Source organism: Glycomyces tritici (assembly GCF_030403505.1).
The window spans coordinates 227,856-457,228 of record NZ_JAUEMJ010000004.1 but is presented as its reverse complement, the minus strand read 5'-3'; the positions used below and the strand labels follow the sequence as shown (position 1 = coordinate 457,228).

199 protein-coding genes, 7 tRNA genes, 1 other RNA gene, 3 pseudogenes and 2 riboswitches (2 of these 212 cut by a window edge) are annotated in these 229,373 nt (G+C 69.8%); of the genes and pseudogenes, 131 read left to right on the top strand and 79 right to left on the bottom strand.

The features are described from left to right. The 5 genes from QWI33_RS16140 to QWI33_RS16120 form a co-directional block, all read left to right on the top strand. Positions 1–171, top strand: partial view of an ArsB/NhaD family transporter gene (locus QWI33_RS16140; RefSeq protein ID WP_289958167.1) — the final stretch only. Its footprint begins 1,161 nt before the window's first position; the window shows 171 of its 1,332 coding nt (coding positions 1,162–1,332); its start codon lies beyond the left edge, outside the window; its stop codon occupies positions 169–171. Between the two features lie 91 nt (positions 172–262). Then, positions 263–1,222: a hypothetical protein gene (locus tag QWI33_RS16135; protein ID WP_289958166.1), complete on the top strand. Its 960-nt coding sequence runs from the start codon at positions 263–265 to the stop codon at positions 1,220–1,222. Positions 1,223–1,252: 30 nt separating this feature from the next. Next, positions 1,253–2,056: a hypothetical protein gene (locus tag QWI33_RS16130; protein ID WP_289958165.1), complete on the top strand. Its 804-nt coding sequence runs from the start codon at positions 1,253–1,255 to the stop codon at positions 2,054–2,056. Between the two features lie 34 nt (positions 2,057–2,090). Next, the gene (locus QWI33_RS16125) at positions 2,091–3,140 is read left to right on the top strand and encodes a hypothetical protein (protein ID WP_289958164.1); all 1,050 of its coding nucleotides are present in this window, start codon (positions 2,091–2,093) and stop codon (positions 3,138–3,140) included. A 23-nt stretch (positions 3,141–3,163) separates the two neighbouring features. Continuing rightward, on the top strand, positions 3,164–3,997 hold the full coding sequence (locus QWI33_RS16120) for an MOSC domain-containing protein (protein ID WP_289958163.1): 834 nt from the start codon (positions 3,164–3,166) through the stop codon (positions 3,995–3,997). Positions 3,998–4,066: 69 nt separating this feature from the next. Here QWI33_RS16120 and QWI33_RS16115 read toward each other — a convergent pair whose 3' ends face one another. The 4 genes from QWI33_RS16115 to QWI33_RS16100 all read right to left on the bottom strand — a co-directional run bounded on the left by QWI33_RS16115 (position 4,067) and on the right by QWI33_RS16100 (position 6,123). Next, positions 4,067–4,894 (bottom strand): DUF6528 family protein, encoded by an 828-nt coding sequence (locus tag QWI33_RS16115; protein WP_289958162.1) that lies wholly within the window; start codon positions 4,892–4,894, stop codon positions 4,067–4,069. Positions 4,895–5,186: 292 nt separating this feature from the next. After that, a tRNA-Arg gene (locus QWI33_RS16110) sits at positions 5,187–5,262 on the bottom strand. Positions 5,263–5,375: 113 nt separating this feature from the next. Then, positions 5,376–5,439: transfer RNA gene (locus QWI33_RS16105), tRNA-Arg, on the bottom strand. Then, complete coding sequence (locus tag QWI33_RS16100) at positions 5,434–6,123, bottom strand: hypothetical protein (protein WP_289958161.1); 690 nt, start codon at positions 6,121–6,123, stop codon at positions 5,434–5,436. Before QWI33_RS16100 ends, QWI33_RS16105 begins: the two co-directional genes overlap by 6 nt. A 143-nt stretch (positions 6,124–6,266) precedes the next feature. Between QWI33_RS16100 and QWI33_RS16095 the strand changes: the two genes are divergently transcribed. After that, positions 6,267–7,409 (top strand): winged helix DNA-binding domain-containing protein, encoded by a 1,143-nt coding sequence (locus tag QWI33_RS16095; protein ID WP_289958160.1) that lies wholly within the window; start codon positions 6,267–6,269, stop codon positions 7,407–7,409. A gap of 223 nt (positions 7,410–7,632) precedes the next feature. On the opposite strand, the gene QWI33_RS16090 is transcribed toward QWI33_RS16095, so the two are convergent. The 3 genes from QWI33_RS16090 to QWI33_RS16080 are packed head-to-tail and all read right to left on the bottom strand — an operon-like array spanning position 7,633 to position 10,600. Then, entirely contained in the window at positions 7,633–9,330 is a 1,698-nt protein-coding gene (locus QWI33_RS16090; protein WP_289958159.1) for a DUF885 domain-containing protein, read from the bottom strand. Beyond that, complete coding sequence (locus QWI33_RS16085) at positions 9,327–10,262, bottom strand: prephenate dehydrogenase (protein WP_289958158.1); 936 nt, start codon at positions 10,260–10,262, stop codon at positions 9,327–9,329. Before QWI33_RS16085 ends, QWI33_RS16090 begins: the two co-directional genes overlap by 4 nt. Next, positions 10,262–10,600: a GroES family chaperonin gene (locus tag QWI33_RS16080; protein ID WP_289958157.1), complete on the bottom strand. Its 339-nt coding sequence runs from the start codon at positions 10,598–10,600 to the stop codon at positions 10,262–10,264. Before QWI33_RS16080 ends, QWI33_RS16085 begins: the two co-directional genes overlap by 1 nt. A gap of 446 nt (positions 10,601–11,046) precedes the next feature. Between QWI33_RS16080 and QWI33_RS16075 the strand changes: the two genes are divergently transcribed. From QWI33_RS16075 to QWI33_RS16055, 5 genes are all read left to right on the top strand, one after another. Then, positions 11,047–12,504 carry an AI-2E family transporter gene (locus tag QWI33_RS16075; RefSeq protein WP_289958156.1) on the top strand — a complete coding sequence of 486 codons (1,458 nt, stop codon included), beginning with the start codon at positions 11,047–11,049 and terminating at the stop codon, positions 12,502–12,504. Continuing rightward, positions 12,501–14,513 carry an ATP-dependent DNA helicase gene (locus tag QWI33_RS16070; protein ID WP_289958155.1) on the top strand — a complete coding sequence of 671 codons (2,013 nt, stop codon included), beginning with the start codon at positions 12,501–12,503 and terminating at the stop codon, positions 14,511–14,513. Before QWI33_RS16075 ends, QWI33_RS16070 begins: the two co-directional genes overlap by 4 nt. Before the next feature lie 285 nt (positions 14,514–14,798). After that, entirely contained in the window at positions 14,799–15,428 is a 630-nt protein-coding gene (locus tag QWI33_RS16065; RefSeq protein ID WP_289958154.1) for a DUF47 domain-containing protein, read from the top strand. Between the two features lie 2 nt (positions 15,429–15,430). Beyond that, positions 15,431–16,432: an inorganic phosphate transporter gene (locus QWI33_RS16060; RefSeq protein ID WP_289958153.1), complete on the top strand. Its 1,002-nt coding sequence runs from the start codon at positions 15,431–15,433 to the stop codon at positions 16,430–16,432. 93 nt (positions 16,433–16,525) lie between these two features. Beyond that, on the top strand, positions 16,526–17,278 hold the full coding sequence (locus QWI33_RS16055; protein WP_289958152.1) for an NUDIX hydrolase: 753 nt from the start codon (positions 16,526–16,528) through the stop codon (positions 17,276–17,278). A 120-nt stretch (positions 17,279–17,398) separates the two neighbouring features. Here QWI33_RS16055 and mshD read toward each other — a convergent pair whose 3' ends face one another. The 3 genes from mshD to QWI33_RS16040 form a co-directional block, all read right to left on the bottom strand. Beyond that, the gene (mshD, locus tag QWI33_RS16050; RefSeq protein ID WP_289958151.1) at positions 17,399–18,334 is read right to left on the bottom strand and encodes a mycothiol synthase; all 936 of its coding nucleotides are present in this window, start codon (positions 18,332–18,334) and stop codon (positions 17,399–17,401) included. Positions 18,335–18,697: 363 nt separating this feature from the next. Next, a tRNA-Ser gene (locus tag QWI33_RS16045) sits at positions 18,698–18,786 on the bottom strand. Between the two features lie 39 nt (positions 18,787–18,825). Beyond that, entirely contained in the window at positions 18,826–19,707 is an 882-nt protein-coding gene (locus QWI33_RS16040) for an IucA/IucC family C-terminal-domain containing protein (protein WP_289958150.1), read from the bottom strand. 288 nt (positions 19,708–19,995) lie between these two features. On the opposite strand from QWI33_RS16040, the gene QWI33_RS16035 reads away from it, so the two are divergent. The 7 genes from QWI33_RS16035 (at position 19,996) to QWI33_RS16005 (ending at position 25,378) form a co-directional block, all read left to right on the top strand. Further along, positions 19,996–20,790, top strand: a complete 795-nt coding sequence (locus tag QWI33_RS16035; protein WP_289958149.1) for a CPBP family intramembrane glutamic endopeptidase — start codon at positions 19,996–19,998, stop codon at positions 20,788–20,790. A 75-nt stretch (positions 20,791–20,865) separates the two neighbouring features. Beyond that, positions 20,866–20,956, top strand: a tRNA-Ser gene (locus QWI33_RS16030). A gap of 298 nt (positions 20,957–21,254) precedes the next feature. Further along, the gene (locus tag QWI33_RS16025; protein WP_353895476.1) at positions 21,255–22,526 is read left to right on the top strand and encodes a PP2C family protein-serine/threonine phosphatase; all 1,272 of its coding nucleotides are present in this window, start codon (positions 21,255–21,257) and stop codon (positions 22,524–22,526) included. Positions 22,527–23,161: 635 nt separating this feature from the next. Then, the gene (locus QWI33_RS16020; RefSeq protein WP_289958148.1) at positions 23,162–23,929 is read left to right on the top strand and encodes a hypothetical protein; all 768 of its coding nucleotides are present in this window, start codon (positions 23,162–23,164) and stop codon (positions 23,927–23,929) included. A 303-nt stretch (positions 23,930–24,232) separates the two neighbouring features. Then, positions 24,233–24,664, top strand: a complete 432-nt coding sequence (locus tag QWI33_RS16015) for an SRPBCC domain-containing protein (protein WP_289958147.1) — start codon at positions 24,233–24,235, stop codon at positions 24,662–24,664. Beyond that, positions 24,654–25,001: an ArsR/SmtB family transcription factor gene (locus QWI33_RS16010; protein ID WP_289958146.1), complete on the top strand. Its 348-nt coding sequence runs from the start codon at positions 24,654–24,656 to the stop codon at positions 24,999–25,001. The genes QWI33_RS16015 and QWI33_RS16010 overlap by 11 nt, the downstream gene beginning before the upstream one ends. Then, positions 24,998–25,378 carry a VOC family protein gene (locus QWI33_RS16005; protein WP_289958145.1) on the top strand — a complete coding sequence of 127 codons (381 nt, stop codon included), beginning with the start codon at positions 24,998–25,000 and terminating at the stop codon, positions 25,376–25,378. Before QWI33_RS16010 ends, QWI33_RS16005 begins: the two co-directional genes overlap by 4 nt. Before the next feature lie 212 nt (positions 25,379–25,590). Here the strand turns inward: QWI33_RS16005 and QWI33_RS16000 are convergent, their stop codons facing one another. Beyond that, entirely contained in the window at positions 25,591–25,929 is a 339-nt protein-coding gene (locus tag QWI33_RS16000; protein ID WP_289958144.1) for a cupin domain-containing protein, read from the bottom strand. Between the two features lie 406 nt (positions 25,930–26,335). Between QWI33_RS16000 and QWI33_RS15995 the strand changes: the two genes are divergently transcribed. Further along, positions 26,336–27,034 (top strand): 2,3-bisphosphoglycerate-dependent phosphoglycerate mutase, encoded by a 699-nt coding sequence (locus QWI33_RS15995; protein ID WP_289958143.1) that lies wholly within the window; start codon positions 26,336–26,338, stop codon positions 27,032–27,034. Positions 27,035–27,165: 131 nt separating this feature from the next. Here QWI33_RS15995 and QWI33_RS15990 read toward each other — a convergent pair whose 3' ends face one another. The 3 genes from QWI33_RS15990 to QWI33_RS15980 all read right to left on the bottom strand — a co-directional run bounded on the left by QWI33_RS15990 (position 27,166) and on the right by QWI33_RS15980 (position 31,483). Beyond that, complete coding sequence (locus QWI33_RS15990; protein ID WP_289958142.1) at positions 27,166–28,488, bottom strand: extracellular catalytic domain type 1 short-chain-length polyhydroxyalkanoate depolymerase; 1,323 nt, start codon at positions 28,486–28,488, stop codon at positions 27,166–27,168. A 134-nt stretch (positions 28,489–28,622) separates the two neighbouring features. Further along, entirely contained in the window at positions 28,623–29,702 is a 1,080-nt protein-coding gene (locus QWI33_RS15985) for a polysaccharide deacetylase family protein (RefSeq protein ID WP_289958141.1), read from the bottom strand. A 296-nt stretch (positions 29,703–29,998) separates the two neighbouring features. Continuing rightward, positions 29,999–31,483 (bottom strand): alkaline phosphatase D family protein, encoded by a 1,485-nt coding sequence (locus QWI33_RS15980; protein WP_353895495.1) that lies wholly within the window; start codon positions 31,481–31,483, stop codon positions 29,999–30,001. 228 nt (positions 31,484–31,711) lie between these two features. Here QWI33_RS15980 and QWI33_RS15975 point away from each other — a divergent pair, with 228 nt between their 5' ends. Then, positions 31,712–32,512, top strand: coding sequence for a phosphotransferase (locus tag QWI33_RS15975; protein ID WP_289958139.1), 801 nt, complete (start codon positions 31,712–31,714; stop codon positions 32,510–32,512). 24 nt (positions 32,513–32,536) lie between these two features. On the opposite strand, the gene QWI33_RS15970 is transcribed toward QWI33_RS15975, so the two are convergent. Next, a complete protein-coding gene (locus QWI33_RS15970) occupies positions 32,537–32,875 on the bottom strand; it encodes a cupin domain-containing protein (RefSeq protein WP_289958138.1) in 339 nt (112 codons plus the stop codon). Positions 32,876–33,041: 166 nt separating this feature from the next. On the opposite strand from QWI33_RS15970, the gene QWI33_RS15965 reads away from it, so the two are divergent. The 3 genes from QWI33_RS15965 (at position 33,042) to QWI33_RS15955 (ending at position 38,276) form a co-directional block, all read left to right on the top strand. After that, positions 33,042–35,081 (top strand): glycoside hydrolase family 30 protein, encoded by a 2,040-nt coding sequence (locus QWI33_RS15965; protein ID WP_289958137.1) that lies wholly within the window; start codon positions 33,042–33,044, stop codon positions 35,079–35,081. 251 nt (positions 35,082–35,332) lie between these two features. Beyond that, complete coding sequence (locus tag QWI33_RS15960) at positions 35,333–36,883, top strand: pectate lyase family protein (RefSeq protein WP_289958136.1); 1,551 nt, start codon at positions 35,333–35,335, stop codon at positions 36,881–36,883. A 151-nt stretch (positions 36,884–37,034) separates the two neighbouring features. Beyond that, positions 37,035–38,276 carry a DUF2786 domain-containing protein gene (locus QWI33_RS15955; protein ID WP_289958135.1) on the top strand — a complete coding sequence of 414 codons (1,242 nt, stop codon included), beginning with the start codon at positions 37,035–37,037 and terminating at the stop codon, positions 38,274–38,276. 56 nt (positions 38,277–38,332) lie between these two features. Here QWI33_RS15955 and QWI33_RS15950 read toward each other — a convergent pair whose 3' ends face one another. The 5 genes from QWI33_RS15950 to QWI33_RS15930 form a co-directional block, all read right to left on the bottom strand. Next, complete coding sequence (locus QWI33_RS15950) at positions 38,333–38,707, bottom strand: Rv3235 family protein (protein ID WP_289958134.1); 375 nt, start codon at positions 38,705–38,707, stop codon at positions 38,333–38,335. Between the two features lie 304 nt (positions 38,708–39,011). Beyond that, the gene (locus tag QWI33_RS15945) at positions 39,012–39,905 is read right to left on the bottom strand and encodes a carbohydrate ABC transporter permease (protein WP_289958133.1); all 894 of its coding nucleotides are present in this window, start codon (positions 39,903–39,905) and stop codon (positions 39,012–39,014) included. Beyond that, positions 39,905–40,891, bottom strand: a complete 987-nt coding sequence (locus QWI33_RS15940; RefSeq protein WP_289958132.1) for an ABC transporter permease — start codon at positions 40,889–40,891, stop codon at positions 39,905–39,907. The genes QWI33_RS15945 and QWI33_RS15940 overlap by 1 nt, the downstream gene beginning before the upstream one ends. Then, positions 40,888–42,555 carry an extracellular solute-binding protein gene (locus QWI33_RS15935; RefSeq protein WP_289958131.1) on the bottom strand — a complete coding sequence of 556 codons (1,668 nt, stop codon included), beginning with the start codon at positions 42,553–42,555 and terminating at the stop codon, positions 40,888–40,890. The genes QWI33_RS15940 and QWI33_RS15935 overlap by 4 nt, the downstream gene beginning before the upstream one ends. A 306-nt stretch (positions 42,556–42,861) precedes the next feature. Next, positions 42,862–43,839, bottom strand: a complete 978-nt coding sequence (locus tag QWI33_RS15930; protein ID WP_353895494.1) for a hydroxyacid dehydrogenase — start codon at positions 43,837–43,839, stop codon at positions 42,862–42,864. Positions 43,840–44,275: 436 nt separating this feature from the next. Here QWI33_RS15930 and QWI33_RS15925 point away from each other — a divergent pair, with 436 nt between their 5' ends. After that, positions 44,276–48,553, top strand: coding sequence for a discoidin domain-containing protein (locus QWI33_RS15925; RefSeq protein ID WP_289958129.1), 4,278 nt, complete (start codon positions 44,276–44,278; stop codon positions 48,551–48,553). 61 nt (positions 48,554–48,614) lie between these two features. On the opposite strand, the gene QWI33_RS15920 is transcribed toward QWI33_RS15925, so the two are convergent. Beyond that, positions 48,615–49,106 (bottom strand): nucleotidyltransferase domain-containing protein, encoded by a 492-nt coding sequence (locus QWI33_RS15920; RefSeq protein ID WP_435367589.1) that lies wholly within the window; start codon positions 49,104–49,106, stop codon positions 48,615–48,617. 487 nt (positions 49,107–49,593) lie between these two features. Here QWI33_RS15920 and QWI33_RS15915 point away from each other — a divergent pair, with 487 nt between their 5' ends. Continuing rightward, positions 49,594–50,088, top strand: coding sequence for a low temperature requirement protein A (locus QWI33_RS15915; protein WP_289958127.1), 495 nt, complete (start codon positions 49,594–49,596; stop codon positions 50,086–50,088). A 69-nt stretch (positions 50,089–50,157) separates the two neighbouring features. Here QWI33_RS15915 and QWI33_RS15910 read toward each other — a convergent pair whose 3' ends face one another. Next, entirely contained in the window at positions 50,158–50,631 is a 474-nt protein-coding gene (locus QWI33_RS15910; protein ID WP_289958126.1) for a GNAT family N-acetyltransferase, read from the bottom strand. A gap of 85 nt (positions 50,632–50,716) precedes the next feature. Here QWI33_RS15910 and QWI33_RS15905 point away from each other — a divergent pair, with 85 nt between their 5' ends. Next, on the top strand, positions 50,717–52,396 hold the full coding sequence (locus QWI33_RS15905; protein ID WP_289958125.1) for a metallophosphoesterase: 1,680 nt from the start codon (positions 50,717–50,719) through the stop codon (positions 52,394–52,396). On the opposite strand, the gene QWI33_RS15900 is transcribed toward QWI33_RS15905, so the two are convergent. Further along, entirely contained in the window at positions 52,393–53,955 is a 1,563-nt protein-coding gene (locus QWI33_RS15900; protein WP_289958124.1) for a peptide MFS transporter, read from the bottom strand. The genes QWI33_RS15905 and QWI33_RS15900 overlap by 4 nt on opposite strands. A 176-nt stretch (positions 53,956–54,131) precedes the next feature. On the opposite strand from QWI33_RS15900, the gene QWI33_RS15895 reads away from it, so the two are divergent. The 7 genes from QWI33_RS15895 to QWI33_RS15865 all read left to right on the top strand — a co-directional run bounded on the left by QWI33_RS15895 (position 54,132) and on the right by QWI33_RS15865 (position 64,282). After that, complete coding sequence (locus QWI33_RS15895; protein WP_289958123.1) at positions 54,132–55,082, top strand: hypothetical protein; 951 nt, start codon at positions 54,132–54,134, stop codon at positions 55,080–55,082. A 270-nt stretch (positions 55,083–55,352) separates the two neighbouring features. Continuing rightward, positions 55,353–56,978, top strand: a complete 1,626-nt coding sequence (groL, locus tag QWI33_RS15890; RefSeq protein ID WP_289958122.1) for a chaperonin GroEL — start codon at positions 55,353–55,355, stop codon at positions 56,976–56,978. Between the two features lie 378 nt (positions 56,979–57,356). Then, the gene (locus tag QWI33_RS15885) at positions 57,357–59,264 is read left to right on the top strand and encodes a right-handed parallel beta-helix repeat-containing protein (RefSeq protein WP_289958121.1); all 1,908 of its coding nucleotides are present in this window, start codon (positions 57,357–57,359) and stop codon (positions 59,262–59,264) included. Between the two features lie 334 nt (positions 59,265–59,598). Beyond that, positions 59,599–59,799, top strand: coding sequence for a hypothetical protein (locus QWI33_RS15880; protein ID WP_289958120.1), 201 nt, complete (start codon positions 59,599–59,601; stop codon positions 59,797–59,799). Between the two features lie 102 nt (positions 59,800–59,901). Beyond that, entirely contained in the window at positions 59,902–62,196 is a 2,295-nt protein-coding gene (locus QWI33_RS15875) for an AAA family ATPase (RefSeq protein WP_289958119.1), read from the top strand. Between the two features lie 50 nt (positions 62,197–62,246). After that, entirely contained in the window at positions 62,247–63,092 is an 846-nt protein-coding gene (locus QWI33_RS15870) for a potassium channel family protein (protein ID WP_289958118.1), read from the top strand. Between the two features lie 134 nt (positions 63,093–63,226). Next, the gene (locus tag QWI33_RS15865) at positions 63,227–64,282 is read left to right on the top strand and encodes a glycosyltransferase (RefSeq protein ID WP_289958117.1); all 1,056 of its coding nucleotides are present in this window, start codon (positions 63,227–63,229) and stop codon (positions 64,280–64,282) included. Between the two features lie 127 nt (positions 64,283–64,409). Here the strand turns inward: QWI33_RS15865 and QWI33_RS15860 are convergent, their stop codons facing one another. The 7 genes from QWI33_RS15860 to QWI33_RS15830 all read right to left on the bottom strand — a co-directional run bounded on the left by QWI33_RS15860 (position 64,410) and on the right by QWI33_RS15830 (position 72,976). Further along, positions 64,410–65,432 carry a GNAT family N-acetyltransferase gene (locus QWI33_RS15860; RefSeq protein WP_289958116.1) on the bottom strand — a complete coding sequence of 341 codons (1,023 nt, stop codon included), beginning with the start codon at positions 65,430–65,432 and terminating at the stop codon, positions 64,410–64,412. A 381-nt stretch (positions 65,433–65,813) separates the two neighbouring features. Then, positions 65,814–67,076: a threonine synthase gene (thrC, locus tag QWI33_RS15855; protein WP_289958115.1), complete on the bottom strand. Its 1,263-nt coding sequence runs from the start codon at positions 67,074–67,076 to the stop codon at positions 65,814–65,816. Positions 67,077–67,090: 14 nt separating this feature from the next. Further along, positions 67,091–67,208: riboswitch (SAM riboswitch) on the bottom strand. Between the two features lie 165 nt (positions 67,209–67,373). Continuing rightward, positions 67,374–68,171, bottom strand: coding sequence for a dihydropteroate synthase (gene folP / locus QWI33_RS15850; protein WP_353895493.1), 798 nt, complete (start codon positions 68,169–68,171; stop codon positions 67,374–67,376). Between the two features lie 101 nt (positions 68,172–68,272). Then, positions 68,273–69,382: a hypothetical protein gene (locus tag QWI33_RS15845; RefSeq protein WP_289958113.1), complete on the bottom strand. Its 1,110-nt coding sequence runs from the start codon at positions 69,380–69,382 to the stop codon at positions 68,273–68,275. Between the two features lie 38 nt (positions 69,383–69,420). Continuing rightward, positions 69,421–70,311 carry an HAD family hydrolase gene (locus QWI33_RS15840; protein WP_289958112.1) on the bottom strand — a complete coding sequence of 297 codons (891 nt, stop codon included), beginning with the start codon at positions 70,309–70,311 and terminating at the stop codon, positions 69,421–69,423. A 330-nt stretch (positions 70,312–70,641) separates the two neighbouring features. Continuing rightward, a complete protein-coding gene (locus QWI33_RS15835; protein WP_289958111.1) occupies positions 70,642–71,718 on the bottom strand; it encodes a DUF5667 domain-containing protein in 1,077 nt (358 codons plus the stop codon). 433 nt (positions 71,719–72,151) lie between these two features. Further along, positions 72,152–72,976 carry an ECF subfamily RNA polymerase sigma factor, BldN family gene (locus QWI33_RS15830; RefSeq protein WP_289958110.1) on the bottom strand — a complete coding sequence of 275 codons (825 nt, stop codon included), beginning with the start codon at positions 72,974–72,976 and terminating at the stop codon, positions 72,152–72,154. 346 nt (positions 72,977–73,322) lie between these two features. Here QWI33_RS15830 and QWI33_RS15825 point away from each other — a divergent pair, with 346 nt between their 5' ends. The 8 genes from QWI33_RS15825 to QWI33_RS15790 all read left to right on the top strand — a co-directional run bounded on the left by QWI33_RS15825 (position 73,323) and on the right by QWI33_RS15790 (position 80,343). Continuing rightward, positions 73,323–73,571, top strand: coding sequence for a glutaredoxin family protein (locus tag QWI33_RS15825; protein WP_289958109.1), 249 nt, complete (start codon positions 73,323–73,325; stop codon positions 73,569–73,571). Positions 73,572–73,850: 279 nt separating this feature from the next. Next, a complete protein-coding gene (locus QWI33_RS15820) occupies positions 73,851–74,588 on the top strand; it encodes a redox-sensing transcriptional repressor Rex (RefSeq protein ID WP_289958108.1) in 738 nt (245 codons plus the stop codon). 62 nt (positions 74,589–74,650) lie between these two features. Beyond that, positions 74,651–76,024 (top strand): glutamyl-tRNA reductase, encoded by a 1,374-nt coding sequence (locus QWI33_RS15815; protein ID WP_289958107.1) that lies wholly within the window; start codon positions 74,651–74,653, stop codon positions 76,022–76,024. Between the two features lie 47 nt (positions 76,025–76,071). Next, positions 76,072–77,052 (top strand): hydroxymethylbilane synthase, encoded by a 981-nt coding sequence (hemC, locus tag QWI33_RS15810; protein WP_289958106.1) that lies wholly within the window; start codon positions 76,072–76,074, stop codon positions 77,050–77,052. Further along, on the top strand, positions 77,049–78,629 hold the full coding sequence (locus tag QWI33_RS15805; protein WP_289958105.1) for a bifunctional uroporphyrinogen-III C-methyltransferase/uroporphyrinogen-III synthase: 1,581 nt from the start codon (positions 77,049–77,051) through the stop codon (positions 78,627–78,629). The genes hemC and QWI33_RS15805 overlap by 4 nt, the downstream gene beginning before the upstream one ends. A 22-nt stretch (positions 78,630–78,651) precedes the next feature. Next, positions 78,652–79,638 carry a porphobilinogen synthase gene (gene hemB, locus QWI33_RS15800; RefSeq protein ID WP_289958104.1) on the top strand — a complete coding sequence of 329 codons (987 nt, stop codon included), beginning with the start codon at positions 78,652–78,654 and terminating at the stop codon, positions 79,636–79,638. A 40-nt stretch (positions 79,639–79,678) separates the two neighbouring features. Next, positions 79,679–79,933 carry a hypothetical protein gene (locus tag QWI33_RS15795; RefSeq protein WP_289958103.1) on the top strand — a complete coding sequence of 85 codons (255 nt, stop codon included), beginning with the start codon at positions 79,679–79,681 and terminating at the stop codon, positions 79,931–79,933. Next, positions 79,930–80,343, top strand: a complete 414-nt coding sequence (locus tag QWI33_RS15790; RefSeq protein ID WP_289958102.1) for a type II toxin-antitoxin system VapC family toxin — start codon at positions 79,930–79,932, stop codon at positions 80,341–80,343. Before QWI33_RS15795 ends, QWI33_RS15790 begins: the two co-directional genes overlap by 4 nt. Here the strand turns inward: QWI33_RS15790 and QWI33_RS15785 are convergent. After that, entirely contained in the window at positions 80,324–81,205 is an 882-nt protein-coding gene (locus QWI33_RS15785) for a TetR/AcrR family transcriptional regulator (protein WP_289958101.1), read from the bottom strand. The two genes, QWI33_RS15790 and QWI33_RS15785, sit on opposite strands and share 20 nt — an antisense overlap. Before the next feature lie 93 nt (positions 81,206–81,298). Here QWI33_RS15785 and QWI33_RS15780 point away from each other — a divergent pair, with 93 nt between their 5' ends. Next, complete coding sequence (locus tag QWI33_RS15780; protein ID WP_289958100.1) at positions 81,299–83,440, top strand: MMPL family transporter; 2,142 nt, start codon at positions 81,299–81,301, stop codon at positions 83,438–83,440. Here QWI33_RS15780 and QWI33_RS15775 read toward each other — a convergent pair. Beyond that, positions 83,437–84,492: a UDP-N-acetylmuramate dehydrogenase gene (locus tag QWI33_RS15775; RefSeq protein WP_289958099.1), complete on the bottom strand. Its 1,056-nt coding sequence runs from the start codon at positions 84,490–84,492 to the stop codon at positions 83,437–83,439. The two genes, QWI33_RS15780 and QWI33_RS15775, sit on opposite strands and share 4 nt — an antisense overlap. 47 nt (positions 84,493–84,539) lie before the next feature. Between QWI33_RS15775 and QWI33_RS15770 the strand changes: the two genes are divergently transcribed. The 7 genes and pseudogenes from QWI33_RS15770 to QWI33_RS15740 all read left to right on the top strand — a co-directional run. After that, complete coding sequence (locus QWI33_RS15770) at positions 84,540–85,286, top strand: hypothetical protein (RefSeq protein WP_289958098.1); 747 nt, start codon at positions 84,540–84,542, stop codon at positions 85,284–85,286. A 226-nt stretch (positions 85,287–85,512) separates the two neighbouring features. Then, positions 85,513–86,607, top strand: a complete 1,095-nt coding sequence (locus QWI33_RS15765; RefSeq protein WP_289958097.1) for an ABC transporter ATP-binding protein — start codon at positions 85,513–85,515, stop codon at positions 86,605–86,607. Positions 86,608–86,755: 148 nt separating this feature from the next. Then, positions 86,756–87,940, top strand: a complete 1,185-nt coding sequence (amrS, locus tag QWI33_RS15760) for an AmmeMemoRadiSam system radical SAM enzyme (protein WP_289958096.1) — start codon at positions 86,756–86,758, stop codon at positions 87,938–87,940. 23 nt (positions 87,941–87,963) lie between these two features. Further along, positions 87,964–88,770, top strand: a complete 807-nt coding sequence (gene amrB, locus QWI33_RS15755; RefSeq protein WP_289958095.1) for an AmmeMemoRadiSam system protein B — start codon at positions 87,964–87,966, stop codon at positions 88,768–88,770. Positions 88,771–89,234: 464 nt separating this feature from the next. Beyond that, positions 89,235–90,689 (top strand): lysine--tRNA ligase, encoded by a 1,455-nt coding sequence (lysS, locus tag QWI33_RS15750; protein WP_353895492.1) that lies wholly within the window; start codon positions 89,235–89,237, stop codon positions 90,687–90,689. Between the two features lie 248 nt (positions 90,690–90,937). Next, complete coding sequence (locus tag QWI33_RS15745; RefSeq protein ID WP_208498769.1) at positions 90,938–91,294, top strand: histone-like nucleoid-structuring protein Lsr2; 357 nt, start codon at positions 90,938–90,940, stop codon at positions 91,292–91,294. Between the two features lie 394 nt (positions 91,295–91,688). After that, positions 91,689–94,199, top strand: a pseudogene (locus QWI33_RS15740) (ATP-dependent Clp protease ATP-binding subunit); the annotation flags it as partial. 326 nt (positions 94,200–94,525) lie between these two features. On the opposite strand, the gene QWI33_RS15735 reads toward QWI33_RS15740, so the two are convergent. Next, a tRNA-Ser gene (locus tag QWI33_RS15735) sits at positions 94,526–94,613 on the bottom strand. Between the two features lie 125 nt (positions 94,614–94,738). Here QWI33_RS15735 and ffs point away from each other — a divergent pair. Both ffs and QWI33_RS15725 read left to right on the top strand, forming a co-directional pair. Further along, an RNA gene (gene ffs, locus QWI33_RS15730) (signal recognition particle sRNA small type) lies at positions 94,739–94,832 on the top strand. Then, a tRNA-Thr gene (locus QWI33_RS15725) sits at positions 94,830–94,905 on the top strand. Before ffs ends, QWI33_RS15725 begins: the two co-directional genes overlap by 3 nt. Before the next feature lie 44 nt (positions 94,906–94,949). Here QWI33_RS15725 and QWI33_RS15720 read toward each other — a convergent pair. Together QWI33_RS15720 and QWI33_RS15715 are read right to left on the bottom strand one after the other, a co-directional pair. After that, a complete protein-coding gene (locus QWI33_RS15720; RefSeq protein WP_289958092.1) occupies positions 94,950–96,119 on the bottom strand; it encodes a sensor histidine kinase in 1,170 nt (389 codons plus the stop codon). Continuing rightward, the gene (locus QWI33_RS15715) at positions 96,116–96,772 is read right to left on the bottom strand and encodes a response regulator transcription factor (protein ID WP_289958091.1); all 657 of its coding nucleotides are present in this window, start codon (positions 96,770–96,772) and stop codon (positions 96,116–96,118) included. Before QWI33_RS15715 ends, QWI33_RS15720 begins: the two co-directional genes overlap by 4 nt. 125 nt (positions 96,773–96,897) lie before the next feature. Here QWI33_RS15715 and QWI33_RS15710 point away from each other — a divergent pair, with 125 nt between their 5' ends. The 4 genes from QWI33_RS15710 (at position 96,898) to QWI33_RS15695 (ending at position 101,020) form a co-directional block, all read left to right on the top strand. Continuing rightward, positions 96,898–97,449, top strand: a complete 552-nt coding sequence (locus QWI33_RS15710) for a hypothetical protein (protein WP_289958090.1) — start codon at positions 96,898–96,900, stop codon at positions 97,447–97,449. Continuing rightward, a complete protein-coding gene (locus tag QWI33_RS15705; protein ID WP_289958089.1) occupies positions 97,449–98,537 on the top strand; it encodes a peptidoglycan-binding protein in 1,089 nt (362 codons plus the stop codon). Before QWI33_RS15710 ends, QWI33_RS15705 begins: the two co-directional genes overlap by 1 nt. Beyond that, positions 98,534–99,241 (top strand): ABC transporter ATP-binding protein, encoded by a 708-nt coding sequence (locus tag QWI33_RS15700; RefSeq protein ID WP_289958088.1) that lies wholly within the window; start codon positions 98,534–98,536, stop codon positions 99,239–99,241. The genes QWI33_RS15705 and QWI33_RS15700 overlap by 4 nt, the downstream gene beginning before the upstream one ends. Before the next feature lie 606 nt (positions 99,242–99,847). Next, positions 99,848–101,020, top strand: coding sequence for an ABC transporter permease (locus tag QWI33_RS15695; RefSeq protein WP_289958087.1), 1,173 nt, complete (start codon positions 99,848–99,850; stop codon positions 101,018–101,020). Positions 101,021–101,096: 76 nt separating this feature from the next. On the opposite strand, the gene QWI33_RS15690 is transcribed toward QWI33_RS15695, so the two are convergent. Beyond that, positions 101,097–102,569 (bottom strand): RICIN domain-containing protein, encoded by a 1,473-nt coding sequence (locus tag QWI33_RS15690; RefSeq protein ID WP_289958086.1) that lies wholly within the window; start codon positions 102,567–102,569, stop codon positions 101,097–101,099. A gap of 236 nt (positions 102,570–102,805) precedes the next feature. Between QWI33_RS15690 and QWI33_RS15685 the strand changes: the two genes are divergently transcribed. From QWI33_RS15685 to QWI33_RS15650, 8 genes are all read left to right on the top strand, one after another. After that, on the top strand, positions 102,806–104,818 hold the full coding sequence (locus QWI33_RS15685; RefSeq protein WP_289958085.1) for a DNA polymerase III subunit gamma and tau: 2,013 nt from the start codon (positions 102,806–102,808) through the stop codon (positions 104,816–104,818). A gap of 375 nt (positions 104,819–105,193) precedes the next feature. Beyond that, positions 105,194–105,532: a YbaB/EbfC family nucleoid-associated protein gene (locus tag QWI33_RS15680; RefSeq protein ID WP_353895491.1), complete on the top strand. Its 339-nt coding sequence runs from the start codon at positions 105,194–105,196 to the stop codon at positions 105,530–105,532. 113 nt (positions 105,533–105,645) lie between these two features. Then, positions 105,646–106,242, top strand: coding sequence for a recombination mediator RecR (gene recR, locus QWI33_RS15675; RefSeq protein WP_289958083.1), 597 nt, complete (start codon positions 105,646–105,648; stop codon positions 106,240–106,242). Positions 106,243–106,835: 593 nt separating this feature from the next. Beyond that, a complete protein-coding gene (locus tag QWI33_RS15670; protein WP_289958082.1) occupies positions 106,836–108,578 on the top strand; it encodes an ABC transporter substrate-binding protein in 1,743 nt (580 codons plus the stop codon). Positions 108,579–108,598: 20 nt separating this feature from the next. Then, positions 108,599–109,606 (top strand): ABC transporter permease, encoded by a 1,008-nt coding sequence (locus QWI33_RS15665; protein WP_289958081.1) that lies wholly within the window; start codon positions 108,599–108,601, stop codon positions 109,604–109,606. Beyond that, a complete protein-coding gene (locus QWI33_RS15660) occupies positions 109,603–110,565 on the top strand; it encodes an ABC transporter permease (RefSeq protein ID WP_289958080.1) in 963 nt (320 codons plus the stop codon). The genes QWI33_RS15665 and QWI33_RS15660 overlap by 4 nt, the downstream gene beginning before the upstream one ends. Then, positions 110,565–111,641: an ABC transporter ATP-binding protein gene (locus QWI33_RS15655; RefSeq protein WP_289958079.1), complete on the top strand. Its 1,077-nt coding sequence runs from the start codon at positions 110,565–110,567 to the stop codon at positions 111,639–111,641. Before QWI33_RS15660 ends, QWI33_RS15655 begins: the two co-directional genes overlap by 1 nt. After that, positions 111,638–112,699 carry an ABC transporter ATP-binding protein gene (locus QWI33_RS15650; RefSeq protein WP_289958078.1) on the top strand — a complete coding sequence of 354 codons (1,062 nt, stop codon included), beginning with the start codon at positions 111,638–111,640 and terminating at the stop codon, positions 112,697–112,699. Before QWI33_RS15655 ends, QWI33_RS15650 begins: the two co-directional genes overlap by 4 nt. A 192-nt stretch (positions 112,700–112,891) precedes the next feature. On the opposite strand, the gene QWI33_RS15645 is transcribed toward QWI33_RS15650, so the two are convergent. From QWI33_RS15645 to QWI33_RS15635, 3 genes are all read right to left on the bottom strand, one after another. Further along, positions 112,892–113,338, bottom strand: coding sequence for a hypothetical protein (locus QWI33_RS15645; RefSeq protein ID WP_289958077.1), 447 nt, complete (start codon positions 113,336–113,338; stop codon positions 112,892–112,894). Positions 113,339–113,356: 18 nt separating this feature from the next. Continuing rightward, entirely contained in the window at positions 113,357–115,315 is a 1,959-nt protein-coding gene (locus QWI33_RS15640; protein ID WP_289958076.1) for a serine/threonine-protein kinase, read from the bottom strand. 69 nt (positions 115,316–115,384) lie between these two features. Continuing rightward, complete coding sequence (locus tag QWI33_RS15635; protein WP_289958075.1) at positions 115,385–116,626, bottom strand: metal-dependent hydrolase family protein; 1,242 nt, start codon at positions 116,624–116,626, stop codon at positions 115,385–115,387. A gap of 161 nt (positions 116,627–116,787) precedes the next feature. Here QWI33_RS15635 and QWI33_RS15630 point away from each other — a divergent pair, with 161 nt between their 5' ends. Then, complete coding sequence (locus tag QWI33_RS15630) at positions 116,788–117,273, top strand: cupin domain-containing protein (protein WP_289958074.1); 486 nt, start codon at positions 116,788–116,790, stop codon at positions 117,271–117,273. 3 nt (positions 117,274–117,276) lie between these two features. Here QWI33_RS15630 and QWI33_RS15625 read toward each other — a convergent pair whose 3' ends face one another. The 6 genes from QWI33_RS15625 to QWI33_RS15600 all read right to left on the bottom strand — a co-directional run bounded on the left by QWI33_RS15625 (position 117,277) and on the right by QWI33_RS15600 (position 123,047). Then, positions 117,277–117,996 (bottom strand): ComEA family DNA-binding protein, encoded by a 720-nt coding sequence (locus tag QWI33_RS15625; protein WP_289958073.1) that lies wholly within the window; start codon positions 117,994–117,996, stop codon positions 117,277–117,279. Between the two features lie 161 nt (positions 117,997–118,157). After that, positions 118,158–119,045, bottom strand: coding sequence for a succinate--CoA ligase subunit alpha (sucD, locus tag QWI33_RS15620; protein ID WP_289958072.1), 888 nt, complete (start codon positions 119,043–119,045; stop codon positions 118,158–118,160). A gap of 4 nt (positions 119,046–119,049) precedes the next feature. Beyond that, a complete protein-coding gene (gene sucC / locus QWI33_RS15615; protein ID WP_289958071.1) occupies positions 119,050–120,228 on the bottom strand; it encodes an ADP-forming succinate--CoA ligase subunit beta in 1,179 nt (392 codons plus the stop codon). A gap of 708 nt (positions 120,229–120,936) precedes the next feature. Then, complete coding sequence (locus tag QWI33_RS15610) at positions 120,937–121,383, bottom strand: cobalamin B12-binding domain-containing protein (protein ID WP_270117170.1); 447 nt, start codon at positions 121,381–121,383, stop codon at positions 120,937–120,939. Between the two features lie 115 nt (positions 121,384–121,498). Then, on the bottom strand, positions 121,499–122,548 hold the full coding sequence (locus QWI33_RS15605; RefSeq protein WP_289958070.1) for a hypothetical protein: 1,050 nt from the start codon (positions 122,546–122,548) through the stop codon (positions 121,499–121,501). Between the two features lie 127 nt (positions 122,549–122,675). Next, positions 122,676–123,047 carry a MarR family winged helix-turn-helix transcriptional regulator gene (locus QWI33_RS15600; protein WP_289958069.1) on the bottom strand — a complete coding sequence of 124 codons (372 nt, stop codon included), beginning with the start codon at positions 123,045–123,047 and terminating at the stop codon, positions 122,676–122,678. A gap of 140 nt (positions 123,048–123,187) precedes the next feature. On the opposite strand from QWI33_RS15600, the gene QWI33_RS15595 reads away from it, so the two are divergent. Continuing rightward, positions 123,188–124,636, top strand: a complete 1,449-nt coding sequence (locus QWI33_RS15595) for an MFS transporter (RefSeq protein WP_289958068.1) — start codon at positions 123,188–123,190, stop codon at positions 124,634–124,636. Positions 124,637–124,711: 75 nt separating this feature from the next. On the opposite strand, the gene QWI33_RS15590 is transcribed toward QWI33_RS15595, so the two are convergent. Genes QWI33_RS15590 through QWI33_RS15580 form a run of 3 tightly spaced genes read right to left on the bottom strand, consistent with a single transcriptional unit; the run spans position 124,712 to position 128,243 of the window. After that, positions 124,712–127,198 (bottom strand): ABC transporter permease, encoded by a 2,487-nt coding sequence (locus tag QWI33_RS15590; RefSeq protein WP_289958067.1) that lies wholly within the window; start codon positions 127,196–127,198, stop codon positions 124,712–124,714. A gap of 2 nt (positions 127,199–127,200) precedes the next feature. Further along, positions 127,201–128,004 carry an ABC transporter ATP-binding protein gene (locus QWI33_RS15585; protein ID WP_289958066.1) on the bottom strand — a complete coding sequence of 268 codons (804 nt, stop codon included), beginning with the start codon at positions 128,002–128,004 and terminating at the stop codon, positions 127,201–127,203. Beyond that, positions 128,001–128,243 carry a hypothetical protein gene (locus QWI33_RS15580; protein ID WP_289958065.1) on the bottom strand — a complete coding sequence of 81 codons (243 nt, stop codon included), beginning with the start codon at positions 128,241–128,243 and terminating at the stop codon, positions 128,001–128,003. Before QWI33_RS15580 ends, QWI33_RS15585 begins: the two co-directional genes overlap by 4 nt. A gap of 188 nt (positions 128,244–128,431) precedes the next feature. Here QWI33_RS15580 and QWI33_RS15575 point away from each other — a divergent pair, with 188 nt between their 5' ends. The 3 genes from QWI33_RS15575 to QWI33_RS15565 all read left to right on the top strand — a co-directional run bounded on the left by QWI33_RS15575 (position 128,432) and on the right by QWI33_RS15565 (position 131,184). Further along, entirely contained in the window at positions 128,432–129,739 is a 1,308-nt protein-coding gene (locus QWI33_RS15575) for a sensor histidine kinase (RefSeq protein ID WP_289958064.1), read from the top strand. After that, the gene (locus QWI33_RS15570) at positions 129,727–130,374 is read left to right on the top strand and encodes a response regulator transcription factor (RefSeq protein WP_289958063.1); all 648 of its coding nucleotides are present in this window, start codon (positions 129,727–129,729) and stop codon (positions 130,372–130,374) included. Before QWI33_RS15575 ends, QWI33_RS15570 begins: the two co-directional genes overlap by 13 nt. Before the next feature lie 99 nt (positions 130,375–130,473). Then, positions 130,474–131,184 carry an MIP/aquaporin family protein gene (locus tag QWI33_RS15565; RefSeq protein ID WP_289958062.1) on the top strand — a complete coding sequence of 237 codons (711 nt, stop codon included), beginning with the start codon at positions 130,474–130,476 and terminating at the stop codon, positions 131,182–131,184. Positions 131,185–131,235: 51 nt separating this feature from the next. Here the strand turns inward: QWI33_RS15565 and QWI33_RS15560 are convergent, their stop codons facing one another. Then, on the bottom strand, positions 131,236–131,673 hold the full coding sequence (locus QWI33_RS15560; RefSeq protein ID WP_289958061.1) for a thermonuclease family protein: 438 nt from the start codon (positions 131,671–131,673) through the stop codon (positions 131,236–131,238). Between the two features lie 115 nt (positions 131,674–131,788). On the opposite strand from QWI33_RS15560, the gene QWI33_RS15555 reads away from it, so the two are divergent. From QWI33_RS15555 to QWI33_RS15525, 7 genes and pseudogenes are all read left to right on the top strand, one after another. Continuing rightward, positions 131,789–133,159, top strand: a complete 1,371-nt coding sequence (locus QWI33_RS15555) for a cell division protein PerM (RefSeq protein ID WP_289958060.1) — start codon at positions 131,789–131,791, stop codon at positions 133,157–133,159. Positions 133,160–133,214: 55 nt separating this feature from the next. Next, the gene (purN, locus tag QWI33_RS15550) at positions 133,215–133,844 is read left to right on the top strand and encodes a phosphoribosylglycinamide formyltransferase (protein WP_353895489.1); all 630 of its coding nucleotides are present in this window, start codon (positions 133,215–133,217) and stop codon (positions 133,842–133,844) included. 80 nt (positions 133,845–133,924) lie between these two features. Further along, the gene (locus QWI33_RS15545; protein WP_289958058.1) at positions 133,925–134,209 is read left to right on the top strand and encodes a hypothetical protein; all 285 of its coding nucleotides are present in this window, start codon (positions 133,925–133,927) and stop codon (positions 134,207–134,209) included. Then, positions 134,206–134,505, top strand: a complete 300-nt coding sequence (locus QWI33_RS15540; protein ID WP_289958057.1) for a ribbon-helix-helix domain-containing protein — start codon at positions 134,206–134,208, stop codon at positions 134,503–134,505. Before QWI33_RS15545 ends, QWI33_RS15540 begins: the two co-directional genes overlap by 4 nt. 96 nt (positions 134,506–134,601) lie before the next feature. Continuing rightward, positions 134,602–135,030, top strand: a pseudogene (locus tag QWI33_RS15535) (VanZ family protein); the annotation flags it as partial. An 81-nt stretch (positions 135,031–135,111) separates the two neighbouring features. After that, positions 135,112–135,275, top strand: a riboswitch (ZMP/ZTP riboswitch). A gap of 26 nt (positions 135,276–135,301) precedes the next feature. After that, the gene (gene purH / locus QWI33_RS15530; RefSeq protein WP_289958055.1) at positions 135,302–136,843 is read left to right on the top strand and encodes a bifunctional phosphoribosylaminoimidazolecarboxamide formyltransferase/IMP cyclohydrolase; all 1,542 of its coding nucleotides are present in this window, start codon (positions 135,302–135,304) and stop codon (positions 136,841–136,843) included. Positions 136,844–136,964: 121 nt separating this feature from the next. Then, positions 136,965–137,429, top strand: a complete 465-nt coding sequence (locus QWI33_RS15525; protein ID WP_289958054.1) for a hypothetical protein — start codon at positions 136,965–136,967, stop codon at positions 137,427–137,429. A gap of 42 nt (positions 137,430–137,471) precedes the next feature. On the opposite strand, the gene QWI33_RS15520 is transcribed toward QWI33_RS15525, so the two are convergent. After that, positions 137,472–137,804 (bottom strand): hypothetical protein, encoded by a 333-nt coding sequence (locus QWI33_RS15520; protein ID WP_289958053.1) that lies wholly within the window; start codon positions 137,802–137,804, stop codon positions 137,472–137,474. Between the two features lie 193 nt (positions 137,805–137,997). Here QWI33_RS15520 and QWI33_RS15515 point away from each other — a divergent pair, with 193 nt between their 5' ends. Beyond that, positions 137,998–138,351 carry a TFIIB-type zinc ribbon-containing protein gene (locus QWI33_RS15515; RefSeq protein ID WP_270117193.1) on the top strand — a complete coding sequence of 118 codons (354 nt, stop codon included), beginning with the start codon at positions 137,998–138,000 and terminating at the stop codon, positions 138,349–138,351. Positions 138,352–138,434: 83 nt separating this feature from the next. On the opposite strand, the gene QWI33_RS15510 is transcribed toward QWI33_RS15515, so the two are convergent. The 9 genes from QWI33_RS15510 to trpS form a co-directional block, all read right to left on the bottom strand. After that, positions 138,435–138,953 carry an SUKH-4 family immunity protein gene (locus QWI33_RS15510; RefSeq protein ID WP_289958324.1) on the bottom strand — a complete coding sequence of 173 codons (519 nt, stop codon included), beginning with the start codon at positions 138,951–138,953 and terminating at the stop codon, positions 138,435–138,437. After that, positions 138,953–139,486, bottom strand: a complete 534-nt coding sequence (locus QWI33_RS15505) for an SUKH-4 family immunity protein (RefSeq protein WP_289958052.1) — start codon at positions 139,484–139,486, stop codon at positions 138,953–138,955. The genes QWI33_RS15510 and QWI33_RS15505 overlap by 1 nt, the downstream gene beginning before the upstream one ends. Positions 139,487–139,527: 41 nt before the next feature. Next, entirely contained in the window at positions 139,528–140,172 is a 645-nt protein-coding gene (locus QWI33_RS15500; protein WP_289958051.1) for a hypothetical protein, read from the bottom strand. 36 nt (positions 140,173–140,208) lie between these two features. After that, the gene (locus QWI33_RS15495; protein WP_289958050.1) at positions 140,209–140,856 is read right to left on the bottom strand and encodes a hypothetical protein; all 648 of its coding nucleotides are present in this window, start codon (positions 140,854–140,856) and stop codon (positions 140,209–140,211) included. Positions 140,857–140,862: 6 nt separating this feature from the next. Beyond that, entirely contained in the window at positions 140,863–141,360 is a 498-nt protein-coding gene (locus QWI33_RS15490) for a WXG100-like domain-containing protein (protein ID WP_289958049.1), read from the bottom strand. 4 nt (positions 141,361–141,364) lie between these two features. Beyond that, positions 141,365–141,694 (bottom strand): hypothetical protein, encoded by a 330-nt coding sequence (locus tag QWI33_RS15485; RefSeq protein ID WP_289958048.1) that lies wholly within the window; start codon positions 141,692–141,694, stop codon positions 141,365–141,367. A gap of 3 nt (positions 141,695–141,697) precedes the next feature. Continuing rightward, positions 141,698–142,126 carry a hypothetical protein gene (locus tag QWI33_RS15480; protein ID WP_289958047.1) on the bottom strand — a complete coding sequence of 143 codons (429 nt, stop codon included), beginning with the start codon at positions 142,124–142,126 and terminating at the stop codon, positions 141,698–141,700. Between the two features lie 85 nt (positions 142,127–142,211). Beyond that, entirely contained in the window at positions 142,212–142,778 is a 567-nt protein-coding gene (locus QWI33_RS15475; RefSeq protein WP_289958046.1) for a 2'-5' RNA ligase family protein, read from the bottom strand. Continuing rightward, complete coding sequence (gene trpS / locus QWI33_RS15470; RefSeq protein WP_289958045.1) at positions 142,778–143,794, bottom strand: tryptophan--tRNA ligase; 1,017 nt, start codon at positions 143,792–143,794, stop codon at positions 142,778–142,780. The genes QWI33_RS15475 and trpS overlap by 1 nt, the downstream gene beginning before the upstream one ends. Positions 143,795–143,912: 118 nt before the next feature. Between trpS and QWI33_RS15465 the strand changes: the two genes are divergently transcribed. From QWI33_RS15465 to QWI33_RS15400, 14 genes are all read left to right on the top strand, one after another. Next, positions 143,913–144,737, top strand: coding sequence for a DeoR/GlpR family DNA-binding transcription regulator (locus QWI33_RS15465; RefSeq protein ID WP_289958044.1), 825 nt, complete (start codon positions 143,913–143,915; stop codon positions 144,735–144,737). Then, entirely contained in the window at positions 144,734–145,846 is a 1,113-nt protein-coding gene (gene galT, locus QWI33_RS15460) for a galactose-1-phosphate uridylyltransferase (protein ID WP_289958043.1), read from the top strand. The genes QWI33_RS15465 and galT overlap by 4 nt, the downstream gene beginning before the upstream one ends. Then, complete coding sequence (gene galE, locus QWI33_RS15455; protein ID WP_289958042.1) at positions 145,843–146,814, top strand: UDP-glucose 4-epimerase GalE; 972 nt, start codon at positions 145,843–145,845, stop codon at positions 146,812–146,814. The genes galT and galE overlap by 4 nt, the downstream gene beginning before the upstream one ends. Continuing rightward, on the top strand, positions 146,801–147,943 hold the full coding sequence (gene galK, locus QWI33_RS15450) for a galactokinase (protein ID WP_289958041.1): 1,143 nt from the start codon (positions 146,801–146,803) through the stop codon (positions 147,941–147,943). Before galE ends, galK begins: the two co-directional genes overlap by 14 nt. A gap of 97 nt (positions 147,944–148,040) precedes the next feature. Continuing rightward, complete coding sequence (locus QWI33_RS15445; RefSeq protein WP_289958040.1) at positions 148,041–148,388, top strand: hypothetical protein; 348 nt, start codon at positions 148,041–148,043, stop codon at positions 148,386–148,388. 210 nt (positions 148,389–148,598) lie between these two features. Then, positions 148,599–149,687 carry a BMP family lipoprotein gene (locus tag QWI33_RS15440; protein ID WP_289958039.1) on the top strand — a complete coding sequence of 363 codons (1,089 nt, stop codon included), beginning with the start codon at positions 148,599–148,601 and terminating at the stop codon, positions 149,685–149,687. 30 nt (positions 149,688–149,717) lie between these two features. Next, positions 149,718–151,349 (top strand): ABC transporter ATP-binding protein, encoded by a 1,632-nt coding sequence (locus tag QWI33_RS15435; RefSeq protein ID WP_289958038.1) that lies wholly within the window; start codon positions 149,718–149,720, stop codon positions 151,347–151,349. Next, entirely contained in the window at positions 151,346–152,629 is a 1,284-nt protein-coding gene (locus QWI33_RS15430; RefSeq protein WP_289958037.1) for an ABC transporter permease, read from the top strand. The genes QWI33_RS15435 and QWI33_RS15430 overlap by 4 nt, the downstream gene beginning before the upstream one ends. Positions 152,630–152,634: 5 nt before the next feature. Then, positions 152,635–153,912 carry an ABC transporter permease gene (locus QWI33_RS15425; RefSeq protein ID WP_289958036.1) on the top strand — a complete coding sequence of 426 codons (1,278 nt, stop codon included), beginning with the start codon at positions 152,635–152,637 and terminating at the stop codon, positions 153,910–153,912. A gap of 2 nt (positions 153,913–153,914) precedes the next feature. After that, the gene (locus QWI33_RS15420) at positions 153,915–154,316 is read left to right on the top strand and encodes a cytidine deaminase (protein WP_289958035.1); all 402 of its coding nucleotides are present in this window, start codon (positions 153,915–153,917) and stop codon (positions 154,314–154,316) included. A 96-nt stretch (positions 154,317–154,412) separates the two neighbouring features. Beyond that, positions 154,413–155,687: a thymidine phosphorylase gene (locus tag QWI33_RS15415; protein ID WP_289958034.1), complete on the top strand. Its 1,275-nt coding sequence runs from the start codon at positions 154,413–154,415 to the stop codon at positions 155,685–155,687. 384 nt (positions 155,688–156,071) lie between these two features. Continuing rightward, positions 156,072–156,455, top strand: a complete 384-nt coding sequence (locus tag QWI33_RS15410) for a VOC family protein (protein ID WP_289958033.1) — start codon at positions 156,072–156,074, stop codon at positions 156,453–156,455. Positions 156,456–156,528: 73 nt separating this feature from the next. Beyond that, the gene (locus tag QWI33_RS15405; RefSeq protein ID WP_289958032.1) at positions 156,529–156,945 is read left to right on the top strand and encodes a hypothetical protein; all 417 of its coding nucleotides are present in this window, start codon (positions 156,529–156,531) and stop codon (positions 156,943–156,945) included. A 227-nt stretch (positions 156,946–157,172) separates the two neighbouring features. Beyond that, positions 157,173–157,571 carry a VOC family protein gene (locus tag QWI33_RS15400; RefSeq protein WP_289958031.1) on the top strand — a complete coding sequence of 133 codons (399 nt, stop codon included), beginning with the start codon at positions 157,173–157,175 and terminating at the stop codon, positions 157,569–157,571. A gap of 210 nt (positions 157,572–157,781) precedes the next feature. Here the strand turns inward: QWI33_RS15400 and QWI33_RS15395 are convergent, their stop codons facing one another. Continuing rightward, positions 157,782–157,949 (bottom strand): hypothetical protein, encoded by a 168-nt coding sequence (locus QWI33_RS15395; RefSeq protein WP_289958030.1) that lies wholly within the window; start codon positions 157,947–157,949, stop codon positions 157,782–157,784. A gap of 319 nt (positions 157,950–158,268) precedes the next feature. On the opposite strand from QWI33_RS15395, the gene QWI33_RS15390 reads away from it, so the two are divergent. Then, positions 158,269–159,153, top strand: a complete 885-nt coding sequence (locus QWI33_RS15390; protein WP_289958029.1) for a peptidoglycan-binding domain-containing protein — start codon at positions 158,269–158,271, stop codon at positions 159,151–159,153. A 170-nt stretch (positions 159,154–159,323) separates the two neighbouring features. Here QWI33_RS15390 and QWI33_RS15385 read toward each other — a convergent pair whose 3' ends face one another. The 5 genes from QWI33_RS15385 to QWI33_RS15365 form a co-directional block, all read right to left on the bottom strand. Further along, positions 159,324–160,055, bottom strand: a complete 732-nt coding sequence (locus tag QWI33_RS15385) for an arginase family protein (RefSeq protein WP_289958028.1) — start codon at positions 160,053–160,055, stop codon at positions 159,324–159,326. A 209-nt stretch (positions 160,056–160,264) separates the two neighbouring features. After that, complete coding sequence (locus tag QWI33_RS15380) at positions 160,265–161,485, bottom strand: S8 family peptidase (RefSeq protein WP_289958027.1); 1,221 nt, start codon at positions 161,483–161,485, stop codon at positions 160,265–160,267. 310 nt (positions 161,486–161,795) lie between these two features. Then, positions 161,796–162,965, bottom strand: coding sequence for a S8 family peptidase (locus QWI33_RS15375; RefSeq protein WP_289958026.1), 1,170 nt, complete (start codon positions 162,963–162,965; stop codon positions 161,796–161,798). Between the two features lie 232 nt (positions 162,966–163,197). Next, a complete protein-coding gene (locus QWI33_RS15370; RefSeq protein WP_289958025.1) occupies positions 163,198–164,748 on the bottom strand; it encodes a S8 family serine peptidase in 1,551 nt (516 codons plus the stop codon). 400 nt (positions 164,749–165,148) lie between these two features. Then, positions 165,149–166,933, bottom strand: coding sequence for an ABC-F family ATP-binding cassette domain-containing protein (locus QWI33_RS15365; protein WP_289958024.1), 1,785 nt, complete (start codon positions 166,931–166,933; stop codon positions 165,149–165,151). A 170-nt stretch (positions 166,934–167,103) separates the two neighbouring features. Between QWI33_RS15365 and QWI33_RS15360 the strand changes: the two genes are divergently transcribed. The 5 genes from QWI33_RS15360 (at position 167,104) to QWI33_RS15340 (ending at position 173,876) form a co-directional block, all read left to right on the top strand. Beyond that, on the top strand, positions 167,104–168,951 hold the full coding sequence (locus QWI33_RS15360) for an ABC transporter ATP-binding protein (protein WP_289958023.1): 1,848 nt from the start codon (positions 167,104–167,106) through the stop codon (positions 168,949–168,951). Between the two features lie 8 nt (positions 168,952–168,959). Then, complete coding sequence (locus tag QWI33_RS15355) at positions 168,960–170,753, top strand: ABC transporter ATP-binding protein (RefSeq protein WP_289958022.1); 1,794 nt, start codon at positions 168,960–168,962, stop codon at positions 170,751–170,753. A gap of 82 nt (positions 170,754–170,835) precedes the next feature. After that, positions 170,836–172,014 (top strand): hypothetical protein, encoded by a 1,179-nt coding sequence (locus QWI33_RS15350; RefSeq protein ID WP_289958021.1) that lies wholly within the window; start codon positions 170,836–170,838, stop codon positions 172,012–172,014. 110 nt (positions 172,015–172,124) lie between these two features. Then, the gene (locus tag QWI33_RS15345) at positions 172,125–172,763 is read left to right on the top strand and encodes a hypothetical protein (RefSeq protein ID WP_289958020.1); all 639 of its coding nucleotides are present in this window, start codon (positions 172,125–172,127) and stop codon (positions 172,761–172,763) included. 120 nt (positions 172,764–172,883) lie between these two features. After that, complete coding sequence (locus QWI33_RS15340; RefSeq protein ID WP_289958019.1) at positions 172,884–173,876, top strand: endonuclease/exonuclease/phosphatase family protein; 993 nt, start codon at positions 172,884–172,886, stop codon at positions 173,874–173,876. Between the two features lie 7 nt (positions 173,877–173,883). Here the strand turns inward: QWI33_RS15340 and QWI33_RS15335 are convergent, their stop codons facing one another. After that, positions 173,884–174,621, bottom strand: coding sequence for an SDR family oxidoreductase (locus QWI33_RS15335; protein ID WP_289958018.1), 738 nt, complete (start codon positions 174,619–174,621; stop codon positions 173,884–173,886). Between the two features lie 112 nt (positions 174,622–174,733). On the opposite strand from QWI33_RS15335, the gene QWI33_RS15330 reads away from it, so the two are divergent. Further along, positions 174,734–175,021, top strand: coding sequence for a DUF1905 domain-containing protein (locus QWI33_RS15330; RefSeq protein WP_353895488.1), 288 nt, complete (start codon positions 174,734–174,736; stop codon positions 175,019–175,021). A gap of 107 nt (positions 175,022–175,128) precedes the next feature. Here the strand turns inward: QWI33_RS15330 and leuA are convergent, their stop codons facing one another. The 3 genes from leuA to QWI33_RS15315 all read right to left on the bottom strand — a co-directional run bounded on the left by leuA (position 175,129) and on the right by QWI33_RS15315 (position 178,636). Beyond that, positions 175,129–176,772 (bottom strand): 2-isopropylmalate synthase, encoded by a 1,644-nt coding sequence (gene leuA, locus QWI33_RS15325; RefSeq protein WP_435367588.1) that lies wholly within the window; start codon positions 176,770–176,772, stop codon positions 175,129–175,131. A 324-nt stretch (positions 176,773–177,096) separates the two neighbouring features. Further along, the gene (locus tag QWI33_RS15320) at positions 177,097–177,675 is read right to left on the bottom strand and encodes a nitroreductase family protein (RefSeq protein WP_289958015.1); all 579 of its coding nucleotides are present in this window, start codon (positions 177,673–177,675) and stop codon (positions 177,097–177,099) included. 187 nt (positions 177,676–177,862) lie between these two features. Further along, positions 177,863–178,636 carry a hypothetical protein gene (locus QWI33_RS15315; protein ID WP_289958014.1) on the bottom strand — a complete coding sequence of 258 codons (774 nt, stop codon included), beginning with the start codon at positions 178,634–178,636 and terminating at the stop codon, positions 177,863–177,865. A gap of 129 nt (positions 178,637–178,765) precedes the next feature. Here QWI33_RS15315 and QWI33_RS15310 point away from each other — a divergent pair, with 129 nt between their 5' ends. Together QWI33_RS15310 and QWI33_RS15305 are read left to right on the top strand one after the other, a co-directional pair. Then, positions 178,766–180,031 (top strand): aspartate kinase, encoded by a 1,266-nt coding sequence (locus tag QWI33_RS15310; RefSeq protein ID WP_289958013.1) that lies wholly within the window; start codon positions 178,766–178,768, stop codon positions 180,029–180,031. 2 nt (positions 180,032–180,033) lie between these two features. After that, on the top strand, positions 180,034–181,101 hold the full coding sequence (locus QWI33_RS15305; protein ID WP_289958012.1) for an aspartate-semialdehyde dehydrogenase: 1,068 nt from the start codon (positions 180,034–180,036) through the stop codon (positions 181,099–181,101). Positions 181,102–181,160: 59 nt separating this feature from the next. Here the strand turns inward: QWI33_RS15305 and QWI33_RS15300 are convergent, their stop codons facing one another. After that, a complete protein-coding gene (locus QWI33_RS15300; protein ID WP_289958011.1) occupies positions 181,161–181,916 on the bottom strand; it encodes a DUF2705 family protein in 756 nt (251 codons plus the stop codon). A gap of 25 nt (positions 181,917–181,941) precedes the next feature. Further along, positions 181,942–182,913: an ATP-binding cassette domain-containing protein gene (locus QWI33_RS15295; protein WP_289958010.1), complete on the bottom strand. Its 972-nt coding sequence runs from the start codon at positions 182,911–182,913 to the stop codon at positions 181,942–181,944. A gap of 279 nt (positions 182,914–183,192) precedes the next feature. Between QWI33_RS15295 and cysS the strand changes: the two genes are divergently transcribed. The 3 genes from cysS (at position 183,193) to QWI33_RS15280 (ending at position 188,739) form a co-directional block, all read left to right on the top strand. Further along, a complete protein-coding gene (cysS, locus tag QWI33_RS15290) occupies positions 183,193–184,590 on the top strand; it encodes a cysteine--tRNA ligase (RefSeq protein WP_289958009.1) in 1,398 nt (465 codons plus the stop codon). A 183-nt stretch (positions 184,591–184,773) separates the two neighbouring features. Next, positions 184,774–185,784, top strand: a complete 1,011-nt coding sequence (gene rlmB / locus QWI33_RS15285; RefSeq protein WP_289958008.1) for a 23S rRNA (guanosine(2251)-2'-O)-methyltransferase RlmB — start codon at positions 184,774–184,776, stop codon at positions 185,782–185,784. A gap of 363 nt (positions 185,785–186,147) precedes the next feature. Next, the gene (locus QWI33_RS15280; RefSeq protein ID WP_289958007.1) at positions 186,148–188,739 is read left to right on the top strand and encodes an Hsp70 family protein; all 2,592 of its coding nucleotides are present in this window, start codon (positions 186,148–186,150) and stop codon (positions 188,737–188,739) included. 130 nt (positions 188,740–188,869) lie between these two features. Here the strand turns inward: QWI33_RS15280 and QWI33_RS15275 are convergent, their stop codons facing one another. Both QWI33_RS15275 and QWI33_RS15270 read right to left on the bottom strand, forming a co-directional pair. After that, positions 188,870–189,460: a hypothetical protein gene (locus QWI33_RS15275; protein WP_289958006.1), complete on the bottom strand. Its 591-nt coding sequence runs from the start codon at positions 189,458–189,460 to the stop codon at positions 188,870–188,872. Between the two features lie 213 nt (positions 189,461–189,673). Further along, a complete protein-coding gene (locus QWI33_RS15270; RefSeq protein ID WP_289958005.1) occupies positions 189,674–190,951 on the bottom strand; it encodes an RNA-guided endonuclease InsQ/TnpB family protein in 1,278 nt (425 codons plus the stop codon). Positions 190,952–191,088: 137 nt separating this feature from the next. Between QWI33_RS15270 and QWI33_RS15265 the strand changes: the two genes are divergently transcribed. Continuing rightward, a tRNA-Thr gene (locus tag QWI33_RS15265) sits at positions 191,089–191,165 on the top strand. A 38-nt stretch (positions 191,166–191,203) separates the two neighbouring features. Here QWI33_RS15265 and QWI33_RS15260 read toward each other — a convergent pair. Both QWI33_RS15260 and QWI33_RS15255 read right to left on the bottom strand, forming a co-directional pair. After that, the gene (locus QWI33_RS15260) at positions 191,204–192,169 is read right to left on the bottom strand and encodes a hypothetical protein (RefSeq protein WP_289958004.1); all 966 of its coding nucleotides are present in this window, start codon (positions 192,167–192,169) and stop codon (positions 191,204–191,206) included. A 244-nt stretch (positions 192,170–192,413) separates the two neighbouring features. Further along, complete coding sequence (locus tag QWI33_RS15255) at positions 192,414–194,126, bottom strand: N-6 DNA methylase (RefSeq protein WP_289958003.1); 1,713 nt, start codon at positions 194,124–194,126, stop codon at positions 192,414–192,416. A gap of 130 nt (positions 194,127–194,256) precedes the next feature. Between QWI33_RS15255 and QWI33_RS15250 the strand changes: the two genes are divergently transcribed. Continuing rightward, positions 194,257–194,865 carry a hypothetical protein gene (locus tag QWI33_RS15250; RefSeq protein ID WP_289958002.1) on the top strand — a complete coding sequence of 203 codons (609 nt, stop codon included), beginning with the start codon at positions 194,257–194,259 and terminating at the stop codon, positions 194,863–194,865. 301 nt (positions 194,866–195,166) lie between these two features. Next, entirely contained in the window at positions 195,167–195,898 is a 732-nt protein-coding gene (locus tag QWI33_RS15245) for a hypothetical protein (RefSeq protein WP_289958001.1), read from the top strand. 84 nt (positions 195,899–195,982) lie between these two features. On the opposite strand, the gene QWI33_RS15240 is transcribed toward QWI33_RS15245, so the two are convergent. Then, a complete protein-coding gene (locus tag QWI33_RS15240) occupies positions 195,983–196,693 on the bottom strand; it encodes a ComEA family DNA-binding protein (protein ID WP_289958000.1) in 711 nt (236 codons plus the stop codon). Beyond that, the gene (locus QWI33_RS15235; RefSeq protein WP_289957999.1) at positions 196,690–198,135 is read right to left on the bottom strand and encodes a serine/threonine-protein kinase; all 1,446 of its coding nucleotides are present in this window, start codon (positions 198,133–198,135) and stop codon (positions 196,690–196,692) included. The genes QWI33_RS15240 and QWI33_RS15235 overlap by 4 nt, the downstream gene beginning before the upstream one ends. Before the next feature lie 445 nt (positions 198,136–198,580). On the opposite strand from QWI33_RS15235, the gene QWI33_RS15230 reads away from it, so the two are divergent. The 4 genes from QWI33_RS15230 to QWI33_RS15215 all read left to right on the top strand — a co-directional run bounded on the left by QWI33_RS15230 (position 198,581) and on the right by QWI33_RS15215 (position 203,011). Then, entirely contained in the window at positions 198,581–199,201 is a 621-nt protein-coding gene (locus QWI33_RS15230) for a DUF4272 domain-containing protein (protein ID WP_289957998.1), read from the top strand. A gap of 36 nt (positions 199,202–199,237) precedes the next feature. Then, on the top strand, positions 199,238–200,350 hold the full coding sequence (locus tag QWI33_RS15225) for an adenosine deaminase (protein WP_289957997.1): 1,113 nt from the start codon (positions 199,238–199,240) through the stop codon (positions 200,348–200,350). Positions 200,351–200,360: 10 nt separating this feature from the next. Then, positions 200,361–201,599, top strand: a complete 1,239-nt coding sequence (locus tag QWI33_RS15220; RefSeq protein WP_289957996.1) for an amidohydrolase family protein — start codon at positions 200,361–200,363, stop codon at positions 201,597–201,599. Between the two features lie 773 nt (positions 201,600–202,372). Next, entirely contained in the window at positions 202,373–203,011 is a 639-nt protein-coding gene (locus QWI33_RS15215) for a class I SAM-dependent methyltransferase (protein ID WP_353895487.1), read from the top strand. A 145-nt stretch (positions 203,012–203,156) separates the two neighbouring features. On the opposite strand, the gene QWI33_RS15210 is transcribed toward QWI33_RS15215, so the two are convergent. Continuing rightward, positions 203,157–204,017, bottom strand: coding sequence for a dioxygenase family protein (locus QWI33_RS15210; RefSeq protein ID WP_289957994.1), 861 nt, complete (start codon positions 204,015–204,017; stop codon positions 203,157–203,159). 81 nt (positions 204,018–204,098) lie between these two features. Between QWI33_RS15210 and QWI33_RS15205 the strand changes: the two genes are divergently transcribed. From QWI33_RS15205 to QWI33_RS15180, 6 genes are all read left to right on the top strand, one after another. Continuing rightward, complete coding sequence (locus QWI33_RS15205; protein WP_289957993.1) at positions 204,099–204,557, top strand: MarR family winged helix-turn-helix transcriptional regulator; 459 nt, start codon at positions 204,099–204,101, stop codon at positions 204,555–204,557. 129 nt (positions 204,558–204,686) lie between these two features. Then, positions 204,687–205,061: a hypothetical protein gene (locus QWI33_RS15200; protein ID WP_289957992.1), complete on the top strand. Its 375-nt coding sequence runs from the start codon at positions 204,687–204,689 to the stop codon at positions 205,059–205,061. Continuing rightward, on the top strand, positions 205,058–206,845 hold the full coding sequence (locus QWI33_RS15195) for an alpha/beta hydrolase (RefSeq protein WP_289957991.1): 1,788 nt from the start codon (positions 205,058–205,060) through the stop codon (positions 206,843–206,845). The genes QWI33_RS15200 and QWI33_RS15195 overlap by 4 nt, the downstream gene beginning before the upstream one ends. Before the next feature lie 78 nt (positions 206,846–206,923). Beyond that, a complete protein-coding gene (locus QWI33_RS15190; protein WP_289957990.1) occupies positions 206,924–207,496 on the top strand; it encodes a hypothetical protein in 573 nt (190 codons plus the stop codon). Next, entirely contained in the window at positions 207,493–208,068 is a 576-nt protein-coding gene (locus tag QWI33_RS15185; RefSeq protein WP_289957989.1) for a hypothetical protein, read from the top strand. Before QWI33_RS15190 ends, QWI33_RS15185 begins: the two co-directional genes overlap by 4 nt. Then, positions 208,058–208,459 carry a hypothetical protein gene (locus QWI33_RS15180; RefSeq protein WP_289957988.1) on the top strand — a complete coding sequence of 134 codons (402 nt, stop codon included), beginning with the start codon at positions 208,058–208,060 and terminating at the stop codon, positions 208,457–208,459. The genes QWI33_RS15185 and QWI33_RS15180 overlap by 11 nt, the downstream gene beginning before the upstream one ends. 1,009 nt (positions 208,460–209,468) lie before the next feature. Here QWI33_RS15180 and wrbA read toward each other — a convergent pair. Next, on the bottom strand, positions 209,469–210,086 hold the full coding sequence (gene wrbA, locus QWI33_RS15175) for an NAD(P)H:quinone oxidoreductase (RefSeq protein ID WP_289957987.1): 618 nt from the start codon (positions 210,084–210,086) through the stop codon (positions 209,469–209,471). 446 nt (positions 210,087–210,532) lie between these two features. On the opposite strand from wrbA, the gene QWI33_RS15170 reads away from it, so the two are divergent. The 16 genes and pseudogenes from QWI33_RS15170 to QWI33_RS15095 all read left to right on the top strand — a co-directional run. Further along, positions 210,533–211,852 (top strand): geranylgeranyl reductase family protein, encoded by a 1,320-nt coding sequence (locus QWI33_RS15170; RefSeq protein WP_289957986.1) that lies wholly within the window; start codon positions 210,533–210,535, stop codon positions 211,850–211,852. Between the two features lie 5 nt (positions 211,853–211,857). Beyond that, a complete protein-coding gene (locus QWI33_RS15165; protein WP_270117280.1) occupies positions 211,858–212,217 on the top strand; it encodes an NADH-quinone oxidoreductase subunit A in 360 nt (119 codons plus the stop codon). A gap of 9 nt (positions 212,218–212,226) precedes the next feature. Further along, a complete protein-coding gene (locus QWI33_RS15160) occupies positions 212,227–212,862 on the top strand; it encodes a NuoB/complex I 20 kDa subunit family protein (protein WP_353895475.1) in 636 nt (211 codons plus the stop codon). Next, entirely contained in the window at positions 212,859–213,557 is a 699-nt protein-coding gene (locus tag QWI33_RS15155) for an NADH-quinone oxidoreductase subunit C (RefSeq protein WP_289957985.1), read from the top strand. The genes QWI33_RS15160 and QWI33_RS15155 overlap by 4 nt, the downstream gene beginning before the upstream one ends. Next, positions 213,554–214,888 (top strand): NADH-quinone oxidoreductase subunit D, encoded by a 1,335-nt coding sequence (locus QWI33_RS15150; protein ID WP_289957984.1) that lies wholly within the window; start codon positions 213,554–213,556, stop codon positions 214,886–214,888. The genes QWI33_RS15155 and QWI33_RS15150 overlap by 4 nt, the downstream gene beginning before the upstream one ends. After that, positions 214,885–215,562 (top strand): annotated as a pseudogene (gene nuoE / locus QWI33_RS15145) (NADH-quinone oxidoreductase subunit NuoE); the annotation flags it as partial. The gene QWI33_RS15150 and the pseudogene nuoE, both read left to right, overlap by 4 nt. Positions 215,563–215,660: 98 nt before the next feature. Beyond that, the gene (gene nuoF, locus QWI33_RS15140) at positions 215,661–216,911 is read left to right on the top strand and encodes an NADH-quinone oxidoreductase subunit NuoF (RefSeq protein ID WP_435367587.1); all 1,251 of its coding nucleotides are present in this window, start codon (positions 215,661–215,663) and stop codon (positions 216,909–216,911) included. A gap of 1 nt (position 216,912) precedes the next feature. Beyond that, positions 216,913–219,393: an NADH-quinone oxidoreductase subunit G gene (locus QWI33_RS15135; protein ID WP_289957981.1), complete on the top strand. Its 2,481-nt coding sequence runs from the start codon at positions 216,913–216,915 to the stop codon at positions 219,391–219,393. Continuing rightward, the gene (nuoH, locus tag QWI33_RS15130) at positions 219,393–220,703 is read left to right on the top strand and encodes an NADH-quinone oxidoreductase subunit NuoH (RefSeq protein ID WP_289957980.1); all 1,311 of its coding nucleotides are present in this window, start codon (positions 219,393–219,395) and stop codon (positions 220,701–220,703) included. The genes QWI33_RS15135 and nuoH overlap by 1 nt, the downstream gene beginning before the upstream one ends. Further along, a complete protein-coding gene (nuoI, locus tag QWI33_RS15125) occupies positions 220,703–221,269 on the top strand; it encodes an NADH-quinone oxidoreductase subunit NuoI (RefSeq protein ID WP_289957979.1) in 567 nt (188 codons plus the stop codon). The genes nuoH and nuoI overlap by 1 nt, the downstream gene beginning before the upstream one ends. Continuing rightward, entirely contained in the window at positions 221,266–222,045 is a 780-nt protein-coding gene (locus QWI33_RS15120; RefSeq protein WP_289957978.1) for an NADH-quinone oxidoreductase subunit J, read from the top strand. The genes nuoI and QWI33_RS15120 overlap by 4 nt, the downstream gene beginning before the upstream one ends. Continuing rightward, positions 222,042–222,341, top strand: a complete 300-nt coding sequence (gene nuoK, locus QWI33_RS15115; RefSeq protein WP_208496840.1) for an NADH-quinone oxidoreductase subunit NuoK — start codon at positions 222,042–222,044, stop codon at positions 222,339–222,341. Before QWI33_RS15120 ends, nuoK begins: the two co-directional genes overlap by 4 nt. A gap of 10 nt (positions 222,342–222,351) precedes the next feature. Next, on the top strand, positions 222,352–224,253 hold the full coding sequence (nuoL, locus tag QWI33_RS15110) for an NADH-quinone oxidoreductase subunit L (protein ID WP_289957977.1): 1,902 nt from the start codon (positions 222,352–222,354) through the stop codon (positions 224,251–224,253). Then, entirely contained in the window at positions 224,250–225,794 is a 1,545-nt protein-coding gene (locus QWI33_RS15105) for an NADH-quinone oxidoreductase subunit M (protein ID WP_289957976.1), read from the top strand. The genes nuoL and QWI33_RS15105 overlap by 4 nt, the downstream gene beginning before the upstream one ends. After that, positions 225,787–227,340: an NADH-quinone oxidoreductase subunit NuoN gene (nuoN, locus tag QWI33_RS15100; RefSeq protein WP_289957975.1), complete on the top strand. Its 1,554-nt coding sequence runs from the start codon at positions 225,787–225,789 to the stop codon at positions 227,338–227,340. Before QWI33_RS15105 ends, nuoN begins: the two co-directional genes overlap by 8 nt. A gap of 190 nt (positions 227,341–227,530) precedes the next feature. Continuing rightward, on the top strand, positions 227,531–229,373 hold the 5' portion of the coding sequence (locus tag QWI33_RS15095; RefSeq protein WP_289957974.1) for a serine hydrolase domain-containing protein. Its footprint extends 35 nt past the window's final position; only the first 1,843 of its 1,878 coding nucleotides appear in the window; it begins with the start codon at positions 227,531–227,533; its stop codon lies beyond the right edge, outside the window.

Sequence of the window (229,373 nt, the reverse complement as noted above, 5' to 3'; positions counted from 1 at the left end):
GCGCCGCAGGCCGGTGCGGTAGCACCCGCAGGTCTCGAAGGCGACGCCGACGTTCCCGAAGACCTTGCGCAGCGCGGCCTCCGCGTCCCCATCGGACGCTTCATCACCGCCGGTGCGATCCTCGCCGCCACCGGGACATCCGTCGGCCTGGCCGCGCTGCTCTGGCTCTGATTCCCCTACTTCTCCAGAAGCGCAAGAGCACTATGGAATGAAAAACCGCGGTTCGCCGGAATAACCCGGCACGGTTGGTCATAGTGCACACATGGCCGTTCCCGAACCACTGGGCCTGAAACGCCGCACCGTCCTCACCGGTGCGGCCGCCCTCCTCGCCGCCGGAACCGCGGGTCTCACCACCGCGCGACCCGCACGCGCCGCGAACCTGCCGCAGATCCGCGCCGCCGCCGCGGGCTGGATCGGACGGGACGGCGAACTCCTCGTCCTCACCGCCGACCCCGCGACCGAAGCCGACTACGCGCTCCGCCTGCTCAAGGCGGCTGAGAACCCGGACAGCGGCGCCGAACTGGGCCCGCCGCTGCCGCTGCCGCTGCCCTCCGGGTTCCACCCGCATTCGATGGCCGCGCTCGGCAACGCCCTCTGGATCACCGGCGCGACCGAACTCGCGCCCGACCGGGCCCGGCCCGCACTCGTCCGCGTCTACGAGTCGATGGCCGCGTACGTCGCACTGCCGGTGCCGAAGACGGTCCGCTCCGGCATCGCGACCGCCATCGCGCCGGTCGGCGAGCGCGGGCTCGCCGTCGCCATCGAGGGCTGCCCCGACCGGCACCTGGCCGTCATCACCGAATCCCACCTCCTCCGCACTGCCGACGCGGGCCGCACTTGGACGCGGCGGCCGCTCGCCACCGGCCTCGGCGAGGGCTACGGCACCGTCCTCACCTCGCACGAGGGCGGCCTGTTCGTCGCGGTCGGCAGCGGCGAAGGCGCTCAGACCATCCACACCGCAGGCGCCCAGTCCGCCCTGACCCGGGCCGTGACGATCAGCGACGCCGGCCGGCCCATGGCCGCCGTCGCCGCAGCAGGCCACGTCAGCGTCTTCTCCGACCACCACGGCACCGTCACCGAAGCCCGCTTCACCGCCGCGGGCGCACCGCTCGAAGCCGCCCCCGCGTGCGCCTGCCAGGGCGAGATCCACGCCGTACCGGGCCGCCCCGGCACCTGGCTCGAGACCGACGGCCAGACCATCCACATCAGAGGCACGAGCTGACAGCAGGCACCGCACGGCGAAGGAGGACCCATGGCATTCCCCAGCAGCAGCACCGCATTCGCGCGATCGACCTGCGACTATCCCGACATCACGCGCGACTGGCTCCACCAGAGCGCGCTCAAGACCCGCTACCGCACCGCCTTCGACGAGGACGGCAACGGCGTCCACCCCTCCACCACCTCGTTCACCATGCACGAGGAGACCCACATCCAGGCCGGCCGCGTGATCCGCGACCTCCACAACCTCGGCGCGCAGTACGCCCGCAGCGAAGGCCCCTGGACCTACCGGTGGACCGGCCTCGCGGGCGCCAAGGTCTGCAAGCCGGGCTACCACCGCTACGGCGCCGCCATCGACTTCACCCGCTTCGACTGGGGCTCGGGGAACTACGTCGACACCGCCCTCCACGGCAAGGACGGCCGCCTCTACCTGCGCCGCCGCTACCTCGCCGTGATCGCGACCTGCCGCAAGCACTTCGGCACGGTCCTGCACTGCAACAACGACCCCGACGGCTCGCACTGGAACCACATCCACACCGACCGCGGCCGCCAGGCCGTCGCCGCCAACTGGGGCTACCAGACCGACACCACGATCATCCAATGGGCCGCAAGGGACCTCGCGGGCGTGAAGGACATGCCCATCGACGGCGACTTCGGCCCCAAGACCAAGCGCGGCTACGAGGTCCTGCGCGAGCAGTTCGGGACGGGCGGCATCGACCCCACCGCCTCGGGCGACAACTTCCGGGTCTGGCTCGACCTCATCGGCCGCCACGGCATCGCCGACAAGCCCGCGGGCACCTTCAGCGCCGCCGCCATGACCGCCGCCGCGAGCGACTGAAACCCGACCGGCCCGCACCAGTAAGGAGCAAGCCTTGGACGACCCGCACCGGAGCAGCAGCCGCAAGCACCTCACCATCGCCGCCGTGCTCGCCCTCGCGGGCGCTCTCGCCGCCTGCGACCTCGATGCCATGTCCGGCAACGGCGCTGACGGCGGCGTGTTCTACGCCCTCGGCGACGACCACCGGCTCTACCGCTGGGACCCGGGCGCCGACTCAGGCGACGGCGACGCCGCGGACGTCGAACCCGTGCTCGACCTCTCCGGGGTCTGGGACGCCGAAGGCGACGTCGGCACCGTCCTGCGCGCGTCCCTCAGCGTCGACCCGACCGGGCGGCACGCCGCCTGGGTCGCCGGGGCGAGCCCTCATGCGTCGCTCATGTTCGGCGACCTCGACACCGGCGAGGTCGCCACCGCGATCGAGTACCCGGTCGACCACGCCTGCATCGACCCGGTCTGGCTCCCCGACGGCTCCGCGGTCCTCGCCCACCGCGCCCCCGTCTGGGGCACCGCGACCGCTGCGGGCGACGAGATCCCGTTCCCCGTCACGACCTGGGGCGCCACCGAATGGCACTCGCCCGATGCCGGGCGGCTCCCCACCACCGTCGAACTCACGCCGCACGGCTGCCGGCTGCGCTGGTACACCGCCGAAGACGGCTCGGCCCAGGCGCTCTACCACGACCTCGAACTCTCCGAGCTGTACCGCATCGACACGAACGGCCACGTGCTGGAGACGATCCCGGTCTCGAACCTCGAAGGGGCCGAACCGCTCACCATCGGCCTCGTCAACGTCGACCCAGCCGGCCGCTACGCCTGCGTCGTCGAGGACTACGGTCCCGACGGCGCCGTCAAAGGCGGCTTCACCATCCGCGCCGAATCCGGCACCCGCGTGGTCGACCTCGCCTCCGGCGAGGCGGTCGGCCCCGACGAGTCCGGCTGCACCACCCTTCACGAGGACGGGTTCGTCTCCCGCACCGACGCCACGGTCGACTTCATCGGCTACGACGGCGAGCACCGCTGGACCATCGAGCTCCCGGGCCCGATCGCCGAGTCGCCGGTCCTGTACTTCGTCCCGGGCGGGTCCTGAACGGTCGGCATAGGATCGCAGGCGTGAACAGCGTCATCGGCATCCGCCGCCACCCGCTCAAATCAGCAGCCGCAGAGCACGTGACCGAGGCCTTTGTCGGCAAGCACGGCCTCGACGGCGACCGCACCTGGACCTGCCTCGACGCCGACGGCACCATCGGCAGCGCCAAGCAGCCGCGCCTGTGGGGAGCCCTCCTCGGCGTCGCCGCCACTTACCGACCGGCCCAGGGCGACACGCACAGCACCGTCCACATCGAGGCCCCCGGAACCGCCCCCGCGCAGGCAGGCACGCCGGAGGCCGACGCGGCCGTCTCGGCCTGGCTCGGCCGCCCGGTCCGCCTCACCCGCAGCGCACCCCAGCAGCTCAAACGCCACCACTGGTGGCCCGACGAGCCCGGCATGATCCCCGACTGGGTCGCCGACCCGACGCCCGGCGAGGACGACACCGTCGCCGCCCGCCACGACGCCGAAGGCGGCCGCTTCTTCGACTTCGGCCCCGTCCACCTCGTCACCACGGGCGCCCTGGAGCGGCTCAGCACCGAGCACGGCAGCGAGGTCGACCCGGCCCGCTTCCGCCCCAACCTGATCCTTGACCTCCCCACCGACCCCATGCCGGGCCAACGGATCGCGATCGGCCCCGACGCTGTCCTCGAAGTGGCGATCCCGACGCCGCGCTGCGTCATCCCGTCCCTCGCCCACGGCGCCGCCCCCGCCGACCGCGCACTCCTCAAGACCCTCGCTGCGCACCACCGCATCGACGTCGCCGACTACGGCCGCGCCACCTGCTTCGGCATCTACGCCAACGTCCTCGCCGTCGGCCCGGTCGCCACCGGCGACCGCGTCACGATCACGGGGTAGTGAACGGCCCGTCCAGCACTGTGTGCCGAACGGGCCGTTCACTACTGGTCGAGTTGCAATACCGCTTGGCTAGTTGAAACCGGTCGCGTAGTACCGCGCCTTGTAGAACTCCGCGCCGGAGCGCGTCCGGTCGGCCGACTGCGAGAACACCACGGTCGGGCTGCCCCAGTCGCGCGAGCCGGCGTTGTCGCCGCGTACGTAGAAGTGCTCACCCGAGCGCATCTTCACGTAAGCCTTGATGCGCGTGGTCGTGTGCAGCGTCGTCTTCGACAGCGTCGACTTGCTGATCGAGTAGACCCCGTACGAGTCCGAGACCAGGAGCCGGTCCGAGTTCGAGTAGTCCGGCTGCAGGTCGTGCCCGAGCCCGGAGAGCGCCACCTTCTTGCTGGACGCCTTGATCCGCACGTTCCGGTACGTGCCCGACACCGTGTACGCCTGCACGACCTTGTTCCCGCAGGCCCACAGCAGCTTGTTGTTCGGGTCCCACAGCACCCCGTGCGCACCAGCGAGCGTCACCCGCTGCACCTGCGCGAGCGTCGACGGCTTCGACACCGCCGTCGGCCCGTACACCGTGAGGTAGCCGTCGGACGACGCGGCGACGAACGCCCCGATGTCCGGGATGCGCTCCAGCGCATGCGGGTTCCCGCCCGGCGTCGCGCTCCACAGCACGTCGTTGAGCTCTTGATCCTTCTCGTCGGTGATGTTCCAGATCCCGACCCGCCCACCTGACGCCGCGGCCAGCCCGATCGCCCCGAACTGCGACGTATCCCGGATCCGGCAGTCCGACAGGTTCGCCCAACCACCCGTGCCCGGGCTGAACGACTTGTACCGGTTGGCATCGCTGAACGCCGCGTTCTTGTCGAACACCATCACCTTGTTGGAAACCTGCTCGGTCACCATGATCCTGAAGTTCGCCGTGTCCGCCGTAGCGACCCCGGCCCCGATCACCCCGGCCGCCGCCAATGGCGCCCCAACAGCCGCCGCCCGCAAAAAGTTCCGCCGTCTCATGCCGCTCCTCATGGGGGTAGGAAGCGTCCGCAACCAGCCCAGGCCACGAACCACCCAACAGTGTGCGACACGGGATCCAATAGCGGCAAGTCACGCATCAAGCACCCGATCGGACCGCCGCGCCGGCCGTCCCAATGACCCGGGAAACCAGAAAAGCCAGGTCCGGAGACCTGGCTTTCGTTGGTGCGCCGCGAGGGATTCGAACCCCCAACCTTCTGATCCGTAGTCAGATGCTCTATCCGTTGAGCTAGCGGCGCAGGTCGGCTTGATCGTTGCGATCAGGACCGGGCATAACCTTACCTGGGGCGAAAACGGATCTGCAACCGGGTATGCGGATGTGCCCTGGGTCATCCGGCACGGTGTGCGGCCTCTGCCAGCGGGGGATTCGAACCCCCAACCTTCTGATCCGTAGTCAGATGGGCGACCCCTCAGCAGTTGTCCAGGACCGTCCGGGCCAGGGCGCGCCAGGCGGCCGGGAGGGCTTCGGCCCGTTCGGGGAGAGGGGCGCTCGCCGCGGTCCAGACTGCGGCTTCGGCCTCGGGGACCTCGTCGCCGAGCAGGTAGCGCTCGACGAACGCGGCGCGGTTCTCGTGGCCGGGGAAGAAGTAGCCGCCAGCCGCGAAGAGCGCGACGTAGGCGTGGTGCAGGCCCTCGGTGAGGGTCTCGGCCAGCTCCCAGGGGTCGGACGCGTCGCCCAGGCGCTTCGCCAGGGTCTCGACCTCTCCGGCCACGGCTTCGCGGGAGGCGATGGCGAGTGCCTGCGGGAACTCGGTGACCTCGGCGCGGGCCTGCGAGCCCAGTTCGGAGTCGTCCGCGAGGAGCGTGCCCTCGGCGAAGCGGGCGATGACGTGCAGGGCCTCGTCGCCGGGGTGCCGCCAGCCCTCGCCGCGGTCGAGGGCCTCCATGTGGGCCTGGAAGCGCGCGACGGTGAGGTGCACGGCCTCGTCGCTGGCGTCGGCGGGGACGGTGTCGGTCTCCCACACGCAGACCAGTTCGGCCTCCTCCCCGAATCCGGACAGGGCGGGGCCGTGGGCGTAGGCGAACGCGAGGCGCTCGTCGTCGTTGATCTCGGCGAGGACGTCGGTGGAGAGCCTCAGGACCGCGTTGGGAAGGGACATGCCGCAATTGTGGCCGTTGTTCGCAACCGCGTCCACCCGCGCGTTCGTGCGCCCACGCGGTGATTCCGGCCATGCGGCCGGGCGCGGCGGGACACGCTGATCGGCGGAGGGCTCATGTCGCAAGGGACGGTTAGCATGTCCACATGGCATCACCCACCGCCCGTGTCGGCACGGATCTCGAGCCGGGCGCGGTCGCAGCCTGGCGGGCCCACTCTCAGCGCCTGTGGGGCGAGCCCTTCGCCACACCCTTGGACGCGTTCAAGCACCTGGGCGCGGTCCAGTCCCAGGAGTTCCAGCCCTCGAAGCTCACCCCCGCGATGCGCACTCGGCCCGACGCGGAAGGTCTCCCGTTCGCGGGCGTCGACGCGGTCGACGTCCTCATCGAGAAGGGCGCCGTGATCCGCACCCACGTGCTGCGCCCGACCTGGCACACCGTCCCAGTCGAGGACCTGCGGATGATGCTCGCGGCCACCGCCCACCGGGTCCTGCAAGTGGCCGGCACGCAGTTCCGCAGCCTCGGGCTCAGCGAGGCCGAGCTGCTGCTCGGGGACGACGTGCTCGCGGCGGCCACAGCCGGCGGGCGGCACCTGCTGCGCGAGGAGGCCTCCGAGGCGCTGGCGGCCGCCGGGATCGCCGACCCGACCGGGCTGCGCCTGATCCACCTGCTGTTCCACGCCGAGCTGGTGTCGGCGATCTGCTCGGGGACGCCGAAGGGCGGCAAGCAGACCTACGCGAACTTCGACGAGCGCGTCCCGGCCGGCGCCGTGGAGCAGGACGAGGCGGTCCGCGCGCTGGCGCTGCGGTTCTTCTCCTCGCGCGGGCCCGCGACCGTGAAGGACTTCACGCGCTGGGCGACGTTGAAGGTGGCCGACGCGAAGGCGGCGATCGACGGGCTCGGTCTGGAGTCGCTCAAGGTCGGCGAGCGGGTGCTCTACTACGTGCAGGAGCCGCCGGCGGAGCGCGATGCGGTTCCGGTGGTGGACTTCGTGCAGGGCTTCGACGAGATGATGTGCTCGTACACGGACACGAAGGAGTTCGTGACGCACCATTCGGTGCCGCCGACGCGGTTCCCGGGCCGGGCGCGGTTCACTTCGGTGATCCTGCTCGACGGCCAGGTTATCGGCAGTTGGAAGGCGACGCTGAAGCGCGAGAGCGTGCTGCTCGAGACGTGGCGGGTGCGGGGGTTCACGGCCGCCGAGATCGCGGCGCTGCGCCGCGGTGCGGACAAGCTGCGGACCTGGTACGGGAAGCCGGAGATGGAGCTCGTCCTCGAGCATGAGGACTGATAGCCGCGAAGGCGCGCTTGTGATGATCGCTCACGTGCCGCCGGTGTCACAGGTGTGAATTACTGTGGTTGAACGGGGGTGCTGCGTGAGGGGCAAATCCGGAATGACGGATATGTTCCGTACGTAGCACCCCCGTTCAACAACCTGTACCTCGGAGGTACGACAACCCGCGTGAACGCGAAACGGCCTCGCTCGCACTGCGAGCGAGGCCGTTCCTTCGGTGCTAGAGGCGGCCGAGGGCTTCGGCGAACGGGGCGAGGCCCATCGAGCCGAGGTTCAGCGCGTCCGAGTGGAACTGCTTGAGGCTGAACTCAGTGCCCTTGCGGGCCTTGTAGTCCTCGCGGGCCTGCATCCAGAGGCGCTCGCCGACCTTGTACGACGGGGCCTGGCCGGCCCAGCCGAGGTAGCGGTTGACCTCGAAGTGGAGCATGTCGTCCTCGATCGTGCGGGTGTGGGCCCGCATGAACTCGAACATCTTCTCGCCGTCCCAGGTCTCGCCGCCGCGCCAGCCGAACGGGTTGTCCTCGGGGATGGCGAACTCGCAGTGGAGGCCGATGTCGACGATGACGCGGGCGGCGCGGAAGGCCTGCGCGTCGAGCATGCCGAGGCGCCCGGCCGGGTCATCGTCGTAGTAGCCGAGCTCGTCCATGAGCCGCTCGGAGTAGAGCGCCCAGCCCTCGCCGTGGCCCGAGCACCACATCATCTGGCGCTGGAAGCGGTTGAGCAGCTCGATGCGGGCCATGGTCTGGCCGACCTGGAGGTGGTGGCCCGGCACGCCCTCGTGGTACACAGTGGACTTCTCACGCCACTTGCCGAACAGCTTCTGGCCCTCCGGCACCGACCACCACATGGCGCCGGGACGGGAGAAGTCCTCGCTCGGCCCGGTGTAGTAGATCGCCCCGTCCTCGGTCGGCGCGATCTTGCAGTCGATGGCGCGGATCTGCTCGGGGATGTCGAAGTGCTTGTCCGCGAGGTCGGCGATGGTGGAGTCGGCGAGGTCCTGCATCCAGTCGCGGAACACGTCCTTGTCGGTCATGTTCTCGTTGGGGTCCTGGTCCAGGAACGCCACGACCTCCTCGATCGACGCGCCCGGCTTGATGCGCTCGCAGGTCGCGCGCATGTCGTCCTCGATGCGGGCCAGCTCCTGCCAGCCCCACGCGTACGTCTCCTCGAGGTCGATCGCGGAGCCGATGAAGTAGCGGGAGGCGCGCGAGTACCGGTCGCGGCCGACCGCGTCGTTCTTCGGCGCCTGCGGGGCCAGCTCCTCGCGCAGGAACAGCGCGAACTTCGTGGCGGCGTACCGGGCGCGGGTGGCGCCGTCGCTCAGGGCGATGCGCAGCGGGCCGGTCTTGATCGGCTCGCCGTCGACGGTGACCCCGTTGACCAGGTTCGCCCAGAAGTCGGTCTCGATGCCCTTGGCGCCGTTCCAGTTGTCGCAGTGCGTGGCGACTTCGAGGACCTGCCGCTCGGCGGCGACGCGGCCCGCGGCGGCCTCGGCGCGCAGCGTCTCGGTGTACTGCTCGAACGCGTTCGGGACGGCCTCGAGGCGGGCCGCGATGTTCTCGGCGGCCTCCCGGCCGTCCTTGGGCATGAGGTCGAAGATCTGCCGCACGCTGTGCACGGGGGAGGCCAGGACGTTGAGGCTCAAGTAGGTGTCGCCCGCTTCGTGGCGCTCCATCTGGAGGTGCAGGCGCTCGAGGATGGCGTCCTTGGCGACGCGCTCGCGCTCGTCGACCGGTTCGGCGGCTTCCAGGTCGGCGATCGCCTTGCGGGTCAGGGCGGCCTCGGCCTCGAGCCCGGCGGGCGAGAGGTCGTCGATCTCGTGGTCGTGTCCGGGGACGCCCATGCTCGTGGCCGTGAGGGGGCTCAGGGCGATGACGTCCTCTACGTACTGGTCGGCGATGCGATCGATGCTTCTCATGGAGTGGACTTTACGCGAGGGCGCCGGGCGAGCGCGACCTCGCTTTCGACCGCTTCGAGCCAGCCGCCGGCCGCGCAAAGCTCCATGAGCGACGCTTTCGTGATCGGGATGCGTTGCGCTGCATCAGGTTCGACGGGCCAGTCGGCGCGGAGGGCGCGGGCCCGGTCGAACCATTCACTGATTGAGTTTGGCCGATCGGTGTAGGCGTCCAGGTCGGCCGCCGCGGCATCCAGCTCGGCGGCGAGGTCCTCCGCGGCCGCCATGAGCTGCTCCCGGTTGCCTTCGACCATGCCGGTGAAGAGGGCGGTCGGGCTGGCCGCGACACGGGTGCCGTCGCGGTACGAGCCGGCCGCGAGGGTGCGGGCCAGCGGCTCGTCGGCGACGTGCACGAGCGCGGCGGCGACCAGGTGCTCCAGGTGCGAGATGCGGGCGGCGGCCCGGTCGTGGTCGGCGGCGGTGGCGGGCACGACCTGCGCGCCGATCGACGTCCACAGCGCGGCGAGGGCAGTCCAGTCGGCGAGGTCGGTGCCCTCCTCGAGGCACAGCACCCACTTGCGGCCCTGGAACAGGCCCGACTCGGCGGCGGTGAAACCGTTGGTCTCCTTGCCCGCCATGGGATGCCCGCCCACGAACCGGTGGCGCGCGAACACCCGCGCGGGCTCGGCCTTCACCGAGGAGACGTCCGTGACCAGGCCCGTGTAGCCGTCCAGCATCTCGACCGCGACGGCGGCGAGGTGGCGGTACGGCGCGGCCACGACCGCGAGGTCGGTGCCCGAAAGATCGGCCGGGTCGGCGGTGACGGGGAAATGCGCGGCGGCGGCTTCGCGGGTGGCCGGGTCGGGGTCGAGGCCGAGCACGTCGTGCCCGGCTTCGGTGAGGGCGAGCGCGGCGGAGCCGCCGATGAGGCCGAGCCCGATGACCGCGACGCGCATCAGAGGTAGAGCCCCGTGCCGTCGTTGTCGACGCGCTTGGCGGCGACCGCGTGGATGTCGCGCTCGCGCAGGAGGAGGAAGGTGCGGCCCTGCATCTCGACCTCGGCCTTGTCCTCGGGGTCGAACAGGACGCGGTCGCCCTTGACGACCGAGCGCACGAGCGGCCCGACGCCGACGGCCTCGGCCCAGTGCAGGCGCCGGCCCATGGCGGCGGTGGCGGGGATGACGATCCCGGCGGCGGAGCGGCGCTCGGAGTCCGCATCCTCGCGCACGAGGAGGCGGTCGTGCAGGAGCCGGACCGGCAGGCCGGTCGTGGAGTCCAACGGTGTATCGGTCACAGCGCGCCAGCTTACCGGCAGCGGCGGCGCCGCATGAAATGCGAGCGGGGAGTCTCACGTCCGCACCCCGGGGTCGGGTGCGCCGGACCGACGCTCGGCCCGGCCGCCGCGCCGGCGACCCAAGCGTGTGGGGGAACATTGGGCGCCAACGAATCGCGCACCCGGCCCTCGCGGGGGACGCCGGAGCGCCAGGGGTCCGCCGCGGGTACGACACCTTCGGTCCGACCGGCCCCCGCGCTCGGGTGCGGCGAGACCGCGCGCCCCCCGAATACCAGGGTGCACCGCGGGTACGACAGTCGCCGCCGCCCGCCGCGGACCCGCCCTTCCACGGGGTGCCCACGGGCACTCGGTACAGGCTGCTGTATCGGAAGAGTCGCACCCGCCCGGTACGGTACGTGTTGACGTTGCACCCGCCTCCTTCCGGAGGAACCGTCCTTGGAGAGACCGTGAGCCGATTCCGCCGCACCACCGCCCGGGCACGTCAACTGTGGATCGGCATGCGCCTCAACCCGGTCGCCGAACGGGCCATGGCCCGGCGGGACGAACCGGTCGAAGACGAACCCGAGATCCCCGCGGGCATACCGCCGGAACTCGACGGGTCGGGCGACGGCGAACGCCCCGAGCGCGACTTCGTCCCGATCGGCCTCGCGGTCGGCGCGGCCTGGTCCTGGCGGCTCCTCATCGTCGGCGCGGCGGTCGCCATCTTCCTGTACCTCCTCAGCTACGTCACCACGGTCGTCATCCCCGTCGCGATCTCCTTCCTCCTCGCCGCGATGCTGCAGCCGCCCGCGGCCTGGCTGATCCGCAAGGGCTGGAACAAGTCCCTCGCCTCGATCTTCATGCTCGTCGCCGGCCTCGCGGCCGTCAGCGCGATCCTCACGTTCGTCGTCCAGCAGTTCATCGCCGGCATCCCCGACTTCTACGACTCGATCGTCACCGGCCTCAAGGACGCCCAGGCCTGGCTCGAATCGGGCCCCTACGGCCTCAACGGCGCGCAGGTCGCCGAGATCGTCGCGAACATCCAGGACAACATCACCAACTGGTACGACGAGAACCAGCAGGCCATCGTCCAGACCGGCGTCGACGTCGCCACCTCGACCGCCTCCGGCCTCGGCAACTTCGCGACCGGCCTGTTCCTGGTCCTGTTCACGACCTACTTCTTCATCCGCGACGGCCGCAAGATCTGGACCTTCCTCACCGGGATGCTCCCGCGCACCGCCTCCGAGCCGCTGCGCTACGCCGGCGGCGCCGGCTGGTCGACTCTCGTGCAGTACATGCGCACCATCGTGGTCGTCGCCGCCGTGGACGCGATCTTCATCGGGCTCGGCCTGTACCTCCTCGAAGTCCCGCTGTGGCTGCCGCTGACCACGCTGATCTTCCTCGGCGCGTTCATCCCGATCATCGGTGCCACGATCTCGGGCATCGTCGCCGTCGTCGTGGCCCTCGTCGGCACCCCGAACGGCCTCGTCACCGCGCTCATCGTCCTCGGCATCGTCCTCGCCGTGCAGCAGCTCGAGTCGAACCTGCTGCAGCCCTTCCTCATGAGCCGCGCGGTCAAACTCCATCCGCTCGCGATCGTCCTCGCCGTCACCGCGGGCGGCTTCGTGTGGGGCATCATCGGCGCCCTCGTGGCCGTCCCCATCCTCGCGATCGTCAACGGCACCGTGCGCGCCCTCAACCGCTACCGCGAGGCCCGCCGCGAGGCCCAGGCCCGCGGCCTCGAAGGCGAGGACGCCACCGCCGAAGCGGTCAGAGTCAGCGCCGCCGCCGAACGCGCCCGCCGCGCCGCCGGAACCAAGAACGGCGCCAAGAACGGCAACGGCGCCAAAGACGGCACCGGATCCAAGGACAGCAGCCCACAAGACGGCACCGACTCCGGCGAGCAGGCGGCGCAGGAGGCATGAGCACCAACGTCACCGTCTCCGAAGCCCCCGCCGAGCCCGCCGCGAAAGCGGCCGTCAAAGGCGCCACCAAAGCCGAACGCGACGCCCTCGCCATCCTCGACGCCGCCGTAGCCGCCACCCCGCACGGCCAGGCACGCGAAGGCCAGCGCGAGATGTGCGCGGCCGTCGCCAACGCCGTCGACTCGGGCGAGCACCTGCTCGTCCAGGCCGGCACCGGCACCGGCAAGTCCCTCGCCTACCTGTGCGCCGCGCTCGCCGCGGGCAAGCCCGTGGTCGTCTCGACCGCCACGCTCGCCCTCCAGCACCAGCTCGTCGCCGTCGACCTGCCGCGCCTGGTCGAGGCGGTCGCGCCCGTCCTGGGCCGCAAGCCGACCTTCGCGCTCCTCAAGGGCCGCCACAACTACATCTGCAAGCGCAAGATCGCCGGCGAAGAGGACGAGGACGACGGCGCGATCGAGGGCACCGAGACCCTGAAATGGGCCGGCCAGCAGGCGTCCTTCGCCAAGCAGGTGCAGCGCCTCTTCGACTGGGCGGGCGACACCGACACCGGCGACCGCGACGACCTCGACCCGGGCGTCTCCGACCGCGCCTGGAAGCAGGCGTCCACGTCCTCGACCGAGTGCCCCGGCGCGAAGGACTGCGCGCAGGGGCCCGACTGCTTCGCCGAGTGGGCCCGCGCGAAGGCGCACGAGGCCGACATCGTGGTCACCAACCACGCCCTGCTCTCGATCGACATGATGAACGAGCGCAGCGTCCTGCCCGAGCACGCCGTGCTCATCGTGGACGAGGCGCACGAGCTGGTCGACCGCGTCACCTCGGCCGCCCGCGCCGAGCTGCACCCTGCCCGGCTGCGCTGGCTCGCGCAGCGCGGGCGCCGCCTCATCGACCCCGATGTGGCCGACCAGGTCCGGGAGGCCGCGGACGCGCTGGAGGGCGCGCTCACCGCGGCCGGCGAGCGCCGGTTCTCCGGTGAACTGCCCGCGCCGCTCGTCGAGGCGCTCAACCTGATCAACGGCGCGTGCGTCAAGGCCGCCACCCACCTGTCCACGCTCGATGCGGAGACGAAGAAGCAGCTGAGCGCCCAGCAGCTCAAGGCCGGGCTCGTGGAGACGATCGAGACGGCCGGGCGGTGCATCGGGCCGGCGGGGGACGACGTGATCTGGGCGGAGCCGAACGGCCCGCAGCTGGTGGCCGCGCCGCTCTCGGTGGGCGGCCTGCTCTCGGCGATGCTGTACGAGGACCGCACGGTGATCGCGGCGTCGGCGACGCTGACGCTCGGCGGCCGGTTCGACATCGTGGCGCGGAACCTCGGCCTGCCCGCGGACGGGCACGGCTGGACCTCGCTGGACGTCGGCTCCCCGTTCGACTACCGCAAGCAGGGCATCCTCTATGTGGCGGCGTCGCTGCCGCGTCCGACCGCGTCGGGCCTGTCGGACGAGTCCGGCAAGGAGCTGCTGCGCCTGGTCGAGGCGAGCCGCGGGGCGACCCTGGGCCTGTTCTCGTCGAAGAAGGCCGCCGAGGCGGCGGCCGAGCTCCTTCGCGCCCAGACCGACTACGACATCCTGCTGCAGGGCGAGGAGACGCTCGGGAGTCTGGTGAAGCGGTTCAAGGAGGAGGAGTCGACCTGCCTGCTGGGGGTCATGAGCCTCTGGCAGGGCGTTGACGTGCCGGGCATGACCTGCCGCCTCGTGGTGGTGGACCGGATCCCGTTCCCGCGCCCGACCGAGCCGCTGACGGCGGCGCGTTCGGAGGCGGCGGACGCGGCGGGCCGCTCGGGGTTCACCGAGGTGTCGGTCCCGGCGGCGGCGATCCGGCTCGCGCAGGGCGCGGGCAGGCTCATCCGCCGCACCACGGACCGCGGGGTGGTCGCGATCCTCGACTCGCGGCTGGAGACGAGCCGCTCGTACGGGAAGTTCCTGCGGGACTCGCTGCCGCCGTTCTGGTACACGACGAAGTCCGATTCGGTGGCGGGCGCGCTGAGCCGGCTCGCCGAGACCGCGAACGACTGATTAGGCGCGGCCCGATCGGGGAACCCGTCTTGTCGCCATGGCAAGCGGGTCACTTCGCGGTGCGCTCCAGGTGTTCCATAAGTCAAAGGTGAACGCAAGGTGAATTCAAGTGAAACCTTTGCATAACCCCAGCTTAGAGCGGTTTCGTGGATTCTCACACAGCAGACTTCACGAGCTTGTGTCGCGTTCACCTGGATGTTAACTTCGCGGTGACGATTTCCACCCGTCCACTGAGCCGATCGGTACAGTGAGGACAGTCAAAACGACCGAAAGCAGGGGTGCCCAGTGCGGTTCTCGCTGAAGCCTCAGGACGACACGTTCTACGCCTTCTTCAATGACGCGGCCGACAACATCCGCCGCGGCGTGGCGATCCTGGCCGAACTGGGGGACGAGTCGGCTGACTACCAGAAGATCTCCGAGCGTCTCGTCGACGTCGAGCACGACAACGACCAGCTGACCCACCGGCTGTTCAACAAGATCAACTCGACGTTCGTCACCCCGATGGACCGCACGGACATGTACCACCTGGCCGGCAAGCTCGACGACATCCTCGACCACATCGAGGCCGCCGCGAACCTGGTCTACCTCTACGGCCTCTCCGAGCTCCCCGACCTCCCGCGCGAGATGATCGAGCAGGTCACCGTCCTCGGCGCCCAGGCCGACCTCCTCGCCGAGTACATGCCGAAGCTCAAGGGCCTCAACTCGACCATGGCCGACTTCTGGGTCGAGTGCAACCGCCTCGAGAACGACGGCGACCGCGCCTACCGCATGCTGCTGGTCCGCCTGTACTCCGGCGAGTATCCGGCGCTCACCGTCATGAAGCTCAAAGAGGTCGCCGACGAGCTCGAAGCCGCCTGCGACTCGTTCGAGTCGGTCTCCAACGTCGTCGAGTCGGTCTACGTCAAGGAATCCTGAACGTGGACAGTGTGTTCATCGCGGTCGTCGTCTGTATCGGCGCGGCCCTCCTCTTCGGCTACACCAACGGGTTCCACGACTCCGCGAACGCCATCGCCACCTCGATCTCGACCCGGGCGCTCAAGCCCCGGGTCGCGCTCGGCATGGCGGCGATCGGCAACTTCGTCGGCGCGCACCTCGGCGGGAAGGTCGCGGCCACCGTGGCCAGCGGCCTCGTCGAGCTCCCCGACGGCATCGACGGCATCCTGATCGTCATCGCCGGCCTCCTCGGCGCGATCACCTGGAACTTCATCACCTGGTACTTCGGCCTGCCGACCTCGTCCTCCCACTCGCTGTTCGGCGGCATGGTCGGCGCGACCATGGCCGGCGGCGCGGTCGTGCTGTGGGGCGGCATCCTCGACAAGATCGTGCTCCCCACGATCGTCTCCCCGCTCGTCGGCTTCACCCTCGGCTTCCTCGTCATGATCGCCGTGTACTGGATCTTCCGGCGCGGTCGCCCCGACAAGCTCAACCGCGGCTTCCGCCACGCGCAGACCGCCTCCGCGGCCGCGATGGCCATCGGCCACGGCATGCAGGACGCCGCCAAGGTCATGGGCATCATCATCCTGGCCCTGTCGGTCGGCGGGTACTACACCGACGGCGCGCCCATCCCCGAATGGGTCTACCTCGCCAGCGCCGCCGTCATGGCCGCCGGCACCTACGCGGGCGGCTGGCGCATCATCAAGACCATGGGCCGCAAGATCATCGACCTCGGCCCGCCCCAGGGCTTCGCGGCCGAGACCGTCGCCAGCGCCGTGCTCTACGCGAACACGTTCCTGCTGGGCGCGCCCATCTCGACCACCCACACGATCACCTCGGCGATCATGGGCGTCGGCTCGACCGGCGGCAAGCGCGCCGTCCGGTGGGGCGTGGCCCGCTCGATCGTGATCGCGTGGATCATCACGTTCCCGATCGCGGCGCTCGTGGGCGCCCTGTTCTACCTGCCGATCCAGTTCATCGGCTAGGTCTTCGACCTCGACCGGCCCGGCTTCGGCCGGGCCGGCGTCGTTTCGGCCGTTGCGCGCTGGAATCGCACCGTCTTGGGTTAGCGTGAGGGCATGTCCATCCAGCGCTTCGGGAAATGGGACTTCAGAGCGGTCGACTCGGCGTCGGCCGCTCGCGCTCTCGCCCGCCTCCGCAAGCAGGGCGCCCCCGCCGAGCCCGAGCGCGCCGCCGCCGTCGTCCTCCTCCGCGAGGCCCCGCTGCGGGTGTTCCTGCTGCGGCACGCGGCGAAGGAGCCGTTCGGGCTCCCGACGATCGGCCCCGCCGAGACGCTCCAGGTGCGCGAGCGGTGGTCGCACCTCGACGTCGACCACTACGAGAACGCCATGAACGGGCCCCGAGGCGCCCAGTACGGCTTCCCGGGGGGCCGGCACAAGCCCGACGACCCTGACGTGGCCATGACGGGCCTGCGGTCCGTGGAGGAGGAGACCGGCGCGATGGTCGCCCTGCAGCGCGCCTGGGCGCGCTGGGTGACCCCTGAGTACGAGCCGGTGCGGTTCGACTCGTGGATATATGTGGCGACGCTCGCCGAGGGCTTCCAGCCGCGCATCCGGGTGCGCGAGCCGGAGTACGCGACGTGGATCGGGCCGGAGCAGGCGGTGTGCCAGTACGGTGGCCAGATGTCGATCCCGGAGGCGACCACGCTGGCCGAGCTCGCGCGGTACTCCACGGTGGGTGAGGTGTTCGCCGCCGCCGAGCAGCGCGACATGTCGCCGATCCTGCCGCGGGTCGCGGTCGACGGCGAGGACGCCCGCCTGGTGCTGCCGGGCGAAGAGGGCTACCCGGCGGACGCGCTCGCTTCGGCTTGACAAGGGCGCATGTCCGTCATTACGGAAATGTCCTTGTCGAAGGCCCCCTTGCAAACCAACGTACCCGCGCGGTCGGACACTGCGTAGTCGATCATTCACGCGAGCCTCGCTCGCTTCCGCTCAGCGCAGGCGCTTCGCCCACTGCACGTCGGTGCGCACGACGTCGAACCCCTGCGAGCGGTACAGCTTGACCGCCTTGGTGTTCGACTCGTCGGCGTAGAGTTCGACCTGCTTGATCCCATGCGCCGCAAGGTGGGCGAGCCCGGCGAGGGTGAGGGTCCGGCCAAGGCCGGTGCCCTGCGCGCGGGGGTCGACGCCGAGGACGTAGACCTCGCCGATGCCGTCCTCCACTTTGGTCCAGTGGAAGCCGAGCAGTCCCTGTTCATCCTCTGCCACCAGCAGACCGTCGGGGTCGAACCAGGTCTCCTGCTCGCGCGCGGCGAGATCCGCTGCGGTCCAGCGGCCCTGCTCGGGATGGGCGGCGAACGCCGCCGCGTTCACCCGCAGCCACTCGGCCTCGTCGCGGCCGACCCTGAAGGGCCGCAACCGCACCCCTTCAGGCAGGGTTGCGGCCGGGCCGTCGCCGACCGGCCAGTTCCGGCCGATGCCCTCCGGCCACGCCGCGGGCCAAGCGAAACCGTCGAGGTCGCGCGAGAACTGGAACAGCACGCGGTCCCGCGTGAAGCCGTGCTTCGCTGCGAACCGCTGCGAAACGGGCAGATCGCCGTGCGCCCACATTCGCAATACCGTGATGTCCGCCTCAATCCAATCCAGGACGTTGAGGAGCAACCGGTGCCCGACACCCTTGCCGCGATGCGACGGATCGACGGCCATCTCTGCCTCGGCGACGTCGCCGATCTTCTCCACCCCCGCGTAGGCGATGACCGTTTCGCCTAGGCGCACAACGAAATGCCGCCGATGGCGTTCGGGGTGGCGGGACAGTGCGAGCGTCGTCTGCTCGTTGAACGGGGCGATGCCGTCCGCCTCCTCGCTGCGGTGCGCCATCGTAACGATTCTGTGAATATCCCGACCCGGAAGTGAAGCATGTTGCGCCATGGGGTTACCCTAATCGTGGACTCAGCACCGTGCCGGGGTGCTGAGTCCTTTTTCATGCCCTGAGCACGACAAGACCCCCACGCGCACAGCAGTGGCCGGGGGTCTGTGCGATCGATTGCTGGCGCGAATGCACCGTTCGCCGGAATTGCCGCGAACGATCGGCGGCAGGTGGCGGAGAGGGACCTCGCAGGATTCCCATGCTTCGTCAGACGTTCCTCGGCCGGTTCGGTCTCGGTGTCGCCTACCGGAATCCGACCGGACGCCCGGCCTGACCGGTCGGTTCGGCCGGACCGCACCCATAGCACGCCAAACGGCCCTTGGCCGAGGAATTCCCTGGTCAAGAGCCGAACTCGCTGATGGTTGCGGAGAGGGTGGGATTCGAACCCACGGTGAGCTTTGACACCCACGGCGGTTTTCAAGACCGCTGCACTAGTCCACTATGCGACCCCTCCAGGGCCCTTTGGGGCAAGCGCCAATCTACCAAACGGCCGTCAGGGCCGCTCCTGGCGCACGCAGCAGGTCGAGCAGGTGCGGTTGCCGTCGATGGTGAGCGCGAGGCAGCAGGTGCGCCGCTGGTAGACCAGCCGGCCCACTTCGTCCGTGGTGATGTCGACCAGGTCGGCGACGTCCAGCGTCTCCAGCAGCGTCTTGGCGAGCACGTCGTCGGGGTCCGGCACGACCTGCGCGATCGACGCGACCGCGTAGGCGATCCCCGAAGCGACCGAGCCCATGAGGGTGCGGCGCCCGACCCGCGCCTTGGCGAGGAACGCTTCCAGCACCGGGCCCAGGTGGTCCTCGAACACGGTGGCGCGCAAGCGGTCCAGCAGGACCGCCTCGTTCGCGACCACTTCTGCCTCGGGGTGCGCCGCACTCGGGTCGTGCGGCAGGACCAGGAACCGCGGCTGCAGCTGGCGTACCGAGAACATCGGGGCGTCCTCGGCGACGCGGAAGACCGCGTTCGAGGCGTCCATGACCGGGACGCGTCGGGCGGCGACATAGCCGAGCACGACCGGCGCGAGCGTCCAGTAGCAGTAGGTCTTCCAGGCGAGGGCCGCGTTCGCGTGGGCGGAGCCGCCCCACAGTGCGCCCGCCGTGCCCATGAGCTCCTCGACTCGCTCGCCGGCGGCCAGCTCGGCGGCGGGGAACTCGATCCCGTCTCGGGGCGCCTCACCGTCGAGCCAGGCGCGTACGCCCGCGAGCGGGTGGACGCTGACGTCGCGGTCGACCCGGTCGGCGACGGTGCGGAGCGCTTCGATCGGGTGGGGAAGCGGAGCCGGGAGGCGGTTCGGGCGCTCCACCGGGAGGGGCGCCAGGGGGCGGCGTTCGAGTGCGGTGGTGCTCAGGACATGAGCCTCCGCAATCGCGAGCCGCATAGCGTACCCCTCTCAGGTAAGGACTGGCTAACCTTACCTGATTTGCAACGACGAATGTCAAGAAACCGACAGACACCGGGCCGCGACGGGGTGTAGGAAAGCGAGGTGCCGTGAATGGTGAGCGTCGCCGAGTGGGATGAGACTCACAGCACCTCGCCTCGTTCCATGATCATCTCGAACCCCCGGGTCGACGCGTCGCACACCAAGTGCGACGGCCGATAGTCGGCACAGCCCGGGCGTGTCGACCGGTCGGCACGCGTGTTCCGCCGTTCTGGCAGGCTGGAACGCATGTCGAACCGCCCCGAGACCGCGCTCGCCGAAGCACCGGCACTGCTCGCGCCCCGCGTCATCAGGCGCGAGATCTGGATCGTCCTCGCCCTGTCCCTGGGCGCGTCCGCGATCTGGTCGATCGTCGGCATCATCGGCACCCTCACCGAACCGGGCGGCCTCGCCGACAGCGTGCAGTCCATGAACTCGGCGAAGGCCGAGGCCGAACGCCCCTGGTACGACCTCTCGCGGCAGCTCGTCAGCCTCGTCCTCGCGATGGCGCCCGTCGCGCTCGCCCTGCACCTGCTGAGCCTCGACCGCGGGAACCCCTTCCGCGCCATCGGCCTCGACACCCGCCGCCCCGCCTTCGACCTCCTCAGCGGGGCCGGCCTGGCCGCGTGCATCGGCATCCCCGGCCTCGGCCTCTACCTCACCGCCCGCGCCCTCGGATTGAACGCCGAGATCGCCGCGGCGAACCTCAACGACGTGTGGTGGGCCGTCCCGATCCTCGTCCTGGCCGCGCTCAAGAACGCGGTCATCGAGGAGGTCGTCGGCCTCGGCTACCTCGTCACGCGCCTGCGCCAGCTCGCTTGGAGCCCGCTCGCGATCATCGTCACCCATGCCGTCCTCCGCGGCACCTACCACCTCTACCAGGGCTTCGGCGGGTTCGTCGGCAACATGGTCATGGGCGCCGTCTTCGCGGTGTTCTATCTCCGCTGGAAGCGCACCGGCCCTCTGATCTGGGCCCACACCCTCCTCGACATCGCCGCCTTCGTCGGATACCTCCTGGTCGCGCCCCACGTGAGCTGGCTCTGACCGACCCGAACCCGCTTGGGCGTTCCGGGACCGGACCGGTATGCTCTGTGCTTGGTACGTGCTCCGGCGCGTCCTGGAGGATTCGCATAGTGGCCTAGTGCGCCCGCCTGCTAAGCGGGTTTCGGGTGATACCCGATCATGGGTTCAAATCCCATATCCTCCGCCACATATGCAGGTTGACCTGCGAAAACAGTAGCCGACCGGTTCTTATGAGCCGGTCGGCTTCTTGCTGTGCCGGCCCGGTGGTGACCGCTGTCGTCCTTCGCTAAGGGTGCGCGAGAGTCACAGCCTACTTAGGACGAGCATGAGGCATTGACCGTGCGTCGACTCGTCCGTCTCGCCGGCGCCGCCCCAGCCCTCCCCGAACCTCGCCTTCAGGCCAGGTCGGATTGCCGTCGGCACCGCGTTTCAAGTGCGATCAAGCGCATATCCGCAGGTGAGTGGAGGTAGCGTAACCCTGGGGGTTGAAGCTCGTGGATAGGACGCATGAGGCGCAGAGCCGGTCGGCAACAACGGACCTGGATTACGCCGCGCTCTTCGAGGCGACACCGAGCCCGTGCGCGGTGCTCGGTCCCGATCTGGTGCTCGTCGAGGTCAACCGGGCCTATCTCAAAGCCGCCGGCCGCACGCGCGAGGACCTGCTCGGGCGATACCTCTTCGACTCATTCCCGGAGAACCGGGCCGATCCCAAGACGAACGGGATGGAGAACCTGAGAGCTTCACTTGACAAGGTCCTTCAGTCGCGGGAGCCGGACACGATGGCGCTGCAGCATTGTGAAATCCCAATGGGTCGGCCCGAAGTGGCCCAGAAGCGCTGGTGGTTGCCGGTCAACACGCCGATCCTGGGCCCGGACCGCGCAGTCAAGTGGATCGTCCTTCGGATGGACGACGTGACCCCGCTCATCAAGGCCATCGCCCCCGGTGACGAGCCGTCGATCGAGAGGGCGGCAGAGGAGACCGAGCTGTACGCGCGGGCTCTCGAGCTGAACCACCTCAACCAGGAACTGCGGCTGGCCCACATGCGCGAGCATGAAATGACGGTCACCCTGCAGCGGACCATGCTGATGACGCCGGACTTCGAGCACCACGACGACGTCGCGGTGCGTTACCTGCCCGCCGATGACTCGCTGGCCGTGTCGGGGGACTGGTACGACTTGATCGACCTGCAAGACGGCCGCTTTGCGCTGACGATAGGCGACGTCGTCGGGCACGGCCTGGAGGCCGCCGCGGTCATGGGCATGCTGCGAAGTGTGGTCAACGCCGCCGCCCGCACCTTGGAGCGGCCCGCTCAAGCCTTGGAGGTCCTGGGCCTGTTCGCCCGCTCGATTGAGGGGGCCATGAACACCACATCGATCAACGCGCTGGTGGACCCCGCCAGCCGGTTGATCACCTACACCAACGCGGGGCACCCGCCCCCTGTTCTGCTGCACTCGAACGGCGAGTGCGAGCTGCTGAACCAGGCCCTCGATCCGCCGCTGGGCGCTCGCCCCCAGCACGTGCCCTGCTCGCAGGCCGGGCGTTCCTACATCCCCGGCGATACCCTCGTGCTCTATACCGACGGGTTGATCGAGCGCCGCGGGGAGGACATCGACGTGGGGCTCGACCGCCTCATCACGACGTTGGGACGCCACAGCAACCACGATCCGGAAGTACTGGCCGACGCGCTGATGTCCGACCTCGGTGTGGGCAGCGGCCTCGCACGCGACGACATCGCCTTGATCGTCGTCGGGCTGTGACCGCCGATCGGCGCTGATGCTTGCCGAGCTCTTCCTTTGGACCGACTGGCTCAGGCGGAGCGTTTGTTCCGTCTGTCCGGATCGTCGGCAGCGACGGTGTGCACGGTCACATTATCTTTGCGGCGATCTGGCCCTGCCCGAAAAGACGAGGTGAAACCCGTACCTCCGTATGCCCACCGGAGGGGACAAATCAGGTAAGACACCGAGCAAGTAGATGGTGAGCGCTCTACCGCAACTTCCTGGCGAAGGCCGCAAGGCGATCGGTTCGTCTTGTAGTGCTCGCCGATCTGGAGTGGCTTGGAAATGGCCAACATCTCCGCTCGTACCTCCGATTCTACGTTTGGCCGGTGCAGAACCGGCAGATGAATGAAGGCGCACTCGGCCTCGCCCAGGGCGCCGTCCCCTCCATCCGAACGCGGGCCAGTTCGCGGGCCAGTGGGTCGCGTCGGCGGTCCAGCATCTGGTCTGCCCGGCTAGGAGCGGTCGTAGCAAGCGTCGCCTGGTTCCTCGGGGATGCCATGACTCCTGCGGCGACACTCGCTGGACGGCTCCGTGAGACCGCGGCACCCGCCATTGAGCGAGTCGAATGCTTGATCGCTTGGTCGTCCCGGCGACTCCAGCCCTGGACCGCCCGTTTGAAGTACGTCGCCGTCGTCGTCGCCGAGTCGGCGGGACCGGTGGTCGCAGAGGCCGCCGACCTGGGAAGGCGGCTGCTCGCCAAGGTTGTCGATCGATTCGGCATGCGGGTGACCGTCATGGGCGCGGCCACCGCGATATTCATCGGTTCCACCGGCAGCGCCGCGATGGCCATCAGCGGCCTGGGCACCCAACCTGCCGTGCAGCCGCATGTCGACGTCGTGGCCGCCGAGACCGCACTCTCCGAGGAGTCCGCAGCGGCGGCCGCCGAATCGATCGCGAACGACCAGCGTGCGGCGGCGGCCGCAGCTCAAGAAGCAGCCGAGCCCGAGCCTGTCGGTGGGCTCAGCGAGCTCCAGATGGCCAACGCCGTCGCCATCATCGAGGCCGGCAAGGACGAAGGACTCGACCAGAAAGCCTGGGCGATCGCGTTGGCGACCGCCATGCAGGAGTCCAAGTTCAAGAACTACGCGAATGTCAACGTCGCGGAGTCCTACAACTACGAGTACCAGGCCGAAGGCTCTGACCACGACTCGGTAGGACTCTTTCAGCAGCGGCCCTCTTCGGGCTGGGGCAGCGTCAAAGAGCTCATGGACCCGAAGACCTCGGCTTCCAAGTTCTACGACTCGCTCAAGCGGGTCGACGACTGGAGGGACATGCCCGTCACAACGGCGGCTCAGACCGTCCAGGTCTCGGCGTTCCCGGACGCCTATGCCCAGTGGGAAGACCTGGCCTGGGACATCATCGCCTCATACAACGCCAGCTGACGTCTCGCGCGCATTGCCGAGACTGATGCGAACCGAGGGCCCCTTCTTCTGCCGCCTGCACCTGGGTGCCCCTGCTTTCCCGGCCGTCTGTCGGCGACTCGCGAACAGGCTGATGCCTCGACCCGCCCCACGTTCGCTACGGCGTAGCGGGCGCGCGCTCCGCGTCAACGGCGTACCGGAAACGACCAGCGTTCGGGTCGGCAGGCCGATCCAATGCCACAGTTGCCGGCCCCGTCGAGTTGACGCAACTCAATGGTTGCGATAGCATCGCAACCCTGAGGTTGCGATCATTGGAGGCAGGCGATGGGATTTCCGGACAGCATCGAACGCACCGTGGAGCTCGCTCATCCGCCGGACCGGGTATGGGCCGCGCTGACGACCGCCGAGGGCCTGAGCGGCTGGTTCGGGTCCGAAGCGCGGATCGATCCGCGCCCGGGCGGGTCGGGGTGGATGCGTTGGCCCGGGGGCGAGACCGCCGACCTCCGCGTGGAGCGGGCAGAGAAGGCGAAGGTCTTCGGCTTCACCTGGCCGATCACCGGACTGCCCGAGGACGACCCGCGCCGCACCTATGTCGAGTTCACCCTCGAGCCGATCGCCGCGGGCACGCTGCTTCGCGTGGTCGAGACCGGATTCGCGCAGCTCCCCGAGAGTGCGCACCGCGAGGCGTTCGAAGGCAACGTCGAAGGATGGGCGATCGAGCTCGATGAACTCGTCGCATACCTCGATGCCTCCTGACGCCGAGGCGACCGCCGAGCAGGTCTTCATCGCGCTCGCCGACCCGACCCGGCGGGCCGTGCTGACCGAGCTGGCGTCCGGCGGTCCGGCCACCGTCACCGAACTCGCCGAGCGGTTGCCGATCACGCGCCAGGCGATCGCCAAGCACCTGGCACTGCTCGCCGAGACGGGTCTGGTGACGCCGGAACCGAGGGAGGGCCGCCGCGTGCGGTACCGGTTGCATTCCGCGCCGATGAAAGTCGCGCAGCAGTTCTTGGCCGCGATGGCCCGGGACTGGGACACGCGCCTGGACGCCCTGCAAGACCATCTGGACCGAACACCGGAGGACCCGTCATGAACCCTCAGTTCCGCGGAGGCCAGAACATCGCCATGAAGCTTCCGAAAGCGAAGTTCGAGGAGACCGTCGCCTTCTACCGGGACACACTGGGGATGGAGGTGGTCGACGAGAGCGCGGCCGGCATCGCATCCGGCGTGCAGCAGTGCGCGTCCGTCCAGTTCGGGCCGGTGAAACTCTGGCTCGACCGGGTCGACAACTACGCGAGCGCCGAACTCTGGCTGGAGCTGTTCACGGACGACGTGGAACAGGCCACCGGCCATCTGGCCGAGCACGGTGTGGAGCCTCAGGACGAGCTGGAGCCACTGCCGACCGGACTGAAGGCCCACTGGATCACCAACCCGGTCGGCATCCCGCACCTCGTACGGCGCGCCGACTGAAGGGACGCGACAGGGCCGCGCAGCGCACGCAGGCTGATGCGCCCGGGCGGCCTCGGTGTCGGTGAACCGGTGGCGCAGACACCGTCTTGACGATGCAGCAGGGGTGTGCCGACGCACGACGCGCAACGGCGACTGCTGCATCAGCTACCCCGACCCCGACCTGGCCGACCCCGGCCCCGAGCATTCGAGGACGCCGATGCCGGTCCGCGGGGTCAATGCGCGGGAACCGAGACGCAGACGAGCGTGGTGTCCTCAAGCGCCTCGACCTCGCCCGGTGTCCTCTCCGGGACATGGAGGAATTCGCCGGGGCCGACCCGCACCGCGGTCTCGCCGCTGCGAATCAGCAGCCGGCCGTGCACGACCACCCACATCTCCTCATAGGGGGCGGGGAGATCGGCGCGCTCGCCGCGGCCGAAGCGGGCCGAGTACGCGCTCAGCGGGCCTCCTTCGGCCTGCTCCACCGCAGGGGTGATGGAGATCCGGCGGTCGCCGAAGCGCAGTGTTCGGTCGTTCTCCTCCGTGTCGAAAATGCGAACGAGTCCATCGGCCATGGTCGATCACCTCTCAGATCGTGTCGGTCGGTTCAGGGTGCCTTGCGGGCCGGCTAGGTCGAGGAGGCGGGGCCAGGTCCGGCAGGGGTTTCGGCCTCCCGCCCAGCGGCCGGAACCTACTGTGCTGCAGGCAGCGTCTGGAAACCAGGGACCGGCAATCGGCCATGGCGGTCGCGAGCGGAACAGAAGATGATTGAACGGCGATATCAGGAGGACGGGAAGGGCGCAGCCATGGGGTTCGAGGCCGACGGACAGCGACCGTGGTGCCGGCACCACGCGATGTGGACCTGCGGGCCGCCGTCTGCATCGAGGTCACGACGGCTCTGGGAACATCCGTGACCGTGTTGCCGATCGCCGGCGTGCGGCGTTGCGGCGCAGTCGTTCGCATCATCGAGGAGGTCGGCAGGTGACGTACCTGGCCATCGTGCGGCACGGTCAGACCGAATGGAACCGCATCGGGGTCTTCACCGGTTGGGCCGATGAAGGGCTCACCGAGCAGGGGCACCGCGACAGCAGGGCCGCCGGGATCGCTCTGGCCGAGACCGGCGTCCAGTGGGACACCGTCTACGTTTCCACGCTGCGCCGGTCGGCGGAGACCGCGGCCGTGGCGGTGGCCCAGTTCGGGCACCGCCCGGCGACGCACTTCGTCGACTGGCGCATCAACGAACGGCATGTCGGCGACCTGGAGGGCGCGCGGCGTGTCGATCTGGCTGCAGTGCACGGCGCGGACCGGGTGGCGCAGTGGCGGTGGGGCTTCGACCACCGCCCGCCGCTCATGGACGTCGACGACCCGCGCCAGGCCGTGCACCGGTCGCGCCACCCCGAGCTCGGCATGTCGATTCCCCGCGGTGAGTCGCTCGCCGATGTCATGGCGCGGGTGCGGCCGTGGCTCGCCGAAGCACGGGAAGCCGTTGCGGCGTCGGCCAACGTCGTGGCCTTCACCCACGGCACGACGTTCCGTGCCATCCGGGCGCTGGTCGAGGGCGTTGCACCGAAGGACGTGCACCGGATGCAGCCGCCCAATGGCGGTATCGCGATGTACCAGATGTCCGAGCACCGGCTGCTGCCCGTGGCGGCAGCCCCGATTGATCCGGCGGAACGCTGACGTTCGACCGTGACGAGGGCGGAGCCGACGAGGAGCCGGCGGCTGCCCGGATCGCTATGAGAGCCAGACACAGTGCCGGCAGACGTGCGTTTCAGGGGCGGCCGCGACTGTGGGCCGCGGCCGCCCGGGCTTCATCTGAGGGTCCAGCGCTGGTTGGCGCCGCCGTTGCAGGTCCAGAGGACGAGCGGAGTGCCGTTGGCGGTGGCCGCGCCGCTGGCGTCCAAGCAGAGTCCGTTGTGGACGTTGGTGATGGTGCCGTTCGCGTTCACGTTCCAGCGCTGGTTGGCGCCGCCCGAGCAGTCCCAGACCACGGCCTTGGTGCCGTTGGTCGTGCCCCAGCCCGAGGCGTCGAGGCATTTGCCGCCGACCCTCAGTTCGCCTGCGGCGGTGCGGGTGAACGCCTGGTTGGCGCGCTGGTTGCAGTCCCACAGCTGCGCCTGGGTGCCGTTCGCGGTGGCGGCGCCGGGGAGGTCGGCGCAGCGGTTGGAGGCGGCGCCGACGATCGCGGTGGTGCCCGCCTGCTGACCGGTGAGGCCGAAGAAGCGGAGGGTCTCGGTGATCGGGTGGGGGATGTTGTGGGCCTGGTCGCCCATGCTGATCGCCTCGACGAGCGCCTGGCCGCCGGTGCCGCCGTAGCGCGTGCGGGTCCAGTTCGCCTGCGGGGCGTCGGTGTAGTCGGCGACCTGGTCGGTGCCGTTCACGTTGGTCCACTGGTCGATCTGCTCTTGGAAGTTCGGGTAGCGCAGCACGTCGTCGTTGACGCCGTGCCACAACTGCATCCGCGGCCACGGCCCGGTGTAACCGGGATTGGCGTTGCGGACCGCGTCGCCCCACTGCTGCGGCGTGCGGTTGATCCGGCCCTCCGAGCACTCGGAGTTCCATTCCGAGCCGTTGCCGGTCGCGAAGCAGGTGTAGGGCACCCCGGCGAACGCCGCGCCGGCCTTGAAGACCTCGGGGTAGACCCCGAGCAGGACGTTGGTCATCATCGCGCCGGAGGAGACGCCGGCGGCGAAGACGCGGTTCCGGTCGGCCCCGTAGTTGGCGATGACATGGTCGACCATCGACTTGATGCTGACGGAGTCGCCGCCGGTGCCCGAGAGCGAGGCCTGGGACGCGACGTCGAAGCACTTGCTGGCGCGGGTCACCGAGGGGTAGATGACGATGAAGCCGTACTGGTTCGCCTGCTCGTCGAATTGCGAGCCGTTGTAGAAGTCGGGGCCGGAGCCGCCGCACCAGTGGTTGCCGACCACGATCGCGGGGTTCGCGGTGACGTTGTCGGGCACGTACAGGTACATGCCGAGGTTGCCGGGGTTGCTGCCGAAGCCGCTGATCTGGGTCAGCTGCGCGGCGTAGGCGGGTCTGGGGCCGGACAGTGCGAGGAGCGCGGCCGTGATCGCGATGATCAGGGCCAGTGCCGTCGCCGTCGTGCGGCGCCATCGGAGGGCAGCTGCCATGAAGGCTTCCTTGTCTCGAGGTGGCGGTGCAGGCCGGGCGGCCTGCGCCGTGCGTGTCGGTGTCGGAAGTGGATGGCGCGAGTGCGCCGCCCGGCCGCGGGTTCGGCGGCCCGGCCGGTGCTCGGCGCCGCCGGTCAGACGCGGGTCCACTTCTGGTTGTCGCCGCCCCAGCAGCTGTAGAGCTGGACCGGGGCGCCGTCGGAGGAGCTGTAGACGTCCAGGCACGCGTTCGCGTACCCGGCGCTGCGGATCGTCCCGTCGGAGCCGAACGTCCACTTCTGGCCCGAAGTGTTGGCGCACGCGTTGATCTGCACCTGCGTGCCGTTGCTCCCCGAGGTCGTCTCGAGGCACTTGCCGAGGACCCGCAGTTCTTGCGCCGCAGTGTAGGTGAACTGCTGGTTCGAGCCTTCGTGGCAGGTGTAGAGCTGGACCTTCGCGCCGTTGGCGGCGTTGCCGCCGGGCACGTCGATGCACTTCCCGGCCGAGTTGCTGCGCAGCATGTCGGTCCAGGTGCCGTTGCCGGAGCCGTCGGGGGCGACGGCCTTGCCGGTGGCCGGGGAGATCATCCCCGTGCACAGCCCGCGTGCGCGCAGGTCGGCGGCGATCTGCGGGATCGCGTCGAGCGTGCTCTGGTACAGGTCGTGCATGAGGACGACGCCGCCGTTCTGGACGCTGCGGACGTTCTGCACGATCTGCGCGCTGGTGGTGGCGGAGTTCCAGTCGAACGAGTCGACGGTCCAGAGGATCTCGGTGAGCCCTTGCTGGTTCGCGATGGACTTGACCGTGGCGTTGGTGGCGCCGTACGGCGGCCGGAACAGGGTCGGGGTGATGCCGGTGGCCTGCCGTATCGCCTGCTGGGCGCTGGAGATCTCCTGGGCGATCTGGGTGGTGTTCAGCTTGGTGAGGTCGGTGTGGGTCTGCGTGTGGTTGGCGATCCACATGCCCGCGTTGACTTGTGCGCGGGCGAGCGCGGGGTTGGCGGCGACCTCGCGCCCGACGTTGAACATGGTCGCCCGGAGGCCGTTGGCCGTCAGGGTGTTGAGCAGCCTGGTGGTGGTGCTCGAGCGGGGTCCGTCGTCGAAGGTCAGCGCGACGTAGCCGTTGCAGGTCTGCGCCTGTGCCGGGGCGGCGGCGACGAGCATGACGGCGGCGGTGCCGATGGCGATGACGAGGGCGGACAGGGCGGCGATGAGCGTGCTCATGCGACTTCGCATGATCGGCCTCCTTGGGGTGTCGCCAGGAGGCGCCGGGCGGCGGGTGCCGGCGGCGTCCCGGGCCTGCAATTATCCGGTCCCGATCCGCTGGAGGACAAGGGTTCCAGCCGCCAAAACATCGATATACATAAATTCATATGCGGCCGGTCGGGGAACGGGCGGCGAGTGGGAGGCGAGCGGCGGCACGTCGATCGGAGGGACGGGCCGACCGCGGTCGCCCCCGCCTCGTCCTCTATAGCGAAGCCCCGCCGGTCTGCAGGACCGGCGGGGCCGTCGGCGTTCGGCGAATAGTGCTATCAGGACGGTGTTATCGCCTGGGTGAAGAGGTCGTTGCCGTCCAGGTCCTTCAGGGTCACCTCGCACACCTCGGTCTCGGCGTCGATGAACACCTCGCCGAAGAACTGGTACCCCACGGCCGGGTTGGTGTTGGCGGCCGGCGGCGGCTTCTGGAAGACCACCTGCGGACCGAAGGTCGCGTCGAGGCGGCCGGGCCCGAACGAGCCCGCGTTCAGCGGCCCGGAGACGAACTCCCAGAACGGGTCGAAGTCCTGGAACGCGGCGCGGTCGGGGCTGTAGTGGTGGGCGGCGGTGTAGTGGACGTCGGCGGTCAGCCACACCAGGTTGCGGATGCCGCCGCGGTGGCAGTGGGCGAGGACGTCGGCGATGTCGGTCTCGCGTCCGAGCGGGGCGCCGTTGTTCCGCTGGGCGATGCCCTCGTAGATGTTGGTGCCGTCGCCGATGATCAGGCCGATCGGCAGGTCGGCGGCGATGATCTTCCACGTGGCGGTCGAGGCGGCGAGTTCGGTCTTGAGCCATTCGCGCTGCTCGTCGCCGAGGAGCCGACCGCCCTCGGGGGCGTTGTTGGCGCCGTTGGCGTCCTTGTAGGTGCGCATGTCGAGCACGAACAGGTCCATCAGCGGCCCGTAGGCGATCTTGCGGTAGATCCGCCCGTCCGGGTTGAGCCCGACCGCGCCCGGCGTGTACTCGGCGAACGCCTGGCGCGCGCGGGAGGCCAGCACGTCGACCCGCTTCTCGGTGTACTCGGGCAGGTCCAGGATCTCGCCGGGGTACCAGTTGTTGACCACTTCGTGGTCGTCCCACTGGTTCACCATCGGGACCTTCGCGAGGTAGTCGCGGAGGTTCTCGTCGATGAGGTTGTACTGGAACTGGGCCCGGAACTCCTGGAGGGTCTCGGCCACTTTGGACTTGCCCTCGGTGGTGACGTTGCGCCAGACCGTGCCGTCCGGCTGCACGACCTCGGCCTTGATCGGGTTGTCCGCGTAGATGAAGTCGCCCGAGCACAGGAAGAAGTCGGGTTCGGACGCCGCCATGGTGTCGAAGATCCGGTAGCCGCCCAGATCGGGGTTGATGCCCCAGCCCTGGCCGGCGAGGTCGCCCGACCACTGGAAGCGGATGTCGGCCGGCTCGTCCGAGGCGGTCGTGAACGAGCCCTCGAGCGGCGCCGAGCAGTGGTCGGCCGCGGCGGTGATCCGGTAGTGGTAGGTGCGGCCCGGCTGCAGCCCGTTCAGGCGGAGCTTCCCGGTGAAGTCGGTCGCCTCCGTGAGGACCGGGCCGGTGATCGTCCTGGCGTGCTTGAAGTCCGGGCGCTTCGCGAGCTCGACCCGCATCTGCGAGCTCCGGTCCGCCCGCGTCCACACGACCGCGCCGCGGTCGCCGACGTCCCCGGACTGGACGCCGTGCGTCAACTGCGGCCGGGAGGCCGCGAACGAGATCCCTGGCGTACCGAGCGCGATCGCGCTCCCGGCCCCTGCGGCCAGCATTCGACGTCGGTTCAAACGCACAGCAGTGCCCCTTTCACGTGGAGTCCGCGCCGCGGCGGCGACGCATAGCAGTACAGACGCAACCGGTTCGGAGAAAGGTTGCACCGATCAGGTCCGATCGGACAGCGCGCCCGAACGCCGGCGGTCCCGGGCAGCGGCGGTCTCTTCGGCGCCGATCGGTCGATACGATCGGCCCCACCCCTGAACCGCATCGAGATCGGACCGACGATGGACCAAGAGGACCCGCCCGACGATCCGATCGAGGACGCGATGGCGCGGGGCCGGTTCGCGAACGTGCGCCGCGAGGGCGACACCGTGGTGCGGCACCCGACCGTGGGCAACTCGGGTTCCCTTGCGCTGCTGCGGCATTTCGAGGGCCAGGGCTGCGCACTCACCCCGAGGGTGCTCGAGGCGTCCGAGCGGCACGAGCGGCTCTCCTACATTCCGGGCAACACCGGCTATCCGCCGCTGACCGAGGCCCTGCGGTCCGAGGAGGCGCTCGTGTCGGTGGCGCAGGCCGTCCGCACGGTCCACGACCTCTCGGCGTCCTTTGCCGGGCGCGGGGACTTCGCATGGCATCCGCTCGAGACCTGCCGGCCCGTCCGGGACGCGTCGATCATCGGGCACGGCGACCTGGCCCCGTGGAACATCGTGTTCGAGGGCACCGAGGTCAAAGGCATCATCGACTGGGACGCGGCCGGGCCGATGACCCGGTCCTGGGACATGGCCTACCTCGCGCACCAGTTCGTGCCGTTCCACTCGGGCGGGGACATCTCGAACTGGGGATGGGACCGCCCGCCGGACCGGCGGGCCCGGCTCGCGCTCCTGTGCGAGGCCTACGGCGGGCTCGACCCGGAGGACGTCGTGGACGACGCGATCCTGCGGCTGCACTCGACCGGCGTGTTCCTGCGGCATCGCATCAAGGCCGGCGACCCGCACTTCGAGGCGCAGCGCCGCGAACGGCACGATCGGGGCTTCATAACGGCCGCCGCGAAACTGGCGGCGCACCGCGATGCCCTGCTGGGCTAGTGCACCCGGGGAACCGGCCCCGACTCACTCTGACGGGCGGGCCACCGTGATGAGGAAGACCGCGTCCTCGAGCACGTCCAGGTCGTACTCGTCGACGTCGGGGACGGGGATGAGGTCGAAGGGGACGCCCGTGGTGGACTCGCCGTTCGCGGTCAGGCGGACGCGACCGCGGATGACCAGGAAAGTGGTCTCGCCCGGGTTGGGGTTGTCGTCCAGGACCGCGCCGCGGTTGAGGGCGACGAGGGTCTGGCCCAGGAGCCGCCCGCTGCCGCCGTACACCGTCTTCCCCGCCCTGCCGGAGGGCGAGCCCGCGGCGGCCCGCACCAGTTCCTCTACAACGGTTCCTTCTGCGCTGATCTGCATAGGCCGATGCTAAGGCGCTAGCACAGTTCACGTTGCCGTACGCGCAAATCGTTGGAACCTCGGCATCGCCGCCGGCCCTCGACGGCTCGCATGCGCGTTCGTATCATTCTTCGCGGGCACCGGAAATCCCCTCCCGCGCAGGTGCAACACGAACTGAGGAGCAGCGATGAGCAGCGAAGCCACACCCCGACTGATCGAGCTGCGGTCCGGGCCGCAAGACCGGCGGTTCGACGGCATCGGGGCGGTCAACGGCGGCGGCGCGACCTCGGCGCTGTTCAAGGACTACCCGGAGCCGCAGCGCAGCCAGATCCTGGACCTGGTGTTCGCGCCGCGATTCGGCGCGTCGGTCAGCGCCATGCTCGTCGAGGTCCCCGGCGACGGCAACTCGACGCAGGGCTCCATGCCCAGCCACATGCACACGCCTGACGACCTCGGCACCCACCGCGGCTACACCTGGTGGGTGATGCGGGAGGCCAAGCGCCGCAACCTGAACCTCAGCCTGGACGCCGTCGCCTGGAGCGCGCCCGGCTGGATCGGCGACGGCGAGTACTGGTCGCAGGACATGGCCGACTACTACGTCTCCTGGGTGCAGATCCTGCGCGACGCGCACGGCCTCGAACTCGACGCCATCGGCTGCCGCAACGAGAAGGGCGTGAGCATCCCGTTCGCCAAGCAGCTCAAGGCCTCCCTCGACAAGGCCGGGTTCGGGTCGGTCGCGTTGCACGCCTTCGACAACTGGACGAGCGACAAGTTCGACTTCATCGAGGACCTGCAGCGCGACCCCGAAGCGGCCCGAGCGATCGACGTGCTCGGCGGCCACGTCATGTACGGCGGCGAGGGCTCCGGCTCGTCCCCCGAAGTGCGCGCGTGGTCCGAGGCCACCGGCAAGCCGATCTGGAACACCGAGGACCACGTCTACCGGCCCGGCTTCGACTGCCTCATCGGCATCGTCGAGTGCTTCAACGAGAACTACCTGCTCCACGGAGCCACGAAAGTGGTGCTCTGGTACGACATCGCGGGGGTCTACCCGGTCGAGCCCTACCCGGAGGAGCCGGCGATGGTCGTCGCCCGCGAACCGTGGAGCGGCCACTACACCGTGCGCGAAGCACTCTGGGGATACGCCCATTACGGACAGTTCACTGAGCTCGGCTGGACCTACCTGCACGACGCCTCGACACTCCTGGACGGCGGCGGCAGCGTCGTCGCCCTCCGCTCCGAGACGGGCGACTACAGCCTCATCGCCGAGACCAAGGACGCCGAGGGCCCGCAGCGGCTGCACCTGCGCATCGGCGACGGCCTCGCCGACACACCGGTCACCGTGTGGCGCAGCACCGCCGAGGAACAGTTCATCCACATCGGAGACATCACTCCCGTGGACGGCGCGTTCGACGTCGAACTGGCGCCCGACGCCGTCTACTCCCTGTCGACCACCACCGGCCAGCGCAAGGGCGGCTTCGAGGACGTGCCGGCGAGCCGGCCGTTCCCCTTCCCCTACCGGGACACCTTCGACGGCTACGCCGACCCCGCCGCGCGCGGGCTCCTGCCGCGCTACACCGCCGACATCGCAGGCGCCTTCGAACTCGCGCCCGACCCCGACGGCCGCGGCACGCTCGTGCGCCAGGCCGTACCGCACGCGCCGCACTCGTGGTCGCCGGACTGGCTGCCGTACACCATCATCGGCGACGAGCACTGGGACGACTACGAGGTCGGCGTCCGCGTGCGGCTCGAAGCGGGCGAGACCGCGGCCGTCATGGGCCGGGTCAACCACGTCGGCACCGGCTACGGGTTCGTTCCCAAGTGCTACCTGCTCGAGCTGTCCGCCGACGGGACCTGCCGGCTCGCGCTCGTGAACGGCAAGGAGGACAAGGCCGAGCTCGTCGGCGACGCCGAGCAGCAGGCCATCATCGCCGCCGCGAACGACCGCGACCCCGGCGGCGAACGCACCCTCGCCTCGGCCGCGCTCGACGCGCCCGGCCCGCGCTGGCACCGGTTGGCCCTGCGCTTCGAAGGCACCCGCATCACCGGCCTCGTGGACGGCGAACCGGTCCTGACCGCCGAGGACGCCACCCACGCGCACGGCATGGCGGGCCTGCTCGCGCGCGCCGGGTCCGCTTACAGCACCGCGAGTTTCGCGGACCTGGTCGTCAAGGACATCGGCGCGGACGACCCCGAGCCCTTCACCGACGCGGCGCAGCCCCTCTACTAGCGGCGTCCACGAGCCCGGTCGACTGCGCCGGCAACGACACCGGCGTGGAACGGTCCGGCAGCGGCACTCCACTCGCGAAGCGCGGCCCCGGCTCCCCAGGAGCCGGGGCCGCCGCGCGTCGGAGACGGGTTCATCACTGATGGAGAAAGTTTCTGCAATCGGTTGCACGGTAGGTCTTGACCCTGGGAAAGCCCTTTCCCTACACTCATTGACATCTATCGATCTATCCTTCGCGAAGGAGCAACCACCAGATGAGAAGAACCGTCACCCGAAGTATCGCCGCGGTGATCGCCACCGCGGCCGTGGTCGCCGCAGGCGTCGCCCTGTCGATCACCCACGCCTCGGCGGCAACCGGCGGCGTAACCGGCTACGCCACCCAGAACGGCGGCACCACCGGCGGCGCCGGCGGCGCCACGGTCAAGGCCACCACCGGCACGCAGATCAACCAGGCCCTGTGCAACCGGGCCAGCGCCAGCACCCCGATCACCATCCAGGTCGAGGGCACCATCAACCACGGCAACACCAGTGACGTCTCCGGCAGCAGCTGCGACGTCGGCGCCACCCTCATCGACCTCAAGGAGGTCAGCAACGTCACCATCGTCGGCGTCGGCTCCGGCGCCGTGTTCGACCAGATCGGCATCCACATCCGGTCATCCAGCAACATCATCCTGCAGAACCTGACGATCAAGAACGTCAAGAAGTCCGGCTCGCCCACCTCCAACGGCGGCGACGCCATCGGCATGGAGTCCGGCGTGCGCAACGTCTGGGCCGACCACCTCACCCTCGAGGCCTCAGGCGGTGAGGCCGAAGGCTACGACGGCCTCTTCGACATGAAGGACGACACCAAGTACGTCACGCTCTCCTACAGCATTCTGCGCAACTCCGAGCGCGGCGGCCTGATCGGCTCCAGCGAGACCGACACGTCGAACAGCTTCATCTCCTACCACCACAACCTCTACCAGAACCTCAACTCGCGCGTGCCCCTGCTGCGCGGCGGCACCGCCCACGTCTACAACAACCACTACGTCGGCATCGTCGAGTCGGGCATCAACTCCCGCGCCGGCGGCAAGGCCAAAGTGGACAACAACTACTTCGAGGACTCGAAGGACGTGCTCGGCACCTTCTACACCGACGAGCGCGGCACCTGGCAGACCAGCGGCAACATCCTCGACAACGTGACCTGGTCCAGCCAGGGCAGCGAGAACTACCCCGCCGGCCCCGCCATGGCCTCCACCACCACGGTGAGCATCCCCTACGGCTACGCGCTCGACAACGCCTCCTGCGTCCCGCAGATCGTGGCCAAGACCGCCGGCGCGAACAAGGGCAACCAGGTCTCCGACGGCAGCTGCAACGCGCAGACCCCGTCCCAGAACCCGACGACCCCCACCACCAGCCCGACCACCGGCCCGACCGACCCCGGCACGACCAACCCGCCCGGCGGCGCCAACCTCGCCATCGGCGCCGGCGCCGACGGCTCCAGCAAGGCCAGCGGCACGAGCTTCGGCAACGTCGTCGACGGCAGCATGAGCACCTACTGGTCGCCCTCCGGCACCACCGGCCGCGTCTCCGTCAAATGGGGCTCCGCGCAGACCATCGACACGGTCAACATCCGCGAAGCCGCAGGCAGCGAAGGCAACATCGACAACTGGCAGGTCGTGAACAACGCGACCGGCGCCGTCCTCGCCTCCGGCACCGGGGCGGGCGTGATCACCTTCACCGCCGTCTCCACGACCAAGATCAACTTCGTCATCACCAGTGCGAGCGGCACGCCCCGCGTCGCCGAATTCGAGGCCTACGCCTGACCCCCGGCACACCCCGCGCGGCTTCGCCCCGCGCGGGGTGTCTTCCCTGTCACGCCCGACCCGAACCGCAGTACTGGCCCCGTGACCTGCGACGTTGATACAGTCGCAGGAGTGTTCGCGGGGCTGCCGCGTCCGCGGGATCGGGGGAACGGTGCAACAGGACGAGCTCGACGGGCTGCCGCTCGAGGGACGCGCCCGCTATGCGGTGCTCGGCGTCCTCCAGCGGGCCCGGAGTCTGCGCCTCGACTGGGTCGACGCCGCCTCCGACCTGGAGGGCGGCTCGGATGCGGCGGGCTGGCCGGGGGCGCTCGCCGGGGTCTTCGACGAACTCGGCTCCGATGCGGCCCTGCGCGCGTGGGAGTGGGGCTGGATGCCGCGGGAGGCCTTGAGCGCCTTGCGGAAGTCCCTGAGTCCTGAGGCGGTGCAGGCGGGCGCGGTGATGATGCGCGGCCAGCTGGCGCGGTACCGGGACCTGCAGTTGAGCGACCGCTGGAACGTGCAGCGGGAGGAGCTCGCCGCGATCGCCCCGTTCGCGGGTGTCGCCAAGGCGAGTGCGGGCCTGGGCCGGTGGGACCGGATCGTCCTGTGGGGCGCGGTCCTGGAGGCGCTCGACTTCCTCAGTGGACTCCCGAAGATCCCGAAGGTCGAGCCGCTGCCGGGCGACCTGCTCATCACGCACGGCCTGGGCGTGGCGGAGTCCTCGCGCATCTACGAGAAGATCCGGGCGCTGCTGGCGAAGGCGGAGTCGACGGACTCCGACGCGGAGGCCGAGGCGTTCACGGCCAAGGCGCAGCAGCTCATCGCCCGCCACAGCATCAACGAGGCGCTCCTTGCCGAAGCGGGGCACGGGAAGCGGGACCCCGAGGCGCTGCGCGTGATCATCGAGCGCCCGTACGAGCAGCCCAAGTCGGAGCTGCTGGCGCAGATCGCCGACGCCAACCACTGCCGTTCGGTGTACTGGCCCGACGGGGGTTTCACCACGCTCATCGGCGACCGCGCGGACCTGCGCTCAGTCGAGCTGCTCTTCAACTCCCTGCTGGTGCAGGCGACTTCGGCGATGACCCGGGTCGGCTCCGTATCGGCCAAGCGCGGGAAGTCCCAGACCCGCTCGTTCCGCCAGTCGTTCCTGGCGTCCTTCGCCATGCGCATCGGCGAGCGCCTCCGCGAGTCGGCCGCCGACACCGAGCGCGAGTACGCGGAGGAGACCGGCACCGACCTCGTTCCCGTGATGCGCCAACGCGACCAGCGCGTGGACTCCCGCACGGAGGAGCTCTTCCCCCGCTTGAAGTTCGGGCGCTCCACCCGGATCACGAACTACGAGGGGCACCTCGCGGGCCTGGCCGCGGCCGACGCCGCCCGCCTGACCGCCCCGGAACCGATCACCCGCCGCTGAACGGACACCGCGACGAGGCCCCCGGCGCGCGGCGCCGGGGGCCTCGCCGCCGGTTCTCAGCGCTGGTGCGTGCGGCGGGGGCGGCCGTTGGCGTGGATGAGGTCGCAGTGGTCGAGCCGCCAGCCGTGCCGGGTCGCCCGGAAGGTGAGGGTCATGGCCTGGTGGGCGGGGCCGTTCTCGACCATGGCGACGATCTCGGCCGATTCCCGGGTGGGGAAGTCGGCGCGGACGACCCGGACCCGGCGGAACCTGGTGGGGACGCGGCGCCTGACTCTGGTGAAGGCCTGCCATCCGGCGTCGGTGGCGAAGAGGCGGGCTTCGGCGGCGGATTTGCGTCCGGTGAGGACGTTCAGGAAGAAGGTCGAGTACGAGACGGCCTGGCGGGGCGGGAATCGGTTCGGCAGGTCGCTGAAGTCATTGCGGCACTTCATGGTCTCTCCAGGAAATCGATGGCGGGTCTCGGTTTCGAAGGAGAATCTATTCATCACTTTGGGTGAAGTCAAGCGCACCTGCAGTGACCATCCGGCGTTGGGCGCGTGGCGGTTGTGGGATCTGCACGAGGTCACTTGGCCACGGCTGCTTCGTAAGCGACAGGAGCGCGACGTTGCAGCGGGCGGTCTGCGGAATCCTACAAAAACCAGACAGTCCGCCGTGGCGTGTCGCGTGAAGGGGCCGGGCCGGTCGCCGCGAATGCGGTGACCGGCCCGGTATTCAGTTGTGTCTTGACCCTCGGATTCAGCCTTTGATGGCGCCGGTGAGGACGCCGGAGGTGAAGTAGCGCTGGAGGAACGGGTAGACGATGAGGATCGGCACGGTGGCGAGGACGATGACGGCCATCTGGAGGGTGACGCCGGGCGGGGGCGGGGCGTCGGGGGTGACGGTCGCTCCGGGGATGGCGACGCCGGCGAGGACGTACTGCTGGAGCACGACCTGGATGGGCCACTTCTCGGAGTCGTTGATGTACAGCAGCGCGTTGAAGTAGGTGTTCCAGTAGCCGACGGCGTAGAACAGGCCCATCACGGCGAGCACGGGCTTCGACAGGGGCAGGACGATCTGGAGGAAGATCCGCCATTCGCCGGCGCCGTCGATGCGGGCCGCTTCGATGAGTTCCTCGGGGAGTCCTTGGAAGAAGTTCCTGATGACGATCATGTTGAAGGCCGAGATGAGGCCGGGGATGATCAGGGACCAGGTGGAGTCGAGGAGCCCGAGGTACTTGATGAGCATGAAGTTGGGGATGATGCCGGCGCTGAAGAACATGGTCGCGAGGATGCCGATGAGCACGGCTTTCGCGCCGGGCACTTGGCGGGTGCGGGCCAGGCCCCAGGCGAGCATCGAGGTCGCCGCGAGCGACAGGATCGTGCCGACCACGGTGATGAACAGCGAGTTGGACAGGCCCCGGGTGACGGTGCCGCCGTTGAAGATCGCCCGGTAGGCGTCGAGCGAGTACTCGGTCGGGAAGACCACGCCCGCCCGCGCCTGCTCGGGGGCGGCGAAGCTCATCGCGATGACGTAGAGCAGCGGGTAGATCATGGTGATGACGATGCAGACGATGACGATCGCCTTGATCGCCCTGACCCCCACCGAGGGCGGGTTCATCCATGGTGGACGGCTGGCGGTTGCGGTACCCATCAGAAGATCCCCTCTCCGCCCATCTTCTTGGCGAGCTTGTTGGCCGACAGGACCAGGACGGTGCCGATGATGCCCTTGAGCAGGCCCGCGGCGGTGGCGATGCCCCATTGGCCGCCGAGCACGCCCCGGAAGTAGACGAAGGTGTCGAGCACTTGCGCGGCTTCGGCGCCGACCATGGGCTGCTGGAGCAGGAGCTGCTCGAAGCCGACGGTGAGGATCGAGCCGATGTTGAGGATGAGCAGGAGGGTGGCGACCGGGACGAGCGCGGGCAGGGTGATGTGCCAGGTGCGCTGCCAGCCGGAGGCGCCGTCGATGGCCGCCGCCTCGTACCGCTCGGAGGGGATGCCGGCGATGGCGGCGAAGAAGATGATGGTGCCCCAGCCGGCGTCCTTCCAGATGTTCTGGGCGACGACGAGGAACTTGAAGTTGTCGGCGTCGGTCATCATGTCGAAGCCGGGCATGCCGAACCCGTCGAGGATGCCGGCGACGAGTCCGCCGCCGCCGACGACCTGCTGCCACACCGAGATGACGATGACCCAGGAGAGGAAGTTCGGCAGGTAGACGATGGTCTGCACCAGCCGTTTGACCTTCTCCGACAGGAGCGATTGCAGCAGGAGCGCGAGGGCGATCGGGGCCGGGAACGCGAAGGCCAGCTGCAGGAACGCGATGATGAGCGTGTTCTGCAGGGCGGTGAGGATCTCGGGGTCGGTCCAGATCGCGGTGAAGTTCGCGAGGCCGACCCAGGGCGAGCCCTCGATGCCGCGGAACGGCGAGTAGTCCTGGAACGCGACGACGTTGCCCGCCATGGGCACGTACATGAAGACCAGGAAGAACGCGGCGCCGGGGATGATGAACGTGTACGACCAGCGTTCACGCCAGATCCGCTGGCGCAGTGTGAGGGTGCGCGGTGCGGCGGCGGGCGCGGACGGCCCCGGGGCCCGCTCAGTGCGGGTCCCGGGGCCGGCGTCCGTGGTGTTCACGCTCACTTGCCCGCGTCCTTGAGCGCCTGGGTGTACTCGTCCTTGACCTGCGTGCCCCCTTGGGCCATGTAGTTGGAGACGAAGGACTCGAGGTCGTCGACGCTCTCGCGGCCGGTGATGACGCCGGTCTCGAAGTCGGTCCACAACTGCTTGAGCTGCGCGCCTTTGGTGACGAAGGTCTGCGAGGCGGATTCGAGCCCTTCGAGGGGGCGCGCGATCGAGTTCTGGGCCAGGGCCTCCATGACCGCGACGAACGAGTCGGCCCACGGGGCCGCCTTCGGGTGGAGGCGGTACGAGTTGTCGCCGGAGGTGAGGCCGACGTACTGCACGCCGAGCTCGGTGATGTTGTCCATGTTCGTGACGGGCATGCCGAACTCGTCGAACTCGTAGTGGCGCCCGGGCTGGCCGGAGGCGACGAACAGGGCCTCTTCGGAGCCGAACGGGGCCGAGAAGTAGTCGAGGACGTTGAGGATCTCGGTGAGCCGGTCCTCGTCCTCGGCGGCCTTGGCGGACACGCAGGTCGACTTGCCGTAGGGGATGTTGCGGACGACGAGCTGCGCGGAGCCGTCGAAGCCGGGCATGTCGAAGAAGTCGTACGTCGCGCCCGGGAGGTCGGCCTCCCACTGGGACAGGCCGGTCGCGCCGATGGCCCCGCCGACCGGGTCGTAGCGCAGGGCCGCGCCGGAGACGATGTCGGTCGGCGTGGGGGACATGGAGACCGGGTCGAAGATGCCCTCGGCCCAGGCGCGGGCGAGCCACTCGAGCATCATCTTGTAGTTCTCGGTCTGGACCATGTGGACCAGGTCGCCGTCGCCGTTCAGCTGCCATTCGGGGCCGGTCTTGAACAGGCGCTGGAACATCGAGACGGTCCCGGGGTGGGCGTCGAACTTGTTGAGCCCGTAGACCTTCTGGCCGCCGGGGCCCGATCCGAGCGCCGAGACCTCCTTGAGCATGGTGAACAGCTCGTCGGCGTCCTTGGGGGCGCGGCCGATCGAGGTCTGGTCGACCAGGTCGGTGCGCATCGTCGGGAGGTTCGTGAGGTTCCAGACGATCGAGGGGATCTGGTAGATGCGGCCGTCCTTCAGGCTGGCCTGCCAGATCTCCTCTTTGCGGGCGGCCAGGTTGGGCCACTTGAGGATGTTGTCGCCCGAGAGGGCCTCGGAGAGGTCGGCGAACGCGCCGTCGCGGATGCCCTGCAGGTTCACCGCGGACTGGTCGTTGACGAAGACCAGGTCGGGGACGTCGCCGGAGGCGAGCATGGTCGCGAACTTCTGGTCGAACACCGGCTGGGGGACGAACTGCGGCTCGAAGCTGACGCCGAGGCGCTCGTTGAGCTCCTGCCAGTACGGGTTCTCGTCCAGGGGCTTGGAGGGGTCGCCCCAGGTGAGCTGGAAGCTGGTGACCGTGCCGCCGGAGCCGGGTTCGCGCTCGACCGACTTGAAGTAGGTCTTCGGGTACTCGGTGTAGACGTTCTCCATGCCGGGCGTCTCGGTCGAGTAGTACGGCTGGACGTCCAGGTCCGGGGCCGGCTGGAACGTCGGCATGTCGTAGTCGCCGCCCGTGGCGCCGCCTCCGGCGCTGCCGGAGCAGGCGGCGGTCGAGCCGAGCGCGGTGGCTGCGGCGGCGGCGCCGGCCGCGCCGAGGAGCTTGCGGCGAGAGAGTTCGGCCATGAGGGGCCTCCTTAGATCAACGTTGATACAGGGGTGAGGGATGAGGCTGCCGTGAAGGTTAATTCGGCAGTCGGTGCGGGAGTCCTGCCGGGTGCCGCACCAGGTCGCCGGGGAGATAACGCTATCACCAGAGATGGAAATCAGTCAATGATTCGCGTTGCGGATTCTCGGCTCCCGGCGAGTGGTTTTCGATTGCGGCGCAACGTATTCCCAGCATGATGCCAATTCGTTGCCAAAGCCGCAGGCGCTTTCCTGTCGTCGGTTCGACCGGAAAACGATTAGATATCGGTTTCTATCTTCGCCGCATCACGCCTGCCTCCACAACGTCTCGGCATCCACGCGGTGCAGCAGCGGCTCGCCCGCCGCGTACCGCTCGGCGTCCTCGACCATGAACAGGCCCATGCGGGACAGCTCGTTGCCGTGCGAACCCGCCACATGCGGCGTCAGGAAGACGTTCGGAAGATCGTAGAGCGGCGAATGCGCCGGCAGCGGCTCCGGATGCGTCACGTCGATGACCGCCGAGAGCCGCCCGTTGAGCAGCTCCACGGTGAGCGCCTCCGTGTCGACCAGGCGCCCGCGCGACGTGTTGACCACCACCGTGCCCTCCCGCATGAGCGCCAACCGCTCCGCGTTGATGAGGTGCTCGGTCTCGGGCAGGTCGGGGGCGTGGACGCTGACCACGTCCGCCCGGGCCACCAGCTCATCGAGCCCGACCGACACCGCGCCCAGCTCCGCCGCCTCCGCCGCGTCCACGAACGGGTCGTACAGCAGCACCGTGAAATCGAAGGGCCGCAAGAGCTCCAGCACGCGCCGCCCGATCTTCGAAGCGCTCACGATGCCGATGGTGCGGCCGAAGTTGCCCACATCCGGGTGGATGTAGCCGAGCGTGAAGCTCCGCTCCTTGCGGAAGTCCTCGCGGAGCTGGAAGATGCCCTTGCCCGCCAGGAGGATCGACGCGAGCGTGTACTCCGCGACCGGCAGCGCGTTCGCCCCCGACGAACTCGAGACGACCACGCCCCGCGCCCAGCCGGCCTCGCCGAGAAGCCATTTCACCGTCCCGGCCGCGTGCAGCACGGCCTTGAGGTTCGGCGCCCCGGCCAGCACGTCGTCGTTCAGCCTCGGCACACCCCAACTGGAGACGACGACCTCCGCCTCCGCGAGCGCCGCCTTCGCGGCGGGCTCGGCGAAGTCCTGGACGACGAGACCGGGGTCGAAGTCGAGCACGGCGGCGAGACGCCGCATGAGCGGCTCGGGGAAGAGCTGATGGAGGAACTCAGGGCTCATGGCCAAGAGCGCTCTGGGTCGGTCTGCCACTCGGGGTCCTTCAGGGTCGCCGGATAGATATCGGTTTCTAAGTTAGATCTGAAACCCCGGCTTGTCGAGACCCGCAGATCGACCAATGTCACCGAACTTGTGCCAGATCACCCGTCGCACCAGTCGATCATGCAGCTAGACAACAAGATTCATAAAAGATAACGATTCGGTAACCGGCCTTCACGGCCTCAGAACACCACCTCACTGAGCAGAGAACGTTATCTGCTCAAGCCTTGATTCTCGCCACCGCAACCGCTATCGTCCGCATAGACGAATCCCGATATCCCCCCGCCAACGCACCCGACCGGGCCACGCCGGCACCCGCCGCCCGCAAACCCGAGGCACCACGCCTCCACCCCCTCATGCGAGGCCCACCCCCACGGGCCCCAACCCGAAAGGACGTGCAATGACGCAAGTCGACCGACGAAAGCGGCCGCGCCTCATCGCGCTCGCCGCCGCCCTCGCGGCGGGCATCGCGGTAGTCGCCGCACCGCCCCCCGCACACGCGCAGGAGCAGGACCCACCGCCCTACGCCGGACTCCTCACCGACCACGTCGTACAGGTCAACGAAACCGTGAGCGACGCCGGATTCGTCCACCCCGGCGTCGGCCTCTCCGCCGACGACCTGCGCAACGCCCAAGACATGGTCCGCACCGGCCAAGAACCCTGGGCCTCCTACTTCGACGCCATGACCAAGACCGGCGCCACCTCCAAGACCTACCGCGCGACCAACTCCAAATCCGCCGCCCAACCCGACGTCGCGCTCGACCCGAACTTCAACCACGGAGGCCTCCGCGGCCGCGAGACCGCCGACTCCTTCGGCGCCCTCAGCCAATCCCTCATGTGGGTCATGACCGGCAACGAGGTCTACCGCAAGAACGCCATCCAGGCCCTGCGCACCTGGGCCAGCATGAACCCCGACGGATTCAAGTACTTCCCCGACGCCCACATCCACACCGGCAAACCGCTCTCCCAGTTCCTCATGGCCGCCGAGATCATCCGCGCCACCGAACCGGTCGCCGACGACACCCCCGGCACCCACGACGGCTACAGCGTCGAATGGACCGCCGACGACGACGCGAACCTGCTCGGCAACTTCGCCCAGCCACTCGTCGAGACGTTCCTCTACTCGCCCGAGAAGTGGATGAACCAGCACAACTTCGGGCTCTACGGCCGCATCGCCACCGCGATCTACGCCGACGACACCGCCGCCTACGCCAAAGGCGTCGAGTGGTTCACCGTCAACTCCGAATTCGTGAACTACACCAGCGGCGGACTCGCGCAGCAGATCCCGCTCATCGAAGCCGACGACCCCGCCAACCCCTACGGCGAAGACTTCGTGCAACTCCGCGAAATGGGCCGCGACCAGGCCCACGCCGAGTGCAACATCGACAACTTCGCCGCACTGGCGCGCTTCCTCCACGTCCAGGGCACCGAAGTGGACCCCGAGGACGGGACCGTCTCCACCGCCGACGACGCCGTGAGCGCCTACGGCTTCCTCGGCAACCGGCTCCTCGCCGGCGCGAACGCCTTCGACGGCTACATGATGGGCCTGCCCACCAAGTACATCGACGACCGCGGCACCGGCGGGACCGTCTCACCGGCCTACCGCGGCCGGATGTTCAACGCGCTCAACGAGTTGTACTACCAGTACAAGTACGTCGAAGGCGTCGACGTCGAGACCGAGGCACCGAACGTCGCACTCCTCAACGAGCGCATGGACGGCCCCCTCTACAGCTACGGGACCGGCGTCAACAACTTCTGGAGCGCCGGCGACAAGAGCGTCGAGTACTGGGTGGCGTTCCCGCCCGAGATCGCCGGCACCGAGCCGGCCCCGGTCGAGGACACCGCCCTCACCTTCGGCAACTACGGCCTCCCGCTCGACGACGGCACCGAGATCGTCACCGAGGACGAGCTGACCTTCGCCCGCGCCACCGCTGACGCGGACGGCACCGTCAGCGTCGTCAGCCGCGTGATGTACCCCGGCTCCAGCAAGCTGGGCGTGCGCGTGCGCACCGACGGCCCCGCCGTCCTCGAAGTGCTCGACAAGGAGGAGCGCGACCCCCGCAACGAGGCCGAACCCGAGCCGGGCGTCATGGCCCGGATCGAACTGCCTGACACCCAAGGCGAATGGCGGTACATCACCTACCCCGCCGCCGGACCCCACACCCAGTACTACCGGATCACCGGCGACGGCACCACTGTGGACATGGACAGCCTCATGTTCAACGCCCAGACCCAACTCAGCCCACCCGTCTTCGAGCAGGCGCGCGGCAGGTACTACCTGTGGCCGGACGCGACCTCGACGTTCGAACTCGGCGCGACCGACACGGGCAGCGCTCCGGCGTACACCGCCGCCGGCCTGCCCGAAGGCGCCGGACTCGACGCCGAGACCGGCACGCTGACCTGGAAGCCGACCCCGCACGACCGCGGCACCCACAACGTCCAGATCATCGCCGACGATGGCGACGCCCTCTCCACGCGGACCTTCGAGATCGTCGTGGCCAAGAACCGGCCCAAGATGATCGACGCCGCCGTCGCCGACGGCACCGAAGAGGGCGCGGTCTACACCACGGTCTCCGACGAGCCCTACCGGGCCGCCCTCGCCGCCGCGCGCGACGCGTCCGAGAACGGCACCGACGAGGAGTTCCGCACCGCGTTCCAGGCCCTGCTCGACGCCATCGAGGGGCTCGAACTGCTCAACCCGCGCCTGGCGGACGGATCGCTGGACTACCGCAATGCGGTCACACCTGCCAACATGACCGCGGACCAGGCCCGCGCCCTCGCCGACGGCAACACCCACAGCCACTTCGGCGACCTGCGGGTCGGGTTCGTCACGTTCGACTACGGCACCCGGTACCGCGTCTCGGTCGAGGAGTTCGGCCTCCAGGCCCGCTTCTCGTTCCCGATGCGCTCGCAGGGCACCAACGTGTACGGCTCCAACGACGGCATCACCTGGGACCTCCTCACCGAGCGGCCCACCGGCGACACCAACGACATGGAGACCATCCCCGTCGTCGCCGAGCACCGCGGCAAGGAGTACCGCTACCTGAAGCTCCAGATCGACGATCCGGCCCCGCCGATCGACCCCGCCTACCCGGGCATCTGGTCCCTCGGCGAGTTCCACGTCTTCGGCGACCGCTCTGAAGTCACCGGCGACATCGCCGACGTCTCGGTGGCCTCACCGGGCGCCCTGGCGGGCAGGGTGACCGCCGGCGCCGACGTCAACGTGACCTTCACCAGCGCGAAGCCCGTCAGCGACGTCGCGGTCAGCGTCGGAGGGCAAGCACTCACGGCCACCAGCGAGGATTCGCTGTCGTGGACGGCCACGGGCACGCTCGGCGACCTCACCGGCGGCGGCCGCCTCGACCTCGTGGTCGACCACACCACAGAGGACGGTGAAACGGCAGCGACGATCCACGGCGCCACCGACGGCACCGCCCTGTACGGCTCGGACGAGAGCAACCTGATCGACCTCGCCGACGCCGAAGTGGTCAAGGCGGACGGTACGGCCGACCAGTCCAAGGCCGTCCACGCGGCGAACATGCTCGACGGCAAGGCGAACACGTTCAGCGACGTGCCCGCCGTCGACGGCCAGACCTACCTCGTCTGGGACTTCGGCGCGGGCACGCAGGTGAGCGTGGACCGCATCGACTACCTTGCGCGCCAGGACAGCGAAGGCGTGCGCCGCATGGACGACCAGGTGATCCAGGGCTCGAACGACCTCACGACCTGGACCACGGTCGCCGACGCGTCGTACAAGACCCTCACGTGGCAGAACCTCCCGGCGGAGCACACGGACGGCTACCGCTACCTGAGGGTCACGAACAGCGCGCCGATCTACATCGCGGAGCTGCGGCTCTTCGGCGAGCCCGTCTACGACATCGACCCGCTCCTGGAGCGCGCCGACGCCGTGGACCTGAGCGGCTACACCCGAGGCTCGCAGATCCTCTTCCCACGCGAGGTCGCTGCGGTCCGCGCGGCCCTGGCCGAACCGGACGCCGACGAGCAGGACCTCGCCCAGCGACTCGTGAACGCCTGGGACCTGTTGGACCCCGCGGCGGCCGAAGCGCCCGCCGGATTCGACCAGTCCTGGGTCGCGGCCAGCACCGCGACCGCCGACGGCGCGACCAGCGCGGCCGCCAACGGCTGGCGGATGTTCGACGGCAACACCGGCACGTGGACGGACACGACCACGAAGTCCTGCACCAACACCGTGCTCCCCGCCGACGGCACCGCATACACGATCGTCGGCGTGAAGTACTTCCCGCGGGACAACGCGCATCTGCGGGCGACCGGCCTGGAAATCCAGGGATCGAACGACGGCGGCGCGACCTGGACCAAGTTCGCGAGCACGGGGACCCCGGTCCGCGGCTGGAACACGGTCGCCCTCGCCGAGCCCGTCCACTACGGGGCCCTGCGCCTCAGCGGCGGCAACGGCTACTGCAACGTCGCTGAACTCCAGTTCATCGTCGAAGTCATCGACAAGTCCGGCCTCGCCGTCCACCTCGACGACGCGGCCGCACTCACCGAGACCGACTGGACCGCCGACACCTGGGCGGCCCTGGTCGCCGCCCGCGACGCGGCGACCACCGCCAACGACGACAAGGGCGCCACACAGGAAGAGGTGGACACCGCCACCGAAGCCCTTGCCGCAGCGATCGACGGTCTGACCAAGGCCTGACGCAGCTCGACGAAAAGGGCCCCAAGCGCGGAAGCGCTTGGGGCCCTTGCCTTTTCGCGTTCTAGAAGTGAGTGGCGATGCCGAACGCCTCGCGCAGGCGCGCCATGTCGTGAAGGTCCCGGTCCGCGGGCTCATAGCCCTGGTGGAAGTGCACCTGCTGCTCAGCCGAAAGGCACGGCACCGCGATGCCGTCGATGCCGCCCTCGGCGAAGGCCGAAGCCGGGTAGAGGAACGGCTTCCCGGGCTCGAGCGAGGCCTGCTCGGCCGACCCGTCCGCGGCGAACACCAGCGGGTGCAGGTCGATCTCCCGGCCGTCCGGGTGCGCCATCACGAACCGCACCGGCCGCCAGTCGACGGTCTCGGCGAACCCGAGCCCTGCGAGCAGTGCCATGAGCCGGGATTCCTCGCCGGCCACATGCAGGAGGTCGAGGTCGCGGTGCGGACGCGTCTGCTTCCCGAGCAACGCGTCGATCCCCCAGCCGCCGCCGACCCACACTGACAATCCTGCTCGCTCGATCTCGCCGAGCACCGCTATGGCCTGTTCCGACTGCATCATCGCGCCGATCGTAGTCGCGGGTTCCCGGCGAGCCGTACAAACCGGGCGTCCGTGGTTACGATCAGCCGATGAGCGTGTCGGGTGTGCGGGCGGCCGAGGTGGTGTCTCGGCCGCCCGCGTGTGCTCCCGCGGGAGCGAGGGGCGGTAGGGCATCTGGCGGGGACCGCGCGCGGCCGGATTGCCGCGCGCGACCTCGGTATGGCGACGTTCGCGAATCCCCTTCTGTCGCCGCCATCCCGCTGATGCCCGATGGCGTTTTTGCCATCTACTACAACACGATGGGTAGTGGAGTGGCAACAGAAGTTTTCCGCCTGTGGATAACTCACCGCAAAATCAGTGTTACTGCAGGTCAACTGCCTGTGGATAACTTCGGGGGTGTGGAGGCCTCCGGCGGCCGGGTTCGCTGGAAGTGCTCTCGCGGGGTCGGGGGCTCCGGTGCCGCTCGCGTCCGCTCGTCTGCGTTGCGGCCCTTCGGGAGGCGGTCGTGATCCTCGGCGGCGTGGAGTTCGGTGCGGGTGGCGTGGCCGCGGTGGTCCTGGGGCTGGCTACCCTCGTCGTCGTCTGGCGCCTCTATCTCGGCGCTCGCCCCGGCGATGACGAGCGCGCTGCCGCGCCTGAGGACTTTCGTCGCGCCTCCGCTTTCGCGCACGCCCTCATGGTCGGCGCTGCCGTCCTCATCGGCGTCGGCGCGCTGCTCGTACTCGCCGATCCCTGGGGCACCGCGGACACCACCGCGATCGCCACCGTCCTCGGTGGTCCCGCGGTCTACCTCGTCGGCGAACTCGTCCTCACCCGCGCAGACAGCGGCCGCATCGCCGCCTCGCGGATCGCCGCCCTCTGCTGCCTCGCCGTGCTCGCGCTCATCGCGTTCGCGCTGCCCGCCCTCGTCCTCGCGGCCCTCGCGCTCGCCGTCGTACTGCTGCTTTCGCTCGCGGCCTCCGGCTGGTTCCGCCTGCCGTCCATGGACGTCGACGAGTGAGGCGAGCGGTCGGCGGAGCCGGCCCAGGCGGGTGAGAGCGGAGCCGGCTCCTACGAGTGCGGCGGCCGTTCAGCGGTTGCGGTTCAGCCGCATCGCCGGCTCCTCGGAGACCGTGAACCCGAGTTCCCGGTACAGCCCTTCGCCCTCCTGCGAAGCGAGCAGCTCCATGACGTGCACGCTCTGGTCCTCGAACCAGTCGAGCAGCGCCTTCGTGCAGGCCCGGCTGTACCCGCGGCCCCGCCACTGCGGATCGGTGACCACGTTGAAGATCCAGCCGTACCGCCCCGAAGGGTTGAACGGGTTCGGCAGCCGCTCGCTGATCACCCCGGTCGCGCAGGACGCCAGCGCGCCCGAGCCGTCCGGGGCCTCGACGACGGTGACGGCCATCGTCGGTTTCGGCTCGTCGAGGCGGCGCTGGAGGATCGCGGCGGTCTCGGGCTTCCAGCCGGTGTCGCTCATGTCGAACCAGGGCGCGAGCATGACCTCGCGGAGCCGGATGATCTCGTCGATGTCGCCGAGTTCGGCGTGGCGTGCGTTCGTCATGCCGGGAGCTTACGGGCGGATCGGGCGTTCGCCTAGGCGGTTTCTCGGGTTCCCTTGGCGCGCAGAACGTGCCATGATGTGGTCTATGTCCCACCGCCCCAAGGACCTCAGTCCTGAGCAGCTCCGTTTCCGGCCGCAGGGGCCGGTGCGCTGGTTGTCGCCGCGCACGCTGCTCGATACGAGCATGCGGTTCGGGCTGGCGCGGGTCTTCGGCGGCTATGTGGACAAGCGCGAGATCATCGGGGGCCGCCCGCAGGGGGTGTTCAACCATGCGGACGCCGATGAGCTGTGGCTCGATTACGTGGCGGACGTGGGGGACGGTTTCAATGCGACGTACTCGGTCGCGTACCTGATGGCGCAGGAGCACCTCGAGGTGGCCGGGGAGCGGCTGCCGCGCGGGTCGGTGCTCATCATGGGCGGCGACGAGGTGTACCCGGCGGGGGACTGGCTCGAGTACGAGCAGCGGATGAAGGGCCCGTACGAGGCGGCGAACCCGGGCAGTCCGGTGTCGCTGTATGCGATCCCTGGGAACCACGACTGGTTCGACGGGTTGACGGCGTTCGCGCGGCAGTTCACCGAGGGCCGGAAGGTGGGCGGGTACCGGACGTATCAGAAGCGGTCGTATTTCGCGTTGGAGCTGCCGCACCGCTGGTGGTTGTTCGCGGTGGACGCCCAGTTCGACACGCATCTGGATCAGACGCAGATCGAGTACTTCCGGCATGCGGCGCAGCGGATGCGCCAGGGCGACCAGGTGATCCTGTGCGTGCCGCAGCCCTCCTGGCTGTGGACGGAGGACGATCCGCGCTCGTTCGACCGGATCGACCATTTCATCCGGGACGTGGTGGCGGCGCGCGGCGCGCGGGTGCCGCTCGTGGTCACCGGCGACCGCCACCATTACGCGCACTACGAGGAGATCGACGGCTCACGCCACCTGGTCACGGCCGGCGGCGGGGGCGCGTACCTGTCGCCGACGCACACACTGCCGGAGGAGTTGACGGCGCCGCGGAAGTCGGTGTCCGAACCCGATGCGCGCGAGCGGGACTACCGGTTGACGCAGGCGTATCCGTCGAAGGCGAAGTCGATGGGGTACGCGTTCGGGATCTTCGCGCGGCTGCCGTGGTTCAACAAGGGCTTCGTGGCGCTGATGGCGGTGGTGGGGCTCATCGCGACGGTGTCCATTCTGGAGGGCACGGGCACGTTCGTGGCGGTGACGGCGGTGCTCCTGGGGGCCGGGGTCGGTTTCGCGCACCCGGGTCAGGGCAGCCGCACGTCGCGCCATTACACGCTCGGGGGCCTGCACGGCCTGGCGCAGGTGGCCTTGTCGTGGGGCGGGGCCCAGGCGATCAAGATGTTCGACGACGTGAGCCTGTGGACGTACCTGGCGTACCTGCCGCTGGCGGGGCTGGCGGGCACGTGGGTCGTGGGCCTGTACCTGGTGGTGGCGAACCGGTTGGGCGTCAACGCGAACGAGCTGTTCGCGGGCATGTCGGTGATCGATCAGAAGTGCTTCCTGCGGATCAAGGTCGCGTCGGACGGGGTCACGGTGTACCCGATCGGGTTGGACCGCGTGTCGCGCCGCTGGGTCGCCGATCCCGACGGGGCGCCGACGGATTCGTTCATCAAGCCGGTCGATCCGCTCAAGCCGCGGCTCATCGAGCCGGGCTTCTCGGCCCTCCACCCGGGGCCGCGCAGTGCCGAGTTGCCCCCGCAGCATCCCGTGCGCCGCCTGATGGCCCAGGCCGGCGAGTGGTTCAAGTCGGGTTAGTCGACGCGGCCGTCCGAGCCCCTGCCGAACTCGGGTTCGGGCGGCGTCTCGAGCGTCGCGTTCGGCCCGTGCCCGCCGCGGCCCATGAGCCGGTGGATGGCGGGGCTGAAGATCGCGAGGACGACGGCGGTGAGGATCGCGATGCCGGCGAGGATGTAGAAGAACGCGGCCTCGCCGACCCTCGGCACGAGGAACGCGAACGCCTGCCCGCCGAGCGGTGTGCCCACCGCGGGGCCGAGGAACCACACGCCCATCATCTGCCCCTTGAGGTTCGGCGGGGCGAGCTGCGTGGTGACGCTCAGGCCGACGGGGGAGACGCACAGCTCGCCGAAGGTGAGCAGCAGGTACACCCAGGCCATCCAGGCGAGGCCGACGAGCACGCCGTCGTCGGCGCGGGTCTGGAGCCAGCCGAGGAACACGTACGCGAAGCCGACGAGGAACACGCCGACCGCGAACTTGTACGCGGTCCCGAAGCGGGTGCCGGCCTTCAGCCAGATGACGCCGAAGATCGGGGAGAAGATCAGGATGAAGATCGAGTTGAAGTTCTGGACCCCGCCGGCGGGCAGGTGGAAGCCCCACGAGTCGAGGTCGACGGAGTTCGCGGCGAACGCGGTGAGCACGGAGCCCATCTGGAGGTACAGCATCCAGAACACGACCGAGGCGATGAACAGGCCCACGTAGGCGCGCAGCCCGGCCTTCTCGGCGGGCGTGATGTCCTTGGCCTCGCCGAAGATGTAGACGAAGTACCAGACGGCGGCGGCGATCGAGAGGCCCGTGACGACCGTGGGCACGGTGGAGAGGGTGAGCGTCCCGGTCCAGGCCCAGATCGCGATCGCGACGGCCGCGATGGCCAGCGCGATGACGATGATCTTGGCGGACTGCTTCTTCTCGGCTTCGCTGAGCGGGCGGGCCGGGCCGATGCCGGCGTTCGACAGGCGCGGCCAGCCGCGCACGTACCAGAGGAGGCCGAGGGCCATGCCGACCGCGGCGGCGCCGAAGCCGAGGTGCCACCGGTCGTCCCCGGCGAGGTAGGGGGTGATGAGGATGCCGAGGAACGCGCCGAGGTTGATGCCCATGTAGAACACGGAGAACCCGGCGTCGCGGCGGGCGTCGGTGTCGCCGTCGTAGAGCTTGCCGACCATCACGGAGATGTTCGGCTTCAGCAGGCCCGAGCCGGCGACGACGAGGAAGAGGCCGAAGAAGACCATCGCCGGGTTGTCGAGGGGGATGGCCATGGAGATGTGGCCGGCCATGATGATGATGCCGCCGATGAGGACGGCGCGGCGGGGCCCGAGGATGCGGTCGGCCAGCCAGCCGCCGGGCAGCGCCGTCAGGTAGACGAGCCCGGAGTAGAGCGAGGCGATCGGGACGGCGACGGTGTCGGCGAGGCCGAGGCCGTTCTGCGCGGTGTCGGCGACGAGGAACGTGAGGAGGATGCCCTGCAGGCCGTAGAAGCTGAACCGCTCCCACATCTCGGTGCCGAAGAGGACGGCGAGGCCGCGGGGATGCCCGAAGAAGGTCTTCTCGCGGCCGACCGGTCGCGGTTCGCGGTGGGACATCGGCGCTCCCGGTGTGCTCGGCGGTCTCTTCTACCGGCGCGACGTGCACCGATACCTGCGTACGGTAGTGGCTCGGGGGCGGCCGGGCAGGGGAATGCGCGAACGTGTCATCCCCGAACGGATGCGTTGCAGCTGTTTGTCTGATATGCACCGTTCATTGCCTTAAGATCCCGCGTATGAGCGACGATCCATACTGGAACGCGGGGCAGGGCGGCGAGCCCTCGGGCCGCTTCTCCGGCGGCGACCCCCTGGTGACCGACACGTTCGAGGGCTGGTGGCACGCGTCGATGGACGTCGTGCAGCGCTCCTGGCGCACGGTCGGCCTCATCCTCCTCATCGGGGTCGTCCTGCCGCGCTGGGTCCTCGGCGCGTTCAACAACACCGTGCGCACCCCCCACATCGACGTGGACCAGACCGACTGGGGCACGATCGTCCGCGAGTACAGCCCCGGCGTCGCCGTGGGCGTCATCGGCGCGATCCTCTCCCTGGCCGTCCTCTACGTCTCCGGCTCGGCCGCGCTCGCCGCCGTGCGCACCGCCGCCGCCGAAGCGGCCGGCGGCTTCCTCGCCCTCGGCGAGGCCTTCTCCTTCGGCTTCAAGCGCGGCGGCCGGTTCTTCCTGTGGCTCCTGCTCGCCTGGGTCACCATCGCCGTCGGCCTCGTGCTCTGCGTCCTGCCCGGCCTGTGGGCGATCTTCGCGCTCAGCCTCATGGCGCCCGCCGCCGTCTTCGAGGCCCGCCGCAGTCCCTACGCCCGCTCCATCCAGCTGACGCACTCGGCGTTCTGGCCCGCCCTGGGCCGCATCGTCATCGTCGTCCTCGTCGCCATCGCCGCGAACCTCATCATCTCCCTCGTCGGCCTGCTCCTGGCCGGTGTCTGGCACGCGGTCTTCGCGTCCTGGCTCGCCACCGTGCTCACCGTCCTCACCGAGGCGGTCATGGCGCTGCTCCTGCTCGTGCCCATGATCTGGATCCTCGCCGCGTCCCTGTGCACGTACGCGTGGCTGCGCGGGCGCGCCGAATCCGTCTCGGCCACCTCGCTCTCCGCGGAGGCCGCGGGCGTCGCCGTCGACCCGGCCGAGCCCGGCGAACCGGGCCACCCGGCCCCGCCGCCGCCACCGAATCCGTAGACCGCACCAGCGAGGCCCGGGCGCCAGCCCGGGCCTCCTTGCTCGTTTACGGCCCGCAAGCGTCGCCGAGGCCGCTTTTTACCACTTGTTTCGCGCCCCGGATTGGCACTCTCAAGGCGAGAGTGCTATACCTGGAGCTGGCACTCGCAGCTGGCGAGTGCTAAGAACGCTAAGAACGCGATGAGGTGGTCGAGCCTGCACAGGCTCACCGTCGCGGGGATGCCGCCTCACCGTCGACCACGAACGTTATCCGAAAGGAAGCCATCGACCATGGCGAAGATGATCGCATTCGACGAGGAGGCTCGCCGCGGGCTCGAGCGGGGCATGAACACCCTCGCTGAAGCCGTCAAGGTGACCCTCGGCCCGAAGGGCCGCAACGTGGTGCTCGACAAGAAGTGGGGCGCCCCGACGATCACCAACGACGGTGTGTCCGTCGCCAAGGAGATCGAGCTCGAAGACCCGTACGAGCGCATCGGCGCCGAACTGGTCAAGGAAGTCGCCAAGAAGACCGACGACGTCGCGGGCGACGGCACCACCACCGCCACCGTGCTGGCCCAGGCCCTCGTCAAGGAAGGCCTCCGCGCGGTCGCCGCCGGCGCCAACCCGATCGCCATCAAGAAGGGCATCGAGAAGGCCGTCGCCGCCGTTGTGGAGCACCTCCAGTCCACCTCCACCGAGGTCGAGACCGAGGAGCAGATCGCTTCCACCGCTTCGATCTCTGCGGGCGACGTCACCGTCGGCGCCATCATCGCCGAGGCGATGGAGAAGGTCGGCAAGGAAGGCGTCATCACCGTCGAGGAGTCGAACACCTTCGGCCTCGACCTCGAGCTCACCGAGGGCATGCGCTTCGACAAGGGCTACCTGTCCGGTTACTTCGTGACCGACCAGGACCGCATGGAGGCCGTGCTCGAGGACCCGTACATCCTCGTCGCCAACCAGAAGATCTCCGCGGTCAAGGACCTGCTCCCGACCCTGGAGAAGGTCACCCAGACCGGCAAGCCGCTCCTGATCATCGCCGAGGACGTGGACGGCGAAGCCCTCCCGACCCTCGTCGTGAACAAGATCCGCGGCATCTTCAAGTCGGCCGCCGTCAAGGCCCCCGGCTTCGGCGACCGCCGCAAGGCCATGCTCGGCGACATCGCCATCCTCACCGGCGGCCAGGTCATCTCCGAGGAGATCGGCCTCAAGCTCGAGAACACCGACCTGTCCCTCCTGGGCCAGGCCCGCAAGGTCGTCATCACCAAGGACGACACCATCATCGTCGACGGCGGTGGCGAGGAAGAGGCGATCCAGGGCCGGATCAACCAGATCCGCGCCGAGATCGACAACTCCGACTCCGACTACGACCGCGAGAAGCTGCAGGAGCGCCTGGCGCGCCTCGCCGGCGGCGTGGCCGTCATCAAGGTCGGCGCGGCCACCGAGGTCGAGCTCAAGGAGCGCAAGCACCGCGTCGAAGACGCCGTGCGCAACGCCAAGGCTGCCGTCGAAGAGGGCATCCTCGCCGGCGGCGGCACCGCGCTGGCCCAGGCCGGCGCGATCGCCTTCGACAAGATCGAGGCCGACGGCGACGAGGCGACCGGTGTCGAGATCGTGCGCCGCTCGCTCGGTGCGCCGCTGCGCGCCATCGCCGAGAACGCCGGCCTCGAAGGCGGCGTCGTGGTGGAGAAGGTCCGCAACCTGCCCACCGGCCACGGCCTGAACGCCGCGACCGGCGAGTACGTGGACATGCTCGCCGCGGGCATCCCCGACCCGACCAAGGTCACCCGCTCGGCGCTGCAGAACGCCGCGTCGATCGCCGCGCTGTTCCTCACCACCGAGGCCGTCGTCGCCGACGCCCCGGAGAAGGAATCCGCCGGCGGCGCGCCCGACATGGGCGGCATGGGCGGCATGATGTAGCCAGTCCTTCGGGACCGGCTGCTCAGGCCGACTGAGTACTGCGGGGGAGAACCGCTCACTGTATTGTGAGTGGTTCTCCCTTTCTCTGTACTGGCTGCCAGTGCAGACGGCGTAGTCCGCTGCGCAAGCGCGGCATACCGCCCCCTCCAAGGACGGTATGCCGCGTTACCGCCGCCGCAGGCACTCTTTCGGGTGACAGATTTCCTTACGACGGTAAGAACGGCGGTTTTCTGTCGGACCCCGGCGGCACACTTGAACCGGGGTCGCCCCCCTGGGAGGGCGGGGGACTGCCCGGGGATCGCCGAGGGGACCGAACCGACTGCGCCCCATCGCATTCCGCCCCTTCACATCGAGTGCGCCTCGCGTTACCCTGAGCCCGTGCCCCCCGCGCCCCGCCCCCAGCACCGCCTCGCGATGGCCGTCTTCATCCTGATCGCCTTCGCGGCCATAGGGCTGAGCGGACTCCTCGCCGCCCAAGACCGCCCCGACGAGCCTCCCTACCCCGACATCCCCGTCTACGAGCGCACCATCGAACCGCCCGCGTACCGCGAGGACGGCTCCTACCTCCTCGTCTGCCCCGCCGACCCCGAGACGTTCGCGGCACGGAACGAGGGAGTGGAGTACCTGCGCCGCCTCGAGAACGAACGCCTCTACGAGGACTGCCAGGACACCGGCTTCGCTTCGCTCCCCGCCGCGCTCGCACAGTCCGAACCCGGGATGCGCGTGCTCATCCTGCCCGGCGACTACACGCTCGACGAACCCGCGCGCATCCCCGAAGACCTCCAGAACCTCCAGATCGAGGGCCGCGGCGACAGCCCCGAAGACGTCCTCCTCTCCGGCCGCTTCGCACTCGACACGGTCATGGAAGTCGACGGCGCACCCGGCCTGTACCTCAAGGGGTTCACCCTCGCACAGGCCCGCGAGCAAGCCCTGGACCTCCGCTCCCAGGGCGCGACCGTCGAAGCCGTCGCCGCGGTCCAGAGCGGCGGCGCCGGCATCCACGTCACCGGGTCGCGCGCGGTGGCGCTCACCGACTGCCGAGCCGAGTCCAACGACACCGCGGGCATCCTCATCGAGCAGTCCGACGCCGACGTCAACGGCTGCGAGGCCACCGGGAACACGGTCGGCGTCTGGTACCGGGGCATGGACGCGACCGGCAGCATCGCCGGAAACCGCCTGCACGGCAACACGACCGGCATCGCCGTCGACCACACCGGCGCACGACCCGACATCCCCGGAGTGGACGTCACCGACAACCTCCTGTACGGCAACAACACCGGCCACTACGACCAGCTCGGCACGGCCGCCTGCCGAGCACCCCTCGGCGAGCGCGCCTGGGACGACGTCCGCTGCCCCGACTTCGCCCTGCCCGCGGGCGTCGGCCTCCTCGTCGCCGAATCCGACAAGCTGACCGCGACCGGCAACCGCATCTGGGACCAGCAGACCGCCGCGATCGCCGCCTGGGGCGAGACCGGCACCGACTACCAGGCGGCGGGCGACCAGAACACCTTCTCCGGCAACACCTTCGGCATCCGCGAGGACGGCCAGCGCCAACGCAACCAGGTCGACCTGTGGTGGGACGGGACCGGAACCGGCCTCTGCTTCGACGAGCCCGGCGTCTTCCGGTCCTCCCCCGCAGTCCTCCCCGACTGCGATGCGAGCCTGCAGCCCTCGCGCATCGCCGGTGATCCGTTGAAGGCGCTCAAGACCGCGGTCTGCGGTGTCGCCGGGACCGAGGACCTCCCCGACGGCTGCGACTGGTTCGGCGCGCGCTTCACCGACCGCCTCGAGTTCCAGGCGGCCGTGGTCTTCGCCGCCTCGCTGCTGTTCCTCACCGGTGCCGGCTGGCTCGCCGCCGCCCGCACCGACGAGCCCCCGCGCGCGGGCCGCATGACGTTCTCCGCCATGGCGACCGGCGCGGGCGGCCTGCTCCTCGTCCTCGCGATCTGGTCGGGCCGGGCCGATTACGAGGCGCTGGCGATCGGCCTGTGGGGCGTCGGCTGGCTGCTCGCCGGGCGCTCCTGGCGGCAGTGCGGGATGACGTTCTTCGGGCTGTTCACCGGCCTCATCGGCGCGATCGCGGTGCTCGACGCGGTCGACCGCGCGGTCATGACCCTCCCGTACGTCCCGGTCGCCCCCGCCTGGCTCTGGGTCGCGCTCCTACCCTTGTGGACACTCGTCGCACTGGGCCTCGCGTTCGGCCCCCGCCGCCGCCGCGAGGAAGAACCGGAGCCGGTCGAGCGCACCCCGGTGACCGCCCCGGCCCACGACCGCTTCGACTGGTGAGCGCGGCCCCTGGGCGCTCGCACGCTGACCGGAAACCGTGCCGGCACCCGACGACCGCTCGACCGCAACCCCGCCGCCTGGCGCCTGATCCCCTGGTCGCTGGGCGGCGCGGCCGCGCTCGCCTACGGATCTGGATCACCGGAGGGGTCCTCGTCCTCGCCACCCTCACCCTCCAGCTCCGGAACAGGCGGTCCAGGAAACCCGCAAGGTGGCCGGCGACGAGCGCGTCGCTGCCGCGGGTGCGCCCATGCCCCTGCCGCACAAGGGCGATGCGGCGTGCGGAGGCCGACGCACTCGGCAGCCGCGACAGGGCCCGATCACGTACTGTGGTGCCATGACTTGGACCTGGAATCTCGAAGACGCCGACGGCAACGCGATCGAAACTCCGGACAGCGACCTGGGCAGCCAGGGCGACGCGGAGTCGTGGCTCGGCGAACGGTGGCGCGAGTTCGCCGACCAGGGCGCCGCCGCCGCGATCCTCCTCGAGGACGGCCGCCAGGTCTACCGCATGGAACTCTCCCCTGCCGAGGAGTAGCCGCCCGCGAAAGCCGCGCACCGCGCGCGAGTTGCCGGTGTGGCAAGACCGGCGCACTGTGAGCGTCGCCGACTGCGGCCGGGCCGTAATAGGCTGTGCGACGTGACCGACTCTGGTTCCCTCACTTTGACAGCGACCCGCGCCAAGGCCGGGCTCGACGCCCGCCGCGGCATCGTGCGCCTCCACCCCGAAGCCCTCACCGCCCTCGGCCTCCGCGCCGGCGACGCGGTCGAGCTCACGGGGCGGCGCACGACGGCCGCGATCGCGCTGGCCGCCGACCGGTACGCGTCCCGGCGCGCCCTCTACGCCGACGACCTGACCTTGGGGAACATCGGTGCGCGCGACGGCGACCCGGTGCGCCTCTCGCCCGTCGACCTCGCCGCCGCCGACCGCGTGGTCCTCTCCGGCCCGGCTTCGGCGGTGGCCGTGGTCGACCCCGACACGCTGCGCCTGGCGCTCCTGTCGAAGGTCGTGGGCGAGGGCGACGACGTGTCGCTCCTGCCGATCGAGCTGGGGGACGCGCAGCGCGACATCGTCGCCGCCACCCGCCGCACGCTCAACAACACCCTCGGCATCGGCTGGACCACCATGGTGCTCAACGTGGTCGAGGCCAGCCCCGCCAGCGGCGCCATGATCACCTCGGACACGCGCGTGGAGTGGGAGCACGACGCCCCGGCCTCCATCGACCTGCCGCTGGAGTCCGGCCGCGTCGCGAACCTCGGCCGCGCCCGCGCCGCGATGCCCGCCGCCTACTCCGGCGGCGAGGCCGCCGCGACCCGCCCGCGCACCGAGCCGCAGGGCCGCGTCGCCGCGACCCCTGAGGCCCAGCCGGGCATCGCGCCGATCCCCTACGAGGAGCTGGCCGGCGCCAAGATCCCCGCTGAGGAGCTGCGCGAACTGCTCGACCTCGGCTTCAACCACCGCGAGGTCCTGAAGGTGGTGGGGACGGACATGGCGCTCGGCGTGCTCGTCTCGGGGCCCTCGGGCGCCGGGAAGGCCACCGTGGCCCGCTCGGTCGCGGCCGCCGTCGGCGCCCGCGTCAGCGAGGTCTCCGGGCACGACCTGGCCGCGCTCGAGGCGAACGCGGCGGCCGACCGGCTCCGCGCCGCCGTCGCCGCGCTCACCGTCCCGGGCGTGCTCCTGGTGCGCGGGGTCGAGGCGATCGCCCCGGCCGGGAAGCGGACCCCGTTGGGCACCATGTTCACCCAGCTCTGCGACGAGGTCCTCGCCGAAGCCGGCGAGCACGCCGTGGTGTGCACGACCGCGCGCGTCGAGGACGTCGACGCCGCACTGCGCTCGCGCCTGGAGCACGAGGTCGTCGTCCCGATGCCGGACGCCGACGCCCGCCGCGACCTCCTCGTGTACTTCACGCGCGGCATGAAGGTGGCCGAGGACGTGAAGCTGGAGCACGTGGCGCACCGCGCCCCCGGCTACGTGGCCTCCGACCTCGCCGTCATGGTCCGCGAGGCGGGTGTGCGGGCCGCCATGCGCGCCAAGGCCGGCGGCGCGACCGCCCTGCAGGGCACCGACTTCGACGGCGCGCTCGAATCGGTGCGGCCCACGAGCATGTCCGGCGACTCGGTCGAGCTCGGCGGGCTCACCCTCGCCGACGTGGGCGGCATGGAGGGCCTCAAGCAGACCCTCACCGAGACCGTGCTCTGGCCGCTGACCTACCCGGACGCGTTCACGCGCCTGGGCATCGAGGCCCCCCGCGGCATCCTCCTCTATGGACCGCCGGGGTGCGGCAAGACCTACATCGTGCGCGCCGTCGCCGGTGAGGGCCACGCGAACGTGCTCAGCGTCAAGGGCTCCGAGCTGCTGAACAAGTGGGTGGGGGAGTCGGAGAAGAACGTGCGGGAGCTGTTCCGCCGCGCCCGCCAGGCCAGCCCGACCCTGATGTTCTTCGACGAGCTCGACGCCCTCGCGCCGGTCCGCGGCGGCGGGACCGACGGCGGCACCGCCGACCGCGTGGTCGCCGCGCTGCTCACCGAGCTCGACGGCGCCGAGTCCCTGCGGGACGTGGTGGTCGTGGGCGCGACGAACCGGCCGGACATGATCGACCCGGCGCTGCTGCGGCCCGGCCGCCTCGAACGCCTCGTGTACGTGCCCCCGCCGGACGCGGTCGGCCGCGCGGACATCCTGCGCGCCAACGCGAAGAACGTGCCGTTCGCCGATGACGTGAACCTCGACGAGGTCGCCGACGAGCTGTGGCTCTACTCGGCCGCGGACTGCGCCGCGCTCGTGCGCGAGGCCGCGCTCACCGCGATGCGCGAGTCCCTGGACGCCAGCATCGTCACCGCCTCCCATGTGGCCCAGGCGATGGAGCGCGTGCGCCCCAGTCTCGACCCCGAGCAGCTGGAGTACCTGGAGAACTACGCCCACAACCGGGAAGGCTGACCGCCCGCCGGAGGACCGCGCGCGCACGCTCCGCTGGATAACCTGGGGCGATGTCCGATTCCTCGACGCACCCCGCCGACCCCTCGCACTGGCCTCCCCAGTTGACCGCCTGGGAGCGCGCGACCAACCTGCCGCTGTTCGCCCTCGCCCTGCTGTTCCTGGCCGCCTACGCGGTCCCGATCCTCTACCCGGGGCTCCCGGCGTGGGTCGGCTCCGCCGCCACCGCGGTCTACGCCCTGGTGTGGGCGGTGTACGGGGTCGACTTCGCGGTCCGGTTCGCGATGGCGGGCCGCGGGAACCGGTGGCGATTCGTCTACTCGCATCCGCTCGACCTCGTCATGGTCCTGCTCCCCATGCTGCGCCCGCTGCGGGTGCTGCGGATCGTCGTGCTGCTGGCCGAGGTGTTCCGCCGCCACGCGCAGGCCTCGAAGCGCTTCCAGGCCGTCTTCTACGTGGTCACCGTGACCGGGATGATCCTGCTGATCTCCAGCCTGGCCATCCTCGACGCCGAACGGCACGCCCCCGACACCCAGGTCGCCGACTTCGGCGACGCCCTGTGGTGGTCGATCGTCACCGCCACCACGGTGGGTTACGGGGACATGGTGCCCCAGACCGTCGAGGGCAAGGCCATCGCGGCGTTCCTGATGTTCGCGGCCATCGGCCTGGTCGGCCTGGTGAGCGGCTCGCTCGCGTCCTGGTTCGTCGACCGCGTCTCGGCCGCCGAGGAGACCGCCGAGCGCGCCGAGTTCGTCGAGCTGCGCTCGCGGCTGCAGCGGCTGGAGCTGCAGCTCGCGGAGATCCACGCGGTGCTGGTGCCGGAGCCCGCGGGCGACGATCCCGCGGAAGTGCCTGCCCCGCGCGCCGATCCCTTGCCCGGCAACGCCTCCGCGAACTGAGCATACGACTCCACAGGGGATTGAGCGTTCCCGCGCCGTTGTCCCGGAGTTGGCCCGCCCTTCACCCTCGGGCACTAGCCTGCGCGGTGGCGCGCCGCCGCGGCCGCCGCCGCACCCTTCCGGGAGGGAACTCCATGCGACTGACGCGACTGCTGCCCGCGCGGCTGCGCCGCAGGCTGCGCACGATCCGCAACGCCGCACCGGCCAGTGCCGGACCGCTCCCGGCCTCCTCGGAACTCCTGCACGTCATCGCCACCCGCCACGGCATCGGCGTGTTCGACGAGCAGTGGTTCGCCTACCGCCAACTCCTCCTGGAGCACCTGACGCTCGCCTCGCTCGACGCGCAGACCCACCGCGACTTCGTGTGGTACATCGCGATCGACCGCGAGATGCCCCCGGTCGCCCGGCGGCGCCTCGAAGCGCTCGCCGCCGACAGGCCCTGGATCCACCTGGCCGAGACCGAGCTCAAGCGCGACTTCGTCCCCGACCTCGTGGCCTGGACCCGCGAGGAGGCTCGCACTCGCGGCAGGGGCTGGGCCCTCACCACGCGCCTGGACGACGACGACGCGGTCCACCGCGACCTCGTCGGCCGCCTCCACGAGACCGCCGCCGCGTACCTGGCCGAAGGCAGCGCCGCCCCCGCCATCCTCTCGCCCACGCTGGGCTGCAACTGGGTGCCGTCGGAGGCCGCCGGCCACCGCACCTACCACCACAGCCCCTCGATCGGCCTGAGCCTGCTGGAGCCGGCGTCGCGCGCCCTGAGCGTCTATCGCCGCAACCACTCCACGCTCGCGCAGAAGCTCGTCCCCGGCGGGGTGAGCGTCCGGCACATCGACGGCGAGACCATGTGGTGGCTCTACGCCCACACCGGCCTCTCCGACCAGCAGCGCGAAGGCTCCGAACGGATGTCCAAAGTGGCCGACCACCCGAACGCGGTCGTGTTCGACGCGGCCGCCCTCGCCCAGTTCGGCATCACCGCCGAGGGCCTGCGCCTGCTGCGGCGCACGCCCGAACCCGAACCGCACGAGACCCTGCACCTGCTCAACCGGCGCGGCCTCGACGTCGAGCAGGAGATCCACGACCTGCGGGAGGCCATGTCCCGCAGCGGCGACGGCGACGCGGCACTGCACGCGAAGATCGCGAGGCTCCACGCCGAGCGCCGCCGCATGCACGAGAAGCTCATCCGCTGACCTAGTGTTGAGCGGCCCCGCCGGCCGCTGTCCGGCCCATTCGCCGCGTTGCCGGGCCTTCGCATACCCCCCACGTCTTGCGAGCGAAGACTCGGATACCGACTCGCCGGGACCGCTCGAACACCCCTTAGCGCTTCTTCTGGTAGACGTTCTCGTGGTGGACCAGGCGGTAGCCGACCGCCTCGTTGATGGCGATCATGTGGCTGTTGCTGGTGGCGTTGCCGGTCCACACGTAGCGCATCTTCGGCCGCCACTGGCGGATCGCGCGCTGGTTCGCGATCTTGAGGATCGTGCCGAGCCGGTGGCCCCGGAAGCGCGGGTCGACGATCGTGTCGCCCTGGATGCAGTGCTCCTCGCCGCCGGCCTCCACGATGACCTCGGTGAGACCTGCGATCGCGCCGCTCTCCTTGTGCCGCACCACGGCCTGGAGGTGCAGCTCGCCTCGCAGGCGGCGCACCCGCGCCTCTTTGAGGATCCGCTCGCCGTCGACCGCGGCCTCCTGGAGGTCCCAGTCGCCGAGCGGCATGTCGGTGTACATGCGGGCGTGCAGGTGCGCGACCCCGTCGAGGAGCTCGGGGGGCGGTGCGCCGGTGAACGTGATCAGCTCGAACCCCTCGGCCCGCTCCCAGGCGGCGTCCCAGAGCCGTTCGAGCTCGGTGTCGTCGACCGCGTCGAGGTCGCAGACTCGGGTGGCGCCTTCGAGCGAGGTCCGGTAGCCGTGGTGGACCGCGAAGTGCGAGCCGTCGGGGCTGATCGGCGCGCCGCCCTCGATGGGCACGGGCACCCATGAGGAGACGCTGGTCCGCCCCTCCTCCGCGGCGCGCTGCTCCGCGTGCCGAAGCAGGGCCGAGCCGACCCCGCGGCGGCGCTCGTCGGGATGGACGCCCAGTTCGAGGTTCATCAGGTGGGTGTTGTCGAGGAACGGCAGCGAGAGGTCGAGGTGGCCGAGAACGCGCCCGTCGCGGACCGCCGCCCACCGCTCGCGGCGGACGTCGCTGCTGGCCAGAACTAGTGCGGCCCAGGTGTAGACGGGGTTCAAGGGCCTGGTCCCGGGCCAGTCGCGGGTGGCGACGGCCTCGCGGGCCGCGAACCAGGACTGCACCAGCGCATGGTCGTTCGGGTCGACCCGAACGATGTCGAAATAGGTCATGGGCCGATTGTGTCGGGAGGCACCGACACCGGCAAGCCCATTACCTGGCGGCAATGGGCTGGAAGAAGGTTTGGGAGCGTGAGGATGCGGGCAATCCACCGTTAAGGGATTGGTCGGGAGACCGCAGTTCCTGACACCGGCTGGCGCTGCTCGACACGTTCTAGCCCCAGGACTCGCAGTCAACCGGGTGAGTGGCGACAGGACGTCTGCGGCCTCCCGCAAGAAGAATTCTTGCTTATTCACTGAATAGGGTCAAGACCCGCCGAGCGATTGATTTCTGTCGGGTATCCGACACAACCATTCACATTGGTCACTCACAGTGATAAATTCGGGAGTTCGGAAAGCGTTTGACTGGAAATGCTTCCCAAACTCCCGCTCTACTCAGGACTCCAGAAGTCCCGCTTCCTTCGCCGCCTTCAAAGAAGGCTTCACCGTGTGCGTCGGTCCGACCAGCGAGGACACTGCATCGAGCGTCTTGAGGCCCTCGCCGGTGTTGTAGATGACGGTCTCGGCCTCCGGATCCAACTGACCCGACTCCAGGAGCTTACGGAGCGTAGCGACGACCACGCCGCCGGCCGTTTCCGCGAAGACACCGGTGGTCGCCGCGAGCAGCCGCACGCCCTCGCGGATCTCGTCGTCGTTCACCTTCGCCATGCCGCCGCCCGTGCTGCGGCACGCCTCGATCGCGTAGGGCCCGGCCGCCGGGTCGCCGATGTTGAGGCTCTTCGCGATGCCCGTCGGCTTCACCGGCGTGATCACGTCGGTGCCCTCGGCGTACGCGTCCGCGATCGGGCTGCACCCGGCCGACTGCGCGCCGAAGACCCGCACCTTGCCCGGCTCGACCAGCCCGATCTCGGCCGACTCCTCGAACGCCTTGTGGATCTTGGTCAGGAGCTCGCCCGAGGCCATCGGCACCACGACCTGCTCCGGCAGCCGCCACCCGAGCTGCTCGGCCACCTCGTACCCGAGCGTCTTGGAGCCCTCGGCGTAGTAGGGGCGGATGTTGACGTTCACGAACGCGGTCGTCTCGAAGTCGTCCGTCTCCGTCAGCTCCGAGCACAGCCGGTTCACATCGTCGTACGAGCCCTGCACCGCGACCAGCTTGCCGCCGTAGATCGCCGACTGGACGATCTTCCCCGGCTCCAGGTCGTGCGGGATGAACACGATCGACGGCACGCCCGCGCGGGCGGCGTGCGCGGCCACCGAGTTCGCCAGGTTGCCCGTCGAAGCGCACGCGAACCGGTCGAAACCGAGCTTGATCGCGGCCGAGACCGCGGTCGACACCACGCGGTCCTTGAACGAGTGGGTGGGGTTCGCCGAGTCGTCCTTCACCCAGAGCTTGCGCATGCCCAGGGCCTTCGCGAGGTTCTTCGCGTCGATGAGCGGGGTCAGGCCCGGGTTCAGGCTCACCCGGTCCTCGGGGTGGACGCCGACGGGCAGCAGCGGCGCGTACCGCCAGATGTTCTGCGGGCCGGCCTCGATCTGCTCCCGCGTGACCTTCGCCAGCTCCGCCTGGTCGTAATCGACTTCGAGCGGGCCGAAACACTGCCAACAGGCGTGCTGGGCCACGAGCTCATAGGTGGCGTTGCAGTTGCGGCAGACCAGGCCCTTGGCCGGGCTGTCTTCGAACAGGGTATTGGACATACGAGAAGGCTCCTCCCTCATCTTCCCCGCGCAGCGGGCCGGAATTGGCACCTGCCGCCTGCCCCTGAAAAAGCGGGTCGGTGGTTGCCGCAGCTTCGCAGGGCCGGACCCCTCAGCTGCTCTGGATGAAGTACGAGCCGAATGCTACGGGTGAGACGGGCGAAACCGCAACCGTTGTTCCAAGTTCCGAGATGGCCTCGCAATCCCACCGGTCCGATCGGTGAGCTGCACACGCCCAGGTCACAGCGCACGGCAGCGCAGCGCGCCGACGGCGCGCTGTCAGGGATCCGTCAGGGCCTACCGGGCCCGGCGCGTCGCCATCCACACGGCCCGCGCGTCCGCCGTCCCGGCCACGTCGTGCACCCGCACGCCCCACACGCCCGCCTCGAACGCCAGCAGCGAGGTCGCCAGCGTCGCCGCCTCCCGCTGCCCCACCGGGCGCGGCTTCCCGCTCTCGTCCTCCAGGAGCTTCCCCAGGTACGACTTGCGGGAGGAGCCGAACAGCACCGGGAACCCCAGCGCCGTGAACTCGTCGAGGTGCGCCGAGAGCCGCCAGTTGTGCTCGGCCGACTTCGCGAACCCCAGACCCGGGTCCAGGATCAGCCTCGAGCGGTCCACACCGGAGTCCAGGGCCGCCTCCACCCGGTCCTCCAGCTCGGCCTTCACATCGGCGACGACGTTCTCGTAGTGCTGGAGGCGCTGCATGTCCGCCGAATGGCCGCGCCAGTGCATGAGCACCCACCGCACGCCCGTGTCCGCCACGACCCGCGCCATGTCCGGATCGGCCAAACCGCCCGACACGTCGTTCACCACGCTCGCACCGGCCCCGATCGCCGCCGCGGCCACCGCCGCCCGGGTCGTGTCGATCGAGACGGCAAGGCCCCGTTCGCACAAGGCCGCCACCACGTCCACCACGCGCGCGATCTCGGTCGCCGGGTCCACCCGGTCCGCACCCGGGCGCGTCGACTCGCCGCCCACGTCGATCAGGTCGGCGCCCTCGGCGCCCATCTGCTCGCCGTGCGCCACGGCGTCGCCGAAGTCGAGGTAGCGCCCACCGTCGGAGAACGAGTCGGGGGTGACATTGAGGACACCCATGATCTGGGGCCGGGCCGGGCCCGGCTCCTCCGGTGTGTGCAACGCTCCAGGTGTGGTCACGGCATCGACGTTACCCGGGCCGGGTCCGCGAACGCCTCGCATCAAGCGAGGTCCGTGAGGTCCAGCACGTGCCACTCCAGCAGCTCGCCCGTCCCGGTCGACCACCACAGGCACTGCGCGTCCGCGCCCGTCTCGCCCGCACGGGAGGCCACCAGGTACTCGGCGTCCGCCTCGAGGTCGAAGAGCGTCACCGTCGTCGCGTCCCCCGTGGCGGCCTTGGCCTCCGCGAGCGGCTCGAACCGGTCGATGAGCCCCACGTCCGGCGACACCGCCGACTTGAAGCCCTCCGCCACGGTGACCCGGTCGCTCCCGTCTGGACGGACGAGGTCCACCCGCGCCCCGTCGTCGGCGGTCACGATCAACCGGCACCACGTGGCCGAGCACAGCGTCAGCTCGTCCGACCCGGAGAACACCTTCACGCCCGCACCCGTGTCGGTGCGCACCAACTGCGCCCCGCCCAGCGAGTCGGACCCGGCGCTGGCGAGCCACGGCCAGGCGGCGGACTGCCACGCCCCGCGGTGGCCCACGACCGCCACCTCGCCGCCTGCGACGGGGATCGAGCGGTGCTCGGTGACGAGCGTGCCGCCGCGCGCGGTCGAGAGCCAGTGCAGCCCTTCGGCCGCGAACTGGAGGTCGTACGCGCTGCCGGCGGTGATCACGTCCCCGGTGTCGGCCGTCAGCAGGGCGGCCTCGCCGGGCCGGCCGTCCGCACCGCGCTCGGCGGTCCACAGTTCGGAGACGACCCGGCCCTGCGCGTCGGGCACCGTCTGGAGCCACGCGAGGCGCGCATCGGTGGCCGCCGCGGCCACCACGCCGGGCACGCCGCCGGGCTCGGCGACCACGCTCGAGGTCGCCGCTCCTTCGGCGGGCAGCTCCACATAGAGCAGCGACCCGGCCTCGTCGGTGCCGAGGAACGCGTCGACATCGGGGGCTGGGTCGTCGAGGACGGTGAGCGGGGTCCAGGCCCGACCGTCGATGACGCCGGGCAGGTCGGTGGGCTCGGCGTCCCAGGTCTCCCACACGGTCGGCACCGCATCGGGCACCGCGGCGGCCTCGGGACGGTCGGGGGAGGGCCAGGCGAGCCAGGCGAGGGCGAGCACGGCGGTCCCCGCGAGGGTGAGCCGCTGCGCCGCGTCGATGTGCCCTGCCATTCGCCTCTTCGTGTTCCGCCGGCCGCGGCCGGGTGCGCCTAGTCCCGCTCGCGGGACTTGTACAGGTACAGCAGGCCGGCGCCCACCCCGGCGGCGGCCGCGGTCGGCAGTGCGAGCTTCGCGGCGCGGCGCCCGCGCCGGAAGTCGAGGACGGGCCAGCCGTAGTGGCGGGCCTGGCGGGCGAGGCGCGTGTCCGGGTTGACGGCGATGGCGCGCCCCACCTTGCGCAGCATCGGCAGGTCGTTCGCCGAGTCCGAGTAGGCGGTGCACCGCTCGAGGTCGAAGCCGCGCTCGGCGGCGAGCTCGGCGATGCCGTCCGCCTTCGCGGGGCCGTGCATGAGGTCGCCGACGAGGCGGCCGGTGTAGCAGCCCTCCTCGACCTCGGCGATCGTGCCGAGCGCCCCGGTCAGGCCCAGCCGCGAGGCGAGGACCCCGGCGAGCTCGACCGGGCTGGCCGTCACGAGCCACACCTCCTGGTCGGCCTCGAGGTGGCGTTCGGCGATCCGCCGCACCGGAGCGAGGATGCGCGGGGAGATGTCGCGGTCGACGACCTCTTCGCAGACGGCCTTCATCTCCGAGACCGGGAACCCGGCGACGAGCTCGAGCGCGGAGGACTTGACGGAGGAGATGTGCCCGTGGTTCTCGGCGCCGAACTTGAAGCGGGCCTGCTTCCAGGCGAAGCTGAGGATGTCGCGGCCCGAGAGCACCCCGTGCTTGGAGAGGGCGCGCGCGAGCCAGTACGTGGAGGCTCCGTGCATGAGGGTGTTGTCGACGTCGAAGAAGGCGGCGGTGGGGCGGTGGGCGAGCTCGTCGTCGCCCGGTGCGGCGGGCTCGACGACGACGGAATGGGTCAGCGCGGAGCCGCCGGCCTGCGCGGTTCTCGGAAGGGGCGCGGCGGAGGCGGTGGAGGAAGCCTCGATCTCAGACACTCTAAAAGCCTACAAGCCTCAGGCAGACGCCCTGTAACGCCAGGACGCGAGCTCGATGAATTTCCAGTGTGGCCCTGGTTATACGGCCAACGCTGCGTGCGTTCCCTTTCGGGCGACATGTGCTCCGCGACCCCCTCGTCGTGTCGTACCCCCGCGCCGTCGTGGTGACGACGGTCCCCAGGGCGGGTGGGGGTCAGGGACGGTATACGGCCCGCAGCACACAAGGCGGCGGGCCGGGACGCCTCTCGACGTCCCGGCCCGTTACTCCACACCTTGCATCACTGCCGGGCCGACATCGGCCCGATACGGCGTACCCCGAAGGGCGCCAAGTTACTCGAACAAATCCGAGAGGATCCCGGTCAATTCGCCCAGGACGTCCTCGCCCTCGGGCTCGCTGCTCGGCTCACCGGTGGTCGCCGGGTCGCTCGCGCCGCCCGTGGTCGGGTCCGTCCGCGGCTCCTCGGCGCTCCCGGCGGGCTCCCCGCCCGCAGCGGGCTCCGACTCGCCGTCGGTCCCGCCGGTCGCCGCATCGCCCCCGTCGGTCTCGACCGCACCGCTCTCGGCGCCTTCGGCACCGCTCGGCTCGACCGGGGTCGTCGCGTCCATGGAGTCCTTCGCGCACGAGCCCGGGATCGGGCCCAGCGCGTCGGTCTCGCCGCCGGCCTCGGTGCAGTCGAGCGCGCCGCGCAGCTCCACCGAGCGGACCGCCGCGCCCTCGAGCACCGCGACCAGCTCCTCGCCGGCCGTCAGGGCCTCGCCGTCGAGCTCGGCCACCAGGTCCTCGAGCACCCAGCGGTGCTCGTTGGTGAACAGGTCGATGTAGTCGAGGGGTGCCGGATCGCCACTCTCCACTGCGATCGCGCCCAGCAGCGCGGTGCCGCTGCGCAGTTCGCCCGTGGCGTCGCTCAAAGCGGTGGCGACCGCCGCGTCGTCGCCGACGACCTCGGAGGCCTCCTGGATGCGCGTGCGCGCGAACTCCAGGTACAGCTGCGCCCGCCCGAGGTCGTTGCCCGCCAGTGCGAGCTGCGCCTTCTCGGTGGAGCGCTTGACGCCGTAGAGCGTCTCGCCCGGCAGCGCGTCCCCCGAGGCCGCTGAGACCCCGGAGACGGCCACGGTGCCGGTGAGCAGGGCCGCCACGATCGCGAGGCGGCGCCCGCCGCGGGGGCGGCGCGGGAACATGTCGTCCAGCACCGGGGCCCGTTTGGTGTCGGGCACGACGGCGCTGGCGCGGGCCCGGGCGGTGACGCCGATGCCCTCTTCCGCGGCGACGGCCATGAGCCGCCGCCTGGTGGCGTCCTGCCAGTGCTGCGACGGCCGGCTCGCGGCCATGAGCTGCTCGCCGAGACCGCCGAGCCGTTCGGTGACGCCGACGAGTTCGGCGAACGCTTCCGCGGTGTCGATGTGCACTGTCGCGGCCGATGTGTCAGCCCTGTGCTGGTGAGGGAGGGAGGGTTCCTCGGAGTCAAGCAGCCGTGCGAATTCCTCCGCGCGGCGGCGCTCCATAGGGTTCAAAGTCACCGGGCACACCCCCTCTCACTGCATGGATCCTGCTCCTGTACTGAGAACAACGCACGAGTAGCCCCTGAGGTTACGGTTCGCCGAGAACCTTGCGACGCGGACCACTTTGTCCGCCTCGCGGCTCGATTCCACGGCGGTAGAGGACCGGTGAACGGCCCTGACCTGGCAGTGTCGGTCCGGCCGGGTAGGGCCCGGCGGATCGCTGATGACGGGTTCGCGGGTCGGTGCCCGCGGAGACGGGTTTTTGTCGAGTTTCCGACAGCAGCCTGAGCCGTCGGAGAAGGAAGGAGAGGAGAAGGAAAAGGGATCGGAAACGCCTACCTCAACCTCGGAAGCCGTCCGGCAGCAGCCGGGCGAGGGTGCGCACGGCCCGGTACTGCAGGGCCTTGACCGCGCCTTCGTTCTTGCCCATGGTGCGGGCGGTCTCGGCGACGGTGAACCCCTGGAGGAACCGCAGGACGATGCACTCCTGCTGGTCGGGGTTGAGCTTCTTGACCGCGGTCAGGAGGGTGGCGTTGGTGAGCTTCTCCAGCGCGGCGGTCTCGGGGGAGGTGGTCGGGTCCGTCTCGGGGGAGTCGGTCCCCAGGACGTCGGGCTTGACGATCTCGAGCCGGTAGCGGCCCGACTTGAAGTGGTCGACGACCAGGTTCCGCGCGATCGTCACCAGCCAGGCCCCGAAGGCCCGGCCCTGCCAGCTGAAGCTGGAGATGCGGCGCAGCGCCCGCAGGAAGGTCTCGGAGGCGAGGTCCTCGGCCAGTTGGGCGTTGTTCACGCGGAAGTAGATGTAGCGGTAGACCGTCTCGCTGTAGCGGTCGTAGATCTCGCCGAAGGCGCCCGGGTCGCCGTCCTGGGCGCGCGCCACCAGGTCGGCCACTTCGTCGCCGTCGACCTGGTCGGTGCTCGGGTCGTGCTGGTCGGGGCCGGCGGCCTCGGTGGCCCCGCCCGCGGCGCCGGCGCCGGAGCGCACGTGGTGCTGCTCGGCGGTGCCGGTGTCGAGGCTCAGGACCGTCCAGACGGCCTGCCGGAGCCGCTCGAAGGTCGGGGCGGGCAGCCGGGTCAGGGCGTCGGCGATGGCGGTGGCGTTCAGGTAAGGGGCGAATTCTGCTGTGAGCGTTGCGGTGTGGCGGTTCGCGTAGTTCGTCACCATTGCTGGTGCAATACCGGGCACTAGTGGCCTCCTCGTGTGAGGGGTCGGGCCGAGTCATGCGATCGGGTCCCGCAGGGACTGACCCGCCTGAGTCTAGAAATCAGGAAGGCCGCCGACGCGGATTTGCGTTCGGCGTGTCGCGTTCGGTGACGGCTTGACTGCGGGTGATGTCGGCGCTCGCCCGGCGCACCGACGTACCCTTCTTCGCGGGGGCGGAATCCCACCATTACCTCCCCAAATGTTTGGAGGTCCGCGTTCGCGGACCGGTTCTGGCTCAATAGTGATCGAGGAATGACGGAGGGTGTCGCACAGATTGTGCGATCTTCTGATCCAGGGAGGGAGCAGGGTGAACAGGCTGACGCTGCTGACTACAAGGGATTGCCATCTGTGCGGGGCGGCGCGCGCCGATCTCGACCGGGTGGCGCGCGCGGCGGGCCTCGGCTTCACCGAGGTGGACGTCGCCGATGACGCTGCGTTGGCGCGCGAATACGGCGATCGGCTCCCCGTGGTGCTGCTCGACGGCCGCGAGCACAGCTACTGGGACGTCGACGTGCCGCGCCTCACGCGCGATCTCGAGGCTTCCTCGAATTCGTGATCCCGAGGACGACGCGCCGAAAAATATTGATTTACGGGCATCAGCGGTCTTTTAGGGCAAAATCAATCCAGACGGCGGCTCGCCGGGAACAACCGGCTATCGGTACAGCTGGGCTTCGCCCAGTGTTACGGGGGTGTACCGCACCGGTCCCGCGAGCCGCCGAGTCGCGTCCGGCGCAGGTTAGCGCCGCCTGTGCGAGCTCGCGCACGGTCCACCTCCTAAGCTGGGTTGCGCGCCGGTGAACGGCGGCGCGGGACTAGCGGACCTGGAGTTCCACCATTGACGACCACCGGCGAAGGCACTGACCACCGGGCCCCCAGCGGCCCTTCCGCAACGGCCGCCGACCTCCCGGCCGCGACGGTCAGGCGCCTGCCCGAGTACCTGCGGGCGCTGAGCTCGCTGGGCGAAGCCGGCGTCGAGACCGTCTCCTCCGAAACCCTCGCCGCCGCCACGGGCGTGAACTCGGCGATGCTCCGCAAGGACCTCTCCCAGCTCGGGGCCTCCGGGATGCGCGGCGTCGGCTACAACGTGGCCGCGCTCGCCGCCTACATCGCGGGTGTGCTCGGACTCACGAAAGACTCCCGCGTGGCCATCATCGGCCTGGGTCACTTGGGCCAAGCCCTGGCCAGGTACCCCGGATTCTCCGAACGAGGCTTCGACATCGTTGGCCTCTTCGACGCCGACCCGGGCATCATAGGGAAGGACCTGGACGGGATCCTGGTGCGCGATGTGGCGCTGCTGGCAGGCGCGATACGTGACGAAGGCATCAACATAGGGGTCATCGCCACACCCGGCGCGGCCGCCCAACACGTGGCCGACCTCCTCGTAGATGCTGGTGTCACAAGCATTCTCAACTTCGCGCCATGTGTTCTCGCCGTGCCGCAAGGTGTGGCGGTCCGCAAGGTCGACCTGGCCGTCGAGCTGCAGATCCTCTCCTTCCACGAACACCACAAGACCATCGGCCGGACGAACACAGACGTCAAGCAGCAGTCGCGTCGACCGCTCGCGGAGACGTAGATGAGGCACGTCGACCGCTTGCGGGGACGTGAAGAGCACGGCCGAGAGACGGGAACGGTGAAGTGAACCTCCTGGTAGTGGGCATCTCGCACCGCAGTGCCGCGGTGGAGACCCTGGAACGGCTCGCGGTGGGCCCCGAGGCCGCCGCCGACCTCGCGCGCTCGCTCCTGAGCGGCGGCGGCGAGGTCCGCGAAGCCGTCGTGCTCTCGACCTGCAACCGCGTCGAGGTGTATGCCACCGCCGCCACCTTCCACGGAGGCCTCTCCGCGATCGTCGACGAGCTCCACCGCGTGTGGGGCCTGAGCGACGCCGAAGCCGAGCTCGACTTCGCCTCCTGCGGGTACGTGCGCCACGGCGCCGACGCCGCCGCCCACGCCTTCCGGGTCGCCGCGGGCCTCGACTCCATGGTCGCGGGCGAGCCCCAGATCCTCGGCCAGCTGCGCGACGCCTACGAGACCGCGCGCGAGGCCGACCAGGTCGGGCGCCACCTCCACGAGCTGTTCCAGCAGGCCCTGCGCGTGGGCAAGCGGATCCACGCCGAGACCGACGTGGACGCCGCCGCGCCCTCCGTCGTCACCGCCGCCCTCGAACTCGCCGAGCGCGAACTGGCCCGCACCGGGTTCGCCAACGGCCTCTCCCAGGCCCGCGCCGCCGTCGTCGGCGCCGGCGCCATGGGCAGCCTCGCCACCGCGACCCTCGCGCGCTCGGGCGTCAAGTCCCTCAAGGTCGCCAACCGCGACCGCGAGAAGGCCGAGCGGCTCGCCGCCGTCTGGGACGCCGAGACCGCCGCCTACGACGACCTCACCTCCCTTGCCGCGCAAGTGGACCTGCTCGTGTGCGCGACCTCCTCGCCCGAGCCGGTCCTGCGCGCCGCCCACCTCGCCGGCCGCACCGCGCCGCTCGTCGTCTGCGACCTCGCCCTCCCCAAGGACGTCGCCGAGGAGGTGTCGCGCCTCGAGGGCGTGCACGTCATCGACATCGCCGAGATCCAGCGCGCCGACGCCGCCGGCGCCGCCGCCGACACCCTCGCCGAAGTCGAGGCGCTCCTCGCCGAGGAGATCGCGGCCTACAACGAGAGCCTGCGCGCCGACGCCGTCACCCCCACCGTGGCCGCCCTGCGCTCGGCCGCCGCCGACATCGTCGAGGCCGAGCTCTCCCGCGTCGCCCGCCGCGGCGACTTCACCGACGACCAGCGCGCCGAGGTCGCCCGCACCGTGCACCGCGTGGTGCAGCGGCTCCTCCACGAGCCCACCGTCCGCGTCCGCGAGCTCGCCGGCCAGCCCGGTGCGCCCGACTACGCGCGCGCCCTGCGCGACCTGTTCGCGCTCGACGCGGCCGCCGTCGCCGAACCGCAGAGCGGCGACCTCGCGGAAGCCCTCAAAGTCAATCCGGTCCTCGCGGCCGAAGCAGGCAAGACCCTCGGCACCGCCCCATAGCAGCCCGGAGCGCTTCGCGCCGCCGGCCTTAGGAAGGGAAACCACCTGTGATCCGAGTCGGGACCAGGGGATCGAAGCTCGCGCTCGCGCAGAGCGGCATGATCGCGGACGAGATCGCGCGCCTCACGGGGGAGCAGGTCGAGCTCGTCGAGATCAAGACCACAGGAGACGGCACCACGGTGCCCGTCGCCCAGCTCGGCGTCGGCGTCTTCGTCAACCAGCTGCGCGATGCGCTGGAGCGCGAGGAGATCGACATCGCCGTCCACTCGTACAAGGACCTGCCCACGGCCCAGCCCGAGCACCTCGTCATCAGTGTGCCCCCGCGCGCCGATCCGCGCGACGTGCTCATCGCCTCGGACGGCCGCACCCTCTCCGACCTGGGGCCGGGCGCGCGGATCGGGACCGGTTCGCCCCGGCGCATCGCGCAGCTGAACGCCCTGGGGCGCGGCTTCGAGTGCGTGCCGATCCGCGGCAATATCGACACGCGCATCGGCCGCGTCGGCGACGACCTCGATGGGGTGATCCTCGCGGCAGCCGGCCTCAAGCGCATCGAGCGGCAGGCGGAGATCACGGAGTACCTGGACCCGCTAGTGATGCTTCCCGCCCCAGCACAAGGGGCATTGGCGGTCGAATGCCGCAAAGCCGACATGACATCTGCGCGGATCTCAAGTAAGCTCAACGACCGGTACGCACAGGCCGTCGTCGCCGCCGAACGCGCCCTTCTGCAACGACTCGAAGCCGGATGCAGCGCTCCCGTCGCCGCACTCGCCGATGTCGCCGAAGGCGCTTCGCCAGACGAGGTCGACCTGTATCTGCGGGGGGCCGTCGGTGCCGAGGACGGTTCCGTCATCGAGCGGCTCTCGACCACCGCCGCTCTCCCTGACACAGGCGATGCGGGCGCCGACGAACTGGCCGCCCGTGCCGCCGCCGTGGGGCGAGCGCTGGCCGAGGACCTCCTCGAGGCCGGTGCCGAGCAACTATTGAAGTTAGACCCAAGCTTTAGACGACTGTTGATGGAGAGAACATGACCAGTGCCCGTAAGCCGGTGGGCCGCGTGCGTTTCGTCGGGACCGGCCCAGGCGACCCGGGACTGCTGACCAAGCGCGCCCTCGACGCGATTCGCGAGGCCGACCGGGTCTACTACGACCGGTCGCTCCCGCAGTCGCTCATCGAGACCGCCAAGGAGCTCAACGGCGACGACTCGAAGATCAAGCTCATCGAGTCCTCCCCGAGCGACCAGGGCAAGCTCATGGCCGCCGCGGCGCGCGAGGGCGAGAACATCGCCCGCCTCATCGTCGGCGACGCGTACCCGAACCGGCTCGCGAAGGCCGAGATCAGGGCCGCCAGCGCCGAGCAGGCCCGTTTCGAGGTCATCCCGGGCATGAGCCACGCGCAGGCCGTCGCCGTGTACGCGGGCATGCCTCCCGGGGAGATCCGCACGGTCATCGACATCGACGACATCGCCTCCATCGAGCCGCTCATGATCGCGGACGCGATCAAGCGCGGCAGCCTCACCGTCACCGCCGACGTCTCGGACCTGTCCTCCTTGCGCGACATCCTGCTCGCGGGCGGGGTCTCCGGCGAGACCGCGGTCGCCGTGACCGGTGACGCGACGGGCGAGACCGAGTACACCACGACCTCCTCTGTGGACACGTTCGTGGAGGCGGCGCTCGGCTACGCCGGGCAGGTCGTGCTCACCATCGGCCCCGGCGTGGACGACCGGCACGAACTCGCGTGGTGGGAGGGTCGCCCGCTCTACGGCTGGAAGGTCCTCATCCCCCGCACCAAGGAGCAGGCCGGCATCATGTCGGAGCGCCTGCGCGCCTACGGCGCCATCCCGTGCGAGGTCCCGACGATCGCCGTCGAGCCGCCGCGCACGCCCGCCCAGATGGAGCGGGCCATCAAGGGCCTGGTCGACGGCCGGTACGCGTGGATCGTGTTCACCAGCCAGAACTCGGTGAAGGCGATCTGGGAGAAGTTCAAGGAGCACGGCCTGGACGCGCGCGCGTTCGGCGGGCTGCGCATCGCCTGCATCGGCGAGGCGACCGCGAACGCCGTGCGGGAGTTCGGCATCGAGCCCGAGCTGATCCCGACCGGGCAGCAGTCCTCGGAGGGCCTGCTCGAGGTCTTCCCGCCGCACGACCCGATCCTCGACATGGTCGGCCGGGTGCTCCTGCCGCGCGCCGACATCGCGACCGAGACGCTGGTCTCGGGCCTGAGCGAGCGCGGCTGGGAGGTCGACGACGTCACCGCGTACCGCACGGTGCGCGCCTCGCCGCCGGCCGCTGACATCCGCGACGCCATCAAGTCCGGCGGGTTCGACGCGGTGCTCTTCACCTCGTCGTCCACTGTGCGCAACCTCGTGGGCATCGCGGGCAAGCCGCACCAGCGCACCGTGGTGGCGTGCATCGGCCCGGCGACCGCCGACACGGCGACCGAGTTCGGTCTGCGCGTGGACGCCAAGCCGGAGAACGCCTCCGTGCCGGACCTCATCGAGGCCCTCGCGGAGTACGCCATGGAGCTGAAGCAGCGCCTGGCCGAGGGCCCGATCAAGACCCGTCGGGGCCAGAAGATCCAGGGGCCGACGGCCCTGAGGTTCCGTTAGCAACGCAAAGGAAGTGGTCGCAGTGCCGAACAGTCCCGAGTTCCCGGTCATCCGCCCTCGGAGGCTGCGACGCACTGCGGCCCTTCGCCGTCTCGTGGCCGAGACGCGCGTGCATCCGTCGGACCTGGTGCTGCCGGTGTTCGTCAAGGAGGGCTTGAACGAGCCCGTCGAGATCGCGTCGATGCCCGGGGTGTTCCAGCATTCGGTGGACTCGGTGCGCAAGCTCGCGGTCGAGGCCGCTCGGGCCGGGCTCGGCGGGCTCATGCCCTTCGGCATCCCGGCGGTGCGTGACGCGATCGGTTCGGCCGCAACCGATCCGAACGGGATCCTGAACGTCGTGACGCGGGCGATCCGCGAGGAGGTCGGCGACGACCTCGTGGTCATCCCGGACCTGTGCCTGGACGAGTTCACCGACCACGGCCACTGCGGCGTGCTCCGCCCGGACGGCACTGTGGACAACGACGCTTCGCTGGTGCGGTACGCCGAGATGGGCGTGTCCCTGGCCGAAGCGGGCGCGGACCTGCTCGGCGCCTCGGGGATGATGGACGGCCAGATCGGCTACGTCCGTGCGGCCCTTGACGAAGCGGGCCACACCGACACGGGCTTGCTGGCCTACGCGGCGAAGTACGCGAGCGCGTTCTACGGCCCGTTCCGGGACGCGGTCGAGTCGCAGCTGCAGGGGGACCGCCGCACGTACCAGCAGGACAACGCGAACGTGACCGAGGCGCTGCACGAGATCGATCTCGACATCCAGCAGGGCGCGGACATCGTGATGGTCAAGCCGGCGCTGCCGTACCTCGACATCGTGAAGGCCGCGGCCGAGCGGAGCCCGGTTCCCGTTGCGGCCTACCACATCAGCGGTGAGTACGCCCAGATCGTGGCGGCGTCCGAGCGCGGCTGGATCGACCGCGACGCGGCGATCCTGGAGTCCTTGACGAGCATCAAGCGCGCGGGCGCCGGCGTCATCGCGACCTACGCGGCAATGGAAGCGGCGGCCTTGCTCCGTTAGGATGAAGTCATTTCGCATCCAGTGCAGCTATAATGCAAGCATGGCTAAAGCGGATGCGATCGAAACCAGCGTGACGATCCGGCATGTGCCGGTCGAATGGCGGGACGAACTGGCTGCTCGGGCGGCCCGCCAGCGGCAGTCGTTGCAGGAGTACATGCTCACCTTGATCGAGTCCACGGTGTCGCATCCGCCCCTTGATGTGGTTCTCGAACGTGCACGCGCGCGGGTACACGCTTCGGGTTCGACCGTCACCATCGAAGACATCCTCGAATCGCGGGACGCAGATCGCCGATGACCGATGGAGACGGGCTGGTCGTCGACGCGTCAGCGGTCGCCGCGGTGCTCATCGAGCCTGGGCCGATCAGTGAATGGGCGGTCGGCCACATGCGGGGCAAGCGGCTCTTCGCGCCGGAAATGCTGCACTACGAGACGGCGGACATCCTCCGGCGCGAAGCGCGCAAGGGAACCATCGATGAGACGGCGGCCGCTCTCGCCTACCGCGACCTGCAGGCCCTGCCGGTGCACTGCGAACCGTTCGCGGTTCTGGCGAGTCGAATCTGGGAACTGCGCGGCAGCGTGACCGCATACGACGCCTCTTATATCGCTGTCGCCGAATGGCGACGGGCTCCGCTGCTGACCACTGACCTCAAGTTGACACGCAGCAACGGACCCCGCTGCAAGTTCCTCACTCCTCCTTGTCCGTGACGCGGTACGGCTCGGCTTCGCGCGCCTCGACGGCCTCGTGAAGCGATCGGGTGATCGCGTCGGTCCGGGAGTCGACGTCCAGGACCTCCATCGCGTAGCGCAGTAGTCCGTCGTCGACCGACTTGTCGAGGTCGACCGCTCGGTCGAAATCGAACAGGCCTTCATCCGCCGTGCGGCGGAGGTTCGCCCGCGCGGCCCGCGCTCGTTCCTCCTCGGCCGGTGTGCGAGTCGTTCGTCGCGGGTAGGTCCCGATGCGGGATGACAGGTAATCGCGGAGTACGCCCTTGGTATCGGCGACGAGGGTGGGCAGGTCCTCCTCTGCCGCGCTCATGATGAGGGGGAGCAGACCTCTGAAGAGGTGGACCGCGACTTCCGCTGTGCGGGTTCGCTGCTCTGCCGGGAGGCCGGGGGCCCGCCGCTCCAGGATCTGGTCGAGGCGCTGGAACATGATCTTCTGGGCGGGCTTCTTCGCGCTCGCCAGTTCCGGGGAGAGGTGGGGGTCCGCCAGCAGGGCGTAGAAGCCCGGGTTGGCGCGGTCGAAGGCCACCACCGGGTCGATGATGCGGTCGAGCATCTCCGGCAGGGGCAGTTCGGCCACGGCCGGGTCGAAGGCCTCGCCGTGGGCCGCCCGCAGGCGCGCCACGTACCGCGCCATGAGGGCCTCGGCGATGGCCTCCTTGTTCTCGAAGAACTGGTACAGCGTGCCGGGGGAGGCGCCCGCGCGCCGGGCGATCTCGTTGGTGCCGGCCGCTTTGTAGCCGCGCTCGGCGAAGACCGCGGCGGCGGCGTCGAGCAGTTCCTCGATGCGCTTCTCGCCTCTGGCCTGGCGTTTCCGCTCCGGCTTGGCTGTGTCGTCGGGCACGCGTCCCCCTCGGGCTTGTAATTGCGAGCGATCGCTCGTATTTTTATTGCGAGCGCTCACTCGCATTCTCAAGTCTAGCCAGTCGGAGACCCCATGCACCGCCTTGGTCGATTCACCGTGCGCCGCAGACGCATCCTGCTCCTCGCCGCCCTCCTCGCCTTCCTCGCCAGCGCCTTCATCGGCTCCGGCACCATGAACGCGCTCGTCCTCTCCCGCTTCGAGGCGCCCGGCTCCGAATCGATCGTCACCGGCGACGAACTCGACCGTCGCTTCGGCATCGGCAGCGCCAACTTCCTGCTGCTCGTCACGGCCGCCGACGGCGACGTGGACTCCGCCGCAAGCAAAGCGGCGGGCACCGCGCTCGCCGCCGAGCTGGCCGCCGCCGAGGGCACCGGAGCCGTCGACTCCTACTGGGACGCCGGCTCACCCGCGCTCCGCTCCGAGGACGGCTCGCAGGCGCTCGTCACCGCCTACCTCCCCGGCGACGTCACCTTCGTGCGCGAGGAGCTGCTGCCGGACCTGAAGGCCGAGTTCGCCCGGGACGGCGGCGCGCTCACGGTGGCCGTCGGCGGCTCCGACGAGCTGTTCCGCGAGGCCGCGCAGCTGGCCCGCGAGGACTTCGTGCTCGCCGAGATGATCGTCCTCCCGGGGATGCTGGTGCTGCTCATCGTGCTCTACCGGCGTCCGGTCGCGGCCCTCCTCACCCTCGGGACCGGCGTCTTCGCGCTCGCACTCTCCTTGGCCGCCATGCGCGCCGTCGCGGCGATGACCGAGGTCTCGACGTTCGCCGCGAACCTCATCCTGGTCATGAGCCTGGGCCTGGCCGTGGACTACTGCCTGTTCATCGTCAACCGCTTCCGGGAGGAGTCGGCGCTCCACCACCGCGCGGAGGCCGTCGCCCGCACGGTCGCCACCGCCGGCCGCACCGTCGTGTTCAGCGCCGTCACCGTGGCCGCGAGCCTCTCCGTGCTGCTGCTCATGCCGTTCCCGTTCCTGCGGTCCTTCGGGTACGCGGGGATCATCGTGCCGCTCGCCGCGCTCGTCGGCGCCGTCGTCGTCCTCCCTGCGGCCCTGGCGGTCTGGGGCCCCCGGGTGACGCGCACGCGCCCGGTGCGGCCGGTCGAGGAGGGCCGGTGGTTCACGCTCGCGACGGCGGTCACGCGCCGCCCGTTCATCTGGGGCACTGCGGCACTGGTCCTCGTGCTGACGCTGGCGTCGCCGATCCTGGGGGTGCGCTTCGGCGTCCCCGACGAGCGGGCGCTCCCGGAGGACGCCGCGAGCCGCGTGGTCACCGACCAGATCACCGCAGGCTTCGCCGCCGAGGAGTCGGACGCGTTCCAGATCCTCATCGAAGGGGCCGAACCGGAAGCGCTCGGCGCCTACGCCGCCGAACTGTCGACAGTGGAGGGCATCGCCCAGGTCGACTCGAGCGCCGGACGGTACGTGGACGGCGTCGCGGTCGCCCCCGGCGACACCGAGCGGTTCGCGCACTCGGGCGGCGCCACATGGCTTTCGGCGGTCCCCGCGGCGGACGCGATGCGCGCCGACCCCTACGCCCTCGTCGGCGACGTCCGCGCCGTCGAGCCCGGGTTCACGGTTGCCGTGTCCGGCTACCCGGCCGACCTCGCGGACTTCCGCGACGCCCTGCTCGACCGGCTCCCGCTCGTGCTCGGCCTCATCGTCCTCATCACCGTCGTGATCCTGTTCCTCATGACCGGCAGCGTGATCGCCCCGCTCAAGGCCACACTCCTCAACGGACTCTCACTCGCGGTCATGTTCGGGGCCCTCGTGTGGGTCTTCCAGGACGGGCATCTCTCGGGCCTCATCGGTTTCACACCGCAGGGCTCGTTCGAGCCGAGCATCCCGATCCTCATGTTCTGCATCGCCTACGGACTCTCCATGGACTACGAGGTGTTCATGCTCGCGCGCATCAAAGAGGAGCACGACCGCACCGGGGACCGGACCGGCTCGATCGCCGCCGGCCTGCAGCGGTCCGCGCCGCTCGTCACCGCCGCCGCGGCCGTCCTGGCGTTCTCCTTCGCGGTCTACGCGACCGGCGACGTCGTCTTCCTGCAGATGCTCGGCCTCGGCATGGCCCTGGCGGTCATCGTGGACGCCACCGTGATCCGCGGCGTGCTCCTGCCCGCCCTCATGCGGCTCACCGGAAGATGGAACTGGTGGGCCCCGGCGCCGCTGCGCCGCCTCCACGACCGCATCGGACTGCGCGAGGGCTAAAGCACCATCACCGGCTCGGGGTGGAGGCGGACGCCGAAGTCCGCTTCCACCTTGTCCGCCACCTCGTCCGCGAGCGCGAGCAGCTCGGCCGCAGTGGCGCCGCCCCGGTTCGTCAACGCCAGCGTGTGCTTCGTCGAGAGGCTCACGTTCCCCCGCCGGTAGCCCTTCGCGAACCCCGCCGCCCCGATGAGCCACGCGGCCGAGACCTTCACGGCCCCTTCGCCCGCAGGCCAGTGCGGCGGCTCGCCCCCCGCCCGCTCGGCCACCTGGTGCAGGTCCGCCGCGCCGACGACCGGGTTCGTGAAGAACGAACCCGCACTCCACGTGTCATGATCGGCCTCGTCGAGGACCATGCCCTTGCCCCGGCGCAGCTCCAGGACCGCCTCCCGCACGGAATGCACCGGCGCCCGGTCGCCCACCTCGACCTCGAGCCGCTTCGCCAGCTCCGCGTACGCGACCGGCTCCGACTCGCCGCCCCCGGTGAGCTGGAAGTCCACACTCAGCACCAGGTACCGGTCCGAGTGCTTGAACACGCTGCGGCGGTACGCGAACCCGCACTCGGCCGGCGACCAGTCGCGGACCTCGTCCGCCTCCCGGTCCCACACCTTCACCGCCGCAATGGTCTGCGCGACCTCCTGGCCGTACGCGCCCACGTTCTGGATCGGCGTCGCCCCGGTCGAACCGGGGATGCCGCTCAGGCACTCGACACCGGAGGAGCCGTTGCGCACCGTCCAGGCGACGAACTCGTCCCACACATGACCGGCCTGGACCCGGAACCGCTCGGGCCCGACCTCCTCGATGCCCTCGCCGCGCAGCAGCACCACCGTCCCGTCGAACCCCCCGTCCCCGACGACGACGTTCGAGCCGCCCCCGAGCACCAGCGTCCGACCGGACGCCCCGCGGATCGCCGCGACCGCCTCCGACCAGTGGCGCGTCTCGATCACTTCGCGGGCCGGACCTCCTATCCTCAGCGTCGTGTACTCGCTGAGGGACCTGCCCGGGACCGGGCCGTTCGGAGCCTGCTCGCTCGACGTTGGGCTGGCGTGTGTCACACCGGAAAGCCTAAGCTTTACGCAGGCTACGAGGAACGGCGGTCACCATGGCTAAGCTGCGCATCACCGACTACCTCACCGAGTTGAAGACCGAGGCCGCAGGCCTGCGCTCGGCGTGCGGGCCCGAGGCCCTCGACCGCGTCGCCCCCTCCCGCCCCGACTCCACCGTCGCGGGCATCCTCCTCGAACTCGCCCGCGAGTACCGCTGGGCCGTCGAGGCCCTCTGCACCCGCCCCACGGCCGACCAGGACCTCCCGCAGCCCCCACCCGTGACCGCGCAGGGCACCGCCGTGCTCGACGTCTACGACCAGGCGCTGGCGGCCGTGCTCGACGCGATCGAGGCGCGCGGCGCCGACTCGCCGGCGTGGACGTGGGCGCCGGTGGAGTGGCGGGCCGAGTTCTGGCACCGGCGCGTCGCCGTCGCCACGGGCCTGGCCCGCTGGGACGTGCAGATGGCCGTGGGGGCGACCGCGCCCGTCCCGGTGGCGCTCGCGGCCGAGGCGATCAGCGAGGTGTTCGAAGCGTTTCTCCCGGTGGGCGCCCGCCGCGGGGCCCACCCCGAGGCCGCGGGCCTGGTGCAGCTGTTCGCGCAGGACGCGGACGCGACCTGGTTCGTGCGCCTGCGCGACGGCCGGGTCGCACTGCTCGAGCAGCCCGATTCGCGCACGGAACTGCAGGCCCGCGCGGCGGGCTCGGCCTCGGACATCGCCCTCGCGCTGTGGGGCCGGCTGCCGTTCGGGATCTGCGACGTGGCCGGTGACGAGCGGCTCCTGCAGGCCATGCGGGTGGAATAACGTTTCGGTAAACCTTCACGGTAAACCGGACAAACGTTCGGCACCGACTTGGCAAAGGCATTCCCCCGCGGCTAGGCTCAGCTCACGACCGCACGGTGCTGCGCATCACGCGGTCGTGATCGCAGCGCAGGGTCGCGCCGCTCCGGCGAGGTCCCGTCTGTGATGAAAAGCCGCCTTTTACTACGGATCGTCTGGCACGTGCCTGCCAGTGAAAGGGACCATAATCATGGCCACAGTGACGTACGCCGGTGCCACGCGCATCTACCCGGGCACCGAGAAGCCCGCCGTCGACAAGCTCGACATCGAGATCCAGGACGGCGAATTCCTCGTCCTCGTCGGCCCCTCCGGTTGTGGAAAGTCCACCTCCCTCCGGATGCTCGCCGGCCTCGAAGAGGTCGACGAAGGCTCGATCTTCATCAACGACACCGACGTGTCGAACCTCCCCCCGAAGTCCCGCGACATCGCGATGGTCTTCCAGAACTACGCGCTCTACCCGCACATGTCCGTCTTCGACAACATGGCGTTCGCCCTCAAGCTGCGCCGCATGCCGAAGGCCGAGATCAAGCAGCGCGTGGAGGACGCCGCCAAGCTCCTCGACCTCCAGGACTACCTCGGCCGCAAGCCGAAGGCCCTCTCCGGCGGCCAGCGCCAGCGCGTCGCCATGGGCCGCGCCATCGTGCGCGAGCCGCAGGTGTTCCTCATGGACGAGCCGCTGTCGAACCTCGACGCCAAGCTCCGCGTCCAGACCCGTTCGCAGATCGCCTCGCTCCAGAAGCGCCTGGGCATCACCACCGTCTACGTCACCCACGACCAGGTCGAGGCGCTGACGATGGGCCACCGCATCGCGGTCATGAAGGACGGCCTGCTGCAGCAGTGCGACACCCCGCGCACCCTGTACGACGCGCCGAAGAACACCTTCGTCGCCGGCTTCATCGGCTCCCCGGCCATGAACCTGAAGACCGTGAGCCTCACCGAGGCCGGCGGCCTGTTCGGCGACGTGACCCTCCCGCTCTCGCGCGAGGTCCGCGACGCCGCCACCCAGGACGGCGGCGACCAGCAGGTCACCATCGGCATCCGCCCCGAGCACTGCAAGCTCGGCACCGAGGGCTCCGGCGGCATCCCGATCGAGGTCGACCTCGTCGAGGAGCTGGGCTCGGAGGCCTACGTGTACGGCCACGCCGCGTACAGCAGCGAAGCCGAGCGCTTCGTCGTCCGGACCGAGTCGGCGAACGTGCCGCGCCTGGCCGAGACCGTGTACGTCGTGCCCGAGCCGGGCCACGAGCACGTCTTCCACGCCAAGACCGGCGAGCGCCTGAACTAGTACCTCCGGGCCGCGTGCGGCCCGAATGGTCGAGACCGGTAGGGGTCGCGCCGAGCATCCAGTGCTCGGGGCGGCCCCTTTCGCTTGCAAACCGCTCGCGTCCATGCCGAAACGCAACGGCAACGGAGCGGGCGCTACCGTAGTGAGTATGGCCACCCTCACTCCCCGTAGGCCACGGACCGAAGGGGCCGACGAGTTCACCGTCGGCACCGGTTTCCATCGCGTCCTGGACGACGGGCGCCTCGAGTGCACCGTCTGCCCCCGCGCCTGCCGCCTGCGCGAGGGCCAGCGCGGCCTGTGCTTCGTGCGGGCCCGCCGCGGCGACCAGATCGTGCTGACCTCGTACGGGCGCTCCTCCGGGTTCTGCATCGATCCGATCGAGAAGAAGCCCCTCAACCACTTCCTGCCCGGCACGCCCGTGCTCTCCTTCGGCACCGCCGGATGCAACCTGGCCTGCCGGTTCTGCCAGAACTGGGACATCTCCAAGTCCCGCGAGATCGACACGCTCACTTCGGAGGCCGAGCCCGAGACCCTCGCCACCACTGCGAAGCGCCTGGGCTGCAGGTCGATCGCGTTCACCTACAATGACCCTACGGTGTTCCTCGAATACGCTGCGGATTGCGCGGACGCGGCCCGCGAGGCCGGGCTCAAAGCGGTGGCGGTGTCGGCGGGGTACATCAGACCGGAAGCGCGGCGAGAGCTCTACGCGCACATGGACGCCGCGAACATCGACCTCAAGGCGTTCACCGAGGAGTTCTACCGCAAGATCGCATTCGCTTCACTGAGGACCGTCCTCGACACACTCGAATACCTGGTGCACGAGACCGACGTGTGGACCGAGATCACCACACTGCTCATTCCCGGGCACAACGACTCCGACGCGGAGATCGCCGCCGAATGCGCGTGGATCCACGACCACCTCGGACCTGATGTGCCGCTCCACTTCACCGCGTTCCACCCGGACTTCAAGATGCGGGACGTGCCGCCGACCCCGGTCGCGACACTCCGCCGGGCCAGGCGGATCGCCCGTGAAGCGGGCCTGCGGCACGTCTACACCGGCAACGTGCACGACCCCGAAGGCCAGACCACGAGCTGCTCCAGTTGTGGCCAAGCCCTCATCGTGCGTGATTGGTACCGAATTGACCGGTATGCAGTGTCGGATAGCGGACAGTGCGGCGGTTGCGGCGCGAACGTTCCCGGAGTTTTCGACGGACCGGCGGGAGACTGGGGTCCCAAGCGGCAACCGATCCGCATCGCCCCGCCGTCAACCAGGCGAGCACCGGCGCAAGACCACATTCCGGCTCACCGACCAGAGCCTTCACACCGACCATAGGAACCACCACCGGAAGACCTGCGATGCCTTCGATCAAATCAGACACCGTACGGCCCGCTGCCGTCGCCGGACGCTTCTACCCGGCCGACCCCGGGCTGCTCCGCGCCGACATCGAGCGGCTCATCGACGCCGCCGGACCGGTGAGCGAACCGCTCGCCGCCGCCTACATCGCCCCGCACGCCGGCCACCGCTACTCCGGGCCCGTCGCCGCCGAGGTCTACGCCCGACTCGCCGCCCACCGCGGCCGCGTCAAGCGCGTGGTCCTCGTCGGCCCCTCCCACCACTACCCGCTCCGCGGGCACGCCGCCGCGCCCTACGCGCGCTGGGAGACCCCGCTCGGGGAGGTCAACGTGGCCGCCACGGGCGTCGTCGGCTCCTCGCGCCTCCCGCACGAGGCCGAGCACTCGCTGGAGGTCCAGCTGCCGTTCCTGCAGGTGGCGTTGGGGCCCGACATCGAGATCACGCCCGTCGCCTTCGGCATGGGCCAGTCCCCGGACGGCGCGCGGCTCATCAGTGCGCTCCGCGAGGAGGCCGGGGAGGACTCGGTCATCATCTGCTCCACGGACCTGTCGCACTTCCACGACCAGGCGACCGCCGAGCGGATCGACGCCGCGACCGCCGAGGCCATCCGGAGCCTGCGCCCGCGCGAGATCGCCCCGCACCACGCGTGCGGCGTCTTCGCGCTGCGCGCCACGCTCGCGTGGGCCGACGCCACCGGCCGCCGCCCGCGCCAGCTCGCGCTCGCCACGTCGGCGGACACGGTGGGCCGGCCCGACCGCGTCGTCGGCTACCCGGCGTTCGCGATCGAACGGCCGATCCTGGCCGACTAGGCGACACGCCTGAGCGGCGCGTCATGGCCGATCTGGTGACACGGCTGAGCGGCGGGTCCCTGGCCGACTAGTCGGCACGCCTGAGCGCCGGGCCCTGGGCGACTGGGCGACTCACCCGAGCGGCCGGTCCCGGGCGGACCGCGCGACGGAGCGGCGATCGCGGCAGACCAGCGGGCGCCCACCGGTCGCGAAGGGGCGCGAACGAAGTTCGCGTTCGGGGGCATGTCGGACCCGTGTGGGAGAGTCGTCGCATTTCTTCGGTTGGTCGGAGGTGGATGCGGGTGGGAAGGGGCTTGCCCTATAGCCGCATCACCCCGTTCCGCCCCGCTCCGCGACGCGGAGGCGGTGTGACACGGCGCGACGGGGGGAAACTCGCATGCCGCCGCGCAGGAGCGGCATTTACCCTGTAAGACGTGACCGAGCACGAGCAGAACACCGACAGCGGCGACGACCTTCCCGAGCAGATGCAGATCCGGCGCGACAAGCGCGCCGCCCTCCTCGCGGAAGGCAAGGAGCCCTACGCGCTCGGCTACCCGCGCACCCACACGCTGGCCGAGCTGCGCGAGCAGTTCGCGGGCCTCGCCGACGGCGAGTCCTCGGGCGTCACCGTGGGCACCACCGGACGGGTGATCTTCGTCCGCACGGCCGGGAAGCTCTGCTTCGCGCGCCTGCGCGACGGCGACGGCACCGAGTTCCAGGTGATGCTCTCCCAGGGCAAGATCGGCGAGGAGCGCCTCGCCGACTGGAAGCGCCTGGCCGACATCGGCGACCACATCGGCGTCACCGGCGAGGTCGTCACCTCCAAGCGCGGCGAGCTGTCGGTCATGGCCGACTCCTTCGAGATCACCGGCAAGGCCCTGCGCCCGCTGCCGGTGGCCCACAAGCCGCTCGCCGAAGAGACCCGCGTGCGCCAGCGGTACGTCGACCTCATCGTCCGGCCCGAGGCCCGCGCGAACGCCCGCAACCGGGCGAAGGTCGTGCGCTCGCTGCGTTCGCAGCTCGACGACCGCGACTTCGTCGAGGTCGAGACGCCGATGATGCAGGTGCAGCCGGGCGGGGCGACCGCGCGGCCGTTCGTGACGCACATGAACGCGTACGACATGGACCTGTACATGCGCATCGCCCCCGAGCTCTATCTGAAAAGGTGCGTCGTCGGCGGTATCGACCGCGTATTCGAGATCAACCGGAACTTCCGCAACGAGGGCGCCGACTCGTCGCATTCGCCGGAGTTCGCGATGCTGGAGGCCTATCAGGCCTACGGCGACTACCGCACGATCGCCGGGCTCACCAAGTCGCTCATTCAAGGCGCGGCGCGCTCGGTGTTCGGCTCCGAGACGGTGGCTCTCGCGGACGGCTCCGAGTTCGATCTCGGCGGCGAGTGGGCCGAGATCACCCTCTTCGGGTCCCTTTCCGAAGCACTCGGAGAAACCGTGACCGTCGACACGCCGCTGGAGACGCTGCGCGTTTACGCGGAGAAAGTCGAACTCGCGGTCGACCCCAAGTGGGGAGCCGGGAAACTCGCGGAGGAATTGTTCGAGCTGCTGGTCTCCGACCACATCACGGCACCGACCTTCGTCTTCGACTACCCCGAGGAGACCTCGCCGCTCACGCGCGGTCACCGCACCACTCCCGGGCTCACCGAGAAATGGGACCTGTACGTCCGGGGCTTCGAACTCGCCACCGGCTATTCGGAGCTCATCGACCCGGTGATCCAGCGCGAGCGCCTGGAGGCGCAGGCCAGACTGGCCGCGAAGGGCGACGACGAGGCGATGGGCGTCGACGAGGACTTCCTGCGCGCGATGGAGTACGGCCTCCCGCCGCTGTGCGGGATGGGCATGGGAATCGACCGGTTGCTTATGGCGCTCACCGGACTCGGTATCCGAGAGACCATCCTCTTCCCGCTGGTGAAACCCGAATAGCAAAGCCAAAGGAACCGCGCCGGAAGGCCGCCTTATTCAAGGGGCGATCTTCGGGCGCGGTCCCTTTTCGCCCGGACCCGGGAGACTTGGACGCATTCAAGTCGCCTCGTGGCCTGGACGGTAGCGGCGCATTCACAAATAGATGCGGCCACCCTCTTTCCCTTCGCTAATGGACTCGTATATGCTCTGGCACTAGCAAGACGGTTGTCCCGGCAGCGGTAGTCGCTACAGTTCGAGAGGAATTTGCCATGGCGAAGAAGACACAGGTCATCCTGATCGACGATATCGACGGCAGCAAGGCTGAGGAGACCGTCAAATTCGCTATCGACGGGCAGGCCTACGAGATCGACCTCTCGGCGGGACATGCCAAGGAACTGCGCGATGCCTTGGAGAAGTTCCAGGAGGCCGGCACCCGACTCGGCCGTTACAGCCTGGGCGCCCCCCGCGGCCCGGTCCGCGGCGCCGTCGCCCCGCGTCGCCAGACTGTGGACCGCGAGCAGAACAAGGCCATCCGCGAGTGGGCCGAGCGCAGCGGCAAGCGCGTCTCTCCCCGCGGGCGCATCCCGCAGGCCATCGTCGAGGAATACAACGCCGCGCACAACTAGTCAGGCACCCGGCGAACCGACTTCCATGCCCGCTCTCTCCCGGGGAGCGGGTATTTTCGCGCGCAGCGAACAAAATGAGGATGCGGGCCGTCATCGCCATAGCGGGCACGCTGCGAACAGAGGCCGAGAACGGCCGTGCCGTTCCGTTCTTCGGGACGGCGGAGTCGGCCGGGCTGTCACACCCGTCGGGCACCATTGGATTGCCGCGACGCGGGACGGGTATTGCGCTCACAGCGAACCTGTTATCACCGGGAATGGTCGAAGAGGCACGCTTGTTGTCACCCACGTGGCACCCGTCGTCCGCGGACCCGGGAGATAAGGTGTACCCACAGGGTTTTGCAAGCCACGACCAGTAACGACGACAAGTAGCGGCGGACGCGAGGAGCAGAAGCGCATGTTTGAACGGTTTACGGACCGTGCCCGACGCGTGGTCGTCTTGGCTCAAGAAGAAGCCAGGATGCTCAACCACAACTACATCGGCACGGAACACATCCTGCTCGGCCTCATCCACGAGGGCGAGGGCGTGGCGGCGAAGGCCCTGGAGAGCCTGGGCATTTCCTTGGAAGGCGTCCGCCAGCAGGTCGAGGAGATCATCGGCCAGGGCCAGCAGGCCCCGTCCGGGCACATCCCCTTCACCCCGCGGGCGAAGAAGGTGCTCGAGCTGAGCCTGCGCGAAGCGCTGCAGCTGGGCCACAACTACATCGGGACCGAGCACATCCTGCTCGGCCTGATCCGCGAGGGCGAGGGCGTCGCCGCCCAGGTCCTCATCAAGCTCGGCGCGGACCTCAACCGCGTCCGCCAGCAGGTGCTCCAGCTCCTGTCCGGCTACCAGGGCAAGGAGCCCGCGGGCGCCACGGCCGGCGGCACCTCCCAGGAGGCGCAGCAGTCCGGTTCGCTCGTGCTCGACCAGTTCGGCCGCAACCTCACGCAGGCCGCCCGCGACGGCAAGCTCGACCCCGTGATCGGGCGCCAGCGCGAGATCGAGCGCGTCATGCAGGTCCTCTCCCGCCGCACCAAGAACAACCCGGTGCTCATCGGCGAGCCCGGCGTCGGCAAGACCGCCGCCGTCGAGGGCCTCGCGCAGGCGATCACCAAGGGCGAGGTCCCCGAGACCCTCAAGGACAAGCAGCTGTACACGCTCGACCTGGGCGCCCTGGTGGCCGGTTCGCGCTACCGCGGCGACTTCGAAGAGCGGCTGAAGAAGGTCCTCAAGGAGATCAAGACCCGCGGCGACATCATCCTGTTCATCGACGAGATCCACACGCTCGTCGGTGCGGGGGCCGCCGAGGGCGCGATCGACGCGGCCTCGATCCTCAAGCCCATGCTGGCCCGCGGCGAGCTGCAGACCATCGGCGCGACCACGCTCGACGAGTACCGCAAGTACCTCGAGAAGGACGCCGCCCTGGAACGACGCTTCCAGCCGATCCAGGTGGCCGAGCCGTCGTTGGCGCACACCATCGAGATCCTCAAGGGCCTGCGGGACCGCTACGAGGCCCACCACCGCGTGTCCATCACGGACGGCGCCCTGGTGCAGGCCGCGACGCTCGCGGACCGGTACATCTCGGACCGGTTCCTGCCCGACAAGGCCATCGACCTCATCGACGAGGCGGGCGCGAGAATGCGCATCCGCCGGATGACCGCACCGCCGGACCTCCGCGAGATCGACGAGGAGATCGCGGAGACGCGCCGCCAGAAGGAGTCGGCGATCGACGCCCAGGACTTCGAGGCCGCCGCGCGCCTGCGCGACACCGAGAAGCGCCTCCACGAGAAGCGCGCCAAGCGCGAGCAGGAGTGGAAGGCCGGCGACCTCGACCAGGTCACCGAGGTCGACGAGGAGATGATCTCCGAGGTCCTCGCGAACTGGACCGGCATCCCGGTCTACAAGCTCACCGAGGAGGAGACCTCCCGTCTGCTGAAGATGGAGGAGGAGATCCACAAGCGGATCATCGGCCAGGAGGACGCCGTCAAGGCCGTCTCGAAGGCGATCCGCCGTACCCGCGCCGGGCTCAAGGACCCCAAGCGCCCGTCCGGTTCGTTCATCTTCGCCGGCCCGTCCGGTGTGGGTAAGACCGAGCTGGCGAAGGCGCTCGCGGAGTTCCTGTTCGGCTCCGAGGACTCGCTGATCCAGCTCGACATGTCCGAGTTCCACGACCGGTACACGGTGTCGCGCCTGGTCGGTGCGCCTCCCGGGTACGTCGGGTACGACGAGGGCGGGCAGCTCACCGAGAAGGTGCGCCGCAAGCCGTTCTCGGTGGTCCTGTTCGACGAGATCGAGAAGGCCCACCCGGACGTGTTCAACACGCTCCTGCAGATCCTGGAGGACGGTCGCCTGACCGACGGCCAGGGCCGCATCGTGGACTTCAAGAACACGGTGATCATCCTGACCACCAACCTCGGCACGAAGGACGTCGGCAAGGCCGTCTCGCTGGGCTTCCAGTCGGACGCGTCCGAGGGCGGCGACTACGACCGGATGAAGGAGAAGGTCTCGGAGGAGCTGAAGAACCACTTCCGCCCCGAGTTCCTGAACCGCATCGACGACACGATCGTGTTCCCGAAGCACTCGCAGGACGCGATCGTCGCGATCGTCGACCTCATGGTCAAGCGCATCGAGGACCAGCTCGCGAACCGCGACATGGCCCTGGAGCTGACGGACGCCGCGAAGCTGTACCTGGGGCACAAGGGCTACGACCCGGTCATGGGTGCGCGGCCGCTGCGCCGCACGATCCAGCGCGAGATCGAGGACACGCTCTCGGAGAAGATCCTCTTCAACGAGTTCACCCCCGGTCAGATCGTGATCGTGGACGTCGACGGCGACCCGAAGGACGTCGAGAAGACGAACCTGACGTTCAGGGGCGCCGACAAGCCCGCGAGCGTCCCGGACACGCCTCCGGCCGAGCTGGCCGGCGAGCGGGCTCCCAAGAGCCCGGGAGCCGGTACCGGCACGATGCCGCCGAAGAGCCCGGGAGCCGGGCCGCGCGGCGGCCAGGTGGGCCAGGGCGGCGCCGCTTAACCGCGGAGGCCGATCGAGCGAACAGGGGCGGGACCGCGAGGTCCCGCCCCTTCGTCGTGCCGTGCCGCCGCGAGCCGGCGGCGGCCGGGCAGGCGTACTCGGCGCCGCGTCCGGGTCGAGCCGGTTCGGTGCCCGACGGCGTCCGGAGCACCCGTGGCCCGGGCGCGCGGAGGGCATGAAAAAAGCCGGAGCGGCTGCTCCGGCTTCTCTCTTCTCGCCACTGGCGGAGGATAGGGGATTCGAACCCCTGAGGGCGTTAACCCAACACGCTTTCCAAGCGTGCGCACTAGGCCACTATGCGAATCCTCCGCGGAAGACCTTACCGGATGCCTCCGGCGACTTCCAACCGGGTTGAACGAGGTGACCTGCGCTGCATCGGGCCCCGTCGGGGCGCTCCCGGTTCGGTGGCGGCGGAGGCGTGGGGTAGACTTTCGCCCGTCCCTCATGCGGCGTCATCTTGTGAACCTCCCCAGGGCCGGAAGGCAGCAAGGATAAGCGGGCTCTGTCGGGTGCGTGAGGGACCCCGCCGCCTTAGCTCAGTCGGTAGAGCGATTCACTCGTAATGAATAGGTCAACGGTTCGATTCCGTTAGGCGGCTCCAGCAGAAAGACCCCGGTTTCCCGGGGTCTTTTCTCGTTTCCCCGGTCAGTCGCCCGCGGCAGGCAGCCGCACCGTGACCGCCAAGCCCCCCTCGGCGCGGGCCGCCGCGGTGACCTCGCCGCCGTGGGCCTTCGCGACCGCCCTGACGATGGACAGGCCGAGCCCGGCCCCCTTGGAGGCCGTGGCGAGCCGCTCGGTGCCCAGGCGCCGGAACGGCTCGAACAGGCCCTCCACCTCGAACACGGGCACCACCGGGCCCGCGTTGACGACCTCCAGGACCGCGAAGGCGCCCTCGCGGCGGGTCGCCACGCGCATCCATCCGCCCTCCGGCGCGTTGTACCGGATCGCGTTCTCCACGAGGTTCTGCGCCAGGCGCTCCAGCAGCACCGGCTCGCCCATGGTCGGCGCCTCCTCGCAGCGGGTCGCCACCGCGACCCCGCCCGCCGGGGTCTGCGCCACCACGTACTCGGCCACGTCCGACAGGTCCACGTACGACCGCTCGGCCAGCTCGCGGTCCGAGCGCATGAGCAGCAGCAGGCCCTCGATGAGCCGCTCGTGCCGCGCGTTCACCTCCAGCAGGGTCTCGCCCAGCAGCCGCACCTCCGCGGACGCGTCCTGCCGGTGCACCGCCACCTCCAGCAGCGCCCGCGTCACCGTCAGCGGCGTCCGCAGCTCATGGGAGGCGTTGGAGATGAACGCACGCTGCCCGTCGAAGGACTGGTCGAGCCGCTCCAGCATCCGGTTGAACGTCTCCGAGAGCTCCCGCAGCTCATCGCGCGGACCGCTCACCTTGATCCGCTGGTGCAGGCCCCGGTCCGCAGCCGGGGCCTCCGCGATCTGCGCCGCCGTGTCGGTCACCCGCTGCAGGGGCCGCAGCATCCGCCCCGCCACGAGCCAGCCGATCGCGATCGTCCCGAGCCCTACCAGCAGCAGCGCCAGCGGCCCTTGGTTGCGGATCGCGTCCAGCGCCTCGGCCCACACCTCGTTCGTGGCGATGAGCCGCAGGTGCTGGTCCTCCGTCAGCACCTCGGTCTCGGGCGGCGCGACCTCCTCCCCGGAGGAGTTGAAGCTGCGGATGATCGCCCCCTCATCGGGGATGCCCTGCTCGACGAGGCTGTAGGTGAGGACCAGGAGCAGCGCCCCGCCGGCGAGGAACAGCCCGCCGTAGACGAGGGTCAGGCGGGCCCGGAGCGTGAGTCGGATGCGGCGCTTCATTGCAGGTAGTACCCCACTCCGGGTTCGGTCAGGACCACCGGCGGGTCGCCGAGCTTGCGCCTGAGCTTGAGGATGGTCATCCGCACCGCCTGCGTGAACGGGTCGGTGTGCTCGTCCCAGGCCTTCTCGAGCAGCTGCTCGGCCGAGACGGGCGCGCCGCCCGCCCGCAGCAGCTCGGTGAGGACCGCGAACTCCTTGCGCGACAACGGCACGTACCGGCCGTCACGGAACACCTGGTGCAGATGCGTGTCGAGGGTGATCCCGGCCCGCTCGAGCACCGGCGGCGCCGCCGGCCGGGCCCGCCGCCCCAGCGCCGCCACACGCGCCGCCAGCTCCCGGAACGCGAACGGCTTCGGCAAGTAGTCGTCCGCGCCGAGCGAGAGCCCGGTGACCCGGTCGTCGATGTCGGACGCGGCCGTGAGCATCAGCACCCGCGTGTCCCCGTGCTCGGCGGCGATCGCCCGGCACACCTGGTCGCCGTGCACCCCCGGCAGGTCCCGGTCGAGGACGACCACGTCGTAGTCGTTGACGCCGAACCGCTCGAGCGCCGCCGCACCGTCGAACGCGATGTCCACCGCATGCGACTCTCCGCGCAGCCACTCGGCCACGGCATCGGCGAGCAGCGGCTCGTCCTCCACCACCAGGATTCTCATGCCCTCCATCATGGCCCGCCCCGCGTTGCCGCGGCATTGCCGTTTCGGCTTACGGCCGGGCAACGCCGCCGCGACTGTACTGGTGCTGCGCCGGGACCTCCCTGGCGGAGAAAGGACGAGCTTTCATGCGGCGATACACGATCGCACTCCTCTTGGGCCTGACGGCCCTGACGGTCGCGGCCTGCAGCGACGACGACGGCGACGGGGGCGTGGCCAGCGTCGACACCACCGCTTCCGAGTCCGCGAGCGAGGACGCCGGCGGCGGCGAGGAGCTGGACGGCTTCGAGCAGGCGCTGGCCTATTCGGAGTGCATGCGCGAGAACGGGATCACGGAGTTCCCGGACCCGGAGCGCAACGGCGAGAACGGCGTGGGCCTGTCCCTGCCCGAGGGCATGGACCCGCAGGACGAGGACTTCAAGGCCGCCGAGGAGGCCTGCGAGGACCTGATGCCCGGCCCGGGTGAGGGCGAGACGCTCGACCCGGAGATCTACGAGGCACTGCTGGACTACTCGGAGTGCATGCGTGAGAACGGCATCACCGAGTTCCCGGACCCGCAGCCGAACGGCGGCATCATGATGAACGGCGAACAGGGCTTCGACCCGCAGAGCGAGGAGTTCCAGGCGGCCGACGAGGCGTGCGCGGACCTGCGCCCCGAGCGTCCTAGCGAGGACGAGTGATGACCCGCGAGCGCCGCAGGGGCGCCGTCGGGAAGGCGGTCGCCGTGACCGCCGTGGCGGTGGCCGCCGCCGGGGCCGCCGCGGCCGCTCTCGGCTTCGATCCTCGGGTGTTCTTCGAGGAGGCCGAGGCCGGAGCGTCGCAGGAGACCCCGGCGACCGCCGAGGTCGTGCAGCAGACGCTCACCGAGACCGTGACGGCCTCCGGCGATCTCGGCTTCGGGGACGTGATCGGTCTCGACTGCCTGCGGGGCGGCACGTTCACGGCGCTGCCGAAGGCGGGCGACGTGATCGAGCGCGGCGGTGAGCTGTACGCGGTGGACGACCAGCCGGTGACCCTCCTGTACGGGTCGCTCCCGGCGTACCGGTCGCTGACGCCGGGCGCCGAGGGCGCCGACGTGCAGCAGTTCGAGGAGAACCTGTCGAAGCTCGGCTATGACGGGTTCACCGTGGACGACGAGTACACGGACGCGACCGCGGAGGCGGTGGAGGAGTGGCAGGATGACCTGGGCCTGCCGGAGACCGGTGTCGTCGATCTGGGTCAGATCGCTTACGCCCCTGGGGAGGTGCGGGTGGATACGGTCGGCGTCGAGCTGGGCGACCCGGCCCAGCCGGGCGCGCCGGTGCTCGACTACACGGGCCTCGACAAGGTCGTGACGGTGGAGGTCGACCTGGAGGACCAGGAGCTGGTCACGGTCGGCGAGGCCGTCGCGATCACCCTCCCTGACGGCACCGAGGCGACCGGGACGATCGCCGACTCCGAGTCGCTGGTGAGCGAGGAGGACACGCAGAGCGGCACCGAGAGCACCACGTACCTGGAGGTGACGGTGGCCGCGGACGACCCGGCGGTGTTCGACGGGCTCGACCAGGCCGCGGTCGACATCGGGTTCGCCGGGGACACGGCCGAGGACGTGCTCACCGTTCCGGTGGAGGCCCTGCTGGGCCTCGGCGCCGGCGGGTACGGCCTGGAGATCGCCCACGGCGACACCACTGAGGTGATCGCGGTCGACACGGGCCTGTTCGCCGACGGGTCGGTGGAAGTGAGCGGCGAGGGCCTCGAAGCGGGCATGGCCGTGGTGGTGCCCTCATGAGCACCCTCGCGCAGGCCCCTGCGGAGGCCGAGACGCCGGCGGGGCCGCGGCCGGTGGTGGAGCTCGACGGGGTCTCCAAGACGTATCCGGGCGGGGTGCGGGCGCTGCGCGGCGTCTCCCTGCGGATCGAGGCGGGGGAGATGTGCGCGATCGTCGGCCCCTCGGGTTCGGGCAAGTCGACGATGCTGCATCTCATCGGCACGCTCGACCGGCCCAGCGAGGGCACGGTCCGCATCGACGGGTTCGATGTGGCGCGGCTGCGCGACAAGCAGCTGTCCGCGCTGCGTGCCACCAGGATCGGGTTCGTGTTCCAGCAGTTCCACCTTGCGGTGGGCCAGCAGGTGCTCGACAACGTCGCGGACGGGCTGCTCTATTCGGGGCGGCGCGGTCCGGACCGGCGGGCGCGTGCCGCCGCGGCCTTGGAGAAGGTCGGGCTCGCGCACCGCTTGGACCACTTGCCGAACGAGCTGTCCGGTGGCGAGCGGCAGCGGGTGGCGGTGGCGCGGGCGATCGTCGGGGAGCCGGCGGTGCTGCTCGCGGACGAGCCGACGGGCAACCTCGACTCGGTGTCCGGGGCCGGGGTGATGGCGCTGCTGCACGAGCTGCACGCGGCCGGGACCACCGTCGTGGTCATCACGCACGACCAGGACATCGCGCGGTCGCTGCCGCGGCAGGTCGCGATGCGCGACGGAGAGGTGGTCTGAATGCCAACGCCCTCAACCGGTCCGGGCCGCGGCGAGGAGCCGCTCCCGGGCGGCTGGCCGCCGCCGATCCCCGCGCCGCCGACACCGAACGCCGACGGGGCCGATGCGGCGGGAGGCCGACTCGGACCGCGAACGCCTACCGGGCCTTCGGGGAACGAACCGCCGGCACCGAACGTCGACGGAACCAATGCGGCGGGAGGCCGACTCGGACCGCGAACGCCTACCGGGCCTTCGGGGAACGAACCGCCGGCACCGGACGCGGACGAGGCGGCCTCGTGGCGTTCGGCCAGCGGGTCCTCGCGTCCGCAGCCGAGCAGCGCGCCGCAAGGCGGTCCGCTCGAACCGGCGCCGGGCGTCGAGCAGGCATCGACGCCGACGCGACCGGCAAGTGCGCCTTCGCGACCGCAGCCGGGAACCGCGCAAGGAGGCCCGCTCGAACCCCCGCAGGCCGCCGCTTCGGCGTCGCCGCCCGGTTCGGGCACGGCCCCGGTGCCGGACGCCGGGCCGCCACCGCCGGGGAGGCGGCCGAAGGGCGCTCGCCGGATGCGGTCGCTGCGGTCGTCCGGTCCGGCGGAGCCTTCCGCGAAGTCGCTGCGGTCGGCTCGGATGCACCCGGGGGACGTGCTGCGGGTGGGGGCCACCGGCCTGCGCACGCGGCCGCTGCGGGCGTGGTTGTCCGCGTTGGGCATCGCGATCGGGATCGCGGCGATGATCGCGGTCGTCGGGATCTCGTCGTCGAGCCGGGCCGAGCTCGACCGGCAGCTCGCGGCGCTCGGCACGAACCTGCTCACGGTCTCGCCGGGCACGTCGATGATGAGCGGCGAGGTCGGGGTGCTGCCGTACGAGGCGGTGTCGATGATCGGCCGGATCACGCCGGTCACGCAGGTCGCGGCGACCGGGGTGGTGCCGGACGTGAACGTGTACCGGTCGGACCGGATTCCGGAGTCGCAGAGCGGCGGCATGACCGTGCAGGCGGCCGAGCTCAACCTGCTCGACACGGTGGGTGCGGCGCTCGCGGACGGCGTGTGGCTCAACGAGGCCACGGCGCAGTACCCGGCGGTGGTGCTCGGCTCGAGCGCCGCCGAGCAGCTGGGGGTCACCGGCGCCGGCGTGGACGTCTACATCGGCGGGCAGTGGTTCTCGGTGGTGGGCGTGCTGGAGCCGGTGGCGCTCGCGCCGGAGCTGAACCTGACGGCGCTCATCGGCTGGGAGTCCGCTGCGGCGTACCTCGCGTTCGACGGGCACGCGACCACGGTGTACACCCGCGCTGAGGACGCTTATGTGCTCGATGTGGCGAACGTGCTCGCGGCGACGGCCGATCCGTCGGCGCCCGATGAGATGTCGGTGTCGCGGCCCTCTGACGCGCTCGAGGCGCAGCAGGCGGTGGACTCGGCGTTCACCGGGATGCTGCTGGGGCTCGGCGCGGTGGCGCTGCTCGTCGGCGGGGTCGGGGTCGCGAACACGATGGTGATCTCGGTGCTGGAGCGGCGCAGTGAGATCGGGCTGCGCAGGTCGCTGGGGGCGACGCGCGGCCAGGTGCGGGTGCAGTTCCTCGCGGAGTCGCTGCTGCTCAGTGCCCTGGGCGGCCTGGGCGGGGTGCTCATCGGGACCGTGGTGACGGTCGGGTACGCGTCCTCGCAGGGCTGGCCTGCGGTGGTGCCGTACTGGGCGAGTGCGGGCGGTGTCGGCGCGACGCTCTTCATCGGCGCGGTCGCGGGGCTCTACCCGGCGATCCGGGCGTCCCGGCTCTCGCCGACGGAGGCCCTCTCGACCCAATAGGGAGAGGCGGTGCCCGTTCGGGCACCGCCTCTGGGTGCGGCGGCCGCCGATACCAGGGGCGGCCGCCGCGTTGCGCTTACAGGTACTGGCGCAGGATCGGCGTCAGCAGGCCGGCGATCTTCGCGTGGCCGGCGTCGTGCGGATGCACGTTGTCGCTGGTGTCGGTGGACGCATTCACCCAGCCGCGGGTGTCGACGTAGTGGACCTTCGAGTCACCGGCGTTGTTGCGGTTGGCGACGGCGTTCTGCACCTCCGTGAGCAGGCGTTCGCGGAAGACGCCCATCGCGAGGATCTCCGCGTTCGGGTACGACTGACGGACCCGCTGCAGCAGCAGGATGTAGTCGGCCTGGAACTGCGCCGCGGACACCTTGTTGTTGGTGCCCAGGTTGATGACGACCACGTCGGTCTCGTAGGTGTTGAACTCCCACATGTCGTTCGCGTCCTGGTTGGTGGTGCGCAGGAACCAGTCGACCATGCCGCGGCAGTCGGTGGTCGAGACGCACGCGCCGCCTTCGGCGACCTGCATGTGGGAGGCGCCGACCGCTTCGGCCGAGTTCCACGCGTAGGTCGAGAAGGGACGGTTCGCGTTCGGCGAGCCGACGGTGATGGAGTCGCCGATGAACTCGATGTGCTTGTCGGGCCGCACGGTCGCGCTGGTCGCGCCGCCCGAGCCGAGGATGAACCCGCCGAAGGACGGGTCGCCGGTGTAGGAGCCGGCCCGCTCGCGGAAGCCGATGCGGATCGTGTGGGTGCCGCTGAGGCCGCTCCTGACGGTCACGTTCCCGGAGACGTTCCGCATCCAGGTCTCGTTGCCGCCGTCGATCGAGTACCACATGTCGATGGTGTTGCGCAGCTTCACGCCGATCGAGGAGCCGGTGAAGGCGGTCTCGACGTACCCGCCGGCCCAGCCCATCTGGTACCAGGTGGCGTTGTCCTTGTCCCAGCGCCCGTAGAACTGGACGTTCGGGTCGGTGAGGGAGCCGTTCCCGGAGGTGCCGCCCGTCTCGACCGGCACGAGCTTCCAGTGCTGCGTCTCGAGGTTGTTGCGGGTGTACTGCGAGACGCGGCTGCCCGCGGTGGTCGCCCCCTCCCAGTTGTCGAGGGCCTTGCCCGAGTTGCGGTTCACGAGTTCGACGCTGCCGTCGGACTGGTTGTTGACCTGCCACTGCTGGTTGGTGCCGTTGTTGTCGGCCCACTGGACGATGTCGGCGCCGTTGGCGGTGGACTTGGCGTAGACGTCGAGTACCTGATTCGAGTGCCGGGCCTGGATCCGGTAGTAGCCGCTGCCGGAGTCGACGAAGCGGAACTGCTGGCTGGTCGCGTTCGACGTGGTGGCGAGGACGGCTTTCGCGCCCGCGGTGGTGGAGCCGCCTTCGATGCTGACGGCGAGGCCGGTCTGGTCGTTGACGATCCGGTACCAGACGTTGGTCTCGACGGCGGACGCCGGAGCGGCCGTGAGGGCGGTGAGGCCCGCGGCCGTGCAGACGGCGACGGTCACCGCGGCGAACCAGCGCGCCAGTCTGGCGCGGGATGGAGCGGGAGTGCGCAAGGGGGAACTCCTTACATTGAAACGTTTAAATGCGTCGGTATCGTTAGAGGATACCGCTTACACGTGAGCGAAGCCACCCCCGAGAACGCCCGAAAACAACGAGATACCGACACCACCCGACACGCCGCGGCCCCTGCTGTGCCGCCCGCACCAACTCCACCGGTCGCGCCGCCATATGTCAGAGCCAGGCCGTACCCTGGCAGGAACGGAAGAGCCCCGGCCAGCAGGAGGAAGACGTGGCACTCGCGCTGTACCGCAAATACCGGCCGCAGACCTTCGCAGAGGTCGTCGGCCAAGAGCACGTCACCGAACCGCTCATCAACGCCATCCGCGCCGGGCGCCTCAACCACGCCTACCTCTTCTCAGGCCCCCGCGGCTGCGGCAAGACCTCCTCCGCCCGCATCCTCGCCCGCTCCCTCAACTGCGCCCAGGGCCCCACCCCCGAACCCTGCGGCGAATGCCGCTCCTGCCGCGCCCTCGCCGCAGACGGCCACGGCTCCGTCGACGTCATCGAGATCGACGCCGCCAGCCACGGCGGCGTCGACGACGCCCGCGAACTGCGCGAACGCGCCGTCTTCGCCCCCGTCGACTCCCGCTTCAAGATCTACATCATCGACGAAGCCCACATGGTCACCGCCGCAGGCTTCAACGCCCTCCTCAAACTCGTCGAAGAACCCCCCGAATACGTCCTCTTCATCTTCGCCACCACCGAGCCGGACAAGGTCCTCCCCACCATCCGCTCCCGCACCCACCACTACCCCTTCCGCCTCATCGCCCCGCCCGCGATGCGCGAACTCTGCCGCAGGCTCTGCGACGAAGAAGGCGCCGTCGTCGCCGACGACGTCCTCCCCCTCGTCGTCCGCTCCGGCGGCGGCTCCGCCCGCGACACCCTCTCCGTCCTCGACCAGCTCATCGCCGGCGCCGGACCCGAAGGCGTCACCTACGAACGCGCCGCCGGACTCCTCGGCGTCACCGACGCCGGACTCCTCGACGAAATGTGCGAAGCCTTCGCCGCCGCCGACGGCCGCGCCGTCATGGAAGTCGTCGAACGCGTCGTCGAAGGCGGCCACGACCCCCGCCGCTTCGCCGGCGACCTCCTCGAACGCCTCCGCGACCTCATCGTCCTCCACCAGGTCCCCGACGCGGGCTCCTCCGGCCTCGTCGACGCCCCCGCCGACCAGCTCGCCAAGATGACCAGCCAGGCCACCCGCATGGGCACCTCCACCATCACCCGCATGGCCGAGGTCATCGCCGCCGGACTCGCCAGCATGCGCGGCGCCACCGCCCCCCGCCTCCTCCTCGAACTCGCCTGCGTCCGCGCCATCCTGCCCGGCTCCGACGAATCCATGGCCGGACTCACCCAGCGCCTCGAAACCCTCGAGCAGCGCGCCGCCGGAGCCGCCTTCGCGGCGCCGGCGCGCGAAATCCCGACCGGCGGCGCCGCCGCGGCACGCGCCGCGCTGGCGAAGACCGCCGAGCCCGCTGCTCCCGTCCCTGCCGCGACTCCGGCACCGGTCCCGCCGCCGCCCGCAGAGGAGACGGCCGCAGTGCCGGCCGCTCCGGTCGCCGTGCCGCCCTGGGAAGACGAAGCCCCGCAGGCGAGCCCGCCGGTGCCCGAGCCCGCGGCGCCCGCTGACGACTGGGCCGACGCCGAGCCCGTCCCGGCCGCCGAGCCGGCGGCTCCGGCGTACGCGCCGGTCGCCGAGTCCGGTGGGGCCTCAGCCGCTTCGATCCGGCGCCAGTGGGACCGGATCATGATGGCGGTCAAGGACAAGAAGCGCACCACTGCGGCGCTGCTGCAGGATGCGACGATCGCCGACGCCACGGACAACGAAGTGGTGCTCGCCTTCAAGCACTCCTTCCATGCGGAGAACCTGCAGAAGGAGCCCGCGTACGGGATCGTCGTGGGGGTTCTCAACGACGTCCTCGGCGGCAACTGGAAGATCCGGTGCGAAGTGGGGGAGGCCGGGAGCCTCCCAAAAGCGGGAACGGGACCGGCGCCTAGCCCGGCGCCGAGCCGCCCCGCGCCTGCGGGCTCGTCGAACGGCCAGGCGCAGAGCGCTCGGCAGCAGGGCGCCCCGTCCCGCCAGGCCCCGCCGCCGGCCGCGGAGTCCTTCGAGGAGCCTCCTGCGGACGACTTCGACGAGCCGAGCCCTGACGACCCCGTCGCCCCGGGCGGCTTCGGCACGAGCGAGGAGCAGGCCGTGAAGCTCCTGACGACCGCCTTCAGCGCCAAGCAGATCGCCTGAATTCCCCAAAGTTATCCACAGGCTTCCTACCTGCAATAACACTGATTTTGCGGTGGGTTATCCACAGGCGGAAAACTTCTGTTGCCACTCCGCTACCCATCGTGTTGTAGTAGATGGCAAAAACGCCATCGGGCATCAGCGGGATGGCGGCGACAGAAGGGGATTCGCGAACGTCGCCATACCGAGGTCGCGCGCGGCAATCCGGCCGCGCGCGGTCCCCGCCAGATGCCCTACCGCCCCTCGCTCCCGCGGGAGCACACGCGGGCGGCCGAGACACCACCTCGGCCGCCCGCCACAACACGGATGTCGCCCGAGACGGCTAGGCTGGCGGGACACCTAGGAGACCCGGAGCCGACGGCGAGGAGTGACATGGACATGTTCGCAGGAGGAGACCTGCAGAAGATGCTGCAGCAGGCGCAGCAGATGCAGGCCGACATGATGCAGGCTCAGGCCGAACTGGCCGAGTCCGAGGTCACCGCCTCCGCCGGCGGCGGGCTCGTGAGCGCCACGGTCACCGGCGACGGCGAGCTCAAGGGTGTCAAGATCGACCCGAAGGCGATCGACCCCGAAGACGTCGAGACCCTCGAAGACCTCATCCTCGCCGCGGTCCAGGCTGCCAACGCGGACGCCAAGCGCCTCGCCGCCGAGAAGATGGGCCCGCTCGGCGACGCCCTCGGCGGCATGACCGGCGGCCTCGGCATCCCCGGAATGTAGACCAGGAACCAGGAACGACCTCCTAGGGCCGCAAGGGCCCCGGCGCGTTTGCGCCGTTCACCAGCCGCCACCCCCACATTGACCGCGAACGAGCCGCAGGAAAAGAGAGATCCTTGTACGACGGGGCTTTGGGCGACCTCATCGAAGAGCTGGGCCAGCTCCCGGGCATCGGCCCGAAGAGCGCCCAGCGGCTCGCCTTCCATCTGCTGGCCTCTGAGAGCGTCGATGTCGAGCGCCTCACTTCCGCGCTCGAGCGGGTCAAGGCCCAGGTGCGCTTCTGCGAGACCTGCGGCAATGTGACCGAGGCCGAGCAGTGCGGCATCTGCCGGGACCCGCGCCGGTCGGAGGCGCTCATCTGCGTCGTCGAGGAACCCAAGGACGTGCTCGCGATCGAGCGCACCGGGGAGTTCCGCGGCCGGTACCACGTGCTGGGCGGTGCGATCAATCCGCTGGAGGGCATCGGCCCTGACGACCTGCGGATCCGCCAACTCTTGATCCGTCTCCAAAAGGGAGAGACGAAGGAGCTGATCCTGGCCACGGACCCGAATACCGAGGGCGAGGCGACCGCCACCTACCTGGCGATGCTCATCAAGCCCATGGGGTTCAAGGTGACCCGGCTCGCGAGCGGTCTGCCCGTGGGCGGGGACCTGGAGTACGCGGACGAGGTGACGCTCGGCCGGGCGTTCTCGGGCCGCCGGGACGTCGACTAGCAGCGCCTGGAGGGGCGTCGATTAGTGGCGTCCGGAGGGGCGTCGGTTAGCGGCGCCTGGAGGGACGTCGGTTAGCGGCGTCCGGAGGGGTGTCGACTGGCGGTGCTCGAGAGCGAGCAGTTGCGGGGGAGTCGAAGGCGCGAGCCTGAGTGGTCCGGGCCCCCCGGGGGCGGAGTCCTTGGGGTCGGCAGGGCTCGGCGTCGGGGTCGACGGGACCCGGTGTCTTGAAGGGGTCCCGGAGTCCGGGCGTCCGGGTTGTCGGCGTTCAGTGGCCCCAGGGACCTTTGTTCACCGATGAGCCCTGTTCGATCGGGCCGGTGCGTCCTGATCGATCGGGAGTTCGATGGGCCCGAAGTCGTTGGGGCGCCGCGCTCTGTAATTGGCAGGTTTGCTCTCCGTTAGGGCGCGTCAGGCGGGGCTGTTTTGAGTCCCCTTGTGGCGCAACGGGATTCACTTCGGTGCGATCCTTACGATTTGGGTAACAATATTCGCCGAAACGGTCACGATCACATAACGCTTAACAGTGGTGTAACTCACCTGCACTTAGGCTGTCTCTACCTCCGAATACCCAACGACGACGGGTGAGACAACCTATGCGCACGTCACTAACCCCAACGAAGCGCGCCCTCGCCGCAGCGGCGAGCGCCGCTCTGGCATTGGGCCTCTTCGCCGCCTGCGGCTCCGACGGCGACGGCGGCGGTGACGCCGACTCCGCCGAGGACTTCGACTTCTCGTGTCCTGAGCGCACCGACGGCACCCCCGAAGCCGACACCGCCAGGAACGATTCGCAGCCGTTCGTCTTCGGCACCCCTGGCGACCCGACCAGCCTCGACCCCATCCTCGCCTCCGACGGTGAGACCTTCCGCGTCAACCGCCAGGTCTTCGACACCCTCCTGGACGCCGACTGCACCGACACCGTTCCCGGTCTCGCCGAGTCCTACGAGCAGAACGAGGAAGGCACGGAGTGGACGTTCCACCTGCGTGAGGGCGTGACCTTCCACGACGGGCAGCCCCTCGACGGCGCCGCCGTCTGCAAGAACTTCGAACGCTGGGCGAACTTCAAGGCGGGCTACCAGTCCCCGAACTTCACCTACTACTACTCGTCGGTGTTCGGCGGCTTCGCCGAGAACGACCCGGCCATGGGCATCACCACCGAGTCGATCTACAAGGGCTGCGCCGCCGACGGCCTCGACGCGACCATCAGCCTGAGCAAGTACACCTCGAGCTTCCCGGGCGCGTTCACCCTCGAATCGCTCTCGATCATCAGCCCGGCCTCGATCGACGCCGTCGCCGACGCCGCGATCCCCGCGGCCGACTCGCCGCTGCCGGAGTACACCCAGACCGTCGGCACCCTCGCCGGCACCGGGCCTTACAAGCTCGAGAGCTGGGACCACAGCTCGCAGGAGGTCGTGCTCACCCGCAACGACGAGTACTTCGGCGAGCCCGCGAAGGTCAAGACGGTCATCTTCAAGACCATCTCGGACGAGACCGCCCGCCGCCAGGCCCTCGTGGCCGGCGACATCCACGGCTACGACCTCGCCGCCCCGGCCGACGCCCAGGCGCTCATCGAGGACGGCTACCAGGTGCCCGTCCGCGGCGTCTTCAACCTGCTGTACCTCGCGTACACGCAGAGCCACGCCCCGCTCGAGGACCACGCCGTCCGCGAGGCCCTCTCCTACGCCATCGACCGCGAGCGCATCGTCAACTCGGTGCTCCCGGCCGGCGGCATGGTCGCAACCCAGTTCATCCCGCCGAGCCTCGAGGGGTACTCGGAGGACGTCGCGACCTATGACTACGACGCCGAGAAGGCCAAGCAGATGCTCGCCGACGCGGGCGCGGAAGACCTCACCATCACCTTCTGCTACCCGACCGACGTGACCCGGCCGTACATGCCGGCGCCGAAGGACATCTTCGACATGATCTCCTCCGACCTGCAGGCCGCGGGGGTCACGGTGGAGGCCAAGCCGATCACGTGGGTCGACTACATCCCGACCACCCGTTCCGGCGACTGCCCGCTGTACCTGCTGGGCTGGACCGGCGACTTCGCCGACCCGTACAACTTCCTCGGCACCTGGTTCGCCACCGAGTCCACCGAATGGGGCTTCAACAACCCCGAGGTGTTCGACGCGATCGCCGCCGCCAACACCGAGCCCGACCAGGCCACCCGCGTGGACCTGTGGAAGACCGCGAACGAGGCCGTGATGGCGGAGCTGCCGGGCCTGCCGATCTCGTCCTCGCCGCCGTCGATCGCGTTCGCGCCGGACGTGTACCCGCCGGACGTCTCCCCGCTGACGCGGGAGGACTTCTCGCAGGTCTACTTCACCACCGGCTCCTGACGGAACGATTACAGCCGAATATGCTGCGCTACACCGTTAAGCGCCTCCTGCAGTTGTCCGTGGCGCTCTTGGGACTCTCGCTGCTGCTGTTCGCGTGGTTCAAAGCCCTTCCGGGCGGACCCGAGAACCGGTTGCTCCCCGAGAACGCCACGGACCAGCAGCGGGAGGCGCTGCGGGCCGCCCTGGGTCTGGACGAGCCGGTCTGGACCCAGTACGGCGAGTTCCTCTCCCGGATCGTCCGCCTCGACTTCGGCTCCTCGCTGTCGAGCGGACGTCCGATCGCGACGGAGCTCGCCGACCGCCTGCCCGCCACCGTCGAACTCTCCTTGGCCGCCATGCTCATCGCCGTCGGCCTGGGCATCCCGCTCGGGTACCTCGCGGCGAAGCGCCGCGGCACCTGGGTCGACTTCAGCACCGTCTCCGGCTCGCTCCTGGGCACGTGCATTCCGATCTTCTTCTTGGCCGCCATGCTGAAAGTGGTGTTCGCGCAGGAGCTCGGGTGGCTGCCGACGACGTTCCGCCTGACCGCCGGCGCCGACTTCACCGAAGTGACGGGCCTGCGCGTGCTCGACGGGCTCATCACCGGCGAGCTCGACATCGCCTGGGACGCGATCAAGCACCTGATCCTGCCCGCGATCGCGCTCGCCTCGATCCCGCTCGCGGTCATCGTCCGCATCACCCGCGCGAGCGTGCTCGACGTGGTCGGCGAGGACTACGTGCGCACCGCTGACGCGAAGGGCCTCAAGCCCTCCACGATCCGCGGCCGCCACGTGATGCGCAACGCGATGCTCCCGATCGCGACGATCATCGGCCTGCTGCTCGGCAGCCTCTTCGCGGGCGCGGTGCTCACCGAGAGCGTGTTCGCGTTCGGCGGCATCGGCTCGTTCGTCTACCAGGCGACGACCGAGCGGGACTACCCGGCGCTCATGGGCTTCATCCTCGTCATCGCCGTGTTCTACGTGGTCATCAACCTCCTCGTGGACCTGTCATACGGCCTGCTCGACCCGAGAGTGCGGGTGCGCAAATGACCATCGCGAAAATCGAGAAGCTCGACCGGCTCATCGAGGCCACGGCCACCGCCCGGGACGCCAAGAGCGGTTCCCTGTGGCGCCAGTCGATCCGCCGGATGCGCCGCTCGCCCATGGCGATCACCGGCGCGGTCATCGTGGGCCTGTTCGTCCTCGTGGCGATCGTCGGCCCGTGGGTCGCACCGTACGATCCGACCGCGCAGACCTGGGGACGCGAGGTCTTCCTGAACCGGAACATCTTCCCGGGCCCGCGCCCGGAGAACTGGTTCGGCCTGGACCACCTCGGCCGTGACATGTTCTCCCGCATGATCGTCGGAGCCCGCCAGACGCTGCTCGTCGGCGTCGTGGCCACGCTCATCGGCTTCGTCGCGGGCGCGTTCATCGGCGGTGTCGCCGCCGCGGCGGGCACGTTCGGCGGCCGCTGGGGCGAACGCCTCGAGGCCGTCATCATGCGCGCGGTCGACGTGGCGCTGGCGATCCCGATGCTGCTGCTGGCGTTGAGCGTCGCGGCGCTGCTGGGGCCGTCGCTGCGGACGGTGATGATCGCGGTCGGGGTCGCGCAGATCCCGATCTTCGCGCGGCTGCTGCGCGGTTCGATGCTGGCCCAGGCCCATTCGGACTACGTGCTCGCGGCCATCGCCATCGGCGTCCCCAAGGGACGGATCGTGGTCTCGCACATCCTGCCGAACTCGCTGGGCCCGGTGATCGTACAGGCGACGCTGGTGCTCGCGACGGCGATCATCGAGGCCGCCGCGCTCTCGTACCTGGGCCTCGGCAACCCCGACCCGGGCAGCGCCGAGTGGGGCACGATGCTCGCGGATGCGCAGCGGTTCCTTTCGGGCGCACCGCAACTGGCGATCTACCCGGCCGTCGGCATCATCGTCACGGCGCTCGGCTTCACCCTCCTGGGCGAGGCCATGCGCGAATCGCTCGACCCGAGACTGCGGAGGCAGGAATAGTGGCACTGCTCGAAGTCGAAGACCTGCGGGTCGCCTTCGGGGCGTCCACCGCCGTCGACGGCGTGTCGTTCTCGGTCCCCGAAGGCAAGGTGGTCGGGCTCGTGGGCGAGTCCGGCTGCGGCAAGTCGGTGACGAGCCTGGCGATCATGGGGCTCCTGCCGAAGCCCCGCGGCCGCAGGGCCCGCCAGCCCGTTCAGGCCGCCGCCGCGGAACCGGTCGACAGTGGACTGAAGGCGACCGCGGTCGCCCCGCAGACCATCGCGGCCACCGGCGGCCGAGGCCGCCGGGGCGGCGCGGAGGTCGAGGGGCGGGCCGTCTTCGACGGCACCGACCTCCTGTCGCTCGCGCCGGCCGCGATGCGCCGCCGCCGCGGCAAGGACCTCGCGATGGTCTTCCAGGACCCGCTGTCGAGCCTCAACCCGGTCGTCCCGATCGGCCGACAGATCACCGAGGTCCTCGAACGCCACCGCGGCCTCAAGGGCGACAAGGCCATCAAGGAGGCCTCGGACCTCCTCGACCGCGTCGGCATCCCCGACCCGGCCCGCCGCCTCAAGGAGTACCCGCACCAGCTCTCGGGCGGCATGCGCCAGCGCGTGCTCATCGCGATCGCGGTGGCGTGCGCGCCGAGGCTGTTGATCGCCGATGAGCCGACGACGGCGCTCGACGTGACGATTCAGGCGCAGATCCTCGAGCTCCTGAAGGACCTCGTGGAGGCGGAGGGCACGGCGCTGCTGATGATCACGCACGACCTCGGGGTGGTCGCGGGGATCTGCGATGAGGTGAACGTGCTGTATTCGGGGCGGGTGGTCGAGTCCGCGCCGGTGCGTGAGCTGTTCCGGCGGCCGACGCATCCTTACACGATCGGGCTGCTGGGTTCGATTCCGCGCCTTGATCTTCCGATTCACGAGCCGTTGATGCCGATCCGCGGTTCGATCGCGGATGTGATCCGCTGGCGGGACGGTTGCGCGTTCGCGCCGCGCTGCGACCGTGTCGCGGCGCCTTGCGTCGAGGGTGAGCCCGCGCTGGTCGGGGCTGTGCACGCCCACCGCTGCGTCATGGCCGAGGAGGTCGCATGAGCACTGAGCAGCACGCGGATCCGCATGTTCCCGCGCAGCGCACGGAGGAGCCGGACTTGTCCGCTGCCGCGACGTCTGACGTTTCGACGCCGTTGCTCGAGGTGGAGGATTTGAAGGTCCACTTCCCGATCCGGCGCGGCATCGTGGTGGAGCGCACGGTCGGCCATGTGCAGGCGGTCGACGGGGTCGGTCTCCAGATCGACGCGGGCGGCACGTACGGCCTGGTTGGTGAGTCGGGTTGCGGCAAGACGACGTTCGGGCGGGCGGTGCTGCGGTTGGAGGAGCCGACCGCGGGGCGGGTGCGGCTCGGCGGTGACGAGGTGACGGCCATGAAGGGTGAGCGTCTGCGCCGCTTCAGGTCGCGGATGCAGATGGTCTTCCAGGACCCGCTCGGTTCGCTGAATCCTCGGCACAATGTGGAAATGTTGTTGTCGGAGCCGTTGAAGGTGCACGGGGTCGGGTCGAAGGCGGAGCGGCGCAAGCTGGCGGTCGAGACGCTCGATGCGGTGGGTCTGCCGAAGTCGGTGCTGGAGCGGTTCCCGCACGAGTTCTCGGGCGGTCAGCGTCAGCGTCTGGGCATTGCGCGGGCGTTGATGCTGCGTCCGGATCTGATCGTGTGCGATGAGCCGGTGAGTGCGCTTGACGTGTCGATTCAGGCGCAGGTGATGAACCTGCTCGATGAGCTGCAGGACGAGTTCGGTCTGACGTATCTGGTGATCGCGCACGACCTCGCGGTGGTCCGTCACCTCTCCGACCGGGTCGGGGTCATGTACCTGGGCAAGCTGGTGGAGGAGGCGGATTCGGAGACGATCTACGAGCGTCCGCGGCATCCGTACACGAAGGCGCTGCTTTCGGCGGTGCCGCAGCCTGATCCGGAGATCGAGGCGAACCGTGAGCGGATCATCTTGAAGGGCGACCTGCCGTCGCCGGCGAATCCGCCGTCGGGTTGCCGCTTCCGCACCCGCTGCCCTTGGGCGGAGGACATCTGCGCGGAGGTGGAGCCGGAGTGGCGGGAGGCGGCGAGCGGTCATAAGGTCGCTTGTCACTTCGATCTGTGATCGAACAGAGGCGCAGTGATCTGTGATCGAACAGAGGCGCAGCGATCTTTGAACGATTAGAAGCGCAGCGATCTTTGAACGAAGAGAAGCGCAGCGATCTCTGATCGAGCAGAGCTCGCAGCGTTCGCTGTTTGAGCGAGGCGGGGGGGGGGGGGGGCCCCCCCCCCCCCCCCCCCGCCGCCGTCTTCGTGTTCAGCGCTGGAAGCCCGGGTAGGTCTCCTCGGGCATCAGACCGATGAATTTGATCGCGTAGTCGTCGAGTTCGTCGTCGTAGTCGGGTCGCAGGCGCATGCCGAGTTCGGGGACGGCGTACATGCCGGCGCTGTGGATCGGCGGGAGTCCGATGAGGGCGGTGAGTGCGGCGACGACCTGCTGTTCGGGCCGGTTCAGCAGCTGTACGCCCTCGTAGAGCACTTCGACGTCGTCGTTGACGACTTCGATGAAGTTGAGCCGATCGGTGTCGTCGTACGCGAGGGACACGAGCGAGGGCAGGTAGAGGTCGGTGTCGGCGGTCGCGGTCTGGTCCGGTCGCCAGGCCTCGTATTCGCCGAGTCGACTGCGGTGCGAGGCACGCGTCTCGCCGAACCGGGCGAAGTCGAATCCGGCCTTGGGGATGACGGTCATCGGGGTGGTGATCAATGCGGTTCCTTCTGGTGGTCAGGCGAGCCGCCATGTTCTGACGCTGCCGTCGTCGTATCCGATGAGGGCGGTGCGCTGGTCGGGGGCGATGAGGGAGGCCAGTGCGACCGGGCGCGGTTCGCCGGGTGCGGTGAGCTCCTGTCGGCTGCGCTCCTCGGTGCCGGCGAGGACGGGGAGGTCGTTCTCGATGGTGAGCATGGCGTCGCCGGTGTCGCCGGGCAGCAGCCAGGTGTCGTGCGGGGCGTCGATGGGGGCGAGCGGGAGGGGTTCGCCGATGGATTCGTAGGTCCAGAGGTCGACTTGGTAGTAGCGCTGGTCGGTCGCGTTGTAGACGAATCCGCGGGGGCTGCCGTCTTCGGCTTGGGCGACCCGGAGGCCGGCGGTGCGGTCGGTGTCGGGTCGCCAGTCGGCATGGGGCGGCACGCGTCCGCGGACGGAGCCGTCGGTGGGGTGGTGGAGGGTGACGGCGCCGTCGGGTTCGGCGTGGGCGACGGCGAGTTCGCCCCTGTTGGGGGCGAGGGCGGCGTGGTCGATGAACCCGGGCTGGAGGGTCATGCCTTGGCCGGGAGCGCCCGTGTCAAGGTCCACTGTGGCGCAGCCGGTCGGGGTCATGGCGGTGAGCACTGTGGAGTCGTTGCGGACGTGGGGGGCGTAGGTGGCCGCGGCGGCGTCGAAGGCGCCGGTGCCGATCTTCGTGAGCTCGGTGCTTCCGGCGTCGGCGACGTGCACGCCTGATGCGCTGTCGACGGCGATCACGCGTGCGCGGCCGCCCGGGACGGGTGCGATGAGCAGGGCGGTGACCGGGTGCTCGGTCTCGGTCGCCCCGAGTGCCGTGCCGATGTTGAGGTCCCAGAGCCGCAGTTCGGTTCCCGCCGCGGTGTAGAGCACCGGCCCGGCCGCGCCCGGTGCGGGGGTCATTGCCGCGATCGGGGCGTCGTGGGCGGTGATGAGGAGTCCGTCGTGGGGGACGACGGTGGTCGGGACGGCGGGCTCCTCGGTCGAGGTGTCGTCGTCGTGTCGTCGTGTGGTGTTGAGCCACAAGGTGCTTGCTGCTGCCGCGGCTGCGACCGGGGTGCCGATCGCGGCGGCGAGGAGGGTGCGGCGGCGGGTTCGGCGGGCGGCGCCGGGCGGCGGGAGGGGCAGTGTCGATGTCGGGTCGGGGCTGTCGCCGCGGCAGGCGTCGGCGAGGGCGGCCGCGTCGCGCCACCGCCGGGCCGGGTCCTTCTCCAGGGCCCGCATGATGACGGCGCGGGCGTCGGCGGGGACGGTCGCGGGGAGTTCGGGCGGTGGTTTGTGCAGGTGGCCGTGGACGACGGGGGAGAGGGTCGGTCCGGTGAACGGCGGTTCGCCGCTGAGGCATTCGTAGGTGACGACGCCGAGGGAGTACAGGTCGCTGGCGGGGGTGAGCGGTGCGCCGTCGATCTGCTCGGGGGAGGCGTAGGTGAGGGTGCCGAGCTGCACGCCCGGTCCGGTGAGGGCGGTCTCGTCGGCGAGGAGGGCGATGCCGAAGTCGACGAGCCGGGGATGCGAGTCGTCGCCGACGATGATGTTGGCGGGCTTGATGTCGCGGTGGATGACGCCGGAGGCGTGGGCGGTCGCGAGGGCGTCGGCGATCTCGGCGCACAGGCGCATCGCCTCGCCGGGCGGGAGGGGCCCGTCGGCGAGGACGGCGCTGAGCGGCCTGCCTTCGACGTACTCCATGACGAGGTAGGAGCGGGTGTCGTCGGGGCCGGTGTCCTCGCCGTAGTCGTGCAGGACCGCGATGCCGGGGTGGCGGAGGCGGGCCACGGCCTGGGCTTCGCGCACGAACCGGGCGCGGGCCGCGGCGGCGCCTTCGACGCCGCCGCGGTGCAGCAGTTTGATGGCGACGTCGCGTCGCAGCCCGGTGTCGAACGCGCGCCACACCTCGCCCATGCCGCCGGCGCCGATGAGCGCGTCGAGCCGGTACCGGTCGGCGATGAGCTGTCCTGCGGGCATCGGGTTCCTCACGGCTGGCTGGAAGGGTTGGAACCCAGCTTAAACGCCCCGTTCCGGGCGGGGCCGCGATCAGCGGGGGACCGTGAGGCGGTCCGCTTTCACCTTGCCGTCCTGCATGATCAGCCGCAGGTTCGCCTCGGGGTCGGTGAGCACGCGGAGGTCATCGAGGGGGTCGCCGTCGATGACGAGGAGGTCGGCGAGGGCGCCCGGGACGACCTGCCCGAGTCGGCCTTCCTCCTTGAGGAGCCTTGCGGCGGTGACCGTGGCCGAGCGGATGACGGCGGCCGCGGGGAGGACCGCGCCGCGGATCGCGAACTCCTCCAACTGGTGCCGGCGCATGCCGCCGAGGAGGTCGGAGCCGTAGCAGAGGTTCACGCCGGCGTCGTGGGCGAGTTCGAGGGCGCGCAGGCCCGCGTCGAGCACGATGGGGTTCTTCGCGATGCTGGCCGGCGGGAGCCCGTGCTCGGCGCCTTCGGCGGCCATGCGCTGGTAGGTGACCAAGGTGGGCACCAGGAACGCGTCGTGCTCCAAGAACAGCTCCACACTGGACTCGTCGAGGAGGTTGCCGTGCTCGATGGAGCGCACCCCCGCGGCGAGGCCCCGGTTGATGGCCCGCGCGGTGTAGGCGTGCCCGGCGACGTACCGGTTCGCGGCCTCGGCCTCTTCGACGATCGCGCGGATCTCCTCGACCGAGAACTGGGTCGAGTCGATCCGGTCGGTCGGCGAGGCCACCCCGCCCGACAGCATGATCTTGACGTGGAACGCGCCCGTGCGCAGCTGCTCCCGCGCGGCGCGGCGCACCTCGTCCACCCCGTCGCACACCATGCTCAAATCGGGGCAGCACTGGTGGTCCTCGCGCACGCTGCGCCCGCGCGGGCGCCCGTCGCCGTGCCCGCCGGTCTGCGAGAGCGCCTTGCCGCCGAAGTACAGCCGCGGGCCGTCCACGACCCCTTGCGCGACCGCTTCGTGCAGCCCGAAGTCCGCCCCGCCCGGGTCGCGCACGGTGGTGAAGCCGCGGTGCAGCATCTCCCGCATCTCCTTGGCGGCCTGCAAAGCGACGTACGCGGGCGACTCGTCGGCCAGCCCGGCGAGGTCCGCGCTGTGGGCGTTGACGTGCGCGTGGCAGTCGATGAGGCCGGGCATGAGCGTCCGCCCGGCCAGGTCGACCACCCGGGCGTCCCCGGGCGCCTCGACATCGGGCCCGACCTCGGCGATCTCGTTGCCGCGCACCAGCACGCGCTGGCCGCGGATCAGTTCGCCCGCGGCGGTGTCGAGCACGGCGGCCCGCTCGAACAGTACGGTCCCGGTCATCGGCTCTCCCAGTCTTCACGGCCGCAGCGCACTTGCCGCGCGGCTAGCTCCGTGGTCAAATATGCCTGACCGACCGGCACGGTCGGACACGGGCCCGGCTCCGGAGGCGAAGCCTCCCGGACTGCCGCGACACTGGCCGCACGGAAGAGAGGGCGAGAGCCATGACCTATCCCGAACCGAAGTACTTCGGCGACGACGGCGAGATGAGCGCCCACTTCCGGCCCGTGTCGGCCCCGCCGGACCTGACTTACCCGGACCGCGTCTCCGTCGACTACCTCGCCACCGGCGCGTCCACGAACGGCCAGTTCGGGCTCTACCAGTGGAACTCGACCGGGGCCCGCTCCGGCCCCGCGCCGCACTTCCACCGCACCATCTCGGAGTCCTTCTACATCCTCTCGGGGACCATCACGATCTACAACGGCGCCGAGTGGGTCGACCACGAGCCCGGCGACTTCGTGCACGTCCCCGAGGGCGGCATCCACGGCTTCCGCAACGAATCCGGCGAGCCCGCCTCGATGCTGCTGATGTTCCACCCCGGCGCGCCCCGCGAGTCGTACTTCGAGGGCCTGGCGACGGTGGGGGAGCTGTCCGAGGAGGAGCGCCGGGACTTCTTCGCGCGCCACGACAACTTCTGGGTCGAGGGGTGACCCCTACGGCATGAGCAGCGCGTACTCGCGCAGGTGACGCTCGAAGCCGGACGCGATCCCGACTTCGACGATCACCTCGTCGATGCTCTGGAACGGCCCGGACCGCTCCACGCGCTCGCGGACCTGCCGCGCGGTCGCCTCATTGAAGCCGGGGAGGTCCCGCAGGACCTCGACGGCGGCGTGGTTGAGGTCCACGAGCCCGCCGTCGTCGAACTGCCGCGGCAGGTCGGGGCGGCCGACGCCGCTGCGCTTCGCCAGCGCCGGGTCGCCTTCGGCCAGCCGCCGGGCGTCCTGGCGCATCCGCGCCGCACGGTCGAGCGCGGGCGCGACCCAGTCCTGGCCGGGCACGGCCGGCCTGGCCGGTTTGGGTGCGGCGGGGCGCGGTTCCACAGGGGCCCAGACGTATCGGCGGATCGTGAGGAGGTGCGCCGAGGCGACGACGGTGGACGTGAGGAGCGAGAGGAAGGCGAGCAGGCTGGCCCATCCCGGCGTCTCCCCGACCGGGAACGGCAGGAGGAACGCGAAGAACCCGATGAGCGCGGCCAGGTAGAGGATCAGGGGCCCGATGGTGGTCGCGGTGGGGCGGCGCCCGACGGCCATGGCGCAGGCGATCGGGGCGCCGAGGCCGGGGATCAAGGGCAGGAGCGCCCATCCGACGGTCGCCGCCCCGCGGGCCGCCGACGGGCGCGGGCGGTCGTCGGGGCCGTGGGGTGTGTCAGGCATGCGGTCATGCTATCGATGCGGCACCAGGTCGGGACGGTTCGTCACCGGTCCGTGCCGGCGGTGGTGCCTGATCGTTGCGAGAGCGAGGGGCGGCGCCCGTCCCCGGGTACGGCGAAGGGCCGGACGGTGCAACCGTCCGGCCCTCGTCTCGCCTTGTGCCCCTAGAGGTTCTCGATGACCTCGCGCATGAGGCGCGCGGTCTCGCTCGGGGTCTTGCCGACCTTGACGCCGGCGGCTTCGAGGGCCGCCTGCTTCGACTCGGCGGTGCCGGCCGAGCCGGAGATGATGGCGCCCGCGTGGCCCATCGTCTTGCCCTCGGGGGCGGTGAACCCGGCGATGTAGCCGACGACCGGCTTCGTCACGTGGTTCTTGATGTACTCGGCCGCGCGCTCTTCGGCGTCGCCGCCGATCTCGCCGATCATGACGATCGCCTTGGTCTCGGGGTCCTCTTCGAAGGCCTTGAGGCAGTCGATGTGGGTGGTCCCGATGACCGGGTCGCCGCCGATGCCGACGGAGGTCGAGAAGCCGAGGTCACGCAGCTCGTACATGAGCTGGTAGGTCAGCGTGCCCGACTTGGAGACGAGGCCGATCGGGCCCGTGCCGGTGATGTCGGCGGGGGTGATGCCCGCGTTCGACTTGCCGGGGGAGGCGATGCCGGGGCAGTTCGGTCCGACGATGCGGGTCTTGTTGCCCTTCTCCTCGGCGTAGTTCCAGAACTTCACCGAGTCGTGCACCGGGATGCCCTCGGTGATGACGATCGCCAGTTCGATCTCGGCGTCGATCGCCTCGATGACGGCGTCGCGGCAGAATGCCGGGGGCACGAACACGACGGAGGTGTTGGCGCCGGTCTCGGCCATGGCCTCGGCCACGGACGCGAACACCGGGAGGCTCACGCCGTCGACGTCGACCTTGGTGCCGGCCTTGCGCGGGTTCACGCCGCCGACGATCTCGGTGCCGGCCTTGAGCATGCGGCGGGTGTGCTTCATGCCCTCGGAGCCGGTCATGCCCTGGACGATGACCTTGGAGTTCTCGTTGAGGAAGATCGCCATTGGACTAGGCCCCCTTGTTCGCGAGCTCGGCGGCCTTGTCGGCCGCGGCGTCCATGGTCTCGACCACGGTGATGAGCGGGTGGTTCGCCTCGGCCAGGATCTGGCGGCCGGCCTCGGCGTTGTTGCCGTCGATGCGGGCGACGAGCGGCTTGGTGACGTCCTCGCCGCGGTCGGCGAGCGTCTGGAGCGCGCCGAGGATGCCGCGGGCGACCTCGTCGCAGGCGGTGATGCCGCCGAAGATGTTCACGAACACGCTCTTGACCTGCGGGTCCGAGAGGACCACTTCGAGGCCGTTCGCCATGACCGCGGCTGAGGCGCCGCCGCCGATGTCGAGGAAGTTCGCGGGCTTGACGCCGCCGTGGTTCTCCCCGGCGTACGACACGACGTCGAGGGTGGACATGACGAGGCCGGCGCCGTTGCCGATGATGCCGACGGAGCCGTCGAGCTTCACGTAGTTCAGGCCGGAGTCCTTGGCGCGCTGCTCGAGCGGGTCGACGGCCGACTTGTCCTCGAACTCGGCGTTCTCGGGGTGGCGGAAGTCCGCGTTCTCGTCCAGGGTGACCTTCGCGTCGAGCGCGAGGACCTTGCCCTCGGGCGTGCGCACGAGCGGGTTGACCTCGACGAGCGTCGCGTCCTCGGACACGAACGCGTGCCAGAGCTTGACGAACACGTCGACGAGCTGGGTGCGCAGGTCCTCGGGGAACCCGGCGCGGGTGACGATGTCGTTCGCGATGTCCGCGTCGACGCCGACGCCGGCGTCGATCGGGAGCTTCACGACCTTGTCGGGGTCGGTGTGGGCGACCTCTTCGATCTCCATGCCGCCCGCGGTCGAGGCGATGCACAGGAACGTGCGGTTCGCCCGGTCGAGGAGGTAGGAGAAGTAGTACTCCTCGTCGATGTCGGCGGTCACGGTGAGCATGACCTTCTCGACGGTGTGGCCCTTGATGTCCATGCCGAGGATGTTGGTGGCGTGGGTCTTGACCTCGTCGACGTTGTCGGCGAGTTTGACGCCGCCCGCCTTGCCTCGGCCGCCGACCTTCACCTGTGCTTTGACGACCACCCGGTCACCGAGGCGCTCAGCGAGCTCCACGGCCTCCTGCGTGGTGGTGGCGACGCCGCCGTCCAGTACCGGCACGTTGTGCCGGGCGAACAGTGCGCGGCCCTGGTATTCGTACAGATCCACTGTAGAGTCCGCTCCACTAGCTAGTCTTCTTTGACCGGACGGCCTGGCCGCCCCGCCGGTGGGCGGGGATCGGGTGCAGGTGCCCGTTCCCGCAGGGTAACCCTAAGCGAGTGGGGCGAAGCGTGCGGCGGGCGACCGGTGTGACGAGTCTGGCGGCGAACGGGCCGAAGCGGGGATTTCGCACAAACGCGGCGGTGGACCGTGAGGCGGGGCGGCCGTTCGCCGAGGTCGGGTGTCGGAACGCGGTCGCCCCCGATTCGATGATCGCCCAGGGGTACGACATGCCGCGGGGCCCGGAACGGGCGCGCACAGTACTCGGGCAGCGTGGATTCGCGGGCGTTCAGGGGGCATAGAGGCGGGGACCGGACGCACCCCTCAGGCGTCCGGTCCCCTTAGCGGAAATCAAGCCCACCCCTCAAAGGCTTGACTCCCTTAGGCACGATGCCCTATCGCCACCCCTCAATCGACAGGGCATCGGCAGTTTGTGGCACAGCTCTATGAGCCGTGCGATATTGCCGCGAACCCGCTCGGAAGTGAACTTCCGGTGCCGCGGCGGCCTTTCTCAATAGCGGCCTATCGAACCGCTGCCGATGCGTCTTCCGCTGTATTGCACTGCGTCCGACACTATTAAGAACGAGGGCGCTCGCGGCCGGTTACGGTCTTCTCAGAATATTTTTTGGCGTCGGCGTTTTCGCAGCTCAATACCGATCAGACGGCCGCAGGGCGGCCCTGATCGGGTGAGGCGACTCCAGGCGAGGGAACATGGCCGCGCACCCATTCGGCGATCACCTGCGTCGAGGCGCCGGGACCGAATATCGCGGCCACTCCCGCTTCGCGCAGTTGCGCCGCGTCCTCCTCGGGAATGATGCCGCCGCCGAAGACGACGATGTCGCGCGCATCCGCTTCGTCGAGTAGTCGCAGCACTCGCGGGAACAGCGTCATATGCGCTCCGGAGAGAATGCTCAAGCCGATCGCGTCGGCGTCCTCCGCGAGCGCGGTCGCCACGACCTGCTCGGGGGAGTTGTGCAGGCCGGTGTAGATGACCTCCAGCCCTGCGTCGCGCAGTGCCCGCGCCACGACCTTCGCGCCCCGGTCGTGCCCGTCGAGGCCGACCTTCGCGACGACGACCCGGATCGGTGTCCCGGTAGCGGACATAGATGTACCTCCTCGTACATGTGGCCGCGGCCCGCACGGCGCTCTTGGCGATCCGTGCGTGCCGCGGCCGTTGCTTACGAGTGAGCTTAGTCGCGTCCGGTGTGAGGCGGTAGGGCTAACCGCCGTAGGGGGCCTGCGGCGGCTGCTGCCCCTGCTGCGGGTAGCCCGGAGGCGGCGGCGGGTACGCGCCCGGCTGCTGCTGCTGCGGGCCGGGTTGGCCGTAGCCGGGAGGCGGCTGCTGGCCGTACTGCTGCTGGGGCTGCTGCGGGTACCCGGCGGGCGGGTAGCCGCCGGCGACGGCCGGGGCGCCCTTGATGTAGTCCTTGACCTCTTGCTTCGTGAGGTACAGGAAGCTGGCGTAGCCGTAGGCGCCGGCCGCGGCGAGGTTGAGGAGCAGGCTGAACACGCCGGCCCCGCCGGTGATCGCGAGCGAGCCGATGCCGCCGAGCGCGCCGAGGAGCGACAGGCCGGCGGCGACCATGACGATGATGATGCCGGTGAGGCGCAGGCCGCTGGACTCGATCTTGCCCTTCGGGAGCGCCCAGCCGTACCAGCCGAAGGCCGCTGCCAGCGCGATGCCGATCACGCCGAAGAACATGAGGCCGCCGCCGCCGAACACGAACTGCGAGGCGGCCACCATCGACATGATGCCGCTGAGGATGCCGATGCCGGCGCCGATGAGGACCATGAGGCCGATGTGCTTGATCCCTTGGGGCGCCTCGCCCTGCGGGACGCCGGGCTGGGCTTGCGGGAAGCCCGGCTGCTGCTGCGGCGGCGGGCCCGGGAAGGGCTGCGGCTGCTGGCCGTAGGGCTGCTGGGGCTGCGGGACGGGGCCGCTGCCGAGCGGGTTCTGCTGCTGGGGGGGCTGCCCGGCCGGCTGGAAGCCGGTCTGCGAGCCGCCCTGCTGGGGCATGACGGTGGTCTCGGCGAAGGAGGCGACGTTCGGCTCTGCCGGGCCGGTCGGGTTGCCGAGCGGTGAGGGCGGCGGGGGCGGGGTCGCGGCAGCGCCGGGTCCGCCTTGGCGCTGGATCTTCATCGTGCGGTCGAGACCGGACTCATCGCCTGCGGGGGTCGGGGCGGGCGCGGGTGCGCCGCCTGCGGCGCCGGGCTTCAGTTTGAAGGTGCCGCCGTCGTCGTCGGGTTGTTCGTTCTCTGGGGGAGTCATTGATTCCACGCTCCACGGGCCGGATCGGTTGTGACTGCTCTCGCCTTCACCATACCGACCGAGGCTGGGAGTCGGGGAAAGCCGTCCAGCCCGGTGCGGGAGTGCCAACGCCCCCAGGGGTGTCGGACTAGGCGCAGGCCTCCGCGCGGGCGGAGGCGGCCGGGTCGGTGAGGTGCTTGACGAGGACGGCCCGGTGGGTGGGCTTGGCGGCCTCGAACCGCTCGAGGCCCGCGGGGGTGAGCATGAGGAAGTTGGCGCGGCGGTCGAAGTCGCACGCGGCGCGGGTGACGAGTCCGGCCTTCTCGAGGCGGGTGACGGTGCGGGAGAGGGCGCTCTGGCTGAGGTACATCTCGGCTTCGATGTCCTTCATCCGGGCCTTGCCGCCGGCCTTGTCGCCGCAGGCGCGCCCGAGGATGAGGAGCACCTCGAACTCGCTGAGGCCCAGGTCGTGCCGGGCCTGCAGTTCGTTCTCGAGCTCGCAGGATGTGTTGTGGTACACGCGAAGTGTTTCAGACCACTTGGCGCATACGTCTACGTCGGTTCCAGCCTCCATGACCAGCACATTACCATGTCAAGACATTTAATGTCCACTCATTAGATGTGTTGACATCCAATGCGCGTGCATGTAAGTTTCTGGTCATGACGATCACCGAAACCAAGCCGCCCCACTCCAACGAACTCCCCGAGACCCCCGATCACGACGCACATGCCCCGAGCCGATGGGGGCCAAAGCTCTGGGGGGTCCTGTTCGTCGCCGGCCTGGCGATGTTCCTCGACGCCCTCGACGTCTCCATGGTCGGCGTCGCGCTCCCGTCCATCGGCGCCGAACTCGGCCTCGAGACCAGCTCGCTGCAGTGGATCGTCAACGGCTACATCCTCGGCTACGGCGGCCTGCTCCTCCTGGGCGGACGCATGGCCGACCTGCTCGGCCGCCGCCGCGTCTTCCTCGCCGCGCTCGTCGTCTTCGGCCTCGCCTCCCTCGTCGGCGGCCTCGTCGACAACGAGGGCCTCCTCATCGCCTCGCGCATCGTCAAGGGCGTCGCCGCCGCCTTCACCGCCCCGGCCGCGCTCTCGATCATCACCACCACCTTCAAAGAAGGCCACGACCGCAACAAGGCGCTCTCGATCTTCACCGTCTTCGGTGCGACCGGCTACGCCTCGGGCCTCATCGTCTCCGGCCTGCTCACCGGCATCGACTGGCGCCTGACGTTCTACGTGCCCACGGTCGTCGTCGCCGCCGTCATCATCGCCGCGTTCTTCGTCATCCCCAAGAGCGAAGGCGAGCACGGCCGCATCGACTTCGGCGGCGCCGTCCTCCTCACCGGAGGCATGCTCGCCGCGGTCTACACCATCGTCACCGTCCCCGAGCACGGCTTCACCGCGCTCACCGTGTTCACCACCATCGCCGCCGTCATCCTCATCGCCGCGTTCCTGGTGCTGGAGAACAAGATCAGCGAACCGCTGGTGCGCCTGGGCATCCTGAAGGTCAAGTCGATCGTCCGCGCCAACCTCGCCGCCATGGCGATCTTCGGCTCCTACATCAGCTTCCAGACCATCGTGTCGCTCTACCTGCAGAACACGCTCCAGTGGGGCCCGCTGCAGATGGCGCTCGCGCTCGCCCCGGCCGGCATCATCGTCGCGATCCTCTCGCCGCTCGCCGGCAAGTTCATCGACCGCTACGGCACCACCCCGATGATCATCGCCTCGATGGGCTCGTTCGTGCTCGGCTACGTGTGGTTCATCGTCCGCGCCGGCGACTCGACGCCCGCCTACTTCGTGGACTACCTGCCCTCGTTCCTGCTGCTCGGCCTCGGCTTCGCCATCGGCTTCTCGGCCACCATGGTCCAGGCCACCGAGGGCATCGACGACGACGAGCAGGGCCTGGCCTCCGGCCTCGTCCAGACCTCCGGCCAGATCGGCGGCGCGGTCGTCCTGGCCGTCGTCACCGGCCTGATCTCCGGCGGCGTCACCACCGGCATCGGCCAGTACACGCCCGGCCTCTACCTCGTCACGGTCGTGGCGATCGTCGGACTGCTCGCCAGCGCCACCGCGCTGCTGGGCCGCCGCGCCGCGGTCGAAGCCGCCTAACTCCACAGAACAACACCCGCGCACGTGGGGCCGCCTCTCCAGGCGGCCCCACGTGTGTTTCCCAGTGAATCCGGTCTATTCGGCCGCCGCCGCCAACGCGGTGAGCGGCGTCCTGAGCGCCTTGCGGGTGGGGATCGCGATGGCGGCGTTCGCGATCAGCGCGGTGAGCGCCGCGACCGCGGGGATCACCCACAGCGGGCCCTGCGGCCAGGGCTCGCCGAGGAAGACCAGGCTCAGCAGCGTCATCGGCAGCACCGAGACGGCCAGTCCGGCGCCGATCGCCAAGGCGCACAGGAACACGGTCTCGCGGCGCATCATGGCCCGCACCTGGCGCGGGGTCGCGCCGGCCGCGCGCAGGCCCGCGAACTCGCCCCTTCTGCGGGCGGTGGCCGCGACGAGGCTGTTGGCCGCGCCGAGCATCACGTAGCCGCAGAGCACGAGCGTGACCATGACGTTGAGCCACTGGTCGGGGGTCATCCCGGTCGCCGTGTAGGGGACCGTGGCGCCCGCTTCGACGGTGAGCCCGGGGATACCCGCGGCCCATGCCGATACGGCCGCCGCGTCACCGGTGGCGAGTGCCGCGTCGTAGAAGCGGGGCCCGGCATGGCCGGTGACGAGGTCGGCGGCGAGGATCACCGTGCCGAAGCCGAAGCCGCGCCCGTAGGTGGCGGCGACCTCGGCGTCCACGCGGGTGCCGTCGGCCAGGGCCAGGTCGATCCGGTCCCCGACGCCGGCGCCCCAGAGGCGGGCGGTCGCGGCGTCGAGGGCGACGGTGTCGCCGGTGAGGTTCGCGAGGTCGCCCGCTTCGAGGTCGAGGTCGGCGACCTGGTCGATGCCGGGGCTGAACGCGAGCGCGGGGAGCGGGTCGGCCGCTTCGTCGCCCGCCGTCTCGTAGAGGCGCAGCACGTCGGTGTGGATGACGCCGACGGCCGCGTCGACGCCGTCCTCATTCCCGAGTGCGGCGAGCTCTTCGGCGCTGATGCCGCCGGTGACGGTGGCGTCCGCCATCGCGCCTTCCGCGATCTCGGCGGCGGCGGTCTGCGTGAACGTGGACTGCGCGGAGACCTGCGTGACCGTGAGGCCCACGGCCAGGGCCAGGACCGCGACGGCTCCGGCGGTGCGCCGGGCGTAGGCGCGGCCGTTGTTCGCCGCCAGCCACGCCGGTGCGGCGGTGTTCGCGCCGGACTTGCGGGTGGTGAGCCGCACGGCGATCTTGACCAGGGCGGGCCCTGCCAGGGCCAGGCCGATCACGGCGGTCAGGGTGGCGGTCGCGGCGGAGGCGAACGCGGCCTCGCCGGGAACGACGAGCGGCATGAGCGCCTGCGTGATCGCCATGGCGATGACGAGCAGCCCGATGACGGTGCGCACGCGCCCGCTCTTGAGCGGTTCGACGCGGGATTCGGCGACGGCCGCGGTGGCCGGGAGCCGGGAGGTGCGCATGGCGGCGATGCGGGCCGCGAGCTGCACGGTGAGGAGGAGCAGTGCCGCGGCGATGAGGCCGCTGGCCGGGGTCAAGGCCACCGGCAGGCCTTCGGGCATCATCCCGGACCCGGCGAGGAACGCCGTGAACCGTTCGGCCAGCAGGTAGCCGAGACCGATCCCGGGGACCAGGCCCGCTGCGGCGACGATGGTGGCCTGCGATGCGACGAGCCGCCGCACCTGTCGGGGCGTGGCGCCGACCGCGCGCAGCAGTGCGAGGTCGCGGCGCTGGCCGGCGACCGCGACGCTGATCGCGCCGCCGGTGATGAAGCCGACGAGCAGCACGATCGTGGCGGCCAAGGCGATGGACAGTTCAATGAGTTCGCTGCGGGCGGTGCCGCCCGCGAGGATCTCGGCGTCGCCGCGGGCGTCGCCGGTGACGACCTCGAAACCGGTGCCCGACAGGGCGGACCGCACGTCCGCGGCGACCGTGTCGGCGTCCCCGTCGACATCGACGGCGATGAGGTCGGCCTGGCCCGCGCCGTGCCCGGCGAGGCCCAGAGCGGTCGCCGCGTCGGTGTAGAGGCCCTGGCCGGGCAGGTCGGCGACGGCGCTCACGGTGAACTCGGTGGTGCCGACCGCGGTGGTGAGGGCGATGGGGTCGCCGGGGTGGAGCCCGGCCGCGTCGGCGGTCTCGGCGTCGAGGACGACCTCACCGGCGCCGGGCGCGGGCGTGGGAGCGCCGAAGAGCGCGGCGGTGTCCCAGCTGTGGCCCTCGATCGCGGTGCCCGCGAGCCGCGCGGTGAACGTGAGGTCGGCGGCCGCACCCGCCACGCCCGGCACCGACGCGAGGTCGGCGGCCAGGTCGGCCGGGAGGGTCTGCCGTTCGGGGAACGGGATGTCGGGGTCCTCGGCCACCGGGTGGCGCTGCGGGGCCGCCACGAGGATCTCGGCGTCCGCGAGCCGGTCCGGCGCGAGGTGGGAGGTCACACCGGTCTCGCCGACCACGGCGGTGGCGGTGACCATGGCGGCCCCGCCGAAGACCGCGCAGGCCACGGCGATGAGGCTGGCGACCCGGTGGCGGGCCATGCTGAGCGAGGGCCCGGCCATGGTGAGCCGGCCGCCCGGGAGCGGGGAACGCAAGGTCAGCGCCTCCGCAGACCGGCGAAGATCGCGGCGAGCTGCGCCGCGCTCGCCCCGGGCACGTAATGCTCGATGCGGCCGTTCGCGACCACCGCCGTGGCGTGCGCGCGAGCGGCCGCGGCCGGGTCGTGCGTCACCATGACCACGGTCTGCCCCGAATCGTCCACCAGCTCCCGCAGCAGGTCCAGGACCTCAGTGGCCGTGTCCAGGTCGAGCGCCCCCGTCGGCTCGTCCGCGAACACCACCTCAGGGCGGGCCGCGAGCGAACGAGCGATCGCCGCCCGCTGCTGCTGGCCGCCCGAGAGCTCCGCGGGGCGCCGGTGCAGCAGGTCCGCGATGCCCACCCGTTCGACCAGGTCCCGCAGCCAGCGCTGGTCCGCCGGGGCCCCGGCGAGGCGCAGCGGCAGCGTCAGGTTCTCCTCGACGGTGAGCGACGGCAGCAGGTTGTACGACTGGAACACGAACCCGATCCGGCTGCGCCGCAACCGGGTCCGCTGGTTCTCGCTGAGCTTCCCGATCTCGGTCCCGCCGATCCGGACCTCGCCCGACGTGGGCGTGTCGAGCCCGGCCGCGCAGTGCAGGAGGGTCGACTTGCCCGACCCCGAAGGGCCCATGACCGCCAGGAACGAGCCGCGCCGCACCTCGAGCGAGACGCGGTCCAGCGCGGCGTGCGCTCCAGTCGAATTTACGGCTTGCAAGCGGGCGCCGCGGGTGTCATAGGTCTTCGTGACGTCGTTCAGCAGCAGCGCCGGAGGCCGGCCCGTCTCGGTCAGCGCGGAGGGGCGGGGAGCGGTGAGGGTGCTCAACGCTGCCCCCCGGCGACCCGGTGCTTGCGGTTCTTCACGGCGCGGACGATGAGCACGACACCGCAGGCCAGCGCCAGCGCCCCGAACGGGACGGCGAGCAGCGGCAGCCCGACGGCCTGCAGTCCGGTGTTCAGGACGACACCGGCGGCCAGGCCGGTCCACAGGGCGATGCCCATGATCGTGAAGTGCCCGGCCGCGGGCCGCGGCGGCGGTTCGGTGATGCGGTACTGGTCGTTCATGGCGCTCCCCCAACGGATCGGATCGGATGTCCAAACGCTATGGCGAATCGCGCTGCGGCCCAATGCGGCTGGCTTGCCGATTCACAGGGGGGCCTGGTGCAGGCCCGGTGGTATAGCCAGCTCTACCGACGATCCGGCCCGCGACAGGTAGCTTTCAGAGTCGACCTGAACCTGGAGAGGGGGCGTGGATGGTCCGCGAACCGATGCGGCGGGCGAAAGCCTGGATCGACGCGCAGCTGCGCCCCGAAGGGGAGGTCGCCGACCTGTGGGCGCTGCTCCTGGCGTCGCTGCGCGCCTCCGGCTACGGCATCGTCGGCGCCGGATTCGCGTTCCTCGCCCTCTACACGATCCCGCTGCTCCTGCTCACCTTCGTGCTCGCGGTCCTCGGCCCCGGCCGGCTCCTCATCCGGCCCATGACCCGCTGGGTCCGCACCATCGCGGGCCTGGAGCGCGGGCGGCTGCGCCGCCTCGGCTACGAGGTCAAGAACCCCTACCTCGGCCCCTACATCGACACGCCCCGGAAGTTCCGCGAGCTCAAGGCCGACCCGAGCGTCCGCCGCGACCTCACCTGGCTCCTCATCCACGGCACGTGGGGCCTCATCCTCGGCGCGCTCCTGATCCAGCTGCCGCTCACCGCCGTCCACGACGTCTCCTACCCGCTGTGGTGGATCTTCGCCCCCGAATCCGAGCAGAACCTGCTCAACGGCCTGCTCAAAGCCGACACCGCGAGCACCGCGCTGCTCGGCTGCGCCACCGGCGTCGCCGTCTTCGCACTGTGGATCCTCTTCGGCACCAGGATCCTCGACTTCCAGACCCGGCCCGGCCGGTCGTTCCTCGGCCCCGACCCGGGCATGGACCTCTCCGAGAAGGTCGCCCGACTCACCGCCACCCGCGCCGCCGCCCTCGACGCGCACGCGGTCGAACTGCGCCGCATCGAACGGGCCCTGCACGACGGCGCCCAGAACCGCATCGTCGCCGTCAACGTGCTCATCGGCGCCGCCCGCCGCGAGATCGACCGCGACCCCGCCCGCGCCGACCAGATCCTCGAACGCGCCCAGGACACCGTCGAAGGCGCGCTCGCCGAACTGCGGGCCGTGGTCCGCTCGATCCTCCCGCCCGTGCTCGAGGACCGCGGCCTGACCGGGGCGCTCAGCGCGCTGGCCTCCGACTGCGCCGTCCCGTGCACGCTCGAGGTGGACGTGGAGGGCCGCTGCCCGGCGAGCGTCGAGGCCACCGCCTACTTCGTGGTCGCCGAGTCCCTCACGAACGTGGCCAAGCACTCCCGCGCGTCCAGTGCCTCGGTCGAGGTGCGTCGCACGGGGAATACCCTCAACGTGCTCGTGACCGACGACGGCCGCGGCGGCGCCGACGCCGCCGGCGGCTCGGGGCTCGCGGGGATCGCGCGCCGCGTCGAGGCGCTCGACGGCACCGTGGCCGTCCACAGCCCTGTGGGCGGGCCGACCGAGATCAGAGTGGAGCTGCCATGCGGATCGTGATCGCCGAGGACGACTTCCTCCTGCGCGAGGGCCTCAACCTCGTCCTGCAAGGGGAGGGCTTCGACGTCGTGGCCTCAGTGGGCGGGCCCGAGGAGTTCCTGGCCGCCGTCGAGGAGCACCGGCCCGAGCTCGCGGTCGTGGACGTGCGGATGCCGCCGACCCACACCGACGAGGGCATCAAGGCCGCCGTGGCCGCGCGCCGCGCCCACCCGGGCCTCGCCGTGCTCGTCCTCTCCGCCTATGTGGAGCAGAGCTTCGCCACCGATCTGCTCGCGGACGGCGCGCGCAGTGTCGGCTACCTGCTGAAGGAGCGCGTGGGGCGCGTCGACGCGTTCGTGGAGGCCCTGCACCGGGTCGCCAAGGGCGGCACCGCGATCGACCCCGAAGTGGTGGCGCAGCTGTTCGCGCAGCGCCGGGCCGACGACCCCGTCGAGCGCCTGACGCCGCGCGAGAAGGAGGTCCTCTCGGTCATGGCCGAGGGGCTGGGCAACCAGGCGATCGCCCAGCGGCTCTTCATCACCGAGAACGCCGTCCACAAGCACATCCGCAACATCTTCCTCAAGCTCGACCTCACCCCGGACGACCAGACCGACCGCCGCGTCGCCGCCGTCCTGCACTACCTCGAACGCGCCTGAACGAGCCGCCCGCCCAGTCCGAAATGGTCGAAAGCGGCACGTGCGTTCGCAAATCCTGCGACCCTCGAACGCGAGGAGAGCGGGATTGAGGGGGACGTCATGCGCGAATTCTGGGCCGAGCTGCTGGGCACGTTCATCCTGGTGTTCTTCGCCGTCGGATCGGCGGTCTACGGCATCGAGACGATCGGGTTCGTCGGCGTCGCCCTCGCGTTCGGCCTGGTGCTGCTCGCGCTCGCGTACGCGGTCGGCCCGATCACCGGCTGCCATGTCAACCCCGCGGTCACCCTGGGCGCACTGCTCGCCAAGCGCGTCGACGCCGCGACCGCCGGCAAGTACTGGAGCGCCCAGTTCATCGGCGGCATCGCCGGTGCGGCGATGCTCAAGTTCATGACCACCGCGGGCGACGTCACCGACCAGACCGGGGTGCTCGGCGCGAACGACTACGGCGCCACGGTCAACCTCGGCGGCGCGATCGTCATCGAGATCCTGATGACGTTCCTGCTGGTCTTCACCGTCCTGGCCGTCACCAGCAAGCGGGGCCAGACGCCCCTCGCGGGCGCCGCCATCGGCCTGGTGCTGGCGATGGTCCACCTCGTGGGCATCCCGCTCACGGGCACGTCGGTCAACCCGGCCCGCTCGCTCGGCCCGGCTCTGTTCGCCGGCGGCGAGCCGCTCGCGCACGTGTGGGTGTTCATCCTCGCGCCGCTGGTCGGCGGCATCCTCGGTGCGGTGGTGCAGACGCTGATGTACGCGCACCAAAGCGAGGGCGAGGCCGTCGAGGCCCAGCTGCCGGCGAGCTCCGAAGACTAGAACGACGCCGACGGGCACTCCCTCCGCGAAGGGGTGCCCGTTTCGCGTGCGTCAGTCGTGGACCTTCGAGGCCCACATGCCGCGGCGCTCGGCCTTGGCCAGCTTTTCGGCCTTGCGCAGCGTGTCGCCGATCGTGAGCTCCTGCTGCCGCAGGATGTAGGTGTGCGCCATGCCCTCGGCGACTGCCAGAACGGCGTAATTCATGCCGTTCTCCATCACCACGTGCATGAGGAGGCGGTCGTACTGGTCGTAGGCCGGGTCGCCCGGGTCGGTGAAGAGGTGCACGGTGCGGCCCTCGAGCTTCTTGCGCGCGTACGCCTTCGCCTCGGCGCCCCAGTCCTCCTCCTCGCGGAAGCCGCCGGACTCGGGGGAGTTGATCCCCATGATGCGCACGCGGACCTTCTCGCCGTCGACGACCGCGCGGAACGTGTCCCCGTCGACCACGTCGACCACGTCGACCGTGGCGTAGAAATCGCCCGGACCTTCCATGTGCTGCCTCCTCCCGGCCGGCCCCAGTAGCCGGACGTTCGGCTGCCATCCTCGCATTCCGAAGCCGTGGACGGGAACCGTCCTCCGCGTGCCCGGCTGTGACAGACTGGTCGGCGTGGAGCGACGACCGAACCGACGCCCTGGCAGAGCAGGGTCCGCGCAGCGGGACACCGTACGCATCGACGCGCCGGGAAACGGTTCCGCGGTCGACGCTCCGCCGCGCGGCCGCACCGCCGACACCGAAGTCGTCGACACCGCCGCCTACGCCAAGCGCGCCAAGGCGAAACGCCCGCGAGCGCTCCTCGCGTCCGCGCTCGCCACGACCGTGTGGGCCGCGACCGTCATCTTCACGCCGATCCTCGTGGTCGTCATCCTCGGCTGGTGGCAGGCCGGCGCCCAAGGCGCCGTCTCCACCGTCGCCGCCGCCGCGGGCATCGCCTGGCTCTCCGGGCACGGCGTGCCCGTCGACATCGGACCGCTCCACCTCAGCGTCGCCCCACTCGCGCTCACCGTCCTCGTCTTCTGGCGCCTCGCCAAGGCCGCCGCCGGGACCACCCGCGCCATCGGCGGACGCGACGCCGCCGCCGTCCGCGCCGCCGCGGGCCTCGTCACGATCCTCTACACCGGACTCGTCGCCGGCGTCGCCGCCCTGAGCACCACCGGCCCGTTCGCGGTCGACCTGCTCCCGGCCCTGCTCCACGCCGTGCCGCTCATCGTCGCCGCCACCGCGTTCGGCGCCGCCCGCGAAGCCGGCGTCCTCCCCTGGGACACCGCCTCGGTGTGGATGCGGCGCGGCCTGCGCACCGGCATGACCACCGCCGGGGCCCTGCTCGCCGTCGGCGCCGCCGCCACCGGCGTCGCGTTCGCCGTGCGCGGCCCCGCCGTCGCGGACACCATGGGGCTCTACGGGAACGAATCCTGGATCGTCGCACTGCTCAGCCTGGTCTACCTGCCGAACTGCGCCGTCTGGGCCGCCGCGTACATCACCGGCCCCGGCTTCGCCGTCGGCGCGGGCACCGCCGTGCAGACCTCCATGATCGAACTCGGGCCGCTCCCGGCGTTCCCCGTCTTCGCGGCCGTCCCGGGCGCGCCCCTGCCCTCCTACGCCACCATCCTCATCGGACTCCCGCTGATGCTCGCGGCCGTCTTCGGCGTCATCCTCACCTACCGCTCCCCGGACCTGCGCGTCCCGCGCGTCACCACCGCCGCGACCGTGGCCGCCGCGACCGCCGCCGCCGTCCTCGGCCTGCTCTCCTACCTCTCGGGCGGCGCGGCCGGCAGCAACCTCATGGCCGACCTCGGGCCCGACCCGCTCGCCGTCGCCGGCATCGCCGCCGTCCAGTTCCTCATCGGCCTCCTCGGCGCCGCGCTCATCGCCCGCCTCTTCGCCGTCCACCGCCGCGCCGCCGAGGCCGAGCTGGTGCGGAGGGACACGGTGGTCATCCCCGAACCCGCGCCGAACCGCGACGACGCGTTACCGTACTGACGTGACCCAAGCATCGCCGCCCGTGCCAACCGAGGGCTCGCAAGCTTCGCCGACCATGCCGACTGACGGCTCGCAAGCTTCGCCGAAGCGGCTCGTCGTCCTCGTCTCCGGCTCCGGCTCCAACCTCCAGGCCCTCATGGACGCCTGCGCGGACCCCGCCTACGGGGCCGAGGTCGTCGCCGTCGGCGCCGACCGCGAGGGCACCTACGGCGCCGAACGCGCCGAGAAGGCCGGCATCCCCACCTTCGTCCACCGCGTCAAGGACTACCCCGACCGCGACGCCTGGGACCGGGCCCTCACCGAGGACGTCGCCTCCTACGAGCCCGACATCGTGGTCTCCGCCGGGTTCCTCAAGCTCTGCGGGCCCCGCTTCCTCGCGGCCTTCCCGGGGCGCTACATCAACACCCACAACTCGCTGCTCCCGGCGTTCCCCGGCATGAACGGCCCCGGCGAAGCCCTCGCCGCAGGCGTCAAACTCGCGGGCGCGACCCTCTTCATCTGCGACGCGGGCGTCGACACCGGCCCGATCATCGCCCAGTGCGCGGTCCCGGTGGAGGACGACGACACCGTCGACACCCTCACCGAGCGCATCAAGGAAGCCGAACGCGCCCAACTGGTCGCCTCCGTCGGCCGCATGGTCCAAGGCGGCTGGAAGGTCGAAGGCAACCGCGTCCGCCTCGGCTAGATCGCTCAACCCGAAACGGATCTCGCGCATCGGGGTATCGCTGCGCCCATTTCTGGTTTACGCTTGTAAACATCGAAGACGTGCAGGAACGATACCGATTCGACGAGGCTTCGTACGACGCCATCGCCTCGGCCGGACTCCACTGGACGGACGCGCAGGAGGTGCTGCACGGGAAACCGCTGGTACGCCACCACATCGGTGCAGTGCTGCGGGTCATGGGGCAGGACCGGCGGGATCGCTGGATTCTTGTGGCGTTGATCGAGGAGGCGATCGACAACGAGTTTCTCGTGGTCGCCGCCCGGTTCATGGACACCGCCGAAATCGCTGTCGTCGAACGGATCTTCAGGGAAGGAACCGAGTCATGACAAGCCGAGAAGAGGCGCTGCGGGCGCTCGAATCCCGAGACCTTACGGGGGCCTACATCGACGACGTCAAGCGACAGGTCTCGATCGTGCACTCGGTCCGCGTCGACCAGGAACTCTCCGAATGGATCGCGGCCGAGTCCGATCGGCGCGGCGTGAGCCCCAGCCTGATCATCCGCGATGCCCTGATGGAGGCCAAGGCCGCGCAGGCGAGCGACGAGACGGTCACGCTGAAACTGAGCGATCTGCACCGGGCCGTCAACCGCCTCGTGCAGCCGATCGGCTACCGCACGGCTTAGCCGAGCGAGTCATGCTCGGCTAGGGTTCCGAACATGAACGCTCCCCTTGCCATCAACGCGCTCGAGACCACCACGGTCTTCGTATCGATCGCCTTGGTGCCGTTGGGGTTGCTCACGGCGTGGGTCCTCGCCGCCGCAAGGATCCGGCGCGGCGTGCCGAACCGCACCGCCTGGCGGTTCTCCGTCGCCGAGGTCGGGGCCGTCTTCGGGACCCTGCCCTGGCTGTTCCTCGTGCTCACGCCCCGCGGCGGCGACGGCGGCCTGCAGCCGGTCCCGTTCGCCGACCTCATCGACCTCGCCTCCGCCGACCCGCGCACGATCATCGAGCAGCTGGTCGGCAACATGCTCCTGTTCTTCCTCGCCGGGCTGTTCGTGCCGCTCCGCTTCAAGGTCGGGCTGCTCGCGGTGTTCCTCGGCGGCGCCCTCGGTGCGGCACTGGTCGAGACCGCGCAGTACGCGTTCGGCACCGGCCGGGTCGCCTCGATCGACGACGTCCTGCTCAACGCCGTGGGCGCGCTGCTCGGCGCGCTCGCGTCCCGGCGCTGGTGGCGGGCCTCACGGAGGCGCGAAGCGGCCGGTGAGCCGGCCCCGGCGGCCGTGTTACGCTCGGCTGGTCGCGACTGGCGAGTGACGTCTTTCGAGGTTTCCCGTGGCACGGACCGGGCAGCTCGTTGTTGAGGGGGAGCCTTCTGAGACGTTCACGGGTGGAGTACCACCAGGGAGCGGCACTGCTGAACCTGTTACTGCGGTCGAACGCCTGGGCCGCAGTCATTAGACCATCAGGAGCAGTGCATTCATGTCCGAGCGCAAGCGCATTCAGCGAGCCCTCATCTCAGTCTTCGACAAGACCGGCGTAGTCGAACTCGCCGCAGACCTCCACAAAGCGGGCGTTCAGCTCGTCTCCACCGGCTCGACCGCCGCGCGCATCAGCGAGGCCGGCATCCCCGTCACCAAGGTCGAGGACCTGACCGGGTTCCCCGAGATCCTCGACGACCGCGTGAAGACCCTCCACCCGAAGGTCCACGCCGGGATGCTCGCGGACGTGCGCCGCGAATCCCACCGCCAGGAGCTCGAAGACCTCGGCATCGAGGCGTTCGACCTGTTCGTGGGCAACCTCTACCCGTTCCAGGACACCGTCGCCTCCGGCGCGGGCTTCGACGACATCGTCGAGAAGATCGACGTCGGCGGGCCCTCCATGACCCGCGGCGCCGCCAAGAACCACGCCAACGTCGCGGTCGTCGTCGACCCCGCCGACTACGACCTCGTGCGCACCGCCGCGGTCGAGGGCACCACCGCCGCCGAGCGGCTCCGCCTGGCCGCCAAGGCCTTCGCGCACCTCGCGACCTACGACGCGGCCGTCGCATCCTGGCTCTCGGAGCAGTCCACCGAGGCCGCACTCCCGGACTTCCAGGCCGTGCCGATGACCAAGCTCGCGGACCTGCGCTACGGCGAGAACCCGCACCAGGCCGCCGCCGTCTACGCGGCCCCCGGCGCGGCCGGGCTCGCACAGGCCGAGCAGCTGCACGGCAAGGCCATGAGCTTCAACAACTACACCGACGCGGACGCCGCCTGGCGCGCCGCGCACGACTTCTCCGAGCCGTGCGTCGCGATCATCAAGCACGCCAACCCGTGCGGCATCGCCGTGGGCGACTCGATCGCTTCGGCACACCGCGCCGCGCACGAGTGCGACCCGGTGAGCGCCTTCGGCGGGGTCATCGCCGCCAACGGCCAGATCGACGCCGAGGCCGCACGGCAGATCGCCGAGATCTTCACCGAGGTCGTCGTCGCGCCGTCGTTCACCGATGAGGCGCTGACGATCCTCTCCGCGAAGAAGAACATCCGCCTCCTGCGCGCCCCCGAATGGGTCCCGGCCGAGCTGGAACTCAAGCCGATCTCGGGCGGTGTGCTCGCGCAGCGCCCCGACCGCATCGACGCGGACGGCGACGACCCGGCGAACTGGACCCTCGCCACGGGCGACGCCGCCGACGATGCGACCCTCGCCGACCTCGCCTTCGCTTGGCGCGCAGTGCGTTCGGTGAAGTCGAACGCGATCCTGCTCGCCTCCGGCGGCGCTTCGGTCGGCGTCGGCATGGGCCAGGTCAACCGCGTCGACTCCGCGAAGCTCGCGGTCGAGCGCGCGGGTGAGCGGGCCAGCGGCTCGGTCGCCTCCTCGGACGCGTTCTTCCCGTTCGCCGACGGCCTCCAGATCCTCATCGACGGCGGCGTCAAGGCCGTCGTGCAGCCGGGCGGATCGGTCCGCGACGAAGAGGTCATCGCCGCGGCGAAGGAAGCCGGCATCACGATGTACCTGACCGGGACCCGGCACTTCACCCACTAGTGACCTGAGACTCGTTGGCGGGCAAGGAATTACCACGATTCCCTGCCCGCCTCGGGCATCTTTGCGGACGGTCGTCCACGTATGGAGAGCGAGAACCTTCGCACAACCGAAAGGTGTTCCCATGCGCAGAAGAGCATTCGGCACGGCTTCGGCCGCCGCCGTCGCAGGGGTCGTCGGCGGCATCGCCGTAGCGTCCTCGGCCTCCGCCGACAACGGCTTCCCGGCCGCACCTGCCGGCAGCGCCAACGTCCACGCCACGGAGACGCCGGTCGTCTCCGTCATGGGCCTCGGCGGGGCGACCTACCACCTTGTCGAGCCGGCGAGCTTCCGCATCTCCGAGTTCAGCTCGGTCGGGGACCTGGAGTGGTTCCAGTGGGGTCCCGACGTCGCTATCGCCACCGGCTACCTCCGCGGCCTGTGGATCGAGAACGAGGAGGGCCAGTACGACAACGTCACGGTCACCCTCTTCAACGTCCAGAACGGCTTCTTCACCGAGTTTTGGATCACCGGCCCGTTCGAGCAGCCCGAATACCCGAACGACTTCACTCACGGGTACTTCTCCACCCACCCCGAGGGCGGCTCTTGACTCACCGGGCCGGCCGTCGTTTCCGACGGCCGGCCCTCACACTCACGAAGCCCAGGTGACGCAGGCGCTCGGGACATAGCCCCACTCGTCGCCCGCGTAGTTGACGTACGCCCACTGGCTGGTGGTGGCGCCGCACGCGGTGTAGGACTGGCCGGGGACCAGGGCGCACTCGGCGTCGTAGGTGCGGCCGGCGGTCACCCAGCCGACGTCGCCTCCGGACGTGCCGGGCTCGGCCCAGACCGCGCGGTTCTCGTCCGCGACCGCCGCGCAGATCGCCGTGGCCTCCGCGTCCGCGGCCTGCGCCGCGGCCGCCGTTCCCGCGGTGAACGCCGTCGCCGCGGCACAGGCCAAGAGCGCCATCATCATTCGTTTCACGGTCCACTCCATTTCTGTCGACTTGCGGGGATTGCCCGCACCAAGACGACGCTGGCATGAACGCGCCCCGCTGTCGACGCCTGGACACCGTTCGTCGGATTTCTTACTCCAGGCGTTCCAGCTGAGAGAACTCACAGGTGGAGAGCCCGGTTGTGGTTGGGCATCCATGCGCGATCCACGATAGGTTGTTGTCATGATGCAGATGCTCTGTCCGAAATGTCAGAACCCCATGCACCAGTACGAGCGCAACGGCGTAGTCGTGGAGCAGTGCTCTGAGTGCAAGGGCATTTTCCTCGACCGCGGTGAACTCGAGCACCTGATGAAGTTCGAGCAGTCGTTCCACGCCGGCCCGCCGGTCGCCGCGGCGCCCCCGGTCTCCGCGGGCCCGCCGCCGCGCGACCCCCGCTACGACGACCGCCGTTATGACGACCGGCGCCGCGACGACGACCACCGTCGCGACCACTACGACGACCACCGCCGCAAGGACGACTACTACTACAAGAAGAAGAAAAAGAAGAGCGTCTTCGAAGACCTCTTCGACTTCTAGCACGAAGCGGCGACGCAAACGGACCGAGCGGCGTGGGCCCCTCGGTCCTCGTCGTCTGCCCGAGAACCGTGCTCGGGCCAGGCTCAGCCCAGTTCCTTCCAGACCCCGGGCCACCACTGCCCGTCTTGGAATGCGTAGGGGTCGATGCCGTTGAGTGTCGCCCTGAAACCGGGGTTGAGCACCTCGGCGAACCGCTGGGCGCCGGTCTGCTTCTTTCTCGCCTCGAACTGCCAGAGGAACTCGACGAACCAGCGGTACGAGGAGTTCACGCCGCGGACGCCGTTGGAGTTCCGGTCGAACTGCAGCACTTCGCCCGTCCCGGAGTCGAGGATGTACAGGATTTCGGGCGCTCGGGGGAGGATGCCGAGGACCACCAGCTTGGCATCGATCGTCGTCGCCCCGGCTCGCAGCTGAATCACTGAGAACGCACCGAGCGGCTCTGGGATCGCGTCGGCGTCATAGAAGCCTGCGAGCCGCCGCGGCACCCAGTCCTCGTCCGGCAGCTTGTCGGCGGGGACTCCGAGATCGAGCAGGCCTTGGCGCGGCAGCTCCATGAGGTCGTCGGGCCCCCACACGAATGCGGTCTTCGGGTCCAGCTCCATCACTCGAGCTCGCCTTTGAGCAGGAGCACGACCATGTTCCACCAGTTGTCGTGGCGCACGAAGGCGCTGGGGTCGATCGACTTCAGCTCCCGTTCGAGAATCTCGGCCCGGGCCGGGCGGGTCTCCTCGCCCTCGTCGGCCTCTACGAACTGCGCGAACCGGTAGAGGAACCGCGTGAAGGCGGCGAAGGTCGCGTTCACCGTCTCGAGCGTCATGTCCTCGGGGTCCATGAGGTGGATGACACCGGTGTCCGGGTCGAGCACGAAGAACGAGGTCGCCGTCTCGGGCATTTTGCCGAGGATGAGGAAGGTCTGGGTGTCGCCCTCCTCCTCGTAGCGGATCTCGAACTCGTCGAACAGGCTGAATTCGCCGTCGATGTACGACGTGAACGCCACCGACATGTCGATCGGGAGCAGGTCGACCTCCGGCCAGGTCGCGGCCGGTGCCGCGAACTTCGACCGCCATTCGGCCACGGGGACGGGGACGGTGTTCTCCTCGCCCCAGAGCTCCAGGTATTCCTCGCGGGTGGGCATGTGCCTCTCGATTCAACTCTCGTCGGGACCGCGACCTCGGATCACTCCTCGTCCTCGGCGGCTTCGAGACGGCGGAGGAGTTCCTGCCTTCTGTCACGCGGGACGGCGGCGTCGCCGAAGAGGTCCGCTCGCATTTCCCGCAGGAGATGGTACCAAGGGTCGGCTTCGATGCCCGGAAACTCGTCGTCCTCGAAGCCGAGGACCTCGGCCAGTTCCTCGAGGTTCTGGTAGTAGAGGAGCTCGTAGTCGAGACCGAGGGCGACCTCGTCGACGAAGGCGGCGAGGGACTCCTTGACGAACACGAAGTTGTCCCGCAGGTTCCAGTCCCAGGCGTCCGCGTCGTAGAACGCGACTTCGCCGGTCTGCGCGTGGAGGAGGATCGCCGTGGTCTCGGCCAGTGCGGACTCGCCGATGATGATCCAGTCGTGCTCGCCCGACCACTCGGTCTCGGACTCGTCGACGAGCCGTTTCCGCCGGCGGTCGGCCCCGTAGAACCACAACTGCCCCATGCGCAGGTCATCGCATACCGCGAGGAGCCGTTCCCGGGGGGTGAGGCGCTCGTCGGAGAGCGGCTCGCGCAGCCCCTCGGTCTTCCAGTCCCAGTACACGTTGGGAGGGAAGGCGATGTCGTCGCGGGAGAGTAGGTAGTCGATCTTCGCTTTGATCTGCTCGAAGTCGGTGCTCATCGTGCCCTTTCAGCAAACGGTCCGGTCCGCGAACGCCTATATGTTACGGCGGATCCCTGGGAGCTCCACGATCTCGATGAGGTCGCCGTCCTTCATGCCCATACCCGTCGCCTGGACGATCTGGCTGCGCAGTTGGGTGCCCATGCCGTTGTTGGTCTCGGCGTCGATCATGCGCAGGTTGTTGTGCAGTTGGTCCTTGCCGCCGATCTGCAGTTCCCTGATGTGGTCGGCCTCTTGCGTGTCGAGGACCCGCAGTCGCTTGTCGAGATATTTCTGAGCGCCTTCGACGTTGCCGCGATCCTCCATCTTGATCGCTCTGCGGATCGCCTTCTCCTCTTGGAGGTCGCGCTTCTTGGCTTGGGCGCCCTTGCGCTCCGGCTTGGTGTCGTCGACGTATCTGAGTTTGCCGTCCCTGCCGGCCTTGATCATCGCGTCGGTCTTCTTGCGGTAGTCCTTGGCGTTCCAGCCCTCGTGCCGCTGGACGTGCAGGGTCCATTTCTTGGTCACGGGGTTGTAGGTCGGCTTGTTCGGGACCGCGAGGTTGTTGTTGGAGCCCTTGTTGAATATCGGACGGTCGGCATGGCCCCGCGCCTTGTACTGGAGCTTGCGGCCCAGGAGGAGTTTCCGGATCGCGGGGGTGGCGATCTTTGATGCGGGAGTTCCGGGTGCGCGTTTCCAGGCCATCGCGTCCTAGGCTCCCATTGCCAGTCGCATGACGACCTCTTGCAGGATGCTCGAGATGATCTTGCGTCCGAGGGCGTAGATGGCCGGGAGCGCGGCGCCGGCGATGCCGAGGGTGGCGGCTGCGGCGGCGATGGCGGCGGCGATCTGGATGGCCAGGAGCACGAGTTGGACGATGACGGCGATCTTCAGGGCCAAGACGATGCCGGCGCAGATCATGAGGGCCGCGCCGCCGAGGTTCGCGCCGGTCACCGCGGTGCGGAGGGCTTCGGCGGGGGAGTCGTCGGCCTCCCACCACTCCTTGAAGGCGTCGATGCTCTGCCCGACGTTGTCGGCCCAGGCCCGCTGGGCGGTCTGGGCGGCTTCCTGGACCTTCGCGTCGATCTCGCCCGCGACCTCCATCCAGCCCTGGCCCATCTCGAAGAGCTGGTCTTCATTGGACATGGGCCAGTCGAAGCCGAGGATGTTGAGGATCTCTCCGAGCTGGGGAGGCAGATTGATGACCATGTGCTCAGGCCCCCAGCTCGCCGAGGAGTTCGTTGAAGATCCCCGCGACCTCGTCGTCGAGTTCGCGGGTGATCGTGCCGACCTCGCCGAGCATCGTTCCGACGACGTCGATGTCGGCGCCGGCGTCTTGGATGCACTGCTGGAAGGCGGTGAGCACCTCTTGGTGGATGCCGAGGATGAGGCCGCCGACCTCGTCGCCTCCGTAGGCTTCGGAGAGTGCCTCCATCTTCGCTACGAAGTCTTCGGCGAGGGTATTGAAGTCGCCGCCGATAGCGGTGAGCTGGGCCTGGATCTCGGCGAGGAGGTCCGGGTCCATGTCGATCGAGCCCGCCATGGGCTACTCCTTCGTCTTGTCCGGTCCGGTCTCGCCCGCGGCCTGGTGGGCGCGGAGGATGCCGTCCATGAAGTTGTTGAGCTGCGCGCTCGCCTGCTCCTGGAGCGCTTCGACCTGCTGGTTGATGGCGTCGAGGTCGAGGTTCTGGGCGGCGAGCCGCGCCTCGTTCAATGCGGCGAGCGATTCGTTGACGGCGCCGGAGAGCTCCTCCGCCAACTGTTCTGAGCCGATGCGCATGGCGAGGGGGTTCAGGGCGATGCGGATCTCGCCGTTGGCGCTCGCGGTCACCTTGATCAGTCCGTCGGCGCGCTCGACGACCTGCTCGCCTTCGGCGGGGTCGGCGTTCTGACTGGCCTGCACCTGTTTGGACAGCGCCAAGGTCTCCTTGAGGACGTCCGCGAACGGGCTCCCCGAAGATGCTTCCTGTGCCATGAACACTCCTCACTTCCGAACGTGAGGAATCCTAAGCGTTGCCGTCCAGTGCCACAAGACGGCAGGAAGCGATGAAGGGTCCGGTTCAGCCGGTGAGCTGGTAGACCGCCCGCGGTGTCCACGGGATCGGCGCCCCGGCCAGCGTCTCCGAGCTCCAGTCGCCCGGGCTCGGGTGCGTGTAGAGGGTGAACGAGTCCACCCGGAACCGCGCCTCGAACCCGGAGAGGGACTGGAACGCGCGGTCGAGCGCGGCGGTGCCCACGTTCTGCGCGATGGTCACGTGCGGGTGGTACGGGAAGGTCCGCTCGCGCCCGGCCGGGCCCTGGCGGATCGCCGACTCCAGCTGCTCGCACACCGCGATGCCGTCCACGACGGCCGCGAACACCACCTCGGTGACGGGCCGGAACGAGCCGGTCCCGCGCAGGTGCAGGTTGAACGCCGGGCAGGCCGCGGCCACGCCTTCGAGGTGCGCGCGGTAGCCCTCGAGGGTCCCGCCGGGGATCTCGGTGGGGCCCAGCAGGGTCAGGTGGGCGGGCACGATGCCGCCGAGGGGGTCGCCGGAGGCGATGCGGGCGTCGTCCAGGATCTCGCGCCACGGCGAGGGCACGGGGATCGCGACACCGACCGTGACGGCCCGGGCGGACCGCTCCACTAAAGCGCCACCGGCGGGTAGAAGCCGACCTTCTTGTACGCCTTGGCGAGTGTGCGCGCGGCGACGTGGCGGGCCTTCACCGCGCCCTCGGTGAGGATGCGGTCGAGCTCGGCCTTGTCGGCCAGGAACTCCTTGGTCTTCGCGCTGATCGGGCCGAGGTAGTCGGCCACGACCTCGGCGAGGTCGCCCTTGAAGTCGCCGTAGCCCTTCCCGGCGTACTCGGCCTCGATCTTCTCGTGCGTGGTGGCGCCCAGCGCGGCGTAGATGTTCATCAGATTCGACACGCCCGGCTTGTGCTCGGGGTCGTAGCGGACCTCGGCATCGGAGTCGGTGACGGCGCTCTTGATCTTCTTGCGCATCTGGTTCGGCTCGTCGAGGAGGTAGAGGCACCCGCGCGGCGACGGCGAGGACTTCGACATCTTCTTCTCGGGCTCGGCGAGGTCCTTGATCGTCGCGGTCTCCTTGACGATGTAGGCGTCCGGGACGGTGAAGGTCTGGCCGTACGTGGTGTTGAACCGGATCGCGAGGTCGCGGGTCAGCTCGAGGTGCTGGCGCTGGTCCTCGCCGACCGGGACCTGGTCGGTCTGGTACAGCAGGATGTCGGCGGCCTGGAGGATCGGGTAGGTGAACAGCCCGACCGTTGTGCGTTCTTGTTTGGCCGACTTGTCCTTGAACTGGGTCATGCGGGACGCTTCGCCGAAGCCGGTCTCGGTGCCGAGGATCCAGGCGAGCATCGCGTGCTCGGGGACCTGCGACTGGATGAACAGCGTGCACCGCTCGGGGTCGACGCCCAGCGCAAGGAGCTGAGCCGCGCTCACGCGTGAGCGCTGGTGCAATACCTTGGGGTCGTGATCGACGGTGATCGCGTGTTGGTCGACGACGAAGTAGAACGCGTCCGTGGAGTCCTGCATCGCCACCCACTGCCGGATCGCGCCCAGGTAGTTCCCGAGGTGGAACGAGTCCGAGGTCGGTTGGATCCCGGAGAGGACGCGGGGTTTGCGCTCGGCAGTGGTCATGGACCGATTCTGACATCCACGCTGAGAAGGCGGCCACCCGGTATTGCGGCGCCGGCGATCCTGATGTTTAATTGTGTTGGATCTTGAGCACTCTGCTCTCGAAACATGAGGAGGCGGCATGCTGGCGCAGCAGCGACAGAGCCGGATCGCCGAGCGCGTCCACCGAACCGGCGCGGTCAGGGTGGCGGAGCTGGTCGAAGAGTTCGGCGTGTCCGACATGACCATCCGCCGCGACCTCGAGACCCTCGCCGACCGCGGCCTCGTCGCCAAGGTCCACGGCGGCGCGACCGCCGTCGACTTCGGCTCCACCACCGAGCCCGGCTTCGCCGTCAAGCAGGTCCGCCAGGAAGACGAGAAGCAGGCCATCGCCGACGCCGCGGCCACCCTCGTCGGCCCCGGCCAGGCCATCGCCCTCTCCGCCGGCACGACCACGTGGACCCTCGCCCACCGCCTCACCGACGTCCCCGACCTCACCGTCGTCACCAACTCCGTACCCGTCGCCGACGTCTTCTACCGCGCCGGCCGCTCCGACCAGACCGTGATCCTCACCGGCGGCGTCCGCACCCCCTCCGACGCCCTCGTCGGCCCCTTCGCGGTCGCCTCGCTCGAACGCGTCAACGTCGACACCGTCTTCCTCGGCGTCCACGGCATGTCCCTGCGCGCCGGCTTCACCACCCCGAACCTCCTCGAAGCCGAGACCGTCGCGACCCTCGCCGCCAAGGGCCGCCGCCTCGTGGTCGTCGCCGACCACACCAAGTACGACGTCGTCGGCATCGCCACGATCGCGTCCCTCGACGACGCCGACGTCATCGTCACCGACTCCCTCCTCGACGAGGAGGCCCGGCGCCAGCTGCGCGAACACGTCGACCAGGTCGTGCTCGCTCCGGTCCCGGCCGCACCCGGCACCGCAAGACCACGCACTACACCCGAGAAGAGACGATGAGACCCGAGTTCCACATGGAGTCCGGCAGCCTCGCCGACGGCCGCCAGATCCTCTACTACTCGACCGAGTCGGCGAGCGGCCGCGCCGCCTACGCCGACAAGCGCGACCTCGGCGAGCGCGTCAGCGCCGGCGAGATCCGCTACGACCGGCTCCGCGACGAGTGGGTGGCCGTCTCCGCCGGCCGCTCCGGACGCCCGAACCTGCCGGTGGCCTGCCCGCTGTGCCCGTCCCACGGCGACGAGCTCACCGAGGTCCCCGCCCCCGACTACGAGGTCGCGGTCTTCGAGAACCGGTTCCCCAGCTTCGGCGGTTTCGCCGAACCGGGCCCCCTCGCCCCGACCGAGGTCGGGCCCGAGATGGAGGTCGCCGCCCCCGCGAGCGGCCGCTGCGAGGTCGTCGTCTTCTCCGACGACCACGACTCCTCGCTCGTGGCGCTCAGCCCCGAGCGCGTGGCCCTCATCGTCCGGGCCCAGGCGCAGCGCACCGCCGACCTGTACGCCCGCGGCGACGTCGCCCAGGTCTTCTGCTTCGAGAACCGCGGCGTCGAGGTCGGCGTGACCCTGCACCACCCGCACGGCCAGATCTACGGCTACCCGTACGTCACCCCGCAGACCCGCAAGTACCTCGACGCGGCCAAGCGCCACAAGGCGGCCACCGGCCGGGACCTCTTCGACGACATCATCGAATCGGAGTCCCGTTCGGACCGGGTCATCCTCGAGAACGAGCACTGGATCGCGTTCACGCCCTTCGCCGCGCGCTGGCCCTTCGAGGTCCAGATCTACCCGAAGGCCCGCTTCGCCGACCTCACCGAGCTGCCCGAGGAGTACATCGACTCGTTCGCGCCGCTCTACCTGGACCTGCTGCAGCGCTGCGACGCCGCCTACCCGGGCGAGCAGATGCCGTACATGTCCGGCTGGCACCAGGCCCCGACCGGCCCCGACCGCGAGTTCGGGCGCCTGCGCCTGGAGCTCGTCTCGATCCGCCGCGGCCCCGGCCGCGTGAAGTTCCTGGCCTCGTCGGAGTCCGTCATGGGCGGCTGGGTCCACGACATGGGCCCTGAGACCTCTGCGGCGCTGTTGAAAAATTCGAGTCCCAAGGGAGCACTGTGAAGTACCTCGTCACCGGCGGCGCCGGTTACATCGGTTCGATCGTCGCCACGATGCTGCTCGAAGCGGGCCACGAAGTGGTCGTGCTCGACAACTGCTCGACCGGCTCGGCCGAGCGCGTCCCGGCCGGGGCCACGCTGGTGCGCAAGGACGTGCGCGACGCCAACGAGGTCCTCGACGCCACCTTCGACGGGGTCCTGCACTTCGCGGGCCTCATCGCCGCCGGCGAGTCGATGAGCCGCCCGGAGATCTACTGGGAGGCCAACACCACGGGCACGTTCGCGCTGCTCGACGCCATGCGCGAGGCGAACGTGCGGACCCTCGTGTTCTCCTCCACCGCCGCGGTCTACGGCAACCCGACCGAGGTGCCCATCAAGGAGGACGCCGTCAAGGCCCCCACCTCCACCTACGGCGCGACGAAGCTCGCCGGGGACATGGCGATCGCCTCCGAGGTCACCGCGTACGGCCTCGCCGCGGTCTCCCTGCGCTACTTCAACGTCGTGGGCGCCTACCAGGACCAGGCCGGGGTCTGGCACGGCGAGAACCACGAGCCGGAGACGCACATCATCCCGATCGCGTTCGAGGCCGCCGCCGGGAAGCGCGAGTCCTTCGGGCTGTTCGGGGAGGACTACCCGACTCCGGACGGCACCTGCGTCCGCGACTACATCCACGTCGCCGACCTCGCCGAAGCGCACCTGCTCGCCCTCCAGGCCGCCGAGGCCGGAGAGCACAAGATCTACAACCTGGGCAACGGCAACGGCTTCTCCAACAAGGAGGTCGTGGCCACCGTCAAGGCCGTCACCGGAACGGACTTCCCCGTCCAGATCCATCCCCGCCGCCCCGGGGACCCGGCCGAACTCGTCGCCTCCTCGGAGCGCGCGAGGACCGAACTCGGCTGGAAGCCCAGCCGTGACACCCTCGACCGCATGGTCGACGACGCGTGGAAGTACTACCAGCATGCCCACTCCTGACCTGCACGCCATCGAGCTCGCCGAGACCGCCGCGGCGGCCTTCCGCGACACCTTCGGCGCCGAGCCCGAAGGCCTCTGGGCCGCGCCCGGCCGTGTGAACCTCATCGGCGAGCACACCGACTACAACGAGGGCTTCGTGATGCCCTTCGCGCTGCCGTTCTACGCCGCGGCGGCCGTCGCCAAGGCCGAGACCTGGGAGTTCCACTCCACCTACGGCGACGGCGACACGGTCCGCACCGACGCCCTCGAGGGTGTCGAGGGCTGGGCCGGGTACCTCGCCGGGGTCGCCTGGGCGCTGAACGCGTCGGGCTACCCGGTCGGGCCGGCGCGCATCGCCATCAACTCCGACGTGCCCCACGGCGCGGGCCTCTCGTCCTCCGCCGCGCTCGAATGCGCGGTCCTCATCGCGCTCGCGGACCTGTACGGCCACGAGATCGACCGGGCCGAGGCCGCGCGCATCGCGCAGAAGGCCGAGAACGAGTACGTCGGCGCGCCCACGGGCGTGCTCGACCAGTCGGCCTCGCTCCTGTGCACCGAAGGGAACGTCATGTTCCTGGACTGCCGGGACTTCTCGCGCGAGCAGGTGCCGTTCGACCTGGCCGCCGAGGGCCTGGTGATGCTCGTGATCGACACGCGGGCCCCGCACCGGCACGTGGACGGCGAGTACGGCGCCCGCCGCGCCGACTGCGAGGAGGCCGCCCGGCGGCTCGGCGTGCCGTTCCTGCGCGACGCACCGCGCGGCGCGACCCTTGAGGACGAGCGCCTGAACCGGCGGATGCGGCACATCCTCACCGAGAACGACCGCGTCCTCGAGACCGTCGCGATCCTCAAGAAGGGCAACGTCTCCGGGATCGGCGACCTGCTCACCGCCTCGCATGTGTCCCTGCGCGACGACTACGAGGTCTCCTCGGTCGAGCTCGACTCGGCCGTGGACGCCGCGCTCGGCGCGGGCGCCCTCGGTGCCCGCATGACCGGCGGCGGGTTCGGCGGCAGCGCCATCGCCCTCGTCGAGAAGGACGCGGCCCCGCAGGTGGAAGCGGCCGTCATCGAGGCCGCCGAGAAGCAGGGCCTCCCGACCCCGCGCGTCTTCGTCGCCCGCGCCGCAGCGGGGGCCCACCGCGTGGCGTAGACGGCCTCACGTGGCCTGAAGGCACTGCTGTGACAGCGAACAAGGGACCGGTCGCGCTCGCGCGAGGCCGGTCCCTTGCTCTGCAATACTCCTGAGCATGGAATTCGTCCACTTGCTGCTGCGCTACCTCCACCTGCTCGGGTTCGCGGCCGTCTTCGGCGGCTGGCTCGTCTCCCTCCTCTCCAAGAAGTTCAACTTCAACGCCGCGATGCTCTACGGCATCGCGACCCAGCTCGCCACCGGCATCGTCCTGTACGGGATCGCCGCGGCCGACGGCGACGCGAACCACGCCAAGCTCGGCGTGAAGTTCCTGCTCGCGCTCATGCTCGGCGTCATGATCGCGATTCCGGTGTGGAAGAAGCGTGAAACGGTCGCCGCCGGGCACTTCTACGCGACCGGCGCGCTCATCGCGGTGACCGCCGGCGTGGCCGTCTTCTGGACCTAGGGCCGGCCGCGGCGCGGACCCGGCCGTGACCCTTCGCAGGCGCTAGAGCTGCAATCGCGCCGTAGTACGAGTGAAACACCTGTTCATCACTGATCTCAGTCATAGGATGTTTCGGTAACGAAATCATCAAGGTCGGTGTCAAAGGCCATTGAGTGCGGCCATGATGGTGCGGGTATCGACTTACCCCTTGGATTGTCAAAGGAGACCGAGATGGCTGTCAAGCCGTTCAAGCTGGCCGTGGCGGGTCTTTCCGCCGTCGGCCTCGCCGCCCTTGCCGCTTGCGGCCAGGCCCCGTCCGAGAACGGCGGCGACGACAACGCCGACGCTTCGTTCCTCGCGTGCATGGTCACCGACTCCGGTGGCGTGGACGACAAGTCCTTCAACGAGTCCTCCTGGGCCGGCATGGAAGCCGCCGCCGAGGAGAACGACGACATCAAGGTCCAGGTCAAGGAGTCCAGCTCCGAGACCGACTACGACCCGAACCTGCAGGCCACGGTCGACGACGGCTGCAACTTCGTGGTCGGCGTCGGCGGTCTCATGACCGAGAACGTGAACACGGTCGCCACCGCGAACCCGGACATCCCGTTCGCCACGGTCGACGGCTTCTCCGAGGTCCCGAACGTCTACTCGATCCAGTTCGACACCGCCCAGTCCGCGTTCCTCGCCGGCTATGTCGCCGCGTCGCAGACCAAGACGGGCAAGGTCGCCACCTGGGGCGGCGTCAACATCCCGCCGGTGACCATCTTCATGGACGGCTTCGCCGAGGGCATCGCCAAGCACAATGAGGACAAGGGCACCAACGTCGAGCTCCTCGGCTGGGACGAGGCGGCCCAGGACGGCACCTTCATCAACACCTTCGAAGACGCCGCCGCCGGCAAGAGCACCTCGGACACCTTCATCACGCAGGGCGCCGACATCCTCTTCCCGGTCGCCGGCCCCGCCGGCATCGGCGCGCTGACCGCCGCCGCCGAGAACGACGCGGTCTCCGCGATCTGGGTCGACACCGACGGCTTCGAGTCCACCGAGTACGGCGCCGAGATCATCACCTCGGCCGAGAAGGGCCTCGCCACCGCGGTGAAGGACTCCGTGCTCGCCGCCTACGACGCCGCCAACGGAGGGGACGCCATCTCCGGCGCCTACGTGGGCACGCTCGCGAACGACGGCGTCTCCATCGCCCCGTTCCACGACTTCGACTCGGCCGTCTCGGACGAGACCAAGGCCGAGCTGGACGCGCTGACGCAGCAGATCATCGACGGCACGCTCGTCGTCGAGTCGCCGTCCAGCCCCAAAGCTCAGTAACCGAGCGGAACGAAGTCAAAGGACACGCACTTGCGACTCGAACTGAAGGGCCTGACGAAGAAGTTCGGCTCGTTCACCGCTGACGACGACATCGACCTCGTGGTCGAGCCCGGCCAGATCCACGCCATCCTCGGCGAGAACGGCGCGGGCAAGTCGACGCTCATGAACATGCTGTACGGGATCCTGACGCCCACCAGCGGCGAGATCCTGATCGACGAGGAGCCGGTCTCCTTCAACGGTCCGGGCGAGGCGATCGCCGCCGGGATCGGGATGGTGCACCAGCACTTCAAACTCGTCGGGCCTTTCAGCGTCGCTGACAACGTGCAGCTGGGCCGGGAGCACGCCACCGCAGGCGTGCTCTCGGCCAAGGCCGCGCGCAAGGCCGTGCTCGACGTGTCCGAGGAGTACGGCCTCAAACTCGACCCCGACGCGATCTGCGAGGACCTCCCCGTGGGCGTCCAGCAGCGCGTCGAGATCGTCAAGGCCCTCTCCGGGCCGAAGACGCAGCTGCTCATCCTCGACGAGCCGACCGCGGTGCTCACGCCCGCGGAGATCACCGAGCTCCTGCAGATCATGCGGAACCTCGCGGCCGCCGGCACGTCGATCCTGTTCATCTCCCACAAGCTCAAAGAGGTCCAGGCCGTCGCCGACACCATCACGGTGATCCGGCGCGGCAAGGTCGTCGCCGAGCTGGAGCCGACCGCATCGGAGGCCGAGATGGCCTCCGCGATGGTCGGCCGGGCCGTCACGCTCCAGGTCGACAAGTCCCCGGCCGTGCCGGGCGAGGCGCGCCTGGAGGTCCAGGACCTCACCGTCGTCTCCGACGCCGGCGTGAAGGTCCTCGACGGACTCGACCTCACCGTCCACTCCGGTGAGATCGTGGGCCTCGCGGGCGTCGAGGGCAACGGCCAGACCGAACTGGCCCGCTCGATCCTCGGCCTCATCAAGCCCGACTCGGGGACCATCGCGATCGACGGCAAGGACGTGCACGGCACGAGCCCGGCCGCCCGCATCCACGACGGCCTCGGCTACATCCCCGAGGACCGCGGCCGCGACGGCGTCATCAGCGAGTTCTCGGTCGCCGAGAACCTCGTGCTCAACCAGTACCGCAACGCCCCGTTCAGCAGGCGCGGCGCCGTCAACGCGGGCGCCGTGCGCAAGCAGGCCGTCGACTCGATCGCCGAGTTCGACATCCGCACCCAGTCCCCGGACGAGTCGGTCTCCTCGCTCTCCGGCGGCAACGCCCAGAAGGTCATCATCGCCCGCGAGTTCTCCCGGCCGCGCCGGTTCCTCGTCGCGGCGCAGCCGACCCGCGGCGTCGACGTCGGCGCGACCGAGTTCATCCACTCGCGCCTCGTCGCCGAGCGCGACACCGGCACCGGGGTCCTGCTCATCTCGTCCGAACTCGACGAGATCTACGCCCTGGCCGACCGCATCGCCGTGATCTACAACGGCCGCATCGTCGGCGAGGTCGCCCCTGACACGCCCCGCGAGGTGATCGGCCGCCTCATGGTCGGCGCCGACATCGCCGCGGCGGACGGGACCGCTCCGGCGGCCGACGCGGACGAGCGCGATGCGGGCGAGAGCAGCATCGATGCGCGCATTGAAGACGCGGACGACGAAGCCGCGAACGACGAGGAAGCCAACGGAGGTGACCGATGAGCACGGATACGCAAGCCCCGGCCGCAGACCAGCCTGACGCGGACGAGACCCCCGAGCCGAAGCCCAGTTTCATGCGGATCTTCGGCCGCTACCTGACCGAGGCCAACTCGGTCATGGTCACGATCTACTCGCTCCTCCTGGCGTTCTTCATCGGCGGCATCCTCCTCATCGTCTCCGACGAGTACGTGCGCTCCACCTACACGTACTTCTTCGCCCGCCCCCAGGACGCCCTCTCCGCCTCCTGGTACCTCGTCCGCGACTCCTACATCGCGCTGTTCGAGGGCGCGATCCTCAACCTCAACACCCTCGACCGGTTCGCGGCAGGCACCGCCGAGTTCGGCGACCTGCTCCGCCCCCTGTCCGAGACCCTCACCTACGCGACCCCGCTGATCTTCACCGGTCTCGCGGTGGGCCTGGCGTTCCGCGCCGGCCTGTTCAACATCGGCGCCCAGGGCCAGATGATCTTCGGCATGCTCGGCGCGCTCATCGTCGGCTTCGCCCTGGACCTCCCGCCCGTGCTCCACCTGCCGCTCGCGGTCATCGCGGGTGCGGTCGCGGGAGCCGCGTTCGGCGCCGTCCCCGGTGTCCTCAAGGCCACCACCGGCGCGCACGAGGTCATCTCCTCGATCATGCTGAACAACATCGCGGCGCTGTTCCTGGTGTGGGCCATCGGCACCGACTTCCTCCACTCGGAGACGAAGACCGACCTCATCACCAAGCCCGTGGACGAGTCGGCGGTCATGCCGAAGCTCCTCTCCGGGCTCGGCGAGAGCCTCCGCGTGAACTGGGCGCTCATCGTCGGCATCGCCGCCGCGGTCTTCACCTGGTGGCTGCTCTCGCGGTCCACGTTCGGGTTCCGCATCCGCGCCGTCGGCTTCAACGAGCACGCCTCCGCGACCGCGGGCATGCGCATCGGCTCGACGTACACGACCACGATGGCCGTCGCCGGCGGTCTCGCGGGCCTCGCGGGCGCGGCCCTGTCACTGGGCGTCGGCTCCTCGGGCATCACCACGAACACGGCCCTGGAGTACGGCTTCGACGGCATCACCGTCGCCCTCCTCGGCCGCGCCAACCCCGGCGGCATCGTCGCCGCGGCGCTGCTCTTCGGCGCTTTGAAGGCCGGGGCCCTGTCGGCCCAGCCCGATGTGCCCGTTGACATCTCGACGCTGCTGCAGGCGATCATCGTGCTCTTCATCGCCGCTCCCGCACTGGTCAAGGCGATCCTGCATCTGCGCACGCCGCGCGGCGGCCTGGTCACCCTCGAAGCGAAAGGCTGGTGAGCCCCATGGCAGTGGACACCATGACCGCCTCACCCGCGCTCGTCGACGAGACCGCACCGGTCAGGTACGCCAAGGCCGGCGGCGTCCTCGCCGCGCTCGGCCTGCTGCTCCTGGTCATCGCCTTCGCGGTGATCGGCGGCGGCGACACCACCACGATCAGCTTCGACCGCACCCTCACCGACGTCGAATGGCCCCTGCCCACCACGGCCTGCGTGGCGGTCTTCGGCGCGATCGCGGTCGCGGCGGGCGCGTGGATGCTCATCGGGCTCCCCAAGCGCCGCTTCAAGCTCGTCTCCGGGATCGCGGTGGCCGCGTTCGTGCTCGGGCTGCTGTTCTGGGCGTACTCGCAGCCGGGCACCGTGTTCCGCGCGGAGTCGATCCTCGCCGGGGCGCTGTTCCTCTCGCTCCCTTACCTGTTCGGTGCGCTCTCGGGCGTGATCTGCGAACGCTCGGGCGTCATCAACATCGGCATCGAGGGCCAGTTCCTCATGGGCGCCTTCACCGGCGTCCTGGTCGCGAACATCACCGGGAACGTCTACGCGGGCATGGCCGGCGCGATGATCGCCGGCCTCCTCTCGACCATGCTCCTGGCCCTGCTCGCCACGAAGTACCAGGTCAACCAGGTCGTCGTCGGCGTCATCCTCAACCTGCTGGCGCTGGGCTTCACCAGCTTCATGTACGACCAGCTGAAGAAGTCCGAGGGCCTCAACAGCGCCTTCACGGTGCCGACGCTCTCGTGGGGCCCGCTCGCGGACATCCCGGTGATCGGCCCGGTCCTGTTCCAGCAGAAGATCTTCGTCTACATCGGACTCGCCTTGGTGTTCGTGGTGTGGTTCCTGCTCTACCGCACCCGCTGGGGCCTGCGCACCCGCGCGGTCGGCGAGCACCCCGCCGCCGCGGACTCCATGGGCGTCAACGTGAACCGCCTGCGGTACTGGAACGTCACCCTCGCCGGCCTCATCTCCGGTTTCGGCGGCGCCTGGTTCACCATCGCGAACTCCCTGGCGTTCAGCAAGAACATGACGGCCGGGCTCGGCTTCGTGGCGCTCGCGGTCATGATCGTGGGCCGCTGGAACCCGCTCGGCGTGCTCGCCGGCGCGCTCATCTTCGGCTTCACCACCCAGGTCGCCCGCGACCTGGACGCCGCGGGCGGCGCCCTGGTGCCCGGCGAGTTCCTGCAGATGCTCCCGTACGCGGTCACGCTCGTGGTCGTCGCCGGGCTCATCGGCAAGGCCAAGGCCCCTGCTGCCGACGGTGTGCCGTACAACCCGGGGGACAAGTAGCCATGAAGACCGCTGAAACGCCGGACATCGACTGGAACGCCTTGCGCGACAAGGCCCGCGAGGCCATGAGCCACGCGTACGCGCCGTACTCGAAGTTCCCGGTCGGCGTCGCCGGCCTGGTCGACGACGGCCGGATCGTCTCCGGCTGCAACGTCGAGAACGCCTCGTACGGCCTGACCCTCTGCGCTGAATGCGGCATGGTCTCCGAGCTCGCCGCCACCGGCGGCGGGCGACTGGTCGCGATCGCCTGCGTCGACGGCGCGGGCGAACCCCTCACCCCCTGCGGCCGGTGCCGCCAGCTGCTCTACGAGCACGGCGGCGCCGAGTGCCTGGTGGACGCCGCACCGGAGCCGACCACCGTGGGGGCCCTGCTCCCGGGCGCGTTCGGCCCCGAATACCTGTAGGGCGGGGCCGGTCGCACATGGCGCTGTTCGCAGGCCATGCGCGACCGGCCCTCACGCTCTCGGTTCTCGAATTCCATTGTCTGTGAGGGAAACCAAATGATCACCGCTGTAGACGTCATCCGCACCAAGCGCGACGGCGGCGAACTCTCGACCGCCCAGATCGACTGGGTCATCGACGCCTACACCAAGGGCGCCGTCGCGGACGAGCAGATGTCCGCCCTCGCCATGGCGATCTTCCTCAATGGAGCGAAGCCGCGCGAGATCGCCGACTGGACGGCCGCGATGATCCGCTCCGGCATCACGCTCGACCTCTCGTCGGTGGGCAAGCCCTGCGTCGACAAGCACTCCACCGGCGGCGTGGGCGACAAGATCACCCTCCCGCTGGCGCCGCTCGTCGCGGTCTTCGACGTCGCCGTCCCGCAGCTCTCGGGCCGCGGCCTCGGCCACACCGGCGGCACGCTCGACAAGCTCGAGTCGATCCCCGGCTTCCAGGTCGACATGACCGAGGCCCAGGTCCTCGAGCAGCTCAAGGGCATCGGCGCGGTCATCTGCGCCGCCACGGGCGACCTCGCCCCGGCCGACAAGAAGCTCTACGCTCTGCGCGACATCACCTCCACTGTGGAGGCCATCCCGCTCATCGCGTCGTCGATCATGTGCAAGAAGATCGCCGAGGGCGCGGACGCGATCGTCCTCGACGTCAAGGTCGGCTCCGGCGCCTTCATGAAGGACTTTGCGCAGGCCCGCGAACTCGCCGAGACCATGGTCCGCCTCGGCAAGGACCACTCGGTCGACACCCGCGCGCTCCTCACGGACATGTCGATCCCGCTGGGCCGCACGGCCGGCAACGCGCTCGAAGTGCGCGAGTCGGTCGAGGTCCTCGCCGGCGGCGGCCCCGAGGACGTCGTCGAACTGACGGTCGCCCTTGCCAAGGAAATGCTCGCCGCCGCAGGCCGGCCCGACGCCGACCCGGCCGCCGCCCTCAACGACGGCCGCGCGATGGACAAGTGGCGCAAGATGATCGCCGCCCAAGGCGGCCAGGTCGACGCCCCGCTCCCGGTCGCGCGCGAGTTCGAGGAGATCAAGGCCGACGCTGACGGCTTCATCGCCGAGATGGACGCCTACGCGGTCGGCGTCGCAGCCTGGCGCCTCGGCGCGGGCCGCGAACGCCAGGGCCAGCCGGTCCAGTTCGGCGCGGGCATCGAGATCCTGAAGGCCGTGGGCGAGCCGGTTCAGAAGGGCGACACCGTATTCCGCCTTCACACCGACACCCCCGAACGCTTCACCGGCGCCAAGGAATCCCTCGAAGGCCAGTGGAAGGTCGGAGCGGAGCCCGCCAAGCGAGGCCCGATCATCCTCGACCGCGTCGTCTAGGAGTGGTTCCCGGCTGCACCGCCGGACAATAGTTCAATACTCAGGGCGGCAACGCGAAAGCGTTGCCGTCTTAGTGTTTTGCGCTTGTCCCGTCTGGGGAGTTCGGGCCGCCGAATGATCTCCGGTGTTGTCGTCGCTGAGTACGCTCAGCGGCATGGAGTACCCCCGGACCATCAGGTGCAAGGCTGCGTTCTGGGGTGCGAGCTTCACCTGCGGCGGTCGAAAACTCACCGCCCGCGTTGAGTTCCATCCGTCCGTAGCTTCCATCCTGCAGGCGAGCCGAATGGCCGAGGGAGCCGACTGGGCGATGCGCAGTCGCCGCTTCTCCTCGTCGTAGCAGGAATGCGGTTGCGGGCCGGAGCCGCTCCCGGCAGACTTCCGGGCATGGTCTCGGTTCTGCAGAATGTCGCTATCGACTGCGCGAACGCCTATGAGCTGGCGCGGTTCTGGAGTCAAGTGTTCGATCGTCCCCTGCATCCGGAGGACAAGCCCGGGGATGCGGAGACGGAAGTGATGCTGCCGGGAGGCCCGGCGATCTTCTTCAACCAGGTCCCGGAATCGAAGATCGTCAAGAACCGCCTGCACTTGTGCCTGCGGCCGAAGACCACGCGCGAGGAAGAGGTCGAACGGCTCTTGAGTCTCGGCGCCACGCTCGTCCACGACCGCAGGCGAGCGGACGGCACCGGCTGGGCCGTGCTGGCGGACCCTGAAGGCAACGAGTTCTGCGTCCTCAGCGGTGACGCCGACCGCGCGGCGGCGGCTTCTTGAGCCAAAGACCGCCTGAACGTGCCGTCGCAGCCGAGCACACCCCGAGTCATCGCGATCTCGGTAGAGTCCTGTTGTGGCAGAAGACGAACAACGCCCTCCGCGGACCGGTAAGGCAGCGTTCGGCGCTGCGCTCGGGATCTGGGTAGCACAGGCGCTGACCATCGCCTTGGTGTTCCTGCCCTTCTGGAACGCGTCTGGATCCTCTTCCAAGCCCGAGAGCATCTGGGAGGGCTACGAGCCCGCGCTCGTCGGATTGCTTGTAGCCCCTGTGGCTGCAATGATCATCGGCCCGGTGCTGGCTCGTGCCCTCCACCTGCGAACCGCCGCTCTGTACGCTCTGGCGCCGGTGGCTGCGCTCGGCTCACTGGGGCTCTGTGGTTTCGGGTACCTGGAAGGCGTCCCGCTGGTCGCCTTCCTCATAGGCATGACGTGGAACGTCTGCGCCGTCGTCCTGGCGGACAAGAATGCACGATCGCAAACCGACGCCTGAACCTGCCACCCAACCGCGCGCTCAGCAACTGGCTGATCCTTCACCTCCCATCCGGGACGGCCCTTGGTCCGGTCCCGGTGGTCGGAGGGCTTTGGAGGACTCCAGAAACGGCGACCGCTCGGTGCCTTCCTCCACCAGGACCGTCGGTGCAGCCTCGTTCGTACTGGGGCCCAGCCATTCCCGAGGAATCGCCGCAAACGACGGGCCGCGGGCTTTAGCCTGGAGACATGGGCATGCCACGACTTGCGTTCAACGCCATCACCATTGGCGCACCCGACCCGCTCGCGCTCGCCGACTTCTATGCTCGGCTCCTCGGCCGGACGGTGACCACGAAGTCCGGACCCGCACCGGGTGATCCGCCCGAGGCCGGATTCGCAAAGATCGCTTCGGATGGGACCGAACTCGAGCTGAACTTCGAATACGAGCGCCGCTGGAGAACACCCGTCTGGCCCGCCCAACCGGACCGGCCGTTCGCGACGCAGCACCTCGACATCCAGGTCGACGACCTGGACGCCGCAGTCGCGCACGCCATCGCCCAAGGCGCGGTCCTCGCCGAGACGCAACCCCAATCCGACGTCCGAGTCCTCTTCGATCCGGCCGGACACCCCTTCTGCCTGTACCTCTAGGCGGCTTGACACGTCCGAAGGCTCGTCGCCGACGCCACCGGCGGCCTGGACTTCTACGACGCAGTCGACGACTACGACGAGGTCGACCAGGACAACGCCGCACTGCTCGAAACCGTGGACACGATCCTGCTCGGCGCGGTACCTCGAGTACTCCGGATAAGAACTCCGCACCAGGCATGAGCCGTGTAACCCGATATCCGATTAGCTTCGTCAGAGCCGGTAATCGATCATTGGGTCAATCATGGATGGTGTTGTGACCGTGCCGGTCTCGCGCTGAAGCGCCGTATGGAGGTCGGCGACCTCGCGTCGCCACTGGGGGCTGTCAGGGGCGTATTTGGCGGTCTCCGTGGAGATCGCGACTTCGACGGTCGAGGACATGGCCACCTCGCAGACGAGTGTCGCTCAATGATATTTGCCGGGCGCTCAGCGTGTTGGCCCGCGTACCGGGTGCGAATGCCGAAGCGCCCGAGGGCGAGCAGGGTGTGTCAACCTGAGCGCCCGATGGCGGGGTTGCGCATTCGCCGGAGCGCCCCGTGATTGGCCGGGTGTGCGTTGAGTTGGGATGAAATCTTCCCGAGATGAAGTTTTGTTTCACTGGGGGACTTCTCAACGAAAGATTTCTTCGATATGGTTCCGTGACACGAATGATGTCGCGTCGATCACACCCCTCGGTGCGCTCCTGGAAGGGACCCAACAGATGACCTCCCAACCGTCCGAAACACCTGACACCCGATCCCGGCGCTGGCTGCTTCGCCGCGCCATCATGGCCGCCGGTGGTATCGGTGCCGCCACCGTTCCTGCCGTGCTCTACGGGAACGCCGCCCACGCCGCCACCGCCGTCGACATGGAACTGGTGCTCGTCGCCGCCATGGTCGACCCGCCGAAGTCCGGCACCGGCACCACCCTGACCGCCGGGCCGCACGTCAAAGTGGTGGAGCAGGCCCTCGACGCCAAGAACTTCCTCGCCGCGGGCTCAGTGGACGGCCACTACGGCACCACGACCATCAGCGCCTACTCGGCCTACCAGAAGTCCTTGGGCTACACCGGACTCGACGCCAACGGCATCCCCGGCCCGACCTCGCTCGCGAAGCTCGGCTCCGACACCGGCCTGTTCACCGTGACCCGCGCGATCAACGTCGGGTCGAGCACGGATTCCTACGGCGGCAAGCGGGTCAACACCCGCACCAGGAACATGCTCGCCGCCGCCGACGCGAAGGTCTCGTGGAGCATCACGCTCACCCAGGGCTCCTACAGCACCGGCAACCCGAGTTCGGCCGGGACGCACGACGGCGGCGGGGTCGTGGACGTCAATGTCGGATCGATGACGGCGACGCAGCGCTGGCAGACCGTGAAGGCCATGCGCGACGTGGGCTTCGCGGCCTGGCTGCGCACGCCTGAGCAGGGGTTCAGCTACCACATCCACGCGAATGCGGTGGGCGACACCGACATGTCGGGTCCCGCGCAGCGGCAGGTGCACGACTACTTCTACGGCAAGAACGGTCTGGCGAGCCACGCCGCTGACAACACGCCGTCGGCATATCGAGGTACCTTCACATGGTGGGAGAAGTACAACCGCGGTTAGTCCCGCCTGAAGCCGAGCCGGCCGGTCGCGCCCCCGTGGACCGGTCGGCTCTCCTCCCACCGTCGCGGCTCGGCGCCGCGACACCGGTTGCGGAGCGCCGCTTCGGCACTCGTCGTTCAGCAGAGGAAGGGCGCCGTCCATTGCGGACGGCGCCCTTCGTCGTGTCCGGGTCAGTTTGCGGCGGTGACCAGGTCGTCGATGAGTTTGCGGACCGCGAGCGGCGTGCCCGATCCGGGGTGCCAGGTGCAGGCGATGGTCATGGCGGCGACCCTGCCGGTGGCGAGGACGCGCAGGGCGGCGTCGCGGATCTGGTCGGGGCTCGGGCCGGGGGTGACCGGGTAGCGCAGGCCGGGGACGGTGTCGGCGTCGATGACGTCGAGGTCGATGTGCAGGTAGATCGGCCCTTCAGGAGCTGCGGCGTCCTCGACGGCCGAGTGGGTGATGGGGCTGCCGGCGAGGTATTCGGCCTCGGGGGCGTCGAGGTCGCGGGCGTCGACGAGGACGATGCATTCGGGCGGGACCGGGGTGAGGCCGGTGGTGGCGGCGATCGCGGGGTCGCCGTCGCCGAGGAGGGTACGCAGCACCATGCCGCCGGGGTAGCCGGAGGCGCTGCTGCGGGACGTGTGGAGGTCGCCGTGGGCGTCGAACCACATGATCGACGGTTCGATGCCCTGGCGCTGGAGTCCCGCGACGACGCCGATGGCGACGGTGCAGTCGGCGGTGACGACGGTGGGGCGCTTGGCGGTGGCGACGGCGTCGCCGACGAGGTCGTAGAGGTCGGCGATGCGGGACCAGAACGTTCCGTCGGGCAGGTCCTTGGTCACGACGCGGTCGGCGACGACCGGGAACTCGTCATCGGATAGGCGCTCGTCGAGGTGGTAGGGCACCAGGAGCACGGTCATCGTCAAGCCTCCAGATCTCGATCGCGATGGCGGGCGTGGCCTGAGCCATTATTACCGGAACGCGGCCGTCGGCAACAAGTCTCAGTGGACTGTTTCATGGCCGCGGGAGGGTGCGGTGCCCGAGTGGGCGTTTTGCCCTGGAAATGCGGGCGCGCCGAAAGGGCCGGAGCGTTGCCGCTCCGGCCCTCGATCGATGCGTTCCTGCGGTGTCAGCCCAGGAAGGCGGTGTTCAGCAGCAGGTTGGGGCTGCCGTTCGGTTCGGTGACGACGTCCGGGAGGGCGCCGCCGGTGAGGGCGGTGGCGACCTCGTCGGGCGTGGCGCCCGGGTTCGACTCGAGGAACAGGGCGGCGACGCCCGCGACGTGCGGGGTGGCCATCGAGGTGCCCGAGATGGTCTTCTCGGCGTCGGCGCCGTCGATCCAGGCGGAGGTGATGCCCACGCCCGGGGCGAGGATGTCGACGCATTCGCCGAAGTTCGAGAACGAGGCGGCGGCGTCGTCCTCATCGGTGGCGCCCACGGTGATCGCGCTCGGCTCGGAGCCGGGGGACACGCCGCACGCGTCCTGGCCCTCGTTGCCCGCGGCGATCGCGAAGGTCACGCCCGACTCGACCGCGGCCGCGATCGAGTCGTTGAGGGCCTGGCTGAAGGAGCCGCCGAGGCTCATGTTGGCGACGGCCGACTCGCCGGCGTTCGCGGCGACCCAGTCGATGCCGCCGATGATCGCGGCGTAGGAGCCGGAGCCCTGGCAGTCGAGGACGCGGACCGGGCGGATCGTGACGTCCTTGGCGAGGCCGTACGTGGAGCCGCCGATGGTGCCGGCGACGTGCGTGCCGTGGCCGTGGCAGTCGGCCGGGTCGGCGTCGTCGTCGATGAAGTCGTAGCCGTCGCCGATGCGGCCCTCGAACTCCTGGTGCTCGAGGTTCACGCCGGTGTCGAGCACGAACGCCTCGACGCCCGTCCCGGACTGGGTGTACTCATAGGACTGGTCGAGGGGGAGCGCGTCCTGGTCGACGCGGTCGAGTCCCCACGACGGCGGGTCGGCCTGCACCTCTGAGGCGTGGGCCCACTGGTTCTGCTCGACGTAGGCGACCGCGTCGTCGGCGGCGAGTTCGAGCGCTTCGGCCTCGCTCATCTGGGCGACGTAGCCGTCGACGATGCCGAGGGTGTCCTCGACGTCGACCGTGACGCCGAGGTCGTCGGCGAGCGCGTCCAGGCCGCCTGCGGCCTGGACGCCCTGGTCTTCCATGACGACGATGTACTCGCCGGCGATCGCGTCGGGGGAGTCGGCGCCGATGATGTCAGGCGCGCCGGATGCCGGGATCTCTGCTGCGCCCGCGAATGCGGAGGCCGCGATGAGCGAGCCTCCGGCCGCCGCGGCCGCGATGCCGATCGCGGCGGCGGCTCGGATGCGCCGTTTCGTTCCTGCCATAGGAACTCCTTCGGTTGTGCGGGGCGTCCGCCTGCTTGGGGGCGGCCGTCCCCGGGGGGAGGGTGGTGCGGGCCTTCGGGGCGCGGACCGGGCGGGGGGCCCGGTCCGCTTCACCCGTCCGGGCCCAGCGGCTCTGCGACGGGCCGTCAGGCCCTGGCTGTGAGCGTAATCTCTAGAACAAACTGTGTAAACCCCCCGAATCACATCAACAGATCAGTGAATGAGCAAATCCCGCCTTTGGTCTAAAAGGGATAAACAGAGCGAGGCCTTGCGCTCACAGAGCGCAAGGCCTCGCGGGTCTTTCAGCGGGTTACAGGGTGTACAGGAGGCGGTTCGGGCTGCCGGAGCCCGCGCCGGTCACGACGCCGGTGGTGGCGTTCGAGGTGATCCACGAACTCACCGCTGAGGTCGACGCGCCCGGGTTGGCCTGCAGATACAGCGCGACCGCACCCGCGACGTGCGGGGAGGCCATCGAGGTGCCCGAGATGGTGTTGGTGGACGAGTTGCTGGTGCGCCACGCCGACGTGATGCTCGAGCCCGGCGCGAACACGTCGAGGCAGGAGCCGTAGTTGGAGTAGCTGGCCCGCGCGTCCGTGGAGGTGGTCGCGCCGACGGTGATCGCCGCCGGGGCCGAGGCCGGCGAGACGTTGCAGGCGTTCTGGTTCTCGTTGCCCGCCGCGACCACGAAGGTCACGCCCGAGTTCACCGCGGCGGTGACGGCGTTGTTCAGCGCCGCCGAGTACCCGCCGCCGAGGCTCATGTTCGCCACGGCCGGCTTGATCGCGTTGGCCGCGACCCAGTTGATGCCGTTGACGACGCCGGCGGTGGTGCCGGAGCCGGAGTTGTTGAGCACGCGCACGCCGTGGAGCGTGACGTCCTTGGCCACGCCGTAGATCGTGCCGCCGATGGTGCCGGCGACGTGGGTGCCGTGCCCGTTGCCGTCCTGCGGGGTCGAGTCGTTGGAGACGAAGTCGTAGCCGTTGCCGATGCTCCCGGCGAACTCGGTGTGCGTCGCGTTGATGCCGGTGTCCACAATGTAGGCGTGGACGCCCCGGCCGGTGTAGTTGTAGTTGTAGGTGCCGTTCAGCGGCCGGTTGCGCTGGTCGATCCGGTCGAGGCCCCAGGTCGCGTTCGTCTGGGTCGCGCTGATCGAGACGACCGCGTTCTGCTCGACGAAGGCCACGCCGTCCTCGGCGGCGAGCTCCTTCGCCTCGGATTCACTGGCCTCCATGAGGAACGCGTCGACCTCGCTGAAGGTCTCGACGACCTCTTCGCCCTCGATGCTCTTGACGGCGGTCGAGACGGAGGTGCCGTCCTCCAGGACGACGAGGTACTCGCCCGCGATGGCGCCCGCGGCGTCCTCGCCGACGATCTGGCCCTGCGCGGGCCGGGCTTCGGCGGCGGTGGCCGTGAAGGAGAGTGCGGTGAAGGCGGCGACGCCGATGGCGGCCGCTGCGACGGATCTGTGCTTGCGTGACATGGACATTGGGTCCCTTCGGGTGGTCCGGGCCGGTCCAGGGCCGGGACGGGATGAGGGTGGCGGGTGTAGCTCGGCTGGCGCCGTTGAGGATCGGAGCTCGATGGGTGCGGGGCCGCGGTGCGGGCCCTGGCGCGGCCTCCCGGCGGGCGACGGCTCCAGGTCGCACTGCCGGGACGCGACGCGACGGGGAGGGCCCGCCCGCGGTCACCCGCTATTCAGTTGTGCGGGGGAGTCACAGCTCGAGGGTCCAGGAGTTGAGCGTCCCGGTGTCCCCGGCGTAGGCGTCCACGATGCGCAGTGTCCAAGTGCCCGTGGAGGCCTCGCTGGAGAGGTTCACCGGGTAGGTGGCGATGACGTTGTCGGCCGAGTCCCCGCTCGAGGAGGTCTTGAGCGTGTAGCTCGTGCCGTCGGGGGCGATCAGGTAGATCGCGAGGTCCCCGCGCCAGGTGTGGGTGATGTTCACGGCCACGGTGCTGTTGCTGCGGGCGTTGCCGTCGCAGGTGAGCGCCTGGGTCGAGTTGACGGTGGCGCGGTCGGCGATCGGCGTGGCCGTCGACTTGGTGGCCTTGCAGTCGCTCGGGTCGGGATCGGTGCCGCCGCCGGTCCCGGTGTACAGCAGCAGGTTCGGGCTGCCCTGGACGTCCGAGATCTTGTTCTCGCTGGCGTTGCCCGTCACCCAGGAGGCGACGGCGCTGGTGCTGGCGGAGGGGTTGAGCCCCAGGTAGACCGCGACGGCCCCGGCGACGTGCGGGGAGGCCATCGAGGTGCCGGAGATGGTGTTCGTGGCGCTGTTGGAGGTGTGCCACGCGGAGGTGATGTTCACGCCCGGCGCGAAGACGTCGACACAGGACCCGAAGTTGGAGAAGTAGGCGCGGACGTCCGCGTTGTCGCTGGCGGCCACGGTGATAGCCGCCGGAGCGGAGGCCGGGGAGACGTTGCAGGCGTCCTGGTCCTCGTTGCCGGCCGCGACCGCGAAGGTCACGCCGGAGTTCACGGCCGCGGTGACGGCGTTGTTGAGGGAGGCCGAATACCCGCCGCCGAGGCTCATGTTCGCCACAGCGGGTTTGATCGCGTTCGTGGCGACCCAGTTGATGCCGTTGACGACACCGGCGGTGGTGCCGGAGCCGGCGTTGTCGAGGACGCGCACGCCGTGCAGAGTCACGTTCTTCGCGACGCCGTAGGTCGTGCCGCCCACCGTACCCGCGACGTGGGTGCCGTGCCCGTTGCCGTCCTGCGGGGTGGCGTCGTTCTGGATGAAGTCGTAGCCGTTGCCCACGCGCCCGGTGAACTCGGTGTGCGAGGCGTTGATGCCGGTGTCCACGATGTACGCGTGCACGCCCGAGCCGGTGCCCAGGTACTCGTAGCTGTTGCTCAGCGGCAGGTTCACCTGGTCGATGCGGTCGATGCCCCAGGTGGCGGGCGACTGCACGGCGTCGATGGAGACGACCGCGTTCTGCTCGACGAAGGCCACGCCGTCGGCGGCGGCCAGTTCGAGCGCTTCGGATTCGGAGGCGTCGACGAGGACGGTCTCGACCTCGGCGAAGTCGTCGATGACCGAAGCGCCCGCCTCAGCGGCGATCTCGTCGGCCTCGCGGTAGGCGGAGGCGCCTTCCATGACCACGAGGTACTCGCCGTCGATGGCGGTGGGGGCGTCGGCGCCGACGATCTGGGCTACCGGTTCAGCTTGCGCGGCAAGGCCGCTGAAGGCGACCGTGCCGAGTGCCGCCACGCCCACGAGGGACGCGGCCGCAATGCGGCGAAGGGAAAGTTGCGAGACAGTCATGGGGGTGGAACTCCCTCTCGGTTCAGACGGCCGATGCGCAAGGGATCAATGGGGCGCACCGCCGCACAGGGCGCGGTTCGGTGGAACCGGTCCCTTTCGGGCTTTCAACCTGAGGTTAGGGAAATCACAATGAATTGTGAAGACCCTGGATGAGGCCCATAAATCACTGAATGAAGAGTCGGTTACCAACCGGTATGGGAGCGTTCGGACCCGATAGAATATTCGGCTCCGTCACCGAGTCGCGACGCACCGAAGCCGCTGGCGACTACGGCAGCACCGCACACGAACCCAAGCGGCGCAACACAAAACGACGACGATCCGAGCGCAGTTCCAGCCGCTGCAGCGCTGCTCGGCTCAGGCGCCGCGACCATGGACCGCATGTGCAACGGCGCCTATGGACTCAGTCCGCGAGCTCCATCCAGCGCTCCTCGATCGCTTCCCGCTCGGTCTCCAAAGCGGTCACCTGATCCTGCAGCTCCCCGAGCTTCGCCGGGTCCGTCGCGTGCTCGGCCATGTCCGCGTAGAGCGCCGCGATCTTCTCCTCGACCTTCGCCAGGCGCCGCTCGAGCTTCGACAGCTCCTTCTGCGTCGCCCGCTCGTCAGCGGCCGAGGACTGCGGCGCGTTGCCGGGGCCCTTGCTCTTCGCCTGCGGCGCAGCGGACTTGTCCGCGCGGCGCTCCAGGTACTCCTCGATCCCGCGCGGCAGGTGCCGCAGCTTGCGGTCGCCCAGCAGCGCCCAGGTCTCGTCCGCGACCCGCTCGGTGAAGTACCGGTCGTGGCTGACCACGACCATCGTCCCCGCCCAGTCGTCCAGCAGGTCCTCCAGCTGGGTGAGCGTCTCGATGTCCAGGTCGTTCGTCGGCTCGTCGAGGAACAGCACGTTCGGCTCGGCCATGAGCAGCCGCGCCAGCTGCAGGCGCCGCCGCTGCCCGCCCGAGAGGTCGCGCACGAACGTGCGCTGCTTCCCACCGAGGAACCCCAGGCGCTCCGCGAGCTGCCCGGCCGACATCTCCTTCTTGCCCAACTGGACCCGCTTCGCCACGTTCTCGATCGCCTCGAGCACGCGCCAGGAGCCGTCCAGGTCCTCCATGTGCTGCGTGAGCCACGCCAGCTTCACGGTGCGGCCGACCTTGACGCGGCCCGCCGCCGGCTGCTCGTCGTCGAGCGCGTTCGCGAGCGTGCGCAGCAGCGAGGTCTTGCCCGCGCCGTTCACGCCGAGGAGCCCGACCCGCTTGCCCGGCCCGAGGATCCAGTCCAAGTGCTCCAGCAGCGTCTGGTCGCCGGCCTTCACCGTGACGTTCTCCGCCTCGAACACCGTCTTGCCCAGGCGCCCGGTCGCGAAGCTCACCAGCTCGGCGGTGTCGCGCGGCGGCGGCTCGTTCGCGATCAGCTCGTTCGCCGCGTCGACGCGGTACTTCGCCTTCCCGGTGCGCGCCTTGGCGCCCCGGCGCAGCCACGCGAGCTCTTTGCGCATGAGGTTCTGGCGCTTCTCCTCGGCCACGCTCGCCTGGCGCTCGCGCTCGGCGCGGGCCAGGACGTACGCCGTGTAGCCGCCGTCGTACTCGAACACGTTGCCGCGCTGCACATCCCAGATGCGGTCGCAGATCTCGTCGAGGAACCACCGGTCGTGCGTGACGACGGTGATCGCCGCCCGCATGGCGTTCAGATACGAAGCGAGCCAGGCGATCCCCTCGATGTCGAGGTGGTTCGTGGGCTCGTCGAGCAGCAGCAGGTCCGCGTCCTCCGACAGGACCCGGGCGAGGTCGACGCGGCGGCGCTCGCCACCGGAGAGCACCCCGATCCGCGAGTCCAGCCCTTCGGGGAGCACGGGCGCGTCGAGGCCGCCGAACAGGCCGGTGAGGATCTCGCGGACGCGAGGGTCGCGGGCCCACTCGTGGGCGTCGGCGTCGCCGAAGAGCTGCGCGCGCACGGTGGCGTCGTCGCGGAGCCCGTCGGTCTGGCCGAGCACGGCGATGCGGGTGCCGCCGGTGTGCACGACGCGCCCCGAATCGGGATCGTCGGTGCGGGCGATGAGGCGCAGCAGCGTCGACTTCCCGTCGCCGTTGCGGCCGACGACGCCGACGCGCTGGCCTGCGGCGATGCCGAGGGAGACCGCGTCGAGGACCACCTGGTCGGGGTAGGCCTTGGACACGGTTTCGAGGTTGACGAGATTGGGCGCTGACACGAGGCACAACACTACCCGCGGTGCCGGACGGTCGAAGGAGAGCCGGGTCGCGGCAGTGACGGGCCGGATCGCTAGGCCCTGCCGGGGCATGGGGATCGGGGCTTGCGAGCGCTTCCAGGCTCCGCTATGGTGTCGTGGAACAGTCATCATGACGTCATGATCGGATTTGTATGACACCCCCGAATGCCAAACCGGTGCGCTTCGAGGCCGGCCGGGCCGTGCTCACGGTCGTCAGGCTCCTGCCGCAGATCAGCCGGCCCCGGACCGCCGTCTTCGCGGTCACCACGGTCCTGGTGGCGGCGCTCCCGCTCGCCATGACCGTCGCGACCGGCCTCCTCATCGGCGCCGTGCCCGACGCCGCCGACGCCGGGCCCGGCTCGCCCGCAGCCCGCCACGCCTACCTGCTCCTCGCGGCGGGCGTCACCGCGCTCCTGCTCGGGCGCCTCGCCGACAACGTCCACCGCGCCAACGCCTACAACCTCGGCCGCGAACTCGAGCTGCTCCTCCAGGACCGCCTCGTCGCCGCCGTCGCCCGGCCCACCGGGGTCGCGCACCTCGAGGACGACGACGTGCTCGCGCTCCTGCGCATCGCCCGCCAGCTCGGCAGCGACCACGTCCGGCCCGAGCGCGCGGTCCGCGGGCTCGCGGCGATCGCCCCCGAGTTCCTCGCCGCCGCCGGGGCCTCGATCGTGCTGTGCTTCTTCAACGTCTGGGTCGGCCTCGCCTGGCTCGTGGCCTGGCCCGCGATCTTCATCGCCATGCAGCACGAGTACACGCGGGTCGGCAAGACCGCCTACCTGCGCTCCACCGAGATGCGCGAGAGCGAGTACATGCGCGACCTCGCCGTGACCTCCGAGCCCGCCAAGGAGATCCGCGTCTGGGGCCTCATGGGCTGGCTCCTCGAGCGGTACGACCGCCAATGGGCCGATCGGATGGCGTACTCGGGCCGGTTCCTGCGCCTGCGCGCCCGCACCGCCGTCGGCGTCATCGGCGCCCTGCTCGTGCTCACCGCCGCCACCGCGCTGCTGCTCGTCCAGTCCGGCCTCGACGGTGCCGTCGGCTTCGCCGCGCTCTCGGTGTATCTGGTCGCGCTGACCACGATGTTCAACTTCACCGCCTTCGACGACGTGGCTGCGTTCCTCGCGCTCGGTTCGCTGCCCGTGCCGAAGGCCCTCGCCCTCGAATCGGAGCTGGTCGCCGACGAGCGCCCCGTCACCGCCGAGCTCCCCGCCGCCGCCCCCGAGCAGGCCGTGCGGTTCGAGCGCGTCGACTTCGCCTACCCGGGCTCCGAACGGCCCGTGATCGGCGGGCTCGACCTGGAGATCAAGGCCGGGACCTCCCTGGCCGTGGTGGGCCACAACGGCGCCGGCAAGACCAGCCTCGTGAAGCTCCTCGCCGGACTCTACGAGCCCACCGGCGGGAAGATCACTGTGGACGGTGTCGACCTCGCCGGAGTCGACCCGGCGGTCTGGCGCACCCGCCTCTCGGCCCTGTTCCAGGACTTCACCCGCTACCAGCTCACGGTGCGCGACAACATCACCCTCGGCGCCCCGCACCTGGCCGGGGACATCGAGCGGATCTGGAAGGCCTGCGAGCCCATGGGCATCCGCGCCCTCATCGACTCGCTCCCCAATGGACTCGACACCGTCCTGTCGAGCGAGTACCAGGGCGGCACCGACCTCTCCGGCGGCCAATGGCAGCGGATCGCCCTGGCCCGCGCCCTGTTCGCCGTCCAGGCCGGGGCGAAGATCCTCATCCTCGACGAGCCCGCCGCCGCGCTGGACGTGCGTGCCGAAGCCGAGCTCTACGAGCAGTTCCTCGACATCACCGCGGGCCTGACCACGATCGTCATCTCGCACCGCTTCTCCACGGTGCGCCGCGCCGACCGCATCGTCGTCCTCGACGGCGGCAAAGTCGTCGAAGACGGCGGTCACGACGAGCTGATGCGCCTCGGCGGACGCTATGCCGAAGCCTTCACCCTCCAAGCCAACCGCCTCGCCCGGTCACCCCTCGCCTAGGAGCCCCCATGATCGACACCATCGCGAAACGCCTGCGCGGCTTGAAAGACGGCCTCGCCGTCGGCTACCGCTCGCACCCGAAGGCCATCACCGCCCTGATCGTCCTGGGCATCGTCCAGGCGATCCTCATGCCCCTGCTCGTCTACTCGACGAAGGTCGTCATCGACGCCGTCCAGGCCGGGAACGACCGGGAGGCCCTCCTCGCCGCGGCCGGACTCGGCATCGGCGTCGCCTTGATCTGGACCGTCGTCTTCGTCTACGTCAAGTTCGTGTTCCTCGTCCTCGACCACACCGCCCGCGCCTCGGACCGCGAACTCATGGTGCTCATGGGCACACCGCCGGGACTCGACCACCACGAGCGGCCCGACTACCTCGACGAGGTCCAGTACATCCGCGAGAACCGCTGGCTCCTCGCCGGCGGCGTCAACCAGCTCGCCCAGTGGCTGCGCGCCATCGTCACCATCATCGTCGGCGGCGCGCTCCTCTTCCAGGTCCACCCGCTGCTGCTCGTGTTCCCGCTGCTCGCATTGGTGGCCATGGCGATCGCCCACCGGGCCGGCATGATCGAGGACGAGGTCTACGCGGCCACCAGCGAACCCGAACGCAAGCGCCGCCACCTCTTCGAGGTCGCCACGCTCGGCGAATCCGGCAAGGAACTGCGCATCTTCGGCTCCGCGGCGGCGGTCGCCGAGCGCCACCACGAGTCTGGAGCCGCCGTCGTCGCCGAACGCAACCGCGGCCAGTGGCGGGCCGCCCGGCTCGCCACCGGCGAAGGCCTGCTCTCCGCGCTCGGCATGGCCGCCGGGATCGGCATCGTCCTCTACCTCGCGATCCGCGGCCAGGCCACCGCCGGCGACGTCGTCCTCCTCGTCGGCCTCATCGGCATGGTCGCCGGGGCCGCCGCGAACGTCGCCTTCCAAGGCATGTTCATGGCCCGCCTCGCCAAGATGGGCGAGCGCATCGGCCGGCTGCGCGACTACGCCGCGCAGTCCAGCGGCCCGGCGGTGCCCTTCGACGTCCCCGAACGCCTCACGAACGGCATCACCCTCGAAGGCGTCTCCTTCTCCTACCCCGAATCCGAACGCCAGTCCCTCGACGACGTGGACCTGCACCTCCCCGCCGGGAAGGTCGTCGCGCTCGTCGGCGAGAACGGCGCGGGCAAGACCACCCTCGTCAAACTCCTGTCCGGTTTCTACCAGCCGACCGCAGGTCGCATCCGCGTCGACGACAACGCCCTGACCGATTTCGAAGTGGACGCCTGGCGCGAGCGCATCGGCGCGACCTTCCAGGACTTCACCCGCTTCGAGTTCACCGCCCGCGAGACGATCGGCATCGGCGACCTCAGAGGCGGCTTCGACGACGAGACCGTGCGCGCCGCAATGGTCCGCGCCGGAGCCGACGACGTCATCGACGACCTCCCCGCCGGACTCGACACCCGCCTCGGCACCCGCTGGGACGACGGCACCGACCTCTCCGGCGGCCAGTGGCAGAAACTCGCGATCGGCCGCGGCCGCATGCGAAGAGACCCGCTCCTCGTCCTCTTCGACGAGCCGACCGCCGCCCTCGACCCCCAGACCGAGCACGCCCTCTTCGAGCGCTTCGCCGAAGAGGTCCACGCGGGCCGCCAGCGCGGCACGGTCACCGTCCTCGTCTCCCACCGCTTCTCCACGGTGTCGATGGCCGACCTCATCATCGTCCTGGAGCAGGGCCGCGTCGCCGAATCGGGCACCCACGACGAACTCATGGCCCGCGGCGGCGCCTACGCGGAGCTGTACTCGCTCCAGAGCTCCGCCTACCGCTGACCGAGCCGAACACCCTACAATTCGCGAGGTCCCCGCCGAACACGGCCGGGACCTCGCCCTTTGCCCGATCGAAAGCCCCACAATGTCATACGAGACCCTTGAACCCCCGCGTTCCGACGGCCCCGCGGAAGCCCTCCTTCCCGGCGGCCCGCCCGAACCCCCGCTTCCCGATGGCCCGGTCGAACCCCCGCGAGCCGACCCGCAGATCTCCGTCGAGGCCGCGCCGGTCCCGAGCGCCGGCACTCCGGGATGGGCCGAGCCGGTCATGACCCGGACCGAGCGCCGCAAGTGCCCGCACTGGGTGCGGTTCGCCGATCTGAACACGAAGGGCCGCACGAGACGCGCGCTCGCCGTCCTGGCCATCTGGACGAGCTGGGCGGTCGTCGTGATCGGCCTGTTCGCAGGGCTCGCAGGCATGACCGCGGGGATCGAGAAGGGCGCCCAGCTGCCTGCCATCGGCGGGCTGGCGTTGGCCTGCGGTGCTGTGCTGCAAGCGGTCAGCGCTGTGGCGCTGGCGTCAGCGTGGAGACGGCTGCACCGCCCGAAGGACTTGGTGATCGGGCTCGCCGTGTCCGGATTCCTGGTGCATCTCCTGGGCTTGGCGCTGTTCCTGACGATCGTCGACTCGAAGCATCTGCTCCTCGCCGTCGCTGCGGTGCCGTACGCCTTGGTTCTGTGGCAGCTCATCGCATTCCGGAACTCGTTGTATGCCAGGGGCACCTGCCGGACCCACCCCGGTCTGCCGCCCGCGATCCGCGCCCTGCTGAAGGACGAGACGGCGCGGTTCCGCATTGCCGACTGCCCGCATCAGATCGCCTTCGGCGATCTCCGTGTCCGATACCGGGTCCTCTCCGTCGCGAACACCTTTCTGCTCATCGGATATATCGCCGCCGTGCTCCTCCTGTGGTCGGTGCCGGTCTCCCCGCCCTTCTCCTTCGAGGGGGACGAGTTCGTCCTCATCGCACTCGGAATACTGCTGCCGGTGGGAAACCTGTTCTCCCTCAGCGAGATCTGGACCCACTCGAAGCGCTACCACCGAGTTTCGCCGGGCATGTACGTCGGCGCTTTCACCGGTTACGCCATGACACTCCTCGCAGGACTGTGGGCCGGTCTCAGCATGCACCTGTCGCTCGCCGTCATCGTGCTGACGATCTATTGGGCTTCCAGCGCGGCATACGCGATGAAGCATCTCCCGCCCCGCTCCGAGTGCGCGTCCCTGCGTGAGCCGCCGCCCGTGGTCCAGAGGATGCTCAAGGCCTGATCGACCGATGGTGCGCTGCGTCGCGGGCCCGTGCGGGGTGTCGCTGTTCGTTAGGATGTTGAGACCCCCGGTCGCGAGGGGCCTCCTCCTTCGTTCTCGAAAGCGCCTGAATGGATCGCGAACCTGCTGAAGCGGCACTGCCCGGGCCGCTCATCACCGTTGAGCCGGCGCCGTTCGCGCCGGGCGCGGGTGAGGATCCGGGCTGGGCTCAGGGGCGCAGCGTCGCCTCGTTCAGGGGCGCTTCCCACCCGGCCGTCGCCCCGGGCGCGTGCCCGCACCGGGTCAGGGTGCGAGACCTCCAGGGCCCCAAGCAGATCGTGTGCTACCTGATCGCGGTGCCGGTGTACGGGTCGGCGCTCTTGTCACTCCTGAGCCTGCTGTTCGGGGGAGTGATGGTCGGCAAGGGGCTCGGCGACTCGGACACCGTGATGATCGTCTGCGGTGCCGTCATGGCGGTCCTCGCCGCGACCCTGGTGTTCGGATTCGTTGCGTGCGTTCGTGTCTGGCTCGGGCTGCACCGGCCCGGGCGCGCCGTCTGCGTGCTGAGCACGGTCGCGTCGCCGCTGATCCTGGCGTTCGTCGCGATGCTGGCGTTCGGGGGCGGGGGGCCGTGGCTGATGCTGCTCGTGGTGCCGCCGGTGGCGCCGATGCTCGTGCTCTGGTACTTCCGCGCGGTGCTGTACTCCCGGCGGACGTGCGGGAGCTACCCCTGGCTGCCGGCGAAGATCCTCGCGATGCGCAGGGTGTGAGGGCGCCGGACGCGTTGTCGGACCGCCGCCGTGGTCGGCGCGCTCAAGTCCCTGAAATGCTTGGCGCCCACCGCTCGGCCTCGTAGACTCCGGCCTGTCCGAGCCCCTTGCGGAAAGGCCATGGCTGTGCAGCGAACCGACAGTGAGCAGCGCGTTTCCGGGACTCCGCGGCGCCGCACCTATGCCTGGGCCGCGGTGGCGGGGTTCGTCGCCGCCGGACTGGCGGTCCTGTCCGATGCGGTTCGCTTGGACCATTGGACGCCGTTCGCCCAGGCCATCGCGTTCAGGCCCGTTCTCGTCGTCGTGCTGGCGATCGCGGGGGTGGGCCTGATGTTCGTCCGCCGCCCGGCCGTGCGCTGGGCTGCGGCCTCAGGTCTCCTGGCCTGCGTCCTCGCGGCCGGCTCCATGGCCCATCGGGCGGTCCCCGATCCGGGCCTGGAGGGCGCGACCGGGACGTTCACCGTGGCGACGATCAATGTCAAGGGCGGCAGTGCATCTGTCGAAGAGGTCGCCGCGGTGATCGTGAACAGCAGTGCGGACCTGGTGGCGCTTCCCGAAGCGGGCGAGGACTTCCGGCTCCTACTGGAGGCGGCTGTGGGGGACGGCTACACCGGCGTCAGCCTGCAGCTCTCGGATGAGGCGGTGGACGCGGTGTCGGTGCTGTACCGGACCGACCTGGGCGCGGTCTCGGCCGAGGCGTCGACCGCGGGCTCGTTCCCGATCTGGGAGCTCTCCGGCGGCGAGCTCGGCTCGCTGCGCTTCCTGGCCTTCCACGCCTACCCGCCGCTGCCGTTCGCCGCGGACAGCTGGCGCGGTGACCTGCAAGGGCTCCAAGGGTTCTGCGATCGCGACACGGCGATCATCGCCGGGGACTTCAACGCGACGCTCGACCACAGTGCGCTGAGAACCGCCATGGACGGCTGCACCGACGCCGCCGCATCGACCGGCGACGGCCTGCACGGCACGTGGCCCGCGAGCGCGCCCGGCCTGCTGCGCACCCAGATCGACCACGTCTTCACCACCAGCGGCCTGCAAGCCGACTCGGTGGAGTTCACGGAGATCGAAGGCACGGACCACCTCGCGGTCGTCGCCCAGATCGCGGTCGCGCCCTAGGGGACCGCTAGTCCATGTTGTGGCCGCCGTTGACCGTGATCCGCTGCCCGGTCACGAAGCTCGCGGCTTCTGACGCCAGGTACGAGACCGCGGCGGCGATGTCGTCGGGCTTGCCGATGCGGCCCATGGGCACCTCGGCCACGTACCCGGCGAGGTCGGCGTCCGTGAGTTCGCCGTGCCGCTCGACCGGCACCCAGCCCGGTGCGACCAGGTTGACGGTGATGCCGTCGGCCCCCAGTTCCCGCGCCCACGTGCGGGTGAGCCCCCACTGCGCGCCCTTCGCGGCGTTGTACGCGGAGAAGCCGGGCAGCGCGCGCTCGAACATGTCCGACCCGATCTGGACCACGCGCCCGCCGCCGGCCGCGCGCATGTCCGCCAGGACCGCGCGGAGCAGGAGCGTGGGGCTCTTGACGAAGAACGCCAACTGGTCCAGGTGGTCCTGCCACTCGAGCCGGTCGAGCGGCACTTCCGGCTGCGGGCCGGTCGCGTTGGCCACGAGCACCGTGACGGGCCCGAGTTCGGCGCGGACGCGCGCCGTCATGTCCTCCACCGCGGCCTCATCGGTCACGTCGCCGCCGAACGCCGCAGCGGTCCCGCCCGCCCCGCGGATGTCGGCGACGACCTTCTCGGCGCCTTCGCGGCCCTTCGCGTAGTTGACCGCGACGGCGAACCCGTCGGCGGCGAGCCGCCGCGCGATGACGGCGCCCAGGCCGCGCGAAGCACCGGAGACGAAAGCGACGGACATGAACTACCTCCAGCTGGATGCGTGTTCGGCGAGAATAGGTCATACCATTGCGGTGCCGGAGGGCGGCGCCGACGAATCCCGTCCTGCGGATCACGGCGCCTATGCTCAGGTCATGGAACTGGAGTTCAGCGGCGAGGTCTGGTACTGGCGCGGGCCCGCACCCTGGTACTTCGTGACCGTCCCCGAAGCGGGCTGCCGAGAGCTGGCGTCGGCGTCCGAAGTCGTCAGCTACGGCTGGGGCATGGTGCCCGTGACCGCCGGCATCGGCGCGACCTCTTGGACGACCTCCTTGTGGCCCAAGGACGGTGCGTATATCGTCCCCTTGAAGGCGGTGGTCAGGAAGGCGGAGGGAGTCGACGAAGGCGAGACGGTGACGATTCGTCTGACCCTCGATCTCTGACCCGCGGGGAACGCCTGCGACGGCGCCGGCGCAGGGCTCGGACCGCGGCAACGCCGCGGGGCGGACCGCTTTCGCAGTCCGCCCCGATGTCGTGCTTCGAAATCCGGTTACGCCCGGTTGTACGCGCTCGCGACCGCTCGCATCGTGGCCAGCACGATGTTCGGGTGGACGCCTGCGCCCCATACGGTGCGGCCGTCGATGGCGCACTCCACATAGGAGGCGGCCTGGGCGTGCTGGCCGGCGGACAGGGCGTGCTCGGCGTAGTCCAGGACCTCGACGTCGACGCCGACCGAGGACAGCGCGTCGGTGAACGCCGAGAGCGGGCCGTTGCCGGTGCCGGAGACCTTCTGCTCCACCCCGTTCAGCACGATGTGCGCGTCCAGGGTCAGCGTCTCTCCGGTGTAGACGGTGGTGTGGTCCTCGACGACCAGGCGCGGCGTGGGCTGGTACTCCGGGTGGTACTCGCGGCGGAAGATGTCGTGGATCTGCTGCGTCGAGACCTCCTTGCCGGAGGCGTCGGTGTGCCGCTGGATCGCGCCGCTGAACTCGATCTGCATGCGCCGCGGCAGGTCGAAGCCGTACTCGCTCTGCATGACGTACGCGACCCCGCCCTTGCCGGACTGCGAGTTGACGCGGATGACGGCCTCGTAGGTGCGGCCGACGTCCTTCGGGTCGATCGGCAGGTACGGTACGCCCCAAGTGAACTCGTCGACCGGGATGCCCGCCGCCTCGGCGTCGGCCTCCAGGTGCGCGAAGCCCTTCTTGATGGCGTCCTGGTGCGAACCGGAGAACGCCGTGTACACCAGGTCCCCGGCGTACGGGTGCCGCTCGGGCACCGGCAGCTGGTTGCAGTACTCGACGGCGCGCTTGATCTCGTCGATGTTGGAGAAGTCGATGGCCGGGTCCACACCCTGGCTGAACAGGTTCAGGCCCAGCGTGACCAGGCAGACGTTGCCGGTGCGCTCGCCGTTGCCGAACAGGCAGCCCTCGACGCGGTCGGCGCCGGCCTGCACGGCCAGCTCCGCGGCGGCCACGCCGGTGCCCCGGTCGTTGTGGGGGTGCACCGAGAGGATCAGGGATTCGCGGTTCGGCAGGTTGCGGTGCATCCACTCGATCGAGTCGGCGTACACGTTCGGGGTGGCCATCTCGACGGTGGCGGGCAGGTTCACGATCAGCGGCCACTCGGGGGTGGGCTGGATGACCTCGGCGACCTTGGCGCACACCTCGACCGCGTAGTCCAGCTCGGTGCCCGTGTACGACTCGGGCGAGTACTCGTAGCGGACGGCCGTGTCGGGGGTGTGCATCTCGGCGTACTTCAGGCACAGCCGCGCGCCCTGCGTCGCGATGTCGGTGATGCCGTCCTTGTCCAGGCCGAACACGACACGGCGCTGCAGCGTCGACGTCGAGTTGTAGAAGTGGACGATGGCCTGCTTGGCGCCGCGGATGCTCTCGAAGGTCCGCTCGATCAGGTGCTCGCGGCACTGGGTCAGGACCTGGATGGTGACGTCGTCAGGGATGAGGTCCTGCTCGATCAGCTGCCGCACGAAGTCGAAGTCGGTCTGCGAGGCGGAGGGGAAGCCGACCTCGATCTCCTTGTAGCCCATGCCGACCAGCAGCTGGAACATCTTCTTCTTGCGGTCGGGGGTCATGGGGTCGATCAGCGCCTGGTTGCCGTCGCGCAGGTCCACCGCGCACCAGATCGGCGCGGTCTCGATGATCTTGTCCGGCCAGGTGCGGTCGGGCAGCGCCACCTTGAACTGGGAGTGGTACGGCTGGTAGCGCTTGGCGCGGTCTGCGAAGGAAACGGCGCTCGTGGAAACGGCGCTGCTGGAAGACGTGGAAGTCACGGATGCTCCTGTGGAGGTCGCTGGTGGTCTGAGTCGCTTCTGACTGATCCAGCCGGCATGCGAAAACCCGCGACGAGGAGCCGACCTAGTTGGCCCCGCCGCGGCAGCTAAGGAGCATCGTGAACCGCATGACCCCGAGAGCTTACACCGCAGGTGTGACTCAGGTCGACTTCGACGCCCGAATGATGGGACGGCACCGCTTTGACACGGCGCCGGCCCACCGCCGCCTTACGGGTGGATGAGCAGGTCGTCGACAGCGAGCCGGGCGCGCGGGGCCCGGTCCGGGCCCGCCACCGCGTCGTCGAGGCCGGCCGGGTCGCCCGGCAGGCCGATCGCGACGACAACGGTCGGCACCAGCGACTCGGCCAGGTCGAACTCGGCGGCCAGCGCCGCGGCGTCGAAGCCGGCCATCTGGCGGACGGTGAGCCCTTCGGCGGCGGCCTGGAACGTCAGGTGCGCGATCGACTGGCCGAGGTCGTAGGCGGCGTGCGAGAGCGGGCCGCGGTCGTTGGCGTCGGTCCGGACGGCGACGAGCAGCGCGGAGGACTGACCGGCCCAGTCGCGGTTGCCGCGGTTGAGGGTCTCGACTACGCGCTTGAACTCGCCGGTGTCGCGCCGGGCGAGGAGGAACCGCCACGGCTGCGTGTTCCCAGCGCTCGGGGCCCAGCGGGCCGCTTCGAGAAGGGCCGCGACCTGCGCCTCGGTGAGGTCGACGCCGGGCGTGAAGGCGCGCGTGGAGTGGCGGGCGGCGAGCAGCGGGTGGATCGGTACCGCGGTCTGGGCGTGGCGGTCAATCGGTGCGGTCATGCGCGTTCCTTCGGATCTGGGTCTCGCACGGCGCGGCCGGCGCCGGGGACCCGGCGGGGCGCGTCTGCTGTCCGGTGGCGGCATCGCAGCGGTGCCGTCCTTGTAGCGGCGTCGTCGCTCGCCATCGTTCATGGTGCCACGAACAGGACGCGGGCCGCCTGCTCGTGTCGCCTTCCTTACTGTCGTTTCACTCTTCGGGCGACGGCGTCGGGGACGGCGAGGTCGCCGGCGAGGGCGTCCCGGTCGCGCCCGGCGCGGGCGTCGCCGACGGGTCCACGCTCGGGCTCGGCTCCACGGGCGCCTTGCGGCCCAAAGGCTCCGCGTCGCTGAGGTCCCCGGGAAGCTCGACCGTGGCGACCGCCTCGGTCGGCGCGCCCGCGAGCTCCAACGTCCCGAACGCACTGCTCTCGACCGACAGGACCGTCCCGTGCTCGTCCACGCACCACTCACCGGGCGGGATCGGCGGGTCGACCACCACGGTGTTCGGAGTGAGGGTGAAGCAGTCGCCGTCCTGCGCGATCGCGAACGGCAGGTGCCGGTCGAGCAGCTGCGGGAGCCATTCGACGAACGGGAGCTGCACCTTCGGGTCGTAGTCCTTCGGGATCTCACCGGTGATCCCCGCCAGCCGCACGCAGCGGCCCGCCGCGCACTGGAAGAACCCGCCGGTCGTCCACGCGACGCTGACGTCGACCGTGCCTCCGAGCGCCCAACTGGGCACGTCCACGCGCCAGGTGCCGTCAGCGGCGGCCCACACCGTGACCGTGCCGCCCTCTGACCACTCGTACTCCGCGGTGTACGTCTCGTCGAGGGCCTTGCTCACACGGCCGATGAGGGTCGCGCGGGCGCTGGCGCGCGGCGCCGCGTCCTCGGGCGTGTCGACGGCGGTCGCCGTACCGCAGCCCGCGAGCAGCACCACGAGCGTGAGCACCGCCACTGTCTTGCCGGTCCTAGTCCATGCCACCGCCCGATTCTCTGTCTCACCACCCAGAACGACCTGGCGACACACCGGTAAGCGCAGCTAAGGTGAGGTGGCCGCCCCCGCGAGGGCGGTTTCGAGTGACCTGAGACACGAGCGAGTGAGGTGAAATCCGTGGCGCTAGTCGTGCAGAAGTACGGCGGTTCATCGGTTGAGAATGCCGAACGCGTCAAGCGCGTCGCCGAACGAGTGGTCGCGACGCGAAAGCGCGGCGACGACGTGGTCGTCGTCGTCTCCGCCATGGGTGACACCACCGACGAGCTGCTGGACCTCGCGGCCCAGGTCTCGCCGGTACCCGAGCCCCGGGAACTCGACATGCTGCTGACCGCCGGCGAGCGCATCTCCATGGCGCTCCTGGCGATGGCCATCAACAACCTCGGCTTCCAGGCCCGGTCCTTCACCGGATCGCAGGCCGGGATGATCACGACCGCCGCGCACGGCGTCGCCCGCATCATCGACGTCACCCCCGGACGCATCCGCTCCTCGCTCGACGAGGGGTTCATCACGATCGTCGCCGGGTTCCAAGGCGTCAGCCAGGACACCAAGGACATCACCACGCTCGGCCGCGGCGGCTCGGACACGACCGCCGTCGCACTCGCCGCAGCACTGGAAGCGGACGTCTGCGAGATCTACTCCGACGTCGACGGCGTCTTCACCGCCGACCCGCGGATCGTGCCGAACGCGAAGAAACTCGACACGATCACCTTCGAGGAGATGCTGGAGATGGCCGCCTCAGGCGCCAAGATCCTGCACCTGCGCAGCGTGGAATACGCCCGGCGGTACGGGATGCCGCTGCACGTCCGTTCGTCGTACTCGACCAAGACCGGCACGATGGTGTCGGGTTACATGGAGGAGCTGCCCGTGGAGCAAGCACTCATCAGCGGCGTCGCGCACGACCGCTCCGAGGCCAAGATCACCGTCACCAGCGTCCCGGACAAGCCCGGCGCCGCCGCCTCGATCTTCCAGGTGATCGCCGACGCCGAGATCGACATCGACATGATCGTGCAGAACGTGTCGACCGCCGGGAACGGCCACACCGACATCTCCTTCACCCTCCCCAAAGAGGCCGGCCCCAAGGGGACCGAGGCGCTGAAGAAGCACCAGGCCGCGATCGGGTTCGCGAAGCTCATCTACGACGAGAACATCGGCAAGATCTCGCTCATCGGCGCCGGCATGCGCTCGCACCCGGGCGTGACCGCGAACTTCTGCCAGGCGCTGGCCGACGCGGGCGTCAACATCGAGATCATCTCGACCTCGGAGATCCGCATCTCCGTGGTCTGCCGCGACACCGACCTCGACGCGGCGGTGCGCGCGGTGCACGACAAATTCGAACTCGGCGGCAACGAAGAGGCCGTCGTCTACGCCGGATCGGGGCGATAGGCATGGCGCGCAAACTGAACGTGGCCATCGTCGGCGCCACCGGCGTCGTCGGATCGATCATGCGGCGGCTCCTCGCCGAGGAGCGCGTCAACTGGGGCGAGGTGCGCCTCATCGCGTCCGCGCGCTCGGCCGGCAAGGTCCTGCCGGTGGGCGACGAGAACATCGAAGTCCAGGCGATCAGCCCCGAGGCCTTCGACGGCATCGACATCGCGCACTTCGACCTGCCCGACGACGTGAGCGCCGAATGGGTGCCGGTCGCCGCCGCCAAGGGCGTCGTCGTCATCGACAAGTCCGCGCACTACCGGATGGACCCCGACGTGCCGCTGGTGTGCCGCGAAGCCAACCCGGAAGCCGCCGCCGTCCGCCCCAAGGGCATCATCGCGAACGCCAACTGCACCACCCTCGCGCTCATCCCGTCCCTGGCGGCGCTGAACGCCGAATTCGGGCTCGTGTCCATGAGCGTCGCCTCCTACCAGGCCGCGTCCGGCTCGGGCAAAGAAGGCCTCGAAGCCCTCTACGCCCAGTTCCAGAAGCTCGCAGGCGTAGACAAGGTCGGCACCGAACTCGGCGACGTGCGCGCCGTCCTCGGCGAGGACTTCAACGCGCCCTTCGGAGCGCCGCTGGCGCTCAACGTCGTGCCGAAGGTCGGCGGCTGGAAAGCGGACGGCTGGACCTCGGAGGAGCTGAAGGTCCGCAACGAGTCCCGCAAGATCCTCGGCCTCCCCGACCTCAAGGTCGCCTCGACCTGCGTCCGCGTACCCGTGGCCGTGGGCCACTCGCAAGTCGTGCACGCCACCTTCGAACGCGAAGTGACCGTCGCCGACGCCCACCGCGTCCTCGCCGCCGCCGACGGCGTCGACCTCGTCGACGACCCCGAGAACATGGTGTTCCCCATGCCGATCGACTCGGTCGGCAAGGGCGGCACCCAGGTCGGGCGCGTACGCCAGTCGATCGACTTCCCGAACTCACTCGAGTTCTTCGTCGTCGCCGACAACCTCATGAAGGGCGCGGCCCTCAACTCCATCGAGACCGCCGACCTCGTACGCCGCGAACTCGAAGCGAACGCCTAGCGACAACGGAACGGGCGGCCCGGGTTTCCACCCGGGCCGCCCGTTCTCCTTACAGGCCTCTACGCGTCGCGCTTCTTGAACAGGATCCACGCCGCCGCGATGATCAGCGCCGCGAAGACCGCGAACACGCCACCCGAACCCCAGCGACCGAAGAAGTCGAAGTCCGGCATCCCCTCACCCGACAACTCCGCCAGGTTCAGCGACATCAACCGCGCACCCGACGTGAACGGCAGGAACTTCACCACCGGCACCAGCCAGTCCGCCATCGGCAGGAACGACAGCCCGAAGATCAGGTTCTCGATGATCAGCGGCGCCAGGAAGATCACGACCAGCGCCGACGGCACACCCCGGAACAGCAGCCCCAGGCCCAGACCCGCCAGCGTGTAGATCAGCGTGTACAGCACGTACCCCAGCAGCGCCGACCGCAGCGGGTCCTCGAACAGCCCCGGCACCTCGCCCCAGAAGATCAGCATCGCCAGCGCGTTGAGCGCCATCGAGAACACCGTCACCGCGACCGTCACGACCGAGACCACCAGGATCTTCGACGCGATCAGCCGCGACCGCTGCGGCAGCGCCGTCAGCGTCGGCTGGATCGTCCCGTGCCGGTACTCGTGCCCGGTCGCGAAGATCCCGATGATCGCCATGAACACCGCCAGGAACGGAATCCCGAACGCCGCACCGCCGTTCAGGCCCGCCGCCACGGTCTCCGGAATCAGCGGGTCATCGCTCACCACGATCCCGGCGATCACCGGAATCGCCAGCGAGCAGAGCAGACCGATCCCGATGAGCCAGTAGGTCGAACGCAGCGTCGTCAACCGCGTCCACTCGAAACGAAGGGCGTCAAGCATTATCGGCACCACCGGTCTTGGTAGCAGGGGCCTGGGCGGGGGTCTTCGCAGAACCGGCGAGCGGCTCGGCCGCCACGAACTCCTCAGAGGACCCCGTTGCGGACATGAACGCCTCCTCGAGCGAGGCGCTGCGCGTGGACAGCTCCGACAGCTCCACGTTCTCGGTGAACGCCAAGTGCCCGACCGCGCCGATCTCCATGCCGGAGACCACCAGCTCGCCCTCCTTGCCCTTCGCGACCTCCGCACCCGCGCCCTCCAGCGCCGACACGAAACCGTCAGCCGAAGGACTGCGCACGATCACCGTCGACTGCGTGAAGTCACGCACGAACTGGTCCACATCGCCGTTGAAGATCATCGTGCCGCGCCCGATCACCACGAGCTCGTCCGCCATCAGCTGCATCTCCGACAGCAGGTGGCTCGAGACGAAGATCGTGCGGCCCTCGGCCGCGAGGTGCTTCAGCATGTCCCGCATCCAATGGATGCCGTGCGGGTCCAAGCCGTTCGTCGGCTCGTCCAGCAGCAGGATGCCCGGATCGCCCAAGAGCGCCTGCGCGAGGCCGAGCCGCTGCGCCATGCCCAGGGAGTACCCCTTCGGCTTCTTGCGCTTCACACTGCCGAGGCCCACGAGGTCCATGACCTCGTCGACCCGCTTGTCGCCCACGCCGTTGGCGCTGGCGAGCATCCGCAGGTGATTGCGGGCCGAGCGGGTCGGGTGGAACGGCTTCGCCTCGAGGAGGGTGCCGACCTTGTTCATGGGGCGGCGGATGTCGGTGAACGACTCGCCATCGAAGAGGGTCTGGCCCTCGCCGTGGTCGAGGCCGAGCATCAGCCGCATGGTGGTGGACTTCCCGGAGCCGTTGGGCCCCAGGAATCCGGTGACGACGCCGGGCCGGACGTCGAACGACAACTGGTTGACCGCGACGGTCTTCCGGTATCGCTTGTACAAGCCCTTCGCAGTGATCATCAGGCTCCAATCGGACTGAGGGGTAGGGCATCGTCGGCGGGACGGGTCCCTGCGACGCCGTCAGTCTATGAGGACGCGGGTCACTCCCGCACCGGCTCGCGGACCGATCTTCGCCTCATGCCGCAGGAGGAGCGGCAGGCGCGGCGCGGTACCGGGGTACTACCCGCCTGCGCGTACGGCCCTCCCGCCAGGCCCGGCCCGGTCGCCGATGCCGACAGGGCGCGCGGACACGCGGGCGGGGCGGGGCTCAGGCGTGGCCTGGTTGTTTAGACTTGTCGGGTGAGCCTGCGACTGTACGACACCGGCACCCGATCCGTCCTCGACTTCCAGCCCCGGAAGCCCGGCGAAGTCGGCGTGTACCTGTGCGGCCTCACCGTGCAAGGACCGCCCCACATCGGCCACCTCCGCTCGGGCGTCTCCTACGACGTGCTCATCCGCTGGCTGCGCCGCAGCGGCTACAACGTCACCTACGTGCGCAACATCACCGACATCGACGACAAGATCCTCGTGCGCGGCGAGGAGCAGGGCCGCCCCTGGTGGTCCATCGCCTACGCCAACGAATGCGTGCTCGCCGACGCCTACGCGGCCCTCGGGGCCGAGCCGCCCACGTACGAGCCCCGCGCGACCGGCCACATCACCCAGATGACCGACCTCATCTCGGAGCTCATCGAGCGCGGCCACGCCTACGTCACCGGCGCCGGCGACGTCTGGTTCGACGTCTCCTCCTGGCCGGACTACGGCGAGCTCTCCCACCGCCGCCCCGAGGACATGCTCTCCAGCGCCGAGCCCGGCGCCAAGCGCGACTCCCGCGACTTCGGCCTCTGGAAGGCCCACAAGCCCGGCGAGCCCGCCGACGCCGCCTGGACCTCCCCGTGGGGCCCCGGCCGCCCCGGCTGGCACATCGAGTGCTCCGCGATGGCCCGCCGCTACCTCGGCGACGCCTTCGACATCCACGGCGGCGGCACCGACATCATGTTCCCCCATCACGAGAACGAGCTCGCCCAGTCGAGCGCCGCCGGGCTGCCGTTCGCCAAGTACTGGGTGCACAACGGCATGCTCAACCTCGCCGGCACCAAGATGTCCAAGTCCCTCGGCAACACGCTCTCCATCGGGGCCCTCGGTGAGAAGGGCTTCGGCACCGCGGCCATCCGGTACTACCTCACCGGCGTCCACTACCGGTCCGCCGTCGACTTCTCCGAGGACGCCCTCGGCGAGGCCCGCTCGGCCTGGGAGCGCCTCTCGAACTTCGTGCACCGCGCCGCCGACGCGCTCGGCGCCGAGGCCACCATCGGCGGCTCCCTCGCGCCCGAGTTCACCGCCGCGATGGACGACGATCTCAACACGCCCGCCGCCGTCGCCGTGATCCACGACTCCGCGCGGGAGGGCAACGCCGCACTTGACGCGGGTGACGACGCCGCCGCGGCCCGCCACGCCGCCGCCGTCCGAGCTATGCTCGACCAGCTCGGCCTTGACCCGCTCGACCCGCACTGGGACGACCCGGGGGACGCGAAGCTGACCGGTGCCGTCGACGCGCTGGTGAAGCTCGCGCTCGAACAGCGCGCCGAGGCCAGGGCCCGCAAGGACTACGCGGCTGCCGACCGCATTCGCGATGAGCTCAGCGGAGCCGGCATCACCGTCAAGGACACCCCTCGCGGTCCCGTGTGGACAGTCAACTAGGCGAAGCCCGCCTTGACCTGTGCGCATGTGATGTTGAGTCGGGGCGAACTTGCGAACGTGTGTAAGTGACTCCAGGCGAAGCTTGCGAGCCTGTGTAAATGAGACCAGCGGCCACGCCCGCATGCCTGAGACCTCGGGCAGAGCGGCCGCCGGCGACGACCGAGACCTGGGGAACCGAGACCGATGAGCACCAAGGGTGGACACCCGAACCGCCGCAAGACCTCCAAAGCCGGACCGAAGATCGGCTCCGGCGGCGGCAAGAAGGGCCTGGCCGGCAAGGGGCGCACCCTCAAGGCCGAGGACCGCCCCTGGCACAAGGAGTACCAGGGCGACGACAAGCCCCGCAAGACCCAGTGGAAGCAGTCCAAGGAGCGCGCCAAGGCCGCCTCCGAAGGCCGCACCACCAACATCGGCAAGGCCCGGCCCACCGGCCCCGCGCGCCGCCGCCGCGACGACGAGCCCGAGCTCATCCTCGGCCGCAACCCCGTCCTCGAGGCCCTGCGCGCCAAGGTCCCCGCGACCGCGCTGTACGTGGCCTTCGGCACCGAGCTCGACGACCGCATCGCCGAGTCCGTGCGCCTCGCCGGCAACCGCGACCTCCCCATCAAGGAGCTCGCCCGCCGCGACCTCGACCGCCGCACGAACAACGCCCTCCACCAGGGCATCGGCCTCCAGATCGAGCCGTACGAGTACAGCGAGTTCGAGGACCTGCTGCACATCAGCAAGACCTCCGGCACCGCGCCGCTCCTGGTCGCCCTCGACGGCGTCACCGACCCGCGCAACCTCGGCGCGATCATCCGCTCCGCCGCCGCCTTCGGCGGCCACGGCCTGATCATCCCGTCCAAGCGCGCCGCCTCCGTGACGGCCGTCGCCTGGCGCACCAGCGCCGGCGCCGCCGCCCGCCTGCCCGTCGCCAAGGTCGTCAACCTCACCCGCACCATCCAGGCCTGCCAGCAGGCCGGGTTCATGACCGTCGCCCTCGACGCCGGCGGCGACATCGACGTGTTCGACATGCCGGTCGCGACCGACCCGCTCCTCATCGTCGTCGGCGACGAGGGCAAGGGCGTCTCCCGGCTCGTCGCCGAGACCTGCGACCACATCGCGAGCATCCCGATCGCCGGCGAGGTGGAGTCGCTCAACGCCTCCGTCGCGGCCTCGATCGCGCTCGCCGAAGTCCAGCGCCAGCGCCGCTAGCCGAGCCGGAGACGGCCGCCTGCCCAGCGCGCGCGGCCGTCCCGAACGGTCCGCGCACCGCCTGACACGGCCCGGGACCGCCTGGTGGCGCGGGCCCCGCATTCGACCACAACCGGTCATCCCGTGACCGCGCGATTCGCCGCACCGGACTAACCTGGAACGACCCTGCACGCCCTAGGGGGTGCCTCCGCATCCCCGAGGGCCGGTAGCCGGCCCATTCGCCCGAACGCAGCGTTGCCAGGGTCTTTGCATGCAACACCGGTATGCGAAGGCCCTTCCTCCTTGCGAGCGAACGAATGGACTCGGACACCGACTCGCCGGGAGTCCGGAAACACCCCCTAGCGCCCCCGGAGCTGCAACCACATGCCGGCTGAATACCTCCTGAGCGTCGACCTCGGCACCTCCCACACCGTGGCGGTGCTGGTGTGGCCCGACGGCCGCACCCGGCCGCTGCTCTTCGACGGCTCCCCGGTCATGCCCTCGGCCGTGTTCCTCGACCCCGGCGGCATCATCCACACCGGCCGCGACGCCGAGCGGCTGGCGCTCACCGCCCCCGAACGGTTCGAGCCGAACCCCAAGCAGCGCATCGCGGACGGCACGATCCTCCTCGGTGACCGCGAGATCCCCGTCGCCGCCGCGCTCGCCGCGATCCTCGGCCGGGTCGCCCGCACCGCCATCGAGTCCGTCGGGCACCTGCCGAACACGGTCCTCACGTGCCCGGCCGCCTGGAGCGAGCAGCGCCGCGGCACCCTGCACGACGCGGCCGCCAAGGCCGGGTACCGGCCGGTCAAGATCCTCACCGAACCAGTTGCGGCGGCGCACTACTACACGTCCCGCCTGTCCCACCCGATGCGCCCGGGGCAGGCGCTCGCGGTGTTCGACTTCGGCGGCGGCACCCTCGACATCGCCGTCCTCGAACGCCGCCAGGACGGCTCGTTCGGCGTCCTCGCCGACGGCGGCCTGCCCGACCTCGGCGGCCTCGACTTCGACGCCGTGCTCGTCGCGCACATCGGCGAGACGGTGAGGCAGCGCGACCCCGAGATCTGGAAGCGCCTGGAGAACCCCAGCGGCGCCTCCGAAATGCGCAACCGCCGCGAGCTGTGGGAAGAGGTGCGCGCGGCCAAGGAGATGCTCTCGCGCTCCTCGGTCGCGCCCGTCACGGTGCCCGACATGGCCCAGTCCCTGCACCTGACCCGGGGCGAGCTCGACCAGCTGTCGCGCCCGCTCCTGTCGCGCGCCGTGGGCGAGACCCAGCGCGTCCTCGGCCTCACCGGGCGCCGCCCCGAGCATCTCGCCGGCCTGTTCCTCGTGGGCGGCTCCAGCCGCATGCCCATGGTGTCCAAGGTGCTCCACGAAGGGCTGGGCATCGCGCCCACCGTCCTCGAGCAGCCCGAACTGCCCGTGAGCGAGGGTGCGGCCCTCGCCCTGGCCGGACCCGCGCCGGTGACGCCGCCCGCGCACGTGCCCTCGCCGCCGGTGCAGTCCCCGACGGCCCCGCACTCTTCGCCGCCGATGCGGTCGGGCAGCCTGCCGCCGGTCACGCCGGGCACTGACGAGACGGTCATGCTGCGCCGGGGCGAGCCCGAGAAGCCCAAGCGCCGCATCCGTCCGAAGTGGATCGCCATCGCGGCGGTCGTGGCGGTGCTCGCGATCGTGCTGCCCATCGGCTTCTTCTGGCTCACGAACCCGTACAAGCAGAAGCCGTTCGACGAGGAGCTGGCGCCGGTCGGCGCGGCCACCGCGTTCGGCGCCGAAGCGAACGACAACGTCTACCAGGTGCGGGTCTGGGACGACAGGGCCCTGTTCGCCTACACGACCGCCTCGACGGACGCCAGCGGCGAAGAGCTGCACCTGCGCGCCGTCGAGACCGGCACCGGCAAGCCCCTGTGGGAGAGCGACGTGGTCATCCCGGGCGCGGGCTGGGACGACAGCTTCTACGTCTCCGAGGACCTGGTGGCCTTCTCGCAGGAGGTCGACACTTCGAGCGAGACCCCGTACCGCTTCTACTTCCTCGACTGGAAGACGGGCGACACCCGCAACACGGTGGACAGCGCCGATCGCACGGCCGCCCGCTCGGGCGACCACCTCGTGCTCGGCCCCTTGGGCGGCAACACCTTCACGGTGTACGACGGCGACGGCGAGACCGTCTCGAGCTGGGAGCTCGGGAACGTCGAAGAGGGCGTCACCGTGTCCAACTGGGACCTTGTGGGCACGCCGGACGACCTCAAGGAGCCGTCCATGCGCGCCAACGGCAACGGCCGGGTCTGGGCCGTCACGAGCGACAACGTGGCGCACGTCTACGACCTCGAGTCCGGTGAGAAGGTGGCCTCGAAGGAGGTCGAGACGGTCGAGGACCTGTACTTCGGCTGGGACGACCTGCTGTACGTGGCCGTCGACAAGGAGACCGGCTACGACCTCAACGTCTACGACATCAACGACGGCCTGTCCCGTATGGACGAGGAGACCGTCGAATCGGACACTCCCGCACCGGATCAGGTGAAGGCCTGCGGCGAGAAGCTGATCTGCGTGCGCGAACCCGTCGCGGACGCCGTCGACGTCTACACCTGGCGGATCTACAACCCCGGCAAGAAGGAGATCGTGCACGTCTTCGACGAGGCCGAGTACCGGAACATCACCCCGCTGGGCGACCGCATGATGGTCGAGTTCTACGAGGGCGACGACGTGCGCACCCGGATCTACGACAAGGGCTTCGACGCGGTCGGCAACGACGTGGGCGAGAGCGACTTCGAGGCCATCGACGGCGGCAGCGCCCTCAACTGGCCCGCGTCCTCGGGCTTCAGCGTCAACACCGGCAATGTGATCGGCCTCGGCCGCGACGGCTCGCGCACCTCGCTGTACATCGACCTCGAGGTCTACGCCTGCGACGCGAGCGAGACCCGCCTGGCCTGCCTGACCGCCGAAGGCATGCAGGTCTACTCCTTCAGAGACGCATAGGAAACGGGGCCGCGCCGCCGCATTCAGGCGGCGCGGCCCCGTCTTCCGGTGGTCAGGTGGGGCTCCCAGGTTTCGGAGGGGTCAAAAAGGGGGGGCCGCGGGTTCGGCCCCCGGAGCATGGTCTGACGGCTCAGGCCGAGCGGACGCGGGACCTGCCGCGCAGCCACCACAGGACCTGCAGGAGCGCGCCGAGCGCGGGAAGGCCGAGGAACGCCCACGCGAACAGCTCGTCCTTGGTGATGAAGTCGATGCCCGGATAGTACGAGGTGCCGGAGTAGAGCACCCGCAACCCGATGCCGAGGATCACGCACGCCAGCGCGGCGGCCCCGTACGCGATCCGACGCCCCGGCAGCGGCACGGCAGCGGCGATGAACACCGCCGCCGCGGCGAAGAAGACGACCATGAGCTCGACCGGTGCCGGCCCCTCGTTGAACATCATGTAGGTGAGGGTGGCGAGGTACAGGGCGATGAACCCGGTCAGCAGCGCGCCGCCTTCGGCGAGGTACGTGTCGGCGCGAGGCCGCGGCATCCGCCAGGAGGCCCACAGCAGCCAGGGTGCGGGCAGGGCCAGCAGCACGACGAGCGTGATCGTCGAGACGGGCCCGTTGCTGATGAGGTAGAGCCAGCCGACCAGGAGCGCGGCCCAAATGAGGGGCGCCACAGCCCACATCACGATCGAAGAGCGAGCGCTGCGCTCGACGGTTTTCGTTGGAGTGTCCATGCGACCAGTGTCGCAACCTAAAGCAACTGATCCACTACCAGATTCGTGCCTTCGTTGTAGCTTTCCTACAATCACACCCCCTCGGGTGCCCGCTTCCGCCCACCTTTTTTCTAGGTTTCCACCAAACGGCATGATGAGCTGCAGAGCAGCCCAGTTTTGACGTCCTCTCCGATCAAGCCGGAGACTCCACGCGAGCACTGCTCGCACGGCCACTTACCTCACGGCAGCGGTGGTTACTGCTTCTGTCCGTTCGCCTCCCGGCGATCGGGGTTTCGTGCCGAGCTGGGAGATCCCAGTCTGACCAGCGCTCTGCAGTCGTTTCGACTCTCCGCCTAGCCCAACCGGAGCCGGGCCTTTCCGTCCTGCGGCGAGTACTTCACGCCCGTAGGCGCGAAGATTGCTTTCAGCATTCTCATCTCGATCATGGGTGACGCCGCAGTTCGGACCCGCGCATGTCCACTTGCGGATATTCAAGCCGGCCAACCCTTTTGGCCCGGTCAAGGCGCCGCAGGAAGAGCACAGCTGGGTCGAAGGAAAGTGCCGGTCGACCTTGACGAAGTCGCGCCCGTAGCGGGCCGCCTTGGACTCGATCATCCTCAGAAATTCGCCCAAGGCCTGGTCGGTAGCGAGGCGCCCAAACCGCTGGTGGATCGCCACCACATCCAAGTCCTCGACGTACACCGCTTGGTTCTCGCGGATGATCGCTGTGGACAGCTTGTGGAGGAAGTCCTTGCGCTGGTTCGCGGTGCGCTCGTAGAGCTTCGAAACTCGCAATCGTTGTTTGTCCCAGTTCTTCGAGCCCTTCTTCCTACGACTCAGCACCCGCTGGGCCTTCGCGATCCGTTTTGCCTGTTTCTGGAGGAATCCCGGAGACTCGATTCGCTTGCCGTCTCGTACCACCGCGAAGCAGGACAAGCCAACATCGATTCCGGTGTCCTGATCCGGGTCCCGCGAAGGCAGAGCCTCCCTCGGCACCTCCACTACGAATGAGACAAAGTACTTCCCTGTTGGGGTCTTGATCAAGGTGACGCTGGACGGCTCTGCAGGGAGTTCGCGCGACCAGATGATCCGAAGCTCACCGATGCCGGCCAGGTAGAGCCTGCCGGAGTCTCGCAACCGGAAGGCGTTGCGATTGAACCTCGCTGACTGGCGATGTGAGCGCCTCTTGAATCTCGGTCGTCCCGACTTCGGTCCCGTCCCTTTCCGCCATTTGAAGAACCGGTCGTAGGCCTGGTCGCAGTCGCGCACCGCTTGCTGCAAGGGAACCGGGCTGACCTCGGCGAGCCAGGCGCGGTCGGCTGTCCGTTTTGCCTCGGTGATCAGTTGCTTCTGCAACTTCGCTGAAGACGGGTAGGGAAGGCCTGCGGCAAACGCCGCCTTCCGGGCGGCCACGGCGTCGTTGTAGACCGTCCGCACGCACCCGAAGGTCCGGGCTGCGCGGGCGCGCTCGGAGCCTCCTGGGTGGGCGCGGAACTGGTATCGCAACTGCATGTTAGTAATGATATGCGACAATCGTGCTAAAAACAGTCACACGATCGAGTGATTGTTGGACCGAGCTCAGTCATTTCGGGGTGGCCATGCCGGTCGAGTAGAATCGTCCCGTCGCACCGCGAAAGCGGCGCTGACCAGCCGGTGTAGCTTTAATTGGTAGAGCGCCCGCCTTGTAAGCGGAAGGTTGCGGGTTCGAGTCCTGTCACCGGCTCCATCGCCCGGCCTTTGGCCGGGCTTTTTCCTTGTCCCAGTTCAGCTTTCGGGCGCAGTCCGACGGCACCAGGTCCGGGATTCCGTGCCTGCCATCGAGACGATGAGGGCGAGCGGGACCAGGCTGAGCAGGGCCGGTTTCAGGCCGGGGCCCGGGCCGTCTTCGGTGAGGTTCAGGATCGCCGTGATGATCAGCAGGGCCGTGTACGCCGCCGCGAGGATGAGGGTCGCCCAGCGGGCCCAATTGCGATGGAACGAGAAGCCGATGTTCAAGGCGCCCTGGACGAGTGCGAGCAGCATCGCCGCGCCCGCGGCCCAGGCCGCGCCTGCTTCCGCCATGTCGGCTTCGTCGCCCGCGAGCGTCAGGAGTGCCGTCGCGCCGATGTAGAACGCGATGGCGGTGGCCGTCCAGAGGATGAGGAGCGAGGCCACGACCTGGTGGGGCGGGTGTGCGGCGCTGTCGATCCCGGGGCTGTGGCGGGGCGCGTCGCAGTCGCACCAGTCGCGGGTGGGACGCAGGAGCAGCATGACGAGGAGCATGGCGAGCAGGAGGGTGCCGGCGATGCCGGTGCCCGGGTTCGTTCCGGCTCCGGTGAGGATCGCGGCGGCGAGGACGATCGCGGTCGTGATGGCCACGATGCGGCGGGCCCAGTCGCGGCCGCTGCGGAGTTTGAGCGCGAGGAGTCCGCAGAGGACGGCGACGGCCGTGATGAGGGCCGGTTCGACGAACGCGAGTGGGCTCCAGGCGCCGGCGTAGCGGACGCTCACCTCGAAGGAGGTGGCCACGGCGGACACGAGCGCGACCCAGGCGGCCAGGGCGGTGAGCAGCCAGAGGAGTGCGATCGCGACGAGGACCGTCGCGGGGGTGCGCGGCTTCGGCGGCGTCGCGGCCGGTGCCCCGGGCGGCGTGCCGGTGACCGGAGGCTCCGACGCGCGCGGTTCCGGGGGCGACGCCGCCGCTGGCGGCGCTTCGGACGCAGGCGGTTCTGGCGGCTCGGCTCGGTCCATGCCACGCCTTTCGATGGGCGACGGAACACTGCCGACGTTAAGCCATCCGGCCCTCCTCCACCACCTGCACGAGCATGCCGGCGCGGAGCATGTCTCGCGTTCGGGGGCATGTCGGACCCGTGTGGGAGAGTCGTCGCATTTCTTCGGTTGGTCGGAGGTGGATGCGGGTGGGAAGGGGCATGCCCTATAGCCGGTGCGGAGCTCCGCACACCACGCGGAGGAGCGCTGAACCCCAGGCCCTGCGCTAGTCCTCCACCGTCGCTGTCCCTGCGACCAGGCCCGCCGCGGCCTCGGCCGCGAGTGCTCCCGCCTCCGCCTCCGCCTGGGCGAGGGCGGCGCGCAGGTCTTCCAGCGCCGCATAGGCCGCCCCGCGCCGCTGCTGTTCGGCGAGGGTGAGCCGGGGGATCTTCACGGAGAGCAGGCGCCGCTTGGCGCCGGTCGCGGTGCGCTTGGTCGCGGTCGGGAGGCGGGCCGCGAGGGCGGCGGCGATCCAGCCGAGGTCGACCGTGGGCTCGCAGCTCACCGTCCATTGTGTCTCAATCGCTTCGCTGCGGAGGCCGAGGCGCACCTGCGGCTCGCCCACCGGGTCGACGATGATGCACCTGGCATCACCTTGCGGCCCAATGGGTTCACCACCCGGGACGATGGCCAGGTGGCCGTCGCGTTCGAGGTCGGCCAGGCTCGTCTCGGGGGCGCTCTCCTCGACGCCGGTGCCGAAGCGCGGCAGCTGATGCCGCGCGAGACCCTCCAAGCGCTCACCGAGGCCCGCCACCGATTCCGCCAGGCTCGCGGCGTCCCCGGCGGCGCTGGCGAGGTAGACCGCGGGGGAGATGTCCACGTCCTCGTCCCACAGCCGCATGAGCGGCACGGTGGTCGAGTCGGCGGTGGCGATCGGCGCGTCAGGTGCGGCGGTGAACTGCCGCCAGGCCTCGGCGAAGTCGCCGCCGCCGGAGACGAGCAGCTGGGTCGTCTCACCGCGCGGGGCGAGGATCCAGATGTGCGCCTTGGCCTCCGGGGAGTCGACGACGGCGCGCAGCGCGCCCCAGCGGAGCAGTTCGGAGCGGATGCGCCGCCCGGTGCGGCGGTGGGCCACTTGGGCGGGCATGCGTACGACGGCGTGGCCGCCGGGGGCGAGGAGCGCGACGCAGTGCAGGGCCCAGGCGAGTTCGGGTTCGGTGCGCGGCGGGGTGCCGTAGGCGAGGCGCGGGTCGTCGCCGACCGCGTACTGGTTCGCGCCGCCGTCCTTGACGTTGAAGGGCGGGTCGCAGACCACGAGGTCGTACCGTTCGCCCGGTACGGCCTGGAGGAGTGAATCGCCAACGCGCGCAACGACTTCGGCCGTATCGTCGAGGAGTCGCAGGCGCTGCTCGGCGATCGCGGTGCGCGGCGCGGAGAGGTCCTGCCCGCTGAGGACGCGGCAAGGCCCGGTGCGGCGGGCGACCTCGGCGAGGAGGTCGCCTTCGTCGCAGGCCGGGTCGTGGACCGCGGGTCGCGCGATGCCCTGGGTGACGGCGGCGGCGATGTCGGCCAGGGGCGCGATGCCCGGCGGCACGCCGGTGCCGGCGGCTTCGCGGGCGCGTTCGATGAAGAACTCGAACAGGGCCGAAGCGGGGGTCTCGCTTTGCAACGCCTTGAGCTGCTCGGCGATCGCGGGTTCGCCGCCGCCGAAGGCCGCTGCGACCGCGCCGAGTGCGGCTTCGGCGGTCGGGTGCGTCCCGGCGAGGGTGAACCAAAGCCGGTCGGCGCCGGTGACGTCGAGTGCCCGGCCGTGCCGTTCGGCCCACTGCTCCAGGTCGTGGAGGGCGAACCGGGGACGCCGGGACGATTCGTCCAGGGGCGCGGGGAAGTCGGTCTCGCGGCGGCGCCAGTTGCTGACGGCGTTGCGGCCGACGCCCGCGAGTCGGGCGAGGTCGGTCAGCGTGATGGTCTCGCCGGGACCGGCGTCACGGGTGGTCATGGGGCTCCCCTGTCTGGATTTATCGAATCGTAACCCACCCCGCGTTGCGGAGGCTCGACACAGTCCACTAATCTCGTGAAGTGAGTTCACAAGACTTGAACTACGAACACCACTCCACAGAAGGTAGACCATGAACCTCGAATTCCCCGAGATCTCGAAGCGCCTCCTCGCCGCCTCCGGCGCCGGCCTCATCGCCCTCGCCGCCCTCTCCGCGTGCGGCGCCGAGGACACCGGCTCGGGTGACACCACGAACGCCGCCGAAGAGGCGGGTGCCGAAGCCGAAGCCGAAGCCGAGGCCCCGGCCGGCGACGGCACCAGCCCTGAAGCCCCGCTCGCGGCGGGCGCCACCCTCGAGGTCGGCGACTGGAGCGTCACCGCCTCCGAGGCCACCCTCGACGCGACCGACGCGATCCTCGCGGCCGACGAGTTCAACGCCGCCCCGGCCGACGGCTTCCAGCAGAGCCTGATCACCCTCGAGGGCACCTACAACGGCGCCGAGACCGGCTCGCTGTGGCTCGACGTGACCTTCGGTGTCTGGGCCGACGGCACCTTCTACGACAGCATCGACTGCATGAACACCGTCGAGAACGAGATCACCCTCGTCCCCGACGTCTCCAGCGGCGGCACCTCCACGGGCTCGGCCTGCGTCGAGGTCCCCGCGGGCGCCGACCAGTACCTCCTCTACTTCGAGGACATCCTGAGCCTGGACGGCACCCAGTACTTCGTCGAGATCGGCTGAGTACCCGCAGGCCGGAGGACGCGGTGACCATTGGGCGGAACCCGCGTCCTCCTTTGCGCCCCAAGCCATTCCGGGAAACGGCCGAGCTTCCTGGCAGCTTGACCGAATTGCAACCGTTGTGATCCTCGCCATGAAGCCCGGTACACAGCCCCGTGGTGGACGCAAAACCCCAGGTCAGTGACGTGACGAGCGGCGAGGTGACGATCCCTGCCGCCTCGGTAGTTGAGGCCCTCCCATATCGTCGCGCTGAATTCCCTAGCGCCGCCCCACCCGATGGGCGGTGTCCCACAGAAAGCAGCACATGAACCTCAACTCCGAGACCTTCGGTCCCATCCGCCGAATCCTCGCCATCGGCGGCGTCGCCCTCGCGGGCAGCGTCGCCCTCACCGGCTGCGGCATCCTCGACGACGCCGCCTCCGACAGCACGACCGACAACGAGGTCAGCAACGAGCAGGTCGACGCCGTGGCGGACGCCAAGGTCGGCGACTGCCTGCCCCAGGAGATGATCAGCACGGGCGACACCTTCGCCGTCGAGTGCTCCGACCCGACCGCGTTCTGGACCATCACCGCGATCGAGGCCGACCCGGGCCTGACCGCCAACACCGAGGGCTCCAGCCTCACCGACCCGCAGCCGATCTTCGACATGTGCGGCGAGACCGTCGGCGCGCAGGTCCCCGGCGCGACCTGGACCGACTGGAGCATGATCTACGACCAGACCACGTTCGCGGTCGACTACATCTTCTGCGTCGAGTCCAACGGCGTCCCGAGCTCCCTGGGCACCAACCCGGTGGTCCCCTCCGCCGGCGAGTGCTTCAACTCCATGGCCGGCGAGTTCCAGTACGGCACCCTGCCGTGCGACTCGCCCGAGGTCGACTCCACCGTGGTCGACGTGGTCGAGGTCGACCCCGCCGAGTGGATGGGCGCCGACGCCAACGCTGAAGCCATCGCCGCGGACTGCTCCGGCGACTACACCGCGTACCTGCCCGCAGTCGACCAGTTCGGCCGCACCGCCGCCGTCTACTGCCTCGCCTAACGGCGACTGACGCGTTCGCGCGGCGAACGCCCGGCCCCGAGACCTCGTCTCGGGGCCTTTCGCTTGCCTACGGGCCCGCCGCCCTTACGGAATGAAGACGCAGTACTCGCGCAGATGGTGTTCGAAGCTCGGGCTGATCTCGATCACCAGCATGACCTCGCCGAGGCTGCCGAACGGCCCCGACTGCGCCACCCAGTCCTGGATCTGCCGCGCACTGCGCTCGGTGACCCCCGGCAGGGTCATGAGCGCCGGCAGCGGGGCGTGGTTGAGGTCGACGAGGCCGCCGTCGTCGAACTGGCGCGGCAGGTCCGGCCGCCCGATCCCGAGCCGCTTGGCCAGCATCGGATCCGCCTCGGCGGTGCGGCGGGCCTGCTCGCGCAGCTTCCGCGCCCGGTCCACGACCTCCATGCTGGACAGCCGTGCCACCGGAACCTGCAGCCGCGCGGGCGGCGCCCACACCGCCGCGCGGATCACCAGCAGGTGCGCGGTGGCACCCAACGCGCACAAGGCCATCGATACGGCGAAGAGCGTGAGGGCCCACGCCGGAGGCGGATCGTCGGAAGCGAAGACCGCGAAGCAGCTCGCGATGATCAGTGCCGAATAGGCGACCAGCGCCCACAGCGTCGGGTTGTCGCGGCGCCTGCCGAGCGCCAGCCCGAACATGATCGGGGCGGCGTATCCGCAGGTGAGCAGGGGTGCGAATGCCCAGAGGTAGGAGCCGATGAGGGCGAGGCGGCGCCGGTTGCGGGTCTTCACTTCGTCGACGGGCGGGGTGTAGGGACCGAGGGCGGTCATCGAGGGGGACTCCCAGGCGTGGCGGCGGGCGGCACCGGCCACGCGGGACCCATCGGGGACGGAACGGACCAGGTCCGCAGCAGCCGTTCGGCTTCGATGGTATCGGCATCGGCGGGGCCGAGTGCCGCGGCCATCTCGTGAACCACAGTGGTCAGCTCGCGGTGCGCCTCCGGGGCCCGGCCGAGGACGGCGAGCAGCTCGGCCGCGATGCGGCGCGACCGCAGCGTGGAGCGGGCCCGGTCGCCTTCGAGGCGGCGCTGCCGTTCGATGACCCTGGTGAGTCCGGTCAGGGCGCTGGCTGCGTTGCCAAGGGCGGCAAGGCATTGCGCGGCGCGCATCTGGCAGTGCAGGGCGAGTGCGGGGTCGGGGCTCTCGAAGTCCTTGGCGAGGGAGCGGAACGCGGAGAGCGCGCCGTTGTAGTCGCCCATGCCGAAGGCGCGGTCGGCTTCGGCGATGCGCTCGCGTCGGTCCGGTGGGGCGGTGACCGCGCTCTGCGAGGCGGCGAGGGCCGCGACCCGGGCGGGGGCGAGTGGGGCCCGGAACGGCCAGGTCGGGTCGCCGCAGTCGTGTGCGGGCACGGTTGAGGAGGGTGCTGTGGAGGCGGTGAGGAGCGCGGCGAGTCGCAAGTGGACTTGGGCGGCGTCGGAGCCGCGTTCGGCGGGCTCCTTGGAGAGCAGGCGCGAGACGAGGCCGTCGAGTTCGGCGGGCAGGTCGGGGCGGTGGCGGCGCACGGGGTCGGGCAGTTCCTTGAGGTGCGCGGTCTGGACTTCGTAGGCGGAGCCGCGGTCGGCGAAGAGCCGCTCGCCCGTGGCCATCTCGTAGAGGAGCGCGCCGAGGGCGTAGAGGTCGGCGGCGGGGCCGGCGGGTTGGGCGCGGATCTGCTCGGGGGCCATGTAGTTGAGGGTGCCGGGCTTGTCGCCGGTCATGGTGAGGCGGGAGACGTCGGGTTCGAGGACGGCGGCGATGCCGAAGTCGACGACGTGGACGAGGCCTTCGGGGCCGACGATGATGTTGGCGGGCTTGAGGTCGCGGTGGACGACCTGCTTGGCGTGGGCGGCGGCGAGGACGGAGGCGAGTTGCGCGCCGATGGCGAGGGTCCAGTCGCCGGGGAGGGCGCCGGTCTCGTCGAGGAGGTCGCGGAGGTTGAGGCCGGGGAGGTAGGCCATGACGAGGTAGAGCTCGCCGGAGTCCTCGTCGAGTCCGGCGTCGAAGATGGCGGGGACGCCGGGGTGCTGGATCTGGGCGGTGACGCGGGCTTCGCGGCGGAAGCGGGCGGCGGCCTCGTGCCGCTGGGGGCCTTCGAGGAGGTCGGGTTTGACGACTTTGACGGCGACTTCGCGTTCGAGGTGGAGGTCGAGGCCCTGCCAGACCCGGCCCATGCCGCCGGCGCCCACGGGCCGGACGAGCCGGTACCGGCCGCCGAAGACCTGGGGAGTGCTCACGGTACAAGCATGCCCGGCGGGTGTCCGGTCGCGAAGGCCGGACCCTCGGGGAGGCGAGGGTCCGGCCTTCGGGGGCCGCGGGGGCCCGCCTTCTAGACGCCGTCCGATGTGACCGGAGTTGCCCGTGCTTTCGCCGGATCGTGTCGAACCCGTCCGTTCATCGTCGAACGGGTGTCGAACGGGCTTGGTTACCGATGAGTTCACTTCGCCCCGGGGGACACTTGCGACTCACGCGCGGTAGGAGTGAAACACCTGCGTAACACGTAGATAGAACCTTAAAGATTTCGTCTGCCCACGTTGACTCCGGCATGTGGTGGACGCTACAGTTCTTCACAATCACCCTTCCTAGTGAACGCGCATTCACCCCCACCGGTGAACCCCAAAAGTGGTAGGGAGCCCTATGCCGACGGCGATCTCAGACCAGCGAAGCGTTCGACTGCGCACAGTGGACGGACTCGGCGCGCTCGGCATACCGGCGCCCCCCTCGCAGTTCCCCCTCCCGTTCCCCGCCGGCCAGCTCCCGCGCCTGCGCCCCCGCGGCCACGTCGAAGCCCGTGCCGCGATCCTCAACATCGTCCAGGCCCGCGTCTTCGACATGCCCGAGGAACTGGCGATGCGCTGGCTCCTCGACGCGCACGTCCTGGACCACCTCTCTCCGGACGAATGGGGCTTCATCGCCTGCGGCCGAGGCGAACGCGCCCGCTACGCCGACCAGCTCGAGAGCCTCTACACGATCTCGTGGCTGCTCGGCCTCGTCGACCACCTCGACCCGGCCGTGCCCTGCAGCGAGGAACTCCCCGAGCTGCTCCCTGACCTGCGCCGCCCGGAGACCTTCGGGGCCTGGCGCGACCGCCAGCTCACCCCCACGCGCGACCCGGCCGTGATCGCGGAGATGCTCGACCTCTACTACTGCCTCGACTGGGTCTGCGACCAGGCCCGCCGCGCCGGGCAGGCCCCGCCGCGCGGGGTGGACGACAACCTGGTGTGGCACCGCCGCTGGGCCCTCGAATGGGCCGTGGTCTTCGCCGACGAGCGGCCCGTCCACTGGGACGAAGTGCGGCTGTGAGACAGGCACGCGAAACCGGTTGACTATATTCATGGGATGAATTCGTCTGCACCGTTCAGCAACGCGCTCACCCACGAACAGCTCCGCGCCGCCCCGAAGGTCGTCCTCCACGAGCACCTCGACGGCGGCCTGCGCCCCGAGACCATCATCGAGATCGCCGACGAGATCGGCCACACCCTTCCCGCGCAGAACCCCGAAGAGCTCAGGGCCTGGTTCTTCGAAGCCGCCGACTCCGGCACCCTCGAGCGCTACCTCGAGACCTTCGCGCACACCGTCGCCGTCATGCAGCGCGCCGACGACTGCTTCCGCGTCGCCTCGGAAGCGGCCCAGGACCTCGCGAGCGACGGCGTGGTCTACGCCGAGCTCCGCTACGCCCCCGAGCAGCAGCAGCTCGCCGGCCTCAGCCTCGAAGCGGTCGTCGAGGCCACCCTCGCCGGATTCAAGGACGGCCAGCAGCGCGCCGCCGAGAACGGCAACCCCATCGAGATCCGCACCATCCTCTGCGGGATGCGCCATGCCAACCGCACCAAGGAGATCGCCGAACTCGCGGTCGCCTTCCGCTCCGACGGCGTCGTTGGCTTCGACATCGCCGGCGGCGAGATCGGCAACCCCGCCCAGCACCACCTCGAAGCCTTCGAGTACCTGCGCCGCGAGAACATGCCGTTCACGATCCACGCGGGCGAATCCTGCGGCCCCGAATCGATCTGGGGCGCGGTCTCCGTGTGCGGCGCCAACCGGATCGGCCACGGCGTGCAGCTCATCAAGGACATCGACCTCACCCGCGACGAGCCGCAGCTCTCGGATCTCGCCCACTACATCCGCGACCGCCGCATCGCCCTCGAGATCGCGCCGTCGTCCAACCTCCAGACCGGGGCCGCCGACTCCCTTGAGACGCACCCGATCAGCGTGCTGCACAGCCTCGGCTTCAACATCACCGTCAACAACGACAACCGGCTCATGAGCCGCACCGACACCTCCCGCGAGTTCCAACTCCTCTCGGAGACGTTCGGCTGGGGCTGGGCCGAGGTCGCGCGCTGCACCGAGAACGCCATGATGGCCTCCTTCCTGCCCTACCCCGATCGCCTCGTCATCCTCGACGAGGTCATCCGTCCCGCCTATGGCGCGCTGGGCTCCACCAACGCTGAGTAAGCTCGGTTCCATGCACGTTTACACCGCCCCTGTCGTCGTCCCCATCGCGGACGAGCCGATTCGCGAAGGCGCGGTCGGGGTCGACGACGGGCGGATCGCCTACGTCGGCCCCGCCGCCGACGCCCCCGAAGCCGAAGCGACGACCGCCTTCGACGGCGTGCTCACCCCCGGACTCGTCAACGCCCACACCCACTTGTGCTACTCCGCGTTCGCCGACATGTACGGCAACGAGAAGGAGTTCTTCGAGTGGATCCAGGACTTCGCGCGCCGCAACCCCACGACCGCCGACGACGCCTGGAAGGCCTCCGTGCAGCTCGGCATCGACGAGTCGATCGCACACGGTGTCACGGCGGTGGCCGACGTCGTCACGCCCGCAGCCGGTTTCGAGCCGCTCTTCGCCTCGGACCTGGCCGGGGTCGCGTACTGGGAGGCGTGCTTCATCGACGGCGCCCGCTGGGAGGGCAACCGGAGCGCGTGGCGCGAGATCGTCACCGACAGCCGCGCCGTCAACAACTCGGACGTCGCGGTGGGGATCAGCCCCCACACGCTGTACACGCTGGGCACCGAGGTCGGCAAGAGCCTCGCGGAGCTCGCGCGCACGCTCGACATCCGGCTCCACCCGCACCTGGCGGAGACCATGCACGAGGACATGTTCGTGCGCCGCGGCTCGGGCCCGTTCGCGTTCATGAACCGCCGCGCGGGCCTCTCGCTCGAGATCGCCGACGGCGGCACCGGGACCTCCCCGGCCGCCCACATGGAGAAGGTCGGCTGGCTCGGCGCCGACTCCCATGTCGCGCACGGCGTCCACCTCGACAAGGCCGACCGGGAGATCCTGCGCACCCGGGGCACCGCGGTCGCGCTGTGCGCCCGCTCGAACGCCCGCCTCGAAGCGGGCGAGCCGCCTGTCGCGGCCTACCGCGCCGAGGGCAACACCGTGGCGATCGGCACCGACTCGCGCGCGTCCTGCCCCGACCTGGACGTCGCCGCCGAATGGCCGCTGCTGCGCAAGCTCGCACTGGCGCAGGGCGACGGCGGCGAAGGCCTGAACGAGTGGCTGGTCCGGGCCGCCACCGAGGGCGGCGCGAAGGCCCTCGGCCGCGCCGACATAGGGGCGATCAAGGTGGGCAACCGCGCCGACCTCGCGGTCTTCGACGTGGACACCGAAGGCGACCCGTACGCGGCGCTCGTCAACGGCGCCGGCGGCCACTGCTCCGCGACGGTGCTCAAAGGCAGTCTCATCCAGCGGTAAGCCGTGAATAACGCTTCGATCTCGTCACTTGTCGATCGGGCCCGCAAGCGCGATGCTGAATAAGGCCTGAACGCAGGCTGGACGACTTCCTTCACCGGAGAGGCTCGCCTCTCTGTGTATCCCCTGGAGAAGGCGGGGCGCGCATGCGCGCCCCGCCGTTTTTTCGCATTCCGACCTTGCAAGCCGCCCCTTTGCAGGCCGCCCGCTCAAGCTGGACACCGACCCGCAAAACGGTGCAACCTGCGGTTATCCGACGAACGCATACGAGTGCATCGCTCTCTGTGAAAACCGGCACGCCATTGCTATCGGAAGGGTTACACGGGATAACGGTTCGGCTTCATAGATCGACATCACAGCTTCCATGCGTCAATGTGGTCGTGTAGCGCAGGCCGCACTCGGGGGATCTCTCAGCGTCATCCCAGCCGGGGTCGACACCGGTCCGCGCTCATGACGAACCGAACGCGACAAGGAGGCGCCATGGACCGCTCACTCGAGCGCACCGCATCGCCTTCCGGTGCGCCCCAGGCGTTCCCGTCGATCCATCGCGAGGTTCTCTCTCCAGCCTTCCTCCAGGGCGAGCGAGCGGCTCCCTGCTCCCTCAGGGCCGCCCGCGCCGCGTTACCCCGCGCGCGTCCGATATAACCCCTTGATCCGCCGGGGCCCACACCGACAGGGCTCCGGCGGATTTTATGTTTCCCGTGTGCAAGGCTGTGCGAGTGATCGAGGCGAACGAAGCGAATACCCCGCGTAAAGAACCCGGCCGCATCGCGGCGATGTTCGACCGGGTCGCGCCGGGCTACGACCGCACCAACACCGTGATGGTCGCCGGGCAGGACAAGCGGTGGCGCAAGGCGACCCGCGAGGCGCTGAGCCTCCAGCCGGGCGAGCGCTGCCTCGACCTCGGCGCGGGCACCGGCGTCTCCACCGCCGAGCTCGCGAAGTCGGGCGCCGACGTCGTGGGCGTCGACTTCTCCCTCGAGATGCTGAAGCACCACAAGGACCGCCAGGTGCCGCTGGTGAACGCCGACGCGCTGCGCCTGCCGTTCGCCGACGACGCGTTCAACGCCGTCACCGGCTCCTTCTTCATCCGCAACGTCGTGGACCTGGACGCCTGCCTCACTGAGATCCGCCGCGTCCTCGCGCCCGGCGGCCGGATGGTCCTGTGCGAGGTCTCCCAGCCGGTCTGGAAGCCCTACCGCAAGGCCCACGGCGTGTTCGTCAAGCACGTGCTGCCGAAGGTCGCCTCCCGCGTCGCCTCCGATCCGGAGGCGTACCAGTACCTCTCGGACACGACGATGGCCTGGCCCGACCAGGCCGAGTTCGCCGACCGCATCGTCAAGGCCGGCTTCCGGAAGGTCGCCTGGCGCAACCTCGCCGGCGGCGCCGTCGCGATGCACCGCGGCTTCAAGTAGCGGCACGGCAGGCAACGCGCAGCAGACAGAGGTGCGCCGTCCGGCCGCATGGTGGGTGCGGCGCGGACGGCGCGTGCGGGCCGGGATTTGACGATCACCTACCCGCGGTCTGAGGGCCTGCCCCGTGGCCGGGCCCCAGAAAAGTTCAGTTGAGCTGGAACGAGCGCTTCGAAAGGCCCAGCCAGTACCCGTCGATGACGGTGGTCGCGGCCTGCTCCTGCTCGCTCGCGGCACCGTAGGTCACGAACAGCGGCACGTAGTGGTCCACCGTCGGGTGCGCGTACGGCATCCCCGGCGCCTGCGAGCGGTACCGCGCCAGCTCCTCGATGTCACCGCGCGCCAAGGCGTCCGCGACCCAATCGTCGAAGTCCGCCGACCACCCGGGAATCTGGTCGGGGCGGTGGAAGTCGATGAACGGCAGGCCGTGGGTCATGAACCCCGACCCGACCACCAGGTAGCCCTCCTCGCGCAGCGGCCGCAGCCGCGCCCCGATCGCCATGAGGCGGTCCGGGTCGTGCGTGGGGATCGACATCTGCAGCACCGGCACGTCCGCATCCGGGTACATGACCTTGAGCGGCACCCACGCGCCGTGGTCGAGGCCGCGGCTCGCGTGCTGGTGCAGCGGTTCGGTGTCGGGCATCGCCGCGGCGACCCGGCGCGCCATCGCGGTCGCGTCCGGCGTCTCGTACCGCATCTTGAAGTACCGCTCGGGGAAGCCCCCGAAGTCGTACACGAGCGGGGTCCCGGCCGCGGGGCTGGAGATCATGAGCGGCGCGGCCTCCCAGTGGGCCGAGACGATGAGGATGCCCTTGGGTCGCGGCAGGCGCTGCGCCCAGGCGAAGAGCTCGCCCATCCACGCGGCTTCGTCGAACAGCGGCGGCGCGCCGTGGCTCAGGTACAGCGCTGGGAGGGCGCCGTCCTCGGGCGCCCAGTCGCGCCGCTCGGCCGCGGCGGGCGCGGCGTCCGCGAGGAAGGCGTCGAATGCGGCGCCGGGTCGACCGGACATCATCACTCCTGAATCGTTGAACCTTCAACGAACCTAGCGCGGGATTCTTGATGTATCAAGTAGTCCAGTTAAGCTTGTTGCATGAGTGATGAAGCGCCCTGGCTCGACGAAGCGGAGATGACGACCTGGCTGGCGCTCATCGGCGTGGTCATGCGACTGCCCGGAGCCCTGGAAGTGCAACTGCGCCGCGACGCCGACCTCAACCACTTCGAGTACTGCGTCCTCGTCGGCCTCGAACACGCCGAAGGCGGCACGATGCGCATGAGCGACCTCGCCTTCCTCTGCAACGGCTCGCTCTCCCGCCTCTCCCACGTCGCCCGCCGCCTCGAGAGCGAAGGCCTCATCGAGCGCTTCGCCTGCCCCGACGACGGCCGCTCCACCCTCGCCCGCCTCACCGACGCTGGCCGCGAACGCCTCGCCCAGGCCGCACCCGGCCACGTCAAGCTCGTCCGCAGCCTCGTCTTCGACGAGCTCGACGACGCCGAGATGCGCCAGATGGGCGAGCTCGCCAAGCGCGTCCTCGCCCGCATCCAGGCCTGACACGCAGACTCAAATCTGGCTGTAGTTGCCTCGGGTCGTTATAGTGAGCGAAAGATTCGTTCCTACCCCCGAGGACTCGAACCATGCCCCCTGCCCCCCTGGTGACCCCGCCCTACCCGAAGGCCGCCCATGGCGGGCGCTGACGTCTTCGCCATGGACCCCGACGAGGTCCGCAAATCCGTCGAGATCCTCTTCGAGATCGAAGCCGAAGCCGACGGCCAGGCCACCGCCATGGCCACCGCCAACACCGAAGCCGCAGGCCCCCTCAAAGACGCCGCCACCGCACTCGGCCCCGCCCTCGAAGCCGCCGGCGAATGGTGGCAGGTCCACCGCGCCGGCGGATTCTGCGGCCTCGTCGGCAACACCGGCGAATACCTCGCCGTCTGCGCCGAGGAAGCCGTCGAGGTCGACGACTACAACGCCGGCACCTTCGCGTCCGTCGCCGGCGACCTCTACCCCGAGCGTCCGGGCGCGAACACCTCCTCCCCGCCGGTGCGCCCATGAGCGAAATGACCTGGGAGCACCTCCGCGACCTCGACTGCGGCGCCGTCCGCGCCCTCGGCGAATCCTGGAAGACCTACGTCGACCAGCAGCTCGCCCACACCGAGCGCCTGCGCACCGACGTCATCGAAGGCCACCTCAGCACCGAGCACTACGAGTCCGACACCGCCACCCAGGTGCGCGACCACATCGGCATGACCGCCGACCGCTACGAGGACGACCTCTCCGACTACGCCAGCACCCGCATCGCCACCACCCTCCTCGAAGCCGCCGACGCGTTCGAGAAGGAGCAGAACGAGCTCAAAGAACTCATCCCGCTCATCGAGCAGCACGACTTCGACATCGAAGGCCCCCACCGCGAGTACGACGTCAACCTCTCCGGCGGCCTCCACCGGGCGATCCTCAGCCTCAACCCGCCGCAGTGGCTCTGCGACATGTGCGGCGTGAAGAAACCCGACGGCTTCTGGGACGTCGACACCCTCAAGATCCTCTTCGACAGCGTCGACCTCTACGGCACCGCCATCGGCCTCGCCGGCCAGTACCAGGACTGGCTCCGCGCCGTCATGTCCCGCGCCCACGACGCCGACGACGAAGCCGCCGCCGCCCTCTCCGAGATGCGCGAGAACCCCACCGAACTCCCGCCCCACCTCGGCGCGACCTACGACGACCTCGTCGACGACTACAAGGAAGGCGTCACCGAAGAGGTCGCCGACGAGGCGAAGGCCATCGCCGAAGGCACCTCCGGCATGTCGCCCGAACAGGTCAACCAGTGGTGGGAAGGGCTCAGCGAATCCGAACGCCAAGCCCTCATCGAGGAGCACCCCGAATGGGTCGGCCCCGTCGACGGCATCCCCACCGAATCCCGCGACACCGCCAACCGGACCGTCCTCGACAGGGACATCGAAGGACTCGACACCCGGATCGCAGCCAAAGAGCAGGCGCTGCAAGGCCTGGACCCGGAGTCCGAGGAGTACGAGCAGGCCAAGGAGGAGCTCGACGGCCTCAAAGGCGACCGCGACGACCTCGCCGCCCTCCAGGACCGCATCACCGACGACGACGGCACCCCCGCCCTCGCCGAAGGCCCCGAACCGCAGCAGCCGTACTACCTGCTCGGCTTCGGCACCCAGGACAGCGGCCGGGCGATCGTCTCGATCGGCAACCCCGACACCGCCGACAACGTCAACACCCTCGTCCCCGGCACCACTGCGAACCTGGCCGGAGCCGGCGGCCTCCTCAACCGCGCCGAGACCATGCAGAGCGACGCGCAACTCAACTCGCCCGGAACCGCGAACGCGACCATCGCATGGCTCGGCTACGACGCCCCCGACACGATCGTTCCCGAAGCCATGCAGGAGCGATGGGCCGACGGCGCGAGCGAAGACCTCGAGAACTTCACCCAGGGCCTCAGCGCCACCGGGCAGGAGCACACCAACCACACCCTCACCGGACACTCCTACGGCACCACCGTGATCGGCCACGCCGCCACCAAGGACGGCATCGACGCCGACAACCTCGTCTTCGTCGCCTCCCCGGGCGTCGGCACCGACACCGCCAGCGCCCTCGGCGTGGACGAGGACAACGTCTGGGCCACCAGGAACTCGCTCGACCCCATCCATCTCACCCCGGACTTCCTCCACGGGGCCGACCCCACCGGCGACGACTTCGGCGGCAACACCTACCACAGCGACACCGGCGCCTGGAACGCCAACAACCACAGCACCTACTGGGACGACACCAACATGGCCGGACGCGAGACCCTCGCCGACATCGCCACGGGCCAGCGATGACGCGCGCCCTGACCCGGCTCCCGGCGGCACCGCGCCCTCGCCGCCCTGCCGCCGGTCCGCAAGATCCTGGAGGACTCCATGGACCACCCGCCTGAACCGCAGTACACGCAGGCCGAGGCCTACGCGCCCATGGAGGCCGCGGCGGCGGACGCCGTCGCCGTGCTCCCCGACTTCCCGGGCTTCAAAGAGCGCATCTGGGGTGAGCTGCCCGCGACCCACAACGGGATCGACGTGCAGGGGTTCACGATCGTCGAGATCACCTACGTCTTCTCGCTCCCCGACTCCGCCACGCCGCTGGTCCGCGAGACCTACCTCGACGTGCTCCGCGAGCACTGGACCGCGCTGGGCTACACGATCACCCGCGACGCCGTGAAGGAGAAGCCCGACCGCGTCGACCGCAGCCTGGTCGCGATCCGGCCCGACGGCATCGCCCTCTGGTACTGGGCCGTGGGCTACACCGTGCTGCGAGTGCAGTCCGGCCCGGTGACGGCCAGCGATCACGACACGATCGAGTACGTCCCGCCCACCGGCGGCGTGAGGCCCGGCGGCCGGTACGACAAGGTCGGCAAGTACTTCCCCGAAGGCGTCCCGGTCGACCGCGACGCGGTGGACCCGTTCGACTCGCCCGATTCCTACGAGGACTCGTTGTGACCCGCAGTGCAGTCGGGCTCGGCGCAGCGGCCCTCGCGCTCGGAGCGACCGCCTGCACGGGACCGCAGGTGAACGAGGAGTTCAACGACACCGAGGCGCTGGCCGCGATGGAGGGATTCGTCGCGGAGTCGATCGCGGAGCTGGAGGACTTCCCCGGATTCGGGGCGCGGCTCGTCGACCTCGAGGAGTGTCTGCACGGCGTGGACCGCAACGAGGTGCTCGACGGACACGACACCGTCCACCTCTCGTACGTGTTCCCCGAATCGACCTGGGAGGACCCGCTCGTGCGGGAGACCTACCCGGAGGCGCTGGCCGAGTTCTGGAAGGCCGAGGGCCACGAGGTCGAGGTCGACCGCGACGATGCGGGCGCCGTCTCGCACGCCAGGGCCGTCCGCGAAGACGGCATCGGCCTCAACTACGTGGTCTGGGGCCAGGTCTCCATCGAGGTCTCGCTCGGCGGCGGGCCCGAATGCGTCGCGGTGGACGAGAACTTCACGGTCCCCCCGCCGCTCGGCGGCGTCCAGCCCGAACACGACAGCATCCCGGAAGGCGCGCGAGTCGATGGTGCATGAACGGGGCCCGGAGCGGCGGCCGGTGCCGCCATGGACTGCGATCGTCGCGGGCATCGGTCCTCCTCTCTACTGCTTCGTCATCGCCGGGCTGCTGATCTCGATGGGAGACGTGCAGGACTTCGGTGACATGGGAGCGGTCGGCAGGCCCCTGCTGGTGATCGGGGCCGTCGAGCTCGTGCTCTCTTTCGGGGTCTGGTTCGGGTCGCGGTTCCTGTGGTGGGCTGCGGTGATCGCGCATGGCGCGGTCATTCCACTGCTGCTCATCGCCCAGGTCTTCAACATCGGCGGCATGTGGGCCTACGCGGCCTGCATGGTGGTTCCAGCGGTGTTGACGATGCCGTTCCTCCTGCTGCCGCAGACCAGGCGCTGGTGCCAGGTCGGCGCACTCTGAATGCGGGCGGCGGTGAGCAGGTAGAGCCGGTTCGGTCGACTGCACCCGCTGTCTGACGGGGTCGCCATGGACGTGGTGTCGGTGCTGCCGGGTCGAGTCCTCAATTGCTCAACCTGGCGCATGCCGATCGCGCTGGCGGGTCTGGCTGGGGTTGAAGACGCCTCCGAGTGAGGTGCTTCCTTCTGGTGAGGGTGATCCGGACCAGGATCGTCCACCCAGTCACGGCCCATCGGGGGCGCGGACAGCTGCGGGCGATGGCACGGGGATGAGATCTGGAACCCCCGATGGGGGCTGAGTGCCTCGAAACAAGTCGGTTTGTCGGTTCGGCCAGAGGCTTGGCTTAGTCTGCTTACACCAGCCCCGACACCTGTACAAATTTCCTATCCCTGTACGTACCTCAAGTATCCCTCGAACAGCCCCCGACCGTCATCACCCACAGGCGTACAAGATCCTCACATTCCGCCCCGGTCCCACTGCGCCGCAAGCCAAGACGCCCGCGTTCGCGAGTCGCCACCCCGGCCCCACCGCGCCACCGCACCGCAAGCCAAGACGCCCCCGGGCGCGAGCGCCGCCCCGGCCTCACCGCACCGCAAGCCAAGACCCCGTTCGCGAGTCCCCGCCCCGGCCCCACCGCGCCGCAAGCCAAGACGCCCCCGTCCATGAGTCCCCGCCCACCCCGGAACGAACCTGCAACCCCGCCACCCGACCCCACCCCGCCACCCGACCCCACCCCGCCACCCACCCTTTCGTCGCTGCCCGGTTTGACCGCAAGCCAAGACGCCCCGTCCGCGAGTCCCCGCCCACCCCCGAACGAACCTGCAACCCCGCCACCGAACCGCACCCCGACCCCACCGCTTCGTCGCCGCCCGCTTGAAGCCCGCCCAGAATCCAACCGGCACGGCGAAGCGCCCGTCAGATCCTCCTGATGCCTAGGAGATTCCGAACGGGCGCTTCAGCGTTGCGAGTGTGCGCGTGTGCGCGTGTGCGCGTGTGCGTGGGTGTGTGTGTCTTAGGAGGCGAGGGCGGCGCGACCGGCCTTGAGGGCCGCGGCGGTCTCGACGACGCGCTCGGCCTGCGCAGCGGCGGCGGCGAGGGTGGTGTCGTCGATGTCCGCACCGTTGAAGTGCGAGACGCCGTAAGGCGAGGCGTTGGCGAAGAGGACCTCGTTCGAGTAGCCCGGGGCCACGACGATGCCGCCGAAGTGGTGGAACGAGTTGTACAGCGCGAGCAGCGTGGACTCGTTGCCGCCGTGCTTGCCGGAGGCCGCGGCGAAGCCGGAGTAGACCTTGCCGGCCAGCTTGCCCTGGAACCAGAGGCCGCCGAGGGTGTCGATGAACTGCTTCAGCTGCGACGCCACGTTGCCGAAGCGGGTGGGGGAGCCGAGGAAGACCGCGTCGGCCCAGTCGACGTCGTCCGGGGTGACCTCGGCGATGTCGGCGATGTTCTTGACGTTCTCGGCCCAGGCCGGGTTCGAGTCGATCGCGGCCTGCGGGGCCAGCTCGGCCACGCGGCGCAGGCGCACTTCGGCGCCGGCCTTCTCAGCGGCAGCGGCGATGGCGCGGGCCAGACCGGTGACGTTGCCGGTGGCGGAGTAGAAGGCCACGGTGACCTTGACAGGCTCGGACATATTCCTACCTCTTCCAGGAGAACGAACTAAGTAGTTCAGATTTGAATTACCCATCGACCATACGGCCCCTTCGGGGAAGTTTCAAATTTGAACGATGTGTCGCTGGCCACGTTGTCCCGGTCGTCGGATCCCCTTGCAGGGACGGCGCATTCGCGCGCCGCATCTGTTACGAGAGTGTTTCAAGGTGTTTCGAGTGGCTAGGGTGGCCGACTGTCGGCTTTATCACTGTCCGCGCAGGCGTCACGCCAGACGCTCGCCTCGCTCGCGCAACTCTGGTTCAGGCACGCCTGTATGCATCGTGACCTCGAATAATGACAACTTAGGCGGACCTAAGTGACAGGGCGTAGATAGCGGAGTTCTAGACTTGCGGCAAACGCTTGTGAAGATCTTCACAAGCTGCATGGTCGTTACAAGGATCACCGCCCCGTTCGCCTGAGAGGACGCCCGTGACCACTCACGCAACCCCCGAGGCCGACGTCATCGTCGTCGGCGCGGGACCTGGTGGTTCGGCCGCGGCCTACCACCTGGCCTCCCGGGGGCTCGACGTTCTGCTGCTGGAGAAGACCCGCTTCCCCCGCGAAAAGGTCTGCGGCGACGGCCTCACCCCCCGCGCCGTCGCGCAGCTGCTCAAGATGGGCGTCGACACCTCCGAGTCCGCAGGCTGGGTCCGCAATCGCGGCCTCCGCGTCGTCGCCGACGACATCGCCATCGAGCTCGACTGGCCCGCCCTCGAGCACTTCCCGGACTACGGCCTCACCCGCACCCGCCTCGACTTCGACCAGATCCTCGCCGACCGCGCCGTCGCCGCCGGGGCCGAGCTCCGGTGCGGCGTCAAGGTCACCGCGCCGGTCTTCGACCTCGCCGGGCGCGTCTGCGGGGTCACCGCGGTCAAGGACGGCGAGCAGGTCGCCTACCGCGCGCCGCTCGTCATCGCCGCCGACGGCGTCTCCGGCCGCCTCGCGCTCGCCTTGGGCCTCAAGCGGAACGAGAAGCGCCCCATGGGCGTCGCGGTCCGCCAGTACTACAAGTCCCCGGCCAAGCACGACGACGACTACCTCGAGTCCTGGCTCGCGCTGCGCACCGCCGCCGAACCGGACGTGCTGCAGCCCGGCTACGGCTGGATCTTCGGCCTCGGCGACGGCCGCGTCAACGTCGGCCTCGGGGTGCTGAACTCCTCCGAGGGCTACGGCAAGACCGACTACCGTGCGCTGCTTCGCGACTGGCTCGCCAACACCCCCGAGGAGTGGGGCCTGGCCGACGAGGCGAACGCGGACGGTCCCGTGCGCGGGGCCGCGCTTCCCATGGGGTTCAACCGGACCCCGCACTACAGCCGCGGCCTCATGCTCGTCGGCGACTCCGGCGGCATGGTCAACCCCTTCAACGGGGAGGGCATCGCCTACGCCGTCGAGGCCGGCGAAGTCGCCGCCTCAGTTGCGGCCCAGGCGTTCCAGGCCCGCTCGGTGCCGCGCCGCGAAGCGATCCTGCGGACCTACGCCGACAGGATGGACGACCTCTGGGGCTCGTACTACCGGATGGGCGGCATCTTCTCGACCCTCATCGGCAAGCCCGCCGTCATGAAGCTGTGCACCGAGCACGGCCTGAAGCGTCCCGCGCTCATGCGCGTCGTGTTGAAACTGCTGGCGAACCTCACCGACCGACCCGGGCGCGACACCGCCGACCGGATCGTCAACGGGATGCGCATCGTCACGCCCGGATTGGGCAGAACGCAAGTCCGGCTCGCAAGCTTCGCCGGAAGAAGGGTCTAATGGGGATGGAAGTCTACGTTCCGGTCGTCATCATGTTCGCGATCGGCGCCGGGTTCGGCATCGTCTCGGTGGTCGCCTCGCGCATCACCGGCCCGCACCGCAAGAACCGCGCCAAGTACGACCCTTACGAATGCGGCATCGAGCCGGCCCCCACGACCTCGGGGCCCACGAAGTTCCCGGTGAAGTTCTACCTCACCGCGATGCTGTTCATCGTCTTCGACATCGAGATCATCTTCCTCGTGCCGTGGGCGGTCCACCACGACGTCCTCGGGATCTTCGGGTTCTGGGCCGTCTTCATGTTCATCGCCGCACTGTTCGTCGCCTACGCCTATGAATGGCGCCGCGGCGGGCTGGACTGGGACTGAGGAACCGATATGGGTGTAGAAGAGAAACTCCCGCAGGGCATCATCCTCACTTCCGTTGAGGCCCTGGTGAACTGGACCCGCAAGGCCTCGATGTGGCCTGCCACGTTCGGTCTCGCCTGCTGCGCCATCGAGATGATGGCCACCGGCGCCGCCCGCTACGACACCGGCCGCTTCGGCATGGAGGTCTTCCGCGCCTCCCCGCGCCAGGCCGACCTGATGATCGTGGCCGGGCGCGTGAGCCAGAAGATGGCCCCCGTCCTGCGCCAGATCTACGACCAGATGCCCGAACCGAAGTGGGTCCTGTCGATGGGCGTGTGCGCCACCTCCGGCGGCATGTTCAACAACTACGCGATCGTGCAGGGCGTCGACCACGTCGTCCCGGTCGACATGTACCTCCCCGGCTGCCCGCCGCGCCCGGAGATGCTGCTCGACGCGATCCTCAAACTCCACGAGAAGGTCCAGCACGAGCCCCTCGGCGAGAAGCGCCGGCAGGCCCTCGCCGACCTCCCCGAGCCGGTCGTCAAGCCCGGCGCGATGCCCTCCTCCTACCGCTTCAACAAGCAGCGCAAGAAGGAGTGGACCGAGGCCGTGGAGGCCGGGACGGAAGAGCAGCTGCGCATCCGGAAGGCGGTGGCGAAGCGATGACCTCCGATCCCACGGGAACGGGCAGCGCGGCCCCGGACGACGTCCAGCCAGTCGGCATCCAGAAGCCGAAGGGCCTGTTCGGCGTCGCCGACACCGGCGACACCTCCGGCTTCGGCGGCCTCGTGCAGGCCACGCCGAGCGCGGGGGAGATCGTCTCCACGCCCGAACCGCTCGGCGGCTACTTCGACGAGATCGTCGGGGCCCTGCGCGAGGCGCACGGCGACGAGATCACCCGCGCGGTGATCGTCGACCGCGGCGAGCTCACGATCCACATCGCCCCCGACCGCGTCGCCGAGGTCTGCAAGACCATGCGCGACGACGAGAGCCTGCGCTTCGAGTTCTGCAACTCGGTGTCCGGCGTGGACTACCCGGACCAGCGCAACCGGCTCCACATCGCCTACCACCTGACCTCGATGACCTACCGGCGCCGCGTGCGCCTCGAAACCGCTGTGGGCCTCGACCACCCGAGAGTCGCCTCGGTGACCGCGGTGTACCCGACCGCCGACTGGCAGGAGCGGGAGGCGTACGACATGTTCGGCGTCGTCTTCGAGGGCCACCCGCACCTCACCCGCATCCTCATGCCCGACGACTGGGAGGGCTTCCCGCAGCGGAAGGACTACCCGCTCGGCGGCATCGCAGTCGAATACAAGGGCGCGCACATCCCGCCGCCCGACGAGAGGAGGGCCTACAAGTGACCGCCACAGAGAATGCCGCCGACGCGTATGCGGCCGAACGGGACACCACCGAAGGCCGCGTCTACACCGTCACCGGCGGGGACTGGGACGAGCTCGTCGCCTCGGTCGACCCGGTCAGCGAAGAGCGCCTCATCGTCAACCTCGGCCCGCAGCACCCGTCCACGCACGGCGTGCTCCGCCTGGTCTGCGAGCTCGAAGGCGAGACCGTCCGCTCGGTCCGCCCCATCGTCGGCTACCTCCACACCGGCATCGAGAAGAACCTCGAGTACCGCAACTGGACCCAGGGCACGACCTTCGTGACCCGCGCCGACTACCTCGCGCCGATCTTCAACGAGACCGCGTACTGCCTCGCGGTGGAGAAGCTGCTCGGCATCACCGTGCCGCGCCGCGCCGACGTGATCCGCGTGATCATGATGGAGCTCAACCGCATCAGCTCCCACCTCGTGGCCCTCGCGACCACCGGCATGGAGCTCGGCGCGCTCTCGATGATGATCTACGGCTTCCGCGACCGCGAGAAGATCCTCGACATCTTCGAGGCCGTCTGCGGCCTGCGCATGAACATGGCGTACGTGCGCCCCGGCGGCGTCGCCCAGGACCTCCCGCGCGACGGCGTCAAGATGATCCGCGACTTCGTGGACTACATGCCGCAGGGCCTCGACGACTACGAGGGCCTGCTCACCGGCAACGCCATCTGGCAGGAGCGCACCCAGGGCGTCGGCTACCTCGACGTCTCCGGCTGCCTCGCCCTCGGCGTCACCGGCCCCGTGCTCCGCTCCGCCGGCCTCCCGTGGGACCTGCGCAAGACCATGCCGTACTGCGGCTACGAGGAGTACGACTTCGAGGTGCCGACGCACAACGGCGCCGACGCCTGGGCCCGCTACGTGGTCCGCCTCGACGAGATCCGCGAGAGCCTCAAGATCATCAGCCAGGGCCTCGACAAGCTCGAGCCCGGCCCGGTCATGGTCGAGGACAAGAAGATCGCCTGGCCCGCCCAGCTCGCGCTCGGCGCGGACGGCTCGGGCAACAGCCTCAACCACATCCGGCACATCATGAGCCAGTCGATGGAGGCGCTGATCCACCACTTCAAGCTCGTCACCGAGGGCTTCCGGGTCCCGGCCGGGCAGGTGTACACCGCCATCGAGGCCCCACGCGGGGAGCTCGGCATCCACGCCGTCTCCGACGGCGGCACGAGGCCGTTCCGCGTCCACATGCGAGAGCCCTCCTTCATCAACCTGCAGTCGATCCCCGCGCTCGCCGAAGGCGGCCTGCTCGCGGACGTCATCGCGGGCGGGGCCTCGCTCGACCCGGTCATGGGAGGTTGCGACAGGTGAACTACCCGGAGAAGATCCGCGAGCAGGCCGAGGCCATCCTCGTCCGCTACCCCGAGGGCCGCGAGCGCTCGGCGCTCCTGCCGCTGCTGCACCTGGTGCAGTCGCACGACGGCTACGTCTCGGACGACGGCATCGCCTTCTGCGCCGAGATCCTGAACATCACCAAGGCCCAGGTGCAGGCGGTCTCGACCTTCTACACCATGTACAAGCGCGAACCGGCCGGCGACTGGCTGGTCTCGGTGTGCACCAACACCCTCTGCCAGTCCAAGGGCGGCCAGAAGGTCTTCGACGCGCTCAGCGACGAACTCGACGTCGGCCACGACGAGACCACCGCGGACGGCAAGATCACGCTCGAGCACGCCGAGTGCCTCGCCGCGTGCGACTACGCGCCCGTCGTCACCGTCAACTACGAGTTCTACGACGACATGGACACGGAGCGGTCCCTCGAGCTCGTGCGCGAGCTCAAGGAGGGCCGCCGCCCGATCCCCAGCCGCGGTGCTCCACTGTGCACGCTGCGGGAGATCTCGGTGCAGCTGGCCGGGTTCGACGAGGAGCGCACCGCCGGGCTCGAAGGCAACGCCCAGGGCGACGCCACGCTCGCCGGGGCCCGCCTCGCGGCCGAAGCGGGCATCACCGCGCCCGCGTTCGATCCCACTGCGCCGTTGCTGGCCAAAGAACCCGAGGAAGCGAAGTGAGCGTTACCGTGCCCGGTCCCCGGCGGCCCCGCGAGGACGCCCTCAACAAGCTCAAGCCCGTCGTCACCAAGCGCTGGATGTCTCCCGGCGCGTGGAAGCTCGACGTCTACGAGCAGCTCGACGGCTACAAGGCGCTTCGCAAGGCCCTCAAGTACTCCGAGGGCGACCTCATCAGTTTCATGAAGGACTCCGGCCACCGGGGACGCGGCGGCGCCGGGTTCCCCGTCGGCATGAAGTGGCAGTTCGTGCCCGACGACGGCCAGGAGCACTACCTGGTCGTCAACGCCGACGAAGGCGAGCCGGGCACCTGCAAGGACCTGCCGCTCATGATGAACGACCCGCACTCGCTCATCGAGGGCGTCATCATCGCCTCGTACGCGATCAAGGCGAGCCGCGCGTTCGTGTACGTGCGCGGCGAGGCCATCCACGCGGCCCGCCGCCTGCGCAACGCCGTGCGCGAGGCCAAGGAGGCCGGGTACCTCGGCAAGGACATCCTCGGCACCGGCTTCGACCTCGAGGTCGTCATCCACTCCGGCGCAGGCGCGTACATCTGCGGCGAGGAGACCGCCCTCCTGGACTCCCTGGAGGGCAAGCGCGGCCAGCCGCGGCTGCGCCCGCCGTTCCCCGCCACGCACGGGCTCTACAACAAGCCCACCTGCATCAACAACGTCGGCTCCATCGCCGCCGTCCCGCACATCGTGCTCGGCGGCGCGCAGTGGTGGAAGGACCTCGGCTCCGAGAACGCCGCGGGCACGATGATCTACTCGCTGTCGGGCCGCGTCAAGCGCCCCGGCCAGTACGAGTGCTCGCTGGGCACCACGCTCCGCGAGCTCATCGAACTCGCCGGCGGCATGGAAGAGGGCCACGAGCTGCGCTACTTCACCCCCGGCGGCTCCTCGACCCCGATGCTCTCGGCCGACTCGATCGACGTCCCGCTCGACTTCGACAACGTCGCCAAGGCCGGCTCGATCCTCGGCACCACCGCGGTCATGATCTTCTCCGACCAGGACTGCCCGGTGGTCGCCTGCTGGCGCTGGATCAAGTTCTACGCCCACGAGTCCTGCGGCAAGTGCACGCCCTGCCGCGAGGGCAACTACTGGATGGTGCGCGTCTACGAGCGCATCCTCTCCGGCCGCGGGCAGCTGAGCGACCTCAAGCTCCTCGAGAGCGCCTGCAAGAACCTCCTCGGCCGGTCCTTCTGCGGCCTCGGCGACGGCGCGACCTCGTGCGTCACCTCCTCGCTGAAGTTCTTCCGGCAGGACTACCTCGACTACATCGAGGGACACAAGCCCGCCCTCTTCGACGCTGAAAAGATCGGAGCGCACTGACATGACCGATCAAGTCACGTTCACCATTGACGGCGTCGAAGTCACGGTCCCCAAGGGCACCTTGATCATCCGGGCCGCCGAGCAGCTCGGCATCGAGATCCCCCGCTTCTGCGACCACCCGCTGCTCGAGCCGGCCGGCGCCTGCCGCCAGTGCCTCGTGGACGTACCGGACATGGGCAACGGGCGCGGCATGCCCAAGCCCGCCGCCTCCTGCACGACCACCGCCATGGAGGGCATGGTCGTAAAGACCCAGCACACCAGCGAGGTCGCCAAGGAGGCCCAGGAGGGGATCATGGAGTTCCTCCTGATCAACCACCCCCTGGACTGCCCGGTCTGCGACAAGGGCGGCGAGTGCCCCCTCCAGAACCAGGCCATGAGCACCGGGCGCACCGAGACCCGCATGGAGCCGGGGGACAAGCGCCACTACAAGAAGGCGCTGCCGATCTCCTCGCAGGTGCTGCTCGACCGCGAGCGCTGCGTGCTCTGCGCCCGCTGCACCCGCTTCTCCGACCAGGTCGCGGGCGACCCGTTCATCGAGCTGATGGAGCGCTCCGCCCTGGAGCAGGTGGGCGTCTACGAGGACGAGCCGTTCGAGTCCTACTTCTCGGGCAACACCGTCCAGATCTGCCCGGTCGGCGCGCTCACCGGCACGCAGTACCGGTTCCGCTCCCGGCCGTTCGACCTCGTCTCGACGCCCAGCGTGTGCGAGCACTGCTCGGCCGGGTGCGCGCAGCGCTCGGACCACCGCCGCGGCAAGGTCCTGCGCCGCCTCGCGGGTGAGGACCCGGCGGTGAACGAGGAGTGGAACTGCGACAAGGGCCGCTGGGGCTCCTCCTACATCGAGGCCGCCGACCGCATTACGAAGCCGCTCGTCCGCGCCGAGGACGGGTCCCTCCGGGAGGCGTCCTGGCCCGAGGCCCTGCGCCGCGCGGCCGCCGGACTCGCCGTGGCGGCCGACCGGGTGGGCGTCCTCCCCGGCGGACGCCTCACCGTCGAGGACTCCTACGCGTACTCCAAGTTCGCGCGGGTCGCCCTCGGCACCAACGACATCGACTTCCGCTCCCGCCCGCACTCCACTGAGGAGTCCGAGTTCCTGGCGCACGCCGTGGCCGGGGTCTACCCCTCCAGCGGCGCGGTCACCTACGAGGACCTGGAGAAGGCCCCCGTGGTCCTCACCGTGGGCCTCGAGGTCGAAGAGGAATGCCCGATCGCCTTCCTGCGCCTGCGCAAAGCGGTCCGCAGCCGCGGCCAGCGCGTGCACGTGGTCGCGCCGTTCGCGACGCGCGGCACGGCGAAGCTGAACGCGAACCTCATCGAGGCCCTGCCCGGTGAGGAGGCCGAGATGCTCGACGGCTGGAGCCGCGGCGGCTTCGTGCGCGACGCGCTCGGCGAGGACGGCGCGGTCATCCTGCTCGGCGAGCGCCTGGCCACTGTGGAGGGCGCGTTCTCGGCGGCGGTCCGGCTGGCCAAGGCCACCGGCGCGCGCATCGCCTGGATTCCGCGGCGCGCGGGCGACCGCGGCGCGGTCGAGGCGGGCTGCCTGCCGGGTCTGCTGCCGGGCGGCGGGCTCGCCTCCTATGCGGCCGACCGCGACCAGCTGGCGGAGTACTGGGGCGTGGAGTCCCTGCCCGGCGGCGACGGCCGCGGGGCCTGGGACATGCTGCAGGCCGCCGCCGACGGCGAGATCGACGCGCTGCTCATCGGCGGCGTCGACCCGTACGACTTCGCGGACGGGCCCGCCGTCGAGGCGGCGCTGTACGCGGCCCGGTTCGTGGTCTCCCTGGAGATCCGGCACTCGGCCGTGACCCGTGTGGCGGACGTGATCCTGCCGGTCGCTCCGGTGACCGGCAAGCCCGGCGCGTACTTCGACTGGGAGGGGCGCCTGCGGACCTTCGACACGGTGATCCCCTCGGATCTCATGTCGGACCACGCGGTGCTCGACACGCTGGCGGAGGCCATGGGCTTCAAGCTGGGGCTCGCCGAGACCCGCACGGTGCGCGGTGAACTGGCCGGGCTGCCGGACCCGATCACGCGCCAGCCCGCGCCGGACTGGGCGTCGGACCGCCCCGCACATGCGCATGAGGACGGCAAGGCGGTCCTCGCGACGTGGCGGCAGCTGCTCGACGGCGGCTCGCTGCAGGAGAACAACCCGCACCTCGCCGGCTGCGCCCCCGACCCGGTGGTGCGGTTGAGCGCCGCCACGGCGAAGTCGATCGGCGCGAGCGAGGGCGGCGGGGTGACCGTGGCGACTCCGATCGGCGGGATCACTCTGCCGCTCAGGGTCACCGACATGCCCGAGGGTGTGGTCTGGCTGCCGCAGAACGCGCCGGGTCGCGGGATCTACCGCCACCTCGGCGCCGGTTCGGGCGATGTCGTCACGATCCGCGCCTACCCGAACGTCCCTCGCCCGGCCGCCGCTGAGCCCATCGCCGGCTCGCAGGCGTCGTCGGGCGACGGAGAAGCCGTGGAGGCGGTCAAGTGATGAACGATCCGATCTGGCTCATGCTCGTCAAGGGCGTGCTCGTCTTCGTGGTGCTCGTGCTGCTGGTGCTCTTCACCATCTGGTACGAGCGGCGCGTGGTGGCGATCATGCAGGTGCGGCCGGGGCCGAACCGCAACGGGCCCTTCGGCCTGCTGCAGTCGCTCGCGGACGGCCTGAAGCTGGCGTTCAAAGAGGACGTGATGCCGCGGACGGCCGACAGGGTCGTGTTCATCGCGGCCCCGGTCATCGCGGTGGCCTGCGCGTTCACGGCGTTCGCGGTGATCCCGTTCGGGCCCGAGGTGAACGTCTTCGGGATGGAGACCGAGCTGCAGCTCACCGACTTCGAGGTGAGCGTGCTCCTGATCCTGGCGTGCTCGGCGGTCGGGGTCTACGGCATCGTGCTCGCGGGCTGGTCCTCCGGTTCCACGTACTCGCTGCTGGGCGCGCTCCGCGCTGCGGCGCAGGTGATCTCGTACGAGATCGCGCTGGGCCTGGCGGTCCTCACGGTGTTCTTCCAGTCGCAGCTGATGTCCACGGGCGCCATCGTCGAGGCGCAGGCGCAGGGTCTGCCGCTGAACTTCGGCGGCACGGAGATCACGCTGCCGGGCTGGTACTTCATCATCCTCGCGCCGAGCTTCGTGATCTTCGTGATCTCGATGGTCGGCGAGACGAACCGCGCCCCGTTCGACCTTCCGGAAGCGGAGTCGGAGCTGGTGGCGGGCTTCGCGACCGAGTACTCGAGCTTGAAGTACGCGTCGTTCTTCCTGGCCGAGTACGTCAACATGGTCACGATGTCGGCCCTGTGTGTGACGCTCTTCCTGGGCGGCTGGGCCGCGCCGTTCCCGAACTCGTGGTGGCCGGGCGCGAACGAGGGGTTCATGCCGCTCGTCTGGTTCTTCGGGAAGGTCCTGGCGTTCCTGTTCTTCTACGTGTGGCTGCGGGGCACGCTGCCGCGTCTGCGCTACGACCAGTTCATGCGCTTGGGCTGGAAGGTCCTCGTGCCGGTCTCGCTGGTGTGGCTCATGGTCCTGGCGGCCATGAACATCGGCCTCGACACCGACAACGAGCTGCCGACCCGGATCGCCTTCGCGGGCGGTGCGGCGATCGTCGTGATGGCCCTGATCTTCTTCTGGCCCAACCGGAAGCAGTACGAGCCGCCGGCCGAGCCGGACACCGGCATGGGCGGCTTCCCCGTCCCGCCGATGGACCTCGCGGTCCCGCCGAATCCGCGGGCCCTGCAGGAACTCGAACCCGCAACCACCCATGCCGTCAACGGCTCCCGCCCGACTGATAAGGGAGAGGAGGAGTAATGTCCGGTTTCGCAAAAGGCTTCGGCGTCACCTTCTCGCACATGTTCAAGCCGAAGGTCACCGTCGACTACCCGGAGGAGCCTTCGAAGCTCCAGCCGCGGTACCACGGCCGGCACGTGCTCAACCGTCACCCGGACGGTCTCGAGAAGTGCATCGGCTGCGAGCTGTGCGCGTGGGCCTGCCCGGCCGACGCGATCTACGTCGAAGGCGCGGAGAACACCGAGGCCGAGCGGTTCTCGCCCGGTGAGCGGTACGCCAAGACCTACCAGATCAACTACGCGCGCTGCATCTTCTGCGGCCTGTGCATCGAGGCCTGCCCGACCCGTTCGCTCACCATGAGCAACGAGTACGAGCTGGCGCGCGACGACCGCCGCGACCTCATCTTCACCAAGGAGGAGCTGCTGGCCCCGCTCTTGGAGGGCATGGAGCAGCCGCCGCACCCGATGCGCTTGGGCGACAGCGAGAAGGCCTACTACGAGTCGGGCCCCCGCAACCCCGGTGCGAGCGAGGGCGCGGAGTTCTCGCTCACGGAGATGCTGGCGCAGAAGAACGGAGGCGCGCAGTGATCGACCTGGCGCAGACCGTCGCGCAGAACGCCTCGATGGGCGAATCGGTCTTCTTCTGGATCCTCGCGCCGATCGCGCTCGGCGGGGCCATGGGCCTCGTGCTGGCGCGCTCGGCGATCCACGCGGCGCTGATGCTCGCGATCACCATGATGTGCCTGGCGGTCTTCTACATCATGCAGGCCGCCCCGTTCCTCGGGTTCGTGCAGATCATGGTGTACACCGGCGCGATCATGATGCTGTTCCTGTTCGTGCTCATGCTGTTCGGGCGCGACTCGAAGGACTCCATGTTCGAGACGCTGCGCGGGCAGCGCCTCTTCGCGGTGCTCCTCGGCATCGGCCTGGCGGCGCTGCTGTCCTCCGGGCTGGCCCGAGCGGTCTCCGGCATGACCATCGCGGACGATCCGCGCTGGGCCACCGGGGCGCAGTCGAACGTCGAGGCCATCGCCGAGGCGCTGTTCTCGACCTACCTGTTCCCGTTCGAGGTCGTCTCGGGCGTGCTCACCGTGGCCGCCGTCGGCGCCCTGATGTTCGCGCACGTCGCCAAGAAGGGCGGCCACCGCGGGCAGAAGGAGCACAGCCGCGAGCGGTTCGCGCCCGGCGTCTACCCGGGCCCGAAGCCCGGCCCGGGCGTGTTCGCGACCTCGGACTCGACGGCGACGCCCGCGCTGCGGCCGGACGGCTCGATCGAGCCGGCGTCGCTGTCGGCGTACGTCCCGCCGCGCCAGCTCACGGCCGCCGAAGCCGCGCCGAAGCACACGGAAGGACGGGACGCATGAGCCCCGAGTACTACCTGATCCTGGCCGCCGCGCTGTTCACGATCGGCGCGGTCGGCGTCCTGGTGCGGCGCAACTCGATCGTCGTGTTCATGTGCGTGGAGCTGATGCTCAACGCCGGGAACCTGACCCTGGTCACCTTCGCCCGCACCAGCGGCAACATCGACGGGCAGGTGATGGCGTTCTTCGTGATGGCTGTGGCCGCCGCCGAGGTCGTCGTCGGCCTGGCGATCATCATGGCGATCTACCGGTCCCGGCGCTCCGCCTCCGTCGACGACGCCAACCTGCTGAAGGCCTAGAGAGGACACAGTGGACGAAATCTCGTACGCCCCGGCCGAAGGGGTCCTCTCGCTGGCGTGGCTGCTCATCGCCTTGCCCGCGATCGGCGCCGCGGTCCTGCTGCTCGCCGGCCGCAGAGCCGACAAGTGGGGCCACTGGCTCGGCGTCGCCACGATCGGCGGCGCCTTCGCGCTCGCCCTCGCGATGTTCGCCTCCCTTGCGGGACTTGACAACAAGAGCGCGGGCCTCGACCTGTTCACGATCCTCTCCGTAGGGGACCTGCACATCGAGGCGAACCTCCTCTTCGACCCGCTGAGCGCGGTCTTCTGCCTGCTCATCACCGGGGTCGGCTTCCTCATCCACGTCTACGCGGTCGGCTACATGTCGCACGACCCCGGGCGCCGGAAGTTCTTCGCCTACTTCAACCTGTTCGTCACCGCGATGCTCGTCCTGGTGCTCGGCGGCAACTACTTCATGACCTTCATCGGCTGGGAGGGCGTGGGCCTCGCCTCGTACCTCCTCATCTCGTTCTGGCAGTTGAAGCCCGCCGCGGCGACCGCCGGCAAGAAGGCCTTCCTCACCAACCGCGTGGCCGACGTCGGGTTCCTCCTGGCGATGTTCACCATGATCGGCGCCCTGGGCACCGTGGACTTCGCCGGCGTCTTCAACGGCGCCGAGTCGCTTTCCACGGGCACGAGCCTGGCCATCGGGCTGCTGCTCCTGGTCGCCGCCTGCGGCAAGTCCGGCCAGTTCCCGTTCCAGACCTGGCTCCCGGACGCGATGGAGGGCCCGACCCCGGTGTCGGCGCTCATCCACGCGGCCACGATGGTGACCGCGGGCGTGTACCTCATCGCCCGCTCGCACGTCATCTTCAGCCTCAACGCGGACGTGCAGACCGCCGTCGTCATCGTCGGCGCCCTCACCCTCCTCTTCGGAGCGATCGTGGGCTGCGCCAAGGACGACATCAAGCGCGTCCTCGCCTGGTCCACGGTCTCCCAGATCGGCTACATGTTCCTCGCGGTCGGCCTCGGCGGCGGGGCGTTCGCGCTCGGCATCATCCACCTGTTGGCCCACGGCTTCTTCAAGGCCGGGCTGTTCCTCGGCTCCGGCTCGGTCATGCACGCCATGAACGACCAGACCGACATCCGCCGCTTCGGCGGCCTCTGGCGGGTCATGCCGTTCACGTACGCGACGTTCGCGGCCGGATGGCTCGCGATCATCGGCCTGTTCCCGTTCTCGGGCTTCTTCACCAAGGACCCGATCATCCACGACGCGTTCGCCCGCGAAGGCTGGCAGGGCTGGGTCGTCGGCGGTGCCGCGCTCCTCGGCGCGGCGCTCACGGCGTTCTACATGACCCGCCTGTTCGTGCTCACCTTCCACGGCCCCAAGCGCTGGACGGACGACGTGCACCCGCACGAGTCCCCGGCGATCATGACCGTGCCGCTGGTGCTGCTCGGCCTCGGCTCGCTCGCCGCCGGCGGCCTCATGGCCACCTCGGTCCCCGAGTGGCTCACCCCCGTCTTCGGCGAGCCCCACGAGGTCCACGGCCACCTGAGCCACATGCAGGTCACCGTCGCCACCACCATCGTGGTGGTCCTCGGCGCCGGCCTGGGCTGGTTCCTCTTCCGCGGCGGCACCGACGAGGTGCCGCGCGCCGCCGCCTGGCCGGTGCGCGCCGCCCGCGCCGACCTCGGCGGCGAGGCCGTCAACCGCGGCCTCTTCGAACGCCCGAGCCGCCTGGCCGCCAGCGCTTCGGTCGCCATGGACGGCCGGGTCGTCGACGGCGCCGTGAACGGCCTGTCCGCCCTGATCGGCGGCACCTCGCGCCGCCTGCTCGTGGTGCAGACCGGTTTCGTGCGCTCCTATGCCCTGTCGATTCTTTCCGGTGCGGTCATCGTGGTGGCCGCGCTCATGGTGGTGGTCGTCCAATGAACGAACTCCCGTTGCTGTCGGCGCTGGTCGCCGTGCCCCTGATCGGGGCCTTGGTCGTCGCGTCGATCCGCCGCGAGAACGCCGACGCGGCCCGCTGGACCGCGCTCGCGGCCGCCGGGCTGGTCGCCGTGATCGCCGCGCTCGTGGCGGTCGGCTTCGACTACTCCGAGGGCGCCCCGTGGCTCCAGTTCACGGAGTCGTACACGTGGGTCGAGGCCTGGGACCTGAACCTGTCGTGGGGAGTCGACGGCATCGCGCTGCTCATGCTCCTGCTCACGGTGGGGCTGACGCCGATCGCGATGCTCGCGGCCTGGCGCGACCTGGACGCGGTGAAGCGCTCGGTCCCGGCGTTCTTCGCGCTGATCCTGGCGCTGGAAGCGGCGATGATCGCGACCTTCCTGGCCTCGAACGTGCTGCTGTTCTACTTCTTCTTCGAAGCGATGCTCGTGCCGATGTACTTCCTCATCGGCTCCTACGGCACCGGCCCGAAGAAGCAGTACGCGGCGGTGAAGTTCTTCCTGTACTCGCTGCTGGGCGGCCTGCTCATGCTGGTGGCCGTCATCGCCCTGTGGGTGCACAACGGCGGCGTCTTCGACTGGCAGACCCTGGTGGACGCCGAGCCGATGGCTTCGGGCGCGCTGCAGAACTGGCTGTTCCTCGGCTTCTTCATCGCGTTCGCGATCAAGGCCCCGTTCTTCCCGTTCCACACCTGGCTGCCGGACGCGGGCGGCGCGGCTCCGGCCGCTGTCGCGGCGCTGCTGGTCGGCGTGATGGACAAGATCGGGACGTTCGCGATCCTGCGCTACTGCCTCCCGCTGTTCCCGGAGGCGACGCAGACGTTCGCGCCGTGGATCATCGGGATGAGCGTCATCGGCGTGGTCTACGCGGCGTTCGTCGCGATCGGGCAGACGGACCTGAAGCGGCTGGTCGCCTACACGTCGATCGCCCACTTCGGCTTCATCGGCCTCGGGATCTTCGCGTTCACGCAGGCGTCGGCGACGGGCGCCGTGCTCTACATGTTCAACCACGGCCTCGCCACGGGCCTGCTGTTCATCGTCGTCGGGTTCCTCGCGATCCGGCGCGGCTCGGCGCAGATCGCCGACTACGGCGGGGCCGCCAAGACCCTGCCGGTGCTCGCCGGGATCTTCCTGTTCGCCGGCCTCGCGTCGCTGTCCCTGCCCGGGACCGCGCCGTTCATCTCCGAGTTCCTGGTCCTGTTCGGCGCCTTCACCGGCAACGAGCCGGTCGCGGTCGTCGCGACCCTGGGCATCATCCTCGCCGCCGCGTACGTGATCTGGATGTACCAGCGCACCATGCAGGGCGAGCGGAACCCGGTGCTCGACGAGATGCCCGCGATGAAGCGCGACCTCACGATGCGCGAGAAGGCGCTCGTCGCGCCGCTGGTGATCGCGATCCTCGGCTTCGGGTTCTTCCCGCAGCCGCTGATCGACGCGGTCGAGCCGGCCGTGGACAACACGCTCCTCTTCATCTCAGGCTCCCCTGAAGACCTGCCCGCCGCCGAAGGAGTCACCAATGAATGAGGCCCAGCAAGCGGGGCTCCAGATCGACTGGGCCGGCCTGGCCCCCATGATCATCGTGTTCGTCGCGGCGTTCGGCGGGCTCCTGGTCGAGGCCACGGTCCCCAAGGGCCGCAGGCTGGTCGCCCAGGTGGGCCTCGCCGTCGCGGCACTGGCCGCGGCGTTCGTGGCCGTGGTCCTGAACCAGGGCAAGAACGGCACCGCGTTCGAGATCGAGGGCGCGGGGATAGGCTCGGTCGTCCTCGACGGCCCCGGCCTGTTCCTGCAGGGGACGCTCGCGATGCTCTCGATCGTCGCGGTCCTGCTCCTGGCCGAGCGCCGCACCACGCGCGGCGGCGACTTCGTCGCCGAGGCCGCCGTGGTCGCGGACTCGCCCGCGGACAAGGCCCAGCGGCGCGAGGACGGCGCGACGGAGATCTTCCCGCTGACGCTCTTCGCGGTCGGCGGCATGATGATGTTCGTGGTCGCGGGCGACCTGCTCACCATGTTCGTCGCCCTGGAGATGCTGAGCCTGCCCCTGTACCTGCTGTGCGGCCTCGCCAAGCGGCGCCGCCTCATCAGCCAGGAGGCCGCGCTCAAGTACTTCCTGCTGGGCGCCTTCGCGTCCGCGTTCTACGTGTACGGCATGGCGATGCTCTTCGGCTTCGCGGGCACTGTGGACCTCGCCGGGATCAACCAGGCGGGCGTCGACTCGGGCCAGCCGCGCATCTTCCTGTACATCGGGGTCGCGATGCTCGCCGTCGCGATGCTGTTCAAGGCGGCGGCGGTGCCGTTCCACATGTGGACGCCCGACGTCTACACGGGTGCGCCGACGCCGGTGACCGCGCTGATGGCGGCCTGCGTGAAGGTCGCCGCGTTCGGCGGCCTGCTGCGGGTCTTCAACGTGGGACTGGCGTCCTCGGCGTGGGACTGGCACCTCATCCTGACGGTGATCGCGGTGGCGACGATGCTGGGCGGCGCGATCTTCGCGGTGACCCAGCGCAACATCAAGCGGCTCCTGGCGTACAGCTCCATCGCCAACGCGGGGTACCTCCTCATCGGGGTGATCGCGCTCGGCGAGGCGGTCGGCCAGACCATGTTCTACCTGGCCGCCTACGGCTTCACCGTGATCGCCACGTTCGCGGTCGTCTCGCTCGTGCGCGACGGCGACGAAGAGGCGACCCACCTGGCCCGCTGGGCCGGGCTCGGCAAGAAGTCCCCGGGCACCGCCGTGGTGTTCACGATCCTGATGCTCGCCCTTGCGGGCCTGCCGTTCACGAGCGGGTTCAGCGCCAAGTTCAACCTGTTCGCGGCGGCACTGCAGGCGGACGAACTCGGGCTCGTGATCGTCGGCGTGGTCTCCTCGGCCATCCTGGCGTTCCCGTACCTGAAGGTGGTCGTCCTGCTCTGGCTCAACGAGCCCGCGCCGGACGCCCCCACCGTGAACCTGCCGAGCCCGATGGCCGGGACCGTGGTCGCGGCCGGCGTGGCCGCCACGATGATCCTCGGCCTCGCGCCGGGCTTCTTCCTCGAGATCGTGGACCAGGCCAGTACTTTCCTGAACACCTAGCGCGCCGAGCGAAAGCCGCGGGGAGCCACCGGTTCCCCGCGGCTTTCGCCGTGCCGGTGGGGCCTGCCTTACCGGGAACCTGCCCGCTGCCTTCATGGTGCGGTGCCCTCTGCGCCCCTACGGTGGGAACATGGACACCATCCAAAGGCCAAGAGGCGAAACCGAACAGCGAACGCACACTCCACTGAGGATGATCCTCGCCGCCGCTGCGGCGGCGGCGGTCGCCGCGGGTGCCCTGGCGTCCCCGGCCCGCGCCCAGGAGCCCGTCGACATCGAGGCGCTCATCACCGAGGCCATGGACGAGCACGCCATCCCCGGCGCCATCGTCGCCCTCACCTCGGCGGGCGCCACCTCCACGTACGGGTTCGGGTTCGCCGACCTCGACGCCGAGACCCCCGTGGACCCCGAGCGCACCCGCTTCCCGATCGACTCGGTCTCCAAGGCCTTCACCGCCACCGCGATCATGACCCTTGTGGACGACGGGATGCTGGACCTCGACACCGACGTCAACGAGTACCTCGACGAGGCCGAAGTCGCGGACACCTACCCGGGCGAGCCGATCACCCTGCGGCACCTGCTCACCCATACGGCCGGCTTCGAGGAGTCGGTCATCGGGCTCCTCGCCGGCACCGGCGCGGGCGACCGGCTCGAGGAGTCCATGCTCGAACTCCCCGAACGCGTCAGGCCGCCGGGCGAGGCCTACGCCTACTCCAACACCGGGCTCTCCTTGGCGGCCTTGGCCGCGGCCGACGTCCTCGGCACGGACTTCGGCCAGGTCCTCGCCGAACGCGTCTTCGAGCCGCTCGGCCTGGACCACACCGAGGTCAACACCGGCACCGCCGACCCCGACCGGCCCCTCGCGACCTCCTACGCCCTCAGCGGCGGAGAGCAGGTCGCCCAGGACCGCGGCGCCGAAGACGACTACCCCGCGGGCGGCATCATCGCGACCGCCGCGGACATGGGGGCCTTCATGGCCTACCACCTCGGTGACGGCGAGCCCCTGCTCTCGGCCGACGCGCTCGCCGAACTCCACGGCCCGCAGTTCCACGCGGACCCGCGCCTTCCCGGATCCGCCCTCGGGTTCCACGAGATGTACCACGGCTCGACCCGCCTGGTCGCCCACGGCGGCGACGGCCCCGGCTCGCACAGCCTCATGACCCTCGTCCCCGGCCACGACCTCGGGATCTACATCGCCTTCAACGCCGACGGCGCCGACGGCGGCGCGGCGAACGCCGCCGAGGAGGCCACCAGAACGATCCTCGACCAGATGCTCGGCGCCACCGCCGAAGCCGACGGCCCGGCCGGTGCGACCGCCCCGGACACGGCCGCCGAGGCCGCCGCCGGCACCTACCGCTCCACCCGCATGAACGAGAGCGACTACTCGAACCTGTTCCTCGCCATGGGTTCCGACGTCACCGTCGCCGTGGCGGACGACGGCACGGTCACCACCACCGGCCTCTCGTTCGACCCGGAAGTCGACGAGCAGCACTGGGAACCGCAGGGCGACGGACTCTACCGCGAGGCGGACGGCTCGCGCCTGATCGCCTTCGGCACCGACGACGCCGGGAACACCATGCTCTACAACGGCGACGGCGCCTACGAGCACCTCGCCTGGTACGAGCGGACCGACGTCCTCCTCGCCGCGGCGGCCGCGGGCCTGCTGCTCCTCGCGAGCCTCCTCGTCTGGCCGCTGGCCTCCTTCATCCGCCGCCGCAGCGGGCGCCCGGCCCCGCGCCCCGGCAGCCGCCTCGCCCTCGTCCTCGCCGCCTCGGCCGGCGTCCTGAGCGCCGCGTTCATCGCGATCATGGCCGCGTTCCTCGCCGACACCGACAAGTTCATCCTCGCGATCCTCGAAGGCGCCCCGATCGTGCCCTTGGCCGCGATCCCGCTCGCACTCGCCGCGGTCGCGACCGCCGCCGCACTGGTCACGGTCGTCCTCGCCTGGACCCGCCGCTGGTGGACCACCGGCCGCCGCGTCCACTACACCCTCGCGATCCTCGGCGCCGCGGTCTTCATCGCCGTCACCGAGTACT

What these genes read in the sequence shown, in the direction of transcription:
- QWI33_RS15540 (WP_289958057.1), top strand. Translation starts at nt 134,206, where the DNA reads ATGACAAGCCGAGAAGAGGCGCTGCGGGCGCTCGAATCCCGAGACCTT.
- QWI33_RS16070 (WP_289958155.1), top strand. Translation starts at nt 12,501, where the DNA reads ATGAGCACCAACGTCACCGTCTCCGAAGCCCCCGCCGAGCCCGCCGCG.
- QWI33_RS16130 (WP_289958165.1), top strand. Translation starts at nt 1,253, where the DNA reads ATGGCATTCCCCAGCAGCAGCACCGCATTCGCGCGATCGACCTGCGAC.
- QWI33_RS15580 (WP_289958065.1), bottom strand. Translation starts at nt 128,243, where the DNA reads ATGAACGACCAGTACCGCATCACCGAACCGCCGCCGCGGCCCGCGGCC.
- QWI33_RS15490 (WP_289958049.1), bottom strand. Translation starts at nt 141,360, where the DNA reads ATGGTCATCAATCTGCCTCCCCAGCTCGGAGAGATCCTCAACATCCTC.
- QWI33_RS15795 (WP_289958103.1), top strand. Translation starts at nt 79,679, where the DNA reads ATGGCTAAAGCGGATGCGATCGAAACCAGCGTGACGATCCGGCATGTG.
- QWI33_RS15910 (WP_289958126.1), bottom strand. Translation starts at nt 50,631, where the DNA reads ATGACGAACGCACGCCACGCCGAACTCGGCGACATCGACGAGATCATC.
- QWI33_RS16015 (WP_289958147.1), top strand. Translation starts at nt 24,233, where the DNA reads ATGGGATTTCCGGACAGCATCGAACGCACCGTGGAGCTCGCTCATCCG.
- rlmB (WP_289958008.1), top strand. Translation starts at nt 184,774, where the DNA reads ATGAGCACCAAGGGTGGACACCCGAACCGCCGCAAGACCTCCAAAGCC.
- QWI33_RS15895 (WP_289958123.1), top strand. Translation starts at nt 54,132, where the DNA reads ATGAGCGACGATCCATACTGGAACGCGGGGCAGGGCGGCGAGCCCTCG.
- QWI33_RS16035 (WP_289958149.1), top strand. Translation starts at nt 19,996, where the DNA reads ATGTCGAACCGCCCCGAGACCGCGCTCGCCGAAGCACCGGCACTGCTC.
- QWI33_RS15905 (WP_289958125.1), top strand. Translation starts at nt 50,717, where the DNA reads ATGTCCCACCGCCCCAAGGACCTCAGTCCTGAGCAGCTCCGTTTCCGG.
- QWI33_RS16000 (WP_289958144.1), bottom strand. Translation starts at nt 25,929, where the DNA reads ATGGCCGATGGACTCGTTCGCATTTTCGACACGGAGGAGAACGACCGA.
- QWI33_RS15415 (WP_289958034.1), top strand. Translation starts at nt 154,413, where the DNA reads ATGATCACCGCTGTAGACGTCATCCGCACCAAGCGCGACGGCGGCGAA.
- QWI33_RS15260 (WP_289958004.1), bottom strand. Translation starts at nt 192,169, where the DNA reads ATGGACCGAGCCGAGCCGCCAGAACCGCCTGCGTCCGAAGCGCCGCCA.
- nuoN (WP_289957975.1), top strand. Translation starts at nt 225,787, where the DNA reads ATGAATGAGGCCCAGCAAGCGGGGCTCCAGATCGACTGGGCCGGCCTG.
- QWI33_RS15525 (WP_289958054.1), top strand. Translation starts at nt 136,965, where the DNA reads ATGCGCAGAAGAGCATTCGGCACGGCTTCGGCCGCCGCCGTCGCAGGG.
- purN (WP_353895489.1), top strand. Translation starts at nt 133,215, where the DNA reads ATGCCGACTGACGGCTCGCAAGCTTCGCCGAAGCGGCTCGTCGTCCTC.
- QWI33_RS15385 (WP_289958028.1), bottom strand. Translation starts at nt 160,055, where the DNA reads ATGACCGTGCTCCTGGTGCCCTACCACCTCGACGAGCGCCTATCCGAT.
- QWI33_RS15705 (WP_289958089.1), top strand. Translation starts at nt 97,449, where the DNA reads ATGACCCGCGAGCGCCGCAGGGGCGCCGTCGGGAAGGCGGTCGCCGTG.
- QWI33_RS15210 (WP_289957994.1), bottom strand. Translation starts at nt 204,017, where the DNA reads ATGTCCGGTCGACCCGGCGCCGCATTCGACGCCTTCCTCGCGGACGCC.
- amrB (WP_289958095.1), top strand. Translation starts at nt 87,964, where the DNA reads ATGCCTTCGATCAAATCAGACACCGTACGGCCCGCTGCCGTCGCCGGA.
- QWI33_RS15680 (WP_353895491.1), top strand. Translation starts at nt 105,194, where the DNA reads ATGTTCGCAGGAGGAGACCTGCAGAAGATGCTGCAGCAGGCGCAGCAG.
- QWI33_RS16055 (WP_289958152.1), top strand. Translation starts at nt 16,526, where the DNA reads ATGTCCATCCAGCGCTTCGGGAAATGGGACTTCAGAGCGGTCGACTCG.
- QWI33_RS15950 (WP_289958134.1), bottom strand. Translation starts at nt 38,707, where the DNA reads ATGAAGTGCCGCAATGACTTCAGCGACCTGCCGAACCGATTCCCGCCC.
- thrC (WP_289958115.1), bottom strand. Translation starts at nt 67,076, where the DNA reads ATGTCCAATACCCTGTTCGAAGACAGCCCGGCCAAGGGCCTGGTCTGC.
- QWI33_RS15980 (WP_353895495.1), bottom strand. Translation starts at nt 31,483, where the DNA reads ATGCTGGCCGCAGGGGCCGGGAGCGCGATCGCGCTCGGTACGCCAGGG.
- QWI33_RS16085 (WP_289958158.1), bottom strand. Translation starts at nt 10,262, where the DNA reads ATGCGCGTCGCGGTCATCGGGCTCGGCCTCATCGGCGGCTCCGCCGCG.
- QWI33_RS15305 (WP_289958012.1), top strand. Translation starts at nt 180,034, where the DNA reads ATGGCGCGCAAACTGAACGTGGCCATCGTCGGCGCCACCGGCGTCGTC.
- QWI33_RS15245 (WP_289958001.1), top strand. Translation starts at nt 195,167, where the DNA reads ATGAACCTCAACTCCGAGACCTTCGGTCCCATCCGCCGAATCCTCGCC.
- galK (WP_289958041.1), top strand. Translation starts at nt 146,801, where the DNA reads ATGCCCACTCCTGACCTGCACGCCATCGAGCTCGCCGAGACCGCCGCG.
- QWI33_RS15225 (WP_289957997.1), top strand. Translation starts at nt 199,238, where the DNA reads ATGAATTCGTCTGCACCGTTCAGCAACGCGCTCACCCACGAACAGCTC.
- QWI33_RS15220 (WP_289957996.1), top strand. Translation starts at nt 200,361, where the DNA reads ATGCACGTTTACACCGCCCCTGTCGTCGTCCCCATCGCGGACGAGCCG.
- QWI33_RS15340 (WP_289958019.1), top strand. Translation starts at nt 172,884, where the DNA reads ATGGCTGTGCAGCGAACCGACAGTGAGCAGCGCGTTTCCGGGACTCCG.
- QWI33_RS15500 (WP_289958051.1), bottom strand. Translation starts at nt 140,172, where the DNA reads ATGAGCACCGACTTCGAGCAGATCAAAGCGAAGATCGACTACCTACTC.
- QWI33_RS15560 (WP_289958061.1), bottom strand. Translation starts at nt 131,673, where the DNA reads ATGGAAGGTCCGGGCGATTTCTACGCCACGGTCGACGTGGTCGACGTG.
- QWI33_RS15865 (WP_289958117.1), top strand. Translation starts at nt 63,227, where the DNA reads ATGCGACTGACGCGACTGCTGCCCGCGCGGCTGCGCCGCAGGCTGCGC.
- QWI33_RS15595 (WP_289958068.1), top strand. Translation starts at nt 123,188, where the DNA reads ATGACGATCACCGAAACCAAGCCGCCCCACTCCAACGAACTCCCCGAG.
- QWI33_RS15960 (WP_289958136.1), top strand. Translation starts at nt 35,333, where the DNA reads ATGAGAAGAACCGTCACCCGAAGTATCGCCGCGGTGATCGCCACCGCG.
- mshD (WP_289958151.1), bottom strand. Translation starts at nt 18,334, where the DNA reads ATGGCGCAACATGCTTCACTTCCGGGTCGGGATATTCACAGAATCGTT.
- QWI33_RS15480 (WP_289958047.1), bottom strand. Translation starts at nt 142,126, where the DNA reads ATGGCACAGGAAGCATCTTCGGGGAGCCCGTTCGCGGACGTCCTCAAG.
- QWI33_RS15880 (WP_289958120.1), top strand. Translation starts at nt 59,599, where the DNA reads ATGACTTGGACCTGGAATCTCGAAGACGCCGACGGCAACGCGATCGAA.
- QWI33_RS15375 (WP_289958026.1), bottom strand. Translation starts at nt 162,965, where the DNA reads ATGTCACGCAAGCACAGATCCGTCGCAGCGGCCGCCATCGGCGTCGCC.
- QWI33_RS15665 (WP_289958081.1), top strand. Translation starts at nt 108,599, where the DNA reads ATGCTGCGCTACACCGTTAAGCGCCTCCTGCAGTTGTCCGTGGCGCTC.
- QWI33_RS15350 (WP_289958021.1), top strand. Translation starts at nt 170,836, where the DNA reads ATGTCATACGAGACCCTTGAACCCCCGCGTTCCGACGGCCCCGCGGAA.
- QWI33_RS15985 (WP_289958141.1), bottom strand. Translation starts at nt 29,702, where the DNA reads ATGCGAAGTCGCATGAGCACGCTCATCGCCGCCCTGTCCGCCCTCGTC.
- QWI33_RS15975 (WP_289958139.1), top strand. Translation starts at nt 31,712, where the DNA reads ATGGACCAAGAGGACCCGCCCGACGATCCGATCGAGGACGCGATGGCG.
- QWI33_RS15440 (WP_289958039.1), top strand. Translation starts at nt 148,599, where the DNA reads ATGGCTGTCAAGCCGTTCAAGCTGGCCGTGGCGGGTCTTTCCGCCGTC.
- nuoK (WP_208496840.1), top strand. Translation starts at nt 222,042, where the DNA reads ATGAGCCCCGAGTACTACCTGATCCTGGCCGCCGCGCTGTTCACGATC.
- QWI33_RS15660 (WP_289958080.1), top strand. Translation starts at nt 109,603, where the DNA reads ATGACCATCGCGAAAATCGAGAAGCTCGACCGGCTCATCGAGGCCACG.
- QWI33_RS15970 (WP_289958138.1), bottom strand. Translation starts at nt 32,875, where the DNA reads ATGCAGATCAGCGCAGAAGGAACCGTTGTAGAGGAACTGGTGCGGGCC.
- QWI33_RS15900 (WP_289958124.1), bottom strand. Translation starts at nt 53,955, where the DNA reads ATGTCCCACCGCGAACCGCGACCGGTCGGCCGCGAGAAGACCTTCTTC.
- QWI33_RS15920 (WP_435367589.1), bottom strand. Translation starts at nt 49,106, where the DNA reads ATGCAGTCGGAACAGGCCATAGCGGTGCTCGGCGAGATCGAGCGAGCA.
- QWI33_RS15790 (WP_289958102.1), top strand. Translation starts at nt 79,930, where the DNA reads ATGACCGATGGAGACGGGCTGGTCGTCGACGCGTCAGCGGTCGCCGCG.
- QWI33_RS15640 (WP_289958076.1), bottom strand. Translation starts at nt 115,315, where the DNA reads ATGCCCGCAGGACAGCTCATCGCCGACCGGTACCGGCTCGACGCGCTC.
- QWI33_RS15575 (WP_289958064.1), top strand. Translation starts at nt 128,432, where the DNA reads ATGGTCCGCGAACCGATGCGGCGGGCGAAAGCCTGGATCGACGCGCAG.
- QWI33_RS15830 (WP_289958110.1), bottom strand. Translation starts at nt 72,976, where the DNA reads ATGGTGACGAACTACGCGAACCGCCACACCGCAACGCTCACAGCAGAA.
- QWI33_RS15200 (WP_289957992.1), top strand. Translation starts at nt 204,687, where the DNA reads ATGGCGGGCGCTGACGTCTTCGCCATGGACCCCGACGAGGTCCGCAAA.
- QWI33_RS16100 (WP_289958161.1), bottom strand. Translation starts at nt 6,123, where the DNA reads ATGTCCCTTCCCAACGCGGTCCTGAGGCTCTCCACCGACGTCCTCGCC.
- QWI33_RS15860 (WP_289958116.1), bottom strand. Translation starts at nt 65,432, where the DNA reads ATGACCTATTTCGACATCGTTCGGGTCGACCCGAACGACCATGCGCTG.
- QWI33_RS15105 (WP_289957976.1), top strand. Translation starts at nt 224,250, where the DNA reads ATGAACGAACTCCCGTTGCTGTCGGCGCTGGTCGCCGTGCCCCTGATC.
- QWI33_RS15670 (WP_289958082.1), top strand. Translation starts at nt 106,836, where the DNA reads ATGCGCACGTCACTAACCCCAACGAAGCGCGCCCTCGCCGCAGCGGCG.
- QWI33_RS15765 (WP_289958097.1), top strand. Translation starts at nt 85,513, where the DNA reads ATGGCCACAGTGACGTACGCCGGTGCCACGCGCATCTACCCGGGCACC.
- trpS (WP_289958045.1), bottom strand. Translation starts at nt 143,794, where the DNA reads ATGACCACTGCCGAGCGCAAACCCCGCGTCCTCTCCGGGATCCAACCG.
- QWI33_RS15320 (WP_289958015.1), bottom strand. Translation starts at nt 177,675, where the DNA reads ATGACCGCACCGATTGACCGCCACGCCCAGACCGCGGTACCGATCCAC.
- QWI33_RS15770 (WP_289958098.1), top strand. Translation starts at nt 84,540, where the DNA reads ATGGCTAAGCTGCGCATCACCGACTACCTCACCGAGTTGAAGACCGAG.
- QWI33_RS15990 (WP_289958142.1), bottom strand. Translation starts at nt 28,488, where the DNA reads ATGGCAGCTGCCCTCCGATGGCGCCGCACGACGGCGACGGCACTGGCC.
- QWI33_RS15925 (WP_289958129.1), top strand. Translation starts at nt 44,276, where the DNA reads ATGACGCAAGTCGACCGACGAAAGCGGCCGCGCCTCATCGCGCTCGCC.
- QWI33_RS15650 (WP_289958078.1), top strand. Translation starts at nt 111,638, where the DNA reads ATGAGCACTGAGCAGCACGCGGATCCGCATGTTCCCGCGCAGCGCACG.
- amrS (WP_289958096.1), top strand. Translation starts at nt 86,756, where the DNA reads ATGGCCACCCTCACTCCCCGTAGGCCACGGACCGAAGGGGCCGACGAG.
- QWI33_RS16095 (WP_289958160.1), top strand. Translation starts at nt 6,267, where the DNA reads ATGGCATCACCCACCGCCCGTGTCGGCACGGATCTCGAGCCGGGCGCG.
- sucD (WP_289958072.1), bottom strand. Translation starts at nt 119,045, where the DNA reads ATGGCGATCTTCCTCAACGAGAACTCCAAGGTCATCGTCCAGGGCATG.
- QWI33_RS15870 (WP_289958118.1), top strand. Translation starts at nt 62,247, where the DNA reads ATGTCCGATTCCTCGACGCACCCCGCCGACCCCTCGCACTGGCCTCCC.
- QWI33_RS15965 (WP_289958137.1), top strand. Translation starts at nt 33,042, where the DNA reads ATGAGCAGCGAAGCCACACCCCGACTGATCGAGCTGCGGTCCGGGCCG.
- QWI33_RS15710 (WP_289958090.1), top strand. Translation starts at nt 96,898, where the DNA reads ATGCGGCGATACACGATCGCACTCCTCTTGGGCCTGACGGCCCTGACG.
- QWI33_RS16135 (WP_289958166.1), top strand. Translation starts at nt 263, where the DNA reads ATGGCCGTTCCCGAACCACTGGGCCTGAAACGCCGCACCGTCCTCACC.
- QWI33_RS15945 (WP_289958133.1), bottom strand. Translation starts at nt 39,905, where the DNA reads ATGGGTACCGCAACCGCCAGCCGTCCACCATGGATGAACCCGCCCTCG.
- folP (WP_353895493.1), bottom strand. Translation starts at nt 68,171, where the DNA reads ATGGGTGTCCTCAATGTCACCCCCGACTCGTTCTCCGACGGTGGGCGC.
- nuoF (WP_435367587.1), top strand. Translation starts at nt 215,661, where the DNA reads ATGTCTCCCGGCGCGTGGAAGCTCGACGTCTACGAGCAGCTCGACGGC.
- galT (WP_289958043.1), top strand. Translation starts at nt 144,734, where the DNA reads ATGAGACCCGAGTTCCACATGGAGTCCGGCAGCCTCGCCGACGGCCGC.
- QWI33_RS15360 (WP_289958023.1), top strand. Translation starts at nt 167,104, where the DNA reads ATGACACCCCCGAATGCCAAACCGGTGCGCTTCGAGGCCGGCCGGGCC.
- QWI33_RS15165 (WP_270117280.1), top strand. Translation starts at nt 211,858, where the DNA reads ATGGAAGTCTACGTTCCGGTCGTCATCATGTTCGCGATCGGCGCCGGG.
- QWI33_RS15190 (WP_289957990.1), top strand. Translation starts at nt 206,924, where the DNA reads ATGGACCACCCGCCTGAACCGCAGTACACGCAGGCCGAGGCCTACGCG.
- QWI33_RS15930 (WP_353895494.1), bottom strand. Translation starts at nt 43,839, where the DNA reads ATGAGCCCTGAGTTCCTCCATCAGCTCTTCCCCGAGCCGCTCATGCGG.
- QWI33_RS15345 (WP_289958020.1), top strand. Translation starts at nt 172,125, where the DNA reads ATGGATCGCGAACCTGCTGAAGCGGCACTGCCCGGGCCGCTCATCACC.
- QWI33_RS16010 (WP_289958146.1), top strand. Translation starts at nt 24,654, where the DNA reads ATGCCTCCTGACGCCGAGGCGACCGCCGAGCAGGTCTTCATCGCGCTC.
- QWI33_RS15355 (WP_289958022.1), top strand. Translation starts at nt 168,960, where the DNA reads ATGATCGACACCATCGCGAAACGCCTGCGCGGCTTGAAAGACGGCCTC.
- QWI33_RS15565 (WP_289958062.1), top strand. Translation starts at nt 130,474, where the DNA reads ATGCGCGAATTCTGGGCCGAGCTGCTGGGCACGTTCATCCTGGTGTTC.
- QWI33_RS15395 (WP_289958030.1), bottom strand. Translation starts at nt 157,949, where the DNA reads ATGTCCTCGACCGTCGAAGTCGCGATCTCCACGGAGACCGCCAAATAC.
- lysS (WP_353895492.1), top strand. Translation starts at nt 89,235, where the DNA reads ATGCAGATCCGGCGCGACAAGCGCGCCGCCCTCCTCGCGGAAGGCAAG.
- QWI33_RS15610 (WP_270117170.1), bottom strand. Translation starts at nt 121,383, where the DNA reads ATGTCCGCTACCGGGACACCGATCCGGGTCGTCGTCGCGAAGGTCGGC.
- QWI33_RS15605 (WP_289958070.1), bottom strand. Translation starts at nt 122,548, where the DNA reads ATGACTCCCCCAGAGAACGAACAACCCGACGACGACGGCGGCACCTTC.
- QWI33_RS15505 (WP_289958052.1), bottom strand. Translation starts at nt 139,486, where the DNA reads ATGCCCACCCGCGAGGAATACCTGGAGCTCTGGGGCGAGGAGAACACC.
- QWI33_RS15715 (WP_289958091.1), bottom strand. Translation starts at nt 96,772, where the DNA reads ATGAGAATCCTGGTGGTGGAGGACGAGCCGCTGCTCGCCGATGCCGTG.
- QWI33_RS15255 (WP_289958003.1), bottom strand. Translation starts at nt 194,126, where the DNA reads ATGACCACCCGTGACGCCGGTCCCGGCGAGACCATCACGCTGACCGAC.
- QWI33_RS15295 (WP_289958010.1), bottom strand. Translation starts at nt 182,913, where the DNA reads ATGATCACTGCGAAGGGCTTGTACAAGCGATACCGGAAGACCGTCGCG.
- QWI33_RS15515 (WP_270117193.1), top strand. Translation starts at nt 137,998, where the DNA reads ATGATGCAGATGCTCTGTCCGAAATGTCAGAACCCCATGCACCAGTAC.
- QWI33_RS15155 (WP_289957985.1), top strand. Translation starts at nt 212,859, where the DNA reads ATGACCTCCGATCCCACGGGAACGGGCAGCGCGGCCCCGGACGACGTC.
- QWI33_RS15935 (WP_289958131.1), bottom strand. Translation starts at nt 42,555, where the DNA reads ATGGCCGAACTCTCTCGCCGCAAGCTCCTCGGCGCGGCCGGCGCCGCC.
- QWI33_RS15430 (WP_289958037.1), top strand. Translation starts at nt 151,346, where the DNA reads ATGAGCACGGATACGCAAGCCCCGGCCGCAGACCAGCCTGACGCGGAC.
- QWI33_RS15270 (WP_289958005.1), bottom strand. Translation starts at nt 190,951, where the DNA reads ATGCAGTTGCGATACCAGTTCCGCGCCCACCCAGGAGGCTCCGAGCGC.
- QWI33_RS16005 (WP_289958145.1), top strand. Translation starts at nt 24,998, where the DNA reads ATGAACCCTCAGTTCCGCGGAGGCCAGAACATCGCCATGAAGCTTCCG.
- QWI33_RS15635 (WP_289958075.1), bottom strand. Translation starts at nt 116,626, where the DNA reads ATGACCGGGACCGTACTGTTCGAGCGGGCCGCCGTGCTCGACACCGCC.
- QWI33_RS15445 (WP_289958040.1), top strand. Translation starts at nt 148,041, where the DNA reads ATGGAATTCGTCCACTTGCTGCTGCGCTACCTCCACCTGCTCGGGTTC.
- QWI33_RS15745 (WP_208498769.1), top strand. Translation starts at nt 90,938, where the DNA reads ATGGCGAAGAAGACACAGGTCATCCTGATCGACGATATCGACGGCAGC.
- QWI33_RS15510 (WP_289958324.1), bottom strand. Translation starts at nt 138,953, where the DNA reads ATGGAGCTGGACCCGAAGACCGCATTCGTGTGGGGGCCCGACGACCTC.
- QWI33_RS15700 (WP_289958088.1), top strand. Translation starts at nt 98,534, where the DNA reads ATGAGCACCCTCGCGCAGGCCCCTGCGGAGGCCGAGACGCCGGCGGGG.
- QWI33_RS15805 (WP_289958105.1), top strand. Translation starts at nt 77,049, where the DNA reads ATGACCAGTGCCCGTAAGCCGGTGGGCCGCGTGCGTTTCGTCGGGACC.
- purH (WP_289958055.1), top strand. Translation starts at nt 135,302, where the DNA reads ATGTCCGAGCGCAAGCGCATTCAGCGAGCCCTCATCTCAGTCTTCGAC.
- QWI33_RS15780 (WP_289958100.1), top strand. Translation starts at nt 81,299, where the DNA reads ATGCACCGCCTTGGTCGATTCACCGTGCGCCGCAGACGCATCCTGCTC.
- QWI33_RS15720 (WP_289958092.1), bottom strand. Translation starts at nt 96,119, where the DNA reads ATGAAGCGCCGCATCCGACTCACGCTCCGGGCCCGCCTGACCCTCGTC.
- QWI33_RS15195 (WP_289957991.1), top strand. Translation starts at nt 205,058, where the DNA reads ATGAGCGAAATGACCTGGGAGCACCTCCGCGACCTCGACTGCGGCGCC.
- QWI33_RS15205 (WP_289957993.1), top strand. Translation starts at nt 204,099, where the DNA reads ATGAGTGATGAAGCGCCCTGGCTCGACGAAGCGGAGATGACGACCTGG.
- QWI33_RS15275 (WP_289958006.1), bottom strand. Translation starts at nt 189,460, where the DNA reads ATGGACACTCCAACGAAAACCGTCGAGCGCAGCGCTCGCTCTTCGATC.
- QWI33_RS15215 (WP_353895487.1), top strand. Translation starts at nt 202,373, where the DNA reads ATGTTCGACCGGGTCGCGCCGGGCTACGACCGCACCAACACCGTGATG.
- QWI33_RS15465 (WP_289958044.1), top strand. Translation starts at nt 143,913, where the DNA reads ATGCTGGCGCAGCAGCGACAGAGCCGGATCGCCGAGCGCGTCCACCGA.
- QWI33_RS15485 (WP_289958048.1), bottom strand. Translation starts at nt 141,694, where the DNA reads ATGGCGGGCTCGATCGACATGGACCCGGACCTCCTCGCCGAGATCCAG.
- QWI33_RS15370 (WP_289958025.1), bottom strand. Translation starts at nt 164,748, where the DNA reads ATGACTGTCTCGCAACTTTCCCTTCGCCGCATTGCGGCCGCGTCCCTC.
- QWI33_RS15425 (WP_289958036.1), top strand. Translation starts at nt 152,635, where the DNA reads ATGGCAGTGGACACCATGACCGCCTCACCCGCGCTCGTCGACGAGACC.
- QWI33_RS15240 (WP_289958000.1), bottom strand. Translation starts at nt 196,693, where the DNA reads ATGACCGCCCTCGGTCCCTACACCCCGCCCGTCGACGAAGTGAAGACC.
- nuoI (WP_289957979.1), top strand. Translation starts at nt 220,703, where the DNA reads ATGTCCGGTTTCGCAAAAGGCTTCGGCGTCACCTTCTCGCACATGTTC.
- nuoH (WP_289957980.1), top strand. Translation starts at nt 219,393, where the DNA reads ATGAACGATCCGATCTGGCTCATGCTCGTCAAGGGCGTGCTCGTCTTC.
- QWI33_RS15335 (WP_289958018.1), bottom strand. Translation starts at nt 174,621, where the DNA reads ATGTCCGTCGCTTTCGTCTCCGGTGCTTCGCGCGGCCTGGGCGCCGTC.
- QWI33_RS15630 (WP_289958074.1), top strand. Translation starts at nt 116,788, where the DNA reads ATGACCTATCCCGAACCGAAGTACTTCGGCGACGACGGCGAGATGAGC.
- QWI33_RS15250 (WP_289958002.1), top strand. Translation starts at nt 194,257, where the DNA reads ATGAACCTCGAATTCCCCGAGATCTCGAAGCGCCTCCTCGCCGCCTCC.
- QWI33_RS15160 (WP_353895475.1), top strand. Translation starts at nt 212,227, where the DNA reads ATGGGTGTAGAAGAGAAACTCCCGCAGGGCATCATCCTCACTTCCGTT.
- QWI33_RS16090 (WP_289958159.1), bottom strand. Translation starts at nt 9,330, where the DNA reads ATGAGAAGCATCGATCGCATCGCCGACCAGTACGTAGAGGACGTCATC.
- QWI33_RS15420 (WP_289958035.1), top strand. Translation starts at nt 153,915, where the DNA reads ATGAAGACCGCTGAAACGCCGGACATCGACTGGAACGCCTTGCGCGAC.
- QWI33_RS15330 (WP_353895488.1), top strand. Translation starts at nt 174,734, where the DNA reads ATGGAACTGGAGTTCAGCGGCGAGGTCTGGTACTGGCGCGGGCCCGCA.
- QWI33_RS15570 (WP_289958063.1), top strand. Translation starts at nt 129,727, where the DNA reads ATGCGGATCGTGATCGCCGAGGACGACTTCCTCCTGCGCGAGGGCCTC.
- groL (WP_289958122.1), top strand. Translation starts at nt 55,353, where the DNA reads ATGGCGAAGATGATCGCATTCGACGAGGAGGCTCGCCGCGGGCTCGAG.
- QWI33_RS15135 (WP_289957981.1), top strand. Translation starts at nt 216,913, where the DNA reads ATGACCGATCAAGTCACGTTCACCATTGACGGCGTCGAAGTCACGGTC.
- QWI33_RS16040 (WP_289958150.1), bottom strand. Translation starts at nt 19,707, where the DNA reads ATGCGGCTCGCGATTGCGGAGGCTCATGTCCTGAGCACCACCGCACTC.
- wrbA (WP_289957987.1), bottom strand. Translation starts at nt 210,086, where the DNA reads ATGTCCGAGCCTGTCAAGGTCACCGTGGCCTTCTACTCCGCCACCGGC.
- QWI33_RS15280 (WP_289958007.1), top strand. Translation starts at nt 186,148, where the DNA reads ATGCCGGCTGAATACCTCCTGAGCGTCGACCTCGGCACCTCCCACACC.
- QWI33_RS15400 (WP_289958031.1), top strand. Translation starts at nt 157,173, where the DNA reads ATGGGCATGCCACGACTTGCGTTCAACGCCATCACCATTGGCGCACCC.
- QWI33_RS15845 (WP_289958113.1), bottom strand. Translation starts at nt 69,382, where the DNA reads ATGGCAGGGCACATCGACGCGGCGCAGCGGCTCACCCTCGCGGGGACC.
- QWI33_RS15495 (WP_289958050.1), bottom strand. Translation starts at nt 140,856, where the DNA reads ATGGCCTGGAAACGCGCACCCGGAACTCCCGCATCAAAGATCGCCACC.
- QWI33_RS15180 (WP_289957988.1), top strand. Translation starts at nt 208,058, where the DNA reads ATGGTGCATGAACGGGGCCCGGAGCGGCGGCCGGTGCCGCCATGGACT.
- QWI33_RS15380 (WP_289958027.1), bottom strand. Translation starts at nt 161,485, where the DNA reads ATGGCAGGAACGAAACGGCGCATCCGAGCCGCCGCCGCGATCGGCATC.
- QWI33_RS15695 (WP_289958087.1), top strand. Translation starts at nt 99,848, where the DNA reads ATGCACCCGGGGGACGTGCTGCGGGTGGGGGCCACCGGCCTGCGCACG.
- QWI33_RS15410 (WP_289958033.1), top strand. Translation starts at nt 156,072, where the DNA reads ATGGTCTCGGTTCTGCAGAATGTCGCTATCGACTGCGCGAACGCCTAT.
- QWI33_RS15625 (WP_289958073.1), bottom strand. Translation starts at nt 117,996, where the DNA reads ATGCCTGACACACCCCACGGCCCCGACGACCGCCCGCGCCCGTCGGCG.
- QWI33_RS15390 (WP_289958029.1), top strand. Translation starts at nt 158,269, where the DNA reads ATGACCTCCCAACCGTCCGAAACACCTGACACCCGATCCCGGCGCTGG.